Annotated in this window: 176 protein-coding genes, 3 other RNA genes and 4 pseudogenes (2 of these 183 only partly in view); 111 read left to right on the top strand and 72 right to left on the bottom strand. The window is 64.9% G+C overall.

What is annotated here, in order from left to right; genetic code table 11:
* The 5 genes from mdoH to hemC all read left to right on the top strand — a co-directional run.
* On the top strand, window positions 1-345 hold the end of the coding sequence (gene mdoH, locus AC1PLU_RS03685) for a glucans biosynthesis glucosyltransferase MdoH (protein ID WP_168958682.1). Its footprint begins 1,593 nt before the window's first position; the window shows 345 of its 1,938 coding nt (coding positions 1,594-1,938); the start codon falls outside the window, past its left edge; its stop codon occupies window positions 343-345.
* Window positions 346-527: 182 nt separating this feature from the next.
* Window positions 528-1,193, top strand: coding sequence for an alpha/beta hydrolase (locus AC1PLU_RS03690; RefSeq protein WP_481107743.1), 666 nt, complete (start codon window positions 528-530; stop codon window positions 1,191-1,193).
* 4 nt (window positions 1,194-1,197) lie between these two features.
* Entirely contained in the window at window positions 1,198-2,250 is a 1,053-nt protein-coding gene (locus tag AC1PLU_RS03695; RefSeq protein ID WP_104552244.1) for a sensor histidine kinase, read from the top strand.
* Window positions 2,251-2,280: 30 nt separating this feature from the next.
* Window positions 2,281-3,012 (top strand): LytR/AlgR family response regulator transcription factor, encoded by a 732-nt coding sequence (locus AC1PLU_RS03700; RefSeq protein WP_268214118.1) that lies wholly within the window; start codon window positions 2,281-2,283, stop codon window positions 3,010-3,012.
* A gap of 114 nt (window positions 3,013-3,126) precedes the next feature.
* Window positions 3,127-4,041, top strand: a complete 915-nt coding sequence (gene hemC, locus AC1PLU_RS03705; RefSeq protein ID WP_074058319.1) for a hydroxymethylbilane synthase — start codon at window positions 3,127-3,129, stop codon at window positions 4,039-4,041.
* Window positions 4,042-4,237: 196 nt separating this feature from the next.
* Here the strand turns inward: hemC and AC1PLU_RS03710 are convergent, their stop codons facing one another.
* Window positions 4,238-5,038, bottom strand: coding sequence for a DUF481 domain-containing protein (locus AC1PLU_RS03710; RefSeq protein ID WP_006451606.1), 801 nt, complete (start codon window positions 5,036-5,038; stop codon window positions 4,238-4,240).
* A 341-nt stretch (window positions 5,039-5,379) separates the two neighbouring features.
* Between AC1PLU_RS03710 and AC1PLU_RS03715 the strand changes: the two genes are divergently transcribed.
* Window positions 5,380-6,345 carry a helix-turn-helix transcriptional regulator gene (locus tag AC1PLU_RS03715; RefSeq protein WP_006451607.1) on the top strand — a complete coding sequence of 322 codons (966 nt, stop codon included), beginning with the start codon at window positions 5,380-5,382 and terminating at the stop codon, window positions 6,343-6,345.
* 78 nt (window positions 6,346-6,423) lie between these two features.
* Here AC1PLU_RS03715 and AC1PLU_RS03720 read toward each other — a convergent pair whose 3' ends face one another.
* Window positions 6,424-6,993 carry a lipocalin family protein gene (locus AC1PLU_RS03720; RefSeq protein ID WP_006451608.1) on the bottom strand — a complete coding sequence of 190 codons (570 nt, stop codon included), beginning with the start codon at window positions 6,991-6,993 and terminating at the stop codon, window positions 6,424-6,426.
* 246 nt (window positions 6,994-7,239) lie between these two features.
* On the opposite strand from AC1PLU_RS03720, the gene AC1PLU_RS03725 reads away from it, so the two are divergent.
* Both AC1PLU_RS03725 and AC1PLU_RS03730 read left to right on the top strand, forming a co-directional pair.
* Window positions 7,240-7,551 carry a hypothetical protein gene (locus AC1PLU_RS03725; protein WP_023905197.1) on the top strand — a complete coding sequence of 104 codons (312 nt, stop codon included), beginning with the start codon at window positions 7,240-7,242 and terminating at the stop codon, window positions 7,549-7,551.
* Between the two features lie 71 nt (window positions 7,552-7,622).
* A complete protein-coding gene (locus tag AC1PLU_RS03730) occupies window positions 7,623-9,716 on the top strand; it encodes a prolyl oligopeptidase family serine peptidase (RefSeq protein WP_023905196.1) in 2,094 nt (697 codons plus the stop codon).
* A 612-nt stretch (window positions 9,717-10,328) separates the two neighbouring features.
* Here the strand turns inward: AC1PLU_RS03730 and AC1PLU_RS03735 are convergent.
* A complete protein-coding gene (locus AC1PLU_RS03735; RefSeq protein WP_481107744.1) occupies window positions 10,329-11,513 on the bottom strand; it encodes a pyridoxal phosphate-dependent aminotransferase in 1,185 nt (394 codons plus the stop codon).
* Window positions 11,514-11,851: 338 nt separating this feature from the next.
* Here AC1PLU_RS03735 and AC1PLU_RS03740 point away from each other — a divergent pair, with 338 nt between their 5' ends.
* The 8 genes from AC1PLU_RS03740 to hslU all read left to right on the top strand — a co-directional run bounded on the left by AC1PLU_RS03740 (window position 11,852) and on the right by hslU (window position 19,500).
* Window positions 11,852-13,966, top strand: a complete 2,115-nt coding sequence (locus tag AC1PLU_RS03740) for a S9 family peptidase (protein WP_481107745.1) — start codon at window positions 11,852-11,854, stop codon at window positions 13,964-13,966.
* A 163-nt stretch (window positions 13,967-14,129) separates the two neighbouring features.
* A complete protein-coding gene (locus tag AC1PLU_RS03745) occupies window positions 14,130-14,528 on the top strand; it encodes a YbaN family protein (protein ID WP_481107746.1) in 399 nt (132 codons plus the stop codon).
* 39 nt (window positions 14,529-14,567) lie between these two features.
* A complete protein-coding gene (lptM, locus tag AC1PLU_RS03750) occupies window positions 14,568-14,822 on the top strand; it encodes an LPS translocon maturation chaperone LptM (RefSeq protein ID WP_104549567.1) in 255 nt (84 codons plus the stop codon).
* On the top strand, window positions 14,812-15,663 hold the full coding sequence (gene dapF / locus AC1PLU_RS03755; protein WP_481107747.1) for a diaminopimelate epimerase: 852 nt from the start codon (window positions 14,812-14,814) through the stop codon (window positions 15,661-15,663). Before lptM ends, dapF begins: the two co-directional genes overlap by 11 nt.
* On the top strand, window positions 15,663-16,334 hold the full coding sequence (locus AC1PLU_RS03760; protein ID WP_481107748.1) for a DUF484 family protein: 672 nt from the start codon (window positions 15,663-15,665) through the stop codon (window positions 16,332-16,334). The genes dapF and AC1PLU_RS03760 overlap by 1 nt, the downstream gene beginning before the upstream one ends.
* Before the next feature lie 79 nt (window positions 16,335-16,413).
* Entirely contained in the window at window positions 16,414-17,331 is a 918-nt protein-coding gene (xerC, locus tag AC1PLU_RS03765) for a tyrosine recombinase XerC (RefSeq protein ID WP_481107749.1), read from the top strand.
* 142 nt (window positions 17,332-17,473) lie between these two features.
* Window positions 17,474-18,025 carry an ATP-dependent protease subunit HslV gene (hslV, locus tag AC1PLU_RS03770; protein WP_006451318.1) on the top strand — a complete coding sequence of 184 codons (552 nt, stop codon included), beginning with the start codon at window positions 17,474-17,476 and terminating at the stop codon, window positions 18,023-18,025.
* 107 nt (window positions 18,026-18,132) lie between these two features.
* Window positions 18,133-19,500, top strand: a complete 1,368-nt coding sequence (gene hslU, locus AC1PLU_RS03775; RefSeq protein WP_180314336.1) for an ATP-dependent protease ATPase subunit HslU — start codon at window positions 18,133-18,135, stop codon at window positions 19,498-19,500.
* 141 nt (window positions 19,501-19,641) lie between these two features.
* Here hslU and atpC read toward each other — a convergent pair whose 3' ends face one another.
* From atpC to AC1PLU_RS03790, 3 genes are all read right to left on the bottom strand, one after another.
* Window positions 19,642-20,088, bottom strand: coding sequence for an ATP synthase F1 subunit epsilon (gene atpC, locus AC1PLU_RS03780; protein WP_168958670.1), 447 nt, complete (start codon window positions 20,086-20,088; stop codon window positions 19,642-19,644).
* 169 nt (window positions 20,089-20,257) lie between these two features.
* The gene (locus AC1PLU_RS03785; RefSeq protein ID WP_006451321.1) at window positions 20,258-20,713 is read right to left on the bottom strand and encodes a nucleoside deaminase; all 456 of its coding nucleotides are present in this window, start codon (window positions 20,711-20,713) and stop codon (window positions 20,258-20,260) included.
* Window positions 20,710-21,216 (bottom strand): GNAT family N-acetyltransferase, encoded by a 507-nt coding sequence (locus AC1PLU_RS03790; protein ID WP_481107750.1) that lies wholly within the window; start codon window positions 21,214-21,216, stop codon window positions 20,710-20,712. Before AC1PLU_RS03790 ends, AC1PLU_RS03785 begins: the two co-directional genes overlap by 4 nt.
* Window positions 21,217-21,375: 159 nt before the next feature.
* Here AC1PLU_RS03790 and AC1PLU_RS03795 point away from each other — a divergent pair.
* Window positions 21,376-21,612: pseudogene (locus AC1PLU_RS03795) on the top strand (hypothetical protein); the annotation flags it as partial.
* Window positions 21,613-21,618: 6 nt separating this feature from the next.
* Here AC1PLU_RS03795 and AC1PLU_RS03800 read toward each other — a convergent pair.
* Entirely contained in the window at window positions 21,619-22,707 is a 1,089-nt protein-coding gene (locus tag AC1PLU_RS03800; RefSeq protein ID WP_481107751.1) for an HlyD family secretion protein, read from the bottom strand.
* Entirely contained in the window at window positions 22,704-24,353 is a 1,650-nt protein-coding gene (locus AC1PLU_RS03805; RefSeq protein WP_481107752.1) for an MFS transporter, read from the bottom strand. Before AC1PLU_RS03805 ends, AC1PLU_RS03800 begins: the two co-directional genes overlap by 4 nt.
* 88 nt (window positions 24,354-24,441) lie before the next feature.
* Between AC1PLU_RS03805 and ubiE the strand changes: the two genes are divergently transcribed.
* The 11 genes from ubiE (at window position 24,442) to AC1PLU_RS03860 (ending at window position 39,753) form a co-directional block, all read left to right on the top strand.
* On the top strand, window positions 24,442-25,203 hold the full coding sequence (gene ubiE / locus AC1PLU_RS03810) for a bifunctional demethylmenaquinone methyltransferase/2-methoxy-6-polyprenyl-1,4-benzoquinol methylase UbiE (protein WP_006452548.1): 762 nt from the start codon (window positions 24,442-24,444) through the stop codon (window positions 25,201-25,203).
* A gap of 203 nt (window positions 25,204-25,406) precedes the next feature.
* Complete coding sequence (locus AC1PLU_RS03815; protein ID WP_481095149.1) at window positions 25,407-26,297, top strand: GGDEF domain-containing protein; 891 nt, start codon at window positions 25,407-25,409, stop codon at window positions 26,295-26,297.
* A gap of 75 nt (window positions 26,298-26,372) precedes the next feature.
* On the top strand, window positions 26,373-28,322 hold the full coding sequence (locus AC1PLU_RS03820) for a M1 family metallopeptidase (protein ID WP_481107753.1): 1,950 nt from the start codon (window positions 26,373-26,375) through the stop codon (window positions 28,320-28,322).
* Window positions 28,323-28,575: 253 nt separating this feature from the next.
* The gene (locus tag AC1PLU_RS03825; protein ID WP_481107754.1) at window positions 28,576-29,295 is read left to right on the top strand and encodes a hypothetical protein; all 720 of its coding nucleotides are present in this window, start codon (window positions 28,576-28,578) and stop codon (window positions 29,293-29,295) included.
* Window positions 29,296-29,453: 158 nt separating this feature from the next.
* On the top strand, window positions 29,454-30,077 hold the full coding sequence (locus tag AC1PLU_RS03830; protein WP_481095152.1) for an HAD family hydrolase: 624 nt from the start codon (window positions 29,454-29,456) through the stop codon (window positions 30,075-30,077).
* Between the two features lie 545 nt (window positions 30,078-30,622).
* A complete protein-coding gene (locus AC1PLU_RS03835; RefSeq protein ID WP_481095153.1) occupies window positions 30,623-32,641 on the top strand; it encodes a methanol/ethanol family PQQ-dependent dehydrogenase in 2,019 nt (672 codons plus the stop codon).
* On the top strand, window positions 32,638-34,413 hold the full coding sequence (locus tag AC1PLU_RS03840) for a quinoprotein dehydrogenase-associated putative ABC transporter substrate-binding protein (protein ID WP_481107755.1): 1,776 nt from the start codon (window positions 32,638-32,640) through the stop codon (window positions 34,411-34,413). The genes AC1PLU_RS03835 and AC1PLU_RS03840 overlap by 4 nt, the downstream gene beginning before the upstream one ends.
* Before the next feature lie 37 nt (window positions 34,414-34,450).
* Window positions 34,451-35,098 (top strand): c-type cytochrome, encoded by a 648-nt coding sequence (locus AC1PLU_RS03845; RefSeq protein WP_481107756.1) that lies wholly within the window; start codon window positions 34,451-34,453, stop codon window positions 35,096-35,098.
* Window positions 35,095-36,168, top strand: coding sequence for a beta-propeller fold lactonase family protein (locus tag AC1PLU_RS03850; RefSeq protein ID WP_481107757.1), 1,074 nt, complete (start codon window positions 35,095-35,097; stop codon window positions 36,166-36,168). The genes AC1PLU_RS03845 and AC1PLU_RS03850 overlap by 4 nt, the downstream gene beginning before the upstream one ends.
* A 35-nt stretch (window positions 36,169-36,203) precedes the next feature.
* Window positions 36,204-37,310 carry an S-(hydroxymethyl)glutathione dehydrogenase/class III alcohol dehydrogenase gene (locus AC1PLU_RS03855; protein WP_481107758.1) on the top strand — a complete coding sequence of 369 codons (1,107 nt, stop codon included), beginning with the start codon at window positions 36,204-36,206 and terminating at the stop codon, window positions 37,308-37,310.
* A 151-nt stretch (window positions 37,311-37,461) separates the two neighbouring features.
* Window positions 37,462-39,753 carry a TonB-dependent receptor gene (locus AC1PLU_RS03860; protein WP_481108461.1) on the top strand — a complete coding sequence of 764 codons (2,292 nt, stop codon included), beginning with the start codon at window positions 37,462-37,464 and terminating at the stop codon, window positions 39,751-39,753.
* A gap of 983 nt (window positions 39,754-40,736) precedes the next feature.
* Here the strand turns inward: AC1PLU_RS03860 and AC1PLU_RS03865 are convergent.
* Together AC1PLU_RS03865 and AC1PLU_RS03870 are read right to left on the bottom strand one after the other, a co-directional pair.
* The gene (locus AC1PLU_RS03865) at window positions 40,737-42,710 is read right to left on the bottom strand and encodes a sigma-54-dependent Fis family transcriptional regulator (protein ID WP_023905170.1); all 1,974 of its coding nucleotides are present in this window, start codon (window positions 42,708-42,710) and stop codon (window positions 40,737-40,739) included.
* 347 nt (window positions 42,711-43,057) lie between these two features.
* On the bottom strand, window positions 43,058-43,990 hold the full coding sequence (locus AC1PLU_RS03870; RefSeq protein ID WP_006452026.1) for a carbohydrate kinase family protein: 933 nt from the start codon (window positions 43,988-43,990) through the stop codon (window positions 43,058-43,060).
* Window positions 43,991-44,266: 276 nt separating this feature from the next.
* Between AC1PLU_RS03870 and AC1PLU_RS03875 the strand changes: the two genes are divergently transcribed.
* The 9 genes from AC1PLU_RS03875 to AC1PLU_RS03915 all read left to right on the top strand — a co-directional run bounded on the left by AC1PLU_RS03875 (window position 44,267) and on the right by AC1PLU_RS03915 (window position 57,011).
* Window positions 44,267-45,313, top strand: coding sequence for a rod shape-determining protein (locus AC1PLU_RS03875; protein WP_023905168.1), 1,047 nt, complete (start codon window positions 44,267-44,269; stop codon window positions 45,311-45,313).
* Between the two features lie 165 nt (window positions 45,314-45,478).
* Window positions 45,479-46,828 carry a rod shape-determining protein MreC gene (gene mreC / locus AC1PLU_RS03880; protein ID WP_481107759.1) on the top strand — a complete coding sequence of 450 codons (1,350 nt, stop codon included), beginning with the start codon at window positions 45,479-45,481 and terminating at the stop codon, window positions 46,826-46,828.
* The gene (mreD, locus tag AC1PLU_RS03885) at window positions 46,825-47,310 is read left to right on the top strand and encodes a rod shape-determining protein MreD (protein WP_023905166.1); all 486 of its coding nucleotides are present in this window, start codon (window positions 46,825-46,827) and stop codon (window positions 47,308-47,310) included. The genes mreC and mreD overlap by 4 nt, the downstream gene beginning before the upstream one ends.
* Window positions 47,311-47,313: 3 nt before the next feature.
* Window positions 47,314-49,374: a penicillin-binding protein 2 gene (gene mrdA, locus AC1PLU_RS03890; RefSeq protein WP_481107760.1), complete on the top strand. Its 2,061-nt coding sequence runs from the start codon at window positions 47,314-47,316 to the stop codon at window positions 49,372-49,374.
* Complete coding sequence (rodA, locus tag AC1PLU_RS03895; protein ID WP_023905164.1) at window positions 49,371-50,489, top strand: rod shape-determining protein RodA; 1,119 nt, start codon at window positions 49,371-49,373, stop codon at window positions 50,487-50,489. The genes mrdA and rodA overlap by 4 nt, the downstream gene beginning before the upstream one ends.
* Window positions 50,490-51,286: 797 nt before the next feature.
* Window positions 51,287-52,693, top strand: coding sequence for a glycoside hydrolase family 28 protein (locus tag AC1PLU_RS03900; protein WP_481107761.1), 1,407 nt, complete (start codon window positions 51,287-51,289; stop codon window positions 52,691-52,693).
* Between the two features lie 289 nt (window positions 52,694-52,982).
* Window positions 52,983-54,122, top strand: coding sequence for a lytic murein transglycosylase B (mltB, locus tag AC1PLU_RS03905; RefSeq protein WP_481107762.1), 1,140 nt, complete (start codon window positions 52,983-52,985; stop codon window positions 54,120-54,122).
* Window positions 54,119-55,519, top strand: a complete 1,401-nt coding sequence (locus AC1PLU_RS03910; RefSeq protein ID WP_481107763.1) for a septal ring lytic transglycosylase RlpA family protein — start codon at window positions 54,119-54,121, stop codon at window positions 55,517-55,519. Before mltB ends, AC1PLU_RS03910 begins: the two co-directional genes overlap by 4 nt.
* A 286-nt stretch (window positions 55,520-55,805) precedes the next feature.
* Complete coding sequence (locus AC1PLU_RS03915) at window positions 55,806-57,011, top strand: D-alanyl-D-alanine carboxypeptidase family protein (RefSeq protein ID WP_074058295.1); 1,206 nt, start codon at window positions 55,806-55,808, stop codon at window positions 57,009-57,011.
* 137 nt (window positions 57,012-57,148) lie between these two features.
* Here the strand turns inward: AC1PLU_RS03915 and AC1PLU_RS03920 are convergent, their stop codons facing one another.
* Complete coding sequence (locus tag AC1PLU_RS03920) at window positions 57,149-58,210, bottom strand: lipid A deacylase LpxR family protein (protein WP_074058294.1); 1,062 nt, start codon at window positions 58,208-58,210, stop codon at window positions 57,149-57,151.
* Window positions 58,211-58,483: 273 nt separating this feature from the next.
* Here AC1PLU_RS03920 and AC1PLU_RS03925 point away from each other — a divergent pair, with 273 nt between their 5' ends.
* The 4 genes from AC1PLU_RS03925 (at window position 58,484) to AC1PLU_RS03940 (ending at window position 62,893) form a co-directional block, all read left to right on the top strand.
* Entirely contained in the window at window positions 58,484-58,762 is a 279-nt protein-coding gene (locus tag AC1PLU_RS03925) for a YbeD family protein (RefSeq protein WP_006449336.1), read from the top strand.
* Window positions 58,750-59,448 carry a lipoyl(octanoyl) transferase LipB gene (lipB, locus tag AC1PLU_RS03930; RefSeq protein ID WP_115037729.1) on the top strand — a complete coding sequence of 233 codons (699 nt, stop codon included), beginning with the start codon at window positions 58,750-58,752 and terminating at the stop codon, window positions 59,446-59,448. The genes AC1PLU_RS03925 and lipB overlap by 13 nt, the downstream gene beginning before the upstream one ends.
* 15 nt (window positions 59,449-59,463) lie before the next feature.
* Window positions 59,464-60,477: a lipoyl synthase gene (gene lipA / locus AC1PLU_RS03935; RefSeq protein ID WP_023905152.1), complete on the top strand. Its 1,014-nt coding sequence runs from the start codon at window positions 59,464-59,466 to the stop codon at window positions 60,475-60,477.
* 256 nt (window positions 60,478-60,733) lie between these two features.
* Complete coding sequence (locus tag AC1PLU_RS03940; protein ID WP_481108462.1) at window positions 60,734-62,893, top strand: carboxy terminal-processing peptidase; 2,160 nt, start codon at window positions 60,734-60,736, stop codon at window positions 62,891-62,893.
* Between the two features lie 446 nt (window positions 62,894-63,339).
* Here AC1PLU_RS03940 and AC1PLU_RS03945 read toward each other — a convergent pair whose 3' ends face one another.
* Entirely contained in the window at window positions 63,340-64,206 is an 867-nt protein-coding gene (locus AC1PLU_RS03945; protein ID WP_481107764.1) for an endonuclease/exonuclease/phosphatase family protein, read from the bottom strand.
* Between the two features lie 170 nt (window positions 64,207-64,376).
* On the opposite strand from AC1PLU_RS03945, the gene AC1PLU_RS03950 reads away from it, so the two are divergent.
* The 8 genes from AC1PLU_RS03950 to gnd all read left to right on the top strand — a co-directional run bounded on the left by AC1PLU_RS03950 (window position 64,377) and on the right by gnd (window position 72,918).
* Entirely contained in the window at window positions 64,377-65,432 is a 1,056-nt protein-coding gene (locus AC1PLU_RS03950) for a bifunctional nicotinamide-nucleotide adenylyltransferase/Nudix hydroxylase (protein WP_481095164.1), read from the top strand.
* A 128-nt stretch (window positions 65,433-65,560) separates the two neighbouring features.
* On the top strand, window positions 65,561-66,964 hold the full coding sequence (locus AC1PLU_RS03955) for a nicotinate phosphoribosyltransferase (protein ID WP_481107765.1): 1,404 nt from the start codon (window positions 65,561-65,563) through the stop codon (window positions 66,962-66,964).
* A gap of 22 nt (window positions 66,965-66,986) precedes the next feature.
* Entirely contained in the window at window positions 66,987-68,087 is a 1,101-nt protein-coding gene (locus AC1PLU_RS03960; RefSeq protein WP_481095166.1) for a hypothetical protein, read from the top strand.
* Window positions 68,080-69,144 carry a DNA methyltransferase gene (locus AC1PLU_RS03965; RefSeq protein WP_481095167.1) on the top strand — a complete coding sequence of 355 codons (1,065 nt, stop codon included), beginning with the start codon at window positions 68,080-68,082 and terminating at the stop codon, window positions 69,142-69,144. Before AC1PLU_RS03960 ends, AC1PLU_RS03965 begins: the two co-directional genes overlap by 8 nt.
* Before the next feature lie 73 nt (window positions 69,145-69,217).
* Window positions 69,218-70,024 (top strand): DUF2242 domain-containing protein, encoded by an 807-nt coding sequence (locus AC1PLU_RS03970; RefSeq protein ID WP_481107766.1) that lies wholly within the window; start codon window positions 69,218-69,220, stop codon window positions 70,022-70,024.
* Window positions 70,025-70,148: 124 nt separating this feature from the next.
* The gene (locus AC1PLU_RS03975) at window positions 70,149-70,529 is read left to right on the top strand and encodes a glycine zipper 2TM domain-containing protein (RefSeq protein WP_023905143.1); all 381 of its coding nucleotides are present in this window, start codon (window positions 70,149-70,151) and stop codon (window positions 70,527-70,529) included.
* Window positions 70,530-70,624: 95 nt separating this feature from the next.
* On the top strand, window positions 70,625-71,956 hold the full coding sequence (locus tag AC1PLU_RS03980; RefSeq protein ID WP_481107767.1) for a hypothetical protein: 1,332 nt from the start codon (window positions 70,625-70,627) through the stop codon (window positions 71,954-71,956).
* Window positions 71,957-71,976: 20 nt separating this feature from the next.
* A complete protein-coding gene (gene gnd / locus AC1PLU_RS03985; protein WP_205393700.1) occupies window positions 71,977-72,918 on the top strand; it encodes a phosphogluconate dehydrogenase (NAD(+)-dependent, decarboxylating) in 942 nt (313 codons plus the stop codon).
* 55 nt (window positions 72,919-72,973) lie between these two features.
* Here gnd and AC1PLU_RS03990 read toward each other — a convergent pair whose 3' ends face one another.
* Window positions 72,974-74,044 carry an oxidoreductase gene (locus AC1PLU_RS03990; protein WP_481107768.1) on the bottom strand — a complete coding sequence of 357 codons (1,071 nt, stop codon included), beginning with the start codon at window positions 74,042-74,044 and terminating at the stop codon, window positions 72,974-72,976.
* 150 nt (window positions 74,045-74,194) lie between these two features.
* Here AC1PLU_RS03990 and AC1PLU_RS03995 point away from each other — a divergent pair, with 150 nt between their 5' ends.
* From AC1PLU_RS03995 to folK, 5 genes are all read left to right on the top strand, one after another.
* The gene (locus AC1PLU_RS03995) at window positions 74,195-74,566 is read left to right on the top strand and encodes a BON domain-containing protein (protein ID WP_481107769.1); all 372 of its coding nucleotides are present in this window, start codon (window positions 74,195-74,197) and stop codon (window positions 74,564-74,566) included.
* A gap of 277 nt (window positions 74,567-74,843) precedes the next feature.
* The gene (locus tag AC1PLU_RS04000; protein ID WP_481107770.1) at window positions 74,844-76,655 is read left to right on the top strand and encodes a sensor histidine kinase; all 1,812 of its coding nucleotides are present in this window, start codon (window positions 74,844-74,846) and stop codon (window positions 76,653-76,655) included.
* Entirely contained in the window at window positions 76,652-77,092 is a 441-nt protein-coding gene (locus AC1PLU_RS04005) for a response regulator (protein ID WP_006452631.1), read from the top strand. The genes AC1PLU_RS04000 and AC1PLU_RS04005 overlap by 4 nt, the downstream gene beginning before the upstream one ends.
* A gap of 3 nt (window positions 77,093-77,095) precedes the next feature.
* On the top strand, window positions 77,096-78,598 hold the full coding sequence (locus AC1PLU_RS04010) for an ATP-binding response regulator (RefSeq protein WP_233380925.1): 1,503 nt from the start codon (window positions 77,096-77,098) through the stop codon (window positions 78,596-78,598).
* Window positions 78,599-78,691: 93 nt separating this feature from the next.
* Entirely contained in the window at window positions 78,692-79,207 is a 516-nt protein-coding gene (gene folK, locus AC1PLU_RS04015; RefSeq protein ID WP_481095171.1) for a 2-amino-4-hydroxy-6-hydroxymethyldihydropteridine diphosphokinase, read from the top strand.
* Between the two features lie 164 nt (window positions 79,208-79,371).
* Here folK and AC1PLU_RS04020 read toward each other — a convergent pair whose 3' ends face one another.
* Window positions 79,372-80,109 (bottom strand): pteridine reductase, encoded by a 738-nt coding sequence (locus AC1PLU_RS04020; protein ID WP_043910734.1) that lies wholly within the window; start codon window positions 80,107-80,109, stop codon window positions 79,372-79,374.
* Between AC1PLU_RS04020 and AC1PLU_RS04025 the strand changes: the two genes are divergently transcribed.
* Window positions 80,108-81,361 (top strand): class I SAM-dependent methyltransferase, encoded by a 1,254-nt coding sequence (locus tag AC1PLU_RS04025; RefSeq protein WP_481107771.1) that lies wholly within the window; start codon window positions 80,108-80,110, stop codon window positions 81,359-81,361. The two genes, AC1PLU_RS04020 and AC1PLU_RS04025, sit on opposite strands and share 2 nt — an antisense overlap.
* Complete coding sequence (locus AC1PLU_RS04030; RefSeq protein ID WP_176340472.1) at window positions 81,349-81,762, top strand: VanZ family protein; 414 nt, start codon at window positions 81,349-81,351, stop codon at window positions 81,760-81,762. The genes AC1PLU_RS04025 and AC1PLU_RS04030 overlap by 13 nt, the downstream gene beginning before the upstream one ends.
* A 641-nt stretch (window positions 81,763-82,403) precedes the next feature.
* Here the strand turns inward: AC1PLU_RS04030 and AC1PLU_RS04035 are convergent.
* The gene (locus AC1PLU_RS04035; RefSeq protein ID WP_481107772.1) at window positions 82,404-83,261 is read right to left on the bottom strand and encodes a 2OG-Fe(II) oxygenase; all 858 of its coding nucleotides are present in this window, start codon (window positions 83,259-83,261) and stop codon (window positions 82,404-82,406) included.
* Between the two features lie 187 nt (window positions 83,262-83,448).
* Here AC1PLU_RS04035 and AC1PLU_RS04040 point away from each other — a divergent pair, with 187 nt between their 5' ends.
* The 14 genes from AC1PLU_RS04040 (at window position 83,449) to gspN (ending at window position 98,659) form a co-directional block, all read left to right on the top strand.
* Window positions 83,449-84,945 carry a hypothetical protein gene (locus AC1PLU_RS04040; RefSeq protein WP_162498247.1) on the top strand — a complete coding sequence of 499 codons (1,497 nt, stop codon included), beginning with the start codon at window positions 83,449-83,451 and terminating at the stop codon, window positions 84,943-84,945.
* A gap of 78 nt (window positions 84,946-85,023) precedes the next feature.
* Window positions 85,024-87,681, top strand: coding sequence for a TonB-dependent receptor domain-containing protein (locus AC1PLU_RS04045; RefSeq protein ID WP_481107773.1), 2,658 nt, complete (start codon window positions 85,024-85,026; stop codon window positions 87,679-87,681).
* Window positions 87,682-87,840: 159 nt separating this feature from the next.
* Window positions 87,841-88,659 carry a type II secretion system protein N gene (locus AC1PLU_RS04050; protein WP_481107774.1) on the top strand — a complete coding sequence of 273 codons (819 nt, stop codon included), beginning with the start codon at window positions 87,841-87,843 and terminating at the stop codon, window positions 88,657-88,659.
* Window positions 88,656-90,734: a type II secretion system secretin GspD gene (gene gspD / locus AC1PLU_RS04055; RefSeq protein WP_481107775.1), complete on the top strand. Its 2,079-nt coding sequence runs from the start codon at window positions 88,656-88,658 to the stop codon at window positions 90,732-90,734. Before AC1PLU_RS04050 ends, gspD begins: the two co-directional genes overlap by 4 nt.
* A gap of 4 nt (window positions 90,735-90,738) precedes the next feature.
* The gene (gene gspE / locus AC1PLU_RS04060) at window positions 90,739-92,226 is read left to right on the top strand and encodes a type II secretion system ATPase GspE (RefSeq protein WP_481107776.1); all 1,488 of its coding nucleotides are present in this window, start codon (window positions 90,739-90,741) and stop codon (window positions 92,224-92,226) included.
* Window positions 92,213-93,409, top strand: coding sequence for a type II secretion system inner membrane protein GspF (gene gspF / locus AC1PLU_RS04065; RefSeq protein ID WP_481095179.1), 1,197 nt, complete (start codon window positions 92,213-92,215; stop codon window positions 93,407-93,409). Before gspE ends, gspF begins: the two co-directional genes overlap by 14 nt.
* Window positions 93,410-93,437: 28 nt before the next feature.
* Entirely contained in the window at window positions 93,438-93,902 is a 465-nt protein-coding gene (gene gspG / locus AC1PLU_RS04070; protein WP_481095180.1) for a type II secretion system major pseudopilin GspG, read from the top strand.
* A 51-nt stretch (window positions 93,903-93,953) separates the two neighbouring features.
* A complete protein-coding gene (locus tag AC1PLU_RS04075; RefSeq protein WP_481095181.1) occupies window positions 93,954-94,412 on the top strand; it encodes a GspH/FimT family pseudopilin in 459 nt (152 codons plus the stop codon).
* Window positions 94,396-94,776 carry a type II secretion system minor pseudopilin GspI gene (gene gspI / locus AC1PLU_RS04080; protein ID WP_481107777.1) on the top strand — a complete coding sequence of 127 codons (381 nt, stop codon included), beginning with the start codon at window positions 94,396-94,398 and terminating at the stop codon, window positions 94,774-94,776. Before AC1PLU_RS04075 ends, gspI begins: the two co-directional genes overlap by 17 nt.
* A complete protein-coding gene (gene gspJ, locus AC1PLU_RS04085; protein WP_481107778.1) occupies window positions 94,773-95,396 on the top strand; it encodes a type II secretion system minor pseudopilin GspJ in 624 nt (207 codons plus the stop codon). Before gspI ends, gspJ begins: the two co-directional genes overlap by 4 nt.
* On the top strand, window positions 95,393-96,385 hold the full coding sequence (gene gspK / locus AC1PLU_RS04090; protein WP_481107779.1) for a type II secretion system minor pseudopilin GspK: 993 nt from the start codon (window positions 95,393-95,395) through the stop codon (window positions 96,383-96,385). The genes gspJ and gspK overlap by 4 nt, the downstream gene beginning before the upstream one ends.
* A complete protein-coding gene (gene gspL / locus AC1PLU_RS04095; RefSeq protein WP_481107780.1) occupies window positions 96,382-97,470 on the top strand; it encodes a type II secretion system protein GspL in 1,089 nt (362 codons plus the stop codon). The genes gspK and gspL overlap by 4 nt, the downstream gene beginning before the upstream one ends.
* Complete coding sequence (gene gspM / locus AC1PLU_RS04100; protein WP_481107781.1) at window positions 97,467-97,943, top strand: type II secretion system protein GspM; 477 nt, start codon at window positions 97,467-97,469, stop codon at window positions 97,941-97,943. The genes gspL and gspM overlap by 4 nt, the downstream gene beginning before the upstream one ends.
* A gap of 32 nt (window positions 97,944-97,975) precedes the next feature.
* Complete coding sequence (gene gspN / locus AC1PLU_RS04105) at window positions 97,976-98,659, top strand: type II secretion system protein N (protein ID WP_481107782.1); 684 nt, start codon at window positions 97,976-97,978, stop codon at window positions 98,657-98,659.
* A gap of 46 nt (window positions 98,660-98,705) precedes the next feature.
* Here the strand turns inward: gspN and AC1PLU_RS04110 are convergent, their stop codons facing one another.
* Window positions 98,706-98,966 (bottom strand): hypothetical protein, encoded by a 261-nt coding sequence (locus AC1PLU_RS04110; protein ID WP_481107783.1) that lies wholly within the window; start codon window positions 98,964-98,966, stop codon window positions 98,706-98,708.
* A gap of 420 nt (window positions 98,967-99,386) precedes the next feature.
* On the opposite strand from AC1PLU_RS04110, the gene AC1PLU_RS04115 reads away from it, so the two are divergent.
* The 11 genes from AC1PLU_RS04115 (at window position 99,387) to AC1PLU_RS04165 (ending at window position 117,659) form a co-directional block, all read left to right on the top strand.
* Window positions 99,387-102,095 (top strand): TonB-dependent receptor, encoded by a 2,709-nt coding sequence (locus AC1PLU_RS04115; protein WP_481107784.1) that lies wholly within the window; start codon window positions 99,387-99,389, stop codon window positions 102,093-102,095.
* Between the two features lie 165 nt (window positions 102,096-102,260).
* Window positions 102,261-105,155 (top strand): beta-galactosidase GalA, encoded by a 2,895-nt coding sequence (galA, locus tag AC1PLU_RS04120; protein WP_481107785.1) that lies wholly within the window; start codon window positions 102,261-102,263, stop codon window positions 105,153-105,155.
* Complete coding sequence (locus tag AC1PLU_RS04125; RefSeq protein WP_481107786.1) at window positions 105,152-107,551, top strand: alpha-N-acetylglucosaminidase; 2,400 nt, start codon at window positions 105,152-105,154, stop codon at window positions 107,549-107,551. The genes galA and AC1PLU_RS04125 overlap by 4 nt, the downstream gene beginning before the upstream one ends.
* Window positions 107,548-107,676 (top strand): hypothetical protein, encoded by a 129-nt coding sequence (locus AC1PLU_RS04130; RefSeq protein WP_481095190.1) that lies wholly within the window; start codon window positions 107,548-107,550, stop codon window positions 107,674-107,676. Before AC1PLU_RS04125 ends, AC1PLU_RS04130 begins: the two co-directional genes overlap by 4 nt.
* On the top strand, window positions 107,673-108,845 hold the full coding sequence (locus tag AC1PLU_RS04135) for an acyltransferase family protein (protein WP_481095191.1): 1,173 nt from the start codon (window positions 107,673-107,675) through the stop codon (window positions 108,843-108,845). The genes AC1PLU_RS04130 and AC1PLU_RS04135 overlap by 4 nt, the downstream gene beginning before the upstream one ends.
* Window positions 108,846-109,102: 257 nt before the next feature.
* On the top strand, window positions 109,103-109,825 hold the full coding sequence (locus AC1PLU_RS04140) for a GntR family transcriptional regulator (RefSeq protein ID WP_172839323.1): 723 nt from the start codon (window positions 109,103-109,105) through the stop codon (window positions 109,823-109,825).
* A 44-nt stretch (window positions 109,826-109,869) separates the two neighbouring features.
* Window positions 109,870-111,144 carry a sugar MFS transporter gene (locus tag AC1PLU_RS04145; RefSeq protein WP_023905112.1) on the top strand — a complete coding sequence of 425 codons (1,275 nt, stop codon included), beginning with the start codon at window positions 109,870-109,872 and terminating at the stop codon, window positions 111,142-111,144.
* Between the two features lie 40 nt (window positions 111,145-111,184).
* On the top strand, window positions 111,185-112,252 hold the full coding sequence (locus AC1PLU_RS04150) for a LacI family DNA-binding transcriptional regulator (protein WP_104549636.1): 1,068 nt from the start codon (window positions 111,185-111,187) through the stop codon (window positions 112,250-112,252).
* Window positions 112,253-112,257: 5 nt separating this feature from the next.
* Window positions 112,258-113,286, top strand: a complete 1,029-nt coding sequence (locus AC1PLU_RS04155) for an SIS domain-containing protein (protein ID WP_115037970.1) — start codon at window positions 112,258-112,260, stop codon at window positions 113,284-113,286.
* A gap of 2 nt (window positions 113,287-113,288) precedes the next feature.
* Window positions 113,289-114,443: an N-acetylglucosamine-6-phosphate deacetylase gene (nagA, locus tag AC1PLU_RS04160; protein ID WP_481107787.1), complete on the top strand. Its 1,155-nt coding sequence runs from the start codon at window positions 113,289-113,291 to the stop codon at window positions 114,441-114,443.
* A gap of 552 nt (window positions 114,444-114,995) precedes the next feature.
* Window positions 114,996-117,659: a TonB-dependent receptor gene (locus AC1PLU_RS04165; RefSeq protein ID WP_481107788.1), complete on the top strand. Its 2,664-nt coding sequence runs from the start codon at window positions 114,996-114,998 to the stop codon at window positions 117,657-117,659.
* A 41-nt stretch (window positions 117,660-117,700) separates the two neighbouring features.
* Here AC1PLU_RS04165 and AC1PLU_RS04170 read toward each other — a convergent pair whose 3' ends face one another.
* The 5 genes from AC1PLU_RS04170 to AC1PLU_RS04190 all read right to left on the bottom strand — a co-directional run bounded on the left by AC1PLU_RS04170 (window position 117,701) and on the right by AC1PLU_RS04190 (window position 126,859).
* On the bottom strand, window positions 117,701-119,590 hold the full coding sequence (locus tag AC1PLU_RS04170; protein WP_481107789.1) for an ABC transporter ATP-binding protein: 1,890 nt from the start codon (window positions 119,588-119,590) through the stop codon (window positions 117,701-117,703).
* A 4-nt stretch (window positions 119,591-119,594) separates the two neighbouring features.
* Complete coding sequence (locus AC1PLU_RS04175; protein WP_481107790.1) at window positions 119,595-122,468, bottom strand: type 2 lanthipeptide synthetase LanM family protein; 2,874 nt, start codon at window positions 122,466-122,468, stop codon at window positions 119,595-119,597.
* Between the two features lie 6 nt (window positions 122,469-122,474).
* A complete protein-coding gene (locus AC1PLU_RS04180) occupies window positions 122,475-122,660 on the bottom strand; it encodes a DUF6229 family protein (RefSeq protein ID WP_255086033.1) in 186 nt (61 codons plus the stop codon).
* Window positions 122,661-122,859: 199 nt separating this feature from the next.
* On the bottom strand, window positions 122,860-124,095 hold the full coding sequence (locus AC1PLU_RS04185) for a multifunctional CCA addition/repair protein (protein WP_481107791.1): 1,236 nt from the start codon (window positions 124,093-124,095) through the stop codon (window positions 122,860-122,862).
* Window positions 124,096-124,885: 790 nt separating this feature from the next.
* Window positions 124,886-126,859: a transglycosylase SLT domain-containing protein gene (locus AC1PLU_RS04190; protein WP_481107792.1), complete on the bottom strand. Its 1,974-nt coding sequence runs from the start codon at window positions 126,857-126,859 to the stop codon at window positions 124,886-124,888.
* A 269-nt stretch (window positions 126,860-127,128) separates the two neighbouring features.
* Between AC1PLU_RS04190 and AC1PLU_RS04195 the strand changes: the two genes are divergently transcribed.
* Window positions 127,129-130,008 carry a TonB-dependent receptor gene (locus AC1PLU_RS04195; RefSeq protein ID WP_481107793.1) on the top strand — a complete coding sequence of 960 codons (2,880 nt, stop codon included), beginning with the start codon at window positions 127,129-127,131 and terminating at the stop codon, window positions 130,006-130,008.
* 719 nt (window positions 130,009-130,727) lie between these two features.
* On the opposite strand, the gene betA is transcribed toward AC1PLU_RS04195, so the two are convergent.
* The 7 genes from betA to AC1PLU_RS04230 all read right to left on the bottom strand — a co-directional run bounded on the left by betA (window position 130,728) and on the right by AC1PLU_RS04230 (window position 139,425).
* Window positions 130,728-132,398: a choline dehydrogenase gene (betA, locus tag AC1PLU_RS04200; RefSeq protein ID WP_481094874.1), complete on the bottom strand. Its 1,671-nt coding sequence runs from the start codon at window positions 132,396-132,398 to the stop codon at window positions 130,728-130,730.
* A 159-nt stretch (window positions 132,399-132,557) separates the two neighbouring features.
* Window positions 132,558-134,030, bottom strand: a complete 1,473-nt coding sequence (gene betB, locus AC1PLU_RS04205; RefSeq protein WP_481094875.1) for a betaine-aldehyde dehydrogenase — start codon at window positions 134,028-134,030, stop codon at window positions 132,558-132,560.
* Window positions 134,031-134,070: 40 nt separating this feature from the next.
* Entirely contained in the window at window positions 134,071-136,050 is a 1,980-nt protein-coding gene (gene betT, locus AC1PLU_RS04210) for a choline BCCT transporter BetT (protein ID WP_481107794.1), read from the bottom strand.
* 136 nt (window positions 136,051-136,186) lie between these two features.
* Window positions 136,187-136,924 carry an endonuclease/exonuclease/phosphatase family protein gene (locus AC1PLU_RS04215; protein ID WP_043889741.1) on the bottom strand — a complete coding sequence of 246 codons (738 nt, stop codon included), beginning with the start codon at window positions 136,922-136,924 and terminating at the stop codon, window positions 136,187-136,189.
* 49 nt (window positions 136,925-136,973) lie between these two features.
* Entirely contained in the window at window positions 136,974-137,789 is an 816-nt protein-coding gene (locus tag AC1PLU_RS04220; protein WP_481094877.1) for a thiol:disulfide interchange protein DsbA/DsbL, read from the bottom strand.
* Window positions 137,790-137,880: 91 nt separating this feature from the next.
* Window positions 137,881-138,531, bottom strand: coding sequence for a thiol:disulfide interchange protein DsbA/DsbL (locus tag AC1PLU_RS04225; RefSeq protein ID WP_481094878.1), 651 nt, complete (start codon window positions 138,529-138,531; stop codon window positions 137,881-137,883).
* Window positions 138,532-138,624: 93 nt separating this feature from the next.
* Entirely contained in the window at window positions 138,625-139,425 is an 801-nt protein-coding gene (locus AC1PLU_RS04230) for a c-type cytochrome (RefSeq protein ID WP_481107795.1), read from the bottom strand.
* A gap of 144 nt (window positions 139,426-139,569) precedes the next feature.
* Between AC1PLU_RS04230 and yihA the strand changes: the two genes are divergently transcribed.
* Window positions 139,570-140,193, top strand: coding sequence for a ribosome biogenesis GTP-binding protein YihA/YsxC (gene yihA / locus AC1PLU_RS04235; protein ID WP_006451633.1), 624 nt, complete (start codon window positions 139,570-139,572; stop codon window positions 140,191-140,193).
* A gap of 154 nt (window positions 140,194-140,347) precedes the next feature.
* Here the strand turns inward: yihA and AC1PLU_RS04240 are convergent, their stop codons facing one another.
* Window positions 140,348-141,328 carry an MBL fold metallo-hydrolase gene (locus tag AC1PLU_RS04240; protein ID WP_481107796.1) on the bottom strand — a complete coding sequence of 327 codons (981 nt, stop codon included), beginning with the start codon at window positions 141,326-141,328 and terminating at the stop codon, window positions 140,348-140,350.
* A gap of 104 nt (window positions 141,329-141,432) precedes the next feature.
* Window positions 141,433-142,269 (bottom strand): helix-turn-helix transcriptional regulator, encoded by an 837-nt coding sequence (locus AC1PLU_RS04245; RefSeq protein WP_481107797.1) that lies wholly within the window; start codon window positions 142,267-142,269, stop codon window positions 141,433-141,435.
* A gap of 366 nt (window positions 142,270-142,635) precedes the next feature.
* Here AC1PLU_RS04245 and AC1PLU_RS04250 point away from each other — a divergent pair, with 366 nt between their 5' ends.
* Window positions 142,636-144,000, top strand: a complete 1,365-nt coding sequence (locus tag AC1PLU_RS04250; RefSeq protein WP_115037989.1) for a glutamate--cysteine ligase — start codon at window positions 142,636-142,638, stop codon at window positions 143,998-144,000.
* 118 nt (window positions 144,001-144,118) lie between these two features.
* On the opposite strand, the pseudogene AC1PLU_RS04255 reads toward AC1PLU_RS04250, so the two are convergent.
* From AC1PLU_RS04255 to AC1PLU_RS04265, 3 genes and pseudogenes are all read right to left on the bottom strand, one after another.
* Window positions 144,119-145,186: pseudogene (locus AC1PLU_RS04255) on the bottom strand (ATP-binding protein); the annotation flags it as partial.
* Between the two features lie 74 nt (window positions 145,187-145,260).
* Window positions 145,261-145,627, bottom strand: a pseudogene (locus AC1PLU_RS04260) (two-component sensor histidine kinase); the annotation flags it as partial.
* Window positions 145,624-146,343: a response regulator gene (locus tag AC1PLU_RS04265; protein ID WP_095575415.1), complete on the bottom strand. Its 720-nt coding sequence runs from the start codon at window positions 146,341-146,343 to the stop codon at window positions 145,624-145,626. The pseudogene AC1PLU_RS04260 and the gene AC1PLU_RS04265, both read right to left, overlap by 4 nt.
* A gap of 137 nt (window positions 146,344-146,480) precedes the next feature.
* Between AC1PLU_RS04265 and AC1PLU_RS04270 the strand changes: the two genes are divergently transcribed.
* The 7 genes from AC1PLU_RS04270 to fghA all read left to right on the top strand — a co-directional run bounded on the left by AC1PLU_RS04270 (window position 146,481) and on the right by fghA (window position 155,220).
* On the top strand, window positions 146,481-147,581 hold the full coding sequence (locus tag AC1PLU_RS04270; protein ID WP_481107798.1) for a glycosyltransferase: 1,101 nt from the start codon (window positions 146,481-146,483) through the stop codon (window positions 147,579-147,581).
* A gap of 267 nt (window positions 147,582-147,848) precedes the next feature.
* Window positions 147,849-148,103, top strand: coding sequence for a hypothetical protein (locus AC1PLU_RS04275; protein WP_481108463.1), 255 nt, complete (start codon window positions 147,849-147,851; stop codon window positions 148,101-148,103).
* Between the two features lie 261 nt (window positions 148,104-148,364).
* The gene (locus AC1PLU_RS04280; RefSeq protein WP_481107799.1) at window positions 148,365-151,961 is read left to right on the top strand and encodes a PAS domain-containing sensor histidine kinase; all 3,597 of its coding nucleotides are present in this window, start codon (window positions 148,365-148,367) and stop codon (window positions 151,959-151,961) included.
* Between the two features lie 277 nt (window positions 151,962-152,238).
* Window positions 152,239-152,514 (top strand): metal/formaldehyde-sensitive transcriptional repressor, encoded by a 276-nt coding sequence (locus AC1PLU_RS04285; RefSeq protein ID WP_023905100.1) that lies wholly within the window; start codon window positions 152,239-152,241, stop codon window positions 152,512-152,514.
* 63 nt (window positions 152,515-152,577) lie between these two features.
* The gene (locus AC1PLU_RS04290; protein ID WP_006451640.1) at window positions 152,578-153,687 is read left to right on the top strand and encodes an S-(hydroxymethyl)glutathione dehydrogenase/class III alcohol dehydrogenase; all 1,110 of its coding nucleotides are present in this window, start codon (window positions 152,578-152,580) and stop codon (window positions 153,685-153,687) included.
* Window positions 153,688-153,755: 68 nt separating this feature from the next.
* Window positions 153,756-154,331, top strand: coding sequence for an S-(hydroxymethyl)glutathione synthase (gene gfa / locus AC1PLU_RS04295; protein WP_043909729.1), 576 nt, complete (start codon window positions 153,756-153,758; stop codon window positions 154,329-154,331).
* Between the two features lie 58 nt (window positions 154,332-154,389).
* Window positions 154,390-155,220 (top strand): S-formylglutathione hydrolase, encoded by an 831-nt coding sequence (fghA, locus tag AC1PLU_RS04300; RefSeq protein ID WP_481107800.1) that lies wholly within the window; start codon window positions 154,390-154,392, stop codon window positions 155,218-155,220.
* A 447-nt stretch (window positions 155,221-155,667) separates the two neighbouring features.
* Here the strand turns inward: fghA and AC1PLU_RS04305 are convergent, their stop codons facing one another.
* Window positions 155,668-157,077 (bottom strand): aminotransferase-like domain-containing protein, encoded by a 1,410-nt coding sequence (locus AC1PLU_RS04305; RefSeq protein ID WP_481107801.1) that lies wholly within the window; start codon window positions 157,075-157,077, stop codon window positions 155,668-155,670.
* A gap of 131 nt (window positions 157,078-157,208) precedes the next feature.
* Here AC1PLU_RS04305 and AC1PLU_RS04310 point away from each other — a divergent pair, with 131 nt between their 5' ends.
* Window positions 157,209-158,000, top strand: coding sequence for a PhzF family phenazine biosynthesis protein (locus tag AC1PLU_RS04310; RefSeq protein WP_481107802.1), 792 nt, complete (start codon window positions 157,209-157,211; stop codon window positions 157,998-158,000).
* On the top strand, window positions 157,997-158,923 hold the full coding sequence (locus tag AC1PLU_RS04315; protein WP_481107803.1) for a DMT family transporter: 927 nt from the start codon (window positions 157,997-157,999) through the stop codon (window positions 158,921-158,923). Before AC1PLU_RS04310 ends, AC1PLU_RS04315 begins: the two co-directional genes overlap by 4 nt.
* Window positions 158,924-158,964: 41 nt before the next feature.
* On the opposite strand, the gene AC1PLU_RS04320 is transcribed toward AC1PLU_RS04315, so the two are convergent.
* Together AC1PLU_RS04320 and AC1PLU_RS04325 are read right to left on the bottom strand one after the other, a co-directional pair.
* The gene (locus AC1PLU_RS04320) at window positions 158,965-159,303 is read right to left on the bottom strand and encodes a hypothetical protein (RefSeq protein WP_023905094.1); all 339 of its coding nucleotides are present in this window, start codon (window positions 159,301-159,303) and stop codon (window positions 158,965-158,967) included.
* 635 nt (window positions 159,304-159,938) lie between these two features.
* On the bottom strand, window positions 159,939-160,883 hold the full coding sequence (locus AC1PLU_RS04325; protein WP_481107804.1) for a DegV family protein: 945 nt from the start codon (window positions 160,881-160,883) through the stop codon (window positions 159,939-159,941).
* A gap of 490 nt (window positions 160,884-161,373) precedes the next feature.
* On the opposite strand from AC1PLU_RS04325, the gene AC1PLU_RS04330 reads away from it, so the two are divergent.
* Together AC1PLU_RS04330 and AC1PLU_RS04335 are read left to right on the top strand one after the other, a co-directional pair.
* Window positions 161,374-162,189, top strand: a complete 816-nt coding sequence (locus AC1PLU_RS04330; protein WP_481107805.1) for a GH12 family glycosyl hydrolase domain-containing protein — start codon at window positions 161,374-161,376, stop codon at window positions 162,187-162,189.
* A gap of 238 nt (window positions 162,190-162,427) precedes the next feature.
* Entirely contained in the window at window positions 162,428-163,225 is a 798-nt protein-coding gene (locus AC1PLU_RS04335) for a GH12 family glycosyl hydrolase domain-containing protein (protein WP_481107806.1), read from the top strand.
* 199 nt (window positions 163,226-163,424) lie between these two features.
* Here AC1PLU_RS04335 and AC1PLU_RS04340 read toward each other — a convergent pair whose 3' ends face one another.
* The 5 genes from AC1PLU_RS04340 to AC1PLU_RS04360 form a co-directional block, all read right to left on the bottom strand.
* Window positions 163,425-165,032 carry a rhamnogalacturonan lyase B N-terminal domain-containing protein gene (locus AC1PLU_RS04340; RefSeq protein ID WP_481107807.1) on the bottom strand — a complete coding sequence of 536 codons (1,608 nt, stop codon included), beginning with the start codon at window positions 165,030-165,032 and terminating at the stop codon, window positions 163,425-163,427.
* A gap of 210 nt (window positions 165,033-165,242) precedes the next feature.
* Window positions 165,243-165,569, bottom strand: a complete 327-nt coding sequence (locus AC1PLU_RS04345; protein WP_043889875.1) for a hypothetical protein — start codon at window positions 165,567-165,569, stop codon at window positions 165,243-165,245.
* A gap of 138 nt (window positions 165,570-165,707) precedes the next feature.
* Entirely contained in the window at window positions 165,708-166,115 is a 408-nt protein-coding gene (locus AC1PLU_RS04350; RefSeq protein WP_481108464.1) for a ribosomal maturation YjgA family protein, read from the bottom strand.
* Window positions 166,116-166,275: 160 nt separating this feature from the next.
* Window positions 166,276-167,556 (bottom strand): amidohydrolase family protein, encoded by a 1,281-nt coding sequence (locus tag AC1PLU_RS04355; protein ID WP_481107808.1) that lies wholly within the window; start codon window positions 167,554-167,556, stop codon window positions 166,276-166,278.
* A complete protein-coding gene (locus AC1PLU_RS04360; protein WP_023905085.1) occupies window positions 167,553-168,950 on the bottom strand; it encodes an amidohydrolase in 1,398 nt (465 codons plus the stop codon). The genes AC1PLU_RS04355 and AC1PLU_RS04360 overlap by 4 nt, the downstream gene beginning before the upstream one ends.
* Window positions 168,951-169,090: 140 nt before the next feature.
* On the opposite strand from AC1PLU_RS04360, the pseudogene AC1PLU_RS04365 reads away from it, so the two are divergent.
* Window positions 169,091-169,652, top strand: a pseudogene (locus tag AC1PLU_RS04365) (DUF924 family protein).
* A 437-nt stretch (window positions 169,653-170,089) separates the two neighbouring features.
* Here the strand turns inward: AC1PLU_RS04365 and grxD are convergent.
* Window positions 170,090-171,016 (bottom strand): Grx4 family monothiol glutaredoxin, encoded by a 927-nt coding sequence (gene grxD, locus AC1PLU_RS04370; protein WP_481107809.1) that lies wholly within the window; start codon window positions 171,014-171,016, stop codon window positions 170,090-170,092.
* 60 nt (window positions 171,017-171,076) lie between these two features.
* Here grxD and AC1PLU_RS04375 point away from each other — a divergent pair, with 60 nt between their 5' ends.
* Window positions 171,077-171,892, top strand: a complete 816-nt coding sequence (locus AC1PLU_RS04375; protein ID WP_481107810.1) for a polysaccharide deacetylase family protein — start codon at window positions 171,077-171,079, stop codon at window positions 171,890-171,892.
* Window positions 171,893-172,146: 254 nt separating this feature from the next.
* Here the strand turns inward: AC1PLU_RS04375 and AC1PLU_RS04380 are convergent, their stop codons facing one another.
* The 13 genes from AC1PLU_RS04380 to AC1PLU_RS04440 all read right to left on the bottom strand — a co-directional run bounded on the left by AC1PLU_RS04380 (window position 172,147) and on the right by AC1PLU_RS04440 (window position 189,236).
* Complete coding sequence (locus AC1PLU_RS04380; protein WP_481107811.1) at window positions 172,147-173,484, bottom strand: hypothetical protein; 1,338 nt, start codon at window positions 173,482-173,484, stop codon at window positions 172,147-172,149.
* A gap of 3 nt (window positions 173,485-173,487) precedes the next feature.
* Entirely contained in the window at window positions 173,488-174,372 is an 885-nt protein-coding gene (locus AC1PLU_RS04385; RefSeq protein ID WP_481107812.1) for a hypothetical protein, read from the bottom strand.
* Between the two features lie 12 nt (window positions 174,373-174,384).
* Window positions 174,385-175,617, bottom strand: a complete 1,233-nt coding sequence (locus AC1PLU_RS04390) for a hypothetical protein (protein WP_481107813.1) — start codon at window positions 175,615-175,617, stop codon at window positions 174,385-174,387.
* A 17-nt stretch (window positions 175,618-175,634) separates the two neighbouring features.
* On the bottom strand, window positions 175,635-176,972 hold the full coding sequence (locus AC1PLU_RS04395; RefSeq protein ID WP_481107814.1) for a hypothetical protein: 1,338 nt from the start codon (window positions 176,970-176,972) through the stop codon (window positions 175,635-175,637).
* Window positions 176,973-177,035: 63 nt separating this feature from the next.
* Window positions 177,036-178,088, bottom strand: a complete 1,053-nt coding sequence (locus AC1PLU_RS04400; RefSeq protein WP_055825008.1) for a hypothetical protein — start codon at window positions 178,086-178,088, stop codon at window positions 177,036-177,038.
* Window positions 178,089-178,097: 9 nt separating this feature from the next.
* The gene (locus AC1PLU_RS04405; protein ID WP_481107815.1) at window positions 178,098-179,846 is read right to left on the bottom strand and encodes a hypothetical protein; all 1,749 of its coding nucleotides are present in this window, start codon (window positions 179,844-179,846) and stop codon (window positions 178,098-178,100) included.
* A gap of 186 nt (window positions 179,847-180,032) precedes the next feature.
* Window positions 180,033-181,487 (bottom strand): S8 family peptidase, encoded by a 1,455-nt coding sequence (locus AC1PLU_RS04410; protein WP_481107816.1) that lies wholly within the window; start codon window positions 181,485-181,487, stop codon window positions 180,033-180,035.
* A complete protein-coding gene (locus tag AC1PLU_RS04415) occupies window positions 181,484-182,263 on the bottom strand; it encodes a hypothetical protein (RefSeq protein ID WP_481107817.1) in 780 nt (259 codons plus the stop codon). The genes AC1PLU_RS04410 and AC1PLU_RS04415 overlap by 4 nt, the downstream gene beginning before the upstream one ends.
* Window positions 182,260-182,499 carry a hypothetical protein gene (locus tag AC1PLU_RS04420; RefSeq protein WP_481107818.1) on the bottom strand — a complete coding sequence of 80 codons (240 nt, stop codon included), beginning with the start codon at window positions 182,497-182,499 and terminating at the stop codon, window positions 182,260-182,262. Before AC1PLU_RS04420 ends, AC1PLU_RS04415 begins: the two co-directional genes overlap by 4 nt.
* Window positions 182,499-183,491, bottom strand: a complete 993-nt coding sequence (locus tag AC1PLU_RS04425) for a hypothetical protein (protein WP_481107819.1) — start codon at window positions 183,489-183,491, stop codon at window positions 182,499-182,501. The genes AC1PLU_RS04420 and AC1PLU_RS04425 overlap by 1 nt, the downstream gene beginning before the upstream one ends.
* A gap of 8 nt (window positions 183,492-183,499) precedes the next feature.
* Window positions 183,500-187,696, bottom strand: coding sequence for an N-acetylmuramoyl-L-alanine amidase (locus AC1PLU_RS04430; RefSeq protein WP_481107820.1), 4,197 nt, complete (start codon window positions 187,694-187,696; stop codon window positions 183,500-183,502).
* A gap of 9 nt (window positions 187,697-187,705) precedes the next feature.
* Window positions 187,706-188,047 (bottom strand): hypothetical protein, encoded by a 342-nt coding sequence (locus tag AC1PLU_RS04435; protein ID WP_233381301.1) that lies wholly within the window; start codon window positions 188,045-188,047, stop codon window positions 187,706-187,708.
* Between the two features lie 274 nt (window positions 188,048-188,321).
* On the bottom strand, window positions 188,322-189,236 hold the full coding sequence (locus tag AC1PLU_RS04440; protein WP_481107821.1) for an AfsR/SARP family transcriptional regulator: 915 nt from the start codon (window positions 189,234-189,236) through the stop codon (window positions 188,322-188,324).
* Between the two features lie 535 nt (window positions 189,237-189,771).
* Here AC1PLU_RS04440 and AC1PLU_RS04445 point away from each other — a divergent pair.
* On the top strand, window positions 189,772-191,961 hold the full coding sequence (locus AC1PLU_RS04445) for a TonB-dependent siderophore receptor (protein WP_481107822.1): 2,190 nt from the start codon (window positions 189,772-189,774) through the stop codon (window positions 191,959-191,961).
* A 1,192-nt stretch (window positions 191,962-193,153) separates the two neighbouring features.
* Window positions 193,154-193,228, top strand: a non-coding RNA gene (locus AC1PLU_RS04450) — sX9 sRNA.
* 34 nt (window positions 193,229-193,262) lie between these two features.
* Here the strand turns inward: AC1PLU_RS04450 and AC1PLU_RS04455 are convergent.
* The 3 genes from AC1PLU_RS04455 to AC1PLU_RS04465 are packed head-to-tail and all read right to left on the bottom strand — an operon-like array spanning window position 193,263 to window position 195,886.
* On the bottom strand, window positions 193,263-193,934 hold the full coding sequence (locus AC1PLU_RS04455; RefSeq protein ID WP_481107823.1) for a methyltransferase: 672 nt from the start codon (window positions 193,932-193,934) through the stop codon (window positions 193,263-193,265).
* Window positions 193,935-193,991: 57 nt separating this feature from the next.
* Window positions 193,992-194,615, bottom strand: a complete 624-nt coding sequence (locus AC1PLU_RS04460) for an SGNH/GDSL hydrolase family protein (protein WP_481107824.1) — start codon at window positions 194,613-194,615, stop codon at window positions 193,992-193,994.
* A complete protein-coding gene (locus AC1PLU_RS04465) occupies window positions 194,615-195,886 on the bottom strand; it encodes a pyridoxal phosphate-dependent aminotransferase (protein ID WP_481107825.1) in 1,272 nt (423 codons plus the stop codon). The genes AC1PLU_RS04460 and AC1PLU_RS04465 overlap by 1 nt, the downstream gene beginning before the upstream one ends.
* 153 nt (window positions 195,887-196,039) lie before the next feature.
* On the opposite strand from AC1PLU_RS04465, the gene rsgA reads away from it, so the two are divergent.
* The 4 genes from rsgA to AC1PLU_RS04485 all read left to right on the top strand — a co-directional run bounded on the left by rsgA (window position 196,040) and on the right by AC1PLU_RS04485 (window position 199,447).
* Window positions 196,040-197,131 carry a ribosome small subunit-dependent GTPase A gene (gene rsgA, locus AC1PLU_RS04470; RefSeq protein WP_481107826.1) on the top strand — a complete coding sequence of 364 codons (1,092 nt, stop codon included), beginning with the start codon at window positions 196,040-196,042 and terminating at the stop codon, window positions 197,129-197,131.
* A gap of 1 nt (window position 197,132) precedes the next feature.
* A complete protein-coding gene (locus AC1PLU_RS04475) occupies window positions 197,133-198,395 on the top strand; it encodes a flavohemoglobin expression-modulating QEGLA motif protein (protein WP_006451985.1) in 1,263 nt (420 codons plus the stop codon).
* A gap of 125 nt (window positions 198,396-198,520) precedes the next feature.
* Window positions 198,521-198,592, top strand: a non-coding RNA gene (locus AC1PLU_RS04480) — sX9 sRNA.
* 174 nt (window positions 198,593-198,766) lie between these two features.
* Window positions 198,767-199,447, top strand: a complete 681-nt coding sequence (locus tag AC1PLU_RS04485) for a type 1 glutamine amidotransferase domain-containing protein (protein WP_481107827.1) — start codon at window positions 198,767-198,769, stop codon at window positions 199,445-199,447.
* Between the two features lie 64 nt (window positions 199,448-199,511).
* Here AC1PLU_RS04485 and AC1PLU_RS04490 read toward each other — a convergent pair.
* The 3 genes from AC1PLU_RS04490 to AC1PLU_RS04500 form a co-directional block, all read right to left on the bottom strand.
* A non-coding RNA gene (locus AC1PLU_RS04490) (sX9 sRNA) lies at window positions 199,512-199,587 on the bottom strand.
* A 312-nt stretch (window positions 199,588-199,899) separates the two neighbouring features.
* Window positions 199,900-201,819: an alpha-amylase family protein gene (locus tag AC1PLU_RS04495; RefSeq protein WP_481107828.1), complete on the bottom strand. Its 1,920-nt coding sequence runs from the start codon at window positions 201,817-201,819 to the stop codon at window positions 199,900-199,902.
* A 34-nt stretch (window positions 201,820-201,853) separates the two neighbouring features.
* Entirely contained in the window at window positions 201,854-204,307 is a 2,454-nt protein-coding gene (locus tag AC1PLU_RS04500; RefSeq protein WP_481107829.1) for a TonB-dependent receptor, read from the bottom strand.
* Between the two features lie 267 nt (window positions 204,308-204,574).
* Between AC1PLU_RS04500 and AC1PLU_RS04505 the strand changes: the two genes are divergently transcribed.
* Window positions 204,575-205,894: an MFS transporter gene (locus tag AC1PLU_RS04505; protein ID WP_481107830.1), complete on the top strand. Its 1,320-nt coding sequence runs from the start codon at window positions 204,575-204,577 to the stop codon at window positions 205,892-205,894.
* Window positions 205,895-206,023: 129 nt separating this feature from the next.
* Here AC1PLU_RS04505 and AC1PLU_RS04510 read toward each other — a convergent pair whose 3' ends face one another.
* The 4 genes from AC1PLU_RS04510 to AC1PLU_RS04525 form a co-directional block, all read right to left on the bottom strand.
* Complete coding sequence (locus AC1PLU_RS04510; RefSeq protein WP_023905068.1) at window positions 206,024-207,055, bottom strand: LacI family DNA-binding transcriptional regulator; 1,032 nt, start codon at window positions 207,053-207,055, stop codon at window positions 206,024-206,026.
* Window positions 207,056-207,292: 237 nt separating this feature from the next.
* On the bottom strand, window positions 207,293-208,033 hold the full coding sequence (phbB, locus tag AC1PLU_RS04515; RefSeq protein WP_023905067.1) for an acetoacetyl-CoA reductase: 741 nt from the start codon (window positions 208,031-208,033) through the stop codon (window positions 207,293-207,295).
* A gap of 155 nt (window positions 208,034-208,188) precedes the next feature.
* Window positions 208,189-209,517 carry a CitMHS family transporter gene (locus AC1PLU_RS04520; RefSeq protein WP_115040946.1) on the bottom strand — a complete coding sequence of 443 codons (1,329 nt, stop codon included), beginning with the start codon at window positions 209,515-209,517 and terminating at the stop codon, window positions 208,189-208,191.
* Window positions 209,518-209,631: 114 nt separating this feature from the next.
* The gene (locus AC1PLU_RS04525; RefSeq protein WP_481107831.1) at window positions 209,632-210,825 is read right to left on the bottom strand and encodes an OprO/OprP family phosphate-selective porin; all 1,194 of its coding nucleotides are present in this window, start codon (window positions 210,823-210,825) and stop codon (window positions 209,632-209,634) included.
* Between the two features lie 242 nt (window positions 210,826-211,067).
* Here AC1PLU_RS04525 and AC1PLU_RS04530 point away from each other — a divergent pair, with 242 nt between their 5' ends.
* The 4 genes from AC1PLU_RS04530 to AC1PLU_RS04545 all read left to right on the top strand — a co-directional run bounded on the left by AC1PLU_RS04530 (window position 211,068) and on the right by AC1PLU_RS04545 (window position 215,014).
* Entirely contained in the window at window positions 211,068-211,769 is a 702-nt protein-coding gene (locus tag AC1PLU_RS04530; RefSeq protein WP_104549768.1) for a response regulator, read from the top strand.
* Window positions 211,762-213,147 (top strand): sensor histidine kinase N-terminal domain-containing protein, encoded by a 1,386-nt coding sequence (locus AC1PLU_RS04535; RefSeq protein ID WP_481094908.1) that lies wholly within the window; start codon window positions 211,762-211,764, stop codon window positions 213,145-213,147. The genes AC1PLU_RS04530 and AC1PLU_RS04535 overlap by 8 nt, the downstream gene beginning before the upstream one ends.
* Window positions 213,147-214,196, top strand: a complete 1,050-nt coding sequence (locus AC1PLU_RS04540) for an ABC transporter substrate-binding protein (protein ID WP_046932869.1) — start codon at window positions 213,147-213,149, stop codon at window positions 214,194-214,196. The genes AC1PLU_RS04535 and AC1PLU_RS04540 overlap by 1 nt, the downstream gene beginning before the upstream one ends.
* A 179-nt stretch (window positions 214,197-214,375) precedes the next feature.
* Window positions 214,376-215,014, top strand: a complete 639-nt coding sequence (locus tag AC1PLU_RS04545; RefSeq protein ID WP_024938967.1) for a response regulator — start codon at window positions 214,376-214,378, stop codon at window positions 215,012-215,014.
* Window positions 215,015-215,128: 114 nt separating this feature from the next.
* On the opposite strand, the gene AC1PLU_RS04550 is transcribed toward AC1PLU_RS04545, so the two are convergent.
* Entirely contained in the window at window positions 215,129-217,249 is a 2,121-nt protein-coding gene (locus AC1PLU_RS04550) for a TonB-dependent receptor (RefSeq protein ID WP_481107832.1), read from the bottom strand.
* A 361-nt stretch (window positions 217,250-217,610) separates the two neighbouring features.
* On the opposite strand from AC1PLU_RS04550, the gene AC1PLU_RS04555 reads away from it, so the two are divergent.
* Window positions 217,611-218,513, top strand: coding sequence for a LysR family transcriptional regulator (locus AC1PLU_RS04555; protein ID WP_481107833.1), 903 nt, complete (start codon window positions 217,611-217,613; stop codon window positions 218,511-218,513).
* Here AC1PLU_RS04555 and AC1PLU_RS04560 read toward each other — a convergent pair.
* The 5 genes from AC1PLU_RS04560 to AC1PLU_RS04580 form a co-directional block, all read right to left on the bottom strand.
* On the bottom strand, window positions 218,505-219,272 hold the full coding sequence (locus AC1PLU_RS04560) for a substrate-binding domain-containing protein (protein ID WP_481108465.1): 768 nt from the start codon (window positions 219,270-219,272) through the stop codon (window positions 218,505-218,507). The genes AC1PLU_RS04555 and AC1PLU_RS04560 overlap by 9 nt on opposite strands.
* Window positions 219,273-219,280: 8 nt before the next feature.
* On the bottom strand, window positions 219,281-220,630 hold the full coding sequence (tcuC, locus tag AC1PLU_RS04565) for a tricarballylate/proton symporter TcuC (RefSeq protein ID WP_481107834.1): 1,350 nt from the start codon (window positions 220,628-220,630) through the stop codon (window positions 219,281-219,283).
* Between the two features lie 213 nt (window positions 220,631-220,843).
* Entirely contained in the window at window positions 220,844-221,764 is a 921-nt protein-coding gene (locus AC1PLU_RS04570; RefSeq protein WP_481107835.1) for an N-acetylmuramoyl-L-alanine amidase-like domain-containing protein, read from the bottom strand.
* A 34-nt stretch (window positions 221,765-221,798) separates the two neighbouring features.
* Window positions 221,799-224,444, bottom strand: a complete 2,646-nt coding sequence (locus AC1PLU_RS04575; protein WP_481107836.1) for a hybrid sensor histidine kinase/response regulator — start codon at window positions 224,442-224,444, stop codon at window positions 221,799-221,801.
* Window positions 224,445-224,682: 238 nt separating this feature from the next.
* Window positions 224,683-225,855 carry an OprO/OprP family phosphate-selective porin gene (locus AC1PLU_RS04580; RefSeq protein ID WP_043889421.1) on the bottom strand — a complete coding sequence of 391 codons (1,173 nt, stop codon included), beginning with the start codon at window positions 225,853-225,855 and terminating at the stop codon, window positions 224,683-224,685.
* Window positions 225,856-226,141: 286 nt separating this feature from the next.
* Between AC1PLU_RS04580 and AC1PLU_RS04585 the strand changes: the two genes are divergently transcribed.
* Window positions 226,142-227,488, top strand: a complete 1,347-nt coding sequence (locus AC1PLU_RS04585) for a dicarboxylate/amino acid:cation symporter (protein ID WP_023905049.1) — start codon at window positions 226,142-226,144, stop codon at window positions 227,486-227,488.
* A 199-nt stretch (window positions 227,489-227,687) separates the two neighbouring features.
* Entirely contained in the window at window positions 227,688-229,997 is a 2,310-nt protein-coding gene (locus tag AC1PLU_RS04590) for an NADP-dependent malic enzyme (RefSeq protein WP_006449791.1), read from the top strand.
* 481 nt (window positions 229,998-230,478) lie between these two features.
* Here the strand turns inward: AC1PLU_RS04590 and AC1PLU_RS04595 are convergent, their stop codons facing one another.
* Window positions 230,479-230,686: the end of a GH92 family glycosyl hydrolase gene (locus tag AC1PLU_RS04595; protein WP_481107837.1), read on the bottom strand. Its footprint extends 3,161 nt past the window's final position; only the last 208 of its 3,369 coding nucleotides appear in the window; its start codon lies beyond the right edge, outside the window; it ends in the stop codon at window positions 230,479-230,481.

Below are 230,686 nucleotides of genomic sequence, written 5' to 3' on the forward strand. Positions count from 1 at the left end.
GTGCTGGCCGGCAAGGATTCGGGTTGGGATGCACAGGTGCGCGACGACGGCAAGCTGGCGTGGCCGGCGCTGCTGCGCAGCTACGGCGGGCTGACCATCTTCGGCCTGTTCATGGGCTCGATGGCCTATGTGGTCTCGCCGTCGCTGGCGGCCTGGATGGCGCCGGTGATCATCGGTATGGCCTTGTCCATTCCAGTGGTGGCACTGACCTCGTTGCGCCGCACCGGCCTGGGTCTGCGGCGTGCTGGCATCTTCTGCATACCTGAAGAACTCGACCCGCCCAAGGTGCTGGTGCGTGCGGCCGAACTGCGCCGCGCCGCCGCGCTGGAGCCCTCGCTGATCTGAGCGCGGCACGTTGCGCGCGGCGATCGGCGCATATCACGCCACGCATGTCGCGCTGAGCAAGCTGCAGCAAGCAGGCCGCCCACGCCTGCAGACAGCAATCGGCACGCATGGCCCGGTCAAGACGTGATCGGCCCGGCCGATTTCGCAAGGCATAATGCCCAGCCCGCAAGCGGAGCTGGACGATGTTGGAAGTGATCGAACGCGAGACCGGACCGAACCCGCAGTGGACCGTGCTGTGGCTGCACGGCCTGGGTGCCGATGGCAGCGACTTCGCCCCGATGGTGCCGGAACTGGTGCGCCCGCAGTGGCCGGCGCTGCGCTTCGTGTTCCCGCACGCGCCAATCCGCCCGATCACCATCAACAACGGCGTGCGCATGCGCGGTTGGTACGACATCGTCGGCATGGATTTCGCACATCGTGCCGACAAGGCCGGCATCGCCGAATCGGTGGCCCAGATCGAGGCATTGATCGCCCATGAGCAGACCCGCGGCATCGCCCCCGAGCGCATCCTGCTGGCCGGCTTCTCGCAGGGCGGCGCAGTGACCCTGGCGGTCGGTCTGCAGCGCAGCGTTGCGCTGGCCGGGCTGATCGCCCTGTCGACCTATCTGCCCGACCCGACAGCCGCCGCCAGCCAGTTGCAGCCGGCTGCCACCCGCCAACCGGTGTTCATGGCGCATGGCAGCGCCGACCCGGTGGTGCCGTTCGGTGCCGGCGAACAGAGCGCACAGACCTTGCGCACGCTCGGCTTTGAACTGGAATGGCACACCTACCCGATGGGACATCAGGTCTGCCTGGAAGAGATCGAGGCGCTGCGCAACTGGATGCAGGCGCGCTTCACCGCCGCCTGAGTGCATGGCCCCGCGCGCGCCACAGATCGCCTGGATGCCGGACCTGTGCCGGCTGCCACGATTGGGCGCGATGCTGGGGCTGGCCGAACTGGTGGTGCTGGTGGTGACGCTGGTGCCCGATGCCGGCGCGGCGCGCAGCATCACGCTGTCGCGTTTCGTGTCGGCCAGCGGTCTGGCGTTGTGGTTGGCGCTGGCCGTCACCGTGCTGCTATGCGTCTTGCGGCCCAGCCTGTCGCGGCTGCCGCCCAAGCTGGGCGGCTTGACTGCGTTATCGATTGCCGCCGTCGTGGCGATGCTCGGCGCCGGCATCGTGCACGGCCTGTATGCGGTACTCGGGCAGGCGCCGTTGGGGCCGCTGGTCGGCTTCTGGCGGTTTACCCTGGGCAGCGCCGCCACGGTGGTGCTGATCACCGCGCTGGCGCTGCGCTATTTCTATGTCAGCGACCGCTGGGAAGCGCAGGTGCAGGCCAACGCGCGCGCGCAGGCCGATGCCTTGCAGGCGCGCATCCGCCCGCATTTTCTGTTCAACAGCATGAATCTGATCGCCAGCCTGTTGCGGCGCGACCCGGTGGTGGCCGAGCAGGCGGTGCTGGATCTGTCGGATCTGTTCCGCGCCGCGCTCGGTGCCGGCGAAGGCCTGTCCACCTTGCGCGCCGAATGCGAACTGGCCGAGCGCTATCTGGCGATCGAATCGCTGCGCCTGGGCGAACGCCTGCAGGTGCGCTGGCATCGCCAGGAACCCTTGCCGTGGGAATTGCCGATGCCGCGCCTGGTGCTGCAACCGCTGGTGGAAAATGCGGTATTGCACGGAATTTCGCGCCTGCCCGAGGGCGGCACGCTGTACCTGTCGTTGCGCCAGCGCGGCAACCAGTTGCAGATCCGCATCGTCAATCCGGCTCCGCAACCGGGTACGCAGTTGCCGCTGCTTGCCGGCGCCGGGCACGCCCAGGCCAGCATCTCGCACCGGCTGGCGTTTCAGTTCGGGGCCGGGGCACGGATGGCGGCCAGCTGGGCTGAGGGCTACTATGCCTGTGAGATCACATTGCCGCTGCCGTGAGGGGAAAGTCACGGCAGCGAGGGGGAGTCCATGACGGCCACGCAAGTGCGGGTGCTGATCGCCGATGACGAGCCGCTGGCGCGTGAGCGCCTGCGCATGCTGCTGGGCGAACATCCGCACGTCGAGGTGATCGGCGAGGCAGAAAACGGCCAGCAGGTGCTGCAGCAATGCCAGCACCTGCATCCGGACCTGGTGCTGCTGGACATCGCCATGCCCGGCGTCGACGGCCTGGAAACCGCGCGCCTGCTGCGCCAAGGCCAGCAACCGCCGGCGGTGGTGTTCTGCACCGCCTACGACCAGCACGCGCTGTCGGCCTTCGACGCTGCCGCACTGGATTACCTGATGAAGCCGGTGCGCCCGGAGCGCCTGGCCGCCGCACTGGACAAGGTGGCCACCTTTCTGGCCGGGCGCGCGCCCAGCGTTGTGCCGCCACCGCTACGCACGCATTTGTGTGCCCGTCTGCGCGGCAGTCTGCGGCTGATCGCCATCGGCGACATCCGCTATCTGCAGGCCGAAGAGAAGTACGTCATCGTCCACCACACCCGTGGCGAGGACCTGATCGAAGAGTCGCTCAAATCGCTGGAAGACGAATTCGCCGACCGCCTGGTGCGCATCCACCGCAATTGCCTGGTCGCGCGCGCCGAGCTGGTGGAACTGCGCCGCAGCGGCGATGGCCAGGTGCACGCAGTGCTGCGCAATGTGCCGCAACCCCTGGAAGTGAGCCGCCGCTGCGTGGCCAGCCTGCGCGAGCAATTGCGTTAGGGCGCGTCATGCCGCGTGTGATGAGATCCGTTGGCCGTCAGCGGCGCGGGTGCCGCGTGGTGCGCGCTTGCGCTCCAGGTAGGCGTTACGCGCCCGGTCCGGGATAATGGCGGGATGACCACGCTCCGCATCGCCACCCGCAAGAGCCCGCTCGCCCTTTGGCAGAGCGAACACGTCGCCACCGCGCTGCGCCAGCACCATCCCGGGCTGGAGGTCGTGCTGGTGCCGATGAGCACCCGCGGCGACGAAGTGCTGGACCGCTCGCTGGCCGCGATCGGCGGCAAGGGCCTGTTCCTGAAGGAACTGGAGCTGGCGATGCTGCGCGGCGAGGCCGATTGCGCGGTGCATTCGCTCAAGGACGTACCAATGGAACTGGACGCGCCGTTCGTGCTGCCGGCAATCATGGAGCGCGGCGATGCGGCCGATGCGCTGGTGTCCAACCTTTATGCCACCGTGCAGGCGCTGCCGCTGGGCGCGCGTGTGGGCACCTCTTCGCTGCGGCGCCAGGCGCAGTTGCGCGCCGCGCGCCCGGATCTGGAACTGATCGACCTGCGCGGCAACGTCAACACCCGCCTGGCCAAACTCGATAACGGCGGTTACGACGCCATCGTGCTGGCCTGCGCCGGTTTGCAGCGGCTCGGGTTCGATGCGCGCATCACCGCGCGACTGGATGTGCCGGAGTGGTTGCCGGCACCTGCCCAGGGCGCAGTGGCGGTGGAATGCCGTGGCGACGATGCGCACATCCATGGCCTGCTGGCGGTGCTGGATGCCGGCCGCACCCGCGCCTGCGTGGAAGCCGAGCGGGCGATGAATCGTGCGTTGCATGGCAGTTGCCATGTGCCGGTGGCCGCGTTCGCGCGCTGGGAAGGCGACGGGCTATTTCTGCAGGGCATGGTCGGCAGCGCCAGCGACGGACGCCTGATCCACGCCGAGGCGCACGGCAGCGCCGAGGACACCGAAGCACTCGGCCGCCTGGTCGCGCAAGGCCTGTTCGACAAGGGCGCCGCGCAGTTGTTGGCGGAGCTCTAACGCGGCCGGCAACCCGCGCCGCAAGCGTTGAGCTGTAACGCGGCCTGCATCGACTCCGGCGCAGGCTCCAAAGTCGCCACCACGCACGCAATGCCCGCTCTCACGCAACGCCTCCTCCTAGTAGGAGCGGCCCTGGCCGCGAGAGGCTTTACCGGTAAAACCCTCGCGGCCAAGGCCGCTCCTACCTTCGCGTCGCTTACTTGAACGTGTAGACCAGGTTGACCGTGGTCAGCGTGTCGGTCTTCTTGTCGCCTTCGCTGACCTCGCTGTTGTGGCGCATCTGCCACGCAGCCTTGAGCGCAAAGTGCGAATTCATGCTGACCTGCACGCCGAAATCGTTCTGCGCGTAAGTGTTGTACTCGCCCGATTCCACCAGCAGCGTATTGATCAGGTCGGTGTTGTCGGTGACGGTGTATTTGAGGTCGAACAGGCCGCGCCCGATCAGGCCGGTCTCGTTGCGATCTTCGTCGCTGTTGTGCGCGCGGCGGATACCCGGGCCCACCTGTGCATCCAGATAAAAACGGTCGGCGTTGATCAGCCGCGTGCCGTAACCGATACCGAAGGTGGCCAGACGGTCGTAGGTGGCGAAGTCGTCGTGTTCGTAACGGCCGGTGGCGGTGAGCTGGCGGTGTTCGCCCAGCTGCAACGCACTGCCCACGCTGCCGGTGTAGCGTTCGGCGGTGGTCTGGCGCTCGCGTTCGGTGCTGCCGTCGTCGTTGGTATTGGTGTATTCCGAGCTGGAACGCAGCGCGGTGGCATCCAGGCTGTGGATCCAGTCGCCGTCGGTATAGCGCAAGCGGACCCGGCCATTGAGGCTGTCGGTGGTGCTGTTGCCGTGGGCGGCGGCGTAGCCGAGCTCGCCACTGCTCCCGCTCCACGGCGACGGCATCACGGCGGCAGCGGGGTCCACCGGCGCCGGTGCAACTGCCTGGGCCCAGACGGTAGGCGTGATCAACAACAGCGGCAGCAGGGCAGACAACGGGGCACGGCGGGGCATGGGCGGCTCGCTTTGGAAGGCAGGGGCAAAAGAGGGTGGAAGCGATTTCATGATAACGGACTGGGCGGCTGCGTCATGACTAGGTGAACGCGGCGCTTCATTGGCGGTTCGGTCGGTCGTCCCCGACGGCGCCCGATTGGCCTGATCGGGCCGAGCCGGCGCATCCCGATCAGGCGCACGGCGATCGAGCGTGACACTATCGCGAGTGTCACTTGCAGGAGCCATGCAACACCGCAGCAAGCCCGGCCCTGCGCGGGTCTGCGCATGCGGCCGGCCCGCCATTGTCGCTTCTGCCCATCCGCGCTCACCCTGCCGCGCAAAGACTCGGACATAATCCACGCATGGACCGCTACGAACGCATCAACTCCCTGCATCGCTTGCTCAAGTCGGCGCGCTACCCGGTGACGGTGGCGCGGCTGCAGGATGAGCTGAGCTGCTCCCGCGCAACCGTGTATCGCGATCTGGCCTTTCTGCGCGATGCGCTGATGGCGCCGGTGGAAGGCGATGGCGAATCCGGCTTTCGTTATCTGTCCGGTGAAAGCGACCGCTTCGAGTTGCCCGGCCTGTGGTTGAGTTCGGAAGAATTGCACGCGCTGCTGGCCTCGCAGCAATTGCTCGCGCGTACCGGTGGCGGCGTGTTGTCCTCGATGCTGGCGCCGCTGCAGCAACGCATCGAGGGGTTGCTGGCTGCCCAGGCCGGTGTCTCGCAATGGCCGGTGGATCGGGTGCGGGTGATTCCGCACCGCGGGCGCAAGCTGGATGAGGCGAGCTTCCGCACCGTGGCCTCTGGCGTGCTGGAGCGCAAGCAGCTGAGCTTCGACTACCGCGCACGCTCCACCGACGAATCGACCAAGCGCATCGTCTCCCCGCAGCGCATCACCCATTACCGCGACAACTGGTATCTGGACGCCTGGGATCACGGCCGCGACGGCGTACGCAGTTTTGCGGTGGACCGCATCAATCACGCGCGCCTGCTCGAAACCGTGCCGCGCGATGTGCCCGACAGCGAGCTGGACGAGCAGTTGGCGGCCAGCTACGGCATTTTTTCGGGTGCGCCCAAGGGCTGGGCGACGATCGCCTTCAGTGCCAAGGCCGCGCGCTGGGTCGCCGACGAGCACTGGCATTCCAAGCAGCAGGGGCGCTTTTTGCCCGACGGCCGTTACGAGCTCAAAGTGCCGTACAGCAACTCACGCGAACTACTGATGGACGTGCTGCATTACGGCTCGGATGCGGAAATCGTCGAGCCGGTGTCGTTGCGCGAGCAGGCCAAGGCATTGTTGTCGCTGGCGCTGAGCAATTACGACTGAGCGTGGCGCGCAGGACGTAACGCGCATGCGTCAAGCCGCTGCGGACGGTGTGCAGAAACCACCGTCCTACGCGTGCACTCAGCGCTTGTTCGGCACTTCAAAGCCCAGGCGGTCCACCTGCTCGCGCAACTGCGGTACGCGTTTGAGCTTGTCGGTGTAGATCGAATAATCGTCGCGCATCTTGTCGACCAGCTTGCGGTACTGGTCGCGGCTCATATCCGGCTTGCGCGCGAAGATCCAGGCCAGATCGCGGCCGGGGTAGGAGATCAGCATCCAGGAACCGTCCGGTGCGATTTCCAGGATGCGCTGCTTGGCCGGGATGACCTTGTAGAACCACACCCGCCAGTCGCGGTTGCCGCTCTCCGCGTCTACCGAGGCGCGTGCGCTGACTTCTTTTTCAGGCTCGCCGAAACCGTCGCGATACAGATAGCGCACCGCCACCTTGCCGTCTTCGACCAGGGTGTACTCGTCGCGGCTGGTGACATGGCCGCGTTCCACCGGGTTGGGCATGCGCGCAATCACGTACCAGGTGCCCATGATCTTGGACAGATCGACCGCTGGTTCGTCGGTTGGTGTGTCCTTGGCATGCGCCACGGGCAGGCCGAGGACGAGCAGGAAAGCGAGGGCGATCGAAACGGTCAGGCGCATCGCAACATCACGAAAGGGGCGGTTGGGTCAGCACACTACCTCATGCGGGGGGCAAGTTCGCGTCAACGGCCGTGTCTGGCGTCGGCGGCCGCGTTTTGCCCGCCTGAGCGGGGGGGCGCAGGTGCCTGGATTGGTGGCGGCGATCGCATCCGTCTCCGCCGCGCCGCGCCCAGGTCGCAGTCGGTGAGATGGACGCAGGCAATCCTGCAGGCCTGTTGTGATCCTTACCTGCCACGGAGTGCCACCATGTCGCATCGTCCTACCGCTCGTTCCGAACGTCCCGACCCGCGCGTGCTGCGCCCGGTACGGCAGATTGCCCTGGCCGGGCTGGCCCTGGTGCTGGTGTGGCCGGCCGCGCGCGGCCACAGCGAATGGATCGGCTGGCTGCCGCTGTGGCTGGTCGGCATGCCGATGCTGGCCTGGTGGGGCCTGCACCGGTTCGCGTTGCCGACCCTGCGGCGGCCCGGCACGCGACGCGCGGCGCCACGTCGGCGCGGGCCACAGGCGCAGCGCCGACGCAACGCTTCGCGAACCGCGCCACAGGTGCGCGCGGCCTGACCTTCGGCAGGGTCGGGCGGGCGGAGGGCTGTGCTACGGTCCGGCCGTCCGCTCGTTCTCCCGGAAAATTCATGTCCAAATTCGCCTCGATCTGCCTGGTTGCCGGCCTGATCACCGCTGGCGCCGTCTCTGCAGAGGAAACCGCCGTGTCCAACGATCCCTACGCCTGGCTGGAAGATGTCACCGGCGCCAAACCGCTGGAGTGGGTGAAGGCGCAAAACGCCAAGACCGAAGCGCGGCTGGCTGCCACGCCCGCGTTCACGCAGATGGAAACCAGCATCCGCGAAGTGCTGGATTCGGATGCCAAGATTCCCGGCGTCCAGAAGATCGGCCCGTACTACTACAACTTCTGGAAGGACAAACAGCACGAGCGCGGGCTGTGGCGGCGCACCACGCTGGACGAATACCGCAAGCCGGCGCCCAAGTGGGAAACCGTGCTGGATCTGGATGCGCTCAACAAGGCCGAAGGCGAGAACTGGGTCTGGCACGGCGCCGACTGCCTGCGCCCGGATTACCAGCGTTGCCTGATCGCGCTGTCGCGCGGCGGCGCCGATGCCGATGTCACGCGCGAGTTCGATCTGGCTGGCAAGCAGTGGGTCAAGGACGGCTTCTTCCGTCCGGAGGCCAAGGGCGGTCTGGGCTGGGTCGATAAAGACACCGTCTACGTCTACACCGATTTCGGCCCCGGCGCGCTGACCAGCTCCGGCTACCCGCGCATCGCCAAGCAGTGGAAGCGCGGCACCCCGCTGAGCGCAGCCACGGTGGTGTACGAAGGCAAGCCGACCGATATGTATATCGCCGCGATGCACGACGACACGCCCGGATTCGAGCGCGATTTCGTCAGCCGCACGCTGGCCTTCTACAACGAAGAGCTGTATTTCAAGGGTGCCGACGGCAAGCTGGTCAAGGTGGATGCGCCCAACTCGGCCAGTAAGGCGGTCAAGCGCGAATGGCTGACGCTGGAACTGCGCGATCCGTGGACGGTGGGCGGCAAGACCTACAAGGCTGGCTCGTTGCTGGTCACGCGGTTTGACGACTTCATGGCCGGCAAGCGCAATTTCGATGTGCTGTTCGAGCCCACCGACACCACCTCGCTGGCCGGCATCGCCTGGACCAAGTCGCACCTGGTGTTGAACGTGCTGGAAGACGTCAAGAATCGCCTGAGCGTGGTCACTCCCTCGCAGGATGGCTGGAAGAAGAGTGCCTTCGTCGGTGCGCCGGCGTTCGGTACCGTGGATGTCAGCGCGGTGGACAGCGACGACAGCGACGCGCTGTGGCTGACCGTCACCGACTATCTGACCCCGACCACCTTGTCGTGGGTGGAGGTGGGCAGCGCGCCGCAACCGCTCAAGACCATGCCGGCGTTCTTCGATGCCGGCAAGGACAGCATCGAACAGCACTTTGCTACCAGCAAGGACGGCACCCGCGTACCGTATTTCCTGGTGCGTCCCAAGGATCTGAAGCTCGACGGCAGTGCACCGACGCTGCTGTACGGCTACGGCGGTTTCGAAATCTCGATGACGCCGAATTATTCCGGCTCAATGGGCCGCGCCTGGCTGGAAAAGGGCGGCGTCTACGTGGTGGCCAACATCCGCGGCGGTGGCGAATACGGCCCGCGCTGGCACCAGGCCGCGCTCAAGCAGAACCGCCACAAGGCCTACGAAGACATGGCTGCGGTGGCCAAGGACCTGGTCACGCGCAAGATCACCTCGACCAAGCATCTGGGCGTGCAGGGCGGCAGCAACGGCGGCCTGATGACCGGCAACATGCTCACCCAGTATCCGGAGCTGTTCGGTGCGGTAGTGGTGCAGGTGCCATTGCTGGACATGAAGCGCTATAGCCATCTGCTGGCCGGCGCGTCGTGGATGGCCGAATACGGCAACCCGGATACCGACGACTGGAAGTTCATCCAGACCTTCTCGCCGTATCACCTGTTCGACCCGAAGAAGACCTATCCGCCGGTGATCTTCCTGACTTCCACGCGCGATGACCGGGTGCATCCGGGCCACGCGCGCAAGATGGCAGCCAAGATGATCGAGGCCGGCAAGGACGTGACCTACTACGAGAACATCGAGGGCGGCCACGGCGGCGCGGCCAACAATGCGCAGGCGGCGCATATGGCGGCGCTGGCCTACAGCTTCTTATGGGAGCGCTTGGCCGATTGAGGCGCCGGCCGGAAGTGGTTCTGTAAGTCGAGTTGCTTTCGTTGTGTCCTGCTCTGAAGAAAGCCCTGGGTCGATTGGCTCAGGGCTTTTTTATGCTTCCTTCTCCCTGCGGGAGAAGGTGCCCGAAGGGCGGATGAGGGTACGGTTTGCACGCGATAGTTGATGCTTGCTCAATGAAGCAACTGCGGAAGTAGAGTCTCGAGCAGAGGCTTGAGGCAAAGCCAAGGCCAAGGCAAGGCTTCCGCGCCTTGCGGCGCGGGTTACTTTTGTTTCGGCAAAAGTAACCAAAACCATGTCGCCCGACGCGATCCGGTGCGATGGAGCCGCACCGGTGCCCTGCGCTCCTCGCCACACGCGGCACGGCGCCCAAACTCGCTACGCTCAGACAGGGCGCCTCTTCGGCCACGCGTGGCTGCGGTGCTCGGCTCGCTCTAGGGCGAGGGGAGGCACGAGCCAGCAGCCAGAAAGCAAAAGCGCAAAAGCAAAAGAACAAGAAAAAATCTCAGAGGCAGAAAAACAGCAGCTATGGCTGTCTATATCGACTGCAATGAGCGCGCTGCTGCGGCTAAATGCAGCTGCAGAGATTGACCGTGCAAATCACGCGTCGCGCAATCAGAGATGTCTCAACCCACGCGCAATCCGCTCTACCGCCTGCTCAAGGCGCGGCAGGCTCTGGGTATACGCAATACGCACGTGTTGATTGGCGCGATGAAAGCCGAAGTCGATGCCGGGGGTGAAGGCGACATGTTCGGTTTCCAGGAAGTGGGCGCAGAAGGCCTGGGCATCGCCGGAGAATGCGCTGATATCGGCGTACAGATAAAACGCGCCTTGTGGCTCGACGTCGATCTTGAAACCCAATGTGCGCAAGGCAGGCAGTAAATAATCGCGACGTTGCTGAAACTCGGCCCGGCGGGCTTCGAAGATAGCGATGCTTTCTGGCGTAAAACAGGCCAGCGCGGCGTGTTGGGCGATGGTGGAGGCGCTGATGTAGAGATTCTGCGCGAGTTTCTCCAGCTCGGGCACTGCCCTGGGTGGGGCGATCAGCCAGCCCAGGCGCCAGCCGGTCATGCCGAAATACTTGGAGAAACTGTTCAACACGTAGGCGCCGTCGTCTACTTCCAGCACGCTGTGCGCATTCATGCCATAGGTCAGGCCGTGATAGATCTCGTCCACCACCAGGTGGCCGCCGCGCGCATGCAACGCCTGCGACAACGCCGCCAGTTGCTCGCGCGACAGCACGCTGCCGGTGGGGTTCGCCGGCGAGGCGACCAGGGCGCCGACGCTGTCGGCATTCCAGCAGGCGTCCACCAGGCCGGGCGTCAGTTGGTAATCGGTGTCCGCGCCGACCGGCACCAGTTGTGCGGCGCCTTCGACCAGGCGCAGAAAGTGACGGTTGCACGGATAGCCGGGGTCGGCGAGCAGCCAGTGCTTGTTCGGGTCGACCAACAGGCTGCTGGCCAGCAGCAAGGCGCCGGAACCGCCGGGTGTGACCAGGATGCGTTCCGGATCGATGTCGCAGCCATAGCGCTGCGCATAAAACCCAGCGATGGCTGCGCGCAGTGCAGGAAGGCCGCGTGCGGCGGTGTAGCGGGTGTGCCCGGCGGCCAATGCGGCCTGTCCGGCGGCAACGATCGGTGCGGCGGTGGTGAAATCCGGTTCGCCGATTTCCAGGTGGATCACATCGTGGCCGGCCTGTTCGAGCGCGTTGGCGCGCGCCAGCAGCGACATCACATGGAACGGCGCGATGTCCTGACTGCGACGGCTATAACCGGAGGAGTGCGGAGGCGTGGTATCCATCGGCAGGATGGTAGACCAGTCATTGCACAGGTTTTGTTACCGCGCGGCAAAGATCACCGCGCGTCCGGGCGTGTGCGCCACCATATGGATAACCATCGGGACCAAGTGCGTGCCCGCCGAATGCGAACGTAGTCCTTACGCGCAGACACGCATGGCCATCGGGTTCTAGCGGTCGCTGCCCGACTTGCCGCAGGCCACACACGATCATCCTGATCCCGGACGTCGCAACTTCGCTATCGCGCGCGGCACCAGACTCCTGGCACATGACGCTGCGCGCCGGTCTCTTCTACACTCGGGCGCTGGGATGGCATTGCGTTCATCCAACGGACCCCAATCTGATGAAGCCTGTCCTGACTCTTCTGATCGCCAGCCTGATGACCACCTCTGTTCCTTCCGCCTTCGCAGCTCTCCCGTCGCCGCCGGACGTGGCCAAGCACCCGCATGTGGTCAAGGCCCCGTTCGGAGCCACCCGCAACGACGATTACTACTGGTTGCGCGACGACAAGCGCGAAGACAAGGCGATGCTGGCCTACCTCAACGCCGAGAACGCCTACACCGACACGGTGATGGCGCCGCTGAAGCCGCTGGAAGACACGCTGTATACCGAGATCGTCGGGCGCATCAAGCAGGACGACGCCAGCGTGCCGTATCGCGCACGTGGCTACTGGTATTACACCCGTTTCGAAGCCGGCAAGGATTACCCGATCCAGGCGCGCCGCAAGGGCAGCATGGAGGCGCCGGAAGAGATCCTGCTGGACGTCAATCAGATGGCCGCAGGCAAGGGCTATTTCAGTGTCGGCGATGCGGAAGTCAGCCAGGACAATCGCATCCTGGCCTGGGCCGATGATGCCGTGGGCCGCCGCCAGTACACGATCCGTTTCAAGAATCTGGACACCGGCGAGATCTACCCGGACACCGTGGAAGGTGTCGCCGCGAACGTGGTCTGGGCCGACGACAACAAGACCCTGTTCTATATCGAAAACGACCCGGAAACGCTGCTCACCGTGCGGGTGAAGAAGCACGTGCTGGGCACGCCCTCCAAGAGCGACGTGCTGGTCTATGAGGAGAAGGACGACAGCTTCTACATGGGCATCAGCCGTACCCGCGACGACAAGTACATCGTCATCGGCGTGGAAAGCACGGTGTCGTCCGAATCGCGCTACGCACCGGCCGACAAGCCCGAGCGCTTCACCGTGCTGGCCAAGCGCGAGCGCGATGTCGAATATCACCCCGAGCATTTCGACGGCCGCTGGGTGATCCGCACCAATGCCGATGGCGCCAAGAACTTCAAGCTGGTGACTGCGCCCACCGATGCGACCACGCGCAAGCAGTGGACCGATTGGGTGGCGCACGACGACAACGTCTACATCGAAAACTTCGAGCTGTTCGATGGCTTTACGGCGATCGAAGAGCGCTCCGGTGGGCTGGAACGCGTACGCCTGCTCAAGCGCGATGGCAGCCATGAGTACGTCAAGGCAGATGAGCCGGCGTATTCCATGGGCCTGGCGATCAATTCCGAGCCGGACACGGCCTGGCTGCGTTACAGCTATACCTCGCTGACCACACCGGCAACGACGTACGAGCTCAATACGCAGACCGGCGAGCGCAAGTTGCTCAAGCAGCAGCCGGTGATCGGCTACGACCCCAGCAAGTACGTCACCGAGCGCGTGTGGGTCACCGCGCGCGACGGCGTCAAGGTGCCGGTGTCGCTGGTCTACAAGCAGGGCTTCAAGAAGGACGGCACTGCCGCGCTGTTCCAGTACGCCTATGGCAGCTACGGCATGTCGATGGACCCGGCGTTCAATCTGCCGGCGATCAGCCTAGTGGACCGTGGCGTGGTGTATGCCATCGCGCATATCCGCGGCGGGCAGGAGATGGGCCGGCAGTGGTACGACGACGGCAAGTTGCTGCACAAAAAGAACACCTTTACCGACTTCGTCGATGTCACGCGTGGGCTGGTTGCGCAGGGCTATGCAGCCAAGGATCGCGTCGCCGCATCCGGTGGCAGCGCCGGTGGCCTGCTGATGGGCGCGGTGGCCAACATGGCCCCGCAGGACTACCGCGTGATGGTCGCGCAGGTGCCGTTTGTCGATGTGGTCACCACCATGCTCGACGCCAGTATTCCGCTCACCACCAACGAATATGACGAGTGGGGCAACCCGGAAAACAAGGCCTATTACGACTACATGCTGTCGTACTCGCCGTACGACAACGTGCGCAAACAGGCCTACCCGGCGTTGTTCGTCGGCACCGGTCTGTGGGATTCGCAGGTGCAGTATTGGGAGCCGGCCAAATGGGTCGCCAAACTGCGCGACGACAACACCGGCACCCAGCCGATCGTGTTCCGCACCAACATGGAAGCCGGCCACGGCGGCAAGTCCGGCCGCTTCCGTCGCTACCGCGAGGCGGCTGAATCGTATGCGTTTGTGTTGGACCAGCTTGGGGTCAAGTAGGTGAGGGGCGGGGATTTGGGAATCGGGATTTGGGATTGGTAAGAGCAGGGCTCTCCAGTTCCTGCGTGCAGACGTACCCTCATCCGCCCTTCGGGCACCTTCTCCCGGTGGGAGAAGGGGGGCGCTGACCACCTCACCCCCCCACTGGTCGTATCATTTACCCATGACGCGACCGACTCGATTCCGCTGGGCCTGGTGGTTGCTGGCCTACGCCAGCCTGGCCACCGGCATCGTCGGTATCTTCGTGCCCGGGTTGCCGACCACCGTCTTCATTCTTATTTCCGCCTGGGCCGCCTCGCATGGCTCCGAGCGTCTGCACAACTGGCTGCTCTCGCATCCGCGCTTCGGCCCGGCCATTGTCGAATGGCAGACCTATCGCGCGGTCAGCCGCAAGGCCAAATGGATGGCCACGCTCACCATGACCGTCTGCGCCGGCATCATGCTGTGGTGCGTGCCGGTGTTCTGGGTCAAATGCCTGTCGATCGGCAGCATGGCGGTGGTGGCGATCTGGCTGTGGCTGCGCCCCGAGCCGCCACCGCGCGTGCTGCCCACCGCGCTCTGAGCGCACGGCAGTCAGGGTGTTCTGGCTATACTTCGGTGCATGAGTATTCTGTCCCGACCATCCGTTCGCCTCGCACTGGTTGGTGCGACCTTTGTCCTGCTTGCCGCTTGCGGTAACAAGGGCCCGCTGGTGATGCCGCAGAAGCCGGTGCCGGTGGAAGCTCAGCCCGTGCCGCAACCGCCGGATGCGCCGCAACCGCTGGACGAGTCGACGCCGGCGCCTGCGCCGGTGAACACCGACACCCAGCCCGCGCCCACCACCGACCAGCCCGCTAGCCGCGGCAATGAGCGCTGACGGTCGCAGCGAGCGTCTGCGTTTCACCAAAATGCATGGCGCCGGCAACGATTTCGTGGTGCTGGACCTGCGCGACGGCACGCCACCGCCGGATGCCGCGCTGGCCGCACGTCTGGCCGACCGCCACTTCGGCGTGGGCTGCGACCAGATCCTGACCATCGAAGCGCCACGCAGTAGCGAGGCGGTGGCCGCCTACGGCATCTGGAATTCCGACGGCTCGGCTGCGCGCCAATGCGGTAACGGCGCGCGCTGTGTCGCGGCTTGGTTGGTGCGCGATGGCACGGCGCAGGGCGATGATTTCGTCATCGACAGCCCGTTCACCGCGCATCGCGTGCAGCATCTGGACGCCGGCACCTATGCGGTGGCGATGGGCGTGCCGCACTTCGAGCCCACACAGATCCCGTTGGCTGGCTTTGCGCGCGCGCGCGAGGAATACGCGTTGCCGGTGCACGGCGAGACCGTGCGCTTTGGCGCAGTGTCGATGGGCAACCCGCATGCGGTGGTCGAGGTGGGTCGCGTGGATGCGGCGCCGGTGGAGCGTGTGGGAGCGCTGTTGCAGCAGAACGCCGCGTTTCCCGATTCGGTCAACGTTGGCTTTGTGCAGGTTGTCGAGCCGACGCATGTGCGCCTGCGCGTGTTCGAGCGCGGCGTCGGCGAAACTCTGGCCTGCGGCAGTGGCGCGTGCGCGGCGGCGGTGGTGCTGATGCAGCGCGGCCGTGTGGAACGCGATGTGCGCGTGTCCTTGCCCGGTGGCGAGCTGCGTATCCGCTGGGCTGGCGATCAGGAACAAGTGGTGATGTCCGGCCCGGCCGTGTTCGTTTTCGATGGAGAGTGGAACTGATGAGCGAGAGCGTGGATAAATTCAGCGCGCACGAAGTGGCCACGTGGTTGCGACGCCACCCGACCTTCCTCAAACAGTTCCCGGATCTGGCGGTGAGTTTGCTGGTGCCACGCGACGACGGCCCGACCGCATCGCTGTCCACCTATCAGCTGGAAGTGTTGCGCGACAAGAATCGCGAACTGTCGCGGCGGTTGCACGAACTTGGCCACAATGCTCAGGACAACGAACGCCTGGCGGTGCGCACGCATCAACTGACCCTGGCGCTGATGCGTCAGACCAGCGCGGCCGATACGCTCAAGGCGATGGCGGCCTCGCTGGCAGAAGATTTCAATGGCGAACTGGTGCGGCTGGTGTTGCTGACGCCGGTCGCCGGACTGGACGCCGACTGGCTGCAGGTCATCGCCGCCGATGACGCGCGCTTGGCGCCGTTCCGCGATTGTCTGAGCGACGGCGAGCCGATCTGCGGCCGCCTGCAGACCGAAAAACATGCACTGCTGTATGCCGGACAGGCCGCCGAGGTGCAATCGACCGCGCTGCTGCCGCTGCCCGGTATCGGCCTGATCGCGGTCGGCAGCAGCGATGCCAATCGCTTCTATCCCGGCATGGGAACGCTGTTTCTGCGCATGATGGGCGAATCGTTGAGCGTCGCACTGCAACGCTTCGACGCATGATGCGCACCGCAGGGCGCGCCGATGCGAGCGACCTGCGGTGGATGGTTGTTCCGATGGCGCGGCAGCGAGGAATTTAAAGATGTCTTCGGTCGAAGACTTTCTTTCATATCTTCAGGTCGAACGGCAGGTGTCTGCGCACACGCTGGATGCCTATCGGCGCGATCTGGTTGCGTTGGTGAGCTGGGCGGCCGAGCAAAAGAGTGAAGATGGCGCGCCATTGGATGCTGCGCTGCTGGACAGCGCGCAACTCACCAGCGCGCAGTTGCGTCAGTTCGTCGCTGCCGAGCATCGACGCGGTCTGTCGCCCAAGAGCCTGCAGCGCCGGCTCTCGGCATGCCGTAGCTATTACGCCTGGCTGCTCAAGCATGGCCGCATTGCGGCCAGCCCGGCAGCAGCGATGCGTGCGCCCAAAGCGCCGCGCAAATTGCCGCAGGTATTGGATGCCGATGAAGCGGTGCGCCTGGTCGAAGTGCCGACCGATGCGCCGCTGGGCTTGCGCGACCGCGCCTTGCTGGAGCTGTTCTATTCGTCCGGGCTGCGCTTGAGTGAGCTATGCGCGCTGCGCTGGCGCGATCTGGATCTGGAGAGCGGCCTGGTGATGGTGCTGGGCAAGGGCGAAAAGCAGCGCCTGGTGCCGGTAGGTTCGCATGCGATCACCGCACTGCGCGCGTGGCTGCGCGATAGCGGCGGGCGTGCCGAAACGCATGTGTTCCCCGGCCGTGCGGGCGGTGCGATTTCGCAGCGTGCGGTACAGATCCGCATCAAGCAACTGGCGGTGCGCCAGGGCATGTTCAAGGACGTGCATCCGCATATGCTGCGGCACAGTTTTGCCAGCCACATTCTTGAATCGTCCGGCGATCTGCGCGGCGTGCAGGAGTTGCTCGGCCACTCGGATATCGCCACCACGCAGATCTACACGCATCTGGATTTCCAGCATCTGGCCAAGGTCTACGACGCCGCGCATCCGCGTGCCAAGCGCAAGAAAGCTGATGAGTGAGTGCGGGCGAAGCGCGCGCACACTGACATGTCCAAGCAGTGCGCTCGCGCTCCTGCCGTCTGAGCGCGCTGCATCAGCCGCCCGCAGCATGCTTGAACCCGGCAGGGGCGTCCCCACCTCATTGGAAACCCCCGGAGGACCCATGGACCCCAGCCAGAATCCCAACATCGTTCACGCCACCACCATCATTTCGGTTCGGCGTGGTGGGCATGTCGCCGTTGCCGGCGATGGCCAGGTCACGCTTGGCCATACCGTCATGAAGGGCAATGCGCGCAAGGTGCGCCGGCTTGGCCGCGAGGGTCAGGTGCTGGCCGGTTTTGCCGGCGCTGCCGCCGATGCGTTCACCTTGTTCGAGTTGTTCGAAGCCAAGCTCGACAAGCATGGCCAGCTGACTCGCGCAGCGGTGGAATTGGCCAAGGATTGGCGCACCGAGCGCCGCCTTGGCAAGCTCGAAGCCCTGCTTGCGGTCGCCGATAAAGAGACCTCGCTGATCATCAGCGGCACCGGCGATGTGATCGAACCGGAAGACGGCATCATCGCCATCGGCTCGGGCGGCTCGTACGCCTTGTCGGCCGCCCGCGCGCTGCTGGCGCACACCGAACTGGATGCCAAGACCATCGCCACCGAAGCGATCCACATCGCTGGCGATATCTGTATCTATACCAATCGCAATGTGGTGGTCGAAGAGCTGTGATTCGGGATTTGGGATTGGGGATTCGCAAAAGCACTCCTTTCCCTGCGCCCGGACACGCATCGATCGTTCCTACTCCACTTTTACGAATCCCCAATCCCCAATCCCCAATGCCAAATCCCGATACCTCAACCATGACTCCGCGCGAAATCGTGCAGGAGCTCGACCGTCATATCGTCGGCCAGCACGATGCCAAGCGTGCGGTCGCCATTGCGCTGCGCAACCGCTGGCGCCGGATGCAGTTGCCCGAAGAACTGCGCAATGAAGTGATGCCCAAGAACATCCTGATGATCGGCCCGACCGGCGTCGGCAAGACCGAGATCGCGCGACGTCTGGCGACCTTGGCCAATGCGCCGTTCGTCAAGGTGGAAGCCACGCGCTTTACCGAAGTGGGTTACGTCGGCAAGGACGTGGAACAGATCATTCGCGATCTGGCCGACACCTCGGTCAAGCTGTATCGCGAACAGGCCAAGGTGCGCGTGCGCAACCAGGCCGAAGAACGTGCCGAAGACCGCATCCTGGATGCGTTGCTGCCGCGACGTGCCGCCGGGATTGGTTTCGACCCGGAGGCTGCGCGTAACGAGCCGTCGTCGCAGGACAACGACACCCGCATCAAGTTTCGCCGCATGCTGCGCAATGGCGAGCTGGACGAGCGCGAGATCGAACTGGAAGTTGCGGTCAACGCCAGCATGGACATCATGACCCCGCCTGGCATGGAAGAAATGGGCCAGCAGCTGCGGCAGATGTTTTCCAATCTGGGCAGCGGCAAGTCGCAGAAGCGCAAACTCACCATCAAGGCCGCGCGCCCGCTGCTGATCGAAGAAGAGGCCGGCAAGCTGGTCAACGAAGACGACGTGCGTGCAGCGGCGATCGAAGCCTGCGAGCAGCACGGCATCGTGTTCATCGATGAGATCGACAAGGTCGCCAAGCGTGGCGAAGCCGGTTCGACCGGTGGCGATGTCAGTCGCGAAGGTGTGCAACGCGATCTGCTGCCGCTGGTGGAAGGCTCCAACGTGTCGACCAAGTACGGCACGGTCAAGACCGACCATATCCTCTTCATCGCATCCGGCGCGTTCCATCTGGCCAAGCCCAGCGATCTGATTCCCGAATTGCAGGGCCGTTTCCCGATTCGGGTGGAATTGACCGCGCTGACCAAGGCCGATTTCGTGCGCATCCTTACCGAGCCCAAGGCCGCGTTGATCAAGCAGTACGAAGCCTTGTTGCAAACCGAGGGCGTCAATTTGACCTTCGGTGCCGATGCGGTGGACCGGTTGGCCGAGATCGCCGCGCAGGTCAACGAGCGCCAGGAAAATATCGGTGCGCGTCGTCTGCACACGGTGCTGGAGCGCTTGCTGGACACGCTCAGCTACGAAGCTCCGGATCGCGATGGACAGAGCGTCAGCGTGGACGCGGCGTATGTCGATGCGCAGTTGGGTGAGCTGGTGCAGGATCCGGATCTGAGCCGCTACATCCTTTAGGGATGCAGGGTGTTGCAACGCAAAGGCCCGCCGATTCGGCGGGCCTTTGCGTTGCGTGCATCGCGCATCGAAATCAGCAGCGCGTGACATGCCTGGTTGCAGCGCGCATGCACAAGGCGGCGCGGCGACTGCGTGCCATCGTTAGCGAGAAGCAGCATGGCGCAGATTGGCGCTGTAGCGATGCAGTAACTCCATGTGCACCTGCGCGTAGGCGGTGTCGGTCAGACTGGTGGCCAGTGGCGAGGTGACTGCAGCCCGCGCCGCTTCCGCGCGTGCCTGGTCCAGATCTTCGCTGCGTGCGGCCAGATCAGCGAGCACGAACACCTTGTCCGGCTGTACTTCCACGTAGCCACCGCAGACATAGATCTGCAACGGCTCGCCGCTGACCGGGTGGATATGCAGCATGCCTTCGGCCAGGATGGTCAGCAGCGGCGTGTGCCGTGCCATCACGCCGAAGCGGCCCTCGCTTCCGGGAAGGCTGACCTCGCGCACTTCGCCGCTCCACAACGCACCGCTCAGGCTGACGATGTCTAGCTGCAGGGAATGTGCAGTGGACGTGTTGGACACCTGTTCGTTGGCCGCTGCCATCAATGATCCATCGGGTAAAACGCGAGCTTAGCGCCCGGCGTGTCAAAAGACCTTGATTGATATCAACTCGGATGAGCGTGCCTAGCGTTGCGCGTGGATGGCACGTGCAACGCGGCGTGCGCTGCGCTTGCGCGTGCGGGCAAGCGCTGTCCAGTCTGCTCAGCTGGCATCAGTCCTCGCCGATGTCTTCGTTCCACACGTCGGGGTTGGCGGAAATATAGCCGCCCAGCAGGTCGATGCATTCCTGGCTTTGCAGGTCGATGACGTTGACGCCGTGCTCGCGCAGCCAGGACACACCGCCCTGGAACGTGACCGACTCGCCAACCACCACCGTGCCGATATTGAACTGGCGTACCAGCCCGCTGCAGTACCAGCACGGCGCCAGCGTGGTGACCATGATGGTGTCCTTGTAGCGGCGCTGGCGGCCGGCCTTGCGGAAGGCATCGGTCTCGCCGTGCACGGACGGGTCGTTTTCCTGCACGCGGCGGTTGTGACCGCAACCGAGCAGACGCCCGTCGTTGTGATACAGCGCAGCGCCGATCGGGATGCCGCCTTCGGCCAGGCCTTGGCGGGCTTCGGCGATGGCGGTGTCGAGCAGGGCGCGGTAGTCGGGGGTGGTGATCATGCAGGCTCCTGGGTGGCGGCGTCGGCGCGACGCAGCATGTCGATGTGGGGAATGCCGTCTTCCAGATACACGGCGGAAGATGGCGTAAAACCGTGTGCGGCGTAGAACGCTTGCAGGTGCGATTGCGCACCCAGTTGCACGGCGCTGGCGTGCCAGTGTTGCTGCACCACGCGCAAGCCTTCGCGTAGCAGCGCATGCGCAAAGCCGTGACCACGCTGTGCGGCGGCAATGACCACCCGGCCGATACTGGGTTCGGGATAACTCACGCCGGGCGGCAACACGCGCAGATACGCGGCCAACGCAGCGTCGTCAGTGCTGCCGAGCAGATGCAGCACGCCCGGCAACACGTCCTTGCCGTCCAGCTCCGGATACGCGCACTGCTGCTCCACCACAAACACATCCGAGCGCAGCCGCAGCAGCGCATACAGCTGCGTGGTGCTCAGTTGCTCGAAGCGCAGGCATTGCCAGCGCAGCGAGAGCGAATGGGAGGACCAAGAAGACATCACCGCATGATAGCGGCTGCGTTGGCTTAGAGTGGCTAGCAAAACTACTTCACGCCAGCTGATCTGCTGCCTGTCTGCAGGGCCCTTGCCCGCCCACCATCGCGGGACACGCTGCAAGTACGTCCTTGTAAGCTCTTGCGCGGCATCCATGCCGCTTAAGGTCCCGCGACGGTGAGCGGGCAAGGACCAGTCAAGATGGTCGGTGTGCATGGTTTCAATAATGCAACCGACTCACTCTCTGGTGCGGTGTCCTCGCCGATTGCGGGACCGTTGGCGGCATGGATGCCGCCATCGAGCCCCCCCGGACGGGTTTACGGCGTGTCCCGCGAGCGGCGAGGGCACCGCGCATTCGACCCCGCACTCACTGACCGGCCCTCGCTCGCTAGGTTTTGTTAGCCGCTCTTAGTCGACTGCGCTGCCGGTGTCGATTGCCACCACCACCGACATGCCCGCGCGCAGGCGCGCTGCCAGCGGCTGGCCGGGATCGACGCTGATGCGCAGCGGAATGCGCTGGGCGATCTTGACGAAGTTGCCGGTGGCGTTGTCGGCCGGCAATACGCTGAATTCCGAGCCGGCGGCCGGGGAAATTTCCTGTACGCGCCCGTGCAGACGTGCATTGTTGAGCGCATCCACCGTGAAGCTGGCGCGCTGGCCGATGCGGATCTTCGCCATCTGGGTTTCCTTGAAATTGGCCACGATCCACAGCGTGTCCGGCACCAGCGACATCAGCTGCGTGCCATTGGTGACGTAGGCGCCCTGGCGCACGCCGAGCTGGCCGAGTTGGCCATCGCGCGGGGCAACGATGCGCGTGTTGTCCAGATTGATCTGCGCCAGCTGCACGGCCGCTTGCGCGTTGGCAACCGCCGCTTGCAGCGCCGCGCGATTGACGGTGACGCTGCGTGCATTTTCTTCGGCCGCCTGCACCGCGGCGCGTGCCTGCGCCACGCCGGCATCGGCCTGTGCGCGTGCGGCGAAGGCGGTGTCGCGATCCTGCTCGGAGACCAATTGCTGGCTGGCCAGTTGCTGCGTGCGTGCGTACGCCGAGCGGGTGCGATCGCGCTGCGCCTGATTGCTGCTCAGTGCCGCGCGTTGTTCGGCGATGGTGGCATCGGCGCTATGCCGCTGCTGGTCCCAGTTGGACAGGTTGGCTTGCGCGGTCTGCACCTGCGCCCTGGCCTGCTCGAGTTGCTGGGCATAGATGCGGTCGTCGATCTTTGCCAGTAACTGGCCGTGTTTGACGTGCGCAAAGTCCTGCACCGGCACCTGCGTGACATAGCCGCTGACCTGTGGCGCGATCACGGTGATCTGCCCGTGCACCATCGCGTTTTCGGTACGCTCGATGGCACTGACGAACGGCGGCAGGCGCCATGCATACAGCACCAGCAACACGCCAATGAGCGCAAGCCCGCCGAAGCCGAGTGCGCCAGCGATGCGGCGACGTCTGCGACGTTGCTGATCGGCGAGAGAAGTTGAATCTGCAGGTGTATTCATGGGCGCGCAGTGGAAACAGGAGAGAGGGACGACACGGGTGGGCGCACATAACGCCGCCACACCAGCACGGACAGGATCCATAGCCCGGTAGCGATGGCAATGCAGCCGATCAACAGAAACACGTCGTTATAGGCGAGCACATTGGCTTCGCGCGTGGCCACGCTGCCCAATGCACGCACCCCTTGGGCCTGGCGCAGGGCAGGGTCGCCGATGCTGCGGCCGTACAGGCTTGCATAGGCCTGCACGCGCGCGGCCACTTGCGGGTCGCTCAACATCAGGTGCTCGACCAACTGACTGGAATGGTATTTCTCCCGCACCACCTGCACCGTGCCGAGCAGGGCGCTGCCAAGCAGGCCGCCCATGTTCTGCGCCATGCCGAACAGCACCACGAAGCTGATCAGATTGCCGGGTTGTGCAATCACCCTGCCCAGCCCCGCGACCATTGCCGGGCCGATGAAGAAGGTGCTGCCGAAGGCCAGCAGGAACTGGCTCACGTACATTTGCTCGGGGCGGGTGAGGCTGGTGGCATCGGCATCCATGAAGCAACCGATGCAGATCGCGGCAACCGCAATGATCAGATGCTCGGCCACCCGCGCCGGATTGATCAGCCACGCACTGGCGGCCACGCCGGCCACCGCGCCCAGCAGCATGAGCGCGAACAAGGTCTGCAACTGCGTGTTGGCCAGCCCCAGGGTCTGGAAAAAGCCGATCGCGCCAGTGCTTTGTTCGGACAGCACCAGCCGGATCAGCAGAATCGCCAGGCCCAGCCGCAGCATGTCGCCGCTGGCCAGCCAGCGCGTGTTGATCATCGGGTTACGGCGGTTGTGCTCGATCCACGCTGCCGTGCACAGCAGCACGATGGAGGCGGCAAGCACCACGCCCAGCCACGGCGTACTGGTCCACCACAGCAGCCGCCCCAGCGACAGTACCGCCGCCAGCCCGGCCGAACCGGCCGCGAACAGGCTGAAGGTGAGGAAATCCAGCGGCTCGAACACGCGATAGCGATCGCTCGGCGGCAGCTTGAGCGCCAGCACGCAGGCCAGCGCAAACACCGCCAGGCCGAATTCGAACAGATACAGGCCCTGCCACTCGCCAAATTCCAGCAGATCGGTGGAAAACACCCGCGCCAACGGCAATGCGAGTTGCGTGACGCCCAGCCCGGTGACCACCGCCTTGAGCCGGTATTTGGCTGGAAACGCCTGGATCACGTAATACAGCCCAAGCGAACTGAGCGCCGCGCCCACCAACCCGTGCGCGGCACGCACGGTAATGGCCGAGCTCAGGCTGTGCACGAACAGATGCGCGAAGGCGATGACCGCATACAGCGCCAGGAAGATCTCGGTGAAGCGCCGCAGCCCGAACTGCTGGCGGAACTTCACCAGCAGCAGGTTGGCCGACATGTTGGTCATCACGTAGGCGGCCGGCAGCCAGGCCATTTCGGTGGCGTAGGCGCCCAGCGTGCCCTGCAGATAGGTCAGGTTGGCGGTGACCAGCGCATTGCTCAGCCCGCCGGTCAGCGCCACCACCACGCCGACCATCCCGTACTGGATGCGCCGCCGGGTGGGGTGCAGGGGCGTGGAGGCCGACCCCGGCAGGGTGGGCTTCTCATGGGGCTGCCAGTCGCGCTGGACGTACTTGTCGCGCACCGAATGCTCGCTGGGCCAGTCGCTGAAGAAGACGGCGATTGTGGTCCGGTTGCGGTCATGGCGGTGTCAGCAGTGCGATAATCCGCCCATGAGCGAATCTCCCTATACCTCCGGCACCACCCATTTCGGCTTTCGCGATGTCGCTGCCAAGGACAAGCAGAAGCTGGTCGGCGAAGTCTTCACCTCGGTCGCGCGCAACTACGACCTGATGAACGATCTGATGAGTCTGGGCGTGCACCGGGCGTGGAAACGCTACTTCGTGGCGACCGCGCAGGTGAAGCCGGGCGACCGCGTGCTGGATCTGGCCGGCGGCACCGGCGATATCGCCGTGCTGCTCAAGGAGCGTGTGGGCAATGAGGGCGCGGTGGTGCTGGGCGACATCAACGCCGGCATGTTGTCGGTGGGCCGCGACCGGCTGACCAACCGTGGCCTGGTGGCTGGCTTCGACTACGTGCAATGCAATGCCGAGGCGCTGCCGTTCCCGGATCAGAGCTTCGATCTGGTGACCATCTCCTTCGGCTTGCGCAACGTCACCGATAAAGACGCCGCGCTGCGCGAGATGTACCGTGTGTTGAAGGTGGGCGGGCAGGCGCGCGTGCTGGAATTTTCCGAAGTCACCGCCGATTGGTTCAAGCCGATCTACGACTTCCACTCGTTCAAGATTTTGCCCAAGCTGGGCCAGCTGTTCGCACGCGATGCCGATAGCTACCAGTACCTGGCCGAGAGCATCCGCAAGCATCCGCCGCAGGAATCGCTCAAGGGCATGATGGGCGAGGCCGGATTTGCGCGTTGCCACTTCAAGAATCTGACCGGCGGCATCGTGGCGATCCACTCCGGTTACAAGATCTGAGCGTGATACCACGCTGCGTTGGCTGAGCGTCTGGTCCGGCGTGCATCGCGCGCCGGATATCGCGCAAGGACGCTGCGCTTGTGTTCGCTTGCCGCGCCATCACGACTCGCGCGCCTGCGTTTGCCGACAAACTTTTGAGACTCCCGTCGCGTTGGCTCCACCAATGGTCGGCGACACTAGGCCACCTTTCGCTGGAGACGTGCATGCGCTTGTACGCAGGGCTGTCGCGCGTGTTTCCTCGCTCCTTCAGCGCCAAGCTGCTGGCGGTGACGTTTGTCGGCATCCATCTGCCGCTGCTGTTGCTGATCGTCTGGCTGGCATCGCAAAGCGAGTTGGGTGGACGCCCGCTGTGGTCGGTGGTGATCGTGGCATTGCTGGCCACGCTGGCGGGCACCGCGCTGACGCTGTCTGCACTGTATCGCTTGCTCGCTCCACTGCGCATCGCTGCCGACGCGCTGGATGCGTACTACGCCGATCAACGCCTGCCCACGCTGCCCGAACATGGCGACGACGAGTTGGGGCGTTTGCTGCGCGGCATCAATCGTAGCCTGCGCGGTATCGATGCCGGCATGCGCGATCTCAAGAAGCACGCCTTGTTCGATTCGCTGACGGAGGCGTTGAACCGGCGCGGCTGCGAGCAGGCGATGCTGGATTCGGTCACCGCCGCGCAGCGCGAAGGCTGGCCGTTCGTGTTGTTCGTGCTGGACATGGACAACCTCAAGATGATCAACGACCGTTTCGGCCATCTGGCCGGCGACCGCGTGTTGGTGCGGCTGGTGGAATCGGCGTACGGCTGGCTCGGTGCGCAGGACTGGATCGGGCGTTGGGGCGGCGATGAATTTTTGATCGGTGTGCATGCCGGCGAAGACGAGGCCACGCTCAAACTCAATCAATGGCTGTCGATGCTCGAACGCGACGATGCCGACGAAGCGCCGCTGCATGTCAGCGCCGGCAGCGCGGTCTGCGAGCAGGGTCTGGATGCCACCGAGTTGTATCGACGCGCCGATGCGGCGATGTACCGCGCCAAGTTCTCCGGCGGCCGGCGCCTGGTGCGCGACGGGCACGATACCCCGCGCAGTCATCCGGTGACCTGAGCCGCCAGCGATGGCACGGGCAGGCAATGGCCCAGAGCGCTAAAATGCCCGATTCCCCTTGCTGCGGTGCCGTCGATGCGCTTCCCGTTCCTGTCGCTGTCCCTGGCCGTCTCCATCGCGCTGGCCGGCTGTTCCAATGAGTCCACACCGCCGGCCGCGACCAACGCGGCACCGGCCGCCACCGCCAAGGCCCCCGTGAAAGCAGACGCCCGCAACCACGACGAAAGCTCCTACGCCCAGCCGCAGCTGGTGGTCATCAAGGATCTGGCGCTGGACCTGAAGCTGGATTTCGACGCCAAGCAGATTGGCGGCACCGCCACCTACACGCTGGAGTGGAAGGACAAGGCCGCCAAACAGCTGGTGCTGGACACGCGCGAGCTGAGCATCGCGCAGGTGCAGGCCGATGACGGCAAGGGCACGCTGGCGCCGCTGCAGTTCGCGCTGGCGCCGGCCGACAAGACCTTCGGCAGCAAGCTCACCATCGAGACGCCGACTCAGCCGTCCAAGATCGTGATCACGTATCACACCGCACCGACCGCCTCGGGCCTGCAGTGGCTGGAGCCGTCGATGACCGAAGGCAAGCAGCTGCCTTTCATGTTCAGCCAGTCGCAGGCGATCCACGCGCGCAGCTGGGTGCCGTTGCAGGACACCCCGAGCGTGCGCTTCACCTATAGCGCGCATGTGACCTCGCGCCCGGACGTGATGGTGCTGATGAGCGCCGACAACGACCCCAAGGCCGCGCGCGATGGCGATTACAGCTTCAAGATGCCAGAGCCGATTCCGTCCTATCTGCTGGCGATTGCCGCAGGCGATGTAGTGTTCAAGCCGATCTCCGCGCGCTCGGGCGTGTGGGCCGAGCCGGCCATGGCCGACAAGGCTGCCAAGGAATTCGAAGACACCGAAAAGATGATCGGTGCCGCCGAAAAACTCTATGGCCCGTATCGCTGGGGCCGTTACGACATGCTGGTGCTGCCGCCGTCGTTCCCGTTCGGCGGCATGGAAAATCCGCGCCTGACCTTCGCCACGCCCACCGTGATCGTGGGCGACAAGTCGCTGGTGTCGCTGGTCGCGCACGAACTGGCGCATAGCTGGTCGGGCAATCTGGTGACCAATGCCAGCTGGAAGGACATCTGGCTCAACGAAGGCTTCACCACCTACGTGCAGGCGCGCATCACCGAGGCACTGTATGGCGCGGAGATGGCCGAGATGGAGCGCGAGATCGACCAGGGCGATCTGCTGGCTGAAGTAAAGGACATGGCGCCGGCCGACCAGGCATTGGCACTGCCGCCGTTGGCCGAACGCGACCCCGACGAAGCCTTGAGCCAGGTGGCCTACGTCAAGGGCGCGTGGTTCCTGCAGTTCCTGGAGCAGCGTTTCGGGCGCGAAGTATTCGACCCGTTCCTGCGCGGCTGGTTCGACGATCACGCGTTTCAGAGCGCCACCACCGACCAGTTCGTCGATTACCTCAACAAGAACCTGCTGGCCAAGCATCCCAATACCGTGAGCGCGGCTGAAGTGGATGCGTGGTTGAAGCAGCCGGGCATCCCGGCCTTCGCCACCAAGGCCCGCTCGCGCAGCTTCTCGATCGTGGACACCGCACGCATCGCCTGGAGCGGTAGCGGCACGCTGCCCAACAAGCAGGTCACCGGCGAGTGGGGCACGCAGGAGTGGGTGCATTTCCTCAGCGGCATGGGCGCGACCTTGAAGCCGGAACAGCTCAAGCAACTGGATGATGCCTACCACTTCACCGGCACGCCGAACGGCGAAATCGCGATGCGTTGGTACCCGCTGGCGATCCGTAGCGGCTACACCGACGCACAGGCCGCAGCAGGCGAGTTCATCGAACGCGTCGGCCGCCGCAAGCTGGTGCTGCCGATCTACGCCGAACTGTTGAAGACCCCGGACGGCATCGCCTTCGCCGAACAGGCCTTCGAAAAGGCCAAGCCCAGCTATCACCCGATCACCACCGCCTCGGTGGCCGAGATGATTGCCAAGGCCAAGGCGGCACCGCCCAAGCAGCCGTAATGGCAGGGGAGGGCGTGCAGACGCCCTCCCGCCGCTTCCATTAGCGGCATCGTGCCCTGCAATCGCCCTGTAGGAGCGCACTCGTGCGCGATGGGCTCCACCGGGAATGCCCCATCGCGCACGAGTGCGCTCCTACGAAGGAGTCGGTGGTGCAGATCACAGCGGCAGCATCACGCAGGCCTGCCTGTTGATCAACGCGTGTTGTGCGGGCTGTTATCGTTACCCCTGTTTTTCACGCCTTCCGGAGTCGACGATGAAGTATCTGCTGAGCGCGGCCCTGTGCGTCGCTGCATTGAGTGGCTGTACTGACCGCGAAGCACAACGTCAGGCGCAGGAGACCGCGCAGGCACAAGCCAAGGAACAGCAAGCCGATGCGCTCGCCAAGCAATACGACGAGGCAGTGAAGGCTGAAAACTGGGATATGGCACGCGCGCATGGCGCTGCGTTGCTGGAAGGCTACGCCGGCACCGCTGCGGCCACGCGCATCGAGCCCGGTTACGCCGACATCAAGGCCAAGGGCGAGCAGGCGCGCGAATTGCGCCGCATGCAGGGGTTATGGCAGTACTCGCAGGTCCCGGCCAAGGGCGGCACGCAGCGCTCGGCGATGATCGATGCCAAGGACCGCGTGGATGTGGACGGCAGCGGCCCGAAGCCGGTGAGCCTGGTGTTCCGCGATCACCCGCAGTGGAAGCGCCACAGCTATCTGGTGCTCAAGGCCGGCGACTTCAACTGCTACAGCGGCTGCAAGGTGCAGGTCTCGGCCGACGGCGGTGCAGCGCGCCCGATGGCCGCGCATCGCCCCGACACCGACGAAGCGATCGCGATGTTCATCGACGACGACAAGGCGCTGTGGAAATTGGTGCGCAATGCCAAGCGCGTCAGCATCGCGTTCCCGGTGAAAGCCGGCGGCACGCGTACCGCCGAGTTCGAAGTGGGTGGGCTGGATAACACGCAGATGCCGGGCTGGAAGTAGACGCCACTGCAGACCGCGCGGCACATAGACGCGCGGTCGGTGCACTGCATCGGCGTGTGCCGCGTGTCTATCCTGGCGATTGCGCAAGGTGTGAATTCGCCTGACGATGGCCTGCCGTGTTGCGTTCACCACTCTCACGTCTTCGCACGTATGTACGTATGGACTGCATGACACTCACACAGACATCTCCCGCGTTGTCCGACTACCGCCACTGGGTGTTCGACATGGATGGCACGCTGACCGAAGCCGTGCATGATTTCGCATTGATTCGACGCGTGTTGGAGATCCCGCCTGAGGCCGACATCCTGCATCACCTGGCATCGCTACCTGCCGACCAGGCTGCTGCCAAACACGCCTGGTTACTCGAGCACGAGCGTGAGCTCGCACGGACCGCACGCGCCGCGCCCGGTGCGGTGGAATTGGTGCGTGCATTGCAGGCAGCCGGATGCCAACTCGGCATGCTTACCCGCAACGCACGCGAACTGGCGCAGGTGACGTTGCAGGCGATCGGCCTGCACGATGCATTTGCCTGGGACACCATCGTCGGCCGTGATGAGGCCGCGCCCAAACCCGCGCCCGATGGCCTGCAGTATTTCGAACGACGCTGGTCGGTCGATGGTGCGGCATTGGTGATGGTCGGCGACCACCACAACGACCTGGCCTGCGGTCGTGCCGTTGGCGCCTGCACGGTGCTGGTCAACACGCCGGGTGACCCCTGGCCCGGCTTTGCCGACTGGCGTCTGCAGGATTGCACGCAGTTGCTGATGCGGTGGAAAGGTTAGCGCGCTGTCTGCAAGCAGGCGGAAAGCGCGGATTCCGACGCCGCGCACAGACCAACCCACACATGCAACGTCTGTCAGTCTTGTGCGAATGCTTCGGCTCATGGAGGGCGCTTGCACGCGTACCGGCGTGGGACACGCCGCAAGTACGTCCGTGTAGGCTCTTACGCGGCATCCATGCCGCGTAAGGTCCCACGCCGGTACGCGCGCAAGCGCCACCGGTTGTTGTCGGTGGTTGAAGGAAAAGCGGGGTCTGACTTACCTAACGTGCGTTGGAACGTGGGCAAAATCCAACCATCTGCACCACCGATGTAACAGCACGCCCGGTGCAAACTGTGCCAAAACCGTGACAGTGCACCTCGCTTAAGCGACTGCCATCACAGCAAAGCCCCGCTGCCCCGACATGGTGCATCGCACCAGCGCACTGGCATGGCGTTTGCCCTCTTCTCCCTCGACGTTTCCGACGTCTGCGACGCAACTGGCTGCAACAGTGCCTGCGCTGCGGATGTTTCAACCGACTGGTTGTTCAATCGAAGGGGTAGACGCATATGCATCAATCTTCCTGTCGCAGCATTCGCAGCGGTGCGCTGCTCATGCTTGCGCTAAGCGCCGCGCTGTCCGGCTGTAAAAAGGACGCCGCCACCGACACCGCCGCGCCCGCACCGGCCGCTGCCCCCGCCGCTGCGCCGCCGGCCGCCGCCGTGGTCGACACCGATGGCGAATTCACCACCAATGCCAGCAATCCGGACAACTGGGGCGGCATCGGGCGCGACTTCGCACTCACCCGGCATAGCCCGCTGGCCGAAATCAATCGCGACAACGTCAAGAATCTCAAGATGTCGTGGGAGATGAAGACCGATGCCACGCGCGGCCACGAAGGCCAGCCGCTGGTGATCGGCAGCATCATGTACATGGTCAGTGCCTACCCGAACAACGTGTTCGCCATCGACCTGGCGGCACAGGACGACGGTGGCAAGGTGTTGTGGAAATACACCCCGCAACAGGACGAACGCTCGGTAGCGGTGGCGTGCTGCGATACGGTCAACCGCGGCGCTTCGTATGCCGATGGCAAGCTGGTGTTCGGCAGCCTGAGCGGCGATGTGATCGCACTCGATGCCAAGACCGGCAAGGAAGTGTGGAAGCAGAAACTCGGGCATCCGGACAAGGGCGAAACCATCACCATGGCGCCGATTATTGCCGACGGCAAGGTGATCGCCGGCATCAGCGGCAACGAGTTCGGCGTGCTCGGGCGTGTGGCGGCCTATAGCCTGGCCGATGGCAAGCAGGTGTGGTCCTGCGATGCGGCCGGTACGGACAAATCGATCTGCCTGGGTGCGGATTTCAACAAGGCCAACCCGCAGCATGGTCAGCTCGGCGATCTGGGTGTGAAGACCTTTCCCAACGACGAATGGAAGCGTGGCGGCGGTGCGGCCTGGGGCTGGTACAGCTACGACCCGAAGTTGAAGTTGCTCTATTACGGCACCGGCAATCCCGGCCTGTGGAGCCCGTCGTATCGCTGCGGCAAGACCTCGCATGAGGAATGCAACAACGGCGAGCATGACAACAAGTGGTCGATGACCCTGTTCGCCCGCAAGATCGATACCGGCGAAGCGGTGTGGGGCTATCAGAAGACCCCGTTCGACCAATGGGATTACGACGGCATCAACGAGCCGATCCTGGTCGATCTGACCATCGACGGCAAGCAAGTTCCCTCGGTGGTGCAGTTCGATCGTAACGGCTTTGCGTATGTGCTCGATCGTCGCGACGGCACCTTGCTGCGCGCGCACAAGTTCGTGCCGGCCAACTGGGCCGAACGCATCGACATGAAGACCGGTCGCCCGGTCAAAGTGGCCGCGCATTCGCCACTGGAACGCGGCAAGAAAGTGCAGGCGTTCCCCTCGGCAATGGGCGGCAAGGACCAGCAGCCGTGCTCGGTGGACCCGGCCAATTCGGCGGTGTTCTTCTGCGGCACCAACAACTGGCATATGGAGCTGGAACCGCAGGAACGCGGCAACACCATGATGGGTCTGCCCTACGTGTTCGCCAACGTGATGATGAAGCCTAACGAGCCGGGTGCACTGGGCATCGTCAAGGCATTCGATGTGGTGGAAGGCAAGTCCAAGTGGGAGATCAAGGAGAAGTTCCCGGTGTGGAGCGGCACCCTGGTCACCGATGGCGGGCTGGTGTTCTACGGCACGCTGGATGGCTGGTTCCGTGCGGTGGACAAGGACACCGGCAAGAAGCTGTGGGAGATGAAACTGCCCTCCGGCATCATCGGCAACCCGATCGCCTACAAGGCCAATGGGCACCAGTACGTGGCGGTGTTCTCCGGTATCGGTGGCTGGATCGGCCTGCCGGTGGCCGCAGGTCTGGACCCGGCCGATCCGTATGGCGCGCTGGGCGCAGCCGGTCTGGCATTCGGTGCCGGCTTCGACAAGATCCCCCTCGGCGGCATGGTGCATACCTTCCGTATCGATGGTGCGGGCAAGACCGTGACCGCCAGTGCCACCGCCACTGCGGCTGCAGGCGGCGGCACCGCCAACGCCGCAGCGAAGACCGCACGATGAGATCCAGGCAAGGCGTTGCAAGCGTGCACCGGCAGCTCGCTGCCGGTGCGCGTGGCATGAGCCGGCAGCTGCGTCAGCTGCTGGTGCTTTGCAGCCTCGGACTCGTCGCCGCAGGCTGCACACGCGAGCCGTCCTCACCGGCGGCTCGCGCTTCTGATTCCGGTGCGGCGCCCACAGCGGCGCCTGCATCCACTGCAGCGCCAGCCTCCGCGCAAACGCCGGCCAACACGCCGCCACCTGCGCCCGATCCCACTGTGCTGCGCGTCTGCGCCGACCCGGGCAACATGCCGTTGTCCAACAAGGCCGCCGAGGGCTTCCAGAACAAGATCGCGCAGGTCGTGGCCGATGCCATGGGCCGGCGCCTGGAATACGAGTGGCGCACCTACTACCAACGCGGGCTGGCACGCAGCACCATCAATGCCGGCCGCTGCGATGTGTTGATGGACCTCAACAGCGATTTCGAGCAGGGCCTGACCACGCGCCCGCTGTATCGCTCGGCCTATGTGCTGGTGACGCGCAAAGGTTTAGATCTGGTGCCGACCTCGCTGGACGACCCGGCACTGAAAAAACTGCGGCTGGGCGTGTTCCAGAGTTCCCCCGCACGCCAGGCCTTGTATGAGCACGGCATCAGCGGCGATGTGCAGTATCTGTTCTATGACTCGGCCACCGCGCCGGAAGAACATCCCGGCAAGCTGGTCGAACGCGTCGCCGCCAATGAACTGGATGCGGCCGAATCCTGGGGCCCGGTGGCCGGGTATTACGCGCAACGCAGCGGGCTGGGCGTGGTGCCGCTCAACACTATCGACGATTCGGTATTGGAATACTCGATGGCGTGGGCAGTGTCGCGCAAGAACGCGCAGCTACGCGATGCCTTGAACACGGCCATGCAACAAAGTGCGGCAAAGATCGCCGAGATCCTGCGCAGTTACCACGTGCCGCTGGTGCGGTGTAGCGACTGCGTGGTGGCAGGCGATCTGGCATCGCACGGGCCGTATGCGACGCCGACGCCGGTCTCGAAAACGCCGAGCCCGGCCGCGTCGTCGCAGGAGCTGGCGCAGCTGCAACTGCGCATTGCCGACGGTGCCGACCCGGACCAGGAACTGGCGCATGCGCTGGATGCCGGCGATGGCGTGCGTGCGGCGTGGCTGTTGCGGCATGGCGCCGATGCCAATCGTCCCAACCTGCTCGGCGAGCCGCCGGTGCATCAGGCGATCCGCAATCAGGAACCGGATCTGGTCAGCCTGTTGCTCGATGCCGGTGCACGCCTGGATGCACGCGATAGCAGCGGCTGGACCGCCTTGATGAAGGCGGCCTGGGCCAACGATGCCGACAGTGTGGCCAAGTTGCTGGGCAAGCGTGCACCCGTGGACACGGTCTCCAGCGATGGCTGGAGCGCGCTGGAGTTGGCGGTGTCCTACGCCGATGTCGGCGTGGTGCAGGCATTGCTGGCAGCGGGTGCGAATGTGCGGCGTGCCAATCCCACCGGGTTCACGCCGGTGATGTTTGCGGTAGCGCGTGACGACCCGGCCATTCTCGATGCGGTGCTGGCACGCGGGGCCGACGTCGGCCACGCAAACCAGGCCGGCGTCACCGCATTGATGTTGGCTGCCGCTGCTGGGCGTGAATCAGTGGCCAAGCGCTTGTTGGCGGCCGGTGCCGATCCTGCCGCACGTAATCGCGATGGCAAGACGGCCGCCGCATTGGCGCAGGCGCGCGGCGACACCGCGCTGGCCACGCTGCTCAGGCAGACCAGGCGTCCGTCTCGGCAATGACTTCGGCAATGACTGTGTCACCTGCCGCGTGCACGGGGTGCGCGGTGTTCCCTCCGATCAGAAAGGTTCGTCCATGCGCAAGTCCACTGTGGGTTGTTTCGATCGTTCCATGCGCGCACCGCTGTGCGCGTTGATGCTCAGCGTGGTGCTGGCCGCGTGCGGCAAGGAGGCGCCGCCAGCTCCCGCATCTGAGGCGGCTGCTCCGCTGGTTACCAATACGCCTGCGCCGGCCACCGGTACCGCTGCGCCTGCAGCGGCGACCGCCGGGGTGCCCAACCCGGCCGCCGGGCCCGCGCCGGATCCGGCCACGCCACCGGCGCCACCGGCTGCGGTCGTGCCGATTCCGAAGGGACCCGAGGTCAAGGTCACGCCCGAGCTGATTGCCGAAGGCAAGAAGATCTATTTCTCGGCCGGTTGCAACGCCTGTCACGGCGGCACCGGTGGCGGTGGCATGTGCCCGCCGTTGACCAACGACATCTGGGTGTATGGCAGCGACGACGACACCTTGCGCGCGCTGATCAGCGAAGGCACCGCAGCGATGATCACCCACGGCAAGACCCGCGTCGGACATGAAAAAGTGGTCGGGCAGATGCCGCCGTTCGCGCCGGTGCTCAAGCCGGGCGACACCGAAAAACTGCTCGCCTTCATCCATTCGATCAACAAGACCGCGGGCAAGACGCAATGAAGTCAGCGCTGATCAGGTGGCAGCGCGTCTATGTCGCAATGGTGCTGGGCGCGCTGCTCACAGTGACGGGCTGCCAGCGCGACGCTGGTGCGCCTGCGGCGAGCACCGCACCTGCGGCGGCGGTTGCTGCGACCCCTGCAGCAACTCCTGCCGCAGCACCGGTGCCCTCAACACCGCCGGTGTTTGCGTACGTGCCCAATCAGCGCAGCGGCACGGTGTCGGTGATCGACACGCACACCGATACGGTGGTGCGCACGCTGAGTGCGCAAGGGCAACTGGGCAAGCGCCTGCAGCAGGTGTTGCCGGGTCCGCACGGGCATCTGTATCTGATCGACGCCGAGCATCACCGTTTGATCGAACTCGATACCGAAAAAGACGCGGTGCTGCGCAGCGTGGAGATCGGCGAAAACGCCGAAGGCATCGCGTTGTCGCCGGATGGCAAACAGTTCGCGGTGTGTGTGGAAGGGCAGAACCAGGTGATGTTGATCGATGCCGCGCAGTTCAAGCTGCAGCAGGTGATCGCCACGCGCGGGCAGGCGCCGGAGCATTGCGCCTACACGCCGGACGGGCAGTGGCTGCTCACCAGCAACGAGGGCTCCAACGATATGGACATGATCGAGCTGGCCACCCATCGATCGCGCGGTGTGGTCGCCACCAGCGGCCATCCGCGCGGCATGGCGTTCGCACCGGACGGGCACAGCGTGTACATCGCGCAGGAAACCGCCAACGTGGTGGACGTGATCGACCTGAAAACGCGGCAACGCCGCGCCAGTCTGCCGGCCGGTGTGCGCACCGCGGGGGTGGCGTTGTCGGCCGATGGCTCGCGGTTGTACGCATCCAATGGCGGTGCCGGCACGGTCAGCGTGATCGACACCAAAAGCGCGCGCAGTCTTGCCGAAATTGCAGTGGGGCTGCGGCCGTGGAATCCGGCGCTGACACCGGCCGGCGACAAGCTGTATGTCGCCAACGGGCGCTCGAACACGGTGAGCGTGATCGACACCGCGACGTTGCAACAGATCAAACAGATCCCCGTCGGCGAATTGCCGTGGGGCGTGGTGATCGCGCGCTGAGCGGCGGCCATGCCGACGCGCGCCAGGGAGGCCGGATGAAGACACGCGCTGCGGTGGCATGGGGTCCGCACCAGCCGCTGACCATCGAAGAGGTGGACCTGCAGCCGCCGCGGCCCGGCGAGGTGCTGGTGCGCCTGGTCGCCACCGGTATCTGCCATGGCGATGCGCATGCATTGGCGCACGGGCACGCGGGCAGCTTTCCGGTGATCCTGGGGCAGGAGGGCGCGGGCATTGTCGAAGCCGTGGGCATCGGCGTCACCAGCGTGCGTGTCGGCGATCACGTGATCCCGCTGTACATGCCCGAATGCGGCGTGTGCAAGTTCTGTCGCTCCGGTCGCACCAACCTGTGCCAGGCGATCCGCAGCAGCCAGGAGCGCGGGCTAATGCCCGATGGCAGCAGCCGGTTTTCATTGAACGGGCGGCCGATCCTGCATCACATGGGCACCAGCACGTTTTCCGAATACACGGTGTTGCCGGAGATCGCGGTCGCGCGTATCCATCAGGATGCACCGCTGGATCAGGTCTGCCTGCTCGGCTGCACGGTCACCACCGGTGTCGGGGCGGTGCTCAACAGCGCGCATGTGCGGCCCGGCGATTGCGTGGCGGTGTTCGGGCTGGGCGGCATCGGCTTGTCGGTGGTGCAGGGCGCGGTGCTGGCGCAGGCCGGGCGCATCATCGCGGTGGATATCGATCCAGCCAAGTTCGCGCTGGCGCGTGCGTTGGGCGCCACCGACTGCCTGGATCCGCGTGATTACGGCGCACCGATCCAGCAGGTGATCGTGGACCTCACCGATGGCGGCGCCGACCACAGTTTCGAATGCGTCGGCGATGTCGGTGCGATGCGCGCGGCACTGGAGTGCTGCCACAAGGGCTGGGGCGAGAGCGTCATTCTCGGCGTGGCCGACGACGCACAGGAAATCAGCACGCGGCCCTTTCAGCTGGTGACCGGGCGGGTGTGGCGCGGTAGCGCATTCGGCGGAGTAAAAGGGCGCAGCGAGCTGCCCGGCTATGTCGAGCGCTATCTGCAAGGCGACATCCAGCTGGCGCCGTTGATCACGCGCACCCTGGCGTTGGACGACATCAATCAGGCGCTGGCGGATCTGCGTGCAGCGCGCGGTATCAAATCGATCGTGCTTTATTGAGGGAGACGACATGAGGTCGACGCAGCACTTACTGGGGTATCGCAGCACACCGCCGCTTCGCGCCGCACGCCATGGCCGCGATGCATTGCAACGACATCGGCTTGCCTGCGCCTGCGCAGCGCTGCTGTGCGCTGGCACGCTCGGCACTGCAATGGCCGAAGATGCGCCGCAGGTCACCTGGCTGGACCGCATCGAGGTCACCGCCACACCGATTCCCGGCACCACCATCGACGCGGCGCAGTTGCCGTACATGGTGCAATCGGCCACCAATGGCGAGCTGTCGCGCGGGCGCAGCAACAACCTCAGCGATCTGCTGCAGCGGCGCTTTGTCGGTGTGGATGGCAACGATGTGCAAGGCAGTCCGTTCCAGAACGATCTCACCTTCCACGGCTTTCGCGCGTCCGCCTTGCCGGGCGCCTCGCAAGGGGTATCGGTGTATCTGGATGGCGTGCGTTTCAACGAACCGTTCGCCGATATCGTCAGCTGGGACATGCTGCCCGAGTCGGCAATCAATGCAGTGACCCTGATGCCCGGCTCCAATCCCTTGTTCGGGCCGAACACGCTCGGTGGCGCGGTGGTGCTGTCCACCGCCTCCGGTTTGACCGCACCTGGATTGCAGGGCGAAGTGAGCATCGGCAGCGGCGCACGCAAGCGGCTGGACGCCAGTTACGGCCTCGCCAGTCAGGACGGGTGGCATGGCTTTGTCGCGGTCACCGGCTTCGACGAGAACGGCTGGCGCGATGCCTCCGAAGGTCGCCTTGGCACGCTGTTCGGCAAGGTCGGTAAGCAAGGCGAGCAGACCGATTGGAGCCTGTCGGTGCTGCACGGGCGCAGCCGCTTGATCGGTAATGGCCTGTTGCCGGATACGCGCTACACCGACGATGGCCCCGAGCCCGGCTTGTATCGCGCCGACCGCCGCTCGGTGTACACCTCGCCCGATCTCACGCGTAATCGCAATACGCTGTTCACCGCACAGTTGGACCATCGTTTCGATGCGGATACCGCACTGCATGCACTGGCCTACTCGCGCGTGGGCCGCCGCGACACCGTCAATGGCGATATCGGCGAGGACTACGAAGAATTCGTCGAAGAATGCGCATCGGGTTATGCCGCCGATGGCCGCGCACTGGATGCCGATTGCGATGTGGCACGCGCCGATGCCGATGCATTGCCCAGCGGCGCGCTCAACACCACCCAGATGCGCCAGGAAGCGCAGGGGCTTGCAGTCAATTTGAGCAAGCAATGGGGCGCGCATGCGCTCAGCACCGGCGTCACCTTCGATCGCGGCCATGTGCGTTATCAGCAATTCGCCCGCGATGGTTGGGTACAGCCAGACCGCTCGGTCGCCGCCGATCCGGATGCCGAGCGCGCGTTCTTTTCCGGCGTGCGCGGCAGCACCAAAACGCTGGGCGTGTTCGTCGCCGACACCTGGGCCTTGGACGATGCCACCCATCTCACCGCCGCAGTACGCTGGAATCACGTGGTGGTGGACAACATTCTCTCCACTGCCGAAGACGGCGACCGCCCGCGCGAGCGCTTCGTCTACGCCAAGGCCAATCCGTCCCTGGGCCTGACCCACCGGCTCGATTCGGGGCTGACGGTATACGGCTCGGTCGCGCAAAACAGCCGCGCCCCAACGGCAATCGAACTGGGCTGCGCCGATCCCACCCAGCCGTGCCGCTTGCCGACCGGCCTGCAAGCCGACCCGCGCCTGGAGCAGATCATTTCGCGCACCTATGAACTTGGCGCGCGCTGGACGCCATCGGCCAACACCAATGCCAGCTTGTCCGTGTACCGGGCCGACAATCGCGATGATATTTTGTTCCTGCGCGCACCGGACACGCAGCTGGGCTACTTCGACAATGTCGGCCGCACCCGGTATCAAGGCGCGGATCTGTCGCTACGCCTGCGCAGCGGCGATTGGCAGTGGTCAGCCGGCTACAGCTTTCTGGATGCGACCTATCGCAGTGATGGCGAATTACTCTCCGGCGAGCGTGTAATCACCTTGCGTCCCGGCTTGCGCATCGCCGCATTGCCGCGCCACAACCTCAAGCTGGGTGTGGAATGGCAGCGCGATGCGCTGACCTTGGGTGCCGGTATGCGTGCGGTCTCCGGCCGCGTGGCCAGCGGCAATGAAGATGGCCAGGTCGACAACGCCGAAGACGGCGAGCCCGCACCCGAGCGCATCGACATCGGCACCGCCGGCTACGCGCTGGTGGACCTGCAGGCACGTTGGCAACTCGGCGAACGGCTGTCGCTCTTCGCCCGCATCGACAACGTCTTCAACCGCCGCTACGCGACCTATGCGGCAGTGGCCGAAGACGTGTTTCCCGATGGCGAACTGGCGCGCCCGCAGGATGCACCAGTGGAAACCGGCCCGGCCCGTTTTCTTGCGCCTGGCGTGCCAAGGCAGTATCTGATCGGATTGCGCTGGGCGTTGTGACTGGGGCGGGGATTGGGGATTCGTGAGGCGTAAGCGTTGGGGCGGCTAACAAAACTACTGCGCAGCCGTCAGGCAGGCGCTCGCTACTTTTGTTAGCCGCTCTTAGCTGTGCTTAGCATCATCTGGATGATCACAAGCCGCGCTGGTCGGGCGCGCGATGCCCTCACCGCTCGCGGGACACGCCGTGAATCCATCCCTGGAGGCTCGGTGGCGGCATCCATGCCGCCACATGGTCCCGCAATCGGCGAGGCCACCGCACCAGAGAGTGAGTCGGTGGTCGTGTCAAAAGCTGCTTGTTGCTCGGTTGCATCGGGACGATGATCGGCCGCGGCATTATCAGAACAACGCACATCATGCATTGCTTGCAACCATGCACACCGACCATCTCGACTGGTCCTTGCCCGCCCACCGTCGCGGGACCTTACGCGGCATGGATGCCGCGTAAGAGCCTACACGGACGTACTTGCGGCGTGTCCTGCGATGGTGGGCGGGCAAGGGCCCTGCAGCCAAGCGCAGATCAGCCGCTCTGCAAGCGATTTGTCCGCGCTATCCAACCGCTCCAAGACAACCGAGATTCCAAGTCTTGGCGGCACTTAGATTCAGTCAATAGCGCAGGAAGTCGCGGACACCACGCCAGAGAGTTAGTCATTTGTTTTCTTGAAAACCATGCACACCGATATGACCAACTGGTCCTTGCCCGCTCACCGTCGCGGGACCTTACGCGGCATGGATGCCGCGTAAGAGCCTACATGGACGTACTTGCGGCGTGTCCCGCGATGGTGGGCGGGCAAGGGCCCTGCAGCCAAGCAACAGATCAACCGCTCTGCAATTACGTCATGTACGTGGTGCATGCCGCACCGAGCAAACTTGCCACCGTCTGATGGCCAAGAAGTAGTTCTGTTGATCGCTGTAAGGACCAGCACCAAGACCCTGCTTTGGCTTTTACGAATCCCCAATTCCCAATCCCGAATCACCGCCACCGCTCAGCCCGTATCCAACCCATGCTTGCGCAGCTTGCGATACAGCGTATTGCGGCTGATACCTAGGGCATCGGCGGTGCGGCTGACATTCCAGCGGTGGCGTTCGAGTTGCTGCTGCAGCACCAGGCGCTCGGCTTGATCGAGTGCGACGCGGCCGGGCATGTCGTCGGCCGCCACCGCACGGCCATCGACCAGACACGGCGCGCTGCCGGCATCGACGATTTCCTGCGGCAGATTCGGTAGCCGGATCACGCCATCGCTGCACAGCACCGCCGCCGTGCGCAGCACGTTGCGCAACTGGCGCAGATTGCCCGGCCAGGCGTAACTCAGCAATTTGTGCATCGCTTCTTCGCTGATGCGCACGCTGTGCTCGCTGTTTTCTTCGCGCAGCAAGGTGCGGATCAGCTCGGCCTTGTCGCTGCGCTCGCGTAGCGGCGGCAGATGCAGTACCACGCCATTGAGCCGGTAATACAGATCCTCGCGGAACTCGCCGGCTGCCACCCGCTGCGCCAGATCGCGGTGGCTGGCGCTGATCACGTGAAGTTCCAACGGCACCGCGCGCTCGCTGCCTAACGGCGTGACGGATTGTTCTTCCAGCACCCGTAGCAGGCGGCTTTGCAACGGCAGCGGCATGTCGCCGATTTCATCCAGAAACAGCGTGCCGCCACTGGCCTGCAGCAATTTGCCGTGGCGGCCTTCGCGCGCCGCATCGGTGAAGGCGCCGCGTGCGTAGCCGAACAATTCGCTTTCGATGAGCGCTTCTGGAATCGCCGCGCAATTGATCGCCACGAACGCACCATTCGCCCACGGCGAGCCCCGATGCACTGCCTTGGCGAACTCTTCCTTGCCGGTCCCGGTGTCGCCACGCAGCAAAATCGACACGCGGTGCGCTGCCAGTTTCAACGCATTGGCCAGGTTGTGGCGCATGCGCGGATCCGAGCCCACATGCTCGCCGGGTTGCAGCTCGGTATCCGGCGCCAGCTGTGCCGGCCCACCCACCGCCGGCAGCGCAGGACGCGCACGCGGCGGGCGCACCAGCGCGTAGAAACGTCGCCCGTGGCAGGCGCAGCGGATCGACCACAAGGTGCCGGCATCGCTGCCCGCACGATGCTCGAGGGTGTCGAAATCCAGTTGCATCACCTGCGAAATATTGCGGCCCACCAGCTGGCTGCGATCGATCTTGCCGAGCTGCTCCAGTACCGCCTCGTTGACTGCCAATACACGGCCGTCCGTATCGATCGCGATCAGCGCCTCATGCAGCAACCCGGCAAACTCGGGCCGGCTATGGAAGCGCAGGATGAAAGCGTGACCGAACTGATTGAGAAAATGCGAGCGCGAGATCTGCGCCGCCGACATGCTCACCAGGGCCACGGTGTGGCGCTGGATCTGCTTGCCGTCCTGCGCATCGGGCGTGGAGGCATCCAGCACCGCCAGCAGACCGCCGTGCGGGTCCAGGATCGGCGCGCCGCAGCACGACAACGGCAGATGGCGGGTCAGATAATGTTCGCCACGGTGCACGCTCACCGCCGTGCGCTCCACCGCGCAGGTGCCCAGCCCGTTGGTGCCCTGATGACATTCGGCCCAACTGGCGCCGCAGAACAGGCCGGCCTGGCGAAATTCGCGCAGCAGCGTCGGGTCGTGCACGCTGTGCAGCACGGTCGCTTCGGCATCGGCAAAGATCACCGCATAACCGCTGCCGGCGATCTGCTCGTAGAGGTTTTCCATTTCCACCTTGGCGATGCGCAGCACCTCGCCCAGACGCTGCTGGCGCTCGCGCACGTGCAAGGCATCGTGCACCAGCGCTTCGGGTGGTGCCTCGGGCAACAGCGAATGCTCGTCCAGGCAGCGTCGCCACGAGCGCGACAGTGGCGCGGCCAACGGGGCGATGTCGCGCAGCCGGCGGATCTGCCGGAGCACATCCGGTTCGATCTCAGGCAGGGCGATGGACGTAGCGGCGACAACGCTTGGCTCGGACATGGGCCAGCGTTCCTCAATGAGCGCGAAGCGTCAGTAGAGGCACAGATCGGGCTGATGCTCAAACTGCATTGCAGCAACTGCATTGCAGCAAATTGCGTTGCATCAACTGCATTGCTGATGCGGATGCCACGGTCAGCGATGGCAGGTACCGGATGTGGTAGTTGTCCGCTCGATACCGAGTGAGGCAAAAGAGCCCCTCTCCTGCGGGAGAGGGATTGGGGTGAGGGTACGGTGCGAAGCCTCATGCTGTTGGAACTGCACGTGGCTTCGCTCGTACCCTCATCCGCCCCTGCGGGGCACCTTCTCCCGATGGGAGAAGGGTCAAGCGCTGATCAGGGCGGTGCGCCTCAGAGCGCGTAACCAAACTGCTGCTTGAACTGGTCGTTGAACTCGGTGAAATCGAAGCGCTGATTCTGCGTGCCCGGATGTTCCACCTTCAGCGCGCCCATCAAATTGCCCATCCGGCCGATCGTCAGCCAGTCGTAGCCGCCCTGGATGCCGTAGATCAGCCCGGCGCGGAAGGCGTCGCCACAGCCGGTCGGGTCGACCACGCGGCGCTCGTGCGCCGGCGGGATGTCGTAGGTCTTCTCCGGCGTATGCACCAACGCGCCCTTCGGGCCTTGCGTGGTGATGTAGGCCTGCACCCGCGAGACGATGTCCTTCTCGTCCCAGCCGGTGCGTTCCTGCAGCAGGTTGGACTCGTAGTCGTTGACCACCACGTACTGGGCCTGCTCGATGAACTGGCGCAGTTCCGGGCCGTTGAACAACGGCATCGCCTGGCCGGGATCGAAGATGAAAGGGATACCGGCGGCAGCGAACTCTTCCGCGTTCTGGATCATGCCTTCGCGCCCGTCCGGGCCGACCAGGCCCAGGGTCACGCCGGGCACGTCGCGCACGTGGTTTTCGTAACTGCGCATCATCGCGCCCGGATGGAACGCGGTGATCTGGTTGTTGTCGTGGTCGGTGGTGATGAACGCCTGCGGGGTGAACAGATCATCGATGATCTTCACCCGCGACAGGTCGATGCCCAGCGCTTCGAAGTGTTCGCGATAGGGGCCGAAGTCCTGGCCAACGGTGCCCATCGGAATCGGCGCGCCGCCGAGCAGATGCAGGTTGTAGGCGATGTTGCCGGCGCAGCCGCCGAACTCGCGGCGCATGCGCGGTACCAGGAACGACACATTCAGGATGTGCACCTTGTCCGGCAGGATGTGATTCTTGAACTGGTCCGGGAACACCATGATGGTGTCGTAGGCGAGGGAACCACAGATCAGTGCGGACATCGAGTCAGGCCTTTGCGTAGGGAAATACCCGCCAGTTGCCGGGCATGGCAGCGGGGCGGCGCGAACGCCGCGGCGCAAAGGGTAACGGCTGCGACCGATCAGGGCCACAACCGCATGCCATGCCCGGCGTGACCGGCACATGAAAACCCGGCCGAGATACCTGATTTTTCCTTGCTCGCACCGGGGGGGATTGCTAGGCTAGTGGACTTCGTTTTTCGCCCATTTTTTCGCCAGTCTGGCGGCAGGGCACGCGACTCCTCAGGAACGGCTCCCCCGATGTTCAAGAAACTCCGCGGCATGTTCTCCAACGACCTGTCCATCGACCTGGGCACGGCCAATACGCTGATCTACGTGCGCGGGCAGGGAATCGTACTGAACGAACCATCGGTGGTGGCGGTACGTCAGGACCGCGCAATCGGCGGCACGCGCTCGGTGGCCGCCGTCGGCGCAGAAGCCAAGCAGATGCTCGGCCGCACGCCTGGCCACATCACCACGATCCGCCCGATGAAGGACGGCGTCATCGCCGACTTCACCTACACCGAAGCGATGCTGAAGCACTTCATCAAGAAGGTGCACAAGTCGCGCTTCCTGCGTCCGAGCCCGCGCGTGCTGGTGTGCGTGCCGGCCGGCTCTACCCAGGTCGAGCGCCGCGCCATCAAGGAATCGGCGGAAGAGGCCGGTGCGCGCGATGTGTATCTGATCGAAGAGCCGATGGCTGCAGCGATCGGTGCCGGCATGCCGGTGACCGAAGCGCGCGGTTCGATGGTCATCGACATCGGCGGCGGCACCACCGAAGTGGCGGTCATCTCGCTCAACGGCATCGTGTACTCGCAGTCGGTGCGTGTGGGCGGCGACCGCTTCGATGAGTCGATCACCAACTACGTGCGCCGCAACCACGGCATGTTGATCGGTGAAGCCACCGCCGAGCGCATCAAGCTGCAGATCGGCTGCGCCTACCCGCAGGACGTGGTGCAGGAGATGGAAATCTCCGGCCGCAACCTCGCCGAGGGCGTGCCGAAGATGATCAAGATCAACTCCAACGAAGTGCTCGAAGCGCTGCACGAGCCGCTGTCGGGCATCATCTCCGCGGTCAAGCTGGCGCTGGAGCAGACCCCGCCGGAACTGTGCGCCGACGTCGCCGAGCGCGGCATCGTGCTCACCGGTGGCGGCGCGCTGTTGCGCGACCTGGACCGCCTGATCTCCGAAGAAACCGGCCTGCACGTGCAGGTGGCCGACGACCCGCTCACCTGCGTGGCCCGCGGCGGCGGTCGCGCGCTGGAGCTGGTGGACATGCACGGCAATGAGTTCTTCGCGCCGGAGTGAAGCTTTCGGGATTCGGGAGTCGGCATTGGGGATTCGCAACGCGTGTCCCGGCCTTCGGCCTTGACCGATTGCGGTACAGCCCTGTTTGTCTAACGCTTAGTCGTATCGGGGGCAGCCGACTGCTCCTCGAATCCCCAATCCCGACTCTCAAATCCCGGCCTTAAAGTGCCCTCCTACGCCGGTCCTCCCGTCGCCTCCCGTCCTGGCGAAGTCACCTCCACGCTGCGCCTGCTGGTCTATCTGGTGCTGGCGATCGTGCTGATCGCGCTCGATAGCCGCGGTAGCTGGCTGAGCCAGCTGCGCATGCAGGCCAATCTGCTGATCCAGCCGATCTGGGCGGTGGCCGGGCTGCCGGGGCGGATCGGTTCGCAGGTGCGCGACAACGCCGCCACCCACGCGCAGCTGGTGGAAGAAACTCGCTCGCTGCGCAATCAGCTGTTGGTGGCCAATGCGCGCCTGACCCGGCTGCAGACCGCCGCGCTGGACAACGCGCAGCTGCGCGAACTGCTCAACGTGGCCGAGCGGCGCGGCCTGGACGTACAGCTGGCGCCGATCCTGGATATCGACCTGGACCCGACCCGGCAGCGCCTGCTGCTGGATGCCGGCAGCCGCGATGGCGTGCTGATGGGCCAGGCGGTGATCGATGCCGGCGGCCTGATGGGCCAGGTGATCGAAGTCACCCCGCTGCATTCGACCGTGCTGTTGCTCACCGACCCCGACCACGCAGTCCCGGTCAGTGTCGCGCGCAACGGCGTGCGGCTGATCGTCTACGGCCGCGGCGACCGGCTCGAACTGCGCGACATCCCGCTGAGCGCCGGCGTGCAGGTGGGCGATGAGATCGTCACCTCCGGCCTGGGTGGCCGCTTCCCGGCAGGCTTCCCGGTCGGCAAGGTGTCCGAGCTGCATCCCGACGATACCCACGCCTTCCTGGTCGGCGAACTGACCCCCGCCGCCAAGCTCGATCGCGGCCGCGACGTGTTGTTGCTGCGCGCCGGTAAACCGCTGCGCGTGGTGCCTGGGGCCGGGAGTGGGGAGTCGGGAGATGGGATTCGCAACGGCAACGGCAACAGTGTCGAGGCGGCTGCGGCCAGCGCGCCAGCGAGTGCGCCGGTGACCGCAACACCACGCACGCCGGCGGGCGGAGTTTCCAACACAGCGATTGATCCGGCACGCCCGACGGCCGAAGCGACATCGGGCACCGGCAGCGCGCCGCGTGCACGGTCCGCATCGACACCCGCCGCGCCCGGCGCGCAACCGGCCCGCGCGCCAGCGTCCGTCCGTCCGGCCACCACGCTGGCCCGCCCCCCCGCGTCGAACGCATCCAACAGCCCGATTCCCGATCCCCGTCCGGCTTCGTCGCAGGGCGTGCGGGCGGCGGGAACAGGGAATGGCAGCGGCACGCAGACGCCAGCTGGCCGTGCGAGCGGTGCGCGGCCGCCGCAGAACACCGCTCCTACCGATTCCCCACTCCCGACTCCCAATTCCCGCCCGTCTCCACCGGAGACGGACCAATGACCCGCATGCGCAACACCTGGATCCTGCCGGCGAGCTTCGTCATCGCGCTGGTGCTGGGCCTGCTGCCGCTGCCGCTCGTGGTGCAGCCGCTGCGTCCTTACTGGCTGGCGCTGGTGCTGGCGTACTGGGTGATCGAAGAGCCTGACCGGGTCGGGCTGGGCATCGCGTTCGTGGCCGGCGTGCTGGCCGATCTACTGTACGGCGGGCTGCTCGGCGAGCAGGCGCTACGGCTGGTGATCTTGACCTTCATCCTGCAGCGCTTTCGCGCGCGGATGCGCTTCTTCCCGGTGTCGCAGCAGGCGCTGGCGATCGGCGGGCTGCTGCTGAACGACCGCATCGTGTCCTCGGCGGTGCACTTGGCCGTCGGCGAGCCGACCCTGCCGTGGAGCTACTGGTGGGCGCCGCTGCTGGGCATGGCGCTGTGGCCGCCGCTGTTCGTGTTGCTGGATGCGGTGCGGCTGGGCAAGCGGAGCAAGAAGTAAGCCATGCACGGGCGTCGTCACCCCAAGAACCCGCACGCGGAGGCCGAGCAGTTCCGCCGGCGTGCGGTGCTGGGCTTTGTGATGGTGGTGGTGTGCCTGGTCGGCCTGGGCGGCTGGTATTTCAAACTGCAGGTGCTCGACCACGAGGTCTATGCCACCCGCTCGGAAGCCAACCGCATCAAACCCAAGCCGGTGGTGCCCGGGCGCGGCATGATCTACGACCGCACCGGCCGGCTGCTGGCCGAGAACGTGCCGGCGTTTCGCCTGGACGTGACCCCCGACAAGGTCACCGACATGGCCGCCATGCTCGCCGCGCTGGGCAAGGTGATCCCGATCGCGCCCGAGGATCTGGAGCGCTTCAATCGTGAGCGCAAGGCGCGCCGCAGCTTTCTGCCGGTGACGCTCAAGCTGCGCATGAGCGATGAGGAAATGGCGCGCTTTGCAGTGGAGCGCTGGCGCTTTCCCGGAGTGGAGCTGGAGCCGTATCTGACCCGGCGCTATCCGTTCGGCCCGTTGTTCGCGCACATCATCGGCTACGTCGGCCGCATCGACGAAAAAGATCTGGCGGTGCTGGGCGAGGGCAATGCCGCGCTCACCCACATGGGCAAGTCCGGGCTGGAGCGCTATTACGAACAGGATCTGCGCGGGCAGGTCGGCTACGAGCAGGTCGAAACCAATGTGCAGGGACGGGCGATCCGCACCGTCGGCCGGGTCGCGCCGCAGTCGGGCGCGGACCTGCGGCTGTCGGTGGATGCCGATCTGCAGCGCGCGATGGTGGCCGCATTCGGCGAGCACGAAGGCGCGGCGATCGCCATGGACCCGCGCACCGGCGAGATCCTGGGCATGGTCAGCCTGCCCAGCTACGACCCCAACCTGTTCGTCAACGGCATCTCGCACACCGACTTCCGCATGCTCAACGACAACCCGTCGCGGCCGCAGTTCAACCGGCTGGTGCTGGGCGGCGTGGCGCCGGGCTCCACGCTCAAGCCGCTGATCGCGCTGGCCGGGCTGGATAGCGGCCTGCGTCGGCCGGAAGACCGGGTGTTGTCCACCGGCATGTTCTATCTGCCCGGCGTCAGCCGCGGCTGGGGCGACTCGCACCGCGGCGGCCATGGCTGGACCGATCTGCGCAAGTCGATCGCTCAGTCGGTCAACACCTATTACTACCGGTTGGCGGTGGACATGGGTATCGAGCGCTTCGACCACTACATGGGCGGGTACGGCTTCGGCGCGCCCACCGGAGTGGATCTGCTCGGCGAAATCGGCGGCATCCTGCCGTCGCCGGCCTACAAGTACAAAACCCGCAAGGAGCGCTGGTACCCCGGCGACACCGTCAATATCGCCATCGGTCAGGGCGACTGGAAGGTGACACCGTTGCAGCTGGTGCGCGGTATTTCAGGGATCGCCAGCGGCCTGCTGCAGCGCCCGCATCTGGTGCTGGAAGAGCGCACCGGCTTCGATCATCCGTGGCAGCCGATGATCCAGCCGCCGGGCAAGCCGATCAGCCCGAATCCGGCGCATGTGCAAGTGGTGCGCGAGGGCATGATGGACACCATGCGCCCCGGTGGCACCGGTTATGCCATCACCCCCGGCGCGCCGTACCTGATGGCCGGCAAGACCGGCACCGCGCAGGTGGTCAGCCGCAGGGGCGTGGCGGCGGTGGACCCGCGTAGCCTGCCGATGCATTTGCGTCACCGCGGCCTGTTCGTCGGTTTCGCACCGGCCGACAACCCGGTCATCGCGGTGGCGGTGGCGGTGGAGGGTGGCGGCTTCGGTACCAGCTCGGCGGCGCCGATCGCACGCAAGATCTTCGACGCCTGGCTGCTGGGCAAGATGCCCGCCGGCCTGGAGCCGCTGGACAGCGAGCTCGGCATGACTGCCGTGGGCGTCAACCAGTTCGAGGCCGGCGCCACCGATGCGCGCCAGGCCGGCGATGCGGCCGCGGCCACGCTGGCCGAGTTGCCGGTGGTGATCGGCCAGACCGCCGTGGCATTGGACCCCAACACGCCGGCGCAGCCGGTGGTGCCGGATGTGCCCGATGCGGTGCAGGAGACCGACCATTGAGTGACATCCTGCGCTGGCTGGTGGACATGGTGGCGCGCTTCACGCGCAGCCTGGACTGGGTGCTATGTCTGGCGCTGGGTGCGTTGATGGTGATCGGCCTGTCGGTGCTCAAGAGCGCCGGCGGCGCCGCCAACGGCGATCATCTGGTGATGGCGCAAGGCGTGCGCTTCGTCATCGGCCTGGCCGCGATGTGGGGCATTTCGCGCATGTCGGTGCTGCGCCTGCGCGCCTGGACCCCGTGGGTCTACGGCTTGTCGATGCTGCCGCTGCTGGCGGTGTTCGCGCTGGGCACCGGCAAGTACGGCCGCCAGTGGCTGGATCTGAAATTGTTTTACCTGCAGCCGGCCGAGTTGTTGAAGATCAGCCTGCCGATGATGGCGGCCTGGTATCTGCATCGCATGCCGCTGCCGCCGCGCATCTCCACCGTGCTGGTCACCTGCATGATCATCGGCGTGCCCACTGCGCTGATCATGCTACAGCCGGACTTCGGCACCGGCGTGCTGATCGCCGCCAGCGGCGTGTTCGTGCTGCTGCTGGCTGGGCTGCCGTGGTGGTGGGTGGCGGTGGGCGTGGGCGGTGTTTCGGCGGCCGCGCCGGTGGCCTGGTTCTGGCTGCTGCGGCCATACCAGAAGGACCGCATCATGATGTTTCTCAACCCGGAAAACGATGCGCTCGGCGCGGGCTGGAACATCATCCAGTCCAAGATCGCGATTGGCTCCGGTGGTTTCGATGGCAAGGGTTGGGGACTCGGCTCGCAGTCGCATCTGAACTTCATTCCCGAGCAGACCACCGACTTTGCGTTTTCGGTGCTCAGCGAAGAATTCGGCTGGATCGGCGTGGCCACCGTGTTGACCTTGTATCTGATCGTGATCGGCCGCTGCCTGTGGATCGCCTCGCAGGCGCGCGACACCTATTCGCGGCTGATGGCCGGTGCCACCGGGCTGGCGTTCTTCGTCTACGTGCTGGTCAACGGCGGCATGATTTCCGGCCTGCTGCCGGTGGTCGGCGTGCCGATGCCGCTGATGAGTTACGGCGGCACCTCGGCGGTGTCGCTGCTGGCCGGATTGGGCCTGGTGATGGCGGTCAAGGCGCATCGTCCTGTGCATGGGTATTGAGCCGGCGTGTCGTGCGGCTAACGGCAGCTGGCAAAACTACTGCGCTCACCATAGATGGGTGCGGCTGGCGTTCTGGTTCCCACCTGCACGCAACCAAGTGGTGAGGGCATTGCGGCCTCGACCGACTAAAGCTTTTGACCTTAGCCTCTAGCTGCATCTAAAACCGCTACCGCTCAACCAGTGTGTCGAAGTGATTCGACAGTGCGGATGGATCAGTTGTAGAGCGGGTGATCTGCTGCTTGGCTGCAGGGCCCTTGCCCGCCCACCGCCGCGGGACACGCTGCAAGTACGTCCATGTAAGCTCTTCTGCGGCATCCATGCCGCATAAGGTCCCGCGGCGGTGGGCGGGCAAGGACCAGTCGAGATGGTCGGTGCGTGGTTGCGAGCAGTTGCGCGGCTGTTCGATGAGGTGCGGTCTGAGCAGCTCCTTTCGATACGAGCGAGTCACTGCTATCCCGACATCGCTGCACGCGTCAACAAGGTGCGTGTGGCTAACACGTTGCCGCCATCGCTACAGCGTTCGAGTGATTTTGTTGTTCGCTTTAAGCACGGCGCGCTGCATGCGACACGCACATGTCACGCAGCTGACGCTTCGCAAATCGCGCACCGTTCTGCGCGCTGCGTTGCAATGCCGACACACCGTCGCGGTGCCGCTTCGTTCGCGCGGTTCCGGGTTCGCTTGCCTTGCGCATGTGCTGTGATTGCTCCGTAGAGTCCGTCACGCCGCTGAGTTTGCCGCGGCCGGGTCGCGTTGCTTCAGCAGGCACGCGCCATTCCTCTCTCAGGTGATCTTCTTCATGAAATTGCTAACCGCCGCCATCGGCGGTGTCTGTCTTACGCTCGCCGCACAAGCCGGCGCCATCAACCTTGCAACCGGCGATACGCGCGCTGTCTCCGAGCCGGCGATTCCTGCCACTTGCCAGCCGGTGAGTGCCAGCCACACGCCGAGTGGACGCCTGTTTGACGCTGCATCGGAAAGTGCGCCGCCGGATACCAAAACCATCCAGGCCGCACTGACCGCCTGTACCGGCAAAAACGGCAGCGTGCTGCTCAAGGCCGGCACCGGCACTGCGTTTCTCAGCGGGCCGCTGTCGATTCCCACCGGCGTCACCTTGGTCATCGATCAGGGCGTCACCCTGTACGGCTCGCGCAATCCGGCCGACTACGGCAGCGGCTGCGGCACTGCCGGTGCCAAGAGCGGTGGGTGTCTGCCGTTGATCAGCGTCAAGGGCCTCAAGTCGGGCGTGATGGGTGTGCGTACCGGCGGGCGCCAGGGCACCATCGACGGCCGCGGCGATCTGCCCATGCTCGGCAAGAACACCACCTGGTGGGAATTCGGCGAAAACGCCAAGAACGCAGGCCAGGTGCAGAACAGCCCGGACCTGATCAAGGTGCAGAACTCCAACACCTTCACCCTCTACAACGTCAATCTGATCAATGCGGCGTACTTCCATTTCTTCGCGCATATCGTCGATGGCCTGACCATCTGGGGCGTGCGGGTGAAGTCGCCGGCCACCAGCCCCAACACCGATGGTCTGGACCTGGACAGCGTGGTCAACGCCAGCCTGGTCGATAACGATGTGATGGGCGGCGACGACTGCGTGGCGATCAAGACCATTGCCTCCAAGTCCGGCAACATCAGCGTGCGCGACAACCGCTGTTACGGCACCCACGGCATCTCGATCGGCAGCGAAGTGATGTCCGGGGTCAACAATGTGCTGATCGAAAACAACGCCATCACCGCCACCGACGATGCCGGCAACCGCAGCACCGACAACAACGGGCTGCGTATCAAGACCAGCATCGTCAAGGGCGGCCCGGTCAGCCTGATCACCTATCGCAACATCTGCCTGTTCGGGGTGACCAGCCCGCTGGTGATCAACCCGTTCTATTCGACAGGTGGTGGCGGGACCAAGCCCAGCTTCAAGGAGATCGTGGTCAACGGCTTGCGTACCACGGGCGATGTTGGCCTCAAGGGCAAGGGCTGGATCCTGAAGGGCTTTGATGCGCAAACGCCGCTGGATCTGGTGCTGGCCAATCTTGCGACAGGCAACACTGCCGTCACTGCCAGCAATGCGCAGATCGGGTTGGTCAACAGCGACCTGACCGCCGAAAAGTTGGGCGCCGGCGTCACTACCGCCCCCGTGCAACTGAGTGGCGCGATCCCGACCTGCTCGACGGCACCGCGTTTCCCGGAACTGTGATCGATCGGGCGTGGCCGGCGTTTCGGCTGCGCCTGATTTTTTCAAATGTTGCTCGCAAAAAACGATGCAGCGCCGAGAGGTGCTGCATCGTGGGGACTGGGGGGAATCCCCGATGCCATCGCAGCGGACACATCCGGGCCTGCATGGAGGTTTTTTTTGTGCTGCGCCCTGCAGCTGAGCGTCCTGCGAGCTTGTGCCAATGCTGCGGCATGCCTTGACTTCGGCTAAAGCTCTTTCGTTTCATGGTCTTATTGCCAGAAGTTCATCTGGTCTCTGTTACTCTCGGCCGATGATTCGACGCACCCTGACCTGCCTGCTCACCCTCGGCCTTGTCGCCTGCGCGACCCAGCCCAGTCCTCCGACCCCGCCGCCGGCCGCTAGCGCGCCCCCGGCCAAGCCGCCGAGTGCGCCGGCCGCGCCCGTCAGTGCTGCCGCCGAAGCGCCCGCGCTGCCGCCGGTGGACCTGACCCCGGTGCCGTTCGAGATCGCGCGTGCCAATTTCGTGCGCGACACCGCCGCCAAGTACGGCCTCGACGCCGCCCAGATCGAAGCGGTGCTGGCGCAGGCGCAATTCAAGGACGCCATCGTTACTGCGATGTCGCGCCCGGCCGAGCGGGTCAAGCCGTGGAACGAATACCGCCCGATGTTCATCACCCAGGCGCGCATCGATGGCGGCCGCAAGTTCCTGGCCGAGCATCGCGCCGAACTGAGCAAGGTCGAAGCGGCCACCGGCGTGCCGGCACAGGTGATCGTGGCCATCATCGGGGTGGAAACCAGCTATGGCAGCAACGCCGGCAAGTATCGCGTGCTGGATGCGCTGTACACGCTGGCATTCCGTTATCCGCGCAGCGGCGACCCGGCCAAGCTCGAACGCGAAGTGCGTCGCGAGCTGTTCTTCCGCGATGAACTCGGCCAGCTGTTCGCGCTCGGCAAGGAAGAGCAACTCGATGTCACCACGCTGATCGGCAGCTATGCCGGCGCGATGGGCATGGGCCAGTTCATGCCGTCCAGCTACCGCCAGTTCGCGGTGGATGGCGATGCCGACGGCAAGCGCAATCTGTTCACCGACCACAACGACGTGTTCGCCTCGGTCGCCAATTACTTCGTCAAGAAGGGCGGCTGGGTGCGCGGCGGTCAGGTCGCGGTACCGGCCACGCTGGCCGCCGGCCACGAGGAATTCAATCCCACCGACTGGTCGCCGGTGTACACGCTGTCCGATCTGTCCGCGCGTGGCTATCACCCGAATGCGCCGGTCGTGGCCGGCAGCACGGCGACGCCGATCACCCTGGACGATGCCAACGGCAAGCAGTACTGGCTGGGCTTCCAGAATTTCTACGCGATCACCCGATACAACATTTCCAAGATGTACGCGATGGCCGTGTTCCAGCTGTCCGAGGCCATCGCCGGCAAGGAGTTACCCCCGGCATGAACAGCATGACAGGCCCCAAGTGGCTGATCCCGATGGCGCTGATGCTCGGCCTGGCGGCCTGTAGCAGTGCACCGAAGAAGAGCTCGGGCAGCGCAGGCAGCGGCGCGATCAAGGGCGTCAAGGTCGAAGGCAAGGGGCCGGCGTATGTCGCCACCGGATGCCCGTCGAGCTCGCCGTATGCGGCAGCGAAGGAAGATCCTTCCACGCGTGGCGATTACACCGCCGGCGGCCTGTACAAACCTGGCGTCAAGGACACCACCCCGGACCATGTGCCCAACGTGGCCTGCATTCCCGAGCCGCTGGTCAGCAACGAGCCGCGCTCGGCGGTGGGCAATCGCTCGCCGTATGAAGTGCTGGGCAAGCGCTACGTGGTGATGGACAACCCCGGCGACTATGTCGAACGCGGCACCGCCTCGTATTACGGCAGCAAATTCCACGGCCGGCTGACCTCCAACAAGGAGGTCTACGACATGTACGCCTTCACCGCCGCGCACAAGACCTTGCCGCTGCCCAGCTTCGCGCTGGTGACCAATACCGACACCGGCGACTCGGTGGTGGTGCGCGTCAACGACCGCGGTCCGTTCCACGATGGCCGCGTGATCGATCTGAGCTACGCCGCTGCGGTGAAGCTGGGCATCACCGGCAAGGGCACCGGCAATGTCGAAGTGCGCGGCCTGACCGAAGCCGACAACGGCAATCTGCTGGCCAAGCGCCGCAATGGCGTAGCACCTGTCGCTACCGGCGTTGCCGCAGCGCGGCCGGCCTCGGGCGGCAGCCAGATCGATGGTCTGGTGCAGCGTCTGCCCAACGGCACGGTTGCTCCGCGCGCGGTGGCGGCAAGTTCGGGTGCCGTACCCGTGGCGACATCGATCGCCGCCGCGCCGGTCACTGCGGCAGGTGAGCGTTGGCGCTATCACGTGGCCGATTCGCGCCAGCCGGGCAATCCGGACAATTTCGATGCGTGGATGAAGTCGCAGGGCGTGCGTGTTGCGACCGGCAAGCCGGCAGCGGTTGCGCCGCGGCCGGCATCGGCCACGGCATCGACGCCTGCGCCTGCCGCACCGGTTGCGGTCGCGGTGGTCAAGCCTGCAGGCAGCGCGCCGCTACGTGCGACCAAGCCCGAACCGGTGCCTGCCAAGGCACCCAGCGTTGCCGAGACCGCACTCGGCGACATCCTGTTGCAGGTCGCCAGCTTCGCCAGTCGCGAAAACGCCAATCGCGCGCTGTCGCAGCTGGCCTCGGCCGGCATCGCCGGTGCCAGCGTCAGCGACATCGTCAGTGGCGGGCGCACCCTGTGGCGCTTGCGCGTCAACGCACGCGACCACGCCAATGCCTCGGAAATCGCCCAGCGCATTGCCGGGCTGGGTTTCGGGCGCCCGCAAATCGTTGCCAATTAAGCGTTGCGTTTTAAGCGTAGCGATCGAGCCAGCCGCCCACTCGTCGACTGGCGCGGCCGGCAGGGTTGGCGCACGGAATCGGCTGGTCCACTCGCTCACTCTGGATGCAGCGTCGTCTGCCTCGCTCGATCCCGACGCGCGCTGCTGCAGCCACTCTCGGCCCGCACGGTTACGACAACACTGAACTCTGCAAGCGTGCATGCCCTGCGGCGCGTCGCCTAGATCGCCATCGCACCTTACAATTTCGCATTACCCAGCCTTCGGGCCCGTCAGGAGTCGTTCTTCAATGAAATTCCGCTTCGCCGCCGCTGTCGTGGCCACGTTCGCCTTCGGCCTGGTCTGCGCCCAGACACCTGCGCCGCAGCCGACTCCCGCAGTGGCTGCTGCGCCGGCCGCCGTGCCGGTTCCGCCCGCACCGGCGCCGGCCGTGTCCAAGTCCTGGATCCTGATGGATTACGCCACCGGGCAGGTGCTGGCCGGTGAAAACATCCACCAGCAGCTGGCGCCGGCCAGCATCACCAAGGTGATGACCTCCTACGTGGTCGCTGCCGAGATCAAGAACGGCAAGGTCAAGCGCGACGACCAGGTCATGATGAGCGAGCGCGCCTGGCGCGAGGGCGGCGCCGGCACCGACGGCAGCTACAGCGGCTTCCCGGTCAACCAGACCGCGCGTCTGGAAGATATGGAAAAGGGCATGGCGATCCAGTCCGGCAACGACGCCGCGATCGCCCTGGCCGAGCATGTCGCCGGCAGCGAAGAGGCCTTCGCCTCGCTGATGAACAGCTACGCCGCCAAGATCGGCATGAAGGATTCGTACTTCGTCAACGCGCACGGTCTGAGCGCCGAAGGCCATCACTCCACCGCCTACGATCTGGCCATGCTGGGCCGCGCGATGGTGCGCGATTACCCGGAGACCTACGCCTACAACAAGATCAAGGAATTCCAGGTCGGCACCATCAAGCAGAACAACCGCAATCTGCTGTTGTGGCGCGACCCGGCGGTGGACGGCATCAAGACCGGCCACACCTCCGAAGCCGGCTATTGCCTGCTGAGCTCGGCCAAGCGCGGCGATCAGCGCCTGGTGGCGGTGGTGATGGGCGATTCGTCCGAGCGCCAGCGTGCCGACGACAGCCTGGCACTGCTCAACTGGGGCTTCCGCTTCTTCGAGACCCACAGCCTGTACGCGCCCGGCAAGGTCGTGACCAAGCAGAAGGTGTGGAAGGGTGAGCAGGACGAAGTGCAGCTGGGCGTGGCCCAACCGCTGCTGGTCAGCCTGCAACGCGGTCGCTACAACGACCTCAAGCCCAGCATGGAAGTGGCCAAGAACCTGCAGGCCCCGATCAAGAAGGGACAGCAGATCGGCACCGTCAAGGTCAGCCTGGACGGCAAGATCATCGCCCAGGCCCCGCTGGTGGCGATCAACGCCGTCGAAGAAGGCGGGTTCTTCAAGCGCCTCTGGGATGCGTTCTGGATGTGGTGGGAATCTGAGTGAGCAAAGAAAAAGCCGGCTTTCGCCGGCTTTTTCTTTGCGGGGATTGGAGATTCGGGATTGGCAAAGGCGAGAGCAGGAGCGAAGCACCAGCAGCCCGCTCTTACGAATCTCCAATCCCCAATCCCGAATCCCAGCCCTTAAAGCATCCGGCTGATCGTGAAACTGCCATACACCGGCGTCTCGCGCTGGGTATCGAATTCGCGGGTGCGGTGATAGCGGGCGATGGCGAATTTCCAGCGGCCGTACATCACCGCCAGGCCGTAGCCCACGTCGCCGACGAACGCGCGCTTGTCTACGCTGTGGCTGCTGCGGAAGGTGTTGCCGTCCAGGGTGATGTCGCGCAGCACCCAGCGTGCATCGGTGGTCACGAACAGGTGTCCCGACCAGCCGCTGGCACGTCCCAGACGGCTGGGCGCGGTGTTTTCGCCAGCTGGCCGGGTCGGTGTGCTGCCGAAATCGTCCGGCAGCTTCCAGCCAAAGCGCGCTTCGCCGCCGGCATTCAGGTGCGTGGCCATGTTGCCGACCGCGCCGCCCCAGTGCGAAATGAAATCCCAACCGAAGCCGTCTGCATTGACCGCCGCATCGCCCGGCCAGCGGCGCATGCGCTCGTGCACCAGATTGATCAACGGCTCGTTGTGCAGCTGATTGTCCCAGCCCTGGAATTTCTCATCGCCCAGCGCATCGTGGATCGCATCCTGCGCTTCCTGCGCAAACGCCCACGGGCCGACCACGCCGATCTGCAACTGGGTCGTGCGCAGGTGCGCATCGTTGCGCGCGTTGTAGCCGAAGCTCGCCAGCAGGATGCCCGCATACGGGCGATCGTCGGGAATCACATCGCGCCGGGTGGAATCGGTCGGGGTGAAAATTCCCTGGCCAATCGAGAACACCATGTTCTGCTGGTCGAACTCGCCCGGATGCAGACGTTCCAGATAACCGTTGACCCAGCGCGCGGTGCGCGGCAGGCAGGGGTCGTCGGTGTAGTCGACCAGGTTGGGCGACACCAGCGTCAGCACCGCGCCATTGGAATAGCCCTGGTCCTGATCCTCCCCGCCGAACAAATCGTTGTCGACCCGGAAATTCACCGCCGGCGGGGTCCGTCCCAGCCTGCTGGAGTCGCATTGATCAGCCGCTAGGGCCGGCATCGACAGCCCGGTGAGAGAAAGCAGCAGGGCAGCAGACAACGCGCGCGGTCGAAGCATGGAGGGCCTGGAAAGGTAGGAAAGGACGGTGTTCGGCAAAGGTGCCTGCGGCCGCTGCTGCGCCGCGTGAATGTGCCGGGAGCTGGAGCATTCTCTGCCTGTGCTGTCCTGTAGAGAACTATCACCAGCAAGTAGATGTGTTTGGTCCGGGACTGTAATGGCAGTGTTTTGCTAAAACGTTGGGGCCGCTCACCTGGCTGTTGGCAGCAACAAGCTCATCAGTTCGACAGCTGAAGGCTTGGGTTTGCCCGCCAGCGGCCCGATAATGGGCGGATGGAAATCAGCTCCGACAACCCCGATCACGGCTTCCAGTTTCCCGGCACCTTCGAGCTCACCGCCATGGGCGCGGCCGAACGCGGGCTGGAAACCGAGCTTCCGCGTCTGCTCGCCGCGACTGGCGTCGAGTTGCTGGAAGAAAGCATCAGCTGGAAGCACTCGTCCACCGGCAAATACGTGTCCATCCGGATCGGCTTTCGCGCAGAGGACCGGGCGCAGTTCGATGCCGCCCATCAGGCGCTGCGCGAACACCCGGAAGTGAAGTGGACGCTGTAGCGGCCGAGCCTGTGCTGGCATCGGTTCCGATCCTGCCGGCACAACTGCGCGATCTCGGCCGCCAGGACTACGCGCCGGTATGGCGTGCGATGCAGCGTTTCACCGATGCGCGCAATGAGCACACCGCCGACGAGGTGTGGGTGGTCGAGCATGCGCCGGTGTTTACGCTGGGCCAGGCCGGCAAACCCGAGCACGTGTTGGCAGCCGGCGACATCCCGGTGCTGCACGTCGATCGCGGTGGCCAGGTCACCTATCACGGCCCCGGCCAGTTGGTGGTCTATCCGCTGCTGGACCTGCGCCGGCTCAAGATCGGCGTGCGCGATTACGTGTGCAAGATCGAGCAGGCGTTGATCGACACCCTGGACGAATGGAACATCGTCGCCGAGCGCCGCGATGGCGCGCCCGGCGTGTACGTGGGCGGGGCCAAGATCGCCGCGCTCGGGATCCGGGTGCGGCGCGGCTGCACCTTCCACGGTCTGTCGTTCAACGTGGCGATGGATCTGGAGCCGTTCCACCGCATCAACCCGTGTGGCTACCAGGGCCTGCAAGTGACCTCGGTGCTAGACTTGGGCGGCCCTTCCGGGATGGACGCAGTCAAGGCGGTGCTGCTCGATCAGCTGGCGCGCCAGTTCGGTCTCGTGTTGCAGCCTGTTTCCGCATTGCCCGACCTTTCGCTTCCGGCCTGAGCGCCCGTTATTGCCATGACCCAGCCTATCGCCCGTTCCATCCCCTTGCAGGTCGTCTCCGGCGACACCGCCGCGCCTGCGCCGCTGCAGACAGGCGTCAAGCAGATCGGTGGCGACAAGATCAATCGCTCGCCGGTGCAGTTCGTCGATGCGCCGGTGCTGCGCAAGCCTTCTTGGATTCGCGTGCGGATTCCGTCCGGCAACGCGGTGCAGAACCTCAAGGCCAAGCTGCGCGAAAACCGCCTGGTCACGGTCTGCGAAGAAGCCAGCTGCCCGAACATCCACGAGTGCTTCAGCCACGGCACTGCGACCTTCATGATCCTGGGCGAGGTGTGCACGCGGCGCTGCTCGTTCTGCGATGTAGCGCACGGCCGGCCCAAGCCGCCGGACGCCAGCGAGCCGGCCAGCCTGGCGACCACCGTGGCCGATATGGGCCTGAAGTACGTGGTGGTGACCAGCGTGGATCGCGACGATCTGCGCGATGGCGGTGCCCAGCACTTCGTCGACTGCATTTCGGCCATTCGGGTCAGTTCACCCAAGACCCGCATCGAGATCCTGACCCCGGATTTCCGTGGCAAGGGCCGCATGGACCGCGCGCTGGAGATTCTGGCGCTGAGCCCGCCTGACGTGTTCAACCACAACATCGAAACCGTGCCGGACCTGTATCCGAACGTGCGCCCCGGTGCCGATTACCAGTGGTCGCTGACCTTGCTGCAGCGCTTCAAGGCGCAGCACCCGTCCATCGCCACCAAGTCCGGCATCATGCTGGGCCTGGGCGAGACGATGGAGCAGGTGCAGGCCACCTTGCGCGACCTGCGTGCGCACGATGTGGACATGATCACCATCGGCCAGTATCTGCAGCCGACGCCACACCATCACCCGGTGATGCGTTACTGGACGCCGGAGGAGTACAAGGCGCTGGAAGACTACGGCAACGCGCTGGGCTTCAGCCATGTCGCCTCCGGGCCGATGGTGCGCTCGTCGTATCACGCCGACCGGCAGGCAGCTGGCGCTGGCGTTGCGGCCTGAGGTCAGCACTGGCAGTCGAGCAAGCCACACGGCCCTGCGCTCAGCGCGGGGCCGTGTGGTATCCGGCCCATGCGCAGTTGGCTGCAGGGTACGGCCGCGTTCACAATCCGCTACAGGCCCGGCGCTAGGCTGATTCAGCAGCGGATGACAAGGCCAGCAACTTTCGGCACTGTCATGCTGTCTGATCCGTTCACCGCCTTCCTTTCATCGGCCCCGTGCCGAGAGCCATTCGATGACCTACAACGTTTCTACGTCCATGAAGGCCGGCCTGCTGGCGCTGGTGTTGACTACTCCGATGGCATTGCTCGCACGCGCCGATACGGCGTTGCCGGCGGCAGCCACGCCCGACCAGGCCACCGCGACCAAGCTGGTCTACGGTCTGCTCTCCGACAGCCGCTATGCCTACCGCCCGCGCACGCTGGACGAGGCGATGTCCAAGGACGTCTTCAAGCGCTATCTGGAAACGCTGGACGGCAGCAAACAGTTCTTCACCCAGGCCGACATCGATAGCTTCGCGCCGTTGCAGACTGGCGTTGGCGATGCGCTGCGTGGCGGTAATCTGGAGCCGGCGTTCCAGGTGTTTTCGGTCTACAAGAAGCGCGTCGATCAGCGGGTCAAGTACGCGCGCGATTTGCTCAAGCAGGACTTCGATTTCTCTGGCACCGACAAGTTCGAGTACGACCGCAAGGACGTGCCGTGGGCGGCAGACGACAAGCAGCTGGACGTGCTGTGGCGGCAGTCGGTGATGAACGATTGGCTGCGCCTCAAGCTGGCCGGCAAGAAGCCTGACGACATTCGCAAGACGCTGGACAAGCGTTATGTCTCGCTGGCCGATTCGGTCAAGCAGTTGAAGGGCGAAGATGTGTTCCAGTTCTTCGTCAACGCTTATACTAATGCGGTCGATCCGCACACCGATTACTTCACCCCGCGCACCGCCGAGACCTTCAATCAGCAGATGTCGCTGTCGCTGGAAGGCATCGGCGCGCAGCTGCAGAAGCAGGACGACATGGTGGTGATCCGCGAGGTGATCCCGGGTGGTCCGGCGGCCGTGGATGGCACGCTCAAGCCGGGCGATCGTATCGTTGGCGTGGGCCAGGCCAAGAATGGCGCGATCGAGGATGTGATCGGCTGGCGCATCGACGATGTGGTCGCCAAGATTCGCGGCAGCAAGGACACCCAGGTACGCCTGGAATACATTCCGGCCGAGTCGGGTATCGACGGCAAGCACCGCACCGTGACGCTGACCCGGCAGAAGGTGCGTCTGGCCGAGCAGGCCGCCAAGGGCGAGACCATTATGCTGCCGGCCAAGGGCAGCGAGCCGGAACGGCGTATCGGCATCATCAAGTTGCCGGGCTTCTATCAGGATTTCGAAGGCCGTCGTCGTAATGCGGCCGACTATGCCTCGGCAACGCGCGATGTGGCCAAGCTGCTGGCCGGCTTCAAGACCGACAAGGTCGACGGTGTGGTGCTGGACCTGCGTAATAACGGCGGCGGTTCGCTGGACGAAGCCATCGAGCTCACCGGCCTGTTCATCCAGCAAGGCCCGGTGGTGCAGGTGCGCGAATCCGGCGGCCGCGTCACCGTCAACGGCGACAGCGATCCCAAGGTGGCATGGGACGGCCCGCTGGGCGTGTTGATCAATCGCGGTTCGGCATCGGCATCGGAGATCTTTGCCGGCGCCATCCAGGACTACGGCCGCGGGTTGGTGATCGGCGAGACCAGCTTCGGCAAGGGCACGGTGCAGAACATCGTTGATCTTGATCGTTGGCCGGCTGCCGAAGGTCAGCGCTATGGTCAGGTCAAGCTGACGATTGCGCAGTTCTTCCGCGTCAGTGGTTCCAGTACTCAGCACAAGGGCGTGGTGCCGGACATCGCATTCCCGGCCAGCGTGGATGCCACCGAGTTCGGTGAGAGCACCTACGACAACGCGCTGCCGTGGACACGCATCGCCGCCGCGCCGCATACCCAGTACGGCAACTTCGCGCCGCTGTTGCCCAAGTTGCAAGGCCTGCATACCGCGCGTATCGCCACCGACAAGGAATTCCAGTGGTGGGAAGAAGACGTCAAGCAGTTCCGCGATGAGAAGGCCAAGAAGTTCATCTCGTTGAACGAAGCCGAGCGCGTTGCCGAGCGTCAGAAGCAGGATCAGCAGCGCAAGAATCGTCAGCAGGTGCGCAAGCAGCTGGGCCTGCCGCTGGACCCGCTTGCCGAGGACAGCGACGACGGCCTGACCGGCAACGAGCGCGACATCGTCAAGGACACCGCGCGCGAAAAGGCCGCAGAAAAGCGTCCGGATCCGTTGTTGCACGAATCGGCTGCGATCATTGCCGACGCGCTGGGTCTGCTGTCGCAGGACCAGCCGTTATCGGCTCAGGTGCTGCCGCAGTCGACTGCGCCGGGGCGTTGGGCTGATTGATCGTCTTGGGTTGTTTGTAGTGCAAAAAAGCCACCGCATGCGGTGGCTTTTTTTTGATGCCGACTAAGAGCGGCTCTGAGAGCGGATGACCTGTGGTTTTGCTGCAGGGCCCTTGCCCGCCCACCGTCGCGGGACACGCCGCAAGTACGTCCGTGTAGGCTCTTACGCGGCATCCATGCCGCGTAAGGTCCCGCGACGGTGGGCGGGCAAGGACCAGTGGAGATAGTCGGTGTGCCTGGTTGCGAGCGGTGCCTGCGCGGGCGTCCGATGGCGGGCAACCTGATCGGCTCCTTTCGATCCGAGCAAATCTCCGCCGTTACCAACATCCCCTTCAGTACATTGATGGTGACTGGGGGATGCGCTTGCATGCGATGAGGCTTTAATGGTCACGCGCAGTCGCACGCAGGGACACTCCCTCAGGTCGGCAGGGCAGGGCTGTCGCGATGTCACTGCGGCCAGGCAAGTTCGGCCAGCACCGGATAGTGGTCTGACGGCAGCACGCCGCCGGGGCGCTGATCCAATGTGGAAAAGCGCGTCGGTGTGAGGCCGCGGAACAGGATCCAGTCGATGCGTCGGGTCGGGTGGGTGGTGAAATCCTGGAAGGTCTTCTCCGGGCCTTGCCGCTTTGTGGCATGTGCGCGTGCATCGCCAAGTACAGCGGTGAGCGTGCGGTAGGTGCCGTTGTCGGGATCGCTGTTGAAGTCGCCGGTCACCACCACCGGAATGCCGGCAGGCAACGTTGCGATGCGTGACAGGATCACGCGTGCGCTGTGCTCGCGCGCTGCTTCGTCCTGGTCGCGGTGAGCGAAGTGGGTGTTGAACAGATAGAAGCGACGCTTGTCGCTGCGGCGTTCGAACAGCGCCCAGGTGGCCATGCGCGGCAGGTCAGTGTTCCAGCTGCTGCTGCCGGGGATTTCAGGCGTTTCGGACAGCCAGAAGTCGCCTGATTCCACCACTGTCAGGACACGGCTGTCGTAGAACACCCCCATATGTTCGTCGCCGCCATCGGCGCTGCGGCCTTTGCCGAACCAGCGGTAATCGGGTAATTGTGCTGCCAGATACTGCGCTTGTTCTTTCACCAACTCTTGCGTGCCGAAGACGTCGGGGTGCGCTTGTTCAATCAGCGCGACCATCGCCGTGCGGCGTATCTCCCAACGTTTGTCGCCGTTGGTATCCACCGGCACGCGTACGTTGAACGACATCACGCGCAGTGGTGCGGGCGCAGGCGCGGACAATGCAGGCAATGCGATGCACAGCACTGCGATTGCAGCGAGCAAGCAACGTGACACGACGCGAATGGATTGGCGTGGCATACAGGCGAATTCCTGATAAGGACAGACTGCCAAGTCTAGTCAGCTGGCATGACCGATAGATCACTGTGCATCGCTGCATCGCAGGCTTGACGCGGCCGCACATCGGCGTAGCATTTGCAGCAAGCCAACGGATAGACCGCTGGCTGACCACTCAACCGTGAGGGATTCTCATGGCAACGCAGTACGACTATCTCGTGTTTATCGGGCGTTTCGAGCCCTTTCATAACGGCCACGCCGCCGTCGCCCGCCACGCGCTGGGCAAGGCGAACAAGCTCATTGTGTTGATCGGCTCTGCCGACACGCCCCGCACCATTCGCAATCCGTGGACCGTTGCCGAACGCGCGGTGATGATCGAGTCCGCGTTGCCGGGCGAGAGCGACCGGTTGATAGTGCGGCCATTGCGCGACCATCTCTATAACGAAAGCCTGTGGATTGCCGACGTGCAGCGCCAGGTGGCGGAAGCCGTGCATGCCGATGGCGGCACGCTCGATGCGCGGGTCGGCCTGATCGGCATGGACAAGGATGCCAGCAGTTATTACCTGCGTGAGTTTCCGCAGTGGCCGCTGGAAGATGTGCAACACACCGCCACGCTCTCGGCCACCGAGTTGCGCCGCTATCTGTTCGAAGCCGGCGAGATCGGTTTCCACGGTGGCTTGCTGATGTTGCGCGGCAATGTGCCGGCGCCGGTGTACGACATGCTGGAGGCGTTCCGGCGCAACTCCCCGAGCTATGCGCAGTTGGTGGCCGAGTACCGCTTCATCGAGCAATACCGCGCCGCGTGGAAGGACGCGCCGTATGCGCCGACCTTCGTCACCACCGATGCGGTGGTCGTGCATTCGGGCCATGTGTTGCTGGTGCGTCGTCGCGCCGAGCCGGGTAAGGGGTTGTGGGCGTTGCCGGGTGGTTTCATCGGCCAGGACGAAGGTCTGCTGGATGGCTGTCTGCGCGAGCTGCGCGAGGAAACCCGGCTCAAGGTGCCGGTGCCGGTGCTCAAGGGGTCATTGCGGGGGCGCCAGGTGTTCGATCATCCCGAGCGCAGTCTGCGTGGACGCACCATCACCCATGCGTTCCATTTCGAATTTCCAGCCGGCGAGTTGCCCGCGGTACGCGGCGGCGACGATGCCGACAAGGCGCGCTGGATTCCGATCGCCGAAGTGATGGCGATGGGCCCGCGCTTGTACGAAGACCATCTGCATATTCTTGAATTTTTCCTGGGCCGTGGCTGAGAGCGACACCACCTGCTGCGTGTTGCTGCTGACTATCAAGCAGCCGCTCGCACCGTGTGTCGGCTTGAACCATGACCTCCCGCCGGCGGATAGACCGCTGGTTCACTCGACGCGAAGGAGCTTCCGTCATGCATTACCTCGATAACCTGCTGCTCAACACCGACAGCTACAAGGCCAGCCACTGGCTGCAATACCCGCCCGGCACCGATGCGGCGTTTTTCTATGTGGAATCGCGCGGTGGCGTGTACGACCAGACCGTGTTCTTCGGCCTGCAGTCGATCCTGAAAGAAGCCATCAACCGGCCGGTGACGCACGCCGATATCGACGATGCGAAGGAACTATTGGCCGCGCATGGCGAGCCGTTCAACGAAGCCGGCTGGCGCGATATCGTCGACCGCCTTGGCGGGCAGCTGCCGATCCGCATCCGCGCCGTGCCCGAAGGTGCGGTGGTGCCCACGCACAATGTGTTGATGACCATCGAATCCACCGACGCCAAGGCGTTCTGGGTGCCGTCGTATCTGGAAACGCTGCTATTGCGCGTGTGGTACCCGGTGACGGTGGCCACGGTGAGCTGGCAGGTGAAGCAGATCGTGCGCGATTACCTGGAGCGCACCAGCGACGACCCGGAAGGACAGCTGCCCTTCAAGCTGCATGACTTTGGCGCGCGTGGCGTGTCCAGTCTTGGCTCGGCCGCCCTCGGTGGCGCGGCGCATCTGGTGAACTTCCTCGGCACCGATACCTTGTCGGCGTTGTTGCTGGCACGCGCGCATTACCACACGCCGGTGGCGGGGTTTTCGATTCCCGCCGCCGAGCACAGCACCATCACCAGCTGGGGCCGCGAGCGCGAGGTGGATGCGTATCGCAACATGCTCACGCAATTCGCACGGCCCGGTTCCATCGTGGCGGTGGTCTCCGACAGCTACGACATCTACCGCGCCATTCGCGAGCATTGGGGCACCACCTTGCGCGAAGAGATCATCTCCTCTGGCGCGACGGTGGTGATCCGCCCCGATTCCGGCGACCCGGTGGACGTGGTCGAACAGTGCCTGGTGCTGCTGGACGAAGCCTTCGGCCATCAACTCAACGGCAAGGGCTACAAGGTGCTCAACCATGTGCGAGTGATCCAGGGCGATGGCATCAATCCGCAATCGCTGCACGCCATTCTCGAACGCATCACTGCCGCCGGTTATGCCGCCGACAACGTCGCCTTCGGCATGGGCGGTGCGCTGCTGCAGAAGGTGGACCGCGATACGCAGAAGTTCGCGCTGAAGTGCTCGGCGGTGCGTGTGGACGGGCAATGGATCGATGTCTACAAGGACCCGATCACCGACAAGGGCAAGCAGAGCAAGCGGGGGCGTCTGACCTTGCTGCGCGACCGCCGCGATGGTCGTTACCGCAGTGCATTGCTCGACGAAGTGGCCGCCAGCGCCGACAGCGAAGATGCGCTGGTGACAGTATGGGAAAACGGCGTCATGCAGCAGGAATGGACGCTGGAGCAGGTGCGCGCACGTGCCGACGCCGCGCGTCGCTGACGTTTACGGCGCAGGCAGTGGCATGCACGCCTCCATCGATGACGACTCGTTGCTGTCTGCATCGCCACTGTTGGCCGGGCTGCGTGCTGCGGCGCCCAGCCTGCGGCGGCGCGTGCCGCAGCAGAGCGAGACAAGCCGATGGCATGCGCTGCGCATCGGCGAGCGCGCGTATCGGGTGGCGTTGCCGATCACCTTTACGCCGTATGCGTCGGTGCGGCCGTGTTCGGCGCGCTGCGGTTTCTGTTCGGAAAACCTGCGCCAGCACGGTGGCGGCCTGGCCGCAGCGATGTTGCGTCCGGGGCCGGACTACTTCGCACAGTTGAGCGCTGCGTTGCAGTTGCTGCACAAGGTGCCGTTGTCGTATTCCTTGTCCGGGTTGGAGATGACCGACGATCCGGATTGGTTGCAGGCCTTGCTGCATACCTTGTCAACAACGCCCGACGGCCCGCGTGTGGAGCAGCGCGTGCTGTACAGCAATGGTGCCGGGTTTGCGCGTGCGCAGGGTGCGCAGTTGATCGATGCCTTGGTGGACTTCGGCCTGTCGTGGATCGAGCTGTCGCGTCACCACCCGCTGCAGGCGGGCAACGACGCGATCATGCGCTTTCGCCCCGACGAGCCGATTGCCGATACGGCCACTTTCGCGCATACGGCACGAGGCATTGCGGCGCGCGTGCCGGTGCGACTGGTCTGCATCGTGCAACGCGGTGGTGTGGACAGTGCCGATGCCGTGGCGCAGTACATCGCGTGGGCGCGCAGCTGTGGCGCCAGCCAGGTGATCTTTCGCGAGTTGTCGCGTCTGGACGCTGCGTATCGCAGCAATGGCACCTGGCGTTATATCGCGCAGCACCGCATCGGGATGGAGACCTTGTTGGCGCAGTGCATGCAGCAGCCGTGGTGGTCGCGTTGGCAAGCGGACGGCATGACCGAGGGCTATTACTTCTGGAATCTGCGCATGCGCAGTGAGGATGGCCTGGAAGTGGTGTTCGAAAGCGCCGACTATGCGGCCATGCACGCGCGGCATGCCACCGGCGACCTCTACAAGCTGGTGTTTTTCGCCAACGGCCGCTTGTGCGCGGGCTGGGATCCGGATGCCGACGTGCTGTGGGACCCGGCCGATGGATGAGCTCGATCAGCACAGCTGGTGGACGCCTACACCGGACGACCCCGCGTGGGCACTGCCCGATGACCTGTGCGCAGCCGATTCGCTTGGCGGGCGCGACTGTGGCTGGGTCAACCAGATGCGCCCGTTCGTACGCCATTTCAGTGCGCCGGGGGAGCAGGTGTTCGATCCGTTCTGCGGTTTCGGCAGCACGCTGCTGGCGGCGGCGATGGAAGGGCGCAACGCGCATGGCATGGAGATCGACCCTGCACGTGCGCAACTGGCGCGCACGCGCCTGCAACGGCATGCCGTACAGGCGCCGGTCGTGGTCGGCTCGCTGGTCGACACCGCGCCTGCTGCGGTGATCGATCTGTGTCTGACCAACGTGCCGTATTTCGGTTGCCACTGGCGCGGCCAAGCAGTGCCTGGGCAGCTGTATGCCAGTGCCGATTACTCGGGCTATCTGTTCGGCATGCGCGGGGTATTGCATGCATTGCGAAAGCGGCTGCGGCCGGATGCCTTTGGCGTGGCGATGGTGGAAAACGTCGTTGTCGGCGGGCGGGTGATCCCGCAGGCATGGGACCTGGGGCGGATCCTCGCCAGCCTGTTCACGCTGCGCGAGGAACGGGTGCTGTGCTACCAGCGGCCGGGCGCAGCGCTGACGCATGCCGGCACGCAGAGCAATCGCAGCCACGAGTACGCATTGATTTTCCAGCATTGCCGGCAGCGGCTGGACCTGCAGCAGGCGGCGCAGTTGCTGCAGGCGGTGCGGGCGCAAGGCCTGCCGGTGGTGGTGCACGGGAGCTACGCGCGTTGGTTGGAGTCGCCGGACTCGGTGCTCCAGGGCCCGGCCGATCTGGACCTGATGCTGCAAGCCGAGCAGCCACTATGGGACCGCCTGACCGCGTGGCTACATGAGCAGGGATTCGCGTTGAGCCTGTGGGGCGAGCCGTGCCGGGCGCCGGTGGCGCTGGCCGCGGTGCGTGCGCACCACTATCTGCGCGCCGAGCGCATCGGCGCAGACGGCAGCCGCCTGCAGCTGGACCTGCAATTGCCGGCGGATGAACCGCCGTTGCCCTGATCCGGCAACGCCACGCCACGCGCACATGGGTTGCGGCTATGCTCTTGGCCGGTTTTGGATGCCGGAGTTGTCTATGTCTTGTTCTTCCCTGATCGCGCGCGGCGCGCTGCTTGGCGCGTTGGCAACCCTGGCTGGCTGCGGTGGCAGCAAGGGCGAAAGCATGCTGATGCGCGAGTCGTTCAACTCCGACGATACCTATTCGCGCAGTGTGGCGGCCACCTCGATGCAGGCTTGCGAGGCCGCGCGGCGCGTGTTGTTGAGCCAGGGCTACGCGGTCACGCGCGCCGATGCCGCAGGCGTGGAAGGCAGCAAGAACTTCCAGCTCAAGGAGGCCGACCAGAGCGAGCAGCTCAATCTGCGCATTTCCTGCGCCACGCAGGAGGGCGGCAAGGCGCAGGTGTTCGTCAGCGCGCTGCAGGATCGTTACGCACTGAAGAAGAGCTCGACCTCGGCCAGCGTCGGTGTCGGCGTGCTCGGCTCGTTGTCGCTGCCGGTGGGCAGTACCGGCGACTCGCTGGTGCGTGTGTCCACCACCACGGTGCAGGACGCGGCCTTCTACAAGCGCTTTTTCGAGCGCTTGAACTCGTATCTGCCCAATGTGACCCAGGCCGCGCCTGCCGCGGCGAGCGCGGCCCCCGCACCGGTTGCACCGCCGCATCCGGCAGCGGCTACACCTGCGGCGGCGGCACCTGTGCCGACCGCAGCGGCTGCAACGCCCGCGACTGCAGTGCCGGCCACTGCCGCAACGTCTGCTTCCACAACAGTAGAACAGCCGCCGGTTGCGCCACTACCGGTCGAGGCCCAGGATCCGCCCCCTGCACCGGCACCTGCATCCACGCCGGCGAACGTGCCGCAGACCGAGCCCCCAACTCAGCCGTGACGTCAGAGTTCACGCTTCGCTCCGGAACCTGAATAGCCGGCTGCGCGCTTCACGTTGCGTTCTCGACCGAGTCGCGAAAGTGGAACCATGACTCGCCGAGTGGGCGAGAACGACGGAGACCACGATGAAGATGCGCAATTCCCTGTTGGGTATTTCCCTGATCGGCCTGATGGCGACGAGCACCTTCGCGCAGGCCCAGACCCATTCGCGTCAGCACCGTTATACGGAAGCAGACGAAGGCCGCAAGTTCAATGACGGCACGCGCGTGCGCTGCCACAATGTCGAAGTGCAGAAGAATTCGACCGACCCCAATCGCGTCGGCGGCACCGTTGCAGGCGCAGTGGTTGGTGGTCTGCTGGGTAATCAGGTAGGCGGCGGTAACGGCAAGAAGCTGGCAACCGTGGCCGGTGCAGTCGCCGGCGGTGCTGCTGGCCGCACCATCCAGGGCAATCGTCAGCAAGCCAACGGCAACCGTCAGGTCGAGCGCGTCTGCGAACGTCGTTGAATCTGCTGAATTGAATTTACGAGCCCCGGTCATGCCGGGGCTTTCTACGTTTGAGGGTGCGGCGCCGTGTTGTCGATTCACACCACATCGCAGCGATGAGTTTTTTTCGCACTTGCCGCAACGGAATGTTTGCTTTGGCCTTGTTGGCCGCGCAATTGCTGCAGGTCGCCGTTGCCGCGCCAAGTGAGGCAGCAAACGCTGCAGGTGTGGACTGCGTCGAAGCATTGCTGCGGCGCCTGGGCTGGGACATCCGCAGCGCTGCGGTCAGTGCGCCGGTGATCCAACGCGGAGAACCGTGTACGCGCGGCTCGCTCGCGCAGGCACGCGCCGCCGGCGACCTGCAGCTGACGCTTCCACTAAATTGGAACGCGCAACAACGCGGCGCATCGCTCAAGGCCTTGCTGGACGATTCCGCCACGCAGTGCGCCTATGCGATCGAAGTCGGCGCGGCCACGCGGCGTGCAACGACGCAGCTGCAAGACAACCCGCACTATCGGTTTTCGGCCGTGCAACTGGGCTGGATCGGGTTTGGCTGGCGTGGCGCCGCTGCGCAGGGCTGGAGCGGTTTTCGTAGTTTCGGGCGCGGCTATCAGCCGCGTGGCAGCAATGCGCAGGCGCTGGATGCGTTCTACAGCGGCCAGGTGCGCTCCGAATGCGGGGTGGGGCGTCAGGTGGCGCAGCTGGCCACGCAGCGCGAGCTGTATGGCGATGCCGGATTCGATCAGGTGTTTACGCCTGGCGAGTTGTCGATCGGTACCTTTTTGACCTTGCACGACACCGACAGCATCTTGCTGGGTGCGCATGCTGGCGAATTCTTTGCCGACGGCAAGGCAGTCAAGACCGCGCAACTGGGGCGCCAGGCATTTGTCGGTGCGCCGGGGTTTATCGCGCATGTGTTCGACAAGGCGTATCTGGACGACATCCATAACCAGGCCGAAAACTTCGTGGTGGTGGATGTCAGCGATGCGGCTGCGCAAGCGCTCGCAAAGCACGGCGGCTTTGCGCATTACGACGCGCTCAATCGGCAGATCTGGGAACTGGCCAAGGACTTGCGCGGGCGGGGCAAGCGCCGCTTCGAGCGTTTGTTGTACGAGCGCGATGCGCAGCTGCGCGCCACGCTCGATACGCGACAACAAGCGCAGCTGCAAACGCTACAGGCGTTACTGGACGATCCGTTCTATCAGGGCTTTCTGGTCTACGTGCATCCTAAGGGCGTCAAGCCGATCGGCTATCACGTCGCGCGACTGCTCGACCGCAATCCGCGCACGCCGTATGCCATCGACCTGACCCTGCACAATTTGCGCAGCACCTTGTACTGGCGCTGGATCGATTGGCAGCTGCAACAGTGCAGCGCCGGCACCGCTGCGGAACGATCCATTGAGAATTCCGCCACGCCAGCGTACGCCCGGCGTGGCACCCTGCACTGATCAGATCATGAGGAGCGATTATGGAACTGGGTATGGTGGGTTTGGGCCGCATGGGCGCCAACATGGCCGAGCGTCTGGTACACGGCGGGCATCGCGTACATGGCTACGACCCGGGCGAGGGCGCGCGTAGCAGTGCGCAGGCCAAGGGCATTGTCACTGCCGATGCGCTGGCAGCGTTGGTGTCGGCGCTGCCGAGCCCGCGGGTGCTGTGGTTGATGGTGCCGGCAGGCAAGATCGTCGATGACACCCTGGCGCAGCTGCTGCCGTTGTTGCAGGCCGGCGATATCGTCATCGATGGCGGCAATTCGTATTACAAGGATTCGCAACGCCGCGCCGCGCTGTTGCAGGCCAGCGGTGTTTCGTTCGTCGACTGCGGCACCAGCGGTGGCGTCTGGGGTCTGCAGGAAGGCTATAGCCTGATGGTGGGCGGCGACGAGGCGGCAGTGACCACGCTGCATCCGGTGCTGGCCACGTTGGCGCCGGCAGCGGACAAGGGCTGGGGCCGCGTTGGCCCGAGCGGTGCCGGCCACTTCACCAAAATGGTTCACAACGGGATCGAGTACGGAATGATGCAGGCCTATGCCGAAGGCTTTGCGCTGATGCAGCACAAGACCGATTTCGCACTGGATCTGCATCAGGTCGCCGAGATCTGGCGCGATGGCAGCGTGGTGCGTTCGTGGTTGCTGGATCTCACCGCCGATGCGCTTGCGCACAACCCGAGCATGGCCGGCATCGCACCGTTCGTGGCCGATTCGGGCGAAGGCCGCTGGACGGTGGCCGAGGCAATCGATCTGGAAGTGTCAGCGCCGATCATCACGCTGTCGCTGATGGAGCGGTTGCGCTCGCGCGACAAGGATTCGTTCACCGACAAATTGCTGGCGGCGATGCGCAACCAGTTCGGTGGGCATGCGGTGATGACCACCACCGCAACACCGCCGACGATCGGCAGCAAGGACGCGTAACGCGTCAGCGAGTGAAGCAGTTTCTGCGCGCCTGCCTTGCGGGCGCGCAGTCGTTTCAGCGGTCGCCAGACGTGGCGCCGGCACCATCCAGCCACTGCACCTGACCCGACGCGGCACTGCGTTGCGCCAGCTCCAGCAGTTCCATCAACTGCACGGCGTCTGCACCACTGACCGGTGCCGGGCCGGTGCCGGCCAATGCATCGCGAAATGCGGCGTAGCAGTTGCGATAGTCGCCGGGCAGGGTGTCGGGTTGATGGGTGTGCACGCGGCCTTCTTCATCGACACGGGTGACGGTGCCGGGCAGCGTGTCGACACCCCAGCCGGCGGTGCCCGGGCGACGCCCGGCGCGGAGTTGGTCTTCCTGCGTATCCAGCCCGTGCTTGAGATAACTGCCGCGAGTGCCGTGGACGGCAAAGCGCAGGCTGCTGTCGGCCACCAACGAACCGGCATGCAGGATCACGCGCAGGCGCGGGTAACGCAGGGTCACATGGAAATAATCGTCGCTGCGTGCCTGGCTGCGTTGGCGCTGCAGATCTGCGCTGATCGCCTGCGGGGTGCCGAACAATTGCAGTGCCTGATCGAGCAGATGCGGGCCCAGGTCGTACCACAGCCCGGCGCCGGGGATGTCGCTCTCGCGCCAACGGTCGCGCACCTGCGGGCGGTAGCGATCGAAGTGCGAATGGAACTCCACCACCTCGCCCAGCTGGCCTTCGTCGATCAGCCGGCGCACTGTGAGAAAGTCTGCGTCCCAGCGGCGGTTCTGAAACACGCTGACGATGCGCCCGGCCGCTGCGGCAGCGTCCACCACCTGACGCGCCTGTGCGGCATCCAGTGCGAAGGGTTTGTCGACCAGCACGTGCTTGCCGGCGGCCAGTGCCTGCAAGGCGAACGGCGCATGGGTCTGGTTGGGCGTGGCAAGCACTACCGCATCGAGCGCGGGGTCGGCCAACGCGGTTTCCAGGTCGGCAAGCACGGCCACATCGGGGAAGTCGGCCTGCGCTTGTTGCGGCTTGGACGACACCACGCTGTGCAACTGCAAACCCGGCGTGCTGGCAATCAGCGGGGCATGAAATGTGCGGCCGACATAGCCATAGCCGACGACGGCCAGATTGAACGGTTTAGGCATTGAAAACGGTTCATCGCAACGACTGAGGAAGCGTCCATGGTATTGCACACACCCGTGTGCGCCAGGTTCACAACCTCTGCATCCGGCAGTCACACCTGCACGACGAACGCCACTGCAGACTGCGGCCACATTCACTGGAAGGGGTATCGGATGAAGAACATGACGCATGCAAGCAAGCTGTTGGCTCTGTCGCTGTCGCTCGGCCTGACGCTGGGTGCCTCGCAGGCATTCGCGGCGCCGCAGGAACATGCCGATCACAAGGACCACGCTGCCAGCATGGACGAGTCCAAGAAGCCGGTGACCGACACCTGGATCACCACCAAGGTGAAGGCCGATCTGCTGGCCACCGACAACGTGTCGGGTACCGACGTCAAGGTCGAGACCAAGAACGGCATCGTGACCTTGACCGGTTCGGTCGCGACCAAGGCCGAGCACGACAAGGCCGTGGCTGTGGCCAAGGGCATCGAAGGCGTCAAGAGCGTCAAGTCGGTGGGTCTGAAGGTTGTTGCTGCGAAGAAGTAATCGCAGTCACAGATGCCGGGCCGCCGCGACGAGGCGGTTGGCCTGAGCACGAAGGCGCACTTTACGGAGTGCGCCTTTTTTGTTGGTGTGTCGCAGGCCAGCCGACAGGTGGCGCCCGCTCTCACCAATTTCACGTTTGCTGCACTTATGATATGCCCATTCAGCTATGTCACGGATCGGCGTGACAAATCTGAATCATTAATCTCACCTTGGGTCTGGTCGGGGATAATACCGGCGCGCCTTCGGGTCCTTGCAGCGAGCGGATACAGATCGAGTAATGCAGACAACGGTCCAAGCAGACAGATGGGATCGCTGGCGCCTGCCTTTGCTGGCAGTTGCCGTGTTCCTGATTGTGGTGGTGCCCTCGTTGCTGTTGCAGCAGATGGCGCACAACGCCAATCAGGCCGCGGTGTGGGTCTCGCATAGCCAGGACGTGCAGGAGACCGCGCAGCGCCTGGAAGCGGCGATGCGCGATACCGAATCGGCGGCGCTGATGCGCTCGCATGGTGTGGTGCGCCCTGCCTTGCTGGAGCGCATGCGGCGTGGTCGGCGTGAAGCGCTGGCGGCGGTGCATCAGCTCATCGTGCTGACCAAGGACAACCCGGCTCAGCAAGTGCGGATGGGGCGCATCCAGAGCACGATCGAGCGGCGCTTGCTGCTGGCCGAGCGTATCGCCGTGGCGACCGATCCCACGCTGATCCGTGCGCTGATCGACGACATGACCTTGAACAACCCGATCCGGCTGTTGATCGACGAGTTGCAAAGCGCCGAAAGCAAGTTGCTGGAACTGCGCAGTACGCGCGCCACCAAAGAACGCACGCATTACGCGGTACTGAGCTGGGGGACGCTGGCCGTGCAGTTGCTGCTGCTGGGCACGGTGATCTGGTTGCTGCAGCGGCAGATCCGCCGCCGCCTGGCGGCCGAGCAGGAATATCTGCGCGCCAATGGCCGCGCCAGTTCGGTGCTGCAGACCGTGCGCGAGCCGATCGTGCTGCTGGATGACAAACAGCGCATCATGCTGCACAACCCGGCCTTCGCCGAGTTGTATGGCCTGGAAGAGCGCGGTAACGAATCGATGTCGCTGGAGGACGTGGGCGAGGGCGTGTGGCGCGATGCGCAGATTCATCAGCGGCTTGCCGACGTGTTGCTGCGCGACCGCGAGTTGTGGGATTACGAACATGAGCAGCGCGGCGCCGATGGCGTGCTGCGCACCATGTTGATCAACGCGCGACGCATGCCGTTGCCCGATACCAACGACGAAGATGTGGTGCTGATGACGGTGAGCGACATCAGCCTGCAGAAAGCCTCGCAGCAGCGCATCCAGGAACTCAACCGGCAGATGGAAGGCAAGGTCGATCAGGTGTCCGAGGTCAACCGCGAGCTGGAAGCCTTCAGTTATTCGGTCTCGCACGATCTGCGCGCACCGTTGCGGCATGTGGCCGGTTTTTCGGACAAGCTGGCGCGTCACCTGGGCGATGCGGCGGACGAAAAATCGCGTCACTACATGGAAGTGATCAGCAGCTCGGCGCGGCGCATGGCGTCGCTGATCGACGATCTGCTGGTGTATTCGCGCCTGGGCCGCAGTGCGCTGCGTCTGCAGGCGGTGGACATGCAATCGCTGGTGTCGGAGACGCGCGCGATCCTGGATTCCAGCGTGCAGAGCGAAAACACCGGTCACCGTGTGGAATGGCACATCGCCCCGCTGCCGGTGCTGGTGGCCGACGAAAACATGATGCGCCAGCTGTGGATGAACTTGCTGGGCAATGCGGTCAAGTACAGCGCCAAGCGCGAAGTGGCCAAGATCGAGGTCAGTTACCGGCCGCTGCCGGACGGCGGCCATCAATTCAGCGTGCGCGACAACGGTGCCGGCTTCGATATGGAGTACAGCGCAAAGTTGTTCGGTGTGTTCCAGCGTCTGCACAAGGCCAGCGAATACGCCGGTACCGGCATTGGCCTGGCCAGCGTCAGGCGCGTGTTGACGCGCCACGGCGGCCGGGTCTGGGCCGAGGGTGTCGTCGACGAAGGCGCCACGTTCCATTTTGTGCTTCCCCCTGCGCATGAAGCGCCCAACCAAGAGTTCAATGCATGAGTGCCATCCGTACCATTCTTCTGGCAGAAGACAGCCCGGCCGATGCAGAAATGGCGGTTGACGCCCTGCGTGAAGCCCGCCTGGCCAACCCCATCGTGCACGTCGAAGACGGTGTGGAAACCATGGACTACCTGCTGCGTCGTGGCGCGTTCGCCGATCGCGAGGAAGGCTTGCCGGCGGTGTTGCTGCTGGACATCAAGATGCCGCGGCTGGATGGCCTGGAAGTGCTCAAGCAGGTGCGCGGCGACGAGACGCTCAAGCGCTTGCCGATTGTGATCCTGTCGTCCTCGCGCGAAGAGAGCGACCTTGCCCGCAGCTGGGACCTGGGCGTGAATGCCTATGTGGTCAAGCCGGTGGATGTCGATCAGTTCTTCAATGCAGTCAAGACGCTCGGCACGTTCTGGGCGGTCATCAATCAGGCACCGGAGTTGGACTGAACCATGCTGCAAGAGGGTGGCAAACTGGAGCAGCTGAAGATCCTTCTGGTGGAAGATTCACCGGAAGATGCCGAGCTGTTGTCCGATCAGCTGCTGGATGCCGGCATCGACGCGGCGTTCGAGCGCGTGGACAGCGAACGCTCGCTGCGCAGCGCGCTGGATGAATTCCAGCCGGACATCGTGCTGTCGGATCTGAGCATGCCCGGTTTTTCCGGCCATCAGGCATTGCGTCTGGTGCGCCAGAACGGCGCCACGCCCTTCATCTTCGTCTCCGGCACCATGGGCGAGGAGACGGCGGTCAAGGCGCTGCAGGACGGCGCCAACGACTACATCATCAAGCACAACCCGACCCGCTTGCCGAGTGCGGTGATCCGCGCGATCCGCGAAGCGCGTGCCGACCTGGAACGTCAGCGCGTGGAGAGCGAGCTGATGCGCGCGCAGCGGCTGGAAAGCCTGGCGATGCTGGCGGCCGGGTTGAGTCACGACTTGCGCAATATCCTGCAGCCGTTGTTGATCGTGCCCGACCTGCTGGCCGGGCGCACCGACGATCCGCAGCTGCGTCAATTAGCCAAGGTGGTGGCCGAGTGCGGCCGGCGCGGGCATGAGATGGCCGAGTCGATGCTCTCGTTCGTGCGCGGCTCCAACAAGCCGCGCGAGCAGGTGTCCGTGGCCAGTCTGTTCCAGGGCGTGCAGATGCTGCTCAGGAGCAGCCTGCCCGATGGCGTGCGCCTGCAGATGGAGACGATCGCCCTGGATCTGACCATCGAGGCCAATTACACCGAACTGCAGCAATGCCTGCTCAACCTGGGCTTGAACGCGATCCAGGCGATGCCAGGTGGCGGCACATTGATTCTGTCGGCCGATCGCCATGACGATGCGCGTGTGCGCATGAGCGTGGCCGACACTGGCGTGGGCATGAGCGATGAAACCCGCGCACGCCTGTTCAGCCCCTTCTTCACCACCAAGGCCGACGGCACCGGGCTGGGGCTGATTTCGTGCAAGCGCATCATCGAAAGCTACGGCGGCAGCATCCTGGTCGACAGCCGGCTGGGCGAGGGCACGCGTTTCGACATGCTGGTGCCGATGCGCTCGAACGCGGTGGCGGTTGCCGACACCGAGCCGCCGCTGCCGCTGGGCCATGGGCAACGCATCCTGCTGGTGGACGGCGAAGCCACGCGCCTGTCGCTGCTGGGCAATGCACTGTCCAGCCAGGGCTATCAGCCGCAGCTGGCCACCGATGGCGCGGCCGCGCTGCAACTGGTACAGCCACACGCCATGCCCGACCTGGTGATCATCGACAGCGACATCATTCTGCTCTCAGCCGTCAGCGTGCTATTGAGCATGCAGGAGCTGGGCTATCAGGGCCCGGCGATCGTGCTGGAAGACGTCGGTGCGCCGCTGCAGCGGATGCACTTTCCGGCGGATATCCCGGTGCATGTGCTGCGCAAGCCGCTGGAAATGCGCAGGGTGTTCCGTGCCGTGTCGCACGCGCTCGAAATGGCCTGATCCAGGGGTTTTCGCGCGTTGCGGGCGTGCTTGTTCAAGTGCAATGCGATTGCAACAGTTGACGCCCACGCCGGCCGCATGCGCGAATAACGCATGACCACCGTGCTTCTCAGCCTCGGCAGCAATGTCCAGCCGACTCACTACCTTCGCTTGGCCGTAGACGCCTTGCGCGCGCGCTTTGGCCAGCTCGACGTGTCGCCTGCGTACCGCACGCCGGCGGTGGGCTTCGACGGGCCGGACTTCGTCAACAACGCGGTGGTGCTGGATACCGATCTGGATCTGCACGCGCTCGATCATTGGCTGCATGCGCTGGAAGACGCGCACGGCCGCGACCGCAGCGGCCCGCGTTTCAGCGACCGTACGCTGGATGTGGATGTGGTGTTCTTCGGTGATTGCATCATCGAAGGGCCCGGGCATCTGCGTATTCCGCGGCCGGAGCTCAAGCATGCGTTCGTGTTGAAGCCGCTGGCCGATATCGCGCCTGGCTTTGTCGACCCGTTGAGTGGGCAGACGTTGGCGGCGCTATGGCAGGCGCATCCGCAACACGGCACCGCGTTCACGACGGTGGAGCTGGAGGCGGCCCCTGTCGCGGCGGCTGTGGCGCAGTAGCGCAGCGCTGCAGTACCGGCAAGGTGTGACCGACAACGCTTGCGGATCGTCGTAGGCAGGCATGAAAGGTGCTGCCCGGAACCGTCATGGTCGAGTCTGCAGGTAGCGCGTTATCCGCAGCGCACATGGAGCGAGCGTGCGCGGCAGCGCGCCTGGACAGTTGCTCAACTGAGCTGGCGGCCACCGTCCACATGCAAGGTATGGCCAGTGACGAAGCTGGCTTCATCGAGCAACCAGCGCACTGCCTCGGCGATCTCTTCGGGCGTGCCGATGCGTGCCAGCGGCGTGCGCGCGAGCAGGGCCTGCTTGGCGTCGGAAGACTTGCCTTCTTCCGGCCACAGAATCGCGCCGGGGGCGACTGCATTGACGCGCACCTGCGGTGCCAGTTCCAGTGCGAGCGAGCGGGTCAGCATTTCCAGCGCGCTCTTGGACGCGCCGTACAGCGGGTGATTGCGCATCGGCTGCTGGGCATGCAGGTCGGTGAGGTTGACGATAGCACCGCGGTGCTGGCGCAGTTGTGCGGCCGCAGCCTGGGCGATGAAGAACGGCGCGCGCGCGTTGACTGCAAACAACTCGTCCCATTGCGCTGCGGTCGCTTCGCCCAGCGCGGTGGGATAGAACGCCGAGGCGTTGTTGACCACGCCATCCAGGCGGCCGAATGCGGCGATGCAGTCGGCGACCAGTTGCGCCGGTGCCTCCGGCAAGCGCAGATCGGCGTGCAAGGCCAGCGCGCTGCCTGCACGTTGCGCGCACAACGCGGCCACGCGCGCGCTGAGCGCCTCACCGGAGCGGTGCGCATGCAAGGCCACACGGTAGCCGGCCGCATGCAGGGTGGTGGCGATCTGCGCGCCGATACGGCGGCCTGCGCCGGTGATCAAGACCACCTTGGAACTGTCTGTCATGGCGTACTCGCTCGGCGTTGCAAAGGGCTCGGCTATCCTGTGCATTGTCCCCGCAACCGGTGCCCGCATGCACGCCGACCTTCCCACTCCCGATTCGGACGCCTTGGCGCACAGCGACCGCCTGGCTGCGCATGTGCGCGCCGAAATCGCCGCTACCGGTGGTGCGATCCCGTTCTCGCGTTTCATGGAGCTGGCGCTGTATGCGCCGGGTCTTGGCTATTACAGCGCCGGCTCCAGCAAATTTGGCGAGGCCGGCGATTTCGTCACCGCGCCCGAGCTTGGGCCGTTGTTCGCAGCGACCGTGTCCGGTGCGTTGGCGCCGGTGTTGCAGCAGCTCGGCCCAAGTGCCCGCGTGCTCGAAGTAGGCGGTGGCAGCGGCGCATTTGCCGAAGTCACGCTCAAGCGCCTGCTCGAGCTCGATGCGCTGCCCGAGCGTTACGCGATTCTGGAGCCCAGTGCAGACTTGCGCGAACGTCAGCGCGAGCGGTTGGGGCGCACGCTGATACCGCCGGTATTCGATCTGGTCGAGTGGCTGGATGCACCGTTTCCGGACGATTGGGACGGGGTGCTGTTCGCCAACGAAGTGATCGATGCATTGCCCACGCCGCGCTTCGCGCTGCGCGATGGCGAGGTGTATGAGGAAACCGTGGTGCTGGATGCGCAGCAGCAGTTTGCACGTGGCGAGCAGCCGGCCGATGCGTTGTTGGGTGCAGCGGTGCGTCATCTGGAGCGCTATCTGCAGCAGCCGTTCGCTGATGGGTATCGCTCGGAGTTGCTGCCGCAGTTGCCGTACTGGATTCAGGCGGTGGCCGGTGGTCTGAAGCGCGGGGCGATGTTGTTTGTCGACTACGGTTACCCGCGTGGCGAGTTCTATCGTGCACAACGCGAAGACGGCACCTTGCGTGCGTTCTATCGCCATCGCATGCATGAGGATCTGTATCGCTGGCCGGGTCTGCAGGATCTGACCGCGTCGGTAGACTTCACGGCGTTGGCCGAGGCCGGCACCGGGGCCGGTTTCGAGTTGGCCGGTTACTGCACGCAATCGAGCTTTCTGCTCGGCAATGGTCTGGATGCGTTGCTGGCCCAGGCCGATACGCGTACCGATGAGGTGGGGCGCATGCGCTTGCGCGAGCAGATCAAACGCTTGACCTTGCCCAGCGAAATGGGCGAGCGATTCCAGGTGATGGGCTTTGCGCGCGATGTCGATTTTGCGCCGGCATTTCTGGCGGGCGATCTCACATGGCGGCTGTGACGTCTGCGCTGCGTCCGTTTTATCGGCCGTGGTTGTGGGTGGGTTTGTGGGTCGCGGCAATTTTCGTGGTGATTGCGGTGTGCCTGGGGCCGCCGCCAGAGTTTCCGGAGCTACCCTCCAACAGCGATAAGGCGGAGCACTTTTTGACGTTCGCGTTGTTGTGTTGGGGTGCGGTGCAATTGTTCGCCACACGTCGGGCGTTGTTGTTTGCGGCGTTCGGGTTGGTGTTGCTGGGTATCGGTATCGAGATCGCGCAAGGTGCGTTGACGACCAATCGCAGTGCTGATCCCTACGATGCGCTTGCCGATACCTTGGGCATCCTTGCCGGGTTGTGTCTTGCTTGGACGCGGCTGCGATTGGTGATGTTGCGGGTGGATCAGCGGGTGTTTGGGTCGCGCTGATTTTTCTGTGTTTTGCGGTTTTGGGATGACTGGCAAAACGTAGTGCTCAGGGCTGCAGTTTGGCTGCAGGGCCCTTGCCCGCCCACCCTCGCGGGACACGCCGCAAGTACGTCCATGTAGGCTCTTACGCGGCATCCATGCCGCGTAAGGTCCCGCGACGGTGGGCTGGCAAGGACCAGTCGAGGTGGTCGGTGTGCATGGTTGCAAGCAAGGCATGTGTTGTTTGGATAACGCCACGGCCGATCAGCTTCGCAACGCAAAGCGCAACGCGATCAACAGGCAGGCTTTCATCAAACTACCGACCAACTTTCTGGTGAGGGCACCGCGCACTCGACTCACCAAGCTTTTGATCGCATCTAAACGACGCTACGACTCGAAATCTCGGGTGTCTTGAAACGCATGGAGAGTGCGGATAGATCAGTTACAGAGCGGTTGATCTGTGATTCCGCTGCAGGGCCCTTGCCCGCCCACCATCGCGGGACACGCCGCAAGTACGTCCATGTAGGCTCTTACGCGGCATTCATGCCGCGTAAGGTCCCGCGACGGTGGACGGGCAAGGACCAGTCGAGGTGGTCTGTGTGCATGTTTTCAAGCAACCAGCAAACTGTCTGGTGCGGCAAGGGCACCGCGCGCTCGACTGACTAGGGCAAACGCACCGCGCGTTCGCGCAGCCACTTGGTTGCGACCCACTTTTCGCCGGCCAGTACCGGTGCGCCGGCATGCAGGCTGCGCGTCATTGGATGCGGGCGGTCGTAGCTGAAAAACACGGCGTTGCCTTTGACGGCGGCCACGTCCAGATGTGCATCGGGAAAGCGCGTGGCGCCGCCGCGTTCGGGCGTGTTGAGATACATCACCAGCGATGCGAGGCGTTGACCGCCGGCCTGCAACAACACCGGTGTGCCGGCGGCGGTTGGGTCGAAATAGTCGTAGTGCGGCTGATATTCCGCGCCGGTGGCGTAGCGCAGGACCTGCAACCCTTCGCCGTGGTCTACCGGCCAATCGAGCAGGCGTGCGATGCGCGCTTCGATGCGTTGGCATAACGCGTCCTGGCCCAGTTGCAGACCCATGCTGTCACTGGTGCGCGCGGCGTGCACGATCTGCGCGCCGTTGTCGTTATCCACGGTGCGCGAGCGTGCCAGGCGTGGTTGTGCCAGTGCGATCAAGGCATCGCATTCGGCATCGGACAGAAAATCACCCAGCACCACCACGCGCGGCAGCAGCAGGCTGATCAGTACACGCACCTGGCGGTCGCCCAGATCCAGCAGCGAGGCATCGTTGTCCTGCGACACCGCAGGCACGCGCACCGGTACCGGCAGGCTGTGTGTCACTGCATGTTGCTGGATGTGCTCACGCAGCAATGCTTCTACCGCGTCGATGGCGTCCTGCTCGTTCCAGCCCTGATCCAGTAGCGGTTGTAGCGCTTGCTCGGGCGGTTGGCCGGCCATTGCCTGCGCAATGATCCAATCGCCCAGGGCGGCGGGAATAGTGGTCGATGTCATCGCCCTACAGTGCATGCCAACGTGTGGCAGCTTTATGTCAAATGTGTCGCGGTAAGACAAATGCAACACATAGCCCCTATAAAAGTGACGGGGATCTTGAACGTGCTCGCCACTGCAGTGCGCGGAACGCCACCAATTCTTGACGACTCCTCTTCATACCGGACCTTTTGACCTGGAGATCAGCCGCATGGCCGTTCGCAACAGCAGCAAGACATTATTGATGACGTTTGGTACCGCACTGGCGCTGTCCGCCTGCGGTGGTGGTGCCGACCGCGTCGCTTCGCCTGGCGAGGGTGCGTTTCCGCCCGCACCGACACCCGCTCCTGCACCGACCCCGGCGCCCACGCCGGCACCGACGCCTGCACCGGCACCGACGCCTGCACCGGCACCGACCGGCCCGGCTGCGGATTGCCCGACCGGTTTTTCCAACGTCGGCACCATCGCCAACAATACGCTGCGCGCCTGCCAGTTGCCGGACACCATCACCGGCAATCTGGTGGTGCCGGCACGTGCAGGCACTGCGTATTCGATCAGTGGCCGCGTCAACGTGGGTACCGACCGCGGCGGCAATGCCATTGCACCGGCCGCCGGCAGCGCGCAGGGCATTTTGACGATCGAGCCGGGCACGACCTTGTACGGCTCGTCGGGTAGCGACTACATCGTGGTCAATCGCGGCTCGCAGATCTTTGCCGAAGGCAGCGCCACCGCACCGATCGTGTTCACCGCGCGTCAGGCGCTGGACGGCACCGTCACCGCCAATACCATCGGCCTGTGGGGCGGCATTGTGGTGTTGGGCCGCGCGGCCATCAACAACTGCCCGGGCACCACCGTGTCAGGTACGCCGGAATGTCAGGCGCAGGTCGAAGGCACCAACGCGTTCTACGGAGGCAACAGCGTCACCGACAACAGCGGTTCCATGCGCTATCTGCGCGTCATGTACTCGGGCTTCGAAATTTCGCCCAACAACGAGCTGCAGGGCATCACCCTGGCCGGTGTGGGTAACGGCACGCGTCTGGATTACGTGCAGATCCACAACAGCTCCGACGACGGCATCGAATGGTTCGGTGGATCGGTCAACGGCAGCCACGTGGTGATCACCGGTGCCGACGACGATTCGCTGGATACCGATGCCGGTTGGAACGGCGCCTTGCAGTTCGGCATCGTGGTGCAGCGCGCCGGTGGCGGCGACCGCATGAACGAGTGGAGCAGCCTGCGTCGCCAGCCGTATTCGCGCCCGAAGGTGGCCAACTTCACCTACGTGGGCAATGCGCGCGCCGGTGCGGCGATCATGCTCAACCAGGGCACGCAGGCCGCGTTCTACAACTCGGTGTTCACGCGTCCGGCGGGTGGTACCGGTGATGGCCTGGTGTGCTTCAACCTTGCTGATGCCGATACCCTGGGCACGTTCAACTCGGTGTTCTTCGCCTGCCCGACCGCCTTCGGTAGCGATGCGCGTGCGGCCACCCAGTTTGCGGCCGGTACCAACAACGTCGCCAACGGTGTGTCCACGTTGCAGAACACCTTCGTCAATGGCGCCAACGAAACCGCCGTGCCGGCGTTCCAGGGCTTGAATGGGGTGAGCAGCTTCTTCCAGCAGGTGAACTACATCGGTGGCGTGCGTGATGCCAACGACACCTGGTGGCAGGGCTGGACCTGCGGTCTGACCGCCGATCGTCCCTGCTGAGGCACAGCGTCACGCGGCGGCCCGATGTTCGCCGCGTGATGCGTCCAGCTTCATCTTTCAGTTGCCAGGGCTCCCACGATGCGAACCTCCGCTGTCGCCCGTCTTTCGCGGACGGGCCTGTCTCTTTCCATTTCCACCTTGCTGTTTTCCGGCGCTGCGCTGGCGCAGTCGACTACCACCGATGCCGATTCCAGCAGCGGCACCGCCAGTACCAGTACCACCAGTGCGCCCAAGCAACTCGACCAGGTCGTGGTGCGTGGCGAATACATTCCCGAGCCGATGCTGCAGACCTCCGAGGTGGCATCGTTCATCACACGTGAGGACATGGAGCGCACCGGGGACAGCAGCGCAGCGGTGGCGCTGACGCGTGTCACCGGCCTGAGCCTGTCGCGCGGTAAATATGTGTATGTGCGCGGCCTGGGCGAGCGCTATTCCTCGGCATTGTTCAATGGCTCGCCCTTGCCCAGCCCCGAGCCGATGCAGCGCGTGGTGCCGCTGGATCTGTTCCCCAGCGATGTGCTGGCCAGCGTGACCGTGCAAAAAACCTATTCGGCCGATTATCCGGGCGAATTCGGCGGCGGCGTGATCGATCTGCAATCGATGACGGTGCCGGATAAACCGTTTCTCTCGCTCACCGTAGGCGGCGGCGTCAACAGCGTCAGCACCGGCGAAAAAGGCCTGACTTACTACGGCTCCGGCGACGACGAGTGGGGCTATGACGATGGCACGCGCAAGCAGCCTGCCGCGTTGCGCGATGCGATCCAGAGCGGCCGGCGCGTCGATCTGGGCAGTTTCTCGCGCGAGGACATCCGCAGCATCGGCCGCAGCTTGAACAATGCCAACCTGTACGTGCTGCAGGAAAAGGACAGCATCGCCCCGGACGTCAATGTGGGCGGCAGCGCCGGCTACAGCATGGATGTGGGCGAGGCCAAGCTGGGCATCATTGCGGTGGCCAGTTACGACAACGAGTGGCGCACGCGTACCGGCAAGCAGCAGGACGGCATCTTTGTCGGCGACACGGTCGAGTTCAATTCCAACTACGACTTCGCCACCACCCGCAACAATGTGCGCACCAACGGCATGCTGGGCCTGGGTTGGGAATACGGCCGCCACACCATCGGCTGGACCACCTTGTATGTGCACGACGCCTTGAAAGTGGCGCGTAGCCGCGCCGGCCGCGATGAACTGGCCGGTTTCGATGTGCGTGACGACAACACCGAGTGGTACGAGCGCCAGCTGATCAACAACCAGTTGCGCGGTACGCATGCCTTCGGCGAATACGATGACCTGAAGATCGAATGGCGTGCCGCAGTGGCCAACGCCAGCCGCGATGTGCCGTACGAAACCGGCATTCGTTACGAGCTGCTGGATGGCTACTGGGCGCACGATGCCTCGCGCGTGCAGAACTACACCCGCTTCAGCAAGGTCGACGACAAGGTGGCCAGCGGTGGCGTGGATGTGACCTGGCGCCTGCCGATCGAGCACGATCTCACCGTCAAGGGCGGTCTGGCCTATCTGGACAACGACCGCACGGCGTGGAGCCGCGAATTCCGCTTCCTGGCGCTGGATGGCCCGCTGCCGTTCTACAACCAGTTCCAGCGTGTGGATTACCTGATCTCCGATTTCAACCTCAGCAACGATCTGCTGCGCCTGCGCGAGACCACCGGCAGCTTCGGTGCGGCCGCGTACGATGCGACCTTGAAGGTCAAGGCGGCCTATCTGCAGGCCGAGGGCGAAATCGTGCCGACGCTGCGCGCCACCGTCGGTGTGCGTTACGAAGACGCTACCCAGGCGGTGCATCCGTACGACATCTTCAGCGGCACGCGCCAGGACAGCGTGGCACCGTTGGAGAACAGCTACGCGCTGCCATCGGCCACGGTGACCTGGAATTTTGCCGAAAACCAGCAGCTGCGCTTTGGTGCCTCCAAGACCATCGCACGGCCGCAGTTTCGCGAGATGGCGCCGCAGCAGTATCTGGATCCGGATATCGACCGCCAGTTCTTCGGTAACCCGTTCCTGGTCGATAGCGAGCTGGTCAATCTGGATGCGCGCTACGAATGGTTCTTCGAGCCGGGCCAGTACGTCACCGTTGGCGCGTTCTACAAGAGCATCGACAAGCCGATCGAAGCCATCGTCAACGATGCACCCGGTGGCGGCATCGTGCAGAGCTTCATCAACGCACCCAAGGCCACGCTGTACGGCGTCGAGCTGGAAGCCAAGAAGTATCTGGACCTGCCGATCGCGGGCGACTGGTGGGGCGACAACCGGGTGTTCGTGTCTGGCAACTACACGCGTACCAAGTCGGAGGTGAGTGCCAGCGATGGCGACACCGTGCAGCCGTTCGGCTTCACCGCACCGGTGCAGGCGACCTTGTTCATCCGCGATGGCTCGGCCTTGCAGGGGCAGTCCGACGACATCGCCAACCTGCAGATCGGTGTGGAAAGCGAAAGCACCCACAGCCAGGCCACGTTGATCGCCAACTATGTCGGCGAGCGGGTGTCGGCGCGTGGCCGCCCGGGACAGCCGGATTACATCGACAAGCCGGGCACCTCGCTGGATCTGGTGATCAAGAAGGGACTGGTGTGGTCGGGCAATACGCTGTCGTTGAACTTTGCGGCACGCAATCTGCTCAAGACCAAGTATCAGGAATACCAGAGCCTGGGCAGCAACCGGGTGGACCTGTACGAGTACCAGCCTGGCGTGACGTATGACCTGAGTGTGACAGCGCGCTTCTGATCCAACGCGTGCTGCTGTCAACGCAAACGCCCGCTGTGCATCGCATGGCGGGCGTTTTGCGTTTGATGGTGTGTCGCCGTGTGTCGGCATGTGTCATCGGTTTCTTCGAACTGACACATTGCTGCCGCATTCTGTCATCCGACCGCAATCCTGAGACGGATGTCCGCTTTGCAGCGCGCTTTGCCCTCCTTGAAACCCGTGATGACGCTGCGTGGTGTTCGCACTGCGGTGGCCTGCTTGCTGCTTGCGGTGTTGGCGCTGCAGTGCGCGCGCTTGCTGTGGGTGGTGATCACACCGATCGGGCCGCTGGGTACTGGCCAGGTCACCACGGTAGCTAATGCGGATGTGCCCGCACTGCGCCGCGATGTGTTCTATCGCAGCGTGCCCGAGAGCAACAGCGACGGCATCGTGTTGCATGGGGTACGCGCAGGCGGTACGCAAGCGGCCGCGTTTTTGAGCAATGGCGATGGCAAGCAAGGCGCGTATCGCGTGGGCGATGCCGTGGTGCCTGGCGTGGTGGTGCACGCGATCGCGAGCGATCACGTGTTGCTGCGTGCAAGCAACGGCGTGCGGCGTCTGGCGTTGGTCGAATCCACGGCGTCGTCGTCGTCGAGCGCATCGCCTGCAGCGAGCGCGACAACAGCGACAAGCGCGGCACCTGCCGTGATGTCGAATGTCGGCACAGTCACCGGCACCGCCGCAGCAACGGCCGTGGACCCACAACAACTGCTGACGACCGCCGGCTTGCGTGCAAGTACGGATGGCAGCGGCTTCACCGTGATGCCGCGCGGCGATGGCGCACTGCTGCGCCAGGCCGGCCTGGCACCAGGCGATGTGCTGACTCAAATCAATGGCCGCACGCTCGATGCCGAACACCTGCGCGAGCTGCAGGACGAACTGCGCGATGGCCAGGCGGCCACGCTGACCTACCGCCGCGACGGCCAGACCTACACCATGACCTTGAAGCGCCCGCAATGACTGCTGTTCGCCCTATATGGCTGCTTTCAGCCACGTTGTTGCTTGCACTACCGGCCGTGCCGATGGTGTCGTTACATGCCGCCGATGCGCCGGCCGTGCGTTTACAAGATGTGGACCTGCGTGCCTTCATCCAGGATGTGTCGCGTGCTACCGGCATCACCTTCATCGTGGACACGCGCGTGCAGGGCACCGTCAATGTGGCGCGTGCGCAGGCGATGTCGGAAGAGGACCTGCTCGGCATGCTGCTGGCCGTGTTGCGTGCCAATGGCTTGATCGCGGTGTCCAGCGGACCTTCGACCTATCGCATCATTCCCGACGACACCGCAGCGCAACAGCCCGGCAGCGCCGCCAACGGCAACCTGGGATTTGCCACGCAGGTGTTCACCTTGCAACGCGTGGATGCGCGCAGCGCCGCGGAAATTCTCAAGCCCTTGATCGGGCGCGGCGGCGTGATCATGGCCATGCCGCAAGGCAATAGCCTGCTGATTGCCGACTACGCCGACAATCTGCGCCGCGTGCGCGGCCTGGTCGCGCAGATCGACACCGACCGCGCGGCGATCGACACGGTGACCTTGCGTAATAGCTCGGCGCAGGAACTGGCGCGCACGTTGACCTCGCTGTTCGGGCAGGCTGGCGAGCGCAGCAATGTGCTGTCGGTGTTGCCGGTGGAAAGCAGCAATTCGCTGATCGTGCGCGGTGACCCGGCGCTGGTGCAGCGCGTGGTGCGCACCGCGGTGGATCTGGATGGACGCGCCGAGCGGCGTGGCGATGTCAGCGTGGTGCGTCTGCAACACGCCAGCGCCGAACAATTGCTGCCCGTGTTGCAGCAGCTGGTCGGGCAGACGCCAGGTAATGACGCGCAGCCTGGGCAGGATGCGCGCCCGACTGCCGTGGATGTGGCAGCCGCTGCCGGTGGTGCACAGACGCAGGTGATTGCACCGGCTGCCGGCAAGCGCCCGGTGATCGTGCGTTACCCCGGCTCCAATGCCTTGATCATCAACGCCGACCCGGAAACCCAGCGCGCCTTGATGGATGTGATCCGGCAACTGGACGTGCATCGCGAGCAGGTCCTGGTCGAAGCGATCGTGGTCGAGATCTCCGACACCGCCGCCAAGCGCCTGGGCGTGCAGCTGCTGCTGGCCGGCCGCAATGGCACGGTGCCGTTGATCGCCACGCAATACAGCGGTGCATCGCCGGGCATCGTGCCGCTGGCCGCTGCGGCTGCCGGCACGCGCAGCAACAATGGCGAGGAAGATTCGGTGCTGGAGCAGGCGCGCAATGTGGCCGCGCAATCGTTGCTGGGGTTGAGCGGCGGCTTGATCGGCCTGGCCGGGCAAAGCAATGATGCGGTGTTCGGCATGATCATCGATGCGGTCAAGAGCGACACCGGCTCCAACCTGCTGTCTACACCGTCGATCATGACGCTGGACAACGAGCAGGCGCGCATCCTGGTGGGCCAAGAAGTGCCGATCACCACCGGCGAAGTGCTGGGCACCGCCAACGTCAATCCGTTCCGCACCATCCAGCGCCAGGATGTGGGCGTGCAGCTGGAGGTGCGCCCGCAGATCAATACCGCGGGCGGCATCACGCTGGCTATCAAGCAGGAGGTCTCGGCGATTGCCGGGCCGGTCAGCGCGCAATCTTCGGAGCTGGTATTCAACAAGCGCCAGATCGAAACCCGCGTGGTGGTGGAAAACGGCGCCATCGTCGCGCTCGGTGGCCTGCTCGATCAGAACGACCGCCAGACGGTGGAGAAGGTGCCGCTGCTGGGCGATGTGCCCGGTCTGGGCGCGCTGTTCCGGCATAAATCGCGCAATCGCGACAAGACCAATCTGATGGTGTTCATTCGCCCGACCATCATCCGCGATGCGGCCGATGCGCAGCGCATGACCGCGCCGCGCTACAACTATCTGCGCGATCGCCAGTTGGCCGATGGCGACCCGGAAGCCGCGCTCGATGCACTGGTTCGCGACTATCTGCGTGCACAGCCGCCGCAATTGCCGGCCGCGCCATCGTCAGTGGCGCCAGCACCGACGATGGCGCCTGCGCCCAGCGCCCGCCCCGTGCAGCGCTGATGCCATGAGTAGCGCGCGCGCCAGCATTTCGTATGCGTTCGCCAAACGCCACGGTGTGGTGCTGCTCGGCAGCGACAGCGCTGCGCAGATCGGCCTGCGCGAAGGTGGCGATGTGCAGGCCTTGATCGAGCTGCGGCGTGCGCTCGGTGTGCCACTGCAGGTACGCACCTTGGCGCCTTCGGTCTTCGACCGGCATGTGTCGGAGATCTACGCCGATGCCGGCATGGAGCAGGGCGTGAAGGTGGAGGCGCTGGATCTGCACGGCAGCCTGGATTCGTTGATCGACGAGATTCCCACCGCCGATCTGCTCGACAGTCAGGACGATGCGCCGATCATCCGTCTGATCAACGGCATCATCGCCGAGGCTGCACGCCTGGGCGCCTCGGATGTGCATCTGGAGTCGTATGAATCGCGCTTGCGTGTGCGCCTGCGCGTGGATGGCGTGATGCGCGAAGCGGCCACGCTGCCCGGGCGCATCGCCCCGCTGCTGGTGTCGCGCGTCAAGGTGATGGCACGGCTGGATATCGCCGAAAAACGCATTCCGCAAGATGGCCGCGTGTCGTTGGTGATGGGCGCCAAAGCGTTGGATGTACGTGTCTCCACGCTGCCTACGCGCAGCAGCGAGCGCGTGGTGCTGCGAATCCTGGACAAGGAGCAGGGCACGCTGTCGTTGGCGCAGTTGGGCATGCCGCCGGCGGTGATGCACACCGTGCAGCGCGCCTTGCAGGTGCCCAACGGCATCGTGCTGGTCACTGGCCCGACCGGTTCGGGCAAGACCACCACGCTGTATGCAGCGCTGAGCCTGCTCAACGATGGCTCGCGCAATATCCTCACGGTGGAAGACCCGGTGGAATACGCCATTGATGGTGTCGGCCAGACCCAGGTCAACGCGCGCGTGGGCATGACGTTTGCGGCTGGCTTGCGCGCAATCCTGCGGCAAGACCCGGACGTGGTGATGATCGGCGAGATCCGCGATACCGAGACCGCGCAGATTGCCGTGCAGGCCAGTTTGACCGGCCACCTGGTGCTGTCCACCGTGCACACCAATGATGCGGTGGGCGCGGTCACGCGCCTGCGCGACATGGGCATCGAACCGTTCCTGCTCGCATCGAGCCTGCGGTTGATTCTGGCGCAGCGGTTGGTACGGCGCCTGTGCACGCAGTGCCGCGCACCGCGCCCGCTGGATGCCGGCACGCGCCAGCTGTTGGATGCCACGGACGCGGCAACGATCTACAGCGCGGTGGGTTGCCCGGTCTGCCATCACAGCGGTTACGCCGGCCGTGTGGGCATTTACGAAGCCATCGCGGTGGATGATGCAATGCGGCGCCTGATCGGCGACAACGCCGACGAAGATGCGTTGGCCGCGGTGGCCTTCGCACGCGCACCGCGCCTGGGCGATGCCGCGCGCGCGGCGGTGCTGCAAGGTCTCACCACGCTGGAAGAAGCGCTACGCGTCACCCGCCAACAGGACGATGCGCATGCCACGGTTTGATTACACCGTGCTCGATCTGCACGGGCACAGCCGCCAGGGCGTGATCACTGCCGACAACGCGCACAGTGCGCGTGCGCAACTGGAACAGCGGCAGTGGGTACCGGTGCGCGTGGAGGCGGCGGTCGCGACCAGCAGCGTGCGGCCGGCGCGTTTCAGCGGCAAGGATCTGGTGCTGTTCACCCGCCAGCTCGCCACACTGGTGGAGACCGCGCCGCTGGAAGAAGCGCTGCGCACCATCGGCACCCAGTCCGAGCGCCGCGGCGTGCGCCGGGTCACCAGCCAGACGCACGGGCTGGTGGTCGAAGGCTTCCGTCTGTCCGATGCGATGACACGCCAGGGCAACGCGTTTCCGCCGCTGTATCGCGCGATGGTGGCCGCGGGCGAAAGCGCCGGTGCGTTGCCGCATGTGCTGGAGCGGTTGGCGGACTTGCTGGAACGGCAAGCGCAGGTGCGCAGCAAGTTGCAGTCTGCGTTGGTCTACCCGGCGGCGTTGGCCTTGACCGCTGGTGCGGTGGTGATCGTGCTGATGACCTTCGTGGTGCCCAAGGTGGTGGATCAGTTCGATTCGATGGGGCGTGCGTTGCCGTTGCTGACGCGCATGGTGATTGGCGTCTCCAACTTTCTGTTGCATGCAGGCATTCCGTTGCTGATTGCGTTGGTCATTGCGGTGATCGCAGCGCTGCGGCTGCTCAAGCGCCCGGAGCTACGTCTGGCGGCTGACCGCGCGGTGCTGCGTGCGCCCCTGCTCGGCCGGTTGATCCGCGATCTGCACGCCGCACGCATGGCGCGCACCCTGGCCATCATGGTCAACAGCGGGCTGCCGTTGATGGAAGGCTTGATGATCGCCGCGCGCACCGTCGACAACCGCGCGTTGCGGCTGGCCACTGACAACATGGTCACCGCGATTCGTGAGGGCGGCAGCCTGGCCGCGGCGATGAAGCGGGCCGGCGTGTTTCCACCGACGCTGTTGTACATGGCCTCCAGCGGCGAGAACAGCGGGCGCCTGGCGCCGATGCTGGAACGCGCCGCCGATTATCTGGAGCGCGAATTCGAGTCGTTCACCACCGCGGCGATGAGCCTGCTGGAGCCGGCCATCATCGTGCTGCTCGGCGGCGTGGTGGCGGTGATCGTGCTGTCGATCCTGCTGCCCATCCTGCAATTCAACACCCTCGCGCTTGGTTGAGCGCGGCCGCTTATCCTTGGAGATCCTCATGCAGTCCATCCATCCTCGCGTACGCATCGGCTCGCTCACATCGTGCAGGCGCATGCGCGGCTTCACCCTGGTCGAGTTGATGGTGGTGATCGTCATCATCGGCCTGCTTGCCACCGTGGTGATGATCAACGTGATGCCCAGCCAGGACCGCGCGATGGTCGAGAAAGCGCGTGCCGATGTGGCAGTGCTGGAGCAGGCGCTGGAAACCTATCGCCTGGACAACCTCAGCTACCCGAGCACCGAACAGGGCTTGCAGGCACTGCTCAACGCGCCGAGCGGATTGACCCGGCCGGAGCGCTATCGCCAGGGTGGCTACATCCGCCGCCTGCCGGAAGATCCGTGGGGCCATGCGTATCAGTACCGTCGCCCGGGCCGCAGTGGTGGCTTCGATGTGTATTCGTTCGGCGCCGATGGCGTGGAAGGCGGCGACGCCGACAATGCCGATATCGGCAACTGGCGCTGAGTTGCAACGGTGCTCGCGCAAACGGCCACTGCAAGACGATCACTTGTGCGCATGTCGCCTGCGCGCACACGCGGTTTCACCTTGCTCGAACTGCTCGCAGTGCTGGTGATCACCGCACTCGCCAGCACCTTGGTGGTGATGACCTTGCCCGATACGCGGCGCGATCTGCACGACCAGGCCGATGCGTTGGCCAGCGCCCTGCTGCACGCACGCGACGAGGCGATCCTGAGCCTGCGCATGGTCGAGGTGACCGTCGATGCGGGTGGATATGCATTCCGACGTCAGGCGCAGCAGCGTTGGGTGCCACTGGATGAGAAACCCTTTACCGCACTGCGTTGGCCAGCTGGCGTGCAGACCGCGTTGCCGGTTGGCGGCACGCAAGTGAGCGTGCGTTTCGATCCTACCGGCGCGGCCACGCCGCAACGCATCGCGCTGGCTGACGGTCAACAGCAGGTGCAGGTCTTGGTGGATGCAGCCGGCGTGGTGCGGGTCGATGCGCCACAACGCTAATCGCCATGACAGCGCCGGATTCTCGCTGCTCGAACTGATGGTCGCGCTGGCGATCTTCGGTATGGCCGTGGTTGGCTTGCTGAATTTGTCCGGCGAAAGCACGCGCACTGCGGTGGTGTTGGAAGAGCGTGCGTTGGCTGCGGTGGTTGCAGAGAATCAGGCAATCGAAGCGATGCTGGCGCCCACGGCCGCAGCGCTGGCACCGGCGAATGGGCAAGAGACCTTGGGTGGCCGCAGGTGGGACTGGCAGCGAAAGTCTATGCCGGCCGGCGGCGCAGGCATTGTGCGGATCCAGGTGCAGGTGCGGGCCGCAACGCATGCGCAGGAAATCGCCAGCCTCAGCGTCTTGCGGAGCGCCGAATGATCCGCGCACGTCGTGCCGCAGTGTGTACCCGTGGCAGTGCCGGCTTCACCTTGATCGAGCTGCTGGTTGCACTGGCGGTGTTCGCACTGGTGGCGGTCGCGGCAGTGGTGGTGATGCGGCAGAGCATCGATCAGCGCGATGCGGTACGTGCGCGCCTGCAGCAGATTCGCGAGTTTCAACTTGTGCATGGTCTGCTGCGCAGCGATCTGCAACAGGCCGCTGTGCGGCGCACGCGCAACAGCGAGGGCGGCCCAGCACGTGACGCGTTCATCGCAAGCCCGCCCGGTGCGCCCGGGCCCTTGTTCGGTTTTGTGCGGCGCGGTTGGAGCAATCCGGATCAGGCGCCGCGTGCGTCGTTGCAGTATGTGGAGTACCGCGTGGTCGATGGACGCCTGGAGCGCAGTGCACGCCCCGCGCTCGATGGCGCAGTTGCCGGCACGCCGCAGGTGGTGTTGCACGGTGTGCGCTCTGCAGTCGTGGGCTTTCATTACCGCGCGCAATGGAGCGATGGCTGGAGCGGCGGGCTCGAAGCATTGCCGGATGCGATCTCGCTGGAGCTGGACCTGGAGCAATGGGGCCGCGTGCGGCAGCTGTTCCTGCTGCCGGAGGGACGCGGATGAAAGCCTTGAACGCAGGGACGCAGCAACGCGGCGTCGCACTGCTGACGGTGTTGTTGCTGGTCGCAGTGATGACGCTGCTGATAGTCGCGGTGCTGGACGATCTGCGCTTCGGTCTGCGTCGTAGCGGCAATGGCGAGGCGATGACGCAGGCGCAGTGGTACGCGCTGGGCACCGAAACCATTGCGCGGCAACGTCTGCAGGCATTGGCCAGGCGCGACCCGATGCGCACAACGCTGGAGGGCGGCTGGAACGATCAACCGATCACCTTCCCGCTGGACGACGGCGCGGTGAGCTTGCGTCTGCGCGACCGCGGCGGCTGTTTCAATCTCAACAGTGTGGTCGCCGGTGCTCCCGAGCAATGGCAACGCAACGACGACGGTGTACGCCAATACATCGCGTTGCTGCAGGTGCTCGGCATCGCGCCGCAACAGGCGCAGGCCTTGAGCGATGCGCTGGTGGACTGGATCGACAGCGACAGCCAACCCGGTGCGCAGGGCGCCGAAGACGGTCGTTACCTGCAACTGGCAGTGCCGTTGCGCACCGGGGCAGCCTTACTGGCCGGCGTCAGCGAACTGCGCGCCATCGCCGGCTATACGCCGCAGGTGATCGCGCAATTGCGGCCGTATGTGTGTGCATTGCCGGAGGGGCGCTTGTCGCCGATCAATATCAATACACTCAGCCTGGAAGATGGGCCGGTGCTGGTGGCGCTCACCGAAGGCGCGTTGGAGCTGCCAGCTGCGCGACGCGTCATTGCCGCGCGGCCGGCCGGAGGATGGCGCGACGCCAAGACGTTCCTGAGCCAGCCCGCGCTGATACAGGCCGAGCCCTCCAACGCCGTATTGGAACAATTCGCACTACGCACCAGCTATTTCTCCCTCTACAGCCAGGTCGACCATGCCGGCGCGCAGGTCATGCTGGATGCCTTGTTGCAGCAAGATCCTGCGGGGCGTGTGCGGCTGGTGGCACGCCAATGGAGTTCCGACGAATGAGTACCACCTTGCTGTTGCTGACCGACGATGCCACTGCGCAAGCCATTGCCGTGCACGTCGATGCGCACGGCCAGGTGCTGTCGCAACGCGCGGCCAGCGCGCCGTTTGACGCGTCTGCACGCAGCGTGCTGGTGGTGCCGGGCGTGGACGTGCAGTTGCGCTGGCTGACATTGCCGGGGCGCAGCACCGCGCAATCGATAGCCGCCGCACGCCTGCAACTGGCCGAGCATCTGGCCGTGGAGACGCAGACCTTGCATGTGGTGATCGCCGAGACTGCCGAAGCCGATGGCACGCGCCTGGTGGCTGCGGTGGAGAGCGCGGTGATGCAGCAGTGGTTGGCGCGCGCAGCGCAGCTAGGCGTCACCCCCGATGCCGTGGTGCCCGATTGCCTGCTGCTGGAGCCCGGTGCCGACGGTACGGCAGCCGTGATGGACTGGGATGGCCGTTGGCTGATCCGTGCCGCAGGCCTGGCCTGCAGCCTGGAGCCCGAGGCTGCACGCATGCTGCTGGGCGAGCGCGCACCGGTACAGCCACCAACGCCTGATCCTGCGCTGGTGATCGCCTGCTTTGCCCAATGCGCCACACGCGCGCCGATCAATTTGCTTCAGCAGGCATTCGCTGCAAAGCCGGCCACTGCGCAGATGGTCAGGCCGCGTCGTCTTGCAGCGTTGGCCGCGCTGGTGTTGCTGTCGCCACTACTTCTGTTGCTGGCGCAGACACTGCGCTACGAGATCGGTGCGCGCATGCTGCAGTCGCGCTCCGCCGCGCAGTTGGGCGTGTACGACGCAGCGGCGGTGCCGGCAGCGCTGCAGGCACGTCGGCATGTGGGTGCGGCGGTCGATACCCTGGCGGTGCAGCTCGGCACCTTGTTCGCCGCGGTCGATGCCATTCCCGCTGCCGAACTGGATCAGCTCGACTATCAGTCGGCACAGCCGTTGCGGGCCACACTGCTGCATACCGATGCCGCCAGCGTGCAGCAACTTTCCGTGCGGCTGGCAGAGGCAGGATGGAGGTTGCAACCAGGCACCAGCCAGAGCGAGGACGATCGCCTGCGCACGCCATTCGTGCTGGAGCCAGTGCAATGAGTGCAGGTCTGCAACGCGGGATGCAGTGGTGGCAAACGCGTGCGCCGCGCGAGCGGGTGATGCTGGGCGTGACGTGCGCCGCAGTGGCCGCGTTCGTCGGTTGGTATGCGCTCTACCTGCCGCTGCGGCACTGGCGTGTACAGGCGCAGGCGCGTTACGCAGATGCGGCGCAGTTGGTGCTGGATGCATCCGCGCAGGCATCGGCAACCAAGCGCCCAGCCGCAACCGGCAAAGCCGCGCTGGCCGACATCATCGCAAGCAGCGCACGCGATGCCGGTGTCGGCATCAGCTCGCAGCAGCGCAGCGCTGCGGGCGGTGTGGAAGTGAAGATCGATGCGGTGAGCACCACCACCTTGTTCGCCTGGCTGGAACGGCTGCGGCAAGCGCATGGCCTGGCACCGACACAGTTGAGCATCGTGCGCGACCAGGGCCAACTGCGGGTACGCTGCGGATTTGCGGAGCCCGCACCGTGACGCGCACGCGTTGGATTTTGGTATTTGCACTGATGTTATTGGTCGCGTTGCTGGCATGGCTGCCACTGCGCCTGGTACTGCCACGCGAGGGGCTGCCGTTTTCGGTGCTGGACGTGGAAGGGCCGGTGTGGGCCGGCACGTTGCGGCAGGTGCAATGGCAGGGCATCGCATTCGGCGATGTCGCGGTGCGGCCACGCGTCTTGCCGTTGTTGCGTGGCGAGCGCCAGGTGCACCTGCAGACCACGCAGCTGCAGGTGCACCTGGTGGATGGCACGCAACACGGCATTCGGGATGCGCAGGGGCAGTTGTTGGTACGCCAGCCTGCGGGGATGACCTTGATCGATCTGGCATTGGAACTGCAGCAGGTCGATCTGCTGTTCGATGCCACCCGCTGCGTGCACGCACGCGGGCGGGTCAGCCTGCAACTGCTGCCGAGTGGGGCGGGCGAGCTGCCGGGTTTGCCGCCGCTGCGGTTATCCGGGCAACCGGTGTGCGTGGACGACACCGCAGTGCTGACACTACTGCCGGACGCCGCGCTGCCTGCAGGCGTGCAGGCAAACGTGCAGCTGCAACTGTGGCGCGACGGACGCTGGCAGCTGCAGTCGCGCGTCGATCCCGGTCAGGACGCGGTGCTGGGCGTGGGCCTGCAACTGCTGGGCTTTACCGCCACGCCCGAGCGCACGTTGTTGCGCATCGATCAGGAGCAATTGCGCTGAGAGCGGCTTCGCAGCTTACGCACCGGGTGATCGGTCTTCTGCACCATTAGCGTGCATGCGTGATGGCCTGTGGCTTCGTCCAGGCCGACTTGACGGCGCGCACAGCTAGCCTGCTGACAACGTTGTCGGCGTAGCGCAGCCTGTAGTCATTGCTGCCGTTAGCTGGTTGCGTTGGTGAGACATCGACGCCGCTTTCGACACGCAGGAACGCCTGAATATGGACTGTGACGCAGCTTCCAGCGAATGCGGTGCGTCTGGCACATTTCGCCTGGAACAAAAATTGGTCTGGTAATGGCGAATTGGTCATTGACTGGTCCTGTGACAACGATACCCGGGATGCACCCGAATGATCCTGAGCGCACCCATAAAAACCCTTGGATAAAGGATGTGGCTCCAGTCGCGATGAGCGATCAAACACTTTCGATAGTGACTGTTGACAGAATCTTTTAAAGACCATAAGAATCAAATCTACTGAATTGGTATTTGCCAGTCAGGGCCGTTGATCAGCAATGGCACGCGATGTCCGTCCTGGGAGGGAGGCGGCATCGGCACCCACGGGGGGCCGTACGGGGTGTGTCTCAAACAACAGATCGCAGGCGGTTCTGGATGTCCGGGACTGGGGGCCTGTGCGCGTGTGGGTGGGTTGCCCAACGCCGGGATCTGTCATCGCTGATCGATCGGAATGCCAGTCGCGTCGTCGTCCAGCCATTCCACCTCAGGATCTCCCATGTCACCTGTCTCGCGTGCCTCGTTGCGTTGTTGTTCGCCTTCCTCGCTGTCCATCGCCATCGCGCTGTCGCTGCTTGCCTGCGGCGCCAGCGCGCAGGCGCAGGAGTCGCCGCCTGCAGACGCTGCGCAGATTTCCCAGCTCGATACGGTCAAGGTCACCAGCTCTTACCAGAAGAGCCTGATCACCGCGATGGACAACAAGCGCGACGACGTGCGCATGACCGATGGCATCTCGGCGCAGGACATCGGTAAGTTCCCCGCCGAAAACATCGCCGAGGCGATCCAGCGCATTCCCGGTGTGCAGATCTCCACCATCAACGGGCGCGGTTCCACCATCAGCGTGCGTGGCCTGGGGCCGCAGTATTCGGCCACCACCATCAACGGCCAGGTGATCAAGAGCGCCGATTTCACCGATGGCTTCCGCTACGACATCATCCAGCCGGAAGTGGCGGCCGGGATCGAGGTGATCAAGTCGCCGTCGGCCGACATGGATGCCGGTGGGTTGTCCGGCACGGTCAACATCAACACCACCAAACCGCTGGACTACAAGCAGACCAAGCTGCTGTTTTCGGCCAAGGCGCAATACGCTGAATTTGCCGGCGGCGCGCCCACGCCCAAGGGCGTGCTGACCTATATCGACCAGTTCAAATTCGGGGGTGGCGATCTGGGCGTGTTCCTCAGCGCCGGGTATCAGAAGCTCAAGGATCGCGCCGATTATCTGTGGATCGACCGCTGGTATACGCAGCAAACCGACGCCGGCACCTTGTACATTCCACGCCGCCCGCGCTACCGCTCGATCGAGCGCGAAACCACCCGCAAGATGTTCAACGGCGGGCTACAGTGGAAGCCCAGCGATCAGCTGGAAATGAACCTCACCGCGCTGTATTCGCAGGACAAGACCGCCAACGACATGAACCAGTTGGTGTACTCGTTCGAGCGCAGCCCGCTGACCGTGCTGCAGACCAACGGGCTCACTGCCACGCAGGTGTCGGCGTCGGACTACTGGCTGGAAAACAACCGCCAGATCGAACAGCACGATCTGTCCACGCGGCTGCTGACCTACGACTTCAAGTGGAAGGGCGATGCCTGGACCTTGAGTGGCGCGGCCAATTACACCGAAGGCAAGACCGACGAAAACGAGCGCGCGGCGATCCTGGGCCGCAAGCCGACCTCGACGCTGCTGGACACCTCGAATTCGGATGCGATTTCGCTGATCACCGATGCCGACGCCACCGATGCCAGCGCCTGGGACAAGGCCAATCTGGTGCGTAGCGAATATCCCAATGGCGGCATCCAGTCGCTCAGCAACAAGGAATGGTCGTTGCAACTGGATGCCGAGCGTTATCTGGATATGGGTGCGTTGAACGCGGTGCGCTTCGGTGCCAAATACCGCCGCGAAACCTTCGACCGCGATGTGCGCCGGCGCGATTTTCTGTATCTGCTCAGGACCGGTGCCGTGTCGGGCTTCGACATGTTCCCGGAACTGTCGGCCGCCAACAGCACGGTGAGCAACTTCCTCGACGGACAACTCGCCTCGCAGGACAGCTGGGTCACCCCGGACATCGCGGCCTACGCGCGCTCGCTGGCGGCTGCCGGCATCACCGTGCCGGTGCTGTTCGCCCCGCAAAGCAGCTACAGCATCGAGAACGACATTTCATCGGCCTATGTGATGGCGCGCATCGATACCGACATCGGCAGCATGCGCCTGCGTGGCAACGTGGGCATGCGGTATGAAAACACCAAACGCACCACCGACACCTACCTCACCCAGGCGCAGGCAGCCAGCGACGACGCCAACGTGGTGATCGGTACCGCGCGCGCGCCGTACGACTATTCCAACTGGTTGCCCAGCCTGAATCTGGTGCTGGACATGCGCGAGGACCTGCTGCTGCGCTTTGCCGCCGCCAAGGTGCTGGTGCGGCCGATCCTGGACAGCAATACCGCCATTGCTTCGACCATTTCCACCGGCACCAATACCGGCGGCACCACCACGTTCATTGTCACCCAGGGCCAGACCGATCTGAAGGCATTGACCGCCGACCAGGCCGACCTGAGCCTGGAGTGGTACTACGGCAACGGTGGCGCGCTCACCGTTGCTGGGTTCTGGAAGAACATCAAGAACGGTACCTTCAACAGCATCGTCTGCCCGGGCGCGTTCAACGGCACCGCACTGTCCAGTAATGCGGCCGGCGACTGCGTGGACGGCGGCGGCAACATCTACGAGATCACCGCCACCACCAACGATCCGAGCAAAGTCAAGATCCGCGGTTACGAGCTGGGTTGGACACAATCGCTGGATGCGTGGTTGCCGATCGATGGCTTCGGCGTGACCTCCAACTTCACTCGGGTGATTCCACAGCGCGATACGGCATTCCAGATCCGCAATCTGTCCGAGCAGACCTGGAACGCCACCGCATACTGGGAAAGCCAGCATTATTCGGCACGCGTCTCGCTCAACCATCGCAGTGAGTACGAGCAGGACAGCAGCGACAGCTTCTTCGCGCGCGAAGGCCACACCATGAAGGCGCGCACGCAGCTGGATGCGGTGCTCGGGTATCAGGTCAACGACAAGCTCAGCTTCCAGCTGGGTGGTTTGAACCTCACCAACCGTACCGAAGAGGCCTACAAGGACATCACCAGCCGTTGGCAGATGACTGGCGTTACTGGTCGCAGCTACTACCTGTCGATGCAGTGGGACATGCTTTGATGGCGGGGGAGGGCGCGCAGCGCCAGTGTGCACGGCTGCGTGCTACAGCACGCATTGAATGCAATGCTGCAGCTGTTGTGGGAGCGCACTTCAAAGATGCTGCGGGTGTTGCTGCTGCGCGTCGTTCGCAGGGGATGTACGCAATGCTGTTGATCGGGCACTGCCATGCGCAGGCGTGACTTCCTCGCCGGTAGCGTCTGTGCCTCGTCGTTGCTCGGGGTTCCGACGCTGACTCTCGGCATGGCGAGCGCTGCAACTGCAGGCTCTGGTGTTACCGGAAAGCCGCGTCCCACTCCGCCGCCATCGGTCAAAGATGGCAGTGGCCAATGGCTGGATCTGGACGAAGGCTGGCGGTTCCATGACGGCGATCTGCCGTTCCCGCGCCTGCTTGCGCAGGACGAGACCTACGACAACGCCAAGGCCGGCCGGGCCTGGGGCGCGGCGGCGCCGGACTTCGACGACACCGGTTGGCGGCAGCTGCAACTGCCGCACGATTTTGTGGTGGAGCAGCCGGTGCGCGCCGACGCCAATATCGCGCAAGGCTATCGCCCGCGCGGTATCGCCTGGTACCGGCGCACGCTGCGGCTGGACGAGTCGGCGCGCGGCCAGGCGGTGGAGCTGCGTCTGGACGGCATCGCCAGCCATGCCACCGTGTGGGTCAACGGCATGCTGATGGCGCGCAGCTGGAGTGGCTACAACGGGTTGGTGATCGACCTCACGCCGGTCGCGCGCTACGGCAACGCCTTGAACAACATCGCCATCCGTGTGGATGCCGATGCGATGGATGGATGGTGGTACGAAGGCGGCGGCATTTACCGGCACACCTGGCTGGTGTTGCGGACGCCGTTGCACATCGCTGGCGATGGCCTGGCAGCGGTGCCGCGCGAAGGCCCGGGCGATGTCTGGCAGGTGCCGGTGGAGCTGGAGCTGGTCAACAGTGGCGAGCAGCCTGCCGAGGCCTGGGTAGATGTCGAACTACGCGATGCACGTGATGTTGTGGTGGCACATGGCGAGACGCAACTACGCGTCGCTACATTCGGCACTGCGCAGGCAAAAGTGAGCGTCTCGGTCGCGCAGCCGCAGCGCTGGAGCGTGGACACGCCGGTGCTGTATCGCGTGGTGGCCAGCGTGCGCGGGGAAGACGGCCGCAGCGATCATGCCGAGTGCGAGATCGGTTTTCGCAGCCTGCGCTTCGATGCCGACCACGGCTTTTTCCTCAACGGCCGCGCGCTCAAGATCAAGGGCGTGTGCCTGCATCAGGACCATGCCGGCGTCGGTGTGGCGCTGCCCGATGCCTTGCATGCGTTTCGCCTGCGTCGCCTGAAATCGATGGGCTGCAATGCCATCCGCCTGCATCACGCGGTGGCGCCGGAACTGCTGCAGGCCTGCGACCGGCTGGGCATGCTGGTGATGGCCGAGAACCGCTTGTTCAACCCCGCACCCGAGTACGTGGCGCTGTTGCAAACGATGGTGCGGCACCAGCGCAACCATCCCAGCGTATTCCTGTGGTCGCTGCTCAACGAAGAGCCGCTGCAGGGCACCGCCATCGGCTACGCCATCATCGCGCGCGCGGCCAACGCGGTGCGTGCGCTCGACGACACCCGCCCGATCACCGCCGGCATGAACGATGGCATGTTCGCCACGCGCGGCGCAGCCGATGTGGTGGACGTGCTCGGCTTCAACTATCGCCAGTACAACTACGACCGCGTGCATGCCGCGCGCCCGCGCACGCCGATGCTGTCCAGCGAAGACACCAGTGCGTTTCAAACGCGCGGGGCGTGGTTCACCGATCTGGATGCGCACGTGGTGGCCGAAGACGACAGCTTGGCCGCCGACTGGGGCAATACCCATCGCCTCGCCTGGCAGCTGATTGCCGAGCGCCCGTTCGTTGCCGGCAGCTTCGTGTGGACCGGCTTCGATTATCGCGGCGAACCCACCCCGTTCGAATGGCCATCGGTGGGCTCGTTCTTCGGCATCATGGACCAGTGCGGATTTCCCAAGGGTGCGTATTGGTTGCGCCGCGCCTTGTGGATCGACGATGCGCCGGTGCTGCATCTGTTGCCGCACTGGAACTGGCCGGGCCGCGAAGGTCAGGCGATCAAGGTGATGGCGTTCTGCAATGCCGCGCAGGTGGAGCTATGGCTCAACGGCCACTCGCTGGGAAAACAGGCGGTGGATCGCGCGCAGATGAATCAGTGGCAGGTGCAGTACGCGCCGGGCGTCCTCGAAGCGGTGGCTTGGCGCGATGGCCGCGAGGTGGCACGCACGCGCGTGGAAACCACCAGCCCAGCGGTTGCGCTGCGATTGACGCCCGACCGCGCGCAACTACGCGGCGATGGCCGCGACGCGCAGCCGGTGACCTTGGAGGCGGTGGATGCGCAAGGCCGCCACGTGCCCGATTGCAATGCAACGCTGACGCTGCAGATCAGCGGCGGCCGGCTGCTGGGCGTGGGCAATGGCGACCCGAATGCGCACGCACCCGATCAGGCCACGCAGGTGGCCTTGTTCAACGGACTGGCGCAGGCCATCGTGCAGGCAGGGAGCGGTGTCGGCGTACTACGCCTACAGGCGCGCGCCGCAGGACTACAAGATGCGGTGGCCGAGATCGCCTGCACGGCGGTGCCGCTACCAGCGGCTGTGGCAGTGACCGCACCAGTGATGGTGGTCGAAAGCTGGCGCCACACTGCCGCATTCGCGCAGCCACCGGCAGCGGATCTGTCGCGCCGCCCCAACGACAACAACAGCTGGAGCAACACGCTACCCGGCACGCTGGAAACCGCACCCGAGCGCGCCGGCTACGTGCTGTACCGCACCCAGTTCACGCCGTGGCAAGGCGTGCAGACTCACGGCGGCGTGCTCGATCTGGGCCGGCTCAGCGGGCCGGCGCAGGTGTTTCTGGATGGCCACGCGGTGGCGCAAGCGGCAGCCGGCACGCCGATCAAACTGACGCTTGCGCCAGCGACCGGTGCGCGCACGCTGGCGGTGATCATGCAGGTCGCCGCCGATCAGCCGTTTGGATTCCACGACGTCGTCACCGTGCATTATCGGAACTCGCCATGATTGCTTTATCGTTTTCACCCTCGTCGCATGCGCGCCTGTTCGCTGGTGCATTGCTGAGCGCGTTGCTCGCCATTCCAGTCAGCGTGCTGGCCGCACCGCCCGCACAGGCGGTGGTGCAACGTTTGATCGGCACACGTGCCGCACAGTTCGAGATGACGATGGCGCCACGCGGCGACGGCGCAGACTGGTATCGCATCGATGCCGGTGGCGACACGGTGCGCATTGCCGGCTCCTCACAGGTAGCATTGGCGCGCGGCGCCTACGCATATCTCGGCCAGGCCGGTGCGGCGTCGATGAGTTGGGAAGGCGACCGCGTGGCACTGCCGGCGCAATGGCCCACCTACAACAGCGGCCAGGTGCGCACGCCGTTTGCGCATCGTGCCTATCTCAATACCTGCACCTACGGCTACACCACGCCGTTCTGGGACTGGCCGCGCTGGCAGCGCGAGATCGACTGGATGGCGTTGCACGGCATCGACATGCCGCTGGCGATGGAAGGGCAGGAAGCAATCTGGCAAGCGCTGTGGCGCGAGTTCGATGTGGGCGATGCTGCGCTGGCGGAGTATTTCTCCGGCCCGGCGTTTACCCCGTGGCAGCGCATGGGCAATATCGAAGGCTATCGCGCGCCGTTGCCGCAACAGTGGATCGACAGCAAGCGCGTGCTGCAGACGCAGATCCTCACACGCATGCGCGAGCTGGGCATGCAACCGGTGCTGCCGGCGTTTGCCGGCTACGTGCCCAAGGCATTCGCACAGGCACATCCGAACGCGCGCATCTACCGCATGCGCGCCTGGGAGGGGTTTCACGAAACCTATTGGCTGGATCCGCGCGATCCGTTGTTCGCCAAAGTTGCGCGCCGATTCCTTGAGCTGTACACGCAAACCTACGGCGCTGGCGAGTTCTATCTGGCCGATGCCTTCAACGAAATGCTGCCGCCAGTGGCCGACGACGGCAGCGACGTGGCCGCGGCCAAATATGGCGACAGCATCGCCAACTCCGACGCCGCACGCGCCAAGGCAGTGCCGCCTGCGCAACGCGACGCGCGCCTGGCCGAGTACGGTCAGGCGCTGTATCGCTCCATCGCCCAGGTCAATCCGCAGGCCACCTGGGTGATGCAGGGCTGGCTGTTCGGTGCCGACCGCGAGTTCTGGCAACCGCAGGCGATCGCGGCGTTTCTGGGCAAGGTGCCGGACGCGCGGTTGATGGTGCTGGACATCGGCAACGACCGCTATCCCGGCACCTGGAAGGCCTCGCAGGCCTTCGACAACAAACAATGGATCTACGGCTACGTGCACAACTACGGCGCCAGCAATCCGCTGTACGGCGACTTTGCGTTTTATCGGCAGGATCTGCAGGCCTTGCTGGCCGATCCGGACAAACGCAATCTGCGCGGCTTCGGCGTGTTTCCCGAAGGCTTGCACAGCAACTCGGTGGTCTACGAGTATCTCTACGCGCTGGCCTGGGAAGGCCCGCAGCAATCGTGGTCGCAGTGGCTCACGCAGTACACGCGCGCCCGCTACGGTCGTAGCGATGCGGCATTGCTGCAGGCCTGGTCGGATCTGGAAGCTGGCATCTACCAGACCCGTTATTGGTCGCCGCGCTGGTGGAACAAGCGGGCCGGCGCGTATCTGCTGTTCAAGCGGCCGACTGCCGACATCGTCGGCTTCGACGATCGCCCCGGCGATCCGCAACGCCTGCGCCGCGCCATCGACTCGCTACTGCAGCAAGCCGACCGTTACGCCGACGCGCCGCTGTACCGCTACGACCTGATCGAAGACGCGCGGCATTACCTCAGCCTGCACGCCGACCGCCAACTGCAGGCAGTGGTGCAGGCGTACGGCGCCGGCAACTTCGCACGCGGCGATGCGCTGTTGGCGCGCACCACGCGGTTGGTGCAAGGACTCGATGCACTGGTCGGCGGCCAACACGAAACCCTCGCCGACTGGACCGGCCAGGCGGCCGCGGCCGCGGGCGACGATGCCGCATTGCGTCGCGTGTATGTGGGTAATGCGCGCGCGCAGGTCAGCGTCTGGGGCGGCGACGGCAATCTTGCCGATTACGCGTCCAAGGCCTGGCAAGGCATGTACGTGGAGTTCTATCTGCAACGCTGGACGCGCTTTCTGAGCGCCTACCGGGATGCGCGCAAGGCCGGCACGCCGTTCGACGAAGTGGCCTTCAACAAACAGCTTGCAGCGTGGGAGCGTCAATGGGCCGAGCAGGGCACCGTTCCGAAGCGCCAGCCACCACGCGATCCACTGACCTCGCTGCGCACGTTGCTGGCGCAGGTGGATGCGCACGACGATGTGCCGAGCGCTCTGCAAAGCGACATGCAAAGCGAGGTGCAAGGAGTTGCGCACGGCGCCATGCACGGAACTGTCCAAGGCGCCGCCCAATGAGCGGATCCGTCTTGCGCTTCGTCGGCATGCATGACCGCTGCAGCGGCGATGCAATCACGCAAGCCATCGGCATCAAACGCACACCTCGCACCCACCTGCAGTGCCTGGACAAGGAACTGCAATGAGCGAACAAACACCCGCTGCTGCAGCGATCACTGCATCGCCAACGCTAACGCCAAAGCGCGAACGCTTTCTATCGCTGGACGTCTTCCGCGGCCTGACCATCTTCCTGATGATCCTGGTCAACACCGCCGGGCCGGGTGCGCAGGCGTATGCGCAGCTGACCCACGCGGCCTGGTTCGGCTTCACGCTCGCCGATCTGGTGTTTCCCTCGTTCCTGTTCGCAGTCGGCAGCGCGATGAGTTTCGCGCTGGCAACCGACACGCCGCATCGGCAGTTTCTCGGCCGCGTGGGCAAGCGCGCCGCGCTGATTTTTCTATGCGGCGTGCTGATGTACTGGTTTCCGTTCTTTCATCTGCAGCCCGGTGGGGAATGGGCATTTACCGCGATCGATCAACTCCGCCTGACCGGCGTGCTGCAACGCATTGGCTTGTGCTATCTCCTTGCCGCGTTGCTGGTGCGCTATCTGCCGCCACGCGGCATCGCGCCGGCCTGCGTGGCGCTGCTGCTGGGCTACTGGGCGGTGTTGTACGTCTTCGGCCAGCCCGGCGCCGAGTTGAGCAAGACCGGCAACGCCGGCACCCGGCTGGATCTGTGGCTGTACGGGCGCGCGCACCTGTATCGCAAAGACAACGGCTTCGACCCGGAAGGCCTGCTCGGCACGCTGCCGGCCACGGTCAACGTGCTGGCCGGCTATGTGACCGGGCGCTTCCTGCAGCGCCGCGGCAAGACCGCTGCGGCCACGCGCACGCTGCTGCTGGCCGGCGCGGGCCTGGTGCTGCTCGCGTTGCTGTGGAACCCGGCCTGGCCGCTGTCGAAAAAGCTCTGGAGCGGGTCGTTCGTCGCCTGCACCGTGGGCCTGGATCTGCTGGCCCTGGGCGTGCTGGTCTACCTGCTGGAGCTGCGCGGCTGGACCGGCGGCAGCGGTTTTTTCACCGTGCTGGGGCGCAACCCGCTGGCGATCTATCTGTTCTCCGAATTGTTCGTGGTGGTGCTGCGCCTGCTCCCGGCCGGCAGCTCCGGCCTGGACCTGTACACCTGGGCCGGTATCCGCGTCTTCCAGACCATCGCGCCGGGGCCACTCGGCTCGCTGCTATGCGCCCTGAGTTACACGCTGCTGTGCTGGGCCGTGGGCTGGTGGATGGATCAGCGGCGCTGGTACCTGCGGTTGTGAGGCCACGGCGCGTCAAGTGATGGTATGGCTGCCGATGCTTGCAGGTTGTCGCCGCCAGATCCTGCCAGCACCGGCCGCCGCGTGACGCGCGGAACCTTGCGATTCGCAGGTCAGTGCGAGCTGTCGCCGGGATCGGCACTGCACAGATGCGCTGCGGCCAAATTGGTACTATATTGGACCTAACGAATCCAAGTCGGTCCGGAGGACAAGCAATGGCCAAACCCAAGGCGGCACCCCGGAACGACACCGATCCCCGGGTGGACGATCTGGCGTTGGACGCGTCCGCGCCGACCCCCTTGTACCTGCAACTGGCCGGCAAGCTCACCGACGCCATCCGCGGCGGTGAGTGGAAGGCCGGCGAGGCGCTGCCGGCCGAGCGCCAGCTGTGCGAGCGGCTGCAGATTTCGCGGGTGACCCTGCGCCAGGCGGTGGATGTGCTGGTCGAACAAGGCCTGGTCTCGCGCCGTCAGGGCGCCGGCACCTTCGTCACCGCGCAGATCCAGCATCAGCTGAGCGGCCTAACCAGTTTCAGCGAGACGCTGCGCATCAAGGGTTACGAGCCGGGCACGCGCTGGCTGGAGCGGCGCCTGCGCCCGGCGCATGGCGAAGAAATCCTGCGGCTCGGTCTGTCGCCGGATGCGGCCGTGGCCTCGCTGACACGCCTGCGCAGCGCCGACGACCGCGTCATGGCCTACGAGCACGCGGTGCTGCCGCAACGCATCGTCGCCGACCCGCAGCAGATCGGCGATTCGCTCTACAGCTATCTGGATGCGCAAGGCACCCCGGTGGTACGCGCGTTGCAGTATTTCCGCGCGATCAATCTGCCTGCGCGGCTGGCCGAACACCTACGCATGAAGACCGGTGAGGCGATCCTGCATGTTGTGCGCGTGGGTTATGCGCGCGATGGCAGCGCGATCGAATTGACCGACACCTATTGCCACAACGACTTCTACGATTTCGTCGCCGAACTGCGCCGCTGATTCCACCCGGCGTCCCCAACGACAACCTCAGAGCCAGCCGATCCATGACTACTGCCAGGCCCGCAAATCCCGTTGTCTCGATCGCCATCGTCGGCGTGCTGTTTTTCATCATCGGCTTTTTCACCTGGATCAACGGGCCGCTGATCACCTTCGTGCGCTTGGCGTTCGACCTCAACGAGGTCAACGCGTTTCTGGTGCTGATGGTGTTCTACCTGTCGTATTTCTTCCTGGCGCTGCCCTCGTCGTGGATCCTCAAACGCACCGGCATGAAGAAAGGCCTGGCGCTGAGTCTGGTGGTGATGGCGGTGGGTGCGGCGGCGTTCGGCCAGTTCGCCACCCAGCGTTGGTATCCGGGCGCATTGGGCGGCCTGTTCGTGATCGGTAGCGGCCTGGCGCTGCTGCAGACCGCGATCAATCCGTACATCAGCATCCTCGGCCCGATCGAAAGCGCGGCCCGGCGTATCGCGCTGATGGGGATCTGCAACAAGATCGCCGGCATTCTGGCACCGATCCTGATCGGCTCGCTGGTGCTGCACGGCATCGGCGATCTGTCCGAGCAGGTGGCCAGTGCCAATGCGGCGACCAAGGAGACCTTGCTCACTGCGTTTGCCGCCAAGATCCATGCGCCATATCTGGTGATGTCCGGCGTACTGTTGCTGTTGGCCATCGGCGTATTGTTCTCGCCGTTGCCCGAACTCAAGGCCTCCGAGGCCAATGCAACGCCCGGCGCTGCCGGCGTGCAGAAATCCAGCATCTTCCAGTTCCCGCATCTGTGGCTGGGCGTGTTGTGCCTGTTCGTGTACGTGGGCGTGGAAGTGATGGCAGGCGATGCGATCGGCACCTACGGTCATGGTTTCAACCTGCCGCTGGACAGCACCAAACTGTTCACCTCCTACACGCTGGGCGCGATGCTGGTGGGCTATATCGCCGGCCTGGTGCTGATTCCGCGCGTGATCTCGCAGGCACGCTACTTGAGCGTGTCGGCGGTGCTGGGTGTGCTGTTCTCGCTCGGTGCATTGCTCACGCATGGCTATGTGTCGGTGGGCTTCGTTGCCGCGCTGGGCTTTGCCAACGCGATGATGTGGCCGGCGATCTTCCCGCTGGCCATTCGCGGGCTCGGCCGCTTTACCGAAATCGGTTCGGCACTGTTGGTCATGGGTATTGCCGGTGGCGCGATCATTCCGCAGCTGTTCGCCATTCTCAAACAGCACTACGACTTCCAGGTCGTGTTCGCTGCGCTGATGGTGCCGTGCTATCTGTACATCCTGTTCTATTCGCTGCGCGGTCATCGCGTGGGCCTGCCGGCCCAGGCCAAGTGAGCGACGCGGCATGATGCGTTCCGACGAACAAGGTACATCCATGCGCAGGCCCACCATCAAAGATGTCGCCGAGCGCGCCAAGGTCTCGTTGAAGACCGTGTCGCGGGTGATCAACAACGAGCCATCGGTGATGCAGGCCACGCGCGCGCGCGTGCTGCGCGCCATCGCCGATCTCGACTACGAACCCGATCCGTCCGCACGCAATCTGCGCAGCGGTACGCCGTTCGTGATCGGTCTGGTGTACGACAACCCCAACCCGTACCACATCATCGCCATTCAAAATGGCGTGCTTGCCGCGTGCCGCGAAACCGGCTTCGGTCTGCAGATCCATCCCTGTGATTCCACCTCGCCGTTGCTGGCCGAAGAATTGGCCGAATGGGTGCAACGCTCGCGTCTGGCCGGCGTGGTGCTGACCGCACCGATGTCAGAGCGCCCCGAGCTGATGGCCGGGCTGGCCGCGCGCGGCATCAAGAGCGTGCGCATCATCGCCGCTACCGATGACCCGGGCGATGGCCCCTGCGTATATATCGACGACCGCGCTGCGGCTTACGAGATCACCGAACATCTGATCCAGCTCGGCCATCAACGCATCGGCTTCCTGTGGGGCGGCCCGCAGCATCGCTCCAGCGGCGAGCGCTACGCCGGTTACGAAGCTGCGTTGAAGGATTACGGCATCACGCTGGACAAGCATCTGGTGATTCCCGGCGACTACACCTTCGACGATGGCTTCCGTGGTGCGCGCCGTCTGTTGTCGCTGCGCGAACCGCCCACTGCCATCTTCGGCAGCAACGACGAAATCGCCGCCGGCGTGCTGGCAGCGGCCAAATCCACCGGCATGAACGTGCCGTATCAACTGTCGATCGCCGGCTTCGAAGACAGCCCGTTTTCGCGTCAGTCGTGGCCGGCATTGACCACCGCCAAGCAGGCCACCGACGACATCGCGCGGCATGCTGCACGCCTGTTGATCAGCCAGCTGCGCAGCGATGCCTACGACGATCAGCCCGCGCAATTGCAGAACCGCGGCTTCGTGCCGCAACTGGTCGTGCGCGGTTCCACAGCACCGGCGCAACCGCCGGCCGCCAAATCCTCTCCCACCGAATCCGTCTGAGCCCGATGAGCCTTCCCCTCGAAACCGACACCTTGATGTTCCGCGAGGCGGCGCAGACCGCCGACGTGGTCGCCGCACAGTTCGCCCGCAACGCCGACACCATCGCCGCACTTGCGCAATCCCTGCGCGACACACCGCCGCCGTTCGTGGTGACCTGCGCGCGCGGCAGCTCCGATCACGCAGCGACCTACGCCAAGTACCTGTTCGAAACCCAGCTCGGCATCGTCACTGCCTCGGCATCGCCGTCGGTGGGTTCGGTCTACGTAGCTCCGCTGCAATTGCGCGGCGCGCTGTACATCGTGATTTCGCAATCGGGCAAGAGCCCTGACCTGCTGCGCAATGCCGAGGCCGCAAAGGCTGCCGGCGCGCGCGTGGTCGCCCTGGTCAACGTGGAAGATTCGCCGCTGGCGCAATTGGCCGAGGTGGTGATTCCGCTGGGCGCAGGCCCGGAAAAAAGCGTGGCCGCGACCAAGAGCTATCTCGCCTCGCTCGCCGCAGTGCTGCACCTGGGCGCGGTGTGGAAGAACGACCCCGCATTGCTGGCCGCGCTGGATGCATTGCCGCAGCAGTTGCGCAACGCCTGGCAGGCCGACTGGTCCGCACTGACTGCAGGGCTTGTGCCCGCACACAACCTGTTCGTGCTCGGCCGCGGCCTGGGCCTGGGCGCGGCGCAGGAAGCGGCCTTGAAGTTCAAGGAAACCTGCGGCCTGCACGCCGAAGCCTATAGCTCGGCCGAGGTCAAACACGGCCCGATGGCGCTGGTGGGGCCGGGCTTCCCGGTGCTGGTGTTTGCCCAGCCGGATGAAACCGGTGCCGGCACGCGTGCGCTCGCCGCCGAGTTCCGCGCGCGTGGCGCACAGGTGTGGCTGGCCGCGCCCGATGGCGACCTGCCGCTGGCCGATGCCGCACATCCGGCCAGCGCACCGCTGCTGACCGTGCAAAGTTTCTATCGCGCCATCAATGCGCTCGCATTGCAGCGTGGCCACAATCCCGATTTGCCGCCGCATTTGAACAAGGTTACGGAAACGGTTTGAACATGGATGCTTCCCCGATTCAAGCGTTGTGCAATGCACGCGTGCTCACCGACGACGGCCTGCAGGATGGGCTGGTTGTCTTGCTGGCCGGCACGCAGATCCAGGCGGTCGTGGCGGCCGACGATGCGCGTGTTGCGCAGGCGCACACACGTGTGGATCTGGGTGGCGCCACCTTGTTGCCGGGCTTTATCGACATCCAGGTCAACGGCGGCGGCGGCGTGTTGTTCAACAACGCGCGCGACCCGCAGGCACTGGCCACGATCGCTGCGGCGCATCGCCGCTTCGGCACCACCGGCATGTTGCCCACGCTGATCAGTGACACCGCCGAGGTGATGGCCGAGGCGATCGAAGCCACGCGTCAGGCGATAACGCAAGGCGTGCCCGGTGTGCTCGGCATCCATCTGGAAGGCCCATACCTGAGCCCGGCCCGCAAGGGCACGCACGACGCGCACAAGTTCCGCCTGCCGGACGCGCACGAGATTGCGGTCGACACCTCGCTGGACAACGGCGTCACCCTGATCACGCTCGCGCCCGAGCGCGTGCCGTTGGACGACATCCGCGCCTTCGTTGCCGGCGGCGCAATCGTGTTCGCCGGCCACACCGCAGCGACATACGAGCAGGCCCACGCCGGCATTGCCGCCGGCGTCAGTGGCTTCACCCATCTGTACAACGCGATGTCGCAACTGACTGGGCGCGAGCCCAGCGCCGTAGGCGCCGCGTTGGAAGACCCTAACGTGTGGTGCGGCGTCATCGTTGACGGCGTGCATGTACACCCTGCCAGCCTGCGCCTAGCGTTGGCGGCCAAGCCTCGCGGCAAGCTGTTGCTGGTCACCGATGCCATGCCGATGGTCGGTGCCGACAGCCCCAGTTTCGATCTGTATGGCGAGACCATCACCGCCGTGGACGGTGTGGTGCGCAACGCCGACGGCGCATTGGCCGGCTCCGCGCTGGACATGGCCACCGCCGTGCGCAACAGCGTGCAATGGCTGGGCGTTGACCTGGCCGAAGCCGCGCGCATGGCGTCCACCTATCCCGCACAGTGCATCGGCCTGGGCGATCGCCTAGGTCGGGTTGCGCCGGGCTATCAAGCGGATCTGGTGCTGGTGGATGCGGATGTGCAGGTGTTGGCGACCTGGGTGGCCGGGCAGCGCGAGTAGGCGTGCGTGCCGGTGCGTGGATCCATGCCGCGCGGCGAGTTGCCGCAGCCGCATGGACTCGCAGCGTTTCTGCAGTAAAAGGCGAGTGCTTTCTGGTGAGAGCGTTGCGTACGAGTACGCGCCACATCCAAGCATCCAAAACACTTTGCATCGCAACATCTACGTGCGCAGCCTTATGGCATCAGGTCTTCATGCGCAGTGGTCTGCCCACACACCAAAAAGAATGCGATGGCGATCACGTCGTCATTCCGTTATCTGCGTTGAATTCGACGAATTACACATAAATCAAGCTGTTTGTGTCGTTGAGTTGACAGCGCGGCTTGCGGTAGGCACCTTCGCTGATAACGTTGTCAGCGAACAGGAGCACACTCCGAATTTATGCAGACGTTGCCGCCGATCATGCATCGGTCTGCCGTCTTGACCCGCACGCCACGAGGCAGTGCGGGACGTTGCTCGCATCCGGCACAGGGGACGGAGTGCGGGCATGGCACGCGCATCGCGCGTTCTTGCGCAACTCACCGGTTGCGACGTATCAGCCTAGAGGTCCACGCAATGGTGTATCCCCGTGTGTTCGAGTTGTCCGGTCATTTCCTGTGTCATGCGCGTGCACCGCGTCGTTCGCCACTGAGCGCAGCGGTCCGTGGTTTGCTGTTGGGTGGCGCGGCTTTTGCCAGCACTGCGGCACTTCCCGCATTCGCGCAGGAACAGCCTGCACCTGCCCAGCAACAGGCACCCGCGCAAACTAATCCATCGGTCTCCACCTTGGATGAAATCAAGGTGGTGGGTTATCAGGCCAGTCTCGGCAAGGCGCTCAACGTCAAGCGCAATGCCGATGCGATCGTCGATGCGATCAGCGCCGAAGACATCGGTAAATTCCCCGATACCAACGTCGCCGAATCGCTGTCGCGGCTCTCCGGCATCACCGTGGACCGGCAATTCGGCGAAGGCGAAAAAGTCAGCATCCTTGGCACCGATCCTGCGCTCAATCGCGTGCTGCTCAATGGCCAGACCATTGCCTCCACCAGTTGGGGCGGCGACCCCAACGATCCGGATAGCCGCTCGTTCAACTACAGCACGCTTGCGCCAGAAGTGGTGGGGCTGATGGAGGTCTACAAGACCCCGGAAGCACGCATCGACGAAGGCTCCATCGGCGGCACCGTGATCGTGCACACGCGCAAACCGCTGGATCTCGAGCGCAATACGCTGACCGGCACGGTGAGCTACGGCTATAACGATCGCTCCGAAGACCCCAAGCCGAACGTATCGGCGTTGTACAGCTGGAAAAACCAGGACGAAACCCTGGGCGTGCTCACCTCGGTGATGCATTCGCAGCGCGTGTTGCGCCGCGATGGTGTGGAAATTTTCGGCTACGACAACGTGGAAGGCGCAGGGTTTCCGCCGGGTGTGGTGGGCAATAACACCGGTGTGTTTCCGACCTCGATCAACACGGCCTTGTTTCAGCAGACCCGCAAGCGCGATGGTGTCAGCGCCGCATTGCAGTGGAAGCCGGATGCCGACTTCGAGCTCAATCTGACCGGTTTGTATGTCAAGGAAAGTTTCGACAACTACAACCAGAGTCGTTACGGTTATTGGGGCTCCAACCCGGGCGATGCGCAGGCGCTGGGCTTCGAAAACGGCGTGGCCACCTCGGGTACGTTCGGCGATCAATCCACCACGTTCCTGGACGGTTATCTGCGCAACAGCGATGTCACCACCGGCAGCATCCACTTGCGTGCCGACTGGCATGGCGATGGCTGGAATGCATCCAGCCAGGTGGGCTACACCAGCTCGCAAGGTGGTGCCGAGCGCATCTACGGCATCCAGTTCCGCAATCTTGCCGGCTACAGCTACAACATCGACGGGCGCCGCACCGCGATGGACTACAGCACCGACCCCACCAACGCGGCAGCGATGCAACTCAACAATGCATCGGCCAGCCACAGCCCGCAGTACGACAAAGAGCGCTATCTGCAGCTGGACTTCGATCATGCAGTGGAGTGGGGGCCGTTCACGCAGATTCTGACAGGCATCAAGCTCACCAATCACGCCACCGGGCAATCGGCGTACAGCCGCACCTGGACGCCGAACGATGGCAGCACGCTCGCCGCATTCTCGCCGGGCACCACGCCATCGGGCTATCTGGATGGCATATCCACCAGCGCCGATATGCAGCAATGGTCGACGATCAACAGCGGCGCGATCAGCCAGTACATCAGTGGACTGGAAGGCGATGACGGGCTGCCGATCAGCTACGCCGGCAACTACAGCATCGAAGAGCAGAACCGTGCGTGGTTCCTGCAGGCCAATTTTTCCGGCGAGCGGTATCGCGGCAATATCGGCGTACGTTATGTGCATACGCGCGATTCCACCGACGGTTTCAGCTATGCGCCGGGCGGCGGCTACACGCCGGTCAACTTCCTCAACAGTTATGGCAAGTGGCTGCCGGCCTTCAATATCGCCTACGACCTGCGCGACGATTTGATGGTGCGCTTTGCCGCCTCCAAGGTGATCGCGCGGCCGCGCTACACCAACATGACCCCGTACGTGGCCACCGACGACACCACGCTCACCGCATCCACCGGCAATCCCGGTCTGAGCCCGTACGAGTCGACCAATCTGGGGGCATCGCTGGAGTGGTATTTCTCCGACAGCAGCCTGCTCAGCAGCGAATTCTTCTCACGCGATATCTCCAACTACATCCTGACCACGGTGGAAGACCGGGTGTTCTTCAACAACGCCACCGGCGGTTCAAGCACGTACCAGACCTCCGTGCCGACCAATGCCGGCGATGCCAAGGTGCGTGGCGTGGCGCTCAACCTGCAGCACAACTTCGGCAACGGATTCGGCGTGGTGGCCAATTACACCTATTCCGATTCCAAGACCGACGGCGATTACAGCCTGCCGTACAACTCGCGCAATGCCTACAACATCAGCCCGTACTACGAGCAGGGCAAATGGAGCGCGCGGGTGAATCTGGGCTGGCGCTCGGAATACTTCACCCAGATCGGCCGGCTCAATGGTCAGCAGATGACCGATGCCTTCACCCAGGTGGATGCATCGTTCGGCTACCAGGCCACCGAGCGCCTGCGCGTGGCGCTGGAAGCCACCAATCTGCTGGACGAAACCTACTTCAGCTACATCGGCAACAAGAACCAGCCGTACTACATTTACAAGAACGGCCGTTCTTTCATGTTGAGTCTGAATTTCAAGCTTTGAGCATCATGGCCGGAGCGGCTGCTGCAACGTAGCTGCTCCAGTCATTCCTTGCGCTGTTGACCTTCGGTTTCGTGTTGTCGCGCCTGCAAGCGATACAGCTCCGCATAGGCGCCGCCGTGTTGCATCAGCTCTACGTGCGTGCCTTGCTCGATCAACCGGCCTTCCTGCAGAAAGAAGATCTGGTCCACTTCGCGTACGCTCGCAAGGCGATGGGTGATGAGCACGACCGTGTGATCGCGCCCGAGCTCGCGCAACGATTCGAAGACGGCGTGTTCGGCCTTGGCGTCGAGCGGAGCGGTGGGTTCGTCCCAGATCACCAGCGGGGCATCGCGAAAGATGCCTCGCGCCACTGCAAGCCGTTGCCACTGACCACTGGAGAGATCGTGACCGCCCACGAATTCACGCGACAACAGGCAATCCCAGCCGCCAGGTAATCCCTCGATCACCGCAGTTGCCTGTGCGCGCTCAGCGGCACGCTGCAGCTGCTCGTCCGAGGGGTCATGACGCTCGGGCTGACCGAGCCGGAGATTGTCGCGCGCGCTGCCTGGCCAGCGCAGCGGATGCTGCTGCACGATGCTCACGCGCTCACGCAATACCTGTGTTTGAAATTGGCGTAAATCGACACTGTCCCAGTAAATCGCACCGATACTAGGCCGGTAGAGCCCCGCAATCAGTTTGGCCAGGGTGGTCTTGCCTGAGCCGTTTTCACCGACCAGTGCAATCGTCTGACCTGCCTCGATGCGTAAGCTGATGCCCTGTAGCGCGATGCGTTCGGTCATGCCTGGGTAGCAAAAGCCGACATCGTCCAGCACGATCTCGCCCGCCTGCGCGGGCGGTATCCTGTCGCCACCTGCCGCAACCTGGGTTGCTGCCAATGCCAGAAAATCGTGATAGTCGGCGATGTAGAGCGCGCGCTCGGAGATCTCGTGCAGCATGCGCAAGCACTGCGCGAATGCACTGGTGGTGATCTGGATGGCGATGACTGCAGTGCCGGCTAGAGCCAGGTTCAACCAGCCGGTCTGCAACATCGCGGCAAGACCGGCAAAGGTAAGCAATAGCCCGAGCATCGATAGCAGGCGGCCACGCGTCATCGTTCGGGCTTCTACGGTGGCCTGGTCGATTAGATGCTCCTGCAGTGGAATCGCGCTGCGCCGGTATTGGCCAAGCACGTAGTTCTGCGCCTGGCAGGCACGGATTTCTGCGGCTGCATCGCGCGAGGTGGCAAGTTCGGCGATCATCCGTGCATGGCGGGTCAACGCGATGGTCTTGTCCATGCCGGCATAGTGCAGCCGTGCGGCGGCAAGCGCCGCCCAGCCTTCGGGGATAAAGGCGACCAGCAAGGCGAGCAGCAGCAGCGGATGCAGCCACAGCAACGCGAGCGATGCGGCCATCACCGCCAGCAGCGCCGACAGCGTTTCGGACAGGCAAACCGCAACGCGCTCGATGTGCAATGCGCCGCGGTCGCGCGCGCGCTGCATACGATCGAAGAAGTGCGGGTCGTCGAATGCAGCCAGATCGATGGACAGGCTGGCGGCCAGGATCTGGTCGTCGGCCAGATGCCTTACCTTCGGTACCAAGCGCGCTTGCGCGGACAGGCCCGCGGCGCGTGCAGCAACACGCAGCAACTGCGCGACCAGCAGCAACGACACGCTGGGAAGCAACTGCGCGATCAACGTGGACGCGGTGACGCCGGAGAGCAGTACGCCCAACACCTGCCTGAGCAACAGCAATCCCCAGACCGCTGCCGCTGCCGCCAGCAGTTGGCTCGCGACCAGTACGCGGGTCGCGGCCGGCGCGGCGCGTCGGGCGATGCTCACGACCGGCCGGATTGCGCTGACCAGCTTGACCATGATTGCGCCCAGGCCCTGTGCGGAAGCGTCGCTTGCGATACGCCAGTACGGGTTCTGGATCTGTGCAGGTTGCTCTGCCATGGCGTTACAAACCCAGTCCTCCCTGCACCAGAATCGATGGGATCCGATGTTGCGGATGCGTCCTGAGCAATTGATAAGCAATGCCGCCCAACCCCGGCATCAAGCCGGGCGACAAGGTGTCGCGCAGCAGACCGCAGCATGCGCCGTGATCTTCGATACTGGTCAGCACGCTGTCCAGCAGATCTGTAGGTGCGTTGCCGTGCATCTCTGGTTGCAGGCGCGCTGCGGTGTCGAACAACTCCCATGCACTCAAGTCGCCATGACAGGCGCAGTGATTCCAGCCAAGCCCTTGGCGGGCAGTTGCGTCAACGGCGATCCGTAGGACCTGGCGGGTGCGCGGATGGGTTAGTTGTGGATCCAGGTCTGCATGCGCCAGACCGATGCCGACTGCGCCATGGCACCAGGCCGCTGCGGTCGGGTTGCCGGCCAGCATGCGCAGATCGCGCCAATTGTCATACGTGGGGTCGTAGAGCGTGTCCTCGAAGGCGAAGGCGGCTTCCGCACAACCCGCATGCAGCGAGCTTTCCGTCACCCGCGCCAGTTTGGTCAATGCCCAGCCGATCCCTGTCACGCCGTGGGCAAAGCCTCCAATGCCGTCGGGCCAACGGGTATGCGTCCAATGCATCGTGTCGCCATTGCGCGTGCCCGCCTGGCAGATACGATTGCCGATCACCGTGGCGGTCTCCAGATGACGTTGCTCGCCGGTGCGTTTGGCCAGCGCAATCAGCGGCACGATCGCACCGGCGCAACCGGCCAGCACATCGAACACCTGGTCGGCCTGCGCGGCATCGGGAAATTCCTGTGTCAGCGCTGCAGCATGTTCCAACACAGCATCAATGCCGAAATCGGCAAGCACCAGATATGCCCACAGCTGCGATCCCAGTCCGATATAACCGCCAGGCGGCAGTGGGCGGAAACGGATTCCATCGCGGATGAGTCGACGTCGCTTGGCATCGCCCATTGCCAAGGTGGTCACACAGGCCTTCAGGCAGTGATCGATGCCATCCACCGGATCGGCCCGCCCTTCGGCGGATTCGCGCCGGTAGGCCGCCAGCAGCAGCGCCATGCCAGCAACGCCGTTATACATATCCGGCCCGAGCGGTTGCACCGACCAGCCATTGGCGGCCAGCACCGGTGCCAGCCACGCGATGCTGCCGTCCTTGCCCACGACTGCATGCTCAACCAATCGACGCATCAGTGCGGAAAGCTGTTGCCTGCGCCGCTGCTCGATGTTGCCGCGTCGCGGCACCACTGGCAGCAACGAGCGATCTTCCGGCATCCAGCCGTCGTTGACGAACGCGCTGATCAGCGAGGCGTGGATGACTTCACGCTCGAGCGCGAAATCGGCGTTGCGCCAATCCGCTAGCGCGGTGGCGATCAGGTTGTCGGCAATCTTCCAGTGAGTTTTTCCTGGACCTTTCAGGCAGCCATCGTCGGTAATGGCGGAAAAATATGGGATGTCGCCAGCCAGCAGGTCGTTGATCTCCGCCTGCAGAATGGCGGGGTCGTGAGGCACCGATCCCACGTTGTCTGCCATGCGCAGCATCAAGTCATACGCGCGTTGGCGTGCCTGCGCCGGATTATGCAGCGACACCGGGTGCCAGAGCATGCGGCCGATTTCGGCGTAGGTTTCGGTTGGCCTCGCAACGAAGCGCACCACGCAGCCGGCGAACTGTTCCAGGCGTGGACTTAATCCATCGCGCGCGTCCAACTGCTGCAGCACTTGCGTCATTTCGCCGAAGCCGCTCAGCACATCGGACCAATAGCGCGCCAGTTCGGGGCGTGCATCCGGATGGTTCTGTGCGTTCGGCATTCCGCGCGCCATGCCCATCCCGATGCGCGCTTGATCGGTTCCCGCATCGATCACAGCAGGCTGCGGCACGTCCGGCTGCTGGCCGGGCAACGATCCCAGCGCCGAATGATCGACCCCGCGCCATCCAAGCCCGGTGGCACGTCCGGGCAGCAGTCCGATGTTGGCGACCGTGCCTGCGATCGTGGCAGCTACCAGATCCGTCGCATCGCCAAGCCCTGACGGAGGAGCAGGAAGACGCGGAGTGAACAGCGTCTCGCAGTCGATCACCGTTGGCGAAGAGCCATGCGCAATAAGGTTGCCCGCGTGCAGATCGGTGCCGGCCAGTAACCGCATGACCGCCAACCAATGACCGATGCCGCGATAGAAATCCTGCTGCCCGGCCGGCGTGCCGGCATGTTGATGCGCGACGAACTCAACCCACCCATAAGCGCCGTGATCGATGGCACGAGGAACGCGCATGCTGGTGGGCAGAGCCTCCGCGAGCATGCCGACAAATGTTGCCAGTGCCAGATCGATCGCGACCGATCTTGGTTTGTATACCAACTGGCCGCCAGTACAGCGCACCAGCGCCACGTTTTGGCCGCCACAATGGCTATCGCCAGCTCCGAACGCCAGTTCCAGAAGGACGCCGGGCGCCGTGAGCAGCAAGGTCGTCAACGTGTTTCGATCGCTACACCAGCGCTGCGCGAACATTGCCGCTGCAGTACACCGGTGTGCAATCAGGGTATCGATACGTTCGATCAGGCCAGGATAATGCGGGGCCAGTGATTGCCAGTAATCTGACGCGCAGGTGAGTTGCTGAAACTCCAGCCAGCGCTGTTCTGCGGTATCGCCATCGAGTTTGTCGTTGACTCGCGCAGCATTGAGTTCCAATAACAGAAGTCGGGTGAGCTTGCCATGCAGCGCTGCCAGCAACGTATCGCGCGTTGCTTGGAGGATGACATCGCGTTCGCTCTGTTTAAGCGAGGCCATCTCGCTGAGCTGGACTGCCAGTTTCTCGATCGGTGACGAAATCAGGCAGCCCAGCGACGTGCCGAAGTCACCGCCATGCTGGCCGGAGACCATGCCGCCTCAACAACACTGGAACGTGGCTGACCCCGTACAAATGGTGCCGCACTGCTCGGTCACCGCAGCCGCCTCGCAGCCGATGTCTGCCTCTGCATACGCGCCGCTTACGAACAACGGACCGGCAGGATTGTCATCGCCGGCATGACTGCGCCAATATTCCACCAGATCGTTCCGACTCTCTTCGCTCATGAGCAGATCCTTTGTCTTGAATTGAGGTGCGACGGTTGTGGTGCGGCAGGCTGAAAAAATTGGCACGAACATCGAGCCCATTTATCACTGAGAGGATGCGCGTGCAGATGCTGCCGCGTCTTGATCCTAGCGGTGTGATGGTTTGAAAACTGATACTTACGTCCGCAAATAACCGATGTGGGTAACGGCCCCAGCCGCCTTAGTTGCGGCCGAGCACGCGCGCCGCCGCAATCGCCGCAATCCGTGCCTTCGCCAATGCCTCACCGATCTGCGGGCCTTGCAAACCTTCTGCAGCCAGGTCGCGTGCGTTGATTGCGAGCGCAGCAGCATGCAAGCGTTTGAGTTCTTCGCCCTGCGCATAGGTTGCGTTTTCGCTGCCCAGTCGGCCACGCTTGTCGGCTTCGCAGACCAGGGCGAGCTGTGCGATGCGCTCGGGGCGGCGGAAGGCATCGCAGCGCATCAGCAGTTCGTGCACGGTGCGGTCGCGTAGTTCGGGCAGGCGATGCACGTTCAGGTGTTCGCGGCAGGCGGTGACGGCAAGCTGGCGATAGTCCTGCGGCACCTTGAGGCGTTCGCACAGGGCTTGCAGTGGGGCGACACCGCGTTGCTCGTGCATGATGTGGCGTGGCCATTCGTCGGGTGGTGTGAGTGCTTTGCCCAGATCGTGGGTGAGCGCGGCAAAGCCCACCAGCGCATCGCCCGGCGCCAGTCGCGCAGCCATGTCGCTGACCATTTCCTGGTGGATGCCGGTATCCACTTCAGGATGAAACTCGGCGCGTTGCGGTACGCCGTACAGCGCGTCGATTTGCGGCAGGATGACGCGCAGTGCATCGGTGTCGTGCAGGGTGCGCAAAAATGCAGAGGGCTGTGCGCTTGCCAGTACGCGACGCAACTCCTGCCACACGCGTTCGGGCACCAGGCTGTCGAGTTCGCCGCTGGCGGCCATTTCGCGCATCAATACGGCGGTCTCTGGCGCGATAGTGAAACCCAACGGTGCCAGTCGTGCCATGAAGCGCGCGGCGCGCAAGACGCGCACGGGGTCTTCGACGAACGCCGGGCCTACATGACGCAGCACGCGTGCTTGCAGATCGCGCGCGCCGCCGTAGGGATCGAATAGCTCGCCAGTGTCTTCGTCGCGCGCGATCGCATTGATGGTGAAGTCGCGGCGCAGCAGGTCTTCTTCGAGCGTCACCGACGGGTCGGCATCCACCACGAAGCCACGATAGCCGCGCCCGAACTTGCGCTCGGTACGCGCCAACGCATATTCCTCACCGCTACGCGGATGCAGAAATACCGGGAAATCTTTCCCCACCGGTTTGAAGCCCAGGCTTTCCATCTGCGCCTGATCGGCACCGACCACGACCCAGTCGCGGTCGCCAGCAGGCTGACCAAGCAGGGCATCGCGGACTGCGCCGCCAACGAGATAGATCTTCATCGCCATATGATGCCCGATGCGGTGCGCGAGTCGAAACAACGCGAACTGATTGTGGTTGGCGTCTGGCTAGGCTTGGGTGGCCAAGTGATGCCAACACATAAATCTCAGCGTATCGCAGCGGTTGGTCGGTGCGGATAGATCAGTCGTAGAGCGGAGAGCGCTGATCTTTTGATTGGCTGCAGGGCCCTTGCCCGCCCACCGTCGCGGGACACGCCGCAAGTACGTCCGTGTAGGCTCTTACGCGGCATCCATGCCGCGTAAGGTCCCGCGACGGTGGGCGGGCAAGGACCAGTGGAGATGGTCGGTGTGCATGGTGTAAGCAATGCCTGACGTGGGTTGCTTAGATAACGGCGCGCTCAATCAGCTTCCCAAGACAAGCGGAGAAACAAGCGGGCTTTCAACAAGTGACCTACAACCTTCTCAGCGTCCCATGGCAGACGTAGCGATAGGCAGGTTTTGACCCGACCACCGGCCAACTTCCTGGTGCGGTGTCCTCGCCGATTGCGGGACCGTGTGGCGGCATGGATGCCGCCACCGAGCCTCCACGGACGGATTCACGGCGTGTCCCGCGAGCGGCGAGGGCACCGCGCCCTCGACCGACTAGGCTGTTGAGCCGAGTATTCGACCGCAACTAAAGAACGCGACACATCGAAATTTTGGTTGTATTGGACTGTGGGCAGTTCGGATAGATCATGTGTAGAGCGTTTGACCTTCGACTTCGCTACAGGGCCCTTGCCTCGCTCACAATCGCGGGACACGCCACAGGTGCGTCCGTTCGGCCGACTTGCACTCACTCCTGCGCCGCGTTGTTGGCGGTCTGGCCTGGCGTGCACACCGGCTTCAAGCGCTTGTCCACCAGTTTGCCCATCAGCCGGTCGCTCAACGGCAGCATGTCGCCGTTGAGTTGCCAGTCGTAGATCACGCTGAAGGCCAGCACGCGCGCGACGTACTCGCGGGTTTCCTTGTAGCTGATGGTTTCGATCCAGAAGTCCGGATCGAAGTTGGGCCGCTGCGATTGCCAGCGCCCGGTCGGGCCCGGGCCGGCGTTGTAGGCGGCGATGGTGAGGTAGGGCAGGCCGTAAGTGTTGAGCAACTGGCGCAGGTAGGCGGTGCCGATGGCGATATTGGTGTCCGGCTCGTACAGGCTGGTGGCGCCTGCGTAACCGGGCAGGGCGATGCCCTTGGCCACGGCGGCGCCAGTGCCCGGCAATACCTGCATCAGGCCCATCGCGTTGGCAGGCGAGCGGGCGCGTGGATTGAAAATGCTTTCGGCACGAATTTCTGCTGCCACCCAGGCCGGGTCGATCGCGTTCTTGGCGGCTTCGCGGCGAATGCTCTCATCGTGATGCAACGGAAACCGCAGCGAATACAGCCGTTGTTCGTCCGGCTGCTTGCCGAGCGCGAACACCGCGCGATCGAACCAGCCATTCTCGCTGGCCACTTGCACGGCCAGACGGCGTTGGGTGTCGTCGAAGCGGGTGGCGGCATCGTTCCACTCGGCCACGGCCCAACCGGGGCGATCGATCTGGAAGAGTGCAATCGCGCGGATCAATGCCGGATCGCGCGCAACGGCCGCCTTGGCCTGCGGGTTGTCCTTGGGCTCCCACGGGCACAGCCGGTACGGCTGCTGCAGGCGATCGGCGGCCAGGAAGCCGTGGAAGGTCGGCGACTGCGCGGCCGCGCGATACAACGGCTGTGCGGCCGCGGCAGCGCCGGTCTTCTCGGCCAGGCGCGCTTCGAAATACTGCCAGCGCGAATCGCTGCGCTGGGTGGCGGACATCTTGCGGATCGCGGCCAATGCAGCCGGCCAGTCGCCACGCGACATCGCCTCGCGCGCGCGCCATTCGTGCAGGCGTTCGTCGTACGAGGCATCGGGCACTGCGTTGAGGCGGCGCGCTGAATCCGGCAAGTACGAGGCCACTGTCCACAACGCGATCTGGTACAGCACCTGGCCGCGCTGCGCCTCGCTGAAGCCGAGTGCGGTAGCCAGTTGCGGCAGCTGTTGCTCGGCCGCGTCCGGGTCGCTCTTGGCCAACTTGGCCAGCCCATCGACAGCGATGCCACGGCTGCGCTCGGTCTTGGGCCAACCCAGTGCACGCGGGTGGACCTTGTCGAGAAAGGCGGCGTAATCGGTGGCCAGTGCCAGATCAGCCGCCGGCAAGCCGCGCGCGGCGTTGCGCATCACCGCTGGCAGTTGTGCATCGGCAGCGGCTTCCACGCGCTCCCAGCGCAGTGCCGGGGTGAGTTCGCCGCGCGACTCCAGCCCGGCGACCACCGGATCGCAGGCATCGGGCAGCGCCTTTCCGTTACGCCACAGCGTGAGCGCATCGCGGCTCCACTGCGCATCGGCCTTGCCGGTGGCCTGACGCGCCGTGAGCTGTGCGCAGCGCAGGCCGAGGTTGTCGGTGGATTTCCAGTTGGCCAGCAGCGTGGTCCAGTCCTGGCGACGCGCTACGGCCGGCAGCCAGGTGCTGCGGAAGCTCTCCGCCACCGGTTGGCCCGCATAGCGCTGCAGAAACCCCTGCGCCTGCGCATTGGAAACGCTGTCGATGCTGCGCTTGAGCGTGGCGAATTCCAGCCAGCCATACAGCGGATGGCGACTCAACGCACTGAGTTGACCGGCATCGGACTGACCGCGCTCTGCAGCGGCGATGGCATCGCGCATGGCGGTCAGTTGCGGGTCCAGGCTTTGCGCATGCAGCGCAGTGCTGCCAAGGCACAGCAGGCCGACGAAAACAGTGGCAAGACGGGGGGCATAAGTCATTGCGCGATGATACCGAAGCACGCATGAGCGCTTGAGTGAATACGCGTTGCAGCGTTGCGAACGCACACATCTCAGCGTGCAGGCGTAGCGCGTGAGGGAACGCGTCATCGCACGCTCGCGTTCGTGGGCGTGCGATGGCAGCCATTGCGATCTGCTGCGCAGTGCTGCACTGCCAGCTTGCGGCGCGTTAAGGTTTCGTTTAAAAGTTGGGGCGGACCGCAGGGCACGGGGGCGTGCGGATACTCGAAATCCTTCTGGAGAGAGAACGGATGAAGCGTCTGATTGGCCCTCATCGGTCATGCCTGGCCGTGCAGTTGTCGTTGTGTCTGATTCCCACACTCGCCTGGGCGCAACAGCCTGAGGCCGCCCCGAGCACGCGCACGCTCGACAGCGTGCAGGTCACCGGCACGCGTATCAAAACCGCCGAACTGCAGGGCCAGGTGCCGATCCAGACGCTCAATCGCGCCGACATCGAACGCACCGGCCTGACCTCGATCGGCGAGGTGCTGCAGGAACTCACCGCGTCCGGCTCGGCGCTCAATGCCAAGTTCAACTCGTCCGGCAATTTCGGCTTTCCGCCCGATGGTGGCGGCGTGGGCGCAGGCTCGGCGCAGGTGGATCTGCGCCATCTCGGGTCCAAGCGCGTGCTGGTGCTGGTGGACGGCATTCGCTGGGTCAACGAATCTTCGGCCTCCGGCGTGGGGTCGTCGACCGATCTCAACACCATTCCGCTGGCGATCGTGGAGCGCATCGAGGTGCTCGAAGACGGCGCTTCGTCGCTGTACGGTTCGGATGCGATTGCCGGCGTGGTCAACATCATCACCCGGCGCAGCTTCGACGGTGCGCAGGTCACGCTCAACTACGGGCAGTACGGCAAGGGCGATGGCGCCAACCAGGGCATGGACCTGGCCTGGGGCACCAGCGGCGAGGATTTCAGCCTGTTTCTGGGTGCCAGCTACGTCAAGCAGGACCCGATCTATGCACGCGACCGCGCGCAGGCCCGCTTTCCGATTCCGGGCACCGGGCTGACCTTCGCCAGCTCGGCAACGCCGGATGGGCGCTTCCAGTTCGTCGACCCCAACACCGGTGTGCGTCAGAACCTCACGCCCAATGCCGGTGTGGGTACGCCGCAATACGATGGCAGTGCGGGGTGTACACGCAGCGACGACTACCACTGTTTCGGCACCGCTGACCGTTACAACTTCGCCGAACAGAATCTGCTGCTGACACCGTCCGAGCGCAAGGGCGTGTTTGCGCAATTTCGCTATTACTTCAACGACGATGTGCAGTGGTATGTCAAAGCATTGGGCAACCGGCGCGAGTCGACCAACCAGGCTGCACCCGAGCCGATCTTTCTCGGCCCCGATGCCGGCACCGGCAATCCGCTGGCCGACAACATCGTGATTTCGGCGCTGAATCCGTTCAATCCTTTCGGCTTCGAGTTGAACTCCGCCACCAACCTGATCCAGATCGGTCGCCGCCCGGTGGAAGGCGGGGCGCGTCGGTTCGAGCAGCAGGTCGATACGCAATACTTCGGCACCGGTCTGGTGGGCACCTTCGAAGGCGCGGCGCGCACGTGGTTCTGGGACGTCAACGGCATGTACAGCAAGAACAAGGCCGAGCAGACCAACTACGGTAGCTACAACCTGTTCAACATCAATCTGGGGTTGGGCGATCCGGCCGCCTGTGCGGCAGTGGCCGGCTGCGTGCCATTGGATATCTTCAGTGGCGCCGGCAGCATCACGCCGGAGATGTTGCGCTGGATCCAGCCGGTGGTGCGCGACCGCAGCCAGAACGAATTGAGCCTGTTCACCGCCAACCTCAGCAGCGAGTTGTTCCAGTTGCCCGGCGGTGCGGTGTCGTTCGCCACCGGCTACGAGTACCGCAAGTACGAGGGTTCGTATCAGCCCGATCCGCTCACCGTGGCAGGCCGCTACAACGGCGTGCCGTCGTTGCCGACCTCGGGCAGCTACGACGTCAACGAAGCCTATCTCGAACTCAATATCCCGATCTTCGCCAACTCGTCGTTGGGCGACAAACTCGATTTGAATATCGCCGGGCGCTATTCGGATTACTCCACCTTCGGCGGCGAGTTCACGCCCAAGTACGGCCTGCGTTGGCAAGTCACCGACGAGTTGGTGTTGCGCACCAGCTATGCAGAAGGCTTCCGTGCGCCGACCATCGGTGAGTTGTTCGGTTCGGCGGCGCGCGCGGATCTGCAGTTGTCGGATCCATGCTCGATCGGGCTGGGCGGCACCGCGCCGCGTGGCAGTGCTACCAACTGCGCTGCGCTCGGTGCACCGGTGGGCTATCAACAGGCCAATCAGCAGATCTCGGTCACCACGGGGGGCAACGAGCAGTTGGATCCTGAGCGCTCGCGCAGTTTCAGTGCCGGTTTCGTGTTCAGCCCGGGCTTTGCGAGCAATGCGAGCTGGTCGGATCGGCTCGATCTGGAGATGACGTTCTATCGCCATCATGTGGATGGGGCGATCCAGGCGATCAATGCGCAGACGCAGCTGGATCTGTGCGTGGATACGTTGGACGCGCTGTACTGCAACGGCATCACGCGTGCATCCACCGGGGGCATCAATGCGTTCAACAATCGGTTGACCAATCTGGGTTCGATCAAGACCGATGGTTGGGATGTGGATCTGTTCTGGACGCTGCCGGAAACTGGCTTGGGCCGCTTCAAGTTGTCGTGGCAGAACACCTTCGTGGGCCGTTACGAGGCGCTCGGTGCGGCAGGGCAACTGCAGCCGCAGGGGCCAGGCATCGAAGTGGTCGACAGTGCAATTCCCGAGTGGACCAGCAATGCAGTGCTGGATTGGTCGCTAGGCAATTGGACGGCATCATGGACGGCGCGCCACATTTCCAAACTCACCGAGCAATGCGGCGATGCGGTGGAATTTGCGGTGTGTTCCGATCCTGCCGTGGGCACCAATCAGCTGGATGCGATCACTTATCACGATGCGCAGGTGGGTTATCGCGTCGATTGGCTCAAGGGTCTGCAACTCACGGCCGGTTTGAACAACGTGTTCGACAAGGATCCGCCGCTGTGCCTGTCGTGCTCCCTCAACGGCTATGACGCATCCACTTACGATATTCCCGGTGGGCGCTTCTGGTATGCGCGTGTGGATTTGAAGTTTTAGTCCATCAGGTCAGTCGTAGAGCGGAGAGCGGATGATCTGCGGCTTTGCTGCAAGGCCCTTGCCCGCCCACCATCGCGGGACACGCCGCAAGTACGTCCATGTAGGCTCTTACGCGGCATCCATGCCGCGTAAGGTCCCGCGACGGTGGGCAGGCAAGGACCAATCAAGTTGATAGGCGTGCATAGCTTTCAGCAAAGTAACCGGCGAACTGTCTGGTGCGGTGTCCTCACCGATTGCGGGACCGTGTGGCGGCATGGATGCCGCGACCGAGCCTACACGGACGTACTTGCGGCGTGTCCCGCGAGCGGTGAGGGCACCGCGCCCTCGACGACCCAAGCTTTCGACTTGGGCTTTTGATACACCCAAACTGCGCGACGAGTCGAAATTTCCGTCGTTTCGAAATGATCGGACAGTGTGGGTAGATCACGTGTAGAGCGGATGATCTGCGGCTTGGCTGCAGGGCCCTTGCCCGCCCACCATCGCGGGACACGCCGCAAGTACGTCCGTGTAGGCTCTTACGCGGCATCCATGCCGCGTAAGGTCCCGCGACGGTGGGCGGGCAAGGACCAGTCGAGATGCTCGGTGCGCATGGTTTTTAACAAAGCAGCCAGCAAACTCCTGGTGCGGTGAGGGCACCGCGCCCTCGACTACCCAGGTTTACGGCCGCAGCACTTACCAGTTCACCTTGCGAGCAGGTTAAATCGCGGACTAAATACAGATCACCCACGCACAGGCGCATCGCCCGCCACGTAGTAGTCCGCCGTACTGCGTGGCAATGGCGTGCGGCCACGCATGCGGTCGGCGATCTTCTCGGCGATCATGATCGTGGTGGCGTTGAGGTTGCCGGTGATGATGCGCGGCATGATCGAGGCATCGATCACGCGCAGGCCTTCCATGCCGTGCACACGGCCTTGTCCATCGACCACCGCCATATCGTCGGTACCCATCGCGCAGGAGCAGGAGGGGTGATAGGCGGTTTCTGCGCGCGCACGCACGAAGGCGTCGAGTTCGGCATCGGTCTTGCAGTCCGCACTCGGGCTGATCTCGCGGCCGCGGTAAGCGTCCAGTGCGGGTTGGGCGATGATCTCGCGGGTGATGCGGATCGCATCGCGAAATTCCTGCCAATCCTGATCGGTGGATTGGTAGTTGAACAGGATCGACGGATGCTGGCGCGGGTCGCGCGACTTGGCATGCACGCGTCCACGGCTAGGTGTACGCATCGAGCCCACATGCGCCTGGAAACCGTGTTCCTTCACCGCATTGCTGCCGTTGTAATTGATCGCGACGGGGAGGAAGTGGTACTGGATGTTGGGCCAGTCGAATTCCTCGCGCGTGCGAATGAAACCGCCGGCTTCGAACTGATTGCTGGCGCCGGTGCCGGTGCCGGCGAACAACCACTCCGCTCCGATCGCCGGTTGGTTCCACCACTGCAATGCCGGATACAACGACACCGGCTTGGTGCAGGCGTACTGGATGTAAACCTCGAGGTGATCCTGCAGGTTTTGGCCAACGCCGGGCAGGTCGTGCACCAGTTGCACGTCGAGCGCACGCAGCAGATCAGGTGCGCCGACGCCGGAGCGTTGCAGCAGCTGCGGCGAGGCGATTGCGCCTGCGCACACCAGCACTTCGCGGCGTGCACGCGCGTCGATGCCTTCGCTGCTGTTGCCGACCAAGTAGTGCACGCCAATCGCGCGCTTGCCGGCAAACAGGATGCGATCGGTGGTGGCATGGGTGACGATGTGCAAGCCATCGCGCGGACGTGCCATGTCCAGATAGCCGCGCGCCGTACTTGCGCGACGCCCCTGCGGCGTCACCGTGCGGTCCATCGGCCCGAAGCCTTCCTGCTGATAGCCGTTGAGATCGTCGGTGCGCGGGTACCCGGCCTGCACACCGGCATCGACCATGGCCTGGAACAGCACGTTGTTGTCGTTCTTCGGCGTGGCCACGCTCACCGGGCCTTCGCCGCCGTGATAATCGTTTGCGCCGATGTCGCGGGTCTCGGCCTTGCGGAAGTACGGCAACACATCGCGGTAACTCCAGTCTTCCAGGCCCGGACGCTTGGCCCAGTGGTCGAAATCCAGGGCGTTGCCGCGGATGTAGCACATGCCGTTGATCAACGATGAACCGCCCAGCCCTTTGCCGCGCCCGCACTCCATGCGCCGGTTGTCCATATGCGGCTCCGGCTCGGTTTCATAGGTCCAGTTATAGCGGCGTCCCTGCAGCGGGAAGGCGAGTGCGGCCGGCATCTGGGTGCGGAAATCTAGCCGATAATCGGGCCCGCCGGCCTCCAGCAGCAACACGCTGACGCCCGGGTCTTCGGTCAGGCGCGCGGCCAGCACGTTGCCTGCCGAGCCGGCGCCGATGATGATGTAGTCGTATTCGCGTTGCATGGGGTTCTCCTGTTGCGGCGCCGGCTTGAAGCGGCTTTCAAAACGATTGCGCAGTGGGGCATCGATGCCTGTGCCCGAAACGGCAGCACTGGCCGCGCACTGCGGCTTGTGCATGTCGCCGATGGCGTTGGCGACTGCCTGCCAGGTGGTGTCAGCCGCTCAAAACACCGACGCGTAGCGTTCCAGTTCGACCTGGACAGACTTGGTACGCGTGTAGGCCTGCAAGGTGGCCAGCCCGTTTTCGCGACCCACGCCGGATTGCTTGTAGCCACCTACCGGCATCGGTGCCGGCGATTCGCCCCAGGTGTTGATCCAGCAGATGCCCGCTTCCAGGCGATGAATCAGACGATGCGCGCGTGCAAGATCCGGCGTCACCACGCCTGCGGCCAGGCCGTACGTGGTGGCATTGGCGCGTGCGATCGCTTCGTCCTCGTCGTCGTAGGTGAGCAGGCTCAAGACCGGCCCGAAGATTTCTTCGCGCACGATGGTCATCACGTCGGTGCAATCGCTGAAGATGGTCGGTGCCACGTAGCAGCCTTGTGCCAGCGCACCATCGCGCAGACGCTGCCCACCGCACAGCAGGCGCGCGCCTTCGGCCTTGCCCTGTTCGATGTAGTCGAGCACGCGCTGCATGTGCGCGGCGCTGACCATCGGGCCGAAGGTGGTGCGCGCATCCAGCGGGTCGCCGATCTGGATGCGTTGCACACGTGCCAGCAGTCGCGCTTCGAAGGCGTTGCGCAGGGCGCGCGGCACGAACACGCGCGTGCCATTGGTGCACACCTGCCCGGAACTGTAGAAGTTGGCCATCATGGCGATGTCGGCAGCCAGGTCCAGATCGGCATCGGCGCAAACGATCAGCGGCGACTTGCCGCCCAGTTCCATGGTCACGTCTTTCAACGACGAACTCGATGCACTGGCCATCACCTTGCGCCCGGTCGCGGTGCCGCCGGTGAAGCTGATCTTTTCGATCTGCGGATGTTCGGTGAGCGCAGTGCCCACACTGGCCCCGTCGCCGGGCAGCACGTTGAACACGCCATCGGGCAGGCCGGCTTCGGTGAAAATTTCGGCCAGCTTGAGTGCGGTCAGTGGCGTCACTTCGCTGGGTTTGAAGATCATTGCGTTGCCGGCCGCCAGTGCAGGTGCGGCCTTCCACAGCGCAATCTGGATCGGGTAATTCCACGCGCCGATCGCGCCCACCACGCCAAGTGGCTCGTGGCGCGTGTAGAAGAAGCTGCCTTCGCGCAATGGCACCTGCACGCCCTGCAGCGCGTGCGCCACGCCTGCGTAGTACTCCAGTACATCCGCACCGGTGACGATGTCCACGCTGCGGGTTTCGCTCAGCGGCTTGCCGGTGTTGAGGGTTTCCAGTTCGGCCAGTGCGTCGTTGCGCTCGCGCAGCAACGCCACCGCGCGCAGCAGGATGCGCGAGCGTTCCACCGTGGTCAGTGCCGCCCATTGCTGTTGGCCGGCCTTGGCGCTATCTACCGCCGCGTCCAGATCGTCGGCACCGGCGTTGTGCACATTGGCCAGTACCTCGCCGGTGGCGGGGTTGACCACCTCGAAGGTGTGGCCGCCGCGGGCGGGAACATAGCGGCCGCCGATATACAGCAACTGGTCGGGAAAACGTGGCATGACAAACCTCCTGTGGGGCGCACGCGGCAGCGGCGGCACCTCAGCGCGTGAGATGCAGGAACTGCAGGTGACGCTCGTATTGATCGATGATGTCGTTGATGATCTGCTCGCGGCTGTAACCGACCAGGTCGTAATCCTGGCTGCCTTCGTACAGATACACCTCGGCGCGGTAATAGCGTTGGTTGCGTAGGCGTTGCGCGGCGAAAGACGGCGTCAGGTAGCCGCGCATCACCACCTGGTAGCGAAAACCTTGCTGCTCGCCGTGATCGACGCTGATCTCCATATCGTCGTCGTCGAGCCGGCTGCTGACCTGCCAGCCTTCTTCCTGCAATTGTGTGGTGACCGCTTCGATCGCCGGGCGTACCTGGTCGTGCATGAAGCGATAGACCTCATCGCGCGCCGGGAAATGCATCGCCTGGCCCAGGCGCTGACGCCAGCCGCGGTGATTGCGCGATTGCCCGATCAACGGGCTGGGGCTGTAGAGCTGCGCGCGCTTGCGTTGCGATTCTTCGCTGAGCGCGCGCGACAAGCCCCACGCCATCAGCAGCAACACCGCAGAGAACGGCAGCGAGGCCAGCACCACTGCCGATTTCAATGCGTCCATGCTGCCGGCAAGCAAGAGACCGGCGGTGACCACGGCGGTGAGCACGCCCCAGAACACGCGCAGCCAGCGCGGGCCATCGTCGTGCGGCTCGCCGCCGTGCGAGGACAGCGTGGACAGCACCACCGTGCCGGAATCAGCGGAGGTGACGAAGAAGACGAAGCTGACCGCCACCGTCACTGTGATCACCGCGCGGCTCCACGGATAGCCCTGCAGCAGTGAGTACAGCACCGTCTGCGGCGCATCGATTGCCTGCTGCGCCAGCGCACCCTGGCCGTGATGCAGCAACTGATCCAGCGCGCTGTTGCCGAAGATCGACAGCCACGCCAGGGTGAAGCCGAGCGGGATCAGCAACACCCCGAGCACGAACTCGCGAATGGTGCGGCCGCGCGAAATGCGCGCGATAAACAGCCCCACGAACGGTGCCCAGCCGATCCACCAGGCCCAATAGAACACCGTCCAGTTGCCCAGCCAATCGCTGCGCCCGCCGTAGGCATACACGTCGAAACTCTTGTTGACCACACTGCCCAGGTAGTCGCCCAGGTTCTGTATCAGCGCGTTGAGCAGATATTGCGTAGGGCCGGCGAACAGCATGAACAGCAGCAGCGCGATCGCCAGCAGCATGTTGATGTCCGACATCCAGCGCACGCCTTTTTCCACGCCCGACACCGCCACCAGAATCGCCGCACCCATCATCGCCACGATCAACGCCACCTGCACCCAGTGCGTATGCGGCACATCGAACAAGGTGCTCAGCCCGGCATTGAGATGCAGCACGCCAAAGCCCATGTCCGCACCGATACCGAACACCGTCGCGACGATGCCCAGCGCATCCACGGTGTAACCGATCGGCCCGTTGATGCGCTTGCCGATCAGCGGATACAGCGCCGAGCGCAAGGCCAACGGCAAGTTATGCCGAAACGCGAAGTAGGCCAGTGCCATCGCCGCCAGCGCGAACACGCCCCAACCATGAAGGCCCCAATGCAGGAACAGCAACTGCATCGCCTGACGTGCGGAGGCTTCGCCGCTGCCAGTGCCGCCTTGTGGCGGTTGCAGATAATGGGTGAGCGGTTCGGAGACGCAGAAGAAGAACAGCGTGATGCTGATGCCCGCAGCGAACAGCATGCCGGCCCAGGAGAGATAGCTGAATTCCGGTTCGTCGTGGTCGGCGCCGAGCTTGATGTTGCCGTAGCTGGACAAGGCCACGCCGAGCACGAACACCAGGTACACCGTCATCGCCAGCAGGTAGTACCAGCCGACATTGCGCGAGGCCCAGGTCTGCGCATCCAGCAGCACGCGGCCTGCATCCAACGGAAACAACGACACCAGCAACGCAAACGTACAGACCACCGTTGCCGCCAACACGAACACCGGACGCAAGGTGCGCACCGGTGCCAGTTGCGGCTCTACCGCACTCATACCAGCGCACTCATAAGAGGCGTGTCACGGACTGTGCTCCCAACGAAAAACCGCCTGCGTTATCGCACAGGCGGTGTCGAGGGGGTGTCATCGGTCGAGTTCGCCTATGCGAACCCGTAGCCACTTTTCGCGGTATTTAACGCAGCAGCTGCGTCGGCACGCGGATATCCATGCCAACCGCCAGATGATCTGAAAACGCGGCGGGAATCGCTTCGATGCGTTCGATCGTCAGACTGTCGCTGACCAGAATATGGTCGATCGCCCGATCCGGGCGCCAGCTCGGAAAGGTGTGCACTTCACAGCTTGGCGGTTGCAGACGCGTATGCCGATACAGCGCCTGCATCTCCGGCCGGTCGGCCATGCAGTTGAAATCGCCCATCAACATCGCGTTGGGATGCTCGGACAACAACTCGGCGATGAAGGCCAGTTGCGCCATGCGCGAATTGGCGCCCAGCGACAGATGCGCCACTGCCACCGCCAAGCCGTCGCGGCCTTCGCCGAATTTGGCCAGCAAGATGCCGCGCCCGCCGATCCGGCCGGGCAGGGCATGGTCCTGCACTTCCAGCGGTTGCAGCTTGCTGAGCAAGCCATTCGCGCTGGAGGCCACCCCGCCCATGCGGCGATTGGGTTGGTGGCTCCAGTAATCGAAGCCGGCGCGCTCGGCCAGGTAGTGGGTCTGGTTGGTGAAACCCGAGCGCAGGCTGCCGGGGTCGGCCTCCTGCAAGCCCACGATGTCGCGTTCGCCGGCCAGCTTGGCGATGCTGTCCAGGCTGGTGCGCTTGCTGCCCAACGGCAGCGCGTGCGACCAGCTGCGGGTGACGTAATCGCTGTAGCGACGGGTGCTGGAGCCGGCCTGGATATTGGCGGTCAGCACCCGCAGGGTGCGCGAATCCGAAGCGTTCACTGGAGGGCGATCGCTCGGGTCACTTGGCCAGCGTGGCGCGTTCGCGCGCGATCAGGTGATCGGCGATACGCAGCATGTCCGGGAAGCTCTGGCCCTTGACCAGGTACTTGCCGTTGACGATCAGCGACGGGGTGCCGGTGAGCTTGCTGCGGGTTGCGAACTGCTTGGCGCGGTTGGTCTTGGCCGACACGCCGAAGCTGCTCATGGTGTCGATGAAGGTCTTCTGGTCCACGCCGTACTTGGCGTAGAACGCGGCGATGTCCTGCACCGAATCCTTGCCGCGCTCGCCCTTCAGGGTCTGGTCGACGTGGATGGCCTTGTACAGCGCTTCGTGGGTCTTCTCCTGCACGCCCAGCGTTTCGGCGGCGTAGAAGGCACGGCCGTAGTCGTCCCACGGGCCACCGAACATCGCCGGCACGTAGACGAAATGCACGTCGGAGGGCAGCCCTGCCTTCCACGGCCCGATCAGCGGCTGGAACGCATTGCAGGCAGGGCAGACATAGCCGAACACCTCGGCCACTTCGATCTTGCCGGCGGCCTGCTGGTACGGCTGGCCACCTTCGATATCCAGATAGTCGGTGCCGGCGACCGGCTCGGGGCCGTTCGGTGCACGTGGGGCGGCGCTGGGTGCGACGGCGGGGGCCGTGCTGGCGCTCTCGCCAACGGCCGGCGGTGCGGCGGGGTCTGTGGCCGGAGCGGCAGCGGCCGGAGCAGGCGCGGTGTCAGCAGCCGGCGTGGCAGCGGCAGGTGCGGTGTCGGACGAACCGTCCTGGGCCTTGCAGGCGACCAGGATCGGCAGCAGCGCCATCAGCGTCAGGGCGAAGCGGGTCTTCATCGGATTGGATCTCCAGCGTGGGGCGAGAAAAGGGCCGGACGGCCGCGGGGCGCATGATGCCACGGGCGGCCGTCGGTGGCGGTTACGCGGTTCAGCGCTTGGCAGGCGCAGCGTGCTCGCGGGCGATCAGATAGTCGGCCACGCGCAGCATGTCCGGGTAATTGCGCGCGCCGATCAGATAGCGCCCGTTGATGATGATGGCCGGGGTGCCGGGGAGCTTGCTGCGCTTGGCGAAGTCGCGCGCGGCATCGAGCTTGGCGTCTACCGCCGCGCTCTTGTAGGTCTCGACGAAGCGCTGCTGCGGCACGCCGTAGTCGGCGTAGAACGCCGCCAGTTCTTCCGGTGCCACGTTCTGCGAGGGCACGCTCTGCTTTTCGTGGATCGCCTCGAACATGGCGCGATGGCTGCGCTTGGCCACGCCCAGGATGTCGGCGGCAAAGTAGGCACGCGCGAATGCGTCCCAGAACCCGCCGAATGCCGCCGGCACCGGGGTGAAGCGCACATAGGACGGCTGCTTGGCCACCCAGGCCTCCAGGGTTGGCTCGAAGTGCGCGCAGTGCGGGCAGGTGTAGCCGAACACCTCGGTCACTTCGACCTTGCCGGCTAGCGGCGCGTACGGCTGGCCGCCGTCGATCACGATGTAGTCGTCGCCCTCGACCGGCGGGGTGTTCTTGTCGGCAGCGCAGGCCACCAGCGGCAGCAGGATCAACAACAGCAGGGACAGACGGGAAAACAGCTTCATGCAGGCTCCGTGGGGATAGGGGGAGGACGGGAAACGACGACGCCGGTCGCGGGACCGGCGTCGTGAAGCGGTGTGGCAGCCGTGGCGTTCAACTCATGAGCGTGCGGGCGTCCCGGCAGCGGGTGCTTGCGCGGAGGCCGCATCGTCGGCGCGGTCGTGCAGGCCTTGCAGATAGCTGGCCAGCGCCTGGATCTCCTGCTCGGTCAGCGGGTGCGCCACCTGCGCCATGATATTGAACAGCGCCGGGTTGCGCTCCTGGGTGGTGCCGGCCTGGTATTCCTTCAGGCGCCGTGCCACGTACTCGGCATGCTGGCCGCCCAGGCGCGGATACGCCGGGCCCGGATTGCCGCTGCCGGACGGCCCGTGGCAGGCCATGCAGGCCGGCACGCCGCGTGCGATGTCGCCACCGCGGTAAAGCTTCTCGCCGACCTCGTAAAACTTCAGGCCCTGGTACGGCCCCTCGTTGACCACGGCATCGTCGGCCACGCCGGCGGCAGACTTCTGGGTGGCGAAGTAGGCGCCCAGGTCGCGCATGTCCTGCGCAGAGAGGTCCTTGACGAACGGCACCATCACCGCCGCCATGCCGCTATTGCGCTCGCCGCTGGCGATCAAGGCCACTTGATGCGCCACGTAGCGCTCGGTCTGGCCGGCGATGCGCGGGTACATGGCGACGGCCGGGTTGCCGTCCGGGCCATGGCAGGCCGCGCAGGCAGCGGCCTTGGTCTGGCCCGCCTTGGCATCGCCCCAGGTGGTCTTGGACAGGTCCACCTCCAACGGCGCAACGCGCACAGGTGGCGGATCGGGGATCGGCGTCACCGCCGATTGCGCAAACGCCACGGCGGCAATAACCGGCACGGCGAGGGCGGCGAGGACAAGCACACGAGCATGGCGCATCAGCTAAAGCTCCGTATGGACCCGACCTGCGCGCGTTTGAGGCTGGCTGTGGCAGGCGTGCTTCGATTATCGACACGCCTTTGCGCCAGGGTCAACGAACAGTGCAGCAAAACCGCCAGGCGCCGAACGTGCGATCCTAGGGGGATGTCGCTCCTTATCGAACAAGCCCGCTACCACCTGTCCGCCCATAACGCCCGGCAATTGCCGGACGATGGCGGCTACGAGGTCGCCTTCGCCGGCCGCTCCAACGCCGGAAAATCCAGCGCGCTCAATGCGCTGACCCGCCAGAACGCGCTCGCCCGTGTGTCCAAGACGCCTGGTCGTACCCAGCAGCTGGTGTTCTTCCAGATCCAGCCCGAGCGCTGCCTGGTGGATCTGCCCGGTTACGGCTACGCCAAGGTGCCGCAGGATCTGCAGGCGCACTGGCAGGCCTTCATCGACCGCTATTTCCGCACCCGCGAGGCCTTGCGCGGGCTGGTGGTGGTGATGGATATCCGCCACCCGCTCAAGGATTACGACCTGCAGATGCTCGGCTATGCGGCCGAACGCGGCCTGCCCGCGCACGGGTTGCTGACCAAGGCCGACAAGCTCGGCCGTGGCCAGCAGATGCAGACCCTGCAGAAGGTCAAGAAGGAAGTGACCTCGCGCTTTGGCGACAGCGTGACCGTGCAGACCTACTCCGGCGAATCGCGCCAGGGCGTGGACGAACTGCGCGGCATCGTCGGCGGCTGGCTGGGCCTGGATGGCGCGCCGCCTGCAGCGGAGTGAGGCGTGAGCCGGGCCGGGCGCCATGACGCCTGGCCCTGCGAGCAGTCGAGAATGGCGAGCCAGAGCTCGCCGTTTTCATTTGCGGCATCGGTACCGGGGCCGGGCGACGCCGGGCTGCGCTGCGGGACAGGACCTTGCCTGGGTGCCCCATCGCTCAAGGCGTCGCCGGCACTGGGCCGAATTCGGTCGGCACCCAGGCGAACGCATCGCCCTCACGGCGCACGTGGCCCAGGCCCGGGAACGGCAGATGCGCACCGGCCACCCACCAGCGGCCGTCGGCGGCCTGCGCCAGCATGCTGCGGCGTGAGGCAATGGCCTTGCTGCGGTTGCTGTCGGCCTCGAACGATGCGTCCGGCTGGGCAAACTGCACGGCGTGGTAGTGCAACACATCGCCCCACACCAGCAGCGTGTTGCCGGCGCCACCGTCGAAGCGATACGACACGTGGCCGGGCGTGTGGCCCTGGCTGTCCAGGGCAGTGGTGCCGGCCGGCAATACGGTCTTGCCTGGCTGGAAACGGCGCAGCCGACCCTGGGCCTGATAGGGCGCTGCCGCCGCGCGCGCCAGCGGAAAGGCGAACTGCAGCATCGGCGCGGCACCGGCCTCCGAAGCGGGATCCAGCCAGTACGCGGCATCGGCGTCGGACAGCCACACCGTGGCGTTGGGAAATGCCGGGGTGCCCTGCGCATCGAGCAGGCCGCACAGGTGGTCCGGATGCGCGTGGGTGAGCAGCACATCGTCGACCTGGGCCGGGTCGTAGCCGGCGGCGCGCAGGTTGGTCAGCACTTGGCCCAGGCCGGGGCCCAGGCACCGGGCAGTGCCGGTATCGACCAGGCTGAGGTGGCTGCCGTCCTGGATCAGATAGGCGTTGACTGCCGTCTGCAGGCCCTTGTCGTCTTCGGGCACGTAGCCCTGCGCGAGCAGGCGATCGCGCTCTGCCGGGTCCACATTGGGCAGCTGTTGACGCGTCAACGCGACGCTGCCGTCGAACAACGCACTGACGCGCAGCGTGCCGATGCGCTGCAGGTAAAAGCCGGGAACCTGTGCATGGGTGGACGCGGGCGCAGCGGCGTGCGCCAGCGTGGCGCTTGCGGCGAGCAATAGCGGCGCCAGCGAACGCAGTACGGAAACAGACATGAGCAACTCCAGGGCAGGCGGCAACCGCCGCGATGTCGCCATGCTGGCGGCAGCGACTTGCGCGATTCGCTCATTGCGCTGCGCGAAGCGCTCGCTGCAGCGACCTAGCGGGTGTTGCCGATGCTGGCCGGATCCAGCCCGTAACGCTGCTGGAAGCGCTGACTGAAGCTGCGGGTGGAGCGATAGCCTGCACGCGCGGCCACGGTCTTGAGCGGCCAGCGTGTGGTGTAGAGCAGGGCCATCGCATGCGCGAGCCGCGCGTCGGTGATCAGCTCGCGCAGCGAGCAGTGTTCTGCGGCCAGATGCCGGCGCAAGGTGGCACCACTGATGCCCAGGCTGTCTTCGATATCGCGTGAGCGCCAAGCCCGCTGTGGCTGCGCGGTGATCAACGTGCGCACCTGCGAGGCGAGACTTGGTGCGGGCGGCAACAGCAGGCCGCCGTGACCACGGCGGCACAAGCTGATCACCAGCGAGGCCAGCGCCAGGCGTGCTTCGGTATACAGGCCGTGTTGCAGCGCATCGCGCCATTGCCGCAGCGCCGGGCCGAAATCGATCGCCGGCAGCCGAGCGATGTCGTCGCCGGCCTCGGGCAGCGGCTCGTTCCACAACGCGCGCGCAGCAGCAAGCGCTTCTTCGCAGAGGGGCACCACCGCGCTCAGGTAGAGCCCGGTTGATGGGTCGGGCGTGTTGATCACATCGATCCGGCAACGGCGCGTCACCAGGAACAGGTCGCCCGGCACGAACTCCAGCGATTGGGTCGCGGTCCGCACGTGTTTGCGGCCCTGCAGCAGAATCGCAAATTGCGCCTGGGTCAGGTCCACCGAGCGCGCACCGTGTGCGCGCCGCGCGCTTACGCAGGCAAAGCCTTCGGCGCGCTCGCAGTGCATCAGGCTGGCCATCTGCGCAAGCAGGGCGTCGGTGGGTGTGGGCGCAACATTCATGGCCGGGCGATGCTACAGGATCGTGTACGCATGTCTTTGGCTGGAACAGCGCCGCGGTTGCCGCGCTATTGCACGCGTTGATGCTGGCCTCGCATGGCCATCTGGCATCTTGAGGGCTGCGGCGCTGCCGGACCTTGACCAGCCCCGGCCATGCCTGCGCTTGTCGCTGTGTGCGTGAAGTCCCGGCAGGTGATGCCAGCGCGACGGTGGGTGTTCGCCTGCATCTGCATGCAGTAAGCATGGATGGAAATCTAAGACCCGGCCGATGGCGGCAATTCTTCCATGTTGGGCGGTTATAGTGCGGGCCTTGCGGTGGCTGGGGAGGATCCCCACATCGTTCCCCTCAATTTTTCTGCGAGCCTGCCCTTGTCGAGTCCCAGCCACGTTGCCGAAACGCCGATCACCGAACGCGCGGAGCTGGTCCAGGTACTTGCCTCCGGCGAAAAGCCCAGCGCGGACTGGCGGATCGGCACCGAGCACGAAAAGTTCGGCTTCCAGCTCGACGACCTGCGCGCGCCCACCTTTGAGGGCGCGCGCGGCATCCAGGCGCTGCTGACCGGCTTGACCCGCTTCGGCTGGGAGCCGGTGCAGGAAAACGGCCACACCATCGCGCTGCTGCGCGACGGCGCCTCGGTGACGCTGGAGCCGGCCGGGCAGCTGGAACTCTCCGGCGCAGCGGTCGAGACCCTGCATCACACCTGCGTGGAAACCGGCACCCATCTGGACGAAGTGGCGCAGGTCGCCGGCGAGTTGCAGCTGGGCTTTCTGGGCATGGGTTTCCAACCGAAGTGGCGCCGCGACCAGATGCCGTGGATGCCCAAGGGCCGCTACCAGATCATGAAGAACTACATGCCCAAGGTCGGCTCGCTCGGCCTGGACATGATGACGCGCACCTGCACGGTGCAGGTCAATCTGGATTACGCCACCGAAGCGGACATGGTGAAGAAGTTCCGCGTGTCGCTGGCGCTGCAGCCGATCGCCACCGCGTTGTTCGCCGATTCGCCGTTCACCGAAGGCAAGCCCAACGGTTACCTCAGCTACCGCTCGCACATCTGGACCGACACCGACGCCGATCGCACCGGCATGCTGGACTTCGTGTTCGAAGACGGCTTCAGCTACGAGCGCTACGTCGATTACCTGCTCGATGTGCCAATGTATTTTTCGTATCGCGACGGTGTGTATGTCGATGCCAGCGGGCAGAGCTTTCGCGATTTCATGCAAGGCAAGCTGCCGGCATTGCCGGGTGCATTGCCGACGCTACGCGACTGGTCGGATCACATGACCACCGCCTTCCCGGAAGTGCGCTTGAAGAAGTATCTGGAAATGCGTGGCGCCGATGCCGGCCCGTGGGACCGCCTGTGTGCGCTGTCGGCGTTCTGGGTGGGGCTGCTATACGACGACACCGCGCTGGATGCGGCCTGGGATCTGGTCAAGGACTTCAGCCCCACCGAGCGTCATGCGCTGCGCGATGGTGTGCCCAAGCATGCGCTCGGGCTGCCGTTCCGTCACGGCACGGTGCGCGATTTGGCCGTGGAAGCGGTCAAGATCGCGCGCGAAGGCCTGCGTCGGCGGGCGCGTTTGAATGCCGACGGTCAGGACGAAACCGGCTTTGTGGATGTGATCGCCGAGATCGCCGAAAGCGGTGTCACCGCCGCCGAGCGCAAGCTGGCGCTGTATCACGGTGCATGGAACGGCGACATCGATCGGGTGTTCCGCGAGTTTGCGTACTGAGCGCTTGCGGATTGCCGCAGTCGTAGCGCATCGCTAGGCTACCGCGCGGTCGTTTTTTGCAGGAATGGACTCGGGCGCGAGACGGCATCGTCGACCTCACGTACGAAAGAACGCACGTCTAGCGCCGCTCCGGCATGCACGGCAGGCGCACCGTTACCCGCAGTCCGCCGCCGGCACGGTTGTCCAGGCGCAGATCGCCGCCATGCGCCAGCACGATGCTGTGCGCCACCGACAGGCCCAGCCCGATGCCGCCGGTGTCGCGGTTGCGCGAGGACTCGCCACGCACGAACGGCAGCAGCAACTGTTCGCGCTGGGTCGGGTCGATGCCGGGGCCGTCGTCGTCGATCCACAGCACGCCGTCTTCGCCGTCACGCTGCAGCTGCAGACGCGCGCGTTTGCCGTACTTCAGTGCGTTTTCCAGCAGGTTCATCACTGCGCGGCGCAAGGCCAGCGGGTCGCCATCCAGGGTGATCTCCGGGCCGGGCAGCAGTTCGGCCTCGGCGCCGATGTCGGTGGCGTTGTCGACCACGCTTTCCACCAGCAGGCGCAGATCCAGCGGCGCGCGTTCGCCGCGGTGGCGATCGTTCTGGATGAAATCCAGCGCGGCGGAAATCATCGCCTTCATTTCGTCGATGTCGGCCAGTGCCTTGTCGCGTAGCGGTGGCTGCAGGCCGTCCAGGCGGAACGACAGGCGCGCCAGCGGCGTGCGCAGGTCGTGCGCGATCGCCGCCACCATGTGGGTGCGCTCATTGATCAGGCGGTTCAGGCGTGCCTGCATCGCATTGAACGAGTCGGCCGCGCGCACGATCTCCGGCGGGCCGCTGCGTTGTAGTGCAGCGGCATCCGGGTTGCGACCCAGTCGGTCGGCGGCTTCGGCAAAGCGCTTGATCGGCGCCGACAGCGCACGCGAGAACCACCACGCCAGCGGCACGTTGGCCAGCAGGCCGGCCAGGAACAGCAGCACCACGTGGGTCTTGAACTCGGCCGACAACCGCCGTGGCGGCGATTCCACCGTGCGCCAGCGGCCATCGGGCTGCTGCAGCGCGGCGGTGAAGCCGTCCAGCAGCGGTACGCCCGGGGTCAGGCGCTCGCTTTCCCAGGCGCCCGGGGCGTCGTCCGGTCGCAGTCCGTTGCCGAACGGCGAGGCGCCGGGATGGCGATCGCGGTGCCAATCCCCCGGCTCTGGCCGCGATCTCTGCAAGGCAGCGCGGCGATTGCCGGCAGGGCTGCCATCGCCGTTATTGGCCTCGGACGCCTGCGGTTGGCCCGGCAGCGACATGCTGACGCGCGGGCCCGGGCGATCGTCGGCGCTGCGGTAGAAGCGCACGCGCTGCTCGGGCACATCCAGCCAATGGGCAAGCAGCATTTCGGCAAACGCATCGCGCACCTGGCCTGCTGGCGGCAGCGGGGACTGCGCGGACTCGCGCACCGTCAAGGTCTGGGTGCCGGCCGGCATGCGCGTGGACAGTAGCGCCACCACCTCCGGGGGATGTACCGGAGGCTCGTAGACCGGGGTGCGCATCACCAGCAGCGCGATGCCGACCGCCTGGGCGGTGAGCAGGGCCACCGCCAGCAATACGAAGGTACGCGCAAAGATCGACAGCCCGCGACGTGCCGGGTTGCTCACAGACGCGAGACGCCCGGCAGCAGCATGTAGCCTTCGTTACGCACGGTGCGAATCAACTCGGTATGCACGCGCTCGTTGATCTTGCGGCGCAGCCGGCTGATCTGGCTGTCGATGGCGCGGTCGTAGACATCGGTATCGCGGCCGCGCGCATAGTCCAGCAGTTGGTCGCGGCTCAGCACCCGCTGCGGATGCTCGACGAAGGTGCGCAGCAGCGCGAACTCGCCGTCGGAGAGGTTGATGAAGATGCCGGTGGGGTCGCGCAGGTCGCGGCGTACCACATCCAGCCGCCAGCCGGCGAATTCGTAGACGTTGCCGCGGTGGTCGGCCTGCTCGTTGCTGGCCTGGCTGCGGCGCAGCAGGGCGCGCACCCGCGCCAGCAATTCGCGTGGATTGCAGGGTTTGGCCAGGTAATCGTCGGCGCCCACTTCCAGGCCGATGATGCGGTCGGTGTCGTTGCCCAACGCGCTGAGCATGATGACCGCGGGTGAACCGCGCTCGCTGGCCAGGGCCCGGGCCGCGCTCAGCCCGTCTTCTCCGGGCATCATCACGTCGAGTACGATGAGGTCCGGGCGGCGCTGCGCGATGCTCTTGCGCATCTCCGCCACGTTTTCGGCAACGTCCACCTGGTAGCCGTGGGCGCTCAGGAACTCGCCGATCAGCTTGCGCAGGTCCGGGTCGTCGTCAACCACAAGAACGCAGGGTTGTTGCAGGTCCATGGAGGTCATCGTCGGTGGCGCGGAGGTTTGGCCGCGCAGGGTGGTGGCTACCGGATACATGGTGCTCGCAGTTGCAAGGCTGGAGCACGCATCATAATGATTGAATTTGTCATCCATTGGCACACGTGTGACGCGACATGACAGAACCGGACATCGCCAAGGAAGCCATCACATCGACACTATGCCGCTGCAACGGCGAGTGCGCGCATGACAAGGCGTTTCCGATGATGCGGGTGATCAGCCGCGACAACGGCGTGGGCCTGACCCGCGACATGGTGTTGATGGCGCAGACCCTGCGTGCTGGCGGTGTGCCGGTGCAAGAAGTGGGATTCACCAGCCAGCGGGTGCACGACACCCTGCGCGAAACCCGTCTGTGGGCCAGCCGCGCGCTGTTCGGGCGGGTGCCGGTGCAGATCTTTTCCGAACGTGTGTATGCGCGCTGCCTGCCGCTGGGTCAGGCCAACCTGCTGGTGCCCAATCCGGAGTGGATGCTGCCCAAGTGGCTGCCGCGGTTGCCGCGCTTCGATGCGGTGCTGTGCAAGACCCATCACGCCGAGCGGATCTTTCGCAATCTGGGCTGCACCACGCGGTTCATCGGATTCACCAGCCCGGATCGCTACGACCCACTGGTGCTGCGTCAGCGTGCATTCTTCCATCTGGCCGGGCGCAGCACCGCCAAGGGGACCCGCGTGCTGCTGGAGACCTGGAAGCAGCATCCGGAGTGGCCGCTGCTGACCGTGGTGCAGAGCCCGCGCACCGCCGGCAAGCCGGTGGTTGCTGCGAACATCGATCACCGGGTCCGCTATCTCGACGATGCCGAACTGCGCCGGCTGCAGAACGCGCATCTGTTCCATATCTGCCCGTCAGAAGCCGAAGGTTTCGGGCATTACCTGATGGAAGCGTTGAGCGTGGGCGCGGTGACATTGGCGACCGACGGCGAGCCGATGAACGAATTGGTCAGGCCCGAGCACGGCGTGCTGATTCCGGTGGCCGACGTGCGCCAGCGGCGTCTTGCCTCGTATTACTACGTCGATGCGGCGGGAATCGCGCACGCGGTGGAAACCGCATTGGCGTTGCCACAGGCGCAGCTGGATCAGTTATCGGCCAATGCGCGTGCCTTCTATCAGGCCAACGATGCCGCATTCGCTGCGCGCTTTCGCGCTGCGGTGATGGCATCGCTGCCTGAAAATGCCGCTGACGCCGCCGTCAGCGTGGCACCGGCCGTCGTCGAGAACTGACGCGTTAGCACTTGCGCGGTTTTGCAGCAGGGATAGCGGCACGATCAGCAAATGCCGGCGCACGCCTGCGCTTGGCGGATGGCGACACGCACGCGACACATGCACGGCACACGCACATGCAAGGCTTTGCTGGACGAAAGCGCGGGCGTTGCCCGCCCTGCCACGTGCATGCACGACGCACACGTGTGCATCCATCCAGGGAGATCGACGATGGTCCAAACACGCCCCAGCTTTGCCGTCACCGCTGCGCTGCTTGCCGCACTGAGCATGAGCGGCTGCTCCAGCCTCTGCGGTGCTCCAGGTGGCGCGCCGCCGTTGCCGCTGCCACCGCCATCTGCGCACGGCCATCATGGCCCACCGCCGCCGCACGATCCCGAATTCGATGCAGCGCTGCAGGCCTGCGCTACGGCGCAAGACATCGCGTTGCCGGTGCCGGATGCGCCACCGCCTGGGCCGCCACCATCATCGTTGCTGCAATGCCTGGAAGCTGAGGGATTCGAGCCGCCGCCGCGTCACGGCTGAGATCGATGTGCGCAGGTGCCTCGCCGCTAGCGGACGTTGCCGTACAGCACAAGGGCAGATGTTTCGCCAGATAACGCTGCAAGCCAGTGACTACCACCTTGCGGTCGCGTCGGCTGCGCATCCGAAGACGCAGGTTTGCGCGTGCACCAGCACGGCAGATGTCGAGCACGCTACTACAGCCTCTTCGCTCGCGATTACGCATTGTGTCGCTTCACCCTTGGCGAGAGATCGGATAATGCGCGCAGGGAGAAACCCGTCACGATGAAACGCGCGCCTGGCGAGCAGATCGACAACGTGGAAAATGTCGAAAGCGCTGCAAGCATGCTGGAAGAGCTGGCCGGCATGCGCAAGTTGCACGCGCTACAGGTCAGCCTTGCAGCGCAGAGCGACATGCGTGTAGCGCTGCAGGACATCACCGCGCTTGCCTGCACGTTCGCGCGCACCGAGTGCGGTTGCGTGCAACTGGTCGACGAGCACAGCAACGACATGGAGCTGCGTGTCTATCGCGGGCACGACGAGCGCAGCCCGTTCGTGCAGCAGTTCTTGAAGGACGGTTTTCAGGCGACCTGCGATGCCATGCGCCGCGAGCGCCGGCAGCTGGTGATCGAAGACATCGAAACGTTCACCCCACTCAAGGGCACGCCGGATTACGAGGCCGCGCTGTGCAGTGGGATCCGTGCTGCGCAGTTCACGCCCCTGTTCAATCGTGCCGGCGTGTTGCTCGGTTTGCTCAGTACGCAATTCACCCTGCCGTATCGGCCGGCAGAGCACGAACTCAGGTTGCTCGAACTGCTTGCATGGACCGCCGCCGACTATGTCGAACGCAATCGTGCTCAGGCGGCGTTGCGGACCAGCGAGTCGCGGCTGGCCGCGTTGTCGCTGGTAAGTTCCGAAGTGCATTACCGGATGAGCCCGGATTGGGGCGAGATGCGCGCATTGACCGGTAAAGGCTTTCTGGCCGATGCGGTCAATCCCAATCGCGCCTGGCTGATGGATTACATTCCCGATGACGATCGGGCAATGGTGCGGCGAAAGATCGATGCCGGCATCCATGCAAAGACACCCATCATTTTCGAGCATCGGGTGCGACGTGCGGACGGCAGCCTGGCCTGGATCGCCACCAAGGGCGTGCCGGCACTGGATGCGGAGGGGAATATCACCGAATGGTTCGGCACCGCCGCCGACATCACCGCGCGCAAGCAGGCCGAACAACGCCTGCGCGATAGCGAGGCGCGGCTGGCGCTGGTGCTCGATCAGATTCCGATCGGCGTCGGTCTGTTCGATACGCAAGGCCGTTTCACCTACAAGAACCCGCAGCTGAGCGATCAGTTGACCGATCGCATTCCCTCGCGCGATAGCGTGCGCGCAGCCGAGTGGCAGGGTATCGACCAGCAGGGCAACCCGGTGCCACCGCAGCAGTTTCCCGGTGCGCGCGCGTTGCGCGGCCAAGACACCACAGCGCCGATCGATTTCCGCCACCTCGATGGAACCGCCGAATGTTGGTTGCGTGTCACTGCGGTCGCATTGCGCGATGGCAGCAGGGTGACCGGTGGGTTGACCGTGGTGCAGGACGTGACCGGACAACGCCGGGTGCAGGCGGAACTGGGCATGCTAGCCGAGCGTAACCGCGACATTCTGGAAAGCATTTCCGATGCGTTCTATGGCGTCGATGCGCAGTGGCGCTTTACCTATATCAATCGCAAGGCCGAGGCGCTGTGGGCGCGCTCGCGTGCGCAATTGCTGGGCAAGGTGATCTGGGACGAGTTCGCCGCGTTGATCGGCTCTGCAACGCACACCGCGCATTTGCAGGCCGCACAAACGCGGCAGATGGTCCGCCTGGATGTCGCCTCGCCGGTGCTGGGGCATTGGGTCGACATCAGTCTGTATCCCACCAGCGATGGCGGTATGTCGGTGTATTTTCGCGATATCTCCGACCAGAAACGTGCGCAGGAGCTGCTGCGTGCCAGTGAAGAGCGCTTCCGCACCGCTCTGACGATCGAAACCGTGGGCGCGACATATTTCGATATGGATGGCCGCCTGACCGATGCCAACGATGCGTTCTTGAAGATGAGCGGCTACAGCCGTGCAGATGTTGAAGCCGGTACGCTCAACTGGCAGAACCTGACCCCGGCGACCGCGCGTGAGTTGACCGCGCAGGCCTTTCAAGAGCTGAAGGCCAAGGGCAGCACCACGCCCTATGAGCGCGAATATCTGCGCAAGGACGGCTCGCATCGCTGGGCGTTGTTTGCCGCCAAGCGGCTGCCGGATGGAACCGGCTTCGAATTCGTGCTCGACATCACCGACCGCAAGCTGGCCGAAGCGGCGTTGCGCGAGGTGCAGGATCGCAATGCCTTCTTGTTGAAACTGTCCGATGCGCTGCGGCCGCTGAGCGACCCGGCCGCGATCCAGGGCAACGCCGCGTGCGTGCTGGGCGAGCATTTGCATGCCGGCCGCGCGTACTACGTTGAAGTGGATCGCAAAACGCAGCAGTACGTTGTCGAACGCGATTGGCATCAACCCGGCGAAACCAGTCATGCGCGGCGCTTCGCACTGAGCGATTGGCCGATGCCCTGGCTGACCGACGCGCAGACATGGGTGGTGCGCGACACTGCCATCGATGCGGCATTGCCCGACGATCAGCGCGCGGCCTATCTGGGCAATGCCATCGGTGCGCTGATCGTGGTGCCGCTGATCAAGAGCGGCCAGCTGGTTGCCAGCTTCGTGGTCAATCAGCGCACTGCGCGCGATTGGACGGCCGCCGAGATCCGGCTGGCCGAAGAAACCGCAGAGCGCACCTGGGCGGCATTGGAGCGCGCACGCGCACAGGGCGCGCTGATCGAAAGCGAAGAGCGTTACCGCGTGATTCTTGAAAACGCGCTGGATTACGCGATCTTTACCACCGACACCAGCGGCTACATCCAGACCTGGCCCCCTGGTGCCGAAGCGGTGTTCGGCTGGACCGCCGAAGAAGCGGTGGGTCAACACATCGCCATGACCTTCGTTGCAGAAGATCGCCTGGCCGGGGTACCGCAGCGCGAGATCGAACAGGCGCACCACACCGGCTTTGCCCCCAATGTCCGCTGGCATCAATGCAAGGACGGTCGCCGCGTCTTCATCGAAGGGGCGACCCGGCCGCTGCGCGATGGCAGTGTCGAGCCGCTGGGGTATCTCAAGATCGGCCAGGACGTCACCCGGCGCCGGGAGTGGGAAGATCGCCAGCAGGTGTTGCTGGCCGAACTGCAGCACCGCACGCGCAACCTGATGGGCGTGGTGCGTGTGGTCTTCAATCGCACCCAGCGCAGCAGCAAGACCATCGCCGAGTTGGCGCTGATCTACAACGATCGCCTGGACGCGCTGGCGCGCGTGCAGGGATTGCTCTCGCGCCTGAACGACGGCGATCGCATCCTGTTCGATGAGTTGATCCATGTCGAACTCTCGGCGATGGGCGCGATCGACGCGCAAGGCCAGGGTGAGCAGGTGGTGCTGGATGGCCCCAGCGGTGTGCGTCTGCGCTCCAGCACCGTGCAGACGTTTGCGCTGGCGCTGCATGAGCTGGCGACCAATGCCAACAAGTACGGCGCGCTCGCCCAACCCGGCGGCCAGCTGCAGGTGCGTTGGCGCCTGCTGCGCACCGGTAACGGTACGCGGCTGCGGATCGAATGGAGCGAAACCGGCGTGACCATGCCAACACCCGGCGAAGCGCCACAAGGTTCCGGGTACGGCCGCGAGCTGATCGAGCGCGCGCTGCCGTATCAACTGCAGGCCGAAACCACCTATGAGCTGGGCCCGGATGGGGTGCGCTGCACCATCGAGCTGCCGGTGTCGGAAAGCATGCGCCTGGACGGGGATGAGGGATGACGCTGGATGCTGCACGTGCACATCAGCCACCGTCATGCTGCACTGCGGTCACTTTGCTGATTGCGGTCGCGGATTTCCTGCGCAGGGCACAAATTTCTGATCTGTGCGTGCGTGTGCACAGGCAGCGCCACAGTCTCTGCTGGCGGGCATTCTCGCGCGCATCGGCGTTGATCGAACATCACGTTGCCAGCTGGCGTCTCGACACAACACCCCGATGCCCATGGCTTTTTTCGTTCGAATCCATATACTGCCCCCCAGTATTTGGACCGGAGCTTTCATGCCGCATTCGCCGCAAGAGAAAAAGCGGGCGCTAGCACGCGTGCGTCGCTTGCGCGGGCAGTGCGATGCACTTGAGCGGGCGCTGCAGGCAGGCGCAGACTGCGCGCCTGTCTTGCAGCAGATCGCCGCGATCCGGGGGGCCGTGAATGGGCTGATGTCGCAGGTGCTTGAAGCGCATATCCGGGAAGATTTCGGGCATGCCGCCACGTCCGATGCGCAACGCGCCGAGCGGGTGCAGGAATTGCTCGGCCTGGTCCGGTCCTACCTCAAATGAACTCCCACCGGGTCGGCGCATGCCGCACCCGTCCTTGAATCTCATCGTCAGGAGCATCATCCAATGAAATCCCGTGCAGCAGTTGCATTCGGACCCGGCAAACCGCTGGAAATCGTCGAAATCGACGTCGCACCGCCGAAGGCCGGCGAAGTGCTGGTCCGCATCACCCACACCGGCGTCTGCCACACCGATGCGTTCACGCTGTCTGGCGACGACCCGGAAGGCATCTTCCCGTCCGTGCTGGGCCACGAAGGCGGCGGCATCGTCGAAGAGATCGGCGAGGGCGTCACCAGTGTCAAGGTCGGCGATCACGTGATCCCGCTGTACACCGCCGAATGCCGCAAGTGCAAATTCTGCCTGTCCGGCAAGACCAATCTGTGCCAGGCCGTGCGTGCCACGCAGGGCAAGGGCCTGATGCCCGACGGCACCACGCGCTTCTCGTACAACGGCGAACCGATCTATCACTACATGGGCTGCAGCACCTTCAGCGAGTACACCGTGGTGCCGGAGATTTCGCTGGCCGTGGTCAATCCGGAAGCGCCGCTGGAAAAGGTCTGCCTGCTCGGTTGCGGCGTCACCACCGGTATTGGTGCCGTGCACAACACCGCCAAGGTCAAGCCGGGTGAGAGCGTGGCAGTGTTCGGCCTGGGCGGCATTGGTCTTGCGGTGATCCAGGGCGCGGTGCAGGCCAAGGCCGGGCGCATCCTGGCCATCGATACCAACCCGGGCAAGTTCGATCTGGCACGCAGCATGGGCGCCACCGATTGCATCAACCCCAAGGACTACGACAAGCCGATCCAGGAGGTCATCGTCGAGTTGACTGATGGCGGCGTGGACTTCAGTTTCGAGTGCATCGGCAACGTCAACGTGATGCGGTCGGCGCTGGAGTGTTGCCACAAGGGCTGGGGCGAGAGCGTCATCATTGGCGTGGCCGGCGCAGGCCAGGAAATCAGTACCCGTCCGTTCCAGCTGGTGACCGGCCGCGTGTGGCGCGGCTCGGCCTTCGGCGGTGTCAAGGGACGTACCCAATTGCCGGGCATGGTGGAGCAGTCGATGAAGGGCGAGATCGATCTCGACCCGTTCATTACCCACACCATGCCGCTGGAAGAGATCAACGAGGCCTTCCATCTGATGCACGAAGGCAAGTCGATCCGCACCGTGATTCACTTCTGACCGTACGGCCAGGATCGGCGCGCGGCCGCTTCCGCGCACGTGGTACCCGATACTCCGGGAGGGGCATGATGACCAGCGTCTCGATTCATCCTTCGGTAGACAGTGGTGTTGCGCGTGGAGGTGCAGAAAGCTTTCAGGGGGGAACCCTTGAATGCCATTGCGCCAGCGACAAGGTGACCGTGGACGTGGGTGCGCAGACCGCGCATAACCACGCCTGCGGTTGCAGTAAATGCTGGAAGCCGGAAGGCGCGACCTTTTCGGTGATTGCAGTGGTGCCGCGCGACAAGGTCACGGTCACCGCGCATGCGGAGAAGCTCAAGATCGTCGACGAAAGCGCGGCGATCCAGCGCCACGCCTGTACCGGTTGCGGCGTGCATATGATTGGCCGCATCGAGAACAAGGATCATGCGTTTTATGGTCTGGACTTCATCCATACCGAGTTGTCGCAGCAGTCGGGCTGGTCGCCGCCGGGCTTTGCGGCGTTCGTGTCCTCCATCATCGAAACCGGCACGCCGCCGGATGACATGGACGGCGTACGCGCGCGCCTCAACGAGCTCGGCTTGACCCCGTACGACTGCCTGTCGCCGGGATTGATGGATGCATTGGCGGCCAATGTGGCACGCCATAAGGGCCTGCTGCACTGACCGCCCAACCCCGCGGCCGGCATCCATGTCGGCCGCAGGTTTTTATCGAAGGAATCTCATGGAACGTATCGAACACCGTGCCTGCTTCGGCGGTTGGCAAGATGTCTACCGGCACCAGTCGCAGAGCTTGAACTGCAGCATGCAGGTGGGCGTGTATCTGCCACCGCAGGCCGCCGATGGCCCGCTGCCGGTGCTGTACTGGCTCAGCGGCCTGACCTGCACCGAACAGAATTTCATCAGCAAGGCCGGCGCGCAGCGGTACGCGGCCGAGCATGGCGTCATCCTGGTTGCGCCCGACACCAGCCCGCGCGGCGACGAGGTGGCCGACGCGGACGGCTACGACATCGGCAAGGGCGCCGGTTTCTACGTGGATGCCACCGAGCAGCCGTGGGCGGCGCACTACCGCATGTACGACTATGTGGTGAACGAATTGCCGGCGTTGATCGAAGCGACCTTCGCCACCACCGGCGCGCGCGCGATCAGCGGCCACTCGATGGGCGGGCACGGCGCCTTGACCATCGCATTGAAGAATCCGGGCCGCTATCGCAGCGTGTCTGCATTTTCACCGATCGTGGCACCGAGCCAGGTGCCGTGGGGCGAGAAGGCGTTTGGCCAGTATCTGGGGCCGGACCGTGATGCGTGGAATGCGTATGACGCCACTGCGTTGATCGCACAGACGCAGGAGCGCTTGCCGCTATTGATCGATCAGGGCGACGCGGATGAATTTCTCGAAAACCAGTTGAAAACCGCGTTATTCGAGGAAGCTGCAAAGACCGCGGGTTATCCGGTCACGGTGCGGCTGCAGCCTGGTTACGACCATAGCTATTACTTCATCTCGAGTTTTATCGGCGAGCATATTGCGCATCATGCTGCGGCGTTGCGTTCGTGATTGCTTGATTGCTTGATTGTGGAAATAGCCGATCGTTTGTTGCGTTTGTTAAGTTTGTGGCGTGTGCGTGGTAGTAGACCTCGCGCAGTTGCGTGCGTTGCATTGCGTGCGTTGCCGTGTTGCCTGGACCGGTGGCATGAATAAAGCGCTGAGCTGATTTCCCTTCTCCCTTCGGGAGAAGGTGCCCCGCAGGGGCGGATGAGGGTACGGGCGAAGCCTGGTGAAGTTTGGGTGCAGGTTGGCTTCGCACCGTACCCTCACCCCAACCCCTCTCCCGTGGGGAGAGGGGCTCGCCATTGCGTATCTGAAAGCCATTGCGTATCTGAAAGTCCGCGTCGAGTAGATGCCGGCGACATCGTTGGTTTTGTTCAACAGCAACAGCAACAGCAACAGCAACAGCAACAGCTGACGCCAACGCCAATTCAAAAGTTGATGCCAACGACGAAGCTACCGCGCCACCTGCGCCGCAAGCCTGCCCAATCGTCGCATCGCGCGTTCCAGCGTCTCGCTCCACGGCTGGCCGCAGGTCAGCCGCAAGTGATCTGCGTAGTCGCCACGGCTGGAGTACAGATGGCCCGGCGAGGTGCCGATACCTTCGGCCAATGCGGCTTCGAACAATGCCTGGCCGCTGCCGCCATCGGGCAATTGCAGCCACAGCGAGAGTCCACCGGCCGGGTCGCCCGCCCGCGTGCCCTCAGGCCAATGCCGCACGATCGCATCGCGCAGGCGTTGGCCGTTGTCGGCCAGGGTGCGGCGTAGTTTGCGCAGATGCCGTTCCAGATCGTGTTGCGCCAGATAATCGGCCAGTGCCAGTTGCGGCAGGCTGGCGCTACCGACGGTGGAAAAGTATTTGGCACGCACCAATGCGTCGGTCCAGTCGCCGCCCAGCAACCAACCCACGCGCAGTCCCGGCGACAGCACCTTGGAGAACGAGCCACAGGTGATCACGTTGGCATGCGTGTCGAAGTGGCGTAGCGGGCGAGGGCGATGGCCCGACCAATCCAGTTCGCCGTAGATATCGTCTTCGATCACCACGGTGCCGTGGCGTGCGCAGCTGTCGAGCAGTGCGCGCTTGGCACTGTCGGGGGTGAGGCTGCCGTTGGGATTGTTGAAGTTGGGCACCAGCACCGCCGCGCGCACCGGCGTGCGCTGCAGCAGCGCGTCCAGGCGTGCCACATCGATCCCGTGGCCGGCGCGGTTGGGGACTTCCAGCACCTTGAGTCGTAATGCGGCCACGGCCTGCAGGATACCGTGGTAGGTGGGTGTTTCCACCAGCACTACATCGCCCGGTGCGGTGAGAGTGCGCAGTGCCAGGCTGATCGCTTCCATCGCGCCGGCGGTGATCACCACTTCTTCCGCGGCTACGGTGGTTGCGCAGTGTGCGTAACGCTGTGCGATTTGCCTGCGTAGTACGGCGTGGCCTTGTGGCGGTGCGTAGTCCAGTGCGGCGGTGCGTTGGCGCCGCAACTGACGCGACAGGGCGGCGGCCAAGTGCGCAGCCGGCAACAACGCCGGCGCGGGAGTGGCGGTGTGCAGCGGCAGCAGGTCGGTACGCGCCAGGGTGTCGAGCACGCGCTGCAAGGCCGGGTTGTCGACCATGCCGGGTTTGCGCCGCCGCGTTGCCGGTGCTGCGACAGGCAATGCAGAGGCGGTGGTGCGCACGAAGTAGCCGGAGCGCGGCCGCGCCTGCACGCGTCCTTCGCGTTCCAGTTGCAGGCAGGCCTGCACTGCCGTGGCGGTGCTGATGCCGTGATTGGCGGCCAGTTGCCGAATCGAGGGCAGGCGCTCGCCGGCACGCAGGGTGCCGCCTTCGATCTGCTGCCGCAGCTGGGTGGCCAGCGATTCGTACAGGAGCATGTGCGGGCGCCCTTTATCTGTATTGGTCAATTTGCAGCGTATCTGAATCTGTCATGGTCGTGTACTGCGCTGCAGACTGGCTGTGCCCGGTGAGTGCGCCAGGTGTGTGTTCTCTTCTGTGAGGTTGGGCCGTGCTGCTTCCTGTGTTTATCGTCGATGCGTTTACCACGGTGCGTTTCAAGGGCAATCCTGCGGCTGTCGTGCCGTTGCAGGAATGGTTGCCGGAGTCGCTGATGCAGGCGATCGCCAGCGAACACAATTTGTCGGAGACCGCATTTTTCGTGCGCGACGAGAGCGGGGTATTCGACATCCGCTGGTTTTCTCCGATCAAGGAGGTCGGCTTCTGCGGGCATGCGACCTTGGCCAGCGCGTTCGTGATTGCCGCGCATCAAGGCGCTGCATTCCCGTTGCGATTGCGCGCGCCTGCCGTCGGTGAGATCGAGGTCGCCAGGGTGGCCGAGCGTACCTTCGAGCTGCGCTTCCCCAACCAGATGCCGTCGCTGGTGCCGGTAGTGCCGCAAGCCTTGTTGGAGGCGTTGTCGATCGCGCCACAGGCTGTCTATGCAAACGCGCAGGCCTACATCGCCGTCTACGCCGATGAAGGACAGGTGCGTGAGGTAACGCCCGATCTGAGCCGGATGTTGGTGCTGGCGCCGCGCGATGTAGCGGTCACCGCGCCGGGCGTCGGGCATGACTTCGTCTCGCGCTATTTCTGGCCGGCCAATGGCGGTAGCGAGGATCCGGTCACCGGGTCGATCCATGCCGCGTTGGCGCCGCTGTGGGCACAAACGCTTGGCAAGACGCAGCTGCGTGCGCTGCAGGCATCGGCACGCGGCGGTGAACTCGATTGCCGGGTCGAGCCGCAGCATGTGTACGTGCGTGGCAGCGCTGTGCAGTATCTGCAGGGAGCGGTTGCGCTATGAGCGTGTCCTTGTCTGCTCAAGCGACCTCGGCGGGCGCGTCGCGACGTGCAATCTGGCAATTGCTGGTGGCCGAAGTGTTGATCGGGTCGGTGGGCGTATTCGTGCACGAAAGCGGGCAGGATCCGGTGACTGCGGTGTTCTACCGCTGCCTGTTCGGTGCGTTGTTTCTGACGGTATGCGGTTTGATCGGTGGGCAGCTGCGCGGCCTGTGGCGCGAGCGTGCGCTGTTGCGCGATGCGGTCATCAGCGGTGTGTTGCTGGTGCTGAACTGGGTGGCGTTGTTCGCCGGCATGGCGCGCTCGTCGATCGGTGTGGCGACGATGGTCTACCACGTGTTTCCGTTCGTGATGTTGATCCTTGCCGCATTGCTGCAGGGCGAGCGCACGCGGCGTGTCGATCTGGGCTGGACGTTGCTGGCCTTCGTCGGTGTGGCCTGTTCGGCCGATCCGGCGCGGCTCTGGCAGGCGGCCGATCGCGGTTATCTGATCGGGATCGCGCTCACCTTGCTGGCGGCATTACTGTGCGGGGCGTCGTTGCTGATGTCGCGCCGCATTAGCCGCGAGCGGCCACTGGCGGTGGTGACCGTGCAGTGCTGGGTCGGCACCTTATTGCTTGCGGGGTTTTCCAGTAGCGCCGCGCTGCATCCGGGCCTGCACTGGCTGTGGCTGGTGGGCTTGGGCGTGATCCACAGCGGCATCGTGTATGTGCTGTTCTATTCGTCCTATCGCCATCTGCATGTGGCCACGATTGCGGTACTGGCGTTCGTCTATCCGCTGGTCACGCTGTTGCTGGACTATCTGCTCTACGGCCACGCGCTGGTGCCGGTGCAATGGCTGGGCCTGGCGTTGATCGTGATCGGGACGCTGGCGGTAAATTTGAAGTGGCGTTGGCCGCGGAGGGTGGCGGACAACGTGCTGACCTGAGTGAAGTTGCCGCCGCGCCGTACGCGCGGCGGCAGTGGGCTTTAACGCACGTCGCGCAGTTCCCAGTGATGTCCGGCCAGCGCCTGCATGCGCTGTTTGAGCAGGTCGCCGGGGATGCTGGTGGTGGCGACCAGATCGATCCGCAGGTCGCCCTGCTTGCCGGTGACCGTGGCCGAGGGATCGGTCACGCCGAGGCTGGGATCCACCGCGTCCGGGTCGGCCTGCAGCTGGCGCCAGCGATCGAACCAGGCCGGGTCGCGCAGGGCGGCCTGCAGCTGTTCGGCAAAGGCCTCGGCACCATGGGCGCTGAAGCTCACGCTCGCATCGCCGCCGCGGGCGAGCTTGGGGTCGGGCAGGCTGATCGAATAGCTGACGGGCATGTGCGAAGACTCTGGTGGATGACGTTCGCACGTTAGTGCAGCGGCGGTGAGTATTCCGTCGACGGGTGTGCAGGCATGTAGCTCTCTGCGATCCACTTCTACTTGGAACCAAGCTTTTGACCTGTATCTGAAAGACGCTACAACTCGAAATACTGTTTGCGTTGGAGTGGTTGGATGGTGCGGATAGGTCAGGTGTAAAGCGACTGATCTGCGGCTTGGTCGCAGGGTCTTTGCCCGCCCACCATCGCGGGACACGCCGCAAGTACGTCCGTGTAGGCTCTTACGCGGCATCCATGCCGCGTAAGGTCCCGCGACGGTGGGCGGACAAGGACCAGTCGAGATGGTCGGTGTGCAGGGTTTTCAGCAAAGCAACCTGTAAATTCCCCGGTGCGGTGTCCTCGCCGATTGCGGGACCGTGTGGCGGCATGGATGCCGCCACCGAGCCTACATGGACGTACTTGCGGCGTGTCCCGCGAGCGGTGAGGGCACCGCGCCCTCGAATGACTCAGCTTTTGAATACATCTAAACGATTCGACATCATCTCTGTAGCCGTGAGCTGATTGCACGATGTAGACGAATCAGTTGCAGAGCGATAGCGCTGCCGCTTGGCTGCAAAGCCATCGACCGAGCCTGCCTCAGGCAGAAAACGTATGCGGCTCGGCTGCAAATGCCACTGCCAGTGCGCCCTTGCCCACGTTGACCATGCCGGTCAGGCTCATCACGCTTTCGAACAACTCCACACCGTGGCTCTGGCAGGCGGCCTGCAAGGCTGCGTAGCCGGGCAGGGCGTGCAACTCGGTCAGCTCGCCGCCGTAGCCTACGCATACGGTGGGCGTCATCAAGCCCTCGCGGAGCTTGCGCACGGTGAAGCCGAACAGCTTCTCTGCGGATGGCTCGAAGCCCTTCAACTTGGCCACCGGTTCGGTGACGCCGCGATACGCGCGCAGCACCGGCTTGATATCCAGCGCACTGCCCAACGCGGCGCTGATCAAGCCCACGCTGCGATCGCCCTTGGTGCGGGCACGCGCGCGCAGGTAATAGAGATCGCGCGGAATCATGTAGCCGTAAGTGTGTTCGGCCAGCTGCTCGAGCCGGGCGCGAATTGCCGCCACGCCCTGGCCCTGCTCGCGCAGACGCACCGCCTCCACCGCGGTGATGCCTTGGCCGGCGAACAGGTTGAGCGTATCGATCACGCGCAGTGCGAACGGCGAGGTATGGCCTGCCGCCTGGCGGATCGGCTTGTAGTCGTTGAGGATCGCGAAGCTGGCCTGCATGGCGTTATCGAAGATCTGGCTGCGCAGCTTGGAGATGGTCAGGCAGAACACGTGGTCGTAGTCGATGACCAGCCGCTGCAGGAACAGATCGCGGATCTGGTTGACCGAAAACGGTGTGGTCTCCGCCTCGTGACCGCGCTCGGCCACATGCGCGTGCAGGAAGCTCAGCGTGGCCTCTTCATCACGGTGATCGGCCAGCACTGCTTCGCCGATGCGTACGCTGATCGGCAGCACGATGACGTTGTTGCGTTGGATGAAGTCCTGCGGCAGATCGCACGCACTGTCCACCACGATTCCGATGCGCATCGTCGCCCCCTTCGGCTGTTGCGTCGTCTGTAGTGCGAACGCTATCGCAAAACGGCCGTGGCGCGTAGGACTATCGCCTGGCGCGTCGCTGTCGTGGTGCAAGGCGACGCGTTCATCGGCGTGATGCAGCGTCGGCCAGCGACGACAGGCAGCAGCCACAGATGCATCGTGCAGGGCATGCACAAGCGATCGCTTGCGTGGCGCAATCGCTGCCTGCGCGTGATGCGGCTCTGCACCATTCCTGGGCGCGGCGTTGTGTGCCTCCTGACTGATACATCCTGCTGGCAGCCGATAACGAACACAAACTGAGGACCCGCGCACGCTTCGCGTGCCAGATAGCACCCGTTATGGTGCATGGCGAGCGAGGGCTGCCGGAATTGCTATAGCTCCGCTCACAACGGCGCTGCTAGGGTCCGACGCCACCGCTGCAAGGCGGCTTTCGACAACGCCGTACTGGCGTTGCCGCGCGGAACCCACACGGAGAGTCAACATGCACAACAGCCAATCCAGCACCCTCACTCACACCGGTGCGCAGGCACCGACCATGCGGCGGCGCGCATCGCGCTGGTGGAAAGCAGCATTGGCAATCGGTCTGGTGGCGCTCGCGCCGGTGGCACTGGCCGGGCCCTACAAGATCTTCGGCAACCACTATGCGTGGGTGAACAATTTCAACGATCCCAACAACATCATCCAGGGTACCTTCGGCACCGGCAGCACGCCGGAGTTGACCGTGACCTTCAACTTCGCCGACTACAACCTCTATGGCTACCCGGCGATCGTGCGCGGCTGGCATTACGACTGGAATCCGACCAGCGACACCTTGTTCCCGAAGCAGATTTCCTCGCTGAGCAAGATCCCGCTCAAGTTCACCTATAGCGCGGGCGGCACCAATCTGGCCGGCGATTTCGCCTACGACATCTTCTTCCGTTGGGATACCGCCAAGGGCAACCCGCAGCTGGAAGTGATGATCTGGGGCGACCATAACTCCTGGCCGATCGGCACGCTGACCGCGAGCAAGGTGATCACTGCCGGTGGACGCACCTTCGACCTGTGGGAAGGCTTCAACTCCGGTGCCGGCTACTACGTCTACACCTTCATCCCGACCGGCACTGCCGGCCAGCCCACGCTCAAGACCAGCGGCAGCCTCAACGTGGATGCCAAGCCGTTCCTCACCTGGCTGCAGACCAACCGGTCCAAGGATGGGCGCTACAACAACAGCATGTATCTGCATGCGGTTGAAGCGGGTTTTGAAGTGGTGCGCGGCAATGGCTGGGCCAAGGTCAGCGCCACGCTCGACGCACAGTAATCCGCAATAACGTGGTCTTGTGCGCGACGCATGCATGCGTCGCGCATCGGATGGGGCCACGGTGATCGGTCTGCAGGGATGGCCACGTCCTCGCCCCGTCAGCGCGAGGGTGTCCGTTGCCAGTGACGCCAACGCGTCGATGGCGCCGGATGCGTAATGGTCGTTCGTTCACCGCTCGGCGCGTTGCGCTGCACGCCGGTGGACGAACGTTTATCCATCCATCATCGGAGTCCACCCCATGCAGTTGCACAACAGCTTCCGTTCGCTGACGTCTGTTGGTTCCAACCGGTTGCCGCGTGCTGTTGCGCTGGCCTTGATACTGGTCGCATCCAGCGCCAGCGCCGCTACCGGCGAGACCAAGGTCTACGGCACGCAATACGCCTACAACAATAATTTCAACGACAAGAACAACAACATCAAGGCGACCTTCGGCACGGGCAGCACGCCGAGCATGACCGTGACCTACAACCTGCCCAGCGGAACGTTGTATGGCTATCCCGCCATTTGCCGCGGTTGGCACTACACGATGAACCCGGCCACCGACAGCTACTTTCCGCATCAGGTGTCCAAGATCGGTAGCCTGAGCGGCGCAGTGGCGTTCACCACCAGCGGCAGCGGGCAGACCGGTGACTTTGCCTACGATCTGTTCTTCCGCAAGGACGCCAGCAAGGGCGATCCGCAGCTGGAAGTGATGATCTGGGGCGCCAACAATTCCTATCCGCTGGGCACGCTGACTAACGCCAATGCCATCACCTCCGGCGGCGTCACCTATGACCTGTGGGAAGGCAATAACTCCGCTGCAGGTTATTACGTGTACACCTTCATTCCACACGGCACCGCGGGCAACAGCAATGCGTTACCGGCAAAGGGCAATCTCACTGCGGACGTCAAGGCGTTCTTGACCAGGCTGCAGGAGTTGCGTGGCAGCGATGGCCGCTACAGCAACGCGCTGTATCTGCAGGTGGTGGAGGGCGGTTTCGAAGTCACCGGCGGGATGGGTTCGGTGTCGCTGAGTGGGGCGATTACCGCCAAGTAAGCGCGGCGATCAACAGCCCGCGCGTAACCAGCAGCTGGAAGCGGCATGCTCCCGCGGACTCTGGCGCAGGGATCGCATGGGCCGATTGCAACCAGCGGCCAGGCGCACTCGAAGCGCTGCTCGGTGGTCGTGTGTCGTCGTTCCTGAGCTGTGCCACCCACCGCACGTGTCTGTGCGCGGTGGGTGGCAGGCAGGTGCCTTACATCGCCACCAGCTGGATGCTGTCGAACACGAACGCCGGGCTGAGGAAGCCATCGTCCGGCGATCCGGAGGCGACGCCGATCTCGATGCGGTTGCTGCCGGCCTGCAGCGCCGAGGCAGGAATATCCACCTCGTACAGCGTGTTGTTGCCGCGCGTGGTGCCACGGGTGATGCCGCGCGTCTTGGGTTGGTTGGGTGTGGCCGGTAGCGGTCCATTCCAGCGCGCATTGACGCTGATCTGCGGACGCGCGCTGACCTGGCTCAGTGGCACGAAGATACGCAGGCGATAGCCACGCACTTCATTGGCCGCCAGGGTGAAGTCGATGCGGTTCGGCGTGTTGATGCTGCGCCACTGCACCGCCGGAAAGCTGCTCACGCTGCTGGAGCCAACGGTGTAGGTGACCGGTGCCCAGCTCATGCGTTTGTCGGAGGGATGCGCGCGCGGCAACAGGTCTGCATACCGGAAACCGGCGGGCGTGCCATCGGCAACGCCGATCTGCCACTTCGGTGTGCCCGCCAATGCCACTGCCTGCAGCGCGGCTTGCGCCGTCGCATTGGCAAACACTTCGACATCGCGTTGGGCCACTTCCAGTTCGTTCTGGTAGAGCGTCATGCGATAGCGTCCCGGGCGCACGCCGGCAAGCTGGTAGTCGCCGCTGCCATTGGCCGTGGCCCAGTACTGCGCCTGGTCGCTGCGCAGGCCAATCACGGCGGGTTGGCCGGACAACACGCCGCTGACGCGGCCGCTCACCGCACCGCGCCCGGCATCGGCGAGATAACCGCTCAGGCCCAGGCTGGCGTCGACAAAGCTGGTGTCCAGTTGCGCGCTGGAGGGTGCACCGCCATCGGTGAACAGCAGCCCGTACACGCCGTGGAAACCGCCGCGAAACGCCTCGGTCTGGGTGTGGTCGGAATACATGTAGTTGTAGAGCTCATGCGTCACGCGGGTTTTTTGCGTGGCGATGTCCTTGAAAAACGGCCCGCCGGAACTGCGCTCGCGATTGCCCATCAGCATGAACGCCGCAACCCCCGAACCGCTGACCCCATGCACCTTGTCGTCGATCATGCGGCGTGCCGAGTAGAACTTGGAACTGGTGCGTCCATCCGGCAGCAAGAACACATCCTCGCTCTCGACCGGCGTGCCCACGTTGGAGTCGGGTTCCTGCTGTGCATTCGGCAGCTTGGCGACATTCAAGCGGGTGACGAAGCGCAGCTCTTCGCCGCCGACCTTCGACAGTGTCGGTGCATACGTTGCCATGTAGATCGCGTTGCGGCCTGTGCGTGCAATGTAGTACTGGGTCAGGTCGCCGGCCTTGGCCGAGACCACGATCGCCCCACCCACCGTGCGCGCCTCCACGCTGGCGCTACCCAGCCCCGAGGCCAGCTGCGTGCCCTTGGACTCGGTGGTCTGCAACTCGTTATCGCGATAACGCATCGACACGATATCGCCATTGCTGGCGTTGACCGAAAACACCAGTTGGGCGCCGGTGTCCACGATGAAGCGATCACCGCTGCGGGTGACGCCGAAGGCAGCCATGGCAGGTGCGCTGACGCTGCCGTAGAACAACAGTGCGCATGCCAGGATGCGCAGGGTAGGGCGGGGCATATCGATCTCCGAGTGGGGGGTGTCGCTGTGATGCCGACGCGCGATGCTAGGCGAGCTGGACAGCGACAACGATGACCACGCGTGCAGAGCGTGCGCCCTGTTCGAAGTGGCGTGCCGAAACGCAGTGGAGGTCACGCTCTCTGTCTGCAACCTGGAGGCACGAAGCGACCGATGGACGGTGCTGCCTGCATTTCACTGCGGTGACATGCGTCAGTGCAGCGCGTCGCGCGCCGATTGGATCGCCAGCACCCACTGTTCGCGTTTGCCGATCACGAAGCGATGTTCGCCACCATCGTCCAGTTGAACCACCAGCGAGGTCGGCGCAACCGGCAGCAAGCCGAACAAGCGTGTCCAGCGCAGTTGCATCGCCTCGATCTGCGCCAGATGCACGGTCAACGATTGGGTCTGGATATTGAGGGCATGCGGCTGAAAGTGCAGCGCATCGGCAGTGAGGATCAAGCGCCCGCCCACCGCTTCCAAGCCACGTTGCAGATTGGCGGGTGCCTGGCGCAGCACGACGCGGTCGATCGAGCGCAATCCGCTGCCCTGGAACAGCGAGGTCACCGCGGTACCCCTGCCATGCAGATCGGCCGCGTCTGCCGGTGCAAGGCCGCGACTGTTTCGATCAGTGCCGATGGTGAAACGCAAGACATACGGTAGACCCGGGGGAGTGCATCACTGCTGCGGATGTCGCCCGGAAGCCGCAGCGACACGGCATGACAGCACATCGCCAATGTACGCCACGCCACCGCCAACCAGATACATCGCCAGATCGTGCAAGGTGGCGGTGTTGCCGAGCGCGATAGCTGCGGCGCTGCCGGGACGCAGGCCGAGCCGGTCGGCCAGATGGATCGCCTGCAAGCCTTCGATCACGCACCCGGTCGCCACCGCCAGCAGTGCCGCCCAACGCGGTGAGAGCGCAAGCACACCGCGCAATCCGCAGTAGACCAGGATCACTGCCAATACATCGCCCAGGCTACCGCGCACCCACGGCCCACCGAGCCGACCGGCGCCGATCGCCACTTCGATCAGCAGCACGGCGAGTGCAAGCAGCAGGTACAGCACGCGTGCGCGTGGAGACATCGGCATCAGGGTGAGCCTGCCAGATGACAGCCGTGTGTGCTCTCGGCAAGGGAGGTGCCGCGCGGCGCAATCCCCCTTCCTGCGTGGGCAGCGGTGCAGCACATCACACACTCGCTCACTACGAACATGCGCGTGACAAGCACGCCCGTTACAAGCACGCTCACTTCAGATACGCACGCGGCAACGGGCCGGCCGGTTGCATGTAACGGTCGCGCAGGTCGGTCTGGCGCGAGCGCATCGGCATGTCGCGGCCGTTCAACCAGACCTGCTCGGCGTAGTGGGCGACATCCAGCGGGTCGCCTTCCCAGAGCACCAGATCGGCCTGCTTGCCGATCGCGATGCTACCGATGCGATCGGCCACGCCGAAAATCTCCGCCGGCACGCGGGTCAGCCCGGCCAGCCCGGATTCCCACGGCAATCCATTGGCCACCGCATTGCCGGCCAACTGGCGCAGCTTGCGCGCGTTATGCGAGGCATCGCCGCTCTGGGTGAAGCTGACCTCTACACCCGCCGCGCGCAGACGTGCGGCGTTTTCCAGGGTCGCGCCGATCTGGTCGAAGGTGGATGGCAGATCTGCCAGCGCATCCACCAGCACCGGTACCTTGGCCTGCGCCAATTGCGGTGCGAGCTTCCAGGCTTCTGTGCCGCCGGCAATGGCGATGCGGACCTTTTCGCGCTGCGCCCAGCGCAGCAACTGGCGGATATCGGCGGCACGTTCCACCTGCACCACGATGCGACCTTGCCCGCCCAGATACTTGGCCAGCACGTTGCGGCCGACCGGGGTCAGCAGCGCATGCGGCGAGTCGGCCGGCACGCGCCCGCGTGCCTCGGCAACCAGTTGATCGAGCAACATCCACTGCGCGGCACGCGAGCTGCCGGTGAGATCGGATGCGGCTGCACCGATGCGGATAAACAGGGCATGTGGGCCGATCGGGTCGGGGCTGCCATCCAGCCGCACGATGCCGCCTTGTCCGGCGATAAACGCGCCGCTGGTGGTCGCGCCCAAGGCAGTGAAACCGATGCCTTCCACGCGTGCCACCGGCACCAGCACCGAGTCGGGGTTGTAGGCCAGGGTGACGTCGAATTCCGGGCGCATCGGCTGATCGCTCAGTTTGACGCCGCTGTCCACGGTGCTGTCTTCGCCGGACACTTCTTCGATGCCGATCTCGGTGATGCCGCCGAACAAGGCCGGGGTCAGCGGGCGACCCTTGGCCTCGACCACGAGTCCATCGGTGGGTACGGCCAGGTGATTGCCGATGGCGCGGATCACCCCGCCCTGCACCAGCACATCGGTATTGCGCAGCGTGCCTTGGGTGGTTGCGGTATGTACGGTCGCGCCACGGATCAGCACCTGCTGGCCGAATGCGGGCAGTGCAAGCACTGCGATGACCACTGCCGAGATCGCGCGCAGACGCGGGCGCACTCCTGTTGCGCGGCTCATCGTGCCACCTCCTGGCCGAGCATGAAGTCCGACACCGGCTGCAACCGGCGATCGTGGCGATCGTAGACCTGCGCGCCGTCGATGTAGACCTGTTCGGCCAGCGCGTAGGAACTGAAAGGATTGCCGTTCCACACCACCACATCGCCCATCTTGCCCGGCTCCAATGCGCCGGTCTGCTTCTCAATGCCGAGCGCCTTGGCGGCGTTGCTGGTGAGCCAGCGGATCGCGCGCTCGGGCGCAATCTCGGTGCCGCTGCGGCGCGCATTGGCAATCACCTTGGCCGCTTCCTGATTCAAGCGCTGTATGCCTTCTTCCGAATCCGAATGCACGATGGCGCAGCTGTTGGCCGGGCGGTCGACCATCGCGATGTTTTCCTGGATGCCGTCGAAGGCTTCCATCTTGAAGCCCCACCAATCGGCCCACAGCGCGCCGCAGACGTTTTCCTGCGCCAGGCGGTCGGCCAGTTTGTAGGCCTCCACGCCGTGGTGGAAGGCGGCGATGTGGAAGCCGAATTCCTTGGACAGATCGAGCATGGTCGCCATCTCATCGGCGCGGTAGCAGTGGATATGCACGCGGATGTCGCCGTTGATAGCGCCGGCCAGCGTGTCGAGCTTGAGATCGCGCTTGCCGCCGGCATCGCCGCTGCTGTCGTTGTCGCCGCCGCGGCTCCACCAGTGGCGCTTCTTGGTCGTCTTTTTAGGCGCGTTCTTCTGCAGGTACTCGGCCGCATCGATGAACGCGGCGCGGTAGCCGGCCACATTGCCCATGCGGGTGGCGGGGCCGCCCTTCTCGCCGTAGACGCGCTTGGGATTTTCGCCGCAGGCCATCTTCAGGCCCCACGGCGCGCCGGGAAACTTCATGCCCTGGTAGGTGGTGGACGCCACGTTCTTGAGCGTGACGCCACGGCCGCCGATCAGATTGGCCGAGCCCGGCAGGATCTGCAGCGAGGTGATGCCACCGGCCAGCGCGGTGCCGAAGCCCGGGTCCTGCGGCCAGATCGAATGCTCGGCCCAGACATTGGGCGTGACCGGTGCGGTCATCTCGTTGCCATCGCTGTGCGCGCTGACGCCGGGGCTGGGATACACGCCCAGATGCGAGTGCACGTCGATGATGCCGGGGGTGACCCACTTGCCGGTGCCGTCGATGCGACGTGCATCGGCCGGCGCCTCCAGCCCGCGCCCGACCGCAGACACCTTGCCGTCGCGCAGCAGCACGTCGGCATCGTCCAGGCGCTGCCCGGTGCCGGTGAGGACGGTGGCGTGCTGGATCAGCACCGGCCCGGAGGCGAGCGCGTGATAGGTGCTGGGATATGGGTCTTGCACGAACCGCGATGCCGCAGACGCAGGCCCGCACAGCACAGCCGCGCCGAGCGCGGCGAACAGGATGGAACGCATGGATTTCCCCAGTGCAACGAAAACGTCAGCAGCAAACCTAGCGGCCGGCGAGGTGCTTGCCAAGTGCTGCGCTCTCGGTGGCGGCGGCCTCATCACATACGCGCGTGCATGCTGTGCCGTATTCGTCAGGGGAAACGTCGATGATTGCCAAATCAGAGCGCAACAAACAGGCCGATGTGGTGTTGGCTTTCTGGGAACTGGCCGGCTCGGCCCGCTGGTTCACGCACAACGATGCGTTCGATGCCAACTTCCGCCAGCATTTCAGCGAGCAGCACTTTGCAGCCGCTCGCGGCGAGTATGCGCACTGGATGGAAAGTGCCGAAGATGCATTGGCCTTGCTGATCCTGCTCGACCAGTTTCCGCGTAACGCCTTCCGCGGCAGCGCGCATTCCTATGCCACCGACGGCCTGGCGCTGCAGCATGCCAAGCAGGCACTCGCCAGCGGTTTCGATCGACAGGTCTCCGCGCAGTTGCGGCTGTTCTTCCTACTTGCCGTTCGGGCATGCGGAAGATCTGCAGGAGCAGGTGCGCGCGGTGCAGCTGATCACTGCATTGGACGATGCCGAAACCACGCATTGGGCGGTGCATCACCAGCAGATCATCCAGCGCTTCGGGCGCTTCCCCCATCGCAATGCGGTGCTGGGGCGGGAGAGCACTGCGGAAGAACAGCAGTTTCTCGATGACGGTGGATTTGCCGGTTGAGGCGCGGCGGGTTTCTCGGCGCTGTTTAAGTTACAGCGTCCCTAGGACTGTTACTTCACTGCAGGGCCCTTGCCCGCCCACCATCGCGGGACACGCCGCAAGTACATCCATGTAGGCTCTTCTGCGGCATCCATGCCGCATAAGGTCCCGCGACGGTGGGCGGGCAATGACCAGTCGAGATGGTCGGTGTGCAGAGTTTTCAATAAAACAGCCGGCAAACTGTCTGGTGCGGTGTCCTCGCCGATTGCGGGACCGTGTGGCGGCATGGATGCCGCCACCGAGCCTCCATGGACGGATTCACGGCGTGTCCCGCGAGCGGCGAGGGCACCGCGCCCTCGACCCTTGATGGAACACCACAGCTCTAAACCGAGACAGCAACAGCACGCACAGGCGAATCAACAGCTACGTCAGCACTGCTGCGCGATCGGTCGTGGTACTCAGTACTTCGCCACGCCGTTGTCCACCTGGTCCGACCACGCATCGATGCCGCCGGTGACGTTGTAGACGTTGTTGAAGCCCAGGCTGCGGAAGTGCTCGGCCGCCTGCAGGCTGCGGCCGCCGCGGTGGCACAGGAACGCCAGCTGGGTGTCCTTGGGCAGCTGCTCGATGGCGGCACGCTCGTGCGCGTCCAGCGTGCGGAACGGGGCGGCAACCGAAGCCAGCGCACGCTCGTCGGCCGGGCGCACGTCCACCAGGGTCAGCGTGCCGGCCCTGAGACGGTCGTCGGCATCGCGCACCGACAACTCCTGCACCGGCTTGGGCGCGTTGGGGTTGTCGATCGCCAGGCCGCGGCCGCGGATGTCGTCCACCCAGTCGATGGTGATGCCATCGGCGCGGCGCGCGCTGGCCAGATCGAACTGCACGCGCAGGCCGTTGGATTCGGCCGCGATCGCATTCGGGTTGGTCGGCGCCAGCTGGAAGTTCGGCTGGAAGTCGGCGTCGATGGAGAGCGTCAGCGAGGCGTCCGGCGCATCGGCCAGCGCGCCCTTGAGCATCTCGACCGCCGCCGGGGTGACGGTGATCTTGGGCGGGGTCCGGTCTGGCGCCTGCAGGCCGAGCATGCTGCTCAACTCGCCGCTGTCGGCCATCTGCAGGATGATGTCGCTGCCGCCGACCAACTCGCCATCCACGTATAACTGCGGAATGGTCGGCCAGTCGCCATAGGCCTTGATGCCTTCGCGGATGTCCTGGTCGGCCAGCACGTTGACGTGGGCATAGTCGATGCCCAGGCCGTCCAGCACGCCGACCGCCTTGGCCGAGAAACCGCACTGCGGCATGCTGGGCTGGCCTTTCATGAAGAGCACCACGCGGCTGGATTGCAGCAGCGTATCGATACGGGAACGCAGGGCGGGATCGAGGGACATGGCAGCACTTCGGTCAGATCGTGGAGGCGGACCATTCTACGCCGCGTGGCATCATGCGGTATGACCACGCTGCAAACGCTGTATCGCATTCCCTCACATCCTTACCGCTGGGTTGGCCTGCTGGTCCTCTCGCAGGCCGCAGTGGCGCTGTTGTGGTGGCACATGGGCTGGATCTGGGGCGTGCCGGCGCTGTTGCTGTCGCACGCGCTGTTCGTGGTGCCGGTATTCCTGCCGCGCGCGCGCCTGTATGCGCCGGTACTGGCACGCCTGCCCGGACACGCGCCGCAGGTGTGGCTGACCATCGACGATGGCCCCTCCGACGACACCCCGGCGATGCTGGAATTGCTGGATGCCTACGATGCCAAGGCCACCTTCTTCGTGGTCGGCGCACGCGCCGAGCAGCGACCTGAGCTGGTGCGCGAGATCGTGCGTCGCGGGCATGGTATCGGCAACCACAGCCACACCCATCCGCAGGCCTGGTTCTGGGCGCTGGGGCCACGCCGCATGGCGCAGGAAATCGGCCAGGCGCAGCGCGTGCTGGCCACCATCACCGGGCAGGCGCCACGACTGTACCGCTCGGTGGTGGGCATGACCAACCCCTTCGTCGCCTCGCCGCTACGTGCGCACGGCCTGACCCGTGTGGCCTGGAGCGCGCGCGGCTTTGATGGCGTGCATTGCGAGCCGGACGCCACCGTCGCCCGCATCGTGCGCGACCTGCGCCCCGGCGCGATCGTGCTGCTGCACGAAGGTGCCGCGCACGGCCACAACCTGACCATCCTGCGGGGCGTGCTGGAGGCGATGCGAGAGCGTGGCTTGGTGGGCATCGTGCCGCAAGGCACAGCACATGGCGATTTGTCCCCCGCTCACAGCTCATAGGCTGCGTGCGCCACTGCTGCAATGGGCCGAAGGCAGCGGCGACAGCTGAGGTCTCGCGCAACGGGGCGGTTGTCCGCTAGCGACTGCTGCGGTGGCCTGTTCGATCCGCGCAGTGGTACCGATGCCATCGGATAGTTCGCGCCGTTCGCGGGCTGCGCTGCGCGCTACTGTTGAAAGATCCCTGTCAGCAACACGTTCCCATTGGGCGCGGTGCACGGCACGAACTTGTGTCGTCCTGGGCGTTGGCAGATCGGCTATGCAGGTGGCCTGGGAGGCGTGGCAGGTGACGCGCGCACCGCAGGCGCGGCAGATGTGGCAGGCGTCGTGGGTGAGGCGCCCACTGCAGGTGCGGCCGGTGCTGGGCCTGCAGGGGGCGGGCTTGCCGGGCGTGGGGCAGCCGCGCTGGCGATCGTTGCATCCATGCCGTTACGCCGTTCGCGCTCGCCGGTGAGCTGCGCCTGCAGGCGTGCGGTGCGGGCTGCGCTGGGGTCGGGGATATCGATGGAAGGGTTCAACGTTGCGCCGCGCACGCGTTCGGCCTGGGCCTGCGCCGCCATCTGGTTGAGCGGCAGATAATCGCTGTGGAAGTTCAGCTCCACCGAGGAGGTGAGCTCCAGATCGGTATTCATCTCTTCGGTGCGCTGCGCGCGTTGGGTGGAGACGTAGCCGATATTGTTTTCGATCTCCGCGCTCGCGCCCCATGGGCCAACGCCGAATTTTCCGGCGGCCTTGATGCGGTTTTGCAGACTGAACTGGCTGCCGCGCTCTTCGTTGGCGGCGCTGCGGGTATCGATATGGAAGCGCATCGCTGCGTTGATGCGGCCGCTGTCCACCACGATGCGCTGCATGCCCATCGCGACCATGGTGGCCAGCATCTGCTGGCGCTGGCGTGCCAGATAACGGCGCGCCAGCGGAACCAGTTGCTCCGGGTTGGATGCGTCTATCGTTTCCTCTTCGCCTACCCCGAGCGTGGCGCGGATATCCTCTGTCGTTGGCATGGACGCACCGCCGCGCAGGCGCAATTTTTGCTGCGCGACCTCGTCCGGATCGGGGCTGTCGCCCGGATCCGGCGCGTCGTACTCGATGACTTCCGGAAAATGATCGGCCACCCATTGGCGCACCTGCCCAACGCCGAACTGGGTGCGCTCGAAACCGCCCGCCGAGGCCGATACCGCGCCCAGCAATTCGACGTATTGCTGCATCTGTTGCGCGTTGGAATCGAGCATGGCGCGGAAGACGCCGTTGATCAGGTCGGTCACAAAGCGCGGAAACGACACCGCGTTGAGCACGCTGTTTGTGGTGTCGGCGATGCGCTTGGCAGCTTCGCCGAACGCGGGTTGCTGCTCCTGCGCGCGTGCCAGCACCACGGGGCTGGAATGGATCTGCTGATCGGCGTCGTGTTCTTCGGCGAGCAGGTCGGCGGCCAGCGCCGAGACGGTGACCATCGCCTGCGCCAGGGCCTGGCGATCGTGCGCTGCCAGCGCCGGATAGTGCGGCGCACGTTCGAGTACGTCGCGCACGGCAGCGCGTAGCCACGGTTGCGGTGCGGTTGCCGTGGCAACGGTGGGTGACGCTGGGCCGGGAGCGGTCATCGCTTACGCCGCGCGCTGGAGCGCAGGAGCGGGCGTGCGTTGCAGTGCGTGTGCAGCCAGCAACCAGCGTTGTGCAGCGCTCATCATGGCGAGGTCGTCGGCGCGTGCCGGGTCCAGGCGCGTTGCGCCGGTCGCCTGCTGCGCGGCCAGCCACAGCAGCACCTGCTGGCCGGCGCGGCCCTGGTCTGCCAGCGACTGCGCGCCACCGATGCCGATGCCCGGGTGGGCGGCGCCCACCAATGCCCATAGCGACTGCACCCCGAACGCGCTCTGCAGCATGCGCTCGCGCAGGAAACCCAATGCGGCGTTGAGGTTGTCCACGATCTCGCGCGCGGCCATCGCGGCCATCGCATCGGTGCGTTGAGCCAGCAGTTCGCCCAGCGCCTGCGCGCTGGACGCCAGTGCGACGTCTTCGCGCATGTCGCCGCCATCGGCCTGCGCCACGATGGCGGCACACAACGCGCGCATCAGCCGGGCGAAGTGCGGCGGCTCGAACACCCGCTGGAAAATGGCGTCGCGCTCGGCGCCGCTCAGGCGCTCGCGACGGCCGCGCCAGAACGCATTGAGCGACTGCGCGCCCGGACCCAGGGGCTGGGTGATTGCGCCGCTGGCGAACAGCGCGGCGATCTGTTCGGCGGCCGCCAGCACGCCGGCGGTTTCCAGCGTGCTGGCGAAATACAGCGGCGCGGCCGCCAGCAATTGCGAGCGGTCCTGTGCGGTGGGCGCGCCCGCTGGCAGGTCGATCTCGCCCAGTTCGGCCAGCGACTGCGCCAGTGCGCTGTCGTGTGCAGCCAGGGTGGCCTGCGCCAGAGCCAGCGCATCCAGCAGTGCGGCATGCGGGTGCGCTGGCGCAAGGTGGCGATCGGCGGGTGGCGGATGCAGGCGCATTGCGATCTGTCCTCACGCGGCCGCAGTGGTCCCCGGCCGTGCGGCGGCCGGCGGGTTGGGATCGAACGGCGTGGCATTGCCCTGGATGCTGGCGATCATGCCGGGCGAGGCCAGTTTCTCCATCGGGAAGTAATCGGACTTGAAGTTCACCCGCACCTCGCCGGTCAGTTTGGCCTTCATTTCCTGGCTGGATCCGGAGTCCTCGTCCACTGATGATTTCACGGTGGTCATGTGTCGCTGCACGCTGGTGTTGACGGTGCCGGCGGCGCCCCAACCCAGGTTGATGCCCATGCCGGACTTGCGGCGGTTGGAACTGGATTCCGAATCGTAGAGCGAGGCGCCGGCATTGCGCTGGGCATGGTCTTCGGCGCGGAAGTCGAACACCACCTTGGCGTTGATCGCACCGTCGGTGACCACGATGCGGTTGATGCCCAGCACCACCATCGACGACAGCAATTGCTGGCGGCTGCGTGCCATCTGCAGGCGCGCCGCCTGCACCAGGCGGCTCTCCTGATCGGGATCGGACAGGTCGTCGACCGGTTTGGCCGGCTGCAGGCTGTCCTTCATCTGGGTCAGCGCGCCGGCGGCGTTGTCTTCGTCGCGCAGACTCAGGCGCGGGCCGCTGCTGGCGTCGCTGGCGTCGATGGTCAGCGCCTCGGGAAAGCGTTCCACCAGCCAGTCGCGCGCATTGTTCATGCTGATGTTGTCGGATGCGAACTGGTCCACGGTCTGCGCCACCGACTTGAGCAGCTCGCCGTAGGCGTTCATCTGCTGGATCGAGGCGTCGACGATGGCCTGGAATACGTTCTGGATCAGCCCGCCGACGAAGGCGGGGAAATCGACCGAACCGATGTACTTCTTGAAATTGTCGGCACCCTGTTCCACCGAGGCGGCGGTGAAGTCGTCGCCGGCGAAGGTGCCGATCTTGTCGGAGGCCTTGTTCTTGGCCTGCGTGACCGGATCGGCCAGTGCGCGTGCGCTCGGGGGTGCGGGATCGCGCACCAGTACGCCTCCGTCCTTGGACAACTCGTGCTTGGCCAGTCCGTCGGGATTGGTCATGTAGGACGCCACACGCACCATGTTGCGCGCCAGCTCCTGCTGCTCGGCAACCGGCAACTGGCGGAACCCCGGCGAGGATTCGAGCAGGCGGCGCACCTGTGGCCGCACGGCGGCCAGGGTGTCGTCGTCGAGCCAGGCCGGGGTGCGGCTGGCGGCACTGGCGGCGGTGCGGGCGAGAGCGTGCATGGCGGCGGCGTGTCCGGTCAGGCCGCAGGCGCGCTGGCCGGCGCTGGCGGCGGAGCAGTTGTTGCGGCGGGCGGTGCGACCGCACGGTTGGTCGCCAGTGACTTGACCATGCCTGGCTGCGCGTTCATCTGGATGGCGGCAATCGCTTCGGGATTGGCCAGCTTGTCCAGCGGCATGTAGTCGCTCTTGAAGTTGACTTCGACCTGGCCGGCCAGGCTGGCCTTGGCCTGCAACGAGGAGTCGTTCTGCAGCTGCGAGGTGCTCATCATCTTGATGATGGGTTGCTCGCTGTATTTGTAGGTGCCCTTGGAGTAATAGCTGCCGTCCTGCCGATCCTCGCTGCCATCGGCGCTTTTGCTTCGACTGCCGCCATCGTTCTTGCTCTCGTACTCGCCTTCGTTGCCGTAGGTTTTCTGCACGTTGCCGGCGGCGTCTTTCTGGTGATCCATCTTGCTGGCGCTGTAGCGGTAACGGCTGTTGTCGCGCGACTGGAAGTCGTACAGCACCTTGGCCGAGATACGGCCGTCGGTGACCACGATGCGGTTGATGCCCAGCATCACCAACGTGGCAAGTAATTGCTGGCGGCCGGTTGCGATCTGCGTGCGTGCGGCCGGCACCAGCAGCGCTTCGACCAGATCGTCGTTGAGCGAGGTCACCGGCTTGTCCAGTGGCAGCGATTGATTGACCCGCGCCACCGCCGTGCGTTCGTCCACATCCGGCCGCATTACCACGCGCGGTTGTGCCGGCGCATCGCCGCTGTCGCCGAAACCGCCCATGTCGCCGAATGCGTCGCCACCCATCTGCAACTGGAACAGGTCGGGGAATTGTTCGACCAGATGATCGCGCCCCTGGTTCTGGGTGGTGTTGTCGTCGCGGAACTGCGTCAGGCTCTTGGAGACATCGGCCACCAGCTTGGCGTAGGCCTCCATCTGCTCGATCGAGGAGCTGACGATGGAATGAAACACGCCATTGATCAGACCACTGACGAATTCGGGAAAGTTCACCGCTGCCATCAACGCGCCGGCCTGCTTCACGCCGGTTTGCAGGGCCTGGCCGAACTCGGGTTGTTTCTCCTGTTGCAACGGGGTGGAGTCGTCGCCGGCCATCGCACGGACCGGCGCGCTCTGCTGGGTGAGCCGCACGCCGTCGGGTTCGGCCAGATAGGTGCCGATCTGCACCAGGCCCTTGGCCAGGGTCTCGCGCTTGTCCGGCGGCAGTTCGTGAAACGCGTCGGCACGCTCGAGCAGATCGCGCACCGCCACGCGTGCGGCGTCGTGGGTCTCGCGCGTGCTCGGCGCTGGCGCGCCACGGGCGGCTGCGGCTGCGGGTGCGGATCGGGGAAAGATGGCAGACATTGCAGCGCTCCGGGTCGACGTGGATCGATGGATGGATGAGGCCTCAGCGGCGAGCGAACCGGTTTATTGCAGTGCGCGCGCCTCGGCGATCGCTTCGCGCATCTCGAACTCGATCGGGCGCACATACAGGCTGATGCGTGCCTGCGAGGTCGGGGTGACGCGGATGCTGAGCACCGAGAAATGGCCCTGTTCGCCGACATCGTCCATGCCGAAGGCATCCAGCCAGCGCGACAGCGCCGCCAGTTGCCGTGGCCGCTCGGCCAGCCCGAGTTTGAGCAGATCGAGAAAACGGGCCGGCAGGTCGGGGATGGCTGCAAGCAGGATTTCCAGCTTCAGCTCTGCACCGTCGGGCAGCTCGCGGATGCCGACCAGCACCGCGCCCGGCGGCAGTTCGAAGCGCCCGCCCAGGGCCACGCCGACGATGCGCATCAGACTCGGCAACTGATGGCCGATGCCGAGCCGATTCATCAGCGGGCCGAGCGTGTTGACCACCAGCGCGCCGCGGTGCAGGAAGGTCACCCGCTGGCTGCCGGTGTCGCGCTTGCAACCGATCGACGTGAAGATCGGCATCAGCCCCGGCATCTCGCTCATCACCTGCTGGGTCAATCGCGCCAGTCCTGGCGAGAGTGCGTCGAGCTGGGCGGGCAGCAGCTCGTAGTAGATCTTGGTGGCATACAGCCCGTCGCTGTCGAAGGCGCTGCCGAACCAGGCGCCGTAGTTCATCCAGCTCATGCCGCCGAAGCCGCGCCAGGCTTCGCTGCGCGCGTCGAACCAGCGCAACGCATCGGGACCGAAGATCGGCGAGACCAGCCGGCGCATCTCGCGGGTGGCTTCGTCGCGCCTGGCCACCGGCGCTGCGTCCGGGCCGAGCGGCTCGATGGTGAAGCGCAGCATGTTCGGCTCGGACTCGGAAAACGATGGCTCGTACGGCACTGCGCCGGGCGCCAGCGAATTGCGTGCGTACGAGGTGTCGTCGTCGGGCAGATAGAAGGCGCGGTCGATCAGGCCATCGACATACGGCATCGGATCGCGCGTGCCCAATGCGTGGGCGGCGGCGCGCAGCGAATGTTTGACCAGGTTCTTGACCGGTTGCGGACGATCTTCGTGAGTGCGCATGGTGGGCTCCTACATGCCCGGCAGGCTGATGCCCGCCTGGTCGAGCAGGTCGCGTGCGGCCTGCGGTATCTCGATCGGGCGGCTGGTGATCACCGGCGATTCCATCGGTTGGGCGTACTGCTCGACGCTGTTGTCCTGCACCCCGCCCACCGCCAGCCATTGCTCGCAGGCCTGCAGCAGATCCCAGTCGGTGGGATCGACGGTGGGTTGGTCGCTGCCGCGTAATTGCGGGTTGGTCAGCGCACTGATCGAGATCACCTCGCCGTAGCGTCCTTCCAGCCGCTGCCGGCTGTTGGCGATCCAGCGGATGATCACCGCACCGGCGCGTGCCTGGGTGCGGAAGCGGCTGGTATTGCGCGGGCCGCCCAGATAGTTGGCGTTGACCTGGTCGATCACCTGCCACATGTCGCGCGCACCGAAGGCACCGCGTACTTCCGGGTCGCTGAGCAGGTCGCGGTATTCCAGGATCATCTGCTGCAGCTCGGTGGCGGCGAAGTAGGCGATGCCGTAGCCGCTGCGCGACATGCTGGCGCCCAGATCGCGCGCGGCCTTGCGCACCTGTTCCTGCGACACCGACACCGGGATGTTGGTGCGCAGCATGCGGTCCACGCTGAGCTGACGCCCGAACGAGGACACCGCCGATACGAAGCGCAGCCACAGCTCGTTGAATTCGCGATTGGGTTCGTTGCCATTCGGATCGCCGCCGGGCGCGCCGAAGCAGCGCATGTACAGATCGCGGCGCTCGCCCTCGGTGATGCGCTCGGCAGCGGTCTTGTAGTAACGGAACAGATAATCGCCGGCCTTGCCGCGTCCCAGCGGCAGCATGCCGCTGCGGAACAGTTCGACGATGCGTTCGACCACCTGCGGCATGCGCGTTTCTTCGAGCATGTAGGAGAAGTAGATCGCCTGCACCGCGTTGAGGTTTTCGCGCACGATCTCCACGTCGGTGGATTCGTCCAGGTCCGGCAGGATGATTTCCATCGCCGACGGCGGTGCGCCGGACACCACGCCGGTCTGCATTTCGTAGCTGTTCTGCAGATGGCTGGCGAGCCAGGCGTTGTCGGCGCGGATGCCGTTGCTGGCCAGGCGGCGCACGGTGGCCGAGAGATTGCGTGCGCTGAGCGCGCACACGATGTCGTCGGCGGCGGGAACGAATTGCCGGTCGGTGCTGTAGCCGTGGCGACGCTGCTCGGGATCGTCGTTGGGCCATTCGCAACCGATGATGTCCGGGTCGATCAGGCCCGAGGCGATCTGCGATTGCAGGGTGACCTGATAGCGCGGCACCAACAGCTCGAACGCCGATTGGAACAGCGCGCGGTTCTCCCGATACTCGCCCTGCGCGGTACTGATCCGCTGCACGAAGCCTTTCAGGCTGGCATCGGTGTAGCCGTCCAGTTGCAGCAGACCGCAGATGCCGATGATCTCGCGCTCGTCGTTGCCCAACGGGCCGCGCAACTGTTTGGGTGTGCGTTGCGAGCCGATCAGGCCGTATTTGTGAATGTTCTCTTCGTCCCTGGACAGGTCGTTCCAGTCCTTTTGCTGCTGGGTGGCGACCACCACCTGGTAGAACGGATCCACCACCACGTCGCTGGATAGCCTGGTCCTGATCTGCGCCAGTTCGTCGAGCTGGCGCGGGCTGAGTCCGCCACTGCTGTCGGCGGTCTTGTCTATGGTGTCCAGGACCTGGCGACGCGCGCGCAGCTCCTGGCGCTTCTTGGTCTCGCGCTCGCCGAGGTCGACCAGCAGGATGCGGTTCATGGTGTTCACTCCGGGGTCGGACGGTTTGGGTGATGCGGCTGCGGCGGACGCGCTGCCGCCGTTGCTCGGGGGTGTGTTGCGGGCACCGGTGACAGCGGCCTTGGCTGCCTTGGCGCCCGCTGGCTTGCGGGACTTCGGGGTAGTGCGCTGGATCGCCATCGGAATCTCCTCGGCAGCGTGTGGGCGTCAGGCCGCGACGGGCGTGGACGACGCCGGCACGGAGAAAGAAGCGTTGTGGGTGTCGTCTTCGTCTTGCAATTGCGCGTCGAGCGCGGCATCCAGTGCACGCAGCGCGGCATGCACGTCGAGCACGCCACTGCCGCAGTCCACGACGCCGGCAGTGGCGAACGGGCGCGCGCTGTCGCGCAGGAGTTGGCGTGCCAGCGCGCCGTCCAGCGGCCAGGCGCGCCGTTGTGCGTGCGCCGCCAGCAAGCCGCAGGCGGCCGCCACGAAAGGTGCGGCGAAGCTGGTGCCGGACGCCTCCTGGTAGCCGTCCAGGGCGCAGGTGCGGATATCCCGCCCCGGGGCGCACAGCGCCACATGCGCGCCGCGCGTGCTGAAGTTGGCCGGGGTCAAGCTGACATCCACCGCGCCGACGGCGATTACGCCGTCGTGCGCGGCTGGATAGAAGCGCTCGCGCAGACCGGAATTGCCGCTGGCCGCGACCAGCAACACGCCGCGTGCCAGCGCATAGCGCACGGTCTCTTCGTGCGGGCGCGGGGCATCCGGCAGCAGTGCCGATTCGGGCGTGCCGAAACTCATGTTGATGACCTTGACGCCCAGATCGATCAACCGCTTCATGCCGGCGTCGATGTTGTCCAGCGCGCCCACGCCGACCCGACGCGTACCGCCATCCAGCGCCGCGCCCAGCACGCGCACCGGCGTGAGCCCGCAGGCTCCGGCACCGCCGGGCGCGATCTGGCGGCCACGCGCGACCAGGATGCCGGCGCAGCCGCTGCCATGCCCGACTTCGTCCTGCGGATGTTCGCCGGCACGCCGGAAATCGCCGACCAGCGACAGCCCGGCCACCGTGGCCGGGTCCAGATCCACGCTGTCGAAACCGGCGCGCACCTGGCCTGCCAGTTCCGGGTGCTGCAAGGCCACCCCGGTATCGGCCAGGCCGATCAGCACCGCAGGGTCGCCAGGCTCCAGACGCAGCGCCTGCGGCAAGCGGATCGCGTGCTGCGCCCAGGTGGCGGAGGCAGCCAGCCGGGTCTGCTCGGCAGGCACGCTGCACGGCGTGCAGCACAGATAATCGGCGCCGACCCGTTCGACGATCGGCAGCTCGGCCAGCGCGCGCAGCAAGCTCGGCAACCGCGCGCCATCGCGCAGGTCGATGCGCAGCACGCGCGCCACGCCGCTGAGTTGCTCGGTCTCGTCGAAGCGGCGTCCACCCGGGCGCGCGCTTTCGCTGCGGCGCACGCGTGCGCTGTGCAGCCGCGCCACCCGGAACGCCTCGGCGTGATGGCGCAGCAGCCGATCGATCGCGCCGTGGTCGATGTAGTCGCCCATCGGCGTGCCGTAGCCGTGCACCGCGCGCAGGCCGGGCAGGTGCTCAGGCACTTCGCCCAGGCGCAGCGTCAGCAGCAGCCGGCGTGGCATCAGCCGGGGCAAGGTGTGCGTGCTCATGTGCGTGCTCATGGCGTGCTACTCCATTGGCCGAGGCAGCCCTGGCGGAGCGGCACATGCGCGATGTGGCCGTCGCCGAAATCCAGTTCCGCCTCGCAGCCCAATTGGGTGGCCAGCGGAGCCAGCACCATGCGTCCGTCTTCGGCGGTGAGAACCGGTACCGCTGCGCCGGCCGCGCGTACCAGCGGCAAGCGTGCGCTGCGCAGCCCCGGTGCACTCAGGTGCACACGGGTGCCGGCGTCGGCCTGCGCGTCGGCCGACTCGACGCGGGTCACCCGCGGTGCGGCGGCCCTGAGCAGCGCCTGTTGCAGCCGGTTGACCGGCATCCGCGACAGCCGCGCAATGACATCGGCCCCGGCGCTCTCCTTCAGGTCATTGAGCTGGGTGACGGTGCGCACGCCGATGCGTTCGAGCTGGCGTTGCTCCCCTTCGGAAAATTGATCGCCCAGCGCGCTCTTGAGGCTGAAGTCGGATTCTTCGGCGCGGAAATCCATCGCGTTTTCCTCGATCATCGGCTTGGTGATGGTGGTCAGCGCCAGGTGGATCCTGCTGGCCTCGCTCTCGCCGGGGCCGGCCGGGCGCAGGTAGACGTCGTCGTCGATCACCTGCACGAAGGCGCGGATATCCAGGGTCACGTCCTTGACCGCGAAGGTCAGCGGCAGCTTGCCCACGCGCGCCTTGATCGTCATCGCCGCCTGCGCCTTGTCCAGCTGCTCGGTCAGCGCCTGGATGAACAGGTCCAACGGCACTCCGGCGTTCTGCAGCAGCGGCGGCAGTTGCGCGCTCATGACTGCGCTCCGCTGTGCCAGGCCAGGCGCAAGGTGGAGGGCGCCGCGTTCCAGCGATTCAGGTCACGGCTGCGCGCTACATCAGCGAGCAGCCGGCAACCGCCGCCGCGCAGCACCGGGCGAAGTTCCAGCGGCAGGGTGATCTCCGCCTGGGTCAGTTGCATGCCCGAGCGCGCTTCGATCGCCAGCAGGCCTTCGTGCAGTTCTTCAAGTAACGCGGAGAGTTCGCGCAGCATCACACCGCTCCTTCGCTGGCGACGGGCGCACTGGGTGCAGGCGCAGGCGCGGGTGTGGCGGCCGGCAGCGAGGCGCGCACGCTCGGCGAATGACGCTGCACCAGCGCGACCTTGGCCGCATCGGCCAGCCGTTCCAGCGGTAGCGTCTCGCTGACGAAATTGAGTTTGACCTCGCCGAACAGATCGGCACGCAGGTTGGATTCGTTCTGTGCATTGACCTGCACGGTGGAGACCATCGTGGTGCTCTTGCCCGCATAGCTGGACGCACCGCGCTCGCCCCAGTTGTCGGCCTGGGGAAGATCGTGGTCGAGCGCGTAGCCGACCTTGGCTACGTCCTGCGCGGCGGCGCGAAACATCACCTTGCTGCTGATGCTGCCGTCGCGGACCACCACCCGGTTCATGCCCAGCAACACCATTGTCGCCAGCAATTGCTGGCGCTCGCTGCCGACCTTGCTGCGGACCTGCGGCAGCACGCTTTGCTCGAGCAACTCGCTGGTCAGGTCCTCGTCGGCCAGGCCGTAATCGGCCAGCCAGCCCGGTTGGGTGCCCTCGGTGCGCGGCGCCAGCTGCGGTGCGGTGCGCGCGCCGCCGTCGGGCAACAGCAGCACCACATCGCCGGGATAGTGCGTGGCCAGCCAATCGCGCGCCTGATTCGGGCTGACGTTTTCTTCGGTGAACTGGTCCACCGTCTTGGACACCGCCGCCACCATGCTCGAGTAGCTTTCCATCTGGCGAATAGAGGCGTCCACGATCGCATCGAAGGTGCCGTGCACCAGTTGCGCGACAAAGCCGGGGAAGTCCACTTCGTTGACCATCGCACCGGTGCGCCGCGCGATCGTCTCGGTGGCCTGCGGCTTGACCGTGGCCGGCGTTGCGCTGGCCGGCACGCCGGACAGCGGCGCTGCCGGCACGCGCTCGGCTAGCGCACGTGCCGCGGTCGTCGCGAGGCGGGGCGGAAAGATCAGGTTGCCGGGGCGGTGACCGCTGGCCATGACGTGTCTCAGGCCGCAACCGCGGCGCCGGCTGGCTGCGCCACCCAGCTGTTGATGCGCTCATAGCGGCCATCGCCCAGCAGGCGCAGCGCGATGCGTGCTTCCGGATTGCCTTGCGCCAGACCGCTGAAGCGATAATCCAGCGTGACCAGCAGCGCGGCGACACCGCGCACATCGTCGGCGTCGTCGATGCGGGCGGTGACCTCGATGCCGTAGGCCAGGTTGCCCGGCGTGCCGGCCGCAATGCGGATATCGCCGACGCTGCCATTGTCGGCGCTGAAGTCCAGCGCCACCGGCAGCGGCGTGGCGGCGCCATCGACGGCCGGCCAGTCGTCGAGCATGATGCGCACCTGCGCAGCGGCAGCGCTGCCGACCGCGGCCGCAGTGGCCGGCGTTTTCCGGCCTTCCAGCTGGTCCAGCGTCCAGCGGCATGCGCCGGCACCGCCGTGCAGCACGCTCATGCGCGTACCGACGATGCGGCTGGGCGTGATCGCCTCACGTGTTTCGCCTGGGGTGGAGGTCTGTTCCAGCGCCAGCGCGCGGATCGCGGCCGGGGGCGGTGCCAGGCGCATGCCGGCCGATGACAGCGCCTGCGTCTGCGCAGCGCTTGCCGGCAGATGCAGCACGCGCCAGTTGCCGTAGTCGGCTGCGGCCATCTCGCCGAAGGCCTCGGCGAATTCCTCGAACGAGAGCCAGTCCGCATAGCCCTGGTTGGGCGGGGTGAAGGTCACCGGATCGTTATCGAAGGCCACCCGCGTGTCCCACGGATTGAGGATGTGCACCACCACCGAGGCAGGGTCGGCGAGGTTGCCCGAGATCCCGCTCAGCACCACCGCATGCGGCGCGCCGACGATGACCACCCACAGCGGGCCATAGGCGCTCAGCCAATCGGCCCATTGCTGCGGGCTGTGATACAGGCTGGCATTGGATGGCAGTTCGATCGCGGTGAAGCCATAGCGCTGACTCACCGCAGTCAATACCTCCACGCCATAGGAGCTGGACAGCGAGGCGCCGACCTCGGCGACCAGCGCTTCCGGCGTCACCGGGGCCGCGCGGCGATACGACAACAGCATCGCCATGACCGCTGCCCAGCAGGCGCGTTTGTCCGGCTGCGCGATCAGCGCCACCTCGTAAACCGGTTCGCTGTTCAACGCACGCGCGCTGTGCGGCAGCGACAGTGACTGCGCACTGGCCGGGTAGAGAATGCGCACCACCTCGGCGTGGAAGCGCTCGCTGAAGGGCGCCGGCACGCTGGCAGCACCGCCGTTGGCCTGGATCCACGCGCTCAGCTTGCGCTGGAAACTTTTCCATAGCCGGTCGGCGGCGAAGAAACCGATGCTCGCACCGGGGCCGCCGGTCCAGCGATCGGCGCCGCGCGTGTAGAACACCGGCGTGCCGGCGTCGTCGCGCACGCCCAATTCGCGATGCCCGCTGACCGGGTGGTCGCCGGACCATTCGGTGTGCACGGTGGTGAAGCGCCAGCGCTGCGGCTCGACCAGGCTTGCCACCACCGCTGCGTTGTCCGGTCCACCGATGTCGATCTTGAACACCGCCCCGAGCGGACTTGCCGATTGCCAGGTCGTATCGTCCACGCCGGCAACGTAGGGAATGAAAGTGCTGTAGTCGGCGTCGATGAAGTCGTTGAGATGCAGACGCAGATGCTCGACCAGGGCGGGCGCGCTCCACCCCTCGGGCAAGCGCTCGCAGCGCACTTCGTAACGATCCAGACTGAGCTCGCCGGCGGCATCCTGGATGCGCTGGATCGCCATGCCGCGCGCACTCACCGCGCTGTCCACCGCGGCCGGCGCGCTCCAGTTGAACAGGTCGGCCCATTGCGGCGCGTAGCGCTGCGCCTGCGCGATATCGTCTGCGTCGATGGTCAGTGCGCGCGTGCGCGCACCACGTTCGGCCTGCAGCGACAGTGGTTGCGGGTTCGCCGCACCGGCGTTGCCGGCAAGTGCCTGTTGCACGCAGGCCAGGTAGTGGTCCCAGTCCCAGATCGAAGACGGGCACGCGTGGTTGTCGCCCGGGGAGATCTCCTGGTGACCGACGATGTGCGCGCGGTCGGCAGGCAGGCCGAGCTGCTGGCACAACCAGGCGACCAGCCCGGCCGACGCGGCGTATTGCGGCTCGGTCACCGGCAGATCGCGCGGGTTGCCCCGGCTCGGCTTGTTGGCGCAGTGCTCGATGCCGATGCTGCGCGAGTTGGCCGCACTGGCGTGGTAGCCGGTATCGGCATTGCGCACCATCTGCACCACCTCGCCATCGCGGCCGACGAGATAATGCGCGCTGACGCGCGCGTCCGGATTCTGGAACCAGCCGATCGTGCCGTCGATGCTCGGCCCGCCGGCGGTGATGTGGATGACGATGCGGTCCAGCGCCACACCGGCACGACGGCCAGCGCGGAAGTTGCGCGCATGCGCTGCGGCAAAACGACTGGCGCCCGGATACTCGGCAGCCGGTGCGTCCAACGCACGCGACCGCAGCGATTGCGCACCTGCATTGGCGATGCCCGGCGGTTCGTCGCCGGTGATACCGAAGCGATCCGGATCCTCGCTGGCGCTCTCCTCGGCCGACGGTTCCGAGAGCGCACGCGCGCGCAGCGAGAAGCTCAGCGTCTGATTCCAGTCAGCGGCCTGCTGACGGATCCAGGCCAGCTTGCCGGCGGTGATGCGGCAGCCGAGGTTGCTGACATCGTTGAACGGTGCGATGTGCACGCCAACCATATGCGCACGCGGCGATGCGCCCTGGTCGATGTAATACACCGGCGAGCCGCTGGTGCCGCCGAGCGATTGCACGTCGTAGCTGAAGGTCTCCGCGCTGGGCAGTTCACGCAGATGCCCGCCATGCATGTGTTGCCTGTCCGGATCGATCAGCGCATTGACCACGGTGCCTGCCACGCTGGTGTCCGGCGAGAACGCCGCATAGCCGCTGACTACGGTCTTTTCCGGTCGCGATTGGGTGAGTTCTTCGACAAGGTCGAAGAACTGCGGCGCGGCCACTGCATTCGCCTCCGGCACGCGGATCAGCGCCATGTCGAAGTCGTGGCTGGTGTCCGAGTAGGCCGGATGCGTCAGCATGTCGGCGGCGGCCACATGGAAGCGGCCGAACGGCTCGTTGGCGTGGTCGACGCCGGCGCCCTGCTTGCCCGGCACGATGATCAGTTCGCTTTGCCCGGCCACCACGTGTGCGGCAGTCAGCAACAGCCGCGGCGCGATGAAGAAGGCGGTGCCGTGCTGGATGCCTGCGTCGCTGCCGTCGACTCGGCGCACCTGACAGATTGCACTGTAGGGCGGCACGGTGGTGTCCGGTACGCCCAGCACCCAGCGCGCGCTGCTGGCGAAGAATTCCAGCTGCGCCAGCAGCGCATCGCGCCAGTCTTCCGGAGTGTCGTACTGGCCGACCACGCGCATCGCCTGGGCCGGCACGCCGCTGCGTTGCATGGCGGGTGCTGGCGGCGGTCGTGTAGGCCGTACCGCTGGCCTTGCATTGGAGGCCTGCGGTGCGGCCCAGCCCTGCGCCGTGACGGACGTGGCCGCGGGAGTCGCGCCGTTGCTGGCGGGTGTGCGCGTCTGCGCCGCTGGGGCGGGCGCAGCCACCGGCGCAGGCGTTGCCGGCGCCGGCGACTGCGCCGCAGCCTGATCGGCAGGGTGCTGCCACAATTCGTCCGAGTAGCCGTCGCTGTAACCGCCAGCCGCCGCACTCGCGTTGCCTGTCGCCGGCCTGGCCGGCGCGGCGCGAGCGGCGGTGGTCAGCGCGTCGCCACCCCAGGCCAGCGCCGCGCCTTCGCCGGCATAGTGGTTGCTGCCGGTGGGCTGCGGGCGTGCGGTGCGGCGCAATCCGCGCTCGGTCAGGCCGGAAAGGCTGATGTACATGTTGCCGCGATCGGGCATCTGCACCTGCACCGGTCGGGCACGATCACGCTCGCTGTAGGTCGCCAGCCCGAAGTACACCCGCGGCTGCCCGACGAAGCGCGCAACTACGCTGGGCGGCACCAGATACGTTGCATCACGCCCGTTGCTGCCGGTCTGCACGAGACTGGAAAAAAACGTACGTGACGTGCGCCGCTCGCGATTTTCCGGCTTGAGCAACTCCGGGTCGGTGGCCAGCCCGATCTCGAACGGCGCGTTGTCGCTGCGCACGCTGAAACTCAGCACGTTGAAACGGTCGTTGATGCTGTCGCGGGTGGCGCGGATGCGGGCCATGATGGACTCCTAACGGCGCTTGCGGGGACGGTGAGGGGGGAAGGGCGGCGGTGCGGGCAGGCTCGTTTGCAAAGGCGGTGCAGGTTGCAAGGGCGGTGCAGGTTGCTCCAGGTCGCTGTCCATGACCGTGGCGATGTGTTCCCAGAAGCGTTGCCTGACGTCGATACCGATGTGCTCCAGATGCGGATGCATGAACGCGACCGCTTGTTCCAGATGGCGAAAGAACGCGCGCTCGCCCGACTGCACGTGTTCGACCGAGCCGCGCCACTCGCGCACCGCGTCGTCGGTATCGCCACGTTCGCCCCAGACACGGACGATGAAAGCGGCGCTACGGTCCTCGAGCAGTGCCATCGCAGCGCTCCGGATGAGGTGAGATCACGCTAGGCGCATCACATCACCGCCGGGTCACCGCGCAGTCACCGCCGTCTCACCGGTGGCGTGATGACGGTGATGCAGCGGTGATGTAGCTGGTCGCGGAAGGCGCTCTGCCGTCCCACGGTGTCGCGTTAGTGGAGTTGGCTTCAGCGCAGCGATCTCACTGCGATGGCGAATCAGGCGCGCGCGCGCAGTGCCGCTGCCGGTCATCGCGATCGGCCTCCGTGCTGCGCAGGGTGAACTCAGGCGATCAACGCTCGAGAAACTGCAGGCTCAACTGCAGTTGCGCGTCCGCCGCCGCCAGGCTGCGGCGTGCGTTCTCGATCAACAGTTGCGCGTGCTGCCCGGCCGAGTCGGCTCGCGTGTAAAACGTCTGCGGCGTTGCGGGCAGGGCGGTGTCGGCAGTGATGCCGACGGCGCCGTCGGTGATGCGTTGATACAACGCCAGCGTCTCGCGCATCGGTTGGATTGCCAGCTCGCGCCGCAGCAGATCACGACAGCGCTCGAACTGGCACAGCGCATGCGCACGCTGGCCGTTGAGGACGAACAGGTGCATCAGTTCGCGATGCACGTCCTCGCGCAGTGCATCGTTGTCGAGAATCGCCTGTGCATGCCGGATGCCGTCGGCATAGTCGCGGCGTATCGTGGCGATCTGCATCAGCCGCCCCAAGGCATTGAGATAGCTGCGGCGGTGTTTTTCACGCTCGCGCAGGGCCCAGTCGTCGGCCAGATCCATCAGGATGTCCGAGCGGTAAAGCGCGACGCCGCGGCGCAGACCCTCGATTTCGTCATCGCGCAGCTGCTCGGGCGGTTTGCTCAGCCCGGGTGCGATGCATCGCGCGAATTCGGCCAGATCCAGCCAGGTCTCGACCGGGCCATCCAGGCCGATGGCACCGCGCCGGTCGCAGACGATCAGGTCGCCATGGCCCAGCGGGGGGCGTTCGATCAGGCGTCGCAATCGCCACAGCGCGGTATTAAACGAACCTGCCGTGGCACTGCAGTCGCGTTCGGGCCAGAGGCTGGCGATGAGTTCGCTGCGGCTGAAATAGCGATGCTGACCGAGCGCCAGATAGGCCAACAAGCTGCCGCAGCGTCCGGAGATCGCCGCTGCACGTGCGTCGCCATGGGCGATCGAGACCGAGCCGAACAACCAAATCCTGAACATCCTCGCCGTCCTCGCTCGAATGCAGCCAATACCATCCGTGGGCATCTGCGCGCGGCCCCTTCCGCATGCCTGGTGATGCGCTCGGAGCCTAGTCAGGGCAAACCCTGAAACCTCGACAGCGTGACAGAGGAGACCTGTCGTCCTTGGCGATTCCCGCACAGTGCGGGCCGGCCCGGCGTCGAGGGCGCGATCATGGCATGCCTGTCCATGCAGGCGTAGCAGTGGCGGACAGACGGCAAGCGAGACGGCACGCATGTGGCCGGCTGAGGTCGCGTTGCACGCCGCGAAGCGGCAGTGTGCGATGCGGCCTGTTGCAAGCACCAGCACGCGATGGAGCAGTCCCCTGTGCCAGGGCAGGCGTTCGCTGCGATGCGCGTCCGCAGGTCGGTAAAGCCGCATGCGTATTGACAGCGATTTAACCTGGATCGAACATGCGCGCCCCAGCCAGCAAACGGCGCGCGCCTTCTCACGGCGCGGCCGCGCCAGCCTCAGTGGCCGTCATCGACGGCAATGTTTCGCTCATGAGGCTGACACCATGTCTTATCGCATTGCTCCTGCGCGCGCTGTTGTGCGTGCGGATGTCTGTTTGTTGAACGCTCGCCTGTCGCATTCATTGCTGGCGCTGGCCTGCGCATGGCCGTTGTCTGCGATGGCGCAGTCGAGCACGCGCGATCCGGTCGACCTGGACCGCATGCAGATCCACGCGCATCGCGGCGCTGCCACCGAGGGCACTGACTCCTACACCGCCGATGTCGCGCGCAGTTCGACCAAGCTGCAACTCTCGCTGCGCGAAACGCCGCAATCGGTGATGGTGGTGACGCGCCAGCAGATCGTCGACCGCAATCTGCAATCGCTGCAGGACGTCACCGATACCGTGGCCGGTTTCAATTCGCCGACCTGGGATACCGAGCGTACTTACATCAATGCGCGCGGCTTCGAAGTGGACTACTACCGCATCGATGGCATCCCCACCGACTACAGCGGCGATGTGCAGCAGAACATGGCGATTTACGACCGTGTGGAAATCATCCGCGGCGCCAACGGACTGACCTCCGGTGCGGGCAGCCCGGCCGCATCGATCGATCTGGTGCGCAAGCATGCCGACAGCGACGTGTTCACCGGCCGCGTGGATCTGTCGGCGGGGCGCTGGGACCGCTATCGCGGCACTGTGGATCTGCAATCGCCATTGAACACGGCAGGCAACGTGCGCGGACGGGTGGTGACCAGTTACGAAGACAAGCAGTCGTTCCGCGATTACTACAGCAAGCAGTCGTCGCTGTTCTACGGCATTGTCGATGCCGATTTCAGCGATGCCACCAGTGGCTATATCGGCGTCAACAAGCAGCGCAACGACGGTCGCGGCACCACCTGGGGCGGCGTGCCGGCGTACTTCAGCGATGGCAGCCGCACGGATTTTGCGCGCTCGGATTCGTTCACTCCGCGCTGGGCGCGCGGCGTGGCCGACACCACCAATGCCTTCGCCGGCCTGACCCATCGTTTCGACAACGGCGCGCAGCTGCACGTGGAGTATTCGCATCAGCGTTTCGAGGCCGATTGGAAATCGGTGCTGTTCGGATATCTCGATTATCCGGACAGGGACACCGGCCTGGGCCTTGCCAGCAACTTTGGCGGCCGCTATCCCACACTGAGCGCGCAGAACAGTCTGGATGCCTACGCCACGGTGCCGCTGACGCTGTGGGGCCGCGAACACGAACTGGTGGCCGGCGCTACCTGGATGAATCGCAACCTGCGCAGCTGGTCCAACGGGCCGCTGCCGCTGCAGCAACTGACTGCCGAAAGCGTCTACGCCTGGACTGGCCGCATGGCGCAGCCGGAGTGGACGCCGCTGAGCAAGGGCGAAGAACGCGAGGTGCGCCAGGTTGCCGCCTACGCTGCCGGCCGTTTCAGCCTGACCGATGCGCTCAAGGCCATCGTCGGCGCACGCATCACCGACTGGAATAACACCGACCAACTGGTACCGGCCAACTCGTACGAACGCCGCGGCCGCACCGCGCCGTACGCCGGCCTGATCTTCGATGTGGATGATCACCATTCGCTCTACGCCAGCTACACCGGCATCTTCAAACCGCAGAGCAATCGCGACCGTAGCGGGCGGTATATCGAACCGCTGGAAGGCAACAGCTACGAGGTCGGCGCAAAGGGCGAGTACCTCGGCGGCCAACTCAATGCGGCGTTGGCGTTGTTCCGTATCGAGCAGGACAACCTCGCCGTCAACGACCCCGGCCAGTTGGTGCCCGGCACCACCGACCAAGCGTATCTCGCGGCGAAGGGTACAGTCAGCCAGGGCGTGGAATTCCAGCTCGATGGTCAGCTTTCGGAGCAATGGCGCATCGCGTTCGGCTTTGCCCAGTTCGATGCCAACGACGCCAGCGGCGTCGACGTGAATCCAACCAGTCCGCGTCGCGAAGCGACGTTATTCACCAGTTGGCAAACCGGCCCATGGCGCGTTGGTGGTGGTCTAAGTTGGCAGTCTGCGATTCACGAATTGATGTCCGGGCCACAGGGCAACACGCAGCGGCTGACCCAGGGCAGCGTGCTGCTGGCCAACGCGATGGCGCGCTACGACATCAACCAGGCCTGGTCGGCACAGCTCAACGTGCGCAATCTGTTCGACCGCAAGTACTACGCCAACATCGTCTATCAGAGCCAGCTGATCTACGGCGACCCACGCGATGTGGAGCTGACCGTTTCCTGGAAGTTCTGATCTCGCTCAAGGCGCCAGCCGCTGGCGGCATCCATGCCGCCAAAGGTCCCGCGACGGTGGGCGGGCAAGGACCGGTCGAGAGTGTCGGTGTGCATGGCTTTCAACAAAGCAATCAGCGAACTCTCTGGCGCGGTGAGGGCACCGCGCGCTCGACTAACTAGCTTGTGACTGCATCTCATGACGCTACGACTCGAAATCTCGGTTGTCTTGAACGCATGGAGAGTGCGGATAGATCAGTTACAGAGCGGTTGATCTGAGGGTTTGCTGCAGGGCCCTTGCCCGCCCACCATCGCGGGACACGCCGCAAGTACGTCCGTGTAGGCTCTTACGCGGCATCCATGCCGCGTAAGGTCCCGCGACGGTGGGCGGGCAATGACCAGTGGAGATGGTCGGTGTGCATGTTGCAAGCAATGCATCAGGTGCGTTGTTCGGATAACGCTGCGGCCGATCAGCTTCGCAACGCAAAACGCAACGCGATCAACAGGCAGGCTTTCATCAAACGACCGACCAACTTTCTGGTGCGGTGTCCCCGCCGCTTGCGGGACCGTGTGGCGGCATGGATGCCGCCACCGAGCCTACATGGACGTACTTGCGGCGTGTCCCGCGAGCGGTGAGGGCACCGCGCGCTCGACTAACTAGCTTGTGACTGCATCTCATAACGCTACGACTCGAAATTTCGGGTGTCTTGTAAACGCATGGAGAGTGCGGATAGATCAGTTGTAGAGCGGTTGATCTGCGGCTTGGCTGCAGGGCCCTTGCCCGCCCACCATCGCAGGACACGCCGCAAGTACGTCCGTGTAGGCTCTTATGCGGCATCCATGCCGCATAAGGTCCCGCGACGGTGGGCGGGCAAGGACCAGTCGAGATGGTCGGTGTGCATGGTGCAAGCAATGCATCAGGTGCGTTGTTCGGATAACGCTGCGGCCGATCAGCTTCACAACGCAAAACGCAACGCGATCAACGGCAGGCTTTCATCAAACGACCGACCAACTTTCTGGTGCGGTGTCCTCGCCGATTGCGGGACCGTGTGGCGGCATGGATGCCGCCACCGAGCCTCCAGGGACGGATTCACGGCGTGTCCCGTGAGCGGTGAGGGCACCGCGCACTCGACCAACGCCGCTTGGGGTCATCCACATCGCGCTAAGAACGGACTACGCGGCCGCCAGATCGCTGCGGCCGTGCTCGGTGCGGCATTTACCACGCCTACACTCCGTTTCCTCCGCGCCGTCCACACCCGCCTGGCGACCGCTTGCTACGTTTGTTAGCTGTTCTAAATCGAGTCGAGCATTTCGTGCACCGCCTCAGCGCGGTTCGGCCACGATCAACCAGTTGTTGAACGGCGTATTACCATATAACGGCGCAAACGTCGCGCGCAGACCGGCGGCATCCAACTGCGCTTGCAGGCTTTCGCGGGTGGGATAGCTGCGCGGCATGCGCTGCATCCAGCCGCTCAGATGCGCCAGCACGTCGGTGACGCGGCTGGTGCGGCCACGGCTGCTGGCATCGCCTAAGGCGCTGCGGATCACCAGCTTCGCGCCCGGCGTCAGCATCTGCGCCACGCTGCGCAGCAGGCTGGCCTGCATGTCTTCCTGCAGATACTGCAGCACATCCAGAATGGTCACGCTGCCGCGGTGTTGCGGCCATGCCACGCTCAGATCGACCACGGCGAACTGCGTATTGCCCAGTGCCGAGCGCTGCGCGATATGTTGCGCGCGGCGGATCTTGGAGGCATCCACATCCACCCCGTGATACGCCAGTGCCTGGCCATCGGCACGCAATGCATGCGCGAGCAGGCCCAGGCCGCAGCCCAGATCCAGTACCGGCGCGTTGGTGCTGCGCAGCTCGGCCAGCACGCCCGGATACAACGGATCGGTGCGCAGCTTGGCTTGCGTGTAGTAGTAATCGTAGCGATTGCCCAGCGGATGCGGCGGCAGAAACGCGCGCGCGATTGCCAGCGCCTGCGCTCGGCTCATGGGTTGGGTGGCGGTGGTCTGCAATGTCGTTCCTTGGCAGTGAGGCGTGTTGCGCGGCTAGCTTAGGGCATCGCGCGCCGCAGGCAGTGCCAACGTCGTCCAACGCGCATACATCGCTGCCGATGGATGCAAGCCATCGTCCACCAGCATGTCCGCCGCGTCACCGCCATCGCGGCTGGTGGCGGTGATGTCGACAAAGCGCACGGCACGTTTGGCGCAGAGATCGGAGGCGACGCTGTTGAAGGCATCGATCTGCTCGGCAATCAGCGCCGCATCGGCGCCCTGCGCATGCGCAAACGGCGTCAGCCCCCAATCGGGAATCGACAGCACGAACACGTGCGCTGCACGACCGCCCGCGAACCCGATCGCACGCTGCAACAACGCATCGAACTGGCTGCGGTACTCGTCCAGCGAGCGCCCGCGGTATTGGTTGTTGACGCCGATCAGCAGGCTCACCAGGTCGAACGGGCCCTGCGGTGCAGCCGTATCGATGCCCGCCTGCAGCTCGTCGGTGGTCCAGCCGGTGGTGGCGATGATCTGCGGCGGCGCCACGTTCCAGCCGTAGGCACGCAAACCTTCGACCAATTGCACCGGCCAGCGCTGCGCAACCGCAACGCCTTCGCCGATGGTGTAAGAGTCGCCGAGCGCCAGATAGCGCAACGGCGTACCAGGCGCCGCCATCAGGCCACGCTGCGCGACTTGAGCGGCACGACCTTGGTGACCGCCTCGGCGCGACGAGCCAATGCACGGTCGATACGTGCGAACACATCGCGCATCACCGTCGCTTCCGGCATCAGGGTCACGCGGAAGTGGTGGCGGTAAGGCACGTTGAAGCTGGAACCCGGCACCACCAACACGCCTTCCTCGTTCATCAGATCGAGCGCGAATTCGTGGTCATCGAAATTACGCGCGGCCGGACCGACCACCGCCGGGAACGCGTACAGCGCACCGGCCGGCGCCACCAGCGACAAGTGCTCGCTAGCCGCACAGGCTTCGATGACCGCGCGGCGGGTTTCGTACAAACGTCCACCCGGCGCGCACAGCGCCGAGATGGTGTCCGGCCCGTTCACTGCCGCATCGATGGCGTACTGGCCCGGCACGTTGGCGCACAGGCGCAAGGCGCCAAGCAGGTCCATCGCGTTGCGCAGATCGTTGACGCGCGATTGCTCGCCCGACAGCAGCCCCCAGCCCACGCGCCAGCCACAGGCGCGGTGTACCTTGCTCAGCCCGCCGAAGGTGATGCACGGATGCGCGCCGGCCAGCGGCGCGACCGGCACGAATGCGGCATCGTCGTAGAGCACCTGGTCGTAGATTTCATCGACCATCAGCAACAGGTTGTGCTTGGTGGCAATCGCCACGATGCGCTCCAGCAACTCGCGCGAATAACTGGCGCCGCTGGGATTGTTCGGATTGATCAGCACAATGGCTCGGGTGCGTGAAGACACCAGCGTCTCGATCTCCACCGGGTCCGGCTGGAAGCCGTTTTCCGGCGCGCAGCGGTAATACACCGGGCGGCCGTCGTTGAGGATGGTCGCCGCCGACCACAGCGGGTAGTCGGGCGAGGGCACCAGCACTTCGTCGCCGGGATTGAGCAGCGCACGCAGCGACAGGTCGATCAGCTCGCTGACGCCGTTGCCGATAAAAATGCGGTCAGGATGCGCATCCGGATGCTGGCGCCGCGCATATGCGGTGGCGATCGCCTCGCGCGCTTCGGGCAGGCCCTGCTGATGGGTGTACGGATCGGTGCGGCCCATGTCGTCGGCGATCGCGCGCTGCAGATGCTCCGGCGCACGGAACCCGAACGCACCCGGGTTACCGATATTGAGCTTGATCAGCTTGCGGCCCTGCGCCTCCAGCTCCCGCGCTCGCCGCGCCAGCTCGCCCCGGATCTCGTAGCGGACTTCGGACAGACGCTCGCGGATGACGAGCGGCTTTTGCTGGGCTGTGGACATACGGCAGGCCGGTTGTAGGCGTGAGGCTTGGCATGGTAGCGGAAATATGACAGGCGGGCATGTTTGCATCGGCAACGATGTCAAGGGGCGCTTCAGTCCAGGCGCAGGGTCCGATTGCACAAGCCACTGCGGCCAGCCAGCTAGAATCGCCCCATGAGCAACGCACTCCCCGATTACCCCACCCTCCAATCCATCGGTTGGCCCTGGCCTGGCCCTGCCGAGGACCCGTCCTGGCAGGCGGTCTTTGCCGCGCATCCGCAGGCGATGCCGGCGCGGGTGGTGGAGCAGCATCGCACCGGCTATGTGGTGGCCGATACGCCGGAGGCCAGTCTCAAGGCGGAGTCGTTGCCGGAGTGGCAGCGGCCGCGGTTTCCCAGCCATGAGCGGGCGGCGGTGGGCGATTGGGTGCTGATGGACGGCAAGCGCATCGTGGCCTTGCTGCCGCGGCGCACCTCGATCAAGCGCGGTGCGGCCGGCGAGCATTACCACCAGCAGGTGATCGCGGCCAATATCGATACGGTGTTCATCGTGTGCGGGCTGGATGCGGACTTCAATCCGCGCCGCATCGAGCGCTATCTGTTGCTGGTCGGCGGCGGGGGTGCCGAGCCGGTGGTGGTGCTGACCAAGGCCGATCAGACCGAATACGCTGAGGATGCGTTGGCGGTGCTGGAGGAACTGGAAGCGCAGAACATCGCGTTGCGCGCGGTCAATGCCAAGGATCCCGAGAGCGTGGCTGCGCTGCGGCCGTGGCTGGGCGATGGCCGCACCGCGGTGCTGGTGGGCTCGTCGGGCGCCGGCAAGTCGACGCTGACCAACACCTTGCTCGGCGCGGAACGAATGAAGACCAACGCGGTGCGCGAGAACGATTCGCGCGGCCGGCACACCACCACGCATCGTGCGTTGATTCCGCTGCCGTCCGGTGCCTGCCTGATCGATACGCCCGGCATGCGCGAGCTCAAGCCCACCGGCGAGGAAGATCTGGCCGAGGGCGGTTTCTCGGATGTGGAGGCGTTGGCAGCGCAATGCCGCTTCAACGATTGCGCGCATATCGCCGAGCCCGGCTGCGCGGTACGTGCGGCGATCGAGGCCGATACGCTGGATCCGGAGCGGGTGGCCAATTACATGAAGCTGCGTGTGGAAGTGGCCGCTGCGGCCGAAAAACTCGCCACGCGCCTGGCGCAGAACAACCGGGGCAAGGGATCGGGCCGGCGGCCTGCCAGCGTCGATCGCACCGGGCGCCGCTGAAATGCCGCTGCGCAAGGCGCCGCCGGACATCGTCCATCACGCGGCGCTGGATGTGCGCCTGGTCAAGGCGGTGCGCGGCGTGCGTCTGTTGGCCCTGGCCAGCTGGCCGCGCTCGCTGCAGGAGCCGTTTCTGCAGAGCGTGGCGCGTGGTCAGCCGGAACTGCCGCAGGTGGAGTATCCGGCGCTGGATTTCGGCGATACCCGACGCGAACTGGCGGCGATTGCGAAGGCCGCCGATCCGCATCATCCGCTGGGCGCGTATCTGATCGACTCGGCGCATAGCTGGGGCCTGGCTGCCGGCCTGCTGGAGTCGCTGGGCACCACCGCAGTCAGCGATTACTCGGCGCAACTGTTCGGCGTGCCCGACGACCCGATGCCGGGCAACGGCCCGACCACACGCGAGGCGGCGCGACATTTCATCCAGATTGCGCAGGAACTGGACCGCGAACTGCTGGCGCCCGAAGAACAGGTGCCGGTGTCGGCGACGGCCTTGCGCATGCAATTACAGAACGATCTGGATGCGTTCTTCGAAGGCCGCGTCATCACGGTCACGCTGGACCCGGATCTGCTCGCCAAGGCGGCCGCCGGTGCGCACCGCATCCGCCTGCGCAGCGGCGCCACCTTCAGCGATTACGACCGCGCGCAGTTGTTCCACCACGAAGCGCTGGTGCATTCGCTGACCGCACTCAATGGCCGCGCGCAGGTGCATCTGCCCAGCCTGGGCATCTCTTCGCCGCGCACTACGGCCACCCAGGAAGGGCTGGCCACGTTCGCCGAGCAGATCACCGGCAGCATCGATATCGAACGCATGAAGCGCATCAGCCTGCGCATCGAGGCGATTGCGATGGCGCGCTCGGGTGCGGACTTCATCGAGGTGTTCCGCTATTTCACCAGCAGCGGGCAGAGCGCAACCGAAAGTTTTTCCTCGGCGCAACGCGTGTTCCGCGGGGTGCCCACCGCAGGCGGCGGCGCCTTCACCAAGGACACGGTGTATCTGCGTGGTTTGGTCGCGGTGCACACGTTCTTCCGGCATTCCCTGCAGCGCGATCAGCTGCAGCTGTGCCGGTACCTGTTCGCCGGCAAGATGGCGCTGGGCGATGTGGCGCGCTTTGCGCCGTTGTTCGACAGCGGCGTGCTGGTTGCACCGCGCTGGTTGCCGCCGTGGGTGAGCCGGGTCAGCGGGCTGGCCGGCATGCTGGCGTTTTCGTTATTCGCCAATCGCATCCGCATGGATCAGCTGCAGCCGCCGGCGATGAATGTCTGAGCGTCGTTACGACAGGGTGCGAACACTTGCCGGGTAGGTGCGAACACGCACCGCGATTTTAGAGCAGCTGAAACAACGACTGCGTTCACCGTCAGGCGGTCGCGGCCAATGCTCGGAATCGGCTTAGCCACTCGTGCACCCCGGTTCCTCCGTGCCGTCCGCACCACCTGTGGACTGCTCTCTACGTTTTGTTAGCCGCTCTTGGTAGTCGCGCGTCCCTTGCGGATGCAGCGGGCCTCGCGATTGCGTGGCCCGCTGCAAGTGGCGCTGAACCGTATGCATCGCGGCGACGCGTTCTACACGATGTTGCAACGGGCTGATCCACACACTGGTCGCCTCGCCCGAGATGGGCAACGACACGAGGCAATGCGATGAAAATCCTGATGGTGCTCACCTCCCACGACCAACTCGGCGATACCGGCAAGAAAACCGGCTTCTGGCTGGAAGAATTTGCAGCGCCCTATTACGTGTTCAAGGACGCTGGCGCCGACATCACCCTGGTCTCGCCCAAGGGCGGCCAGCCGCCGCTGGATCCCAAGAGCGACGAGCCCGACGCACAGACCGATGCCACCAAGCGCTTCAAGCAGGATACGGACTCGCAGCAGGCATTGGCCAGCACGCATCGTCTGGCGGACGTCAAGGCGGAGGACTTCGATGCGGTGTTCTATCCGGGCGGCCACGGACCGTTGTGGGATCTGGCTGAAGACGCGCAGTCGATCGCCTTGATCGAAGCCTTCGCCGCTGCCGACAAACCGCATGCCCTGGTCTGCCACGCGCCGGGCGTACTGCGTCGGGTCAAGGGCAGCGATGGCAAACCGCTGGTCAACGGCCGCCGCGTCACCGGCTTTACCAATGGCGAGGAAGAGGGCGTTGGCCTGACCAAGATCGTGCCGTTCCTGGTCGAAGACGTGCTGACCGAACTCGGCGGACGTTACGAGAAGGGCGCCGACTGGAGCGTGCATGTGGTCACCGATGGCACGCTGGTGACCGGGCAGAATCCTGCCTCCTCCGAAAAGGCCGCCGAGACGTTGCTCGAGCTGTTGAAGCGCTGATTTTGCGGTTGTCGTGTGGTCGTGCATCGACCGACGGAGAAAGCCGCGCCTTTTGAGTTGGAGCGGCTGAGAACACGTAGCGATTAGTCGTCAGGTAGGTGCGGACGGGGCAGAGGAGCGGGCATGTACGAGTTGTACATGCCGATGCCGAGCACCGGCCGCACCCGACTGACGGTGAGAGCAGTAGTTTTGTAGCTGCTCTTTGTCGTGCGTTTCAGAATGCCGCAGCATCCGAAAGCTCAACGCAATCCAGTCCTCGCAACCAAGCGCACCGACCATCTCGACTGGCCCTTGCCCGCCCACCGTCGCGGGACCTTACGCGGCATGGATGCCGCGTAAGAGCCTACACGGACGTACTTGCGGCGTGTCCTGCGACGGTGGGCGGGCAAGGGCCCTGCAGTCAAGCCGCAGATCGTCCGCTCTGAAGTGCGCTTCAGAACTGCCCATACCGTTCAGGCACTACGCTCCAACCAGCGCACCCCATAAGCCGGCAGCACCAGCCGCATGTCATCGCTCAGCGATTCGACCGCTGCGTCGCTGTCATCAGCCAGCAACGTCCATCGGCCATCCCCGATCGCGGCAAGCTCCACCGTAAACGGCTGATCGCCGAAGTTGTGCACGGCCAAGAAGTCATCGCCACGCGTCAACGCAAACAGTCGCGGATCGCCCAGCGCCACGCTGCCCAACGCCTGATCGGCTGCCAAAGCAGAAAGCGCAGCACGTTGCCGGATCAACCCACGCAACCGGCGATAAACCTTGCCGCTCAAACTATCCGCAGTCTCACGTTGAGCAGCAACCTGCCAATCCATCGCCGGACGATGCAACCAGCGGCCTTCGTGCTGACGAAGCGGGTCGCCTCGATAACTGATGTCGTTAGGTAAGGCGAGTTCATCGCCCATATAGATCAACGGTACGCCCGGCATCGCCAGCGCGATCGCGTAAAGCAGTACCAACCGATCCACCGCAGTGTCCAACGCCACCATATCGCCCGCATCCTGCGCCGCCTGAATGCCCGCAAGCGCAGCGGCCATGCCATTGGTGCCGTGCACGCCGTCGCCACTGCTCTGGAAGCTCTCGCCGCGTGCGTAACTGCCCGGCACATCATTGGCATAGAAGCGCGCGACATCGCGTAACGCAAACGGCGGCTGCTCGGTATTGCCGGCCGCTTCATGCTGCAGCACGTTCCAGCCGATATCGTCGTGGCAGCGCACATAGCTCAGCCACGCGCAGTTGTGCGGCAACGGCGGGCTATGCGCGATGACGGTATGCAGAATGTCGCCGCGTTGCAGCGCCAAGGCCGACCAGCCGGCTGCCATCAGCGTGCTGTGATACGCGAGATGGCACTCGTGTCCCTGGTCCTCACCGCTGCCGAAGTAGGGCGGCAGCTGCGTCATCGGCACGATGGCTTCGGCCTTCATCACCACCGAGGGCGCCACGATATCGGTGACCGCGCGTAGCGCCACCAGCAAGGTGTGTGCCTCGGGTTGATTCATGCAGTCGGTGCCGGTGCGCTTCCACAAATACGCCGTGGAATCCAGCCGAAATGCTTCCACGCCCAGATTGGCCAGCTGCAGCATCGCCAGCGCCATCTCGCCGAACACCGCCGGGTTGCTCCAGTTCAAATCCCATTGATAGGGATAGAAGGTGGTCCACATCCAGTGCGCAGTGTCGTCCACCCAGGTGAAGTTGCCGGGTGCGGTATGTGGGAAGACCTGCCCCAGCGTGGCTTCGTACTGATCGGGCAACGCGCGGTCTGCAAAGTGGTGGTAGTAATCGAGATAACGTGCGTCGCCCGCACGCGCCGCCTGTGCCCAGGCGTGATCGTCGGCGGTATGGTTGAGCACGAAATCCGCGCACAGACTGATGCCGGCCTCGCGCAGGCGCGTGGTGAGTGCGATGAGGTCGTCGTTGCTGCCCAGGCTCGGTTCCACCTGGCCGTAATCGCTGACCGCAAAGCCGCCATCGTTATCGCCTGCGCGCGCACGCAGGAACGGCAGCAAGTGCAGATAGCGCACGCCCAGTTCCTGCAGATACGGCACACGCTCGGCCACGCCTTGCAAGGTGCCGGCGAAGCGGTCCACGTAGGCGCTGTAGCCCAGCATGTGTTGTTCGCCAAACCAGCCGGGCTGACGCGTTGTGTCCAGTTGTTGCAGTGGCTGCGGGCGCTGTTGCGCAGTGTTGCCGAGCGCGCTCAACCACTGCGTCAACCACGACGCATAGTCCGGGCGCTGCCCATACAGCGCTTGCAGCGCGTCGAGCAGACGCGGCGCATGCTGATCGAAGCGCGGCAACAGCGCATTCGCACGCTGCGCATCCAACGGCGCAGCAAAGGCTGCGCGCACTACAGTGAAATCGATGGGGGAGGTACTCATTGGCAAGCGCCGGGAAGAACCCGGCGAGGGGTCCTTAGAAGTCGTAGCGCAAGCTGATGCTGGTGGTGCGGCCGGCAATCGAACGCGCGCGGATGATGCCGTTGGCGGGAATCGTGGCTTCCTCGGCTTCGGTCAGGCCAAACGTGTTGAACAGGTTGTTGACGTTGAGCGCGACGGTGAGCGCATCGGTCACGCGGTAATCGCCGAACAGGTTCACCTGCGTATAGCCGGGCATCTTCAGCTGGTTGGAATCCTGGGTGTAGGCATCGGTGGTGCCGATCAGGTTCACGCCGAACTGATAGCCGTCGCCGCGGTAGCTGGGCGTCAGCTGCCAGACAACATCGGCCTGGCGGCGCGGCACATTGCCGGTGTTTTCCGGGGTGATCTGGTCCCTGGAGATTTCCGCATCGGTCCAGGTCAGGCCGCCGTTGACGGTGAATCCTTCGTAGCGGTAGCTGGCTTCCAGCTCCACACCGTGCGCCTTGTAGCTGCGGTTGAAGAAGCGCTGGCTGGTGACTTCGAAGTTCTGTTCCTGGGTGCGTGCGGAGAACGCGGTCGCAAACAGGCTCAGCCCGTCGCGGCGCCACTTCAAACCGGCTTCGGTCTGGCGGACCACGTTGACGCCCTCGTCGGAAGACACCGAGCCGTCGTCGCGGATCACGCCGAACAACAGGCGGTCGGCATTGGCGCGTGCACCGCGGCTGATGCGCGCGAACGCGCCCAGGTCGTCGTTGATCAGATAATTGCTGCCCAACGAATACGACAGGTAATTCCAGTCGTAATCCACCGGCCGCGCGTTGGCGGTATCGACCGTGGCCACGCGTTGTTCCACCGGCTGGATCACGCCATCGCCGTTGACGTCCAGGTTCTGCGCGATTGCGGTGCCAGCATAGTTGCCGCGTGCATCGCCCATGTCGTAACGCAGGCTGCCGTCGATGCTGAGCTTGCCACTGTCGAAGGTGAGCGCCACGTAGGGTGCGTTGACGTCGTAGCGCACGTCGTAGCTGCGCGTGTTGCAGCAATCGCCCCAGAACGGCACGCCGTAGGCGTACAAACCGTTTTGCGAGCGTGACACGCCGCCGGCATCGACCACGTTGAGCAGGCGCGAGTCGCGGCCCAGGGTCTGCACGTAGGAGTTCCAGGTCCAGTCCATGTCGATGGTCTGGCGCGAACTGTAATAGCCCATGCGCAGGGTGAGCGTGCGGTCATCGCCGTCGAACGCGCGCGAGACGCTGAGGTCGTTGGTGACGTTGCCCAGGTCGTTGATCGCCACGTTGAACAGATGCGTGCGGATTGCGTTGCCGGTGTAGGCCTGGCCGGCGTCGGGGCCGCTGGCCTGCACCAGTTGCGCACCAGCGCCGCCGATGGAAGAGGCGAGCGAGGCGGCATCGGTGACTTCGGCCGGGAACGGGCTGACGAAGCGGCCGCTGTTGTCGGCGATGCGGAATTTCTCGCTCAGGTTCCAGCCGTTGCCCAGGTCGAACCAGGCTTCGGCGCCAATGGTGCGCGAGATCGGGTGCATGCCGTCGCCCAAGTCGGTGCGGCGCGGCTGGTTGTTGCCATCCAGGCCCACATCGCTGCGGAAATTGCGGCTGTACAAGGTGTCATTGCCGGGGTCGAAGCCGGCGAAGCCGCCCAGGTCCGGCGAGCCGTCGCGGCCGCGCACGGAGGTGGGCACCGGCAGATAGCCGGCGGCGCGGTCGTTGAGGTATTTGCCGTACACACGCACGTAGCCGTTCTCGAACAGGCGGGTGAGGTTGGCCTTGAGCTGGCCACCCTTTTCGGTGGTGTAACCGGCGTCGCGCACGCCATCGCCCTGGCGAAAGAAGCCGCCGATATTGAACTGCCAATGCTCGGCAAACGGTGCGCCGTAGTTGAAGTCCACGCGCGTGCTGTCGTAATCCACGCCGCGGCTCACGCCGACGCTGCCGCCTGCGGTGTCGCCGGTCTTGCTGATGAAGTTGATGATGCCGCCGGGCGCGTTACTGGTGAACGTCGAGGCCGAACCGCCGCGGATCGCTTCGATGCGGTCCATCGTGAAATCCGAACGCAGGAAGATATCCGAGTTGCCGAAGGCGATATCGCCGAACTCCATCACCGGCAAACCGTCTTCCTGCAATTGCAGGAACTTGGCGCCGCCCGAAGCGACGGGGAGGCCGCGCACGGCGATATTGGCGTTGCCTTCGCCACCGCTGGATTCGGAGCGGATGCCTGGAATGTTGCGGAAAATTTCAGCAGTGCTGCGCGGCGCCGATTGCTCGATCGCCTCGGCCCCCACGGTGCTGACCGACACGCTCGATTTCAACTTGGTGGTGGCAGTGGAGGTGCCGGTGACGAACACCGAATCCAGATTGACCGCGGCGCTGTCGGCAGCCGGCGGGGTGGTGGGTGCGCTGGTGGCGTCCTGCGCCAGCGCGGCAGGCACGCACAGGCAGGAGGCGACCGCGCAGGCCAGGGCATGCAGGCGAAGGGTGTGCAAAGTGGACATCGCGGTTCTCTCTCTCACGGATGGTGGTGTGCCGATATCTGCATCGTCCCCTCCCAGGGAGTGGCCGTGTGGCCTGCAGTGCGAGCGCAGTAATACGCTGCAATACAATCGATTGCAATCCTGCATTGCAGCAATCCAATGCATGCTGGGAAGACACAATCTTCAAAGCGGAAGCGTGTTGCATCGCAGCGTTACAATCGATTGCATAAGCGTCAGCGTATAGTGCGCTGCGGCCACCGATCGCCGCACCCAAGCTCAGGATCTTGTATGTCGTCGAACGCTCCACCGCTTTCCTTCCTGCGCATCCTGGCGCTCAACGCCGGCTTTTTTGGCGTGCAATACAGCTTCGGGTTGCAGCAGAGCAATATGAGCCCGATCTACAACTATCTGGGTGCCGACCACGCGAGCCTGCCGTACCTGTGGCTGGCCGGGCCGATCACCGGGCTGGTGCTGCAGCCGTTCGTGGGCGCGTGGAGCGACCGCTCGGTGACCCGCTGGGGCCGGCGCATGCCGTACATGGTGCTGGGCGCGCTGGTATGCAGCATCTGTCTGCTGGCGATGCCGTTCAGTACCGCGTTGTGGATGGCGGTGTGCCTGCTGTGGATCCTGGACGCGGCCAACAACGTGGCGATGGAACCGTACCGTGCCCTGGTCAGCGATGTGCTGGCGCCGCCGCAGCGGCCGCTTGGCTATCTCACGCAAAGCGCATTCACCGGTCTTGCGCAGACGTTGGCCTATCTCACCCCACCGCTGCTGGTGTGGCTGGGCATGAATCAGGACGCCGCCAATGCACACCATATTCCCTACGTCACCATCGCCGCGTTCGTGATCGGCGCGGGATTTTCTGCCGCCTCGATCTTGCTCACCGCGCGCAGCGTGCGCGAGCCGGCGATTGCGCCGGCCGAGATTGCCCGCATGCGCCAGACCGGTGCAGGGCTGGGCGCGACAGTGCGCGAAATCTACGGTGCCTTGCGTGCGATGCCGCCCACCATGCGCCAGCTCGCACCGGTGATGCTGTTCCAGTGGTACGGGATTTTTTGCTACTGGCAATACATCGTGCTGTCGTTGTCCACCACGTTGTTCGGCACCACCGAAGCCAACTCGCACGGCTTCCGTGAGGCGGGGTTGGTCAACGGGCAGATCGGCGGGTTCTACAATTTCATCGCCTTTCTGGCGGCGTTTGCGATGGTGCCGGTGGTGCGCCGCTTCGGCCCGAAATACACGCATGCGGCCTGTCTGGTCGCGGCCGGTATCGGCATGTGGGTGTTGCCGGGCATCCAGGACCGTTGGCTGATGCTGCTGCCGATGATCGGCATTGGCCTGGCCTGGGCCAGCATGATGGGCAACCCGTATCTGATGCTGGCCGACAGCATTCCGCCCGAGCGCACCGGCGTGTACATGGGCCTGTTCAATCTGTTCATCGTGCTGCCGATGCTGATCCAGATCGTCACCTTGCCGCTGTATTACGAGCGGCTGTTGCACGGTGACCCGCGCAACGTGATCCGTCTTGCCGGCGCGCTGATGTTGGCTGCAGCGGTGGCGATGTTGTGCGTGCGGCTGCGCAAGCCGCGTGCTGCAGTGGTGTAGCCACTACGCTTGAGCTGCTGCGTGCTGGGCGCGGTCTAATGCCATCAATGGCGACAGCGCCTAGGTGCGCGCAGCTCGCCCGGACGCACGCTCTTGCGAATCCCCAATCCCCAATCCCCAATCCCCGCTTCAAGCCGACTCGCGCACCACCAGCTTCACCGCCATTTCCACCGACTCCACTGATTCGCCGGCGATCAGTGCCAACAGCCGATCCACCAGCAGGCGTGCCGCAAGCCCCAAGTCCTGCCGCACCGTGGTCAGTGGCGGCTGGCTATAGGCGGCCAGCGGGATGTCGTCGAAGCCCACCAGCGAAATATCCTGCGGCACACGATGGCCGGCTTCGACCAGGGCGCGAATCGCACCGACTGCGATCACATCGGAGGCCGCGAACAGCCCGTCCGGTGGGTCGGTCTTCTTGAGCATCGCGCGGGTCAGGCGGTAGGCGTCTTCGCTGAGGAAGTGGCTGCGCGCATGCAGGCGCGTGTCGAATTCGAGCCCATGCTGCTCAAGTGCATGCCGATACCCGGCAAAGCGCGGTGCGACCTCGGGCAGTTGATCGTCGCCCAGAAAGGCGATGCGGCGACGGCCGCTGGCGATCAGATGCTCGGTGGCAAGCGCGCCGCCCTGAAAGTTGTCGCTGCCCACGCTGATGTACGACTGCCCTTCGATCTTGCTGCCCCACACCGCCATCGGCAGGCCGTCGCGCGCGGCGGCATCCAGCGCATCGTGTTCGGAGCTTTGCCCGAGCACGATCACGCCATCGGAGCGGCTGCCGCGTGCGAGTTGTTCCACCCATCCATCCTGATGCCGATCCAGCTTGGACAGCAGCATGCTGTAGCCGCGTCCGGTGAGTTCTTCGGCCAGCAACGCCAGCATGGTCATCATGAAGGGATCGGATAACGGCTGATCGAGTGCATGCATCATCGGCACTGCCACGCTCACGGTGTTTGAGCGTTTGGCGCGCAGGCTGCGTGCGATCGGATCGACCTGATAGCCGGCATCGGCGGCAATCTGCTTGATGTAGGCGCGTGTGCGCTCGGCCACCACCGGGCTGCCGGCGAGTGCGCGCGACACGGTGGATTCGGACACGCCCGCCATGCGGGCGATATCGGCCATCTGCGGGCGGGCGCCCGGCGTTGCGCGTTCTGAAGGTTTGACCATGACAACGTGCTGCGGAAAACCAGAGTGTAATCAGTTCGCGCAGCAGGCGGGTTACTCATCGCAGTGGCGGTTGCTTGCGGGGGAGGACCCGCTGCAAGTACGCACATCGGTGCAAGCGCACACCCTGCAGCTTGTGCTTGCTACTCGCCAGGCATGACGCTTCACAGTGGCCGACAAAACGTAGCGTGCAGCGGCCGCGCCCGCCTGGCGGTGAGCGCGGTAGTTTTGATGGCTGCTCTAGCCCATGTAGAGACCGCCGTTGACGGCATAGTCCGCACCGGTCACGTAGGCGGCTTCATCGGAAGCCAGCCACGCGCACAAACCTGCAACTTCTGCAGGTTTGCCGAGCCTGCGCACCGGCACCGAGGTGGCCAGGCGGTCGAGCACGTCGGGCGGAAAGCTGCTGATCGAGGCACTGGCGATATAGCCTGGTGAAATGGTGTTGACGGTGACGCCGCGCGATGCAACCTCTTGCGCCAACGCACGACTGAAGCCGTGCATCGCCGCCTTGGCGGTGGCGAAATTGATCTGCCCGATCTGGCCCTTGTGCGCGCTGACCGAGCCGATGTTGACGATGCGTCCCCAGCCGCGCGACGTCATGCCATCGACCACCTGCTTGGTGATGTTGAACAACGAATGCAGATTGCTGGCGATCACCGCGTTCCAGTCGTCGCGCGTCATCTGCCGGAACAAGGTGTCGCGGCTACCGCCGGCGTTGTTGACCAGCACATCGATCTCGCCGACCTCGGCCTTGACCTTGGCGAACGCAGCCACGGTGGAATCCCAATCGGCGGCATTGCCTTCGGAGGCAACGAACTCGAAGCCTTGTTCGCGTTGCTCACGCAACCAGGAAGTCTTGCGCGGTGAATTGGGTCCGCAACCGGCGACCACGGTGTGCCCGCTGCGCGCCAGCTTCTGGCAGATCGCGGTGCCCACACTGCCCATGCCGCTGGTGACGTATGCGATGCGAAGTGTCATTAGGTGTAACTCCTTCGGAGTTGGGATTGGGGAATCGGGAGTGGGGAATCGGTAGAGCAGGAGCCGCGCTTGCGGTGTCTGTTGTCCATGTGGAAGTCAGGAATCGACACGACAGCACAGCGCCGCCCTTACGATTCCCCATTCCCGGCGGGCGATCAGCGCGCCAACGGAAACAAGCCAAACAACAATCCGCCCGCCAACATCAGCATCGAAATCAGCACCGCCCACTTCAGCGTGAAGCGTTGATGGTCGGCAAAGTCGACCTTGGCCAGGCCCACCAGCAGATAGGTCGAGGGCACCAACGGGCTGAGCAGATGCACCGGTTGACCGGCGAGTGAGGCGCGGGCCATTTCCACCGGGGTGATGCCGTAGTGGCCGGCCGCTTCGGACAGGATCGGCAGCACGCCGAAGTAGAACGCGTCGTTGGACATGAAGAACGTAAACGGCATGCTGACGATTGCCGTGATCACCGCCAGATACGGACCCCAGCTATCCGGAATCACCGCCAGGAAGCTGCGCGACATCGCTTCGACCATGCCGGTGTTGGACAGGATGCCGGTGAAGATGCCGGCGGCAAAAATCAGCGACACCACCGACAGCACATTGCCGGCGTGATTGACCAGCCGGCGGCGCTGCTCGGCCAGGTTGGGGTAGTTGATCATCAGCGCCAGCGCAAAGCCGATCATGAACAGCACCGGCATCGGCAGCACGCCGACCACCAGTGCGGCCATCAGCGCCAGGGTCAGGATCAGGTTCACCCACAGCAGCTTGGGCCGCTTCATGTCCTCGGTGTCTTCCACGCGCGGCAATGCGTCGTTTTCCTCGGGCAGGCTGGTGTCCAGCCAGTTGCCGTCGGCCGGCAAACGCACCACGCCCAGGCGGCGACGTTCGCGCATGCCCAACAGCCAGGCCAGCGCGATGATGCCGGCGATCGCCATCGCCATCGCCGGGACCAGCGGCACGAACACATCGGCCGGATCCACATGCAAGGCGGTAGCGGCGCGTGCAGTGGGGCCGCCCCACGGGGTCAGATTCATCACACCGCTGGCCAGGATGGTCACGCAGGTGAGGTTGAGTGCGTTCATGCCCAGGCGCTGGTACAGCGGCAGCATCGCCGACACGGTGATCATGTAGGTGGTGGAGCCATCGCCATCGAGCGAGATCAGCATCGCCAGGATCGCCGTGCCCATCACGATCTTCAACGGATCGCCCTTGACCAGGCGCAGGATGCGGCCGACCAGCGGATCGAACAGGCCGGCATCGATCATCACCCCGAAGTAGAGGATGGCGAACATCAGCATCACGCCGGTGGGCGCGATCTTCTTGATGCCGTCGAGCATCATCTCGTTGATGCCGGTGCCGAAGCCGCCCAGCAACGCGAACACGATCGGCACCGTGATCAGAGCCACCAGCGGCGACAGCCGCTTGCTCATGATCAGGTACATGAAGGTGATCACCATTCCGAAACCGAGCGCGGTCAGCATGCGGGAAAATCCTTTGAGACGTGCAACAGGGAGAGGGTGGAGCGTGCGCATGCAGCGCGGAAGCGATGACGCGTTTGCAGTTGCTGGAAATCTGGCTCGGTCATGAACGACACATCAGAAGTCGTACTGAAAACGGCCGGTCACCGCCAGCGTGTGATCGACCACCGCATCGACCATGCGGTCGCGGTTGCGGCTGTCGATCACGTTGAGCATCACGCGCAGGTTCGGCTTGAAATACCAGTTGCCGCCCAGCGTCCACGACTGCGTGCTGGCATCGATGAAATTGGGTTGGCCATCCATGTGCTGGTCGCCGCGCATGTAGTCGTAGCGCAAGGCCAGCTCGAACGCGCCGGACGGGCGATTGGGCGTCTTGATCCGGCTGAAGCGCCCGGTCTTGCGGTCGTAGCCGCGCGACTCGCCGGTGACGAACCAACTGACCAAGCCGTAGCTAGCCAACACCTTGGCATGCTGCCCGCCGTCGTCGAGCAGGCCGCCACTGAACTCGCTCTGCCACGACCACGGGCCCAGCACTTCGGCGTATTCCAGCGACCACTTGTCGAAGTCGGTGTCGCGGCCATCTGCAAAGCGCGCCAGCGTGATGCGGCTATTGTTGGCCAGATCGTTTTCCGGCCGCGGACGGATCAGCAACGGCGCCGCACCGCCGCTGCCCGGATGCGAATAGCGCTCGTGCGCCAGCGACACACCCAGGTGGCGCAGCCGCGCATCGCCCATCTCCGGTGCGAAGGTCAGGCGCGTGCCGAGCGCACCGCCCTTGGTGGACGAATTGTCGATGCTTTCCAGACTGTAGGCCGCTGTGGACCAGGTCGCATCGGGGCGATTGGCCTGCCACGAAATCGCCTTGCGATAGATCGGCGCCAGCGTGGTGGAGGCATAGCCGCGTTCCAGAAACGGGCCGTAGTTGGAACCGGTGCGATCGTCCAGCGAGAAGTACTGTTTGAACTGACCCACGGTCAGCGTGCCGGCGGAAAATTTCTTGGCGATATACACATCGCGCGCCAGGATGCCGCGGCTACCGGATTCGTATTGCAGGCCGGCAAATTCCGCTTCGGCCTTGTAGTTGAAGCCGTAAAACTTGCCCGCCACATCCAGCCATACGCGGCGGAACTGGGTGTCGTTGCGCTCGGGCGTGCCGCGTTCGTCGTTGTCGAACATGGTGAAGTCCCAGTGCACGCGCCCACCCACCTCGGCAGTAACCGGACCGTCGCCATCGGCCGCGCGGGCAGCCGGTGCCAGGCAGATCGCGGCGCAGGCGGTGAAGACGCGCAGACGCAAGGTGTCGTTGCTCACAGACCCTCCCAGGTACATGTGTGAATCACGTTCAGCGATGCACCGCACAACCACTCTGCGGCGCGTTGGCAGCAGCCTAGTCCGGCGAAGCTGTCATGGACCTGTCGTTGGGGCGGGAATGGGGAGTCGGGAATGGGGAATCGCAAGAGCGTTAAGAGCTTTTGTCTGCGCGGCCTGTTACCTTCCGGCCGCGGCCAACCGCCGTTCCGATTCCCCATTCTCCATTCTCGATTCCACGCCCAATGCGCCTGCTGCTAGTCGAAGACAACGCCGACCTCGCCGATGCCATCGTGCGGCGCATGCGCCGTAGCGGGCATGCGGTGGACTGGCAGGCCGATGGCCTGGCGGCGGCGAGTGTGTTGCGCTATCAGAGCTTCGATCTGGTGGTGCTGGATATCGGCTTGCCCAAGCTGGATGGCTTGCGGGTGCTGGCCGGTATGCGCGAGCGCGGCGATACCACACCGGTGCTGATGCTCACCGCGCGCGATGGCATCGAAGACCGCGTGCAGGCGCTGGATGTCGGTGCCGACGATTACCTGGGCAAGCCGTTCGACTTCCGCGAGTTCGAAGCGCGGTGCCGCGTGCTGCTGCGGCGCAATCGCGGCCAGGCCAGCGAGGTGGTGCAGATCGGCGGCTTCGTATTCGATAACGCCGCGCACACGCTACTGCTGGACGGCGTGCCGATCGAATTACCGAATCGCGAATACCGGCTGTTCGAAATCCTGATCGGGCGGCTGGGGCAGGTGGTGGGCAAGGACGAGATCGGCAACGGTTTGTTCGGTTTCGACGACGATGCCGGGCCCAACGCGATCGAGCTGTATGTCGGCCGCCTGCGTCGCAAGTTGGCGGGGGCGCCGCTGCGCATCGTCACCGTGCGTGGCGCCGGTTACAAACTCGAAGAAGCCGACCCGCACGCGCCGGTGGAGCCGGGCGTCGATGGCTGAGCCGCTGACGGTGGCGCCGTCGATCCGGCGCACCTTGCTGCTGTATCTGGGCAGCCTGTCGCTGCTTGGCGCGGTGGTGCTGTTTTTTGCCGCACGCGATTACGGCGAGCGTGCGGCCAATCGCTCCTACGACCATCTGCTGGTGTCCTCGGCACTGTCGATCATCGACAGCGTGGCCTTGGTCGGCGGCGACTGGCAGGTGGATCTGCCATATGCCTCGCTGGATCTGCTCGGCATGGCGCCGGAAGACCGCGTGTTCTATCGCGTGTTCGATGCGCAAGGTCGCACCATCACCGGCGAAGAGAATTTGCCGCTGCCGCCACGCCCGCCCAGCGACGAGCGCCCGCTGTTGTTCGACGCCGACTACAGCGGCGAGCCGGTGCGCTTTGCGGTGGTGATGCATCGGGTGGCATCGGCGTCCGGGCAGGGCGAAGTGCGCGTGCAAGTGGGCCAGACCCGGCGCGCGCGCGATGCGCTGGCGCGCGATGTGGTGCTCAATGCCTTGGTGGCGATCGGCGTGCTGTCGCTGCTAGCGTTGGGCCTGGTGTGGCTGGGCGTGTATCGCGCGTTGCGCCCGCTGCAGCGCATCGAGCGCGATCTGTCGCGGCGCGAGCCCTCCGATCTGAAACCGCTGAGCGTGCCGGCACCGCAGGAAATGCAGTTGATGGTGACAGCACTCAATCGCTTCATGGCGCGGCTGTCGTCCAGCAACGAAACCTTGCGCGCGTTCATGGCCGAAGCCGCGCACCAGATGCGCACGCCGCTGGCTGCATTACGCGCGCAGGCGCAGCTGGCGATGGACGACGACGACCCGCGCGAGATGCAGCGCAGCCTGGTGGCGATCGAGCGCAATGCCAGCCATATGAGCCGGCTGCTCAATCAATTGCTCAGCGATGCCAGCGTGATCCATCGCGCCAATCTGCAGCGCTTTGCCACCGTGGATCTGGCCGAGGTCTTGCACCAGGCCTTGCACGAAGCGCTACCGCGTAGCGACAGTGCGCCGCGCGTGCACCTGGCGATCGACCCGCAACCGGCGCTGTTGCATGGCGATGCCTTGCTGTTGCGCGAGGCGCTCAAGAACCTGATCGACAACGCCTGCAAGTACGGTGGCGGCGCGCCATTGCAGGTGGCGCTTACCAGCGATGGCAGCCACCACGTCATCACCATCGCCGATCACGGCCCCGGCATTCCAGCAGCCGAAGCCGAGCGCGTGTTCGAGCGTTTCGCGCGCGGGCCGGATGCGCCGGCCGGCGGTGCGGGGCTGGGGCTGGCGATCGTCAAACGCGTGGTCGAGGCGCATGGCGGGCGCATCGATCTGGCCAACCGCGTCGGCGGCGGGCTGATCGCCTCGTTGCATTTTCCTGGAGGGACACGCTGATGCGCGTGCTGTTGCTGATGGTGGTGTTGCTGGCACATGGCATCGCCTGCGCCGCGCCCGGCGATGTACGGCGGTTTCCCGCGCAGGGGCCGATGCAGGCGCAATTGCGCGTGCAGGGCTCCACCGATCTGGAAGTGTTCGGCGCGGTCATCCAGGACTACCAGCGCCTGCATCCGGGCACCGAGGTGATCTACGAAGACGTGATCGCCTGGGACATCTATGCGCGCTATCTGCATCCGGGCAAGGCCACACCCGCCGCCGACATGCTGATCAGCGCCAGCATGGATCTGCAGACCAAGCTGGTGAACGATGGTCACGCGCTCGCGCACCGCTCCGCACAGACCGAAGCGCTGCCGGCGTGGGCGCAGTGGCGGCACGAGGTGTTCGGCATCAGCTACGAGCCGGTGGCCATCGTCTACAACACGCGCAAACTGGCCGCCGCACGCGTACCGCGCACGCGCAGACAGCTGCTGGCCCTGTTGCGCGCGCCCGATGCGCCGCTGCGCGGCCGGGTGGGTACCTACGATGTCGAGCGCAGCGGCGTGGGCTATCTGTTCGCCACCCAGGACGGGCAGGTCGGCAGTATCGCCGGCGCGCTGCTGGCCGCGTTGGGCGCGAACCAGGTCAGGCTGGAAGAACGCACCGGCACCTTGCTCGACCGCGTCAGCCGCGGCGAGCTCCTGCTGGCCTACAACGTACTGGGCTCGTACGCGCAGACGCGCATCGATGCCGGCGCGCCGCTGGGCATCGTGCAGCCGCAGGACTACACGCTGGTGGCGCTGCGCACCGCAGTGATCCCCAAGACCGCGCCGCATGCGCCCGAGGCACGCAGATTCCTCGACTATCTGCTCTCGCCACGCGGCCAGCAGGTGCTCTCGCGCGAGGCGCGATTGATGCCGATCCTGCCGGCCGCCGGTGGCCGTGGCGGCTCGGCGCAACCGCCGTTCCGCCCGATCCCGCTGGGGCCCGGCCTGCTGGTGTATCTGGACAAACTCAAGCGCCGGCAGTTTCTGGACGCCTGGCGCGCCAGCACGCAGCCGCCGCGCTAGCGCGAGCAATAACGAGCGGCGATACGCGCTGCGTGACCGCCAGGGGTGCATGTGCGGGAGCTGGAATCGGCGGTCGCCACGCATGCGCCCCCGGCGGCGCGCCGCCCTGACACGCGCGCCGCCGGGGTGGTGGACGCTCGGGGACGGAAACAGACACGTCCATGTGCCAGACTTGGCGCATGGCCGATCTCACCATCCTCGTCGCCGACGACCACCCGCTGTTCCGTGCCGCCGTGATCCACGTGCTGCAGCAGACCTTGCCGCAGGCCGATGTGGTGGAAGCCTCCAGCGCCGCCACGCTGAGCGCGATGCTGCGCTCGCACCCGCAAGCCGAGCTGGTGCTACTGGACCTGGCTATGCCGGGCGCACGCGGCTTCTCGGCGCTGTTGCACGTGCGTGGCGAGCACCCGGACATCCCGGTGGTGGTGATCTCCTCCAACGATCACCCGCGCGTGATCCGGCGCGCGCAGCAATTCGGCGCGGCCGGTTTCATTCCCAAATCCACCCCGGCCGAATCGATCGGCACCGCGGTGGCCAGCGTGCTGGAGGGCGGCACCTGGTTCCCGCCGATGACCGCCGAGCGCTCGGAGGCCGACGCGCAACTGGCCTCCAAACTCGCCCAGCTCACCCCGCAACAGTTCCGCGTCTTGCTGAGCCTGGCCGACGGCCTGCTCAACAAGCAGATCGCACACGAACTTGGACTGGCGGAAAACACCGTCAAGGTGCACGTCACCGCGATCCTGAAAAAGCTGGATTGCTACAGCCGCACGCAGGCGGCGGTACTGGTCAAGGCATTGGAGCCGGAAGGCGAGGGCTGAGCGGATCGCTTCAGTCGCGCCTCTGGAGCGGCCACGCATTCACCGCGTTCGCGGCAGCACGCTTGCGCAGACCTACCGCGCGCAAGCGTGCACCCAGATGATCGACCTGCGCGATTAAAAATTCAGCGAATACCCCAGCGTAAACGTACGGCCACGGCCGGCGAAGTAGCGCAGCGGTTCGACCAGGGCCGATTGCGAGTAGTAGGTGATGTACTGCTTGTCGAACAGATTGGACACACCCATGCGCACTGCACCGCGCGGCAACGCGTAGTTGAACGTCGCATCCACCAGCGTGTAGCCGCTGAAGCGCTTGTCGGCCTCGTCGAAGGATTGGCTGAAGGCATGCTGGGCCTGCACGAACGAGGACAATTTCGGCGTCCATTGCGCCGACCACGAGGCGATCACGCGATTGGGCGCCACGTTGAGGCCATCCAGGCGTGCATCCAGCTGCCCATCGTTGTCGCTGTCGTAGCGGCCACGCGTGTACGCGTACGACAGGCGCAGGCGATGCGCCGCATCCAGGCGATACCCCAGGCTGGCGTCCACACCCTGCACGCGGGTTTTCTCGCGGCTCATCATGAAGGCGCCATTGATCGGCACCACGCGCGTGCCCAGATCCGAGTTGGACTGGAAGTAGCTCAGGTCCGCATCGAAGGCGCCGCGCGTGAGGCGGGTGCCGGCTTCCACGCTCTTGGTCAGGATCGGCTCCAGCGTGCTCAGGTTGGCCACGCGTGTGCCCGGCGTATTGATCGCGCGCAGCACGCGGCCCACGTCCGGCATGCCGAAACCTTCGGAATAGCTGGTGAAAAAGCTCACGCCTTCGAGCGGCGTATAAACCAGGCCGGTGTTGTAGAGGGTCTGGTTGAAGTCGAGCGTGCCGCCTTCGACATCGACGCGGTTGTAGCGCCACAGGGTCTGGTAGCTGTCGATCTTCAACTCGGCTTCTTCGCGGCGCACGCCGGCGTGCAAGGTGAGCGTGGGCAGCAGTTTGTATTCGCCCTGCACGAACAGCGACAGATTGCGGTAATCCGACTCGGGCACATAGGTGCGCCCGCTGCCGTAGAGATCCTGCTTGCCGGTGTCGGCCAGCAGGTCGACGCCGCCGGTGAGCTTGAGCCGGCCATCGAGCAGATCGTCCTTGGTCAGGCTGATCTTGCTGCCCCATTTGGAGGCCACCGAACGCGATTGGTCGTACAGCGTGCCGACCGGTGCGATGCGCGGGTCCTGAAACGTGGACGAGTTGTCGGCGCCGAACAACCCTTCGAATTCCTGGTTGAACACCATCGCGCTCAACTGCATGCCGGCCAGATCGTCATGCGTATACGACAGGCTGGAGGTCAGCACATCGTTCCAGGGCGCGGTGCCTTGCGGGGTGCCGCGCACCGAGGTGGTGGGCAGGCCTTGCGCACGGTTGCCGGCGATGCCGATGTAGTCGTTGTCGTTCTTGATGCGGTAGCGGTTGACGCTGACGCTCAGGCGCTGCGCATCGGTGAGCGCGTAGCCGAGCTTGGCCAGTACGTCGTAGCTCTTGGACGTCATCAGGTCGCCCTGGGTGTTGTCGGCACCGATCGGCCGGCCTTGTCCGTCCACATACAGGCCTTGATCGCTGTAGCTGGCCGAGAACAGGTAATCGAGCTTGTCCGTGCGGCCGTCCACGCGGTAGCGGGTCTCAACGCTTGCGGTTTCTGCACGCGTTTCCGAGGTGGGCGCGGTGGCCTGCACATCGACGTGCTGGTTGAGCTCACCGTCATGCGGACGCCGGGTGATGATGTTGATGGTGCCGCCGGTGGCGCCCAGGCCGTTGATCGCGTTGGCGCCCTGGATCACCTCGATCCGCTCGACCATCGCATAGTCGATGGTGTGCGCTTCGCGCCCGGTGGGGCGGATCGGATTGGACTGCGGCACGCCGTCGATCAGGATCAACGGCGTGCGCCCGCGCAGCGTTTCGCCGCTGCCGTTCATCTTGCCGCGGCTGGGCGTGTACGAGGGAATCAGGTTGGCGAGCACGTCGGAAGAGTTGCTGGAGATCGTCAGCTGTTGCTGGATCTGCGCCTTGTCGATGATCAGCACCGTCTGCGGCGACTCGGCCACGGTCATGTTGGAGCGCGAGGCGGCAACCACCACCGTATCCAGCGTATCGGTGACATCCGATTGCGCGGACGCGGTGGCAGAGGCGAGCAGGCAGAGCGAGGCAAGCAGCGGCATACCGGCCGATGCGGAGACGGGAGATTTCATCAGGCAAGGAACTCCAAAACGCGGCGGCACGCGTGCAAGACACGCAAGCCGGGGCGAAAGTGACGATCAAATGGGAATCATTATCGATATTCTAGCAGGCGCGGGCGCCACGGCGTCCGGCATACCGCTCTGCTGCGAGCATGCGACTGCACGCCCTGGCAGCATCGTTACGCTGCCGGAGCACTGCAATGCGAGTGCAGGCAATCGCTGTGCTCAGCAGCGTGTGCACGCCTAGCTCGACGACGTTCTGCACGCACGCTGCAAGCTGTGCGCGATGCGTCTGCCCGGTCATGCTCGCGCAGCAAAACAGGCAACTGTCTATGCTATGCCGACCGCCATCGAACATCGCAGCTGCGGCACCGTGACCATCAAATTCGACCTCAACGATCTACAGGCATTCCGCGCCGTTGCCGAAAACGGCAGCTTTCGCCGCGCCGCCGAACGGATACGGATCACGCAGCCGGCGCTCAGCCGCAGGATCGACAAACTCGAGTCGGCGTTGAACGTCAAGTTGTTCGAGCGTACGACGCGCAAGGTGGCGCTCACCACGGTCGGCCAGGCCTTCATGCCGCAGGTCGAGCGCATGCTCGACGATCTGGATCTGGCGTTGATGAGCATCGGCGATGCCGGATCGAGCAGGATGGGCACGGTGACCGTGGCGTGCGTGCCGTCTGCGGCGTACTACTTCATGCCGCAGGCGATTCACGGGCTGCATCAGCTGTTTCCGAAAATCCGCATCCGACTGTTCGACGGCAGCGCCAGTCATGTCAGTGCGGCAGTGGCCTCCGGCGAAGCGGATTTCGGCGTCAGCTTCAGCGGCAACCTAGCACCGGAAGTCGAGTTCGAGCCGTTGCTGCAGGAGCGCTATGTAATCGCATGCCGCCACGACCATCCCTTGTCCCGGCGCGAACAGGTCAGCTGGCAGGAGGCTTATGGCCACGACTACATCACGCTGGACAAGACTTCGGGCAATCGGCTGGTGCTCGATCGGGCGCTGTCTGCCTTTACGCCTGAGCAGCCGAGCATCTGCGAAACCCGCCATGTCACCACCTTGCTGGGGCTGGTGGAAGCAGGCGTCGGCATTGCCGCGGTTCCTTCGATCGCAATGCCGTCCAGCCCGCATCCGTTGCTGGCGGCGGTGCCGCTGGTCGAACCGGAGGTGGTGCGTAATGTCGGGATGCTCAAACGCCGTGGACGCACGCTGACACCTGCCGCGCTAGAACTGGCTGCACTGGTGCGACGGATGCCCGCGCGCTCACGGTGAGACCGGATCCAGCCCGGTCGCACGCGCGACCGCTTGCGCCTCACGCGACTGCAGGTAGGCAAGCAGGCGCTTGGCCGCTTGCGGATGCGCCGCAGTGACCGGCACACCCGCCGCATAGCGCGTGACCGACTGCAGCGGCTCGGGGATCTTGCCGACAAAATCCACGCCTGCCACCGGAAGCAGTTCGGCCACTTGCTGAAAGCCGAGCTGGTAGCTGTTGTTGGCCACCACCGCGCCCACCGGGATGCGCTCGATCTTGCGGCTCTTGGCCATCATCGGGCCTTCGATCTGCAGCCGCTTGAACAGCGTGGTCTCGATGTAGACGCCACTGGCGCTGTCGGAGTAGGCGACGGAATCGGCCTGCAGCAACGCCTTCTTGAACTGTGCGACGTTGCCGATCTTCGGCTTGCGTGCGCCGCTGCGCACCACCATGCCGATCCTGGAATCGGCCAGCTCCACCCGCGATGCGGGGTCCACCACTCCTGCATCGATCAGCTTCTGCAGCGCACTGCCCACCATGATCACCACATCGGCATGCTCGCCGCGGGCGAGCCGGCTGGGAATGGATTGCGGCGTCTGGCCCATCGAAGGGCCGTGCAGCGTCTCGAGCGTCGTGCCGGTCTGCGTGCTGTACTGCGGCGCCAGGCGTTCGAAGGCGGCAGTGAAGCCGCCCGAGGTCATCACGGTCAGATCCTGCGCGCCTGCGGCCGGCAGCAGCAGGGCAGTGGCGACAACCGCACCCAGCCATTTTTTCCACACGGCCCGTATCATTTCGCCGCTCCCGCAGCAGCATCGAGGCCGGTCGCTGTCGCTGCGTTGCCATGGCGTCGGTAGAGAAACAGCGTTGCCAACAGCGCGCACACGGACGCGAACACCAGCCAGTAGCCAGGGGCGGCCTTGTCGCCGGTGACATGGATCAACCAGGTGGACATCACCGGCGTAAAGCCGCCAAAGACCGCCGTGGCCAGGCTGTAGGCGAGCGAAAATCCCGCCACCCGTACATGCGCCGGCATGAGTTCGGTGAGCGCAGGAATCATGGCGCCGTTGTAGATGCCGTAGATGAAGGACAGCCACAGCAGCGCCTGCAACATGTGCGCAAAACTCGGTGCGGCGGCCAGGAACGCGAGTACCGGATACGCGCTCAGTACGCACACCACTGCCATGGTCACCAGCAGCGGTTTGCGGCCGAACCGGTCGCTGAGCGCGCCGCCGATCGGCAGCCAGATGAAGTTGGAGATGCCGACCAGCAGCGTCACGATCAATGCGTCGCCGGTGCTGAGTTTGAGCACGCTCTTGCCGAAGGTCGGTGCGTAGACGGTGATCAAATAGAACGCGGTCGTGGTCAGCGCCACCATCAACCCGCCGGCGATCACGGTGCCGGCATTGTTGGCCAGCCCGCGCATCACCTGCTGCATCGTGACGCGCTGCGTGCGCTGCGCGAACGCCGCAGTCTCTTCCAAGCTGCGGCGCAGCAAGAAGATGAAGGGGATGATGACGCAACCGATGGCAAAGGGAATCCGCCAGCCCCATTGCGCCAGATCCTGCGGCGCCATGAGCTGGTTGAGCGCATACCCGATGGCTGCCGCAGCGACGATGGCCACCTGCTGGCTGGCCGATTGCCAACTCGCATAGAAGCCGCGCCGCCCCGGCGTCGCCATCTCGGCCAGATATACCGACACGCCGCCCATTTCGGCACCCGCCGAAAAGCCTTGCAGCAACCGCCCGAGCAATACCAAGGCCGGTGCCCACAAACCGATGCTGGCATAGCCGGGCACCAGCACGATCAGGACGGTGCCGCTGGCCATGATTGCCAGGGTGACGATCAGGCCCTTGCGGCGGCCCACATCATCGATATACGCGCCCAGGATCACTGCACCCAGTGGACGCATCAAAAAGCCTGCGCCAAACACGGCGAAGGTCATCATCAACGAAGCGAATTCGTTGCTTGCCGGGAAGAACACCGCGGCGATCTGCGTTGCGTAGAAACCGAACAGGAAAAAGTCGAACTGCTCAAGGAAGTTGCCCGAGGTCACCCTCAGCACCATTCCCAGTTTCGACTGCCCCTTTGCCTCAAGGCTGGAAGTCTGCATAGATCGCCCTCCACGACAGGTATGCATGTGCGGAACATCTGAGGCGATCGATTCTGGTGGAGATGGCCGATGTTGATAATTGCTGCTTTCTCATCGACTGATGCAGGTTGAACATCAGCACGCACTGCAGCGGTGCTCGGCTCCCACGCGCGTCGATGTGGCAGGCGCGGCGCGTGCGGCAGCTGCGGCCAGAGATGCCGCCGGGCGCCGGCGCTTATCGAGCCTGGCAGTGGTGCGTGGTTATTTCTTGGCCCGATAGACAATGATGCCCGGGGTTCTCGCGACATACTCCATGAACGGAGAGTCCACGACTTTCATGTTTTCCTTGCGGGATGAGGCGTTGCGTAGCATCGGACCCTTGTCGGTCATGATGAAAAACCCGACGTGGGTGACGTCCAGCCCGGCCAGAGGCGTGTAGATGCCGATGTAATCGCCGGTACGCAACCGGCTGACAACCGTGCTGTCGACGCGTTCGGTGGGGATATAGGCGATGGTCCGGTCAACCACCGGCAGTCCTGGAAGATAATTGCTGCCGTCGGCTTTTCGGTTGAGCGCTTTGGTGACGCTGACGGCATTGGGGCTGACCACTGCGGTGATATCGGTGGCGAGCTCGTACGGTCTGTTGGCCCAATCGGTGAAGAAATGCTTGCGATGGGTAAAGCTGACAACGCCCTCGACGTAGCGGGTAAGCACCAGGTGATTGACGAAATCCTGCTGTGAGTAAGACTTCCGCGCCGCCTCGACGTAATCCAGATAAGTGAAGCAGTCCAATCCGGTGAAGTCGATGATCAGTTTCTCTGGCGTGGTGGCCGAGCCCTGCAAGACATGGTCGCGGTAGGGCGTGCCTAGAAATTCTGCCGAGATCGCGTCGATCAGGTGGCCTGGGCTTAATCCCCTATGGTTTGAGGCCTGATCCAGCACGGCATTCAATTTATTGACCGTGTAGGAATCCATGGTCACGCGCGATGGCGGCGCTGGCTGCGTGACGCCGGAGGACGTTTCCGCCTGCGCTGGAAATCCCCCTGCGCAGCTCGCAAAGAGCAGTGACATCAGAAGCGGTAGCGTTGTCTTGAACATCGCATTTCCAGCTTTCGGGGGCAGGCTGCAATGGTCGAGCAGATTATGAGTTGCTGCACCAGCGATCACGAAGCCGTGCTGCACGATCCGAACGTGGCATGTGTGGCCACGGGCAGCATCACCCACGCCGCAGCAACATCTGCGTCACCAGCGCACGCAGTGCCGGCGGGCGCACTGGCTTGGACAACAATCCCCAGCCCAGGTCCAGCGCATGCTCGCGCAGCGCGGGGTCGGGTTCTGCGGTGACCAGGATCACGCGCGGTTCGCGTTGCCAGCGTTGCACCAACTGCGGCAGCAAGATGGGGCCGTAGTGCTCGCCCATGCGCACGTCCAGCAACAGCAGTTCCGGCACCTCGTCGGGGTTGGCGGCGGCCAATGCATCGTCGGGGCCACCGGCAAAATCGACCCGGCATTCCCAGCGTTCGAGCAAGACGCGCGTGGCTTCGCACACGCGTGGCTCATCGTCCACGCACCAGACGCGGCAGCCGTGCAGAATCGGGTCGTTGGCGTTTTCTGCAGTGGTGGTGGGTGGCGGCAATTGCTTGGCAATGGCGGCACGCTCGCCCAGCGGCAGCGTTACCGAAAATACGCTGCCGCTCCCCAGCGTGGAGTGCAGGCCGATGCGGTGACCGAGCAGGCGGCCGATGCGTTCGACGATGGCAAGCCCCAGACCGGCGCCGCGATCGTTGGCCACGCCGTCGTCCAGGCGGCGGAATTCTTCGAAGATCTCATGCTGCAGTGTTTCGGGAATGCCGGGTCCTTGATCGTGCACTTCGATGCGCAGCCAGCCACCACGGCGACGACAGCCGATCAGCACCCGCCCACGCGGGGTGTAGCGGATGGCATTGGAGAGAAAGTTCTGCAGGATGCGCCGCAGCAGGTTTTCATCGCTCAACACCACCGCCGAGGTGGGCACCCAATCCAGCACCAGGCCGCGGTCTTCGGCCAGGATCCCGAACTCGCGTGCCAGCGTTTCCAGTAGCGGGGCGATGGCAAAATCGCGCACCTGGGTTTTCAGGCTGCCCGCTTCCAGCCGCGAGATATCCAGCAGGCTGTTGAGGATGGCGTCCTGCGCGGCCAGCGCGCCTTCGATGTTGTCGACCACACGTGCGCTGCCGGTCTCGCGCACCTGGCCATGCAACACCGAGACGAACATGCGCGCGGCGTTGAGCGGCTGCAGCAGGTCGTGCACCGCCGAGGCGACGAAGCGGGTCTTGTAGCGGTTGGCGCTTTCGGCCTCGCGCTTGGCGGCGGCCAGATCGCGGGTGCGTTCGGCCACGCGGTGTTCCAGCGCGTCGGCCAACGAGCGCAGTTCGCGTGCGGCGTTCTTGTAGCTGGTGATGTCGGCGTAACTGGTGACGAAGCCGCCATCGGGCAGCGGATTGCCGCGGATTTCCAGCACCGTGCCGTCTTCCTTCTCGCTCTCGCGCATATGCGGTTTGCCGCTGCGCAAGTGGTTCAAGCGGCGCTCGATCGCCGCTTCGATCGGCCCCGGACCGAGCAGGCCGCGGCGTGCGTTGAAGCGAAACAGGTCTTCGATCGGGCGGCCGATCTTGAGCAACTCGGGCGGGAAGCGGAACAGCTCGACATAGCGCGAATTCCACGCCACCAGATTGAGCGCATCGTCGATCACCACCACGCCTTGCGGCAGGTGTTCCAGGCTGCGGCTCAAGCCGGCATTGGCCTGCTGCGCGGCGGTGACCACGCCATCCTGGGCGGTGCGCAGTTCTTCGGCGTGTTGTTGCAGCAGTGTTTCCAGTTCGTCCCTGCTGCGCTGACGCAAAGCCGCCAGCCGCCGCCGTTGCTGCACGAACAACCACAGCAAGGCCAGTGCCAGCCATGCACCGGCGGCGGCAATCGCAGCGGCGCGGCCGGCCGCTGCGCTGGCGCGGGTGTCGTGCAGCAGATGCAGGCGCCAGCCGCTTTCGGGCACTTCCAGGGTCTGCCACAGCACCGGGCCGGCGAGCGCTGGCTCGCGGACCTCGGCCAATACGCCGCCGTTGCCGGTCTGCTCGATCAGCCGGCGCTGCAACGGCAGCAATCCCTGGTCGGCGTACTGGCGGGTGCTCTGCAATTCGCTGCGATCGCGCAGGCTGAGCGGTGCCAGCATGCGATAGCGCCACTCGGGGCGGCTGGCCAGAAACACCACGTCGTGCGCATCGGAGGCCAGCACGATGTCCGGGGTCTGCAGCCATTCGCGTTCCAGTGCGGCCAGCGCGATCTTGATCACCACCACGCCCTGCACCTGGCCGGCAGAGTCGACGATGGCCTGCGACAGGAAATACCCCGGCTCGCTGGTGGTCATGCCGATGCCGTAGAAGCTGCCGCTGCCGGTGGCCAGTGCCTGCTGGTAATAAGGGCGGAACGCGTAGTCCACGCCCACATTGCTGCGCGGCGCGCGCCAGTTGCTGGCCGCCAACGCGATACCACTGCGGTCGATCACCGTCAGCGTGGACGATTGGGTGACGTTGTTGGCGCGTTCGAGTTTGTCGTTGAGCTGTTCCACCTGCGCGGCCGACAACGGCCCGGACACCGCAGCACGCAGCTCCGGGTCCAGTGCCAGAATCTGCGGCAAGGTGCGATAGCGATCGATGCGCTGCTGCAAGGCCTGTGCATACAGCCGCAGCTGACGCCGCACGGTGGCACTTTCGTCGCGCAAGGCGTTCTGCTCGACAAAATGCCCGGCCGCAAACATGGCCACCAACATGCCGCCCAGCACGATGGACAGCGTGAACAGCAGGCGGCGGCGTTGCGAGGCGTACATGCGGCAAGTATGGCGGTGCGCTGGTACATCGTGCAGCTATCGCCGCGGATATCCGCACCGACGACCGCCGCGCATGACCACCAAACAAGCCCCCGACAAACGACTGCGGCCGCATCCTCGGAAGGATGCGGCCGCATAGGCACACACGCTGGTGTGCGTTACAGCATCACCGCGTTGAAGCGGCCAACCAAGACAACGTGCGACCAACCAGGCCTGCGTTGCCTCTGCTCAACAGCGCTTAAAACTGCACTTGCGCACGCAGTTCCATCACGTGCGGGGTCTCATGCACGCCATTGCGCGAGGAATCCACCCAGCTGTAGTTGGCCTGCATCTTGAAGTGGCTGGTGAGGTACCAGTTGGCGCCAATGGTGGTGTCGTGCTGGCGGCCGCCGTGGACGTTGTTGTCTTCCAGATTCAAACGGCTGTAGCGGGCGGTCAGCTCGACCGCGCCATAGTCGTGCGCCGGCTTGATATTGCCCGGGACGCCGCCGGCATAGGTGCGCGACTCGCCAGTCAGCGACCAGGTGCCGTAGAGGTACTGGCCCTGCGCGATGAAGTGCGGCTGGCCGGCATTACGCGCCACTTCGGCACGCAGCGCTTCGCTCTGCAGCGAGAACGGGCCGTGGATCCACACCGCTTCCACGCCGGTGCGGATCACGTGGTCCACATCGAGGATGGTGCCGGTGTCGATCAGACGCACGTCGGTCAGGCCGGCTTCCGGGCGGGCACGCAGGCGCACGCGCGGGCTGAAGGACACGCCGCGGCCGTCGCTGAAGCCGCGCGGGTTTTCGACCGAGCCGGCGATACCCAGGTGCAGCACGTCGCCTTCGGCCTTGAACGGGGTCCATGCCGCATGCACGGCCTGGGTGGTGCCCGGGTTGTCGCCCTGCAGATCCTGGCCGCCGTACGCGCCGGCCTGCAGCAGGTACTGCTGACGCTCCAGCGTCCACTCCACACCGGTGCGGCGGCCCTGGAACACGGCCTGCACCGGCAGGCCCAGTTCCATGAAGCTGCCCGCACGCGAGCTCTGCACCGCTTCCAGACCCACCGGCACCTTCATGTAGCCCAGCCGCACGCGACCGTAATCCTGGCCCAGCAGCGCCTTGGTCTCGAAGCGGAAGAACACGTCCAGCCACAGCTTGGCTTCGAAGTCGAAATACACCATGGCGTCGTAGGCGCCCTTCTTCTTGAGGGTGGCGCCGAATTCCTTGCGGCGGAAGTCGGTGCGGTCTTCCAGACGGTCGTCGCCGGAGAAGTTGTTGTCGTCGTAGGCGTAGTTGCCGGTCAGACCCAGCTCGGTGCCATCACCGAAGGTGTACTTGGTCGGCCAGTTTTCGATCGAGGTGGCCGCATTGGCGGCAGCGGGCGCGGCGGCGATGGCCAACGCAAGAACGAGCGGATTGAGGCGCATAGGAATGATCTTCGGCAATGAGAAGGGGCCGGGCGTCCTGCCATGGCGGTCGCAATGAACAGCTTCAGCAAGCGCGCAGGTTCCGGGCATCGAACGCACAGGGAATCGTTGTCTGTGTTAAACGAAATTAACGGCCGGCGGTGGCGCCGCTGAAGTGTAAGACGGCGTTCAGCCCGCGGACAGTGCGTAGTACCAATGGGCTATCGGCCCTGGCTGTGACGTGCGGCCAGAATGCGTGCACCGGGTGCCTGCTCAGGCGCCCTCTATGTTCCCTCGGAGTGGTGTCATGCACATCAGCAAGCCTGCCGGCCCGTTGCCGGCGTCCGTCCCCTTCTACCGCCAGCTGTACTTCCAGGTGGTGGTGGCGATCGTCCTGGGCGCCTTGCTCGGCCATTTCGAGCCGGCCTTCGCCGAAAGCCTCAAGCCGCTGGGCGACGCCTTCATCAAGCTGGTGAAGATGATCATCGCCCCGGTGATCTTCCTGACCATCGTCACCGGCATCGCCGGCATGACCCATCTCAAGACGGTGGGCCGGGTGTTCGCCAAGTCGATGGCCTACTTCCTGTTCTTCTCCACGCTGGCGTTGATCGTGGGCATGATCGTGGCGCACGTGGTGCAGCCCGGCGCCGGCATGAACATCAACCCGGCCGAGCTGGATCAGAGCGCGGTCAACACCTACGTGCAGAAATCGCACGAGCTGAGCCTGGTCGGCTTTTTGATGGACATCATCCCGGCCACGCTGATCAGCGCGTTCGTCGATGGCAACATCCTGCAGGTGCTGTTTGTGGCGGTGCTGTTCGGTATCGCGCTGGCCCTGGTCGGCGAGCGCGGCCGCCCGGTGCTGAGCTTTCTGGAAGCGTTGACCGCCCCGGTATTCCGCCTGGTGCACATGTTGATGAGGGCCGCGCCGATCGGTGCGTTCGGTGCCATCGCCTTCACCATCGGCAAGTACGGGCTGGAATCGCTAGTCAATCTGGCCTGGCTGGTGGGCTCGTTTTATGTGACCTCGCTGTTCTTCGTGCTGGTGATCCTTGGCATTGTTTGTCGCTTGTGCGGCTTTTCGGTGCTCAAGCTGATCCGCTATCTCAAGGCCGAGCTGCTTCTGGTGCTGGGCACCTCCTCGTCGGAGTCGGCGCTGCCGTCGCTGATGGAAAAGATGGAAAAGGCCGGCTGCGAGAAGTCGGTGGTGGGCCTGGTGGTGCCGACCGGCTATTCGTTCAATCTGGACGGCACCAACATCTACATGACCCTGGCCGCGTTGTTCATCGCCCAGGCCACCAACGTGGACCTGACCCTGGGCCAGCAGATCACCCTGCTGGCGGTGGCGATGCTCAGCTCCAAGGGCGCGGCCGGCGTGACCGGCGCCGGCTTCATCACCCTGGCGGCCACGCTGTCGGTGGTGCCGGACGTGCCGGTGGCCGGCATGGCGCTGATCCTGGGCGTGGACCGTTTCATGAGCGAGTGCCGCTCGCTGACCAACTTCATCGGCAACGCGGTCGCCACCGTGGTGGTGTCGCGCTGGGAAAATGCGCTGGACCGCGACCAGTTGAAGCTGGTGCTGGATGGCGGCTCGCCGCCGCTGCAGGCACCGGTGGCCTCGACCGACGTCGTCGCACCGATCAGCGCGCGCTGATGCTTCCTGCGGCCCTGTATTCCGCCGGTGATGCCGGCGGGATACAGGGCCGTTTTCGCTTTGAGCCAGACCCCGGCCGCAGTGCACGACGCGCTGCAGCATGCAATCTCCCTGCCGCGCTGACAGCTGCGCGACAGGCCCTTGTTCAGGCAGGAGGGTAGAATTCAGCCCTCCTGCGCCTTCGAGACCCACACAGCCGATGTCCAACGACGACTTCAAACAGGCCGCCCTCGACTACCACCGCCAGCAGCCGGCCGGCAAGATCAAGGTCACCGCGACCAAGCCGATGCTGACCCAGCGCGATCTGTCGCTGGCGTATTCGCCGGGCGTGGCCTTCGCCTGCGAGGCGATCGTCGAAGAACCCACCCAGGCCAGCGAGCTCACCGCGCGCGGCAACCTGGTGGCGGTGATCACCAACGGCACCGCCGTGCTGGGCCTGGGCAACATCGGCCCGCTGGCGTCCAAGCCGGTGATGGAAGGCAAGGGCGTGCTGTTCCAGAAGTTCGCCGGCATCGACGTGTTCGACATCGAGATCAACGAAAACGACCCGGACAAGCTGGTGGACATCATCGCCAGCCTGGAGCCGACCTTCGGCGGCATCAATCTGGAAGACATCAAGGCGCCGGAGTGCTTCATCGTCGAGCGCAAGCTGCGCGAGCGCATGAACATCCCGGTGTTCCATGACGACCAGCACGGCACCGCGATCATCGTCGGCGCCGCCGTGCTCAACGCGCTGGTGGTCACCGGCAAGAAGATCGAAGAGGTCAAGCTGGCCACCACCGGCATGGGCGCGGCCGGCATTTCCTGCGTCAACATGCTGGTCTCGCTGGGCCTGAAGCCGGAGAACATCCTGGCGCTGGACCGCGACGGCGTGATCCACACCGGCCGTACCGACCTGGACCCGGACAAGCAGCGCTACGCACGCGACACCGACAAGCGCACCCTGGCCGAAATCGTCGAGGGCGCCGATATCTTCCTGGGCCTGTCGGCGGCCGGCATCCTCAAGCCGGAAATGGTCGCCACGATGGCGCGCCAGCCGGTGATCTTCGCGCTGGCCAATCCCAATCCGGAGATCACCCCGGAAGCGGCCAAGGCGGTGCGTCCGGATTGCATCATCGGCACCGGCCGTTCGGACTACCCGAACCAGATCAATAACGTGCTGTGTTTCCCGTACCTGTTCCGCGGTGCGCTGGACGTGGGCGCCACCGGCATCAACGAAGAGATGAAGATCGCCTGCGTCAAGGCGATTGCGGCGATGGCGCGGCGCGAGGCCTCCGACCTGGGCGCTGCCTACGGCGGCGAGACCCCGAGTTTCGGCCCGGAATACCTGATTCCGCGTCCGCTGGACCCGCGCCTGCTGGTGGAGTTGTCCTCGGCGGTTGCGCAGGCGGCGATGGATTCGGGCGTGGCCACGCGCCCGATCGACGACATGGAGGCGTACCGCGACAAGCTCGGCCAGTTTGTCTATCGCACCAGCCTGATGATGAAGCCGGTCTACGACCGCGCGCGCGCCGACAAGCAGCGCGTGGTGTATGCCGAAGGCGAAGAGGAAGTGGTGCTACGCGCGGTACAGAACGTGGTCGACGAAGGCCTGGCCTTCCCGATCCTGATCGGTCGCCCGGACGTCATCGAAGCGCGCATCGAGCGCATGGGTCTGCGCCTGACCGCCGGCGTGGATTTTGAAATCACCAACATCTACGACGACCCGCGCTTCAACGAGTATTGGCAGTATTACCACGCACTGACCGAACGTCGCGGCGTAACCGTCACTGCTGCCAAGGAGTTGATGCGCTCGCGTCCGACCTTGATTGCCGCAGTGATGGTGGCGCGTGGCGAGGCCGATGCGATGCTGTCCGGCGTGGTCGGTCGCTTCCACAAGAAGCTGGGTTACGCCCGCAGCGTGATTCCGCTGGAACCGCGCGTGAGCTCCACCTCGGCGATGACCGGCGTGATCAACCAGTTGGGCGTGTTCTTCTTCCTGGATACGCATGTGCAGGAAGACCCGACGGTCGAACAAGTGGTGGAAGCCACGTTGCAGGCCGCGTATCGCCTCAAGTTGTTCGGCATCGAGCCCAACATCGCGCTGCTGTCGCACTCCAACTTCGGCAGCCACGATTCGCGCGATGCCTTGAAGATGCGTGCGGTGCGCGAAGCACTGCTCAAGCGCAAGCCCGAGCTCAACATCGACGGCGAAATGCAGGGCGACACCGCCTGGGACGAAGCGCTGCGCAAGCAGATCATGCCCAACAGCACGCTGAAGGGCCGCGCCAACCTGTTCGTGCTGCCGAACCTGGAAGCGGCCAACATCGCCTACAACTTGGTGCGCGTGTTCACCGACGGCGTGGCGATCGGGCCGATCCTGATGGGCATCTCCAAGCCGGTGCACATCCTCACCACCAGCGCCACCTCGCGCCGGGTGATGAACATGACGGCGATTGCGGCGGTGGATGCGCAGATCCGCAAGCAGCGCGATGCGGAAAAGGCGGTAGCCGATAAGGGGAATGGTTGAGAGATCGGTTGCTGATAAAGCAACGATAGGAAAGGCAGCGGCTGAGGCCATGAAAAGCGACGGCTGAGCAAGCAATGCTCGAAAGCCCCTCTCCCCCCGGGAGAGGGGTTGGGGTGAGGGTACGGTTTCTCCGGTTAGTGCCAAGCACGCAGCTGTAAGTCGCTGGCTTCGGTGAGGGGCGCCAGCGCGTCCGGGAATCGGCTCTTCGGCTCGGTCAGACATCCTGTCTGACTCGCCGCCGCGGCACATCCGTGTGCCGCTCTCCGCCAATCCCCGGCCACGCTGCCGCCTTGGCGCGTCGTTGACATGACTTAGTCAAGGCAAGCGAGTTCTCCGTCGTGGTTTCCGTGGCCTGCGCGATTCTCGATGACAGCAGCAGAGCTTGTGCTCCATAACTGTGCGAGAGCAACTTGCGCCTGTCTGAGTGCGGCAAATCGTAATGCCATAACAACGCGACGATGGATCGCGGACAGTGCTAGCCTCAACGCACCGCAGGCTCCACACCCAATAACTCAAGCTCCGCCAGCTGCACTTTCGCAGGCGCGCTGAAGCGCAGTCGATATTCCACATACGCTCCAGGCCGAGCAATCCGAAACGGCCGCGTCTGCAACGGCCAATCGAACGCTTCATCACGACGCTGATCAATCATCGTCCACGCACCACCAGGCGCACGGGCTTCCAGCGTCCAC

Source organism: Xanthomonas sp. NCPPB 2933 (genome assembly GCF_056725225.1).

Bases quoted from the DNA above. Each gene is read 5' to 3' on its own strand.
- ubiE (WP_006452548.1), top strand. From the start codon at position 24,442: ATGAGCGAATCTCCCTATACCTCCGGCACCACCCATTTCGGCTTTCGC.
- AC1PLU_RS04010 (WP_233380925.1), top strand. From the start codon at position 77,096: ATGCTGCAAGAGGGTGGCAAACTGGAGCAGCTGAAGATCCTTCTGGTG.
- AC1PLU_RS03970 (WP_481107766.1), top strand. From the start codon at position 69,218: ATGTCTTGTTCTTCCCTGATCGCGCGCGGCGCGCTGCTTGGCGCGTTG.
- nagA (WP_481107787.1), top strand. From the start codon at position 113,289: ATGGATGCTTCCCCGATTCAAGCGTTGTGCAATGCACGCGTGCTCACC.
- AC1PLU_RS04035 (WP_481107772.1), bottom strand. From the start codon at position 83,261: ATGACATCGACCACTATTCCCGCCGCCCTGGGCGATTGGATCATTGCG.
- AC1PLU_RS03995 (WP_481107769.1), top strand. From the start codon at position 74,195: ATGAAGAACATGACGCATGCAAGCAAGCTGTTGGCTCTGTCGCTGTCG.
- AC1PLU_RS04110 (WP_481107783.1), bottom strand. From the start codon at position 98,966: ATGACCAATTCGCCATTACCAGACCAATTTTTGTTCCAGGCGAAATGT.
- AC1PLU_RS04405 (WP_481107815.1), bottom strand. From the start codon at position 179,846: ATGAACCGCATCCTGCTGGTCGACCTCGGCGAGCGCGAGACCAAGAAG.
- AC1PLU_RS03740 (WP_481107745.1), top strand. From the start codon at position 11,852: ATGAAGCCTGTCCTGACTCTTCTGATCGCCAGCCTGATGACCACCTCT.
- AC1PLU_RS04430 (WP_481107820.1), bottom strand. From the start codon at position 187,696: ATGGCCCGCATCCGCGCCACCCGCGACAGCATCAACGACCGTTTCAAC.
- AC1PLU_RS04445 (WP_481107822.1), top strand. From the start codon at position 189,772: ATGTCTTATCGCATTGCTCCTGCGCGCGCTGTTGTGCGTGCGGATGTC.
- AC1PLU_RS04325 (WP_481107804.1), bottom strand. From the start codon at position 160,883: ATGCGCATCGGAATCGTGGTGGACAGTGCGTGCGATCTGCCGCAGGAC.
- AC1PLU_RS04220 (WP_481094877.1), bottom strand. From the start codon at position 137,789: ATGAAGACCCGCTTCGCCCTGACGCTGATGGCGCTGCTGCCGATCCTG.
- AC1PLU_RS04030 (WP_176340472.1), top strand. From the start codon at position 81,349: ATGGCGGCTGTGACGTCTGCGCTGCGTCCGTTTTATCGGCCGTGGTTG.
- yihA (WP_006451633.1), top strand. From the start codon at position 139,570: ATGTCGCTCCTTATCGAACAAGCCCGCTACCACCTGTCCGCCCATAAC.
- AC1PLU_RS04040 (WP_162498247.1), top strand. From the start codon at position 83,449: ATGGCCGTTCGCAACAGCAGCAAGACATTATTGATGACGTTTGGTACC.
- folK (WP_481095171.1), top strand. From the start codon at position 78,692: ATGACCACCGTGCTTCTCAGCCTCGGCAGCAATGTCCAGCCGACTCAC.
- hslU (WP_180314336.1), top strand. From the start codon at position 18,133: ATGCCAAATCCCGATACCTCAACCATGACTCCGCGCGAAATCGTGCAG.
- AC1PLU_RS04545 (WP_024938967.1), top strand. From the start codon at position 214,376: ATGGCCGATCTCACCATCCTCGTCGCCGACGACCACCCGCTGTTCCGT.
- AC1PLU_RS03710 (WP_006451606.1), bottom strand. From the start codon at position 5,038: ATGCCCCGCCGTGCCCCGTTGTCTGCCCTGCTGCCGCTGTTGTTGATC.
- gspI (WP_481107777.1), top strand. From the start codon at position 94,396: ATGCGCCACAACGCTAATCGCCATGACAGCGCCGGATTCTCGCTGCTC.
- AC1PLU_RS03950 (WP_481095164.1), top strand. From the start codon at position 64,377: ATGGCAACGCAGTACGACTATCTCGTGTTTATCGGGCGTTTCGAGCCC.
- AC1PLU_RS03745 (WP_481107746.1), top strand. From the start codon at position 14,130: ATGACGCGACCGACTCGATTCCGCTGGGCCTGGTGGTTGCTGGCCTAC.
- AC1PLU_RS03900 (WP_481107761.1), top strand. From the start codon at position 51,287: ATGAAATTGCTAACCGCCGCCATCGGCGGTGTCTGTCTTACGCTCGCC.
- AC1PLU_RS04400 (WP_055825008.1), bottom strand. From the start codon at position 178,088: ATGCGCACTCACGAAGATCGTCCGCAACCGGTCAAGAACCTGGTCAAA.
- AC1PLU_RS04075 (WP_481095181.1), top strand. From the start codon at position 93,954: ATGTCGCCTGCGCGCACACGCGGTTTCACCTTGCTCGAACTGCTCGCA.
- AC1PLU_RS03725 (WP_023905197.1), top strand. From the start codon at position 7,240: ATGTCGCATCGTCCTACCGCTCGTTCCGAACGTCCCGACCCGCGCGTG.
- betT (WP_481107794.1), bottom strand. From the start codon at position 136,050: ATGAGTGCGGTAGAGCCGCAACTGGCACCGGTGCGCACCTTGCGTCCG.
- AC1PLU_RS03690 (WP_481107743.1), top strand. From the start codon at position 528: ATGTTGGAAGTGATCGAACGCGAGACCGGACCGAACCCGCAGTGGACC.
- AC1PLU_RS04275 (WP_481108463.1), top strand. From the start codon at position 147,849: ATGAGCGGCTGCTCCAGCCTCTGCGGTGCTCCAGGTGGCGCGCCGCCG.
- AC1PLU_RS04045 (WP_481107773.1), top strand. From the start codon at position 85,024: ATGCGAACCTCCGCTGTCGCCCGTCTTTCGCGGACGGGCCTGTCTCTT.
- AC1PLU_RS04540 (WP_046932869.1), top strand. From the start codon at position 213,147: ATGCGCGTGCTGTTGCTGATGGTGGTGTTGCTGGCACATGGCATCGCC.
- gspJ (WP_481107778.1), top strand. From the start codon at position 94,773: ATGATCCGCGCACGTCGTGCCGCAGTGTGTACCCGTGGCAGTGCCGGC.
- AC1PLU_RS04305 (WP_481107801.1), bottom strand. From the start codon at position 157,077: ATGCTCCTGTACGAATCGCTGGCCACCCAGCTGCGGCAGCAGATCGAA.
- AC1PLU_RS03975 (WP_023905143.1), top strand. From the start codon at position 70,149: ATGAAGATGCGCAATTCCCTGTTGGGTATTTCCCTGATCGGCCTGATG.
- betA (WP_481094874.1), bottom strand. From the start codon at position 132,398: ATGCAACGCGAATACGACTACATCATCATCGGCGCCGGCTCGGCAGGC.
- AC1PLU_RS03925 (WP_006449336.1), top strand. From the start codon at position 58,484: ATGGAAATCAGCTCCGACAACCCCGATCACGGCTTCCAGTTTCCCGGC.
- AC1PLU_RS03945 (WP_481107764.1), bottom strand. From the start codon at position 64,206: ATGCCACGCCAATCCATTCGCGTCGTGTCACGTTGCTTGCTCGCTGCA.
- lptM (WP_104549567.1), top strand. From the start codon at position 14,568: ATGAGTATTCTGTCCCGACCATCCGTTCGCCTCGCACTGGTTGGTGCG.
- mltB (WP_481107762.1), top strand. From the start codon at position 52,983: ATGATTCGACGCACCCTGACCTGCCTGCTCACCCTCGGCCTTGTCGCC.
- AC1PLU_RS04385 (WP_481107812.1), bottom strand. From the start codon at position 174,372: ATGCGCCTGCATCCGCCACCCGCCGATCGCCACCTTGCGCCAGCGCAC.
- gfa (WP_043909729.1), top strand. From the start codon at position 153,756: ATGACCAGCGTCTCGATTCATCCTTCGGTAGACAGTGGTGTTGCGCGT.
- grxD (WP_481107809.1), bottom strand. From the start codon at position 171,016: ATGTCCCTCGATCCCGCCCTGCGTTCCCGTATCGATACGCTGCTGCAA.
- gspG (WP_481095180.1), top strand. From the start codon at position 93,438: ATGCAGTCCATCCATCCTCGCGTACGCATCGGCTCGCTCACATCGTGC.
- AC1PLU_RS04460 (WP_481107824.1), bottom strand. From the start codon at position 194,615: ATGGCGGCGCCTGGTACGCCGTTGCGCTATCTGGCGCTCGGCGACTCT.
- AC1PLU_RS03785 (WP_006451321.1), bottom strand. From the start codon at position 20,713: ATGATCACCACCCCCGACTACCGCGCCCTGCTCGACACCGCCATCGCC.
- AC1PLU_RS04025 (WP_481107771.1), top strand. From the start codon at position 80,108: ATGGCGTACTCGCTCGGCGTTGCAAAGGGCTCGGCTATCCTGTGCATT.
- mrdA (WP_481107760.1), top strand. From the start codon at position 47,314: ATGCACGGGCGTCGTCACCCCAAGAACCCGCACGCGGAGGCCGAGCAG.
- AC1PLU_RS03920 (WP_074058294.1), bottom strand. From the start codon at position 58,210: ATGCTTCGACCGCGCGCGTTGTCTGCTGCCCTGCTGCTTTCTCTCACC.
- AC1PLU_RS03855 (WP_481107758.1), top strand. From the start codon at position 36,204: ATGAAGACACGCGCTGCGGTGGCATGGGGTCCGCACCAGCCGCTGACC.
- AC1PLU_RS04535 (WP_481094908.1), top strand. From the start codon at position 211,762: ATGGCTGAGCCGCTGACGGTGGCGCCGTCGATCCGGCGCACCTTGCTG.
- AC1PLU_RS04575 (WP_481107836.1), bottom strand. From the start codon at position 224,444: ATGTACGCCTCGCAACGCCGCCGCCTGCTGTTCACGCTGTCCATCGTG.
- AC1PLU_RS04130 (WP_481095190.1), top strand. From the start codon at position 107,548: ATGAGCGGATCCGTCTTGCGCTTCGTCGGCATGCATGACCGCTGCAGC.
- xerC (WP_481107749.1), top strand. From the start codon at position 16,414: ATGTCTTCGGTCGAAGACTTTCTTTCATATCTTCAGGTCGAACGGCAG.
- gspN (WP_481107782.1), top strand. From the start codon at position 97,976: ATGTTATTGGTCGCGTTGCTGGCATGGCTGCCACTGCGCCTGGTACTG.
- mreD (WP_023905166.1), top strand. From the start codon at position 46,825: ATGACCCGCATGCGCAACACCTGGATCCTGCCGGCGAGCTTCGTCATC.
- AC1PLU_RS03965 (WP_481095167.1), top strand. From the start codon at position 68,080: ATGGATGAGCTCGATCAGCACAGCTGGTGGACGCCTACACCGGACGAC.
- gspD (WP_481107775.1), top strand. From the start codon at position 88,656: ATGACTGCTGTTCGCCCTATATGGCTGCTTTCAGCCACGTTGTTGCTT.
- AC1PLU_RS04245 (WP_481107797.1), bottom strand. From the start codon at position 142,269: ATGAATGTTGCGCCCACACCCACCGACGCCCTGCTTGCGCAGATGGCC.
- AC1PLU_RS04520 (WP_115040946.1), bottom strand. From the start codon at position 209,517: ATGCTGACCGCGCTCGGTTTCGGAATGGTGATCACCTTCATGTACCTG.
- dapF (WP_481107747.1), top strand. From the start codon at position 14,812: ATGAGCGCTGACGGTCGCAGCGAGCGTCTGCGTTTCACCAAAATGCAT.
- AC1PLU_RS03825 (WP_481107754.1), top strand. From the start codon at position 28,576: ATGAAGTATCTGCTGAGCGCGGCCCTGTGCGTCGCTGCATTGAGTGGC.
- AC1PLU_RS03800 (WP_481107751.1), bottom strand. From the start codon at position 22,707: ATGAATACACCTGCAGATTCAACTTCTCTCGCCGATCAGCAACGTCGC.
- AC1PLU_RS04125 (WP_481107786.1), top strand. From the start codon at position 105,152: ATGATTGCTTTATCGTTTTCACCCTCGTCGCATGCGCGCCTGTTCGCT.
- AC1PLU_RS04165 (WP_481107788.1), top strand. From the start codon at position 114,996: ATGGTGTATCCCCGTGTGTTCGAGTTGTCCGGTCATTTCCTGTGTCAT.
- AC1PLU_RS03860 (WP_481108461.1), top strand. From the start codon at position 37,462: ATGGCCGAAGATGCGCCGCAGGTCACCTGGCTGGACCGCATCGAGGTC.
- AC1PLU_RS04155 (WP_115037970.1), top strand. From the start codon at position 112,258: ATGAGCCTTCCCCTCGAAACCGACACCTTGATGTTCCGCGAGGCGGCG.
- AC1PLU_RS03915 (WP_074058295.1), top strand. From the start codon at position 55,806: ATGAAATTCCGCTTCGCCGCCGCTGTCGTGGCCACGTTCGCCTTCGGC.
- AC1PLU_RS04455 (WP_481107823.1), bottom strand. From the start codon at position 193,934: ATGAGCCGAGCGCAGGCGCTGGCAATCGCGCGCGCGTTTCTGCCGCCG.
- AC1PLU_RS04355 (WP_481107808.1), bottom strand. From the start codon at position 167,556: ATGAGCCGCGCAACAGGAGTGCGCCCGCGTCTGCGCGCGATCTCGGCA.
- AC1PLU_RS04320 (WP_023905094.1), bottom strand. From the start codon at position 159,303: ATGCCCGTCAGCTATTCGATCAGCCTGCCCGACCCCAAGCTCGCCCGC.
- AC1PLU_RS04475 (WP_006451985.1), top strand. From the start codon at position 197,133: ATGCCGCTGCGCAAGGCGCCGCCGGACATCGTCCATCACGCGGCGCTG.
- AC1PLU_RS04195 (WP_481107793.1), top strand. From the start codon at position 127,129: ATGAAGCGTCTGATTGGCCCTCATCGGTCATGCCTGGCCGTGCAGTTG.
- AC1PLU_RS04350 (WP_481108464.1), bottom strand. From the start codon at position 166,115: ATGTCTCCACGCGCACGCGTGCTGTACCTGCTGCTTGCACTCGCCGTG.
- AC1PLU_RS04150 (WP_104549636.1), top strand. From the start codon at position 111,185: ATGCGCAGGCCCACCATCAAAGATGTCGCCGAGCGCGCCAAGGTCTCG.
- tcuC (WP_481107834.1), bottom strand. From the start codon at position 220,630: ATGCATACCTGTCGTGGAGGGCGATCTATGCAGACTTCCAGCCTTGAG.
- AC1PLU_RS04550 (WP_481107832.1), bottom strand. From the start codon at position 217,249: ATGAAATCTCCCGTCTCCGCATCGGCCGGTATGCCGCTGCTTGCCTCG.
- AC1PLU_RS04225 (WP_481094878.1), bottom strand. From the start codon at position 138,531: ATGAAGCTGTTTTCCCGTCTGTCCCTGCTGTTGTTGATCCTGCTGCCG.
- AC1PLU_RS03865 (WP_023905170.1), bottom strand. From the start codon at position 42,710: ATGTCCGAGCCAAGCGTTGTCGCCGCTACGTCCATCGCCCTGCCTGAG.
- AC1PLU_RS03850 (WP_481107757.1), top strand. From the start codon at position 35,095: ATGAAGTCAGCGCTGATCAGGTGGCAGCGCGTCTATGTCGCAATGGTG.
- gspM (WP_481107781.1), top strand. From the start codon at position 97,467: ATGAGTGCAGGTCTGCAACGCGGGATGCAGTGGTGGCAAACGCGTGCG.
- rsgA (WP_481107826.1), top strand. From the start codon at position 196,040: ATGAGCAACGCACTCCCCGATTACCCCACCCTCCAATCCATCGGTTGG.
- AC1PLU_RS04425 (WP_481107819.1), bottom strand. From the start codon at position 183,491: ATGGCCAGCGGTCACCGCCCCGGCAACCTGATCTTTCCGCCCCGCCTC.
- AC1PLU_RS03700 (WP_268214118.1), top strand. From the start codon at position 2,281: ATGACGGCCACGCAAGTGCGGGTGCTGATCGCCGATGACGAGCCGCTG.
- fghA (WP_481107800.1), top strand. From the start codon at position 154,390: ATGGAACGTATCGAACACCGTGCCTGCTTCGGCGGTTGGCAAGATGTC.
- AC1PLU_RS04335 (WP_481107806.1), top strand. From the start codon at position 162,428: ATGCAGTTGCACAACAGCTTCCGTTCGCTGACGTCTGTTGGTTCCAAC.
- gspF (WP_481095179.1), top strand. From the start codon at position 92,213: ATGCCACGGTTTGATTACACCGTGCTCGATCTGCACGGGCACAGCCGC.
- AC1PLU_RS03830 (WP_481095152.1), top strand. From the start codon at position 29,454: ATGGACTGCATGACACTCACACAGACATCTCCCGCGTTGTCCGACTAC.
- AC1PLU_RS04360 (WP_023905085.1), bottom strand. From the start codon at position 168,950: ATGCGTTCCATCCTGTTCGCCGCGCTCGGCGCGGCTGTGCTGTGCGGG.
- AC1PLU_RS04135 (WP_481095191.1), top strand. From the start codon at position 107,673: ATGAGCGAACAAACACCCGCTGCTGCAGCGATCACTGCATCGCCAACG.
- AC1PLU_RS03790 (WP_481107750.1), bottom strand. From the start codon at position 21,216: ATGTCTTCTTGGTCCTCCCATTCGCTCTCGCTGCGCTGGCAATGCCTG.
- AC1PLU_RS03840 (WP_481107755.1), top strand. From the start codon at position 32,638: ATGAGATCCAGGCAAGGCGTTGCAAGCGTGCACCGGCAGCTCGCTGCC.
- AC1PLU_RS04415 (WP_481107817.1), bottom strand. From the start codon at position 182,263: ATGAGCGCGCAACTGCCGCCGCTGCTGCAGAACGCCGGAGTGCCGTTG.
- AC1PLU_RS03875 (WP_023905168.1), top strand. From the start codon at position 44,267: ATGTTCAAGAAACTCCGCGGCATGTTCTCCAACGACCTGTCCATCGAC.
- AC1PLU_RS04340 (WP_481107807.1), bottom strand. From the start codon at position 165,032: ATGCCCCGCCCTACCCTGCGCATCCTGGCATGCGCACTGTTGTTCTAC.
- AC1PLU_RS04285 (WP_023905100.1), top strand. From the start codon at position 152,239: ATGCCGCATTCGCCGCAAGAGAAAAAGCGGGCGCTAGCACGCGTGCGT.
- AC1PLU_RS04505 (WP_481107830.1), top strand. From the start codon at position 204,575: ATGTCGTCGAACGCTCCACCGCTTTCCTTCCTGCGCATCCTGGCGCTC.
- AC1PLU_RS03815 (WP_481095149.1), top strand. From the start codon at position 25,407: ATGCGCTTGTACGCAGGGCTGTCGCGCGTGTTTCCTCGCTCCTTCAGC.
- AC1PLU_RS03870 (WP_006452026.1), bottom strand. From the start codon at position 43,990: ATGTCCGCACTGATCTGTGGTTCCCTCGCCTACGACACCATCATGGTG.
- AC1PLU_RS04330 (WP_481107805.1), top strand. From the start codon at position 161,374: ATGCACAACAGCCAATCCAGCACCCTCACTCACACCGGTGCGCAGGCA.
- AC1PLU_RS03990 (WP_481107768.1), bottom strand. From the start codon at position 74,044: ATGCCTAAACCGTTCAATCTGGCCGTCGTCGGCTATGGCTATGTCGGC.
- AC1PLU_RS03980 (WP_481107767.1), top strand. From the start codon at position 70,625: ATGAGTTTTTTTCGCACTTGCCGCAACGGAATGTTTGCTTTGGCCTTG.
- AC1PLU_RS04240 (WP_481107796.1), bottom strand. From the start codon at position 141,328: ATGTCTGTTTCCGTACTGCGTTCGCTGGCGCCGCTATTGCTCGCCGCA.
- AC1PLU_RS03835 (WP_481095153.1), top strand. From the start codon at position 30,623: ATGCATCAATCTTCCTGTCGCAGCATTCGCAGCGGTGCGCTGCTCATG.
- AC1PLU_RS04115 (WP_481107784.1), top strand. From the start codon at position 99,387: ATGTCACCTGTCTCGCGTGCCTCGTTGCGTTGTTGTTCGCCTTCCTCG.
- AC1PLU_RS04410 (WP_481107816.1), bottom strand. From the start codon at position 181,487: ATGAGCACGCACATGAGCACGCACACCTTGCCCCGGCTGATGCCACGC.
- AC1PLU_RS04290 (WP_006451640.1), top strand. From the start codon at position 152,578: ATGAAATCCCGTGCAGCAGTTGCATTCGGACCCGGCAAACCGCTGGAA.
- AC1PLU_RS04315 (WP_481107803.1), top strand. From the start codon at position 157,997: ATGAGCGTGTCCTTGTCTGCTCAAGCGACCTCGGCGGGCGCGTCGCGA.
- AC1PLU_RS04395 (WP_481107814.1), bottom strand. From the start codon at position 176,972: ATGTCTGCCATCTTTCCCCGATCCGCACCCGCAGCCGCAGCCGCCCGT.
- AC1PLU_RS04005 (WP_006452631.1), top strand. From the start codon at position 76,652: ATGAGTGCCATCCGTACCATTCTTCTGGCAGAAGACAGCCCGGCCGAT.
- AC1PLU_RS04435 (WP_233381301.1), bottom strand. From the start codon at position 188,047: ATGGCACTGCTCGAGGACCGTAGCGCCGCTTTCATCGTCCGTGTCTGG.
- AC1PLU_RS03910 (WP_481107763.1), top strand. From the start codon at position 54,119: ATGAACAGCATGACAGGCCCCAAGTGGCTGATCCCGATGGCGCTGATG.
- AC1PLU_RS04175 (WP_481107790.1), bottom strand. From the start codon at position 122,468: ATGGTCTCCGGCCAGCATGGCGGTGACTTCGGCACGTCGCTGGGCTGC.
- betB (WP_481094875.1), bottom strand. From the start codon at position 134,030: ATGCCACGTTTTCCCGACCAGTTGCTGTATATCGGCGGCCGCTATGTT.
- AC1PLU_RS04465 (WP_481107825.1), bottom strand. From the start codon at position 195,886: ATGTCCACAGCCCAGCAAAAGCCGCTCGTCATCCGCGAGCGTCTGTCC.
- AC1PLU_RS04020 (WP_043910734.1), bottom strand. From the start codon at position 80,109: ATGACAGACAGTTCCAAGGTGGTCTTGATCACCGGCGCAGGCCGCCGT.
- hemC (WP_074058319.1), top strand. From the start codon at position 3,127: ATGACCACGCTCCGCATCGCCACCCGCAAGAGCCCGCTCGCCCTTTGG.
- AC1PLU_RS03695 (WP_104552244.1), top strand. From the start codon at position 1,198: ATGGCCCCGCGCGCGCCACAGATCGCCTGGATGCCGGACCTGTGCCGG.
- AC1PLU_RS03820 (WP_481107753.1), top strand. From the start codon at position 26,373: ATGCGCTTCCCGTTCCTGTCGCTGTCCCTGGCCGTCTCCATCGCGCTG.
- AC1PLU_RS04145 (WP_023905112.1), top strand. From the start codon at position 109,870: ATGACTACTGCCAGGCCCGCAAATCCCGTTGTCTCGATCGCCATCGTC.
- AC1PLU_RS03760 (WP_481107748.1), top strand. From the start codon at position 15,663: ATGAGCGAGAGCGTGGATAAATTCAGCGCGCACGAAGTGGCCACGTGG.
- AC1PLU_RS04585 (WP_023905049.1), top strand. From the start codon at position 226,142: ATGCACATCAGCAAGCCTGCCGGCCCGTTGCCGGCGTCCGTCCCCTTC.
- AC1PLU_RS03940 (WP_481108462.1), top strand. From the start codon at position 60,734: ATGAAGGCCGGCCTGCTGGCGCTGGTGTTGACTACTCCGATGGCATTG.
- AC1PLU_RS04390 (WP_481107813.1), bottom strand. From the start codon at position 175,617: ATGCACGCTCTCGCCCGCACCGCCGCCAGTGCCGCCAGCCGCACCCCG.
- lipA (WP_023905152.1), top strand. From the start codon at position 59,464: ATGACCCAGCCTATCGCCCGTTCCATCCCCTTGCAGGTCGTCTCCGGC.
- AC1PLU_RS04510 (WP_023905068.1), bottom strand. From the start codon at position 207,055: ATGGTCAAACCTTCAGAACGCGCAACGCCGGGCGCCCGCCCGCAGATG.
- AC1PLU_RS03735 (WP_481107744.1), bottom strand. From the start codon at position 11,513: ATGGATACCACGCCTCCGCACTCCTCCGGTTATAGCCGTCGCAGTCAG.
- AC1PLU_RS04420 (WP_481107818.1), bottom strand. From the start codon at position 182,499: ATGCTGCGCGAACTCTCCGCGTTACTTGAAGAACTGCACGAAGGCCTG.
- AC1PLU_RS04270 (WP_481107798.1), top strand. From the start codon at position 146,481: ATGACAGAACCGGACATCGCCAAGGAAGCCATCACATCGACACTATGC.
- AC1PLU_RS04485 (WP_481107827.1), top strand. From the start codon at position 198,767: ATGAAAATCCTGATGGTGCTCACCTCCCACGACCAACTCGGCGATACC.
- AC1PLU_RS04050 (WP_481107774.1), top strand. From the start codon at position 87,841: ATGTCCGCTTTGCAGCGCGCTTTGCCCTCCTTGAAACCCGTGATGACG.
- AC1PLU_RS04280 (WP_481107799.1), top strand. From the start codon at position 148,365: ATGAAACGCGCGCCTGGCGAGCAGATCGACAACGTGGAAAATGTCGAA.
- AC1PLU_RS04180 (WP_255086033.1), bottom strand. From the start codon at position 122,660: ATGAGCGAAGAGAGTCGGAACGATCTGGTGGAATATTGGCGCAGTCAT.
- atpC (WP_168958670.1), bottom strand. From the start codon at position 20,088: ATGGCAGCGGCCAACGAACAGGTGTCCAACACGTCCACTGCACATTCC.
- gspK (WP_481107779.1), top strand. From the start codon at position 95,393: ATGAAAGCCTTGAACGCAGGGACGCAGCAACGCGGCGTCGCACTGCTG.
- AC1PLU_RS03715 (WP_006451607.1), top strand. From the start codon at position 5,380: ATGGACCGCTACGAACGCATCAACTCCCTGCATCGCTTGCTCAAGTCG.
- AC1PLU_RS04185 (WP_481107791.1), bottom strand. From the start codon at position 124,095: ATGAAGATCTATCTCGTTGGCGGCGCAGTCCGCGATGCCCTGCTTGGT.
- gnd (WP_205393700.1), top strand. From the start codon at position 71,977: ATGGAACTGGGTATGGTGGGTTTGGGCCGCATGGGCGCCAACATGGCC.
- gspL (WP_481107780.1), top strand. From the start codon at position 96,382: ATGAGTACCACCTTGCTGTTGCTGACCGACGATGCCACTGCGCAAGCC.
- AC1PLU_RS03730 (WP_023905196.1), top strand. From the start codon at position 7,623: ATGTCCAAATTCGCCTCGATCTGCCTGGTTGCCGGCCTGATCACCGCT.
- AC1PLU_RS04440 (WP_481107821.1), bottom strand. From the start codon at position 189,236: ATGTTCAGGATTTGGTTGTTCGGCTCGGTCTCGATCGCCCATGGCGAC.
- AC1PLU_RS03720 (WP_006451608.1), bottom strand. From the start codon at position 6,993: ATGCGCCTGACCGTTTCGATCGCCCTCGCTTTCCTGCTCGTCCTCGGC.
- AC1PLU_RS04530 (WP_104549768.1), top strand. From the start codon at position 211,068: ATGCGCCTGCTGCTAGTCGAAGACAACGCCGACCTCGCCGATGCCATC.
- AC1PLU_RS04495 (WP_481107828.1), bottom strand. From the start codon at position 201,819: ATGAGTACCTCCCCCATCGATTTCACTGTAGTGCGCGCAGCCTTTGCT.
- AC1PLU_RS03955 (WP_481107765.1), top strand. From the start codon at position 65,561: ATGCATTACCTCGATAACCTGCTGCTCAACACCGACAGCTACAAGGCC.
- AC1PLU_RS04190 (WP_481107792.1), bottom strand. From the start codon at position 126,859: ATGACTTATGCCCCCCGTCTTGCCACTGTTTTCGTCGGCCTGCTGTGC.
- AC1PLU_RS04590 (WP_006449791.1), top strand. From the start codon at position 227,688: ATGTCCAACGACGACTTCAAACAGGCCGCCCTCGACTACCACCGCCAG.
- AC1PLU_RS03960 (WP_481095166.1), top strand. From the start codon at position 66,987: ATGCACGCCTCCATCGATGACGACTCGTTGCTGTCTGCATCGCCACTG.
- AC1PLU_RS04500 (WP_481107829.1), bottom strand. From the start codon at position 204,307: ATGTCCACTTTGCACACCCTTCGCCTGCATGCCCTGGCCTGCGCGGTC.
- AC1PLU_RS04380 (WP_481107811.1), bottom strand. From the start codon at position 173,484: ATGACCGCTCCCGGCCCAGCGTCACCCACCGTTGCCACGGCAACCGCA.
- AC1PLU_RS04170 (WP_481107789.1), bottom strand. From the start codon at position 119,590: ATGGCAGAGCAACCTGCACAGATCCAGAACCCGTACTGGCGTATCGCA.
- AC1PLU_RS04000 (WP_481107770.1), top strand. From the start codon at position 74,844: ATGCAGACAACGGTCCAAGCAGACAGATGGGATCGCTGGCGCCTGCCT.
- gspE (WP_481107776.1), top strand. From the start codon at position 90,739: ATGAGTAGCGCGCGCGCCAGCATTTCGTATGCGTTCGCCAAACGCCAC.
- AC1PLU_RS04265 (WP_095575415.1), bottom strand. From the start codon at position 146,343: ATGGACCTGCAACAACCCTGCGTTCTTGTGGTTGACGACGACCCGGAC.
- hslV (WP_006451318.1), top strand. From the start codon at position 17,474: ATGGACCCCAGCCAGAATCCCAACATCGTTCACGCCACCACCATCATT.
- AC1PLU_RS04230 (WP_481107795.1), bottom strand. From the start codon at position 139,425: ATGCGCCATGCTCGTGTGCTTGTCCTCGCCGCCCTCGCCGTGCCGGTT.
- AC1PLU_RS04580 (WP_043889421.1), bottom strand. From the start codon at position 225,855: ATGCGCCTCAATCCGCTCGTTCTTGCGTTGGCCATCGCCGCCGCGCCC.
- AC1PLU_RS04375 (WP_481107810.1), top strand. From the start codon at position 171,077: ATGACCACGCTGCAAACGCTGTATCGCATTCCCTCACATCCTTACCGC.
- phbB (WP_023905067.1), bottom strand. From the start codon at position 208,033: ATGACACTTCGCATCGCATACGTCACCAGCGGCATGGGCAGTGTGGGC.
- galA (WP_481107785.1), top strand. From the start codon at position 102,261: ATGCGCAGGCGTGACTTCCTCGCCGGTAGCGTCTGTGCCTCGTCGTTG.